The organism is Comamonas sp. 7D-2 (assembly GCF_022749555.1).
In the GTDB taxonomy this organism is placed as follows: domain Bacteria; phylum Pseudomonadota; class Gammaproteobacteria; order Burkholderiales; family Burkholderiaceae_C; genus Comamonas; species Comamonas thiooxydans.
The window spans coordinates 1035450-1263756 of the sequence record NZ_CP094238.1; the positions used below are offsets into that span (position 1 = coordinate 1035450).

General features: G+C 61.6%; 203 protein-coding genes, 5 tRNA genes, 1 pseudogene and 1 riboswitch (1 of these 210 running past the window's edge). Of the genes and pseudogenes, 129 read left to right on the forward strand and 80 right to left on the reverse strand.

What is annotated here, in order from left to right; genetic code table 11:
* Positions 1-275 precede the first annotated feature (275 nt).
* Entirely contained in the window at positions 276-1700 is a 1425-nt protein-coding gene (locus MPZ60_RS04700) for a PLP-dependent aminotransferase family protein (protein WP_052057627.1), read from the forward strand.
* Between the two features lie 16 nt (positions 1701-1716).
* On the opposite strand, the gene MPZ60_RS04705 is transcribed toward MPZ60_RS04700, so the two are convergent.
* The 4 genes from MPZ60_RS04705 to trxB all read right to left on the reverse strand — a co-directional run bounded on the left by MPZ60_RS04705 (position 1717) and on the right by trxB (position 4270).
* Complete coding sequence (locus tag MPZ60_RS04705) at positions 1717-2475, reverse strand: hypothetical protein (protein ID WP_034356590.1); 759 nt, start codon at positions 2473-2475, stop codon at positions 1717-1719.
* A 139-nt stretch (positions 2476-2614) separates the two neighbouring features.
* Positions 2615-2785, reverse strand: coding sequence for a 50S ribosomal protein L33 (rpmG, locus tag MPZ60_RS04710; protein WP_003058233.1), 171 nt, complete (start codon positions 2783-2785; stop codon positions 2615-2617).
* Between the two features lie 20 nt (positions 2786-2805).
* Entirely contained in the window at positions 2806-3039 is a 234-nt protein-coding gene (gene rpmB / locus MPZ60_RS04715; RefSeq protein ID WP_003058229.1) for a 50S ribosomal protein L28, read from the reverse strand.
* Between the two features lie 277 nt (positions 3040-3316).
* The gene (gene trxB / locus MPZ60_RS04720) at positions 3317-4270 is read right to left on the reverse strand and encodes a thioredoxin-disulfide reductase (RefSeq protein WP_003067867.1); all 954 of its coding nucleotides are present in this window, start codon (positions 4268-4270) and stop codon (positions 3317-3319) included.
* 258 nt (positions 4271-4528) lie between these two features.
* Between trxB and MPZ60_RS04725 the strand changes: the two genes are divergently transcribed.
* Positions 4529-6889, forward strand: coding sequence for a DNA translocase FtsK (locus MPZ60_RS04725; RefSeq protein WP_034356532.1), 2361 nt, complete (start codon positions 4529-4531; stop codon positions 6887-6889).
* A 22-nt stretch (positions 6890-6911) separates the two neighbouring features.
* Positions 6912-7547, forward strand: a complete 636-nt coding sequence (lolA, locus tag MPZ60_RS04730) for an outer membrane lipoprotein chaperone LolA (RefSeq protein ID WP_034356534.1) — start codon at positions 6912-6914, stop codon at positions 7545-7547.
* A 126-nt stretch (positions 7548-7673) separates the two neighbouring features.
* On the opposite strand, the gene brnQ is transcribed toward lolA, so the two are convergent.
* A complete protein-coding gene (gene brnQ, locus MPZ60_RS04735; RefSeq protein WP_034356537.1) occupies positions 7674-9002 on the reverse strand; it encodes a branched-chain amino acid transport system II carrier protein in 1329 nt (442 codons plus the stop codon).
* 399 nt (positions 9003-9401) lie between these two features.
* Here brnQ and MPZ60_RS04740 point away from each other — a divergent pair, with 399 nt between their 5' ends.
* The 7 genes from MPZ60_RS04740 (at position 9402) to MPZ60_RS04770 (ending at position 16865) form a co-directional block, all read left to right on the forward strand.
* Positions 9402-10742 carry a replication-associated recombination protein A gene (locus tag MPZ60_RS04740; protein ID WP_034356539.1) on the forward strand — a complete coding sequence of 447 codons (1341 nt, stop codon included), beginning with the start codon at positions 9402-9404 and terminating at the stop codon, positions 10740-10742.
* A 350-nt stretch (positions 10743-11092) separates the two neighbouring features.
* The gene (locus MPZ60_RS04745; RefSeq protein ID WP_034356542.1) at positions 11093-12022 is read left to right on the forward strand and encodes a branched-chain amino acid ABC transporter permease; all 930 of its coding nucleotides are present in this window, start codon (positions 11093-11095) and stop codon (positions 12020-12022) included.
* Positions 12023-12031: 9 nt separating this feature from the next.
* A complete protein-coding gene (locus MPZ60_RS04750) occupies positions 12032-13111 on the forward strand; it encodes an ABC transporter ATP-binding protein (RefSeq protein WP_003067856.1) in 1080 nt (359 codons plus the stop codon).
* 30 nt (positions 13112-13141) lie between these two features.
* On the forward strand, positions 13142-13924 hold the full coding sequence (locus MPZ60_RS04755) for an ABC transporter ATP-binding protein (protein ID WP_003067855.1): 783 nt from the start codon (positions 13142-13144) through the stop codon (positions 13922-13924).
* Between the two features lie 2 nt (positions 13925-13926).
* On the forward strand, positions 13927-14685 hold the full coding sequence (locus MPZ60_RS04760) for an ABC transporter ATP-binding protein (RefSeq protein WP_034356547.1): 759 nt from the start codon (positions 13927-13929) through the stop codon (positions 14683-14685).
* 502 nt (positions 14686-15187) lie between these two features.
* A complete protein-coding gene (locus MPZ60_RS04765; RefSeq protein WP_003067851.1) occupies positions 15188-15835 on the forward strand; it encodes a DUF47 domain-containing protein in 648 nt (215 codons plus the stop codon).
* Positions 15836-15854: 19 nt separating this feature from the next.
* Entirely contained in the window at positions 15855-16865 is a 1011-nt protein-coding gene (locus MPZ60_RS04770) for an inorganic phosphate transporter (protein ID WP_003067849.1), read from the forward strand.
* A gap of 106 nt (positions 16866-16971) precedes the next feature.
* Here the strand turns inward: MPZ60_RS04770 and MPZ60_RS04775 are convergent, their stop codons facing one another.
* Complete coding sequence (locus MPZ60_RS04775; protein ID WP_034356550.1) at positions 16972-18753, reverse strand: bifunctional diguanylate cyclase/phosphodiesterase; 1782 nt, start codon at positions 18751-18753, stop codon at positions 16972-16974.
* Between the two features lie 219 nt (positions 18754-18972).
* Positions 18973-19458, reverse strand: coding sequence for an NINE protein (locus MPZ60_RS04780; RefSeq protein ID WP_034356593.1), 486 nt, complete (start codon positions 19456-19458; stop codon positions 18973-18975).
* Positions 19459-19740: 282 nt separating this feature from the next.
* Between MPZ60_RS04780 and rpsP the strand changes: the two genes are divergently transcribed.
* The 6 genes from rpsP (at position 19741) to MPZ60_RS04810 (ending at position 23865) form a co-directional block, all read left to right on the forward strand.
* Positions 19741-19995, forward strand: coding sequence for a 30S ribosomal protein S16 (rpsP, locus tag MPZ60_RS04785; protein ID WP_003058210.1), 255 nt, complete (start codon positions 19741-19743; stop codon positions 19993-19995).
* A 101-nt stretch (positions 19996-20096) separates the two neighbouring features.
* Positions 20097-20666, forward strand: coding sequence for a ribosome maturation factor RimM (rimM, locus tag MPZ60_RS04790; protein ID WP_034356553.1), 570 nt, complete (start codon positions 20097-20099; stop codon positions 20664-20666).
* 53 nt (positions 20667-20719) lie between these two features.
* Positions 20720-21499, forward strand: coding sequence for a tRNA (guanosine(37)-N1)-methyltransferase TrmD (trmD, locus tag MPZ60_RS04795; RefSeq protein ID WP_034356556.1), 780 nt, complete (start codon positions 20720-20722; stop codon positions 21497-21499).
* Between the two features lie 139 nt (positions 21500-21638).
* The gene (rplS, locus tag MPZ60_RS04800; RefSeq protein WP_003067838.1) at positions 21639-22025 is read left to right on the forward strand and encodes a 50S ribosomal protein L19; all 387 of its coding nucleotides are present in this window, start codon (positions 21639-21641) and stop codon (positions 22023-22025) included.
* Between the two features lie 110 nt (positions 22026-22135).
* A complete protein-coding gene (locus MPZ60_RS04805) occupies positions 22136-22834 on the forward strand; it encodes a CoA pyrophosphatase (protein ID WP_034356559.1) in 699 nt (232 codons plus the stop codon).
* Positions 22835-22881: 47 nt separating this feature from the next.
* Positions 22882-23865 carry a CobD/CbiB family protein gene (locus tag MPZ60_RS04810; protein ID WP_034356562.1) on the forward strand — a complete coding sequence of 328 codons (984 nt, stop codon included), beginning with the start codon at positions 22882-22884 and terminating at the stop codon, positions 23863-23865.
* 146 nt (positions 23866-24011) lie between these two features.
* On the opposite strand, the gene MPZ60_RS04815 is transcribed toward MPZ60_RS04810, so the two are convergent.
* The 4 genes from MPZ60_RS04815 to MPZ60_RS04830 form a co-directional block, all read right to left on the reverse strand.
* On the reverse strand, positions 24012-24902 hold the full coding sequence (locus MPZ60_RS04815; protein ID WP_034356564.1) for a lytic transglycosylase domain-containing protein: 891 nt from the start codon (positions 24900-24902) through the stop codon (positions 24012-24014).
* Positions 24903-25032: 130 nt separating this feature from the next.
* Positions 25033-26019, reverse strand: coding sequence for a ribosome small subunit-dependent GTPase A (gene rsgA, locus MPZ60_RS04820; RefSeq protein WP_045838390.1), 987 nt, complete (start codon positions 26017-26019; stop codon positions 25033-25035).
* A gap of 5 nt (positions 26020-26024) precedes the next feature.
* Positions 26025-26363 (reverse strand): 4a-hydroxytetrahydrobiopterin dehydratase, encoded by a 339-nt coding sequence (locus tag MPZ60_RS04825; RefSeq protein ID WP_034356567.1) that lies wholly within the window; start codon positions 26361-26363, stop codon positions 26025-26027.
* A 19-nt stretch (positions 26364-26382) separates the two neighbouring features.
* Complete coding sequence (locus MPZ60_RS04830; RefSeq protein ID WP_034356569.1) at positions 26383-27684, reverse strand: M48 family metallopeptidase; 1302 nt, start codon at positions 27682-27684, stop codon at positions 26383-26385.
* Positions 27685-27714: 30 nt separating this feature from the next.
* Between MPZ60_RS04830 and orn the strand changes: the two genes are divergently transcribed.
* A complete protein-coding gene (orn, locus tag MPZ60_RS04835) occupies positions 27715-28323 on the forward strand; it encodes an oligoribonuclease (RefSeq protein ID WP_003067823.1) in 609 nt (202 codons plus the stop codon).
* 283 nt (positions 28324-28606) lie between these two features.
* Complete coding sequence (locus MPZ60_RS04840; RefSeq protein WP_034356574.1) at positions 28607-30706, forward strand: DEAD/DEAH box helicase; 2100 nt, start codon at positions 28607-28609, stop codon at positions 30704-30706.
* Positions 30707-30884: 178 nt separating this feature from the next.
* Here the strand turns inward: MPZ60_RS04840 and MPZ60_RS04845 are convergent, their stop codons facing one another.
* The 6 genes from MPZ60_RS04845 to MPZ60_RS04870 all read right to left on the reverse strand — a co-directional run bounded on the left by MPZ60_RS04845 (position 30885) and on the right by MPZ60_RS04870 (position 33684).
* Positions 30885-32117, reverse strand: coding sequence for a multidrug effflux MFS transporter (locus MPZ60_RS04845; RefSeq protein WP_034356577.1), 1233 nt, complete (start codon positions 32115-32117; stop codon positions 30885-30887).
* Positions 32118-32275: 158 nt separating this feature from the next.
* Positions 32276-32351, reverse strand: a tRNA-Lys gene (locus tag MPZ60_RS04850).
* A 49-nt stretch (positions 32352-32400) separates the two neighbouring features.
* Positions 32401-32476 (reverse strand) — tRNA-Lys (locus tag MPZ60_RS04855).
* A gap of 49 nt (positions 32477-32525) precedes the next feature.
* Positions 32526-32601 (reverse strand) — tRNA-Lys (locus MPZ60_RS04860).
* A gap of 49 nt (positions 32602-32650) precedes the next feature.
* Positions 32651-32726 (reverse strand) — tRNA-Lys (locus MPZ60_RS04865).
* Positions 32727-32805: 79 nt separating this feature from the next.
* Complete coding sequence (locus MPZ60_RS04870; RefSeq protein ID WP_034353217.1) at positions 32806-33684, reverse strand: NAD(P)-dependent oxidoreductase; 879 nt, start codon at positions 33682-33684, stop codon at positions 32806-32808.
* A gap of 23 nt (positions 33685-33707) precedes the next feature.
* On the opposite strand from MPZ60_RS04870, the gene MPZ60_RS25130 reads away from it, so the two are divergent.
* The gene (locus tag MPZ60_RS25130; protein WP_255777529.1) at positions 33708-33833 is read left to right on the forward strand and encodes a hypothetical protein; all 126 of its coding nucleotides are present in this window, start codon (positions 33708-33710) and stop codon (positions 33831-33833) included.
* A 49-nt stretch (positions 33834-33882) separates the two neighbouring features.
* Here the strand turns inward: MPZ60_RS25130 and MPZ60_RS04875 are convergent, their stop codons facing one another.
* Both MPZ60_RS04875 and MPZ60_RS04880 read right to left on the reverse strand, forming a co-directional pair.
* Positions 33883-34860 carry a GMP reductase gene (locus MPZ60_RS04875; RefSeq protein WP_012837214.1) on the reverse strand — a complete coding sequence of 326 codons (978 nt, stop codon included), beginning with the start codon at positions 34858-34860 and terminating at the stop codon, positions 33883-33885.
* Positions 34861-35059: 199 nt separating this feature from the next.
* On the reverse strand, positions 35060-35707 hold the full coding sequence (locus MPZ60_RS04880) for a TetR/AcrR family transcriptional regulator (RefSeq protein ID WP_034353221.1): 648 nt from the start codon (positions 35705-35707) through the stop codon (positions 35060-35062).
* A 106-nt stretch (positions 35708-35813) separates the two neighbouring features.
* Between MPZ60_RS04880 and MPZ60_RS04885 the strand changes: the two genes are divergently transcribed.
* The 4 genes from MPZ60_RS04885 to MPZ60_RS04900 all read left to right on the forward strand — a co-directional run bounded on the left by MPZ60_RS04885 (position 35814) and on the right by MPZ60_RS04900 (position 42851).
* Positions 35814-37310 (forward strand): efflux transporter outer membrane subunit, encoded by a 1497-nt coding sequence (locus MPZ60_RS04885; protein WP_034353225.1) that lies wholly within the window; start codon positions 35814-35816, stop codon positions 37308-37310.
* A gap of 127 nt (positions 37311-37437) precedes the next feature.
* Positions 37438-38610 carry an HlyD family secretion protein gene (locus MPZ60_RS04890; protein WP_034353229.1) on the forward strand — a complete coding sequence of 391 codons (1173 nt, stop codon included), beginning with the start codon at positions 37438-37440 and terminating at the stop codon, positions 38608-38610.
* Between the two features lie 7 nt (positions 38611-38617).
* On the forward strand, positions 38618-40198 hold the full coding sequence (locus MPZ60_RS04895) for a DHA2 family efflux MFS transporter permease subunit (protein WP_034353232.1): 1581 nt from the start codon (positions 38618-38620) through the stop codon (positions 40196-40198).
* Between the two features lie 175 nt (positions 40199-40373).
* On the forward strand, positions 40374-42851 hold the full coding sequence (locus tag MPZ60_RS04900; protein WP_034353235.1) for a UvrD-helicase domain-containing protein: 2478 nt from the start codon (positions 40374-40376) through the stop codon (positions 42849-42851).
* A 67-nt stretch (positions 42852-42918) separates the two neighbouring features.
* On the opposite strand, the gene MPZ60_RS04905 is transcribed toward MPZ60_RS04900, so the two are convergent.
* The 4 genes from MPZ60_RS04905 to MPZ60_RS04920 all read right to left on the reverse strand — a co-directional run bounded on the left by MPZ60_RS04905 (position 42919) and on the right by MPZ60_RS04920 (position 47533).
* Complete coding sequence (locus MPZ60_RS04905; protein WP_034353237.1) at positions 42919-44925, reverse strand: PhoX family phosphatase; 2007 nt, start codon at positions 44923-44925, stop codon at positions 42919-42921.
* Between the two features lie 233 nt (positions 44926-45158).
* The gene (locus MPZ60_RS04910) at positions 45159-45989 is read right to left on the reverse strand and encodes a BPSS1780 family membrane protein (RefSeq protein ID WP_034353241.1); all 831 of its coding nucleotides are present in this window, start codon (positions 45987-45989) and stop codon (positions 45159-45161) included.
* A gap of 112 nt (positions 45990-46101) precedes the next feature.
* Positions 46102-47058, reverse strand: a complete 957-nt coding sequence (locus tag MPZ60_RS04915) for a homoserine kinase (RefSeq protein ID WP_034353244.1) — start codon at positions 47056-47058, stop codon at positions 46102-46104.
* 112 nt (positions 47059-47170) lie between these two features.
* Entirely contained in the window at positions 47171-47533 is a 363-nt protein-coding gene (locus tag MPZ60_RS04920; protein ID WP_003067794.1) for a hypothetical protein, read from the reverse strand.
* Positions 47534-47633: 100 nt separating this feature from the next.
* Here MPZ60_RS04920 and polA point away from each other — a divergent pair, with 100 nt between their 5' ends.
* The 5 genes from polA (at position 47634) to MPZ60_RS04945 (ending at position 53785) form a co-directional block, all read left to right on the forward strand.
* Positions 47634-50447 carry a DNA polymerase I gene (polA, locus tag MPZ60_RS04925; protein ID WP_034353246.1) on the forward strand — a complete coding sequence of 938 codons (2814 nt, stop codon included), beginning with the start codon at positions 47634-47636 and terminating at the stop codon, positions 50445-50447.
* A gap of 206 nt (positions 50448-50653) precedes the next feature.
* Entirely contained in the window at positions 50654-51316 is a 663-nt protein-coding gene (locus tag MPZ60_RS04930) for an AzlC family ABC transporter permease (protein ID WP_034353248.1), read from the forward strand.
* The gene (locus MPZ60_RS04935; RefSeq protein WP_003067787.1) at positions 51313-51624 is read left to right on the forward strand and encodes an AzlD domain-containing protein; all 312 of its coding nucleotides are present in this window, start codon (positions 51313-51315) and stop codon (positions 51622-51624) included. The genes MPZ60_RS04930 and MPZ60_RS04935 overlap by 4 nt, the downstream gene beginning before the upstream one ends.
* Before the next feature lie 95 nt (positions 51625-51719).
* The gene (locus tag MPZ60_RS04940; RefSeq protein ID WP_034353250.1) at positions 51720-52625 is read left to right on the forward strand and encodes a dienelactone hydrolase family protein; all 906 of its coding nucleotides are present in this window, start codon (positions 51720-51722) and stop codon (positions 52623-52625) included.
* A gap of 200 nt (positions 52626-52825) precedes the next feature.
* A complete protein-coding gene (locus MPZ60_RS04945) occupies positions 52826-53785 on the forward strand; it encodes a ZIP family metal transporter (protein ID WP_034353254.1) in 960 nt (319 codons plus the stop codon).
* A gap of 47 nt (positions 53786-53832) precedes the next feature.
* Here MPZ60_RS04945 and MPZ60_RS04950 read toward each other — a convergent pair whose 3' ends face one another.
* The 3 genes from MPZ60_RS04950 to MPZ60_RS04960 form a co-directional block, all read right to left on the reverse strand.
* Positions 53833-54570 (reverse strand): LytTR family DNA-binding domain-containing protein, encoded by a 738-nt coding sequence (locus tag MPZ60_RS04950; protein WP_034353257.1) that lies wholly within the window; start codon positions 54568-54570, stop codon positions 53833-53835.
* On the reverse strand, positions 54551-55621 hold the full coding sequence (locus MPZ60_RS04955) for a sensor histidine kinase (RefSeq protein WP_034353441.1): 1071 nt from the start codon (positions 55619-55621) through the stop codon (positions 54551-54553). Before MPZ60_RS04955 ends, MPZ60_RS04950 begins: the two co-directional genes overlap by 20 nt.
* A gap of 195 nt (positions 55622-55816) precedes the next feature.
* On the reverse strand, positions 55817-56776 hold the full coding sequence (locus tag MPZ60_RS04960; protein ID WP_034353444.1) for a DMT family transporter: 960 nt from the start codon (positions 56774-56776) through the stop codon (positions 55817-55819).
* A 340-nt stretch (positions 56777-57116) separates the two neighbouring features.
* Between MPZ60_RS04960 and argH the strand changes: the two genes are divergently transcribed.
* The 11 genes from argH to pbpC all read left to right on the forward strand — a co-directional run bounded on the left by argH (position 57117) and on the right by pbpC (position 74890).
* Positions 57117-58565: an argininosuccinate lyase gene (gene argH, locus MPZ60_RS04965; RefSeq protein ID WP_034353260.1), complete on the forward strand. Its 1449-nt coding sequence runs from the start codon at positions 57117-57119 to the stop codon at positions 58563-58565.
* 99 nt (positions 58566-58664) lie between these two features.
* Entirely contained in the window at positions 58665-59645 is a 981-nt protein-coding gene (locus tag MPZ60_RS04970; protein WP_034353263.1) for a Bug family tripartite tricarboxylate transporter substrate binding protein, read from the forward strand.
* Positions 59646-59797: 152 nt separating this feature from the next.
* A complete protein-coding gene (locus MPZ60_RS04975; RefSeq protein WP_034353265.1) occupies positions 59798-65809 on the forward strand; it encodes an alpha-2-macroglobulin in 6012 nt (2003 codons plus the stop codon).
* Positions 65810-66039: 230 nt separating this feature from the next.
* Positions 66040-67161, forward strand: coding sequence for an ABC transporter ATP-binding protein (locus tag MPZ60_RS04980; RefSeq protein WP_034353268.1), 1122 nt, complete (start codon positions 66040-66042; stop codon positions 67159-67161).
* A 46-nt stretch (positions 67162-67207) separates the two neighbouring features.
* On the forward strand, positions 67208-68497 hold the full coding sequence (locus tag MPZ60_RS04985) for an ABC transporter substrate-binding protein (protein ID WP_034353271.1): 1290 nt from the start codon (positions 67208-67210) through the stop codon (positions 68495-68497).
* A gap of 35 nt (positions 68498-68532) precedes the next feature.
* A complete protein-coding gene (locus MPZ60_RS04990) occupies positions 68533-69453 on the forward strand; it encodes a carbohydrate ABC transporter permease (RefSeq protein ID WP_052057584.1) in 921 nt (306 codons plus the stop codon).
* Entirely contained in the window at positions 69450-70316 is an 867-nt protein-coding gene (locus MPZ60_RS04995; RefSeq protein WP_034353274.1) for a carbohydrate ABC transporter permease, read from the forward strand. The genes MPZ60_RS04990 and MPZ60_RS04995 overlap by 4 nt, the downstream gene beginning before the upstream one ends.
* A 34-nt stretch (positions 70317-70350) precedes the next feature.
* The gene (locus MPZ60_RS05000) at positions 70351-70737 is read left to right on the forward strand and encodes a VOC family protein (protein ID WP_034353277.1); all 387 of its coding nucleotides are present in this window, start codon (positions 70351-70353) and stop codon (positions 70735-70737) included.
* 66 nt (positions 70738-70803) lie between these two features.
* Positions 70804-71679 (forward strand): endonuclease/exonuclease/phosphatase family protein, encoded by an 876-nt coding sequence (locus tag MPZ60_RS05005; protein ID WP_034353453.1) that lies wholly within the window; start codon positions 70804-70806, stop codon positions 71677-71679.
* A gap of 106 nt (positions 71680-71785) precedes the next feature.
* The gene (locus tag MPZ60_RS05010; RefSeq protein ID WP_012837236.1) at positions 71786-72343 is read left to right on the forward strand and encodes an HdeD family acid-resistance protein; all 558 of its coding nucleotides are present in this window, start codon (positions 71786-71788) and stop codon (positions 72341-72343) included.
* A gap of 168 nt (positions 72344-72511) precedes the next feature.
* Positions 72512-74890 (forward strand): penicillin-binding protein 1C, encoded by a 2379-nt coding sequence (gene pbpC, locus MPZ60_RS05015; protein ID WP_242881912.1) that lies wholly within the window; start codon positions 72512-72514, stop codon positions 74888-74890.
* A 27-nt stretch (positions 74891-74917) separates the two neighbouring features.
* Here the strand turns inward: pbpC and MPZ60_RS05020 are convergent, their stop codons facing one another.
* Positions 74918-75811: a LysR family transcriptional regulator gene (locus MPZ60_RS05020; RefSeq protein ID WP_034353283.1), complete on the reverse strand. Its 894-nt coding sequence runs from the start codon at positions 75809-75811 to the stop codon at positions 74918-74920.
* 80 nt (positions 75812-75891) lie between these two features.
* Between MPZ60_RS05020 and MPZ60_RS05025 the strand changes: the two genes are divergently transcribed.
* Together MPZ60_RS05025 and MPZ60_RS05030 are read left to right on the forward strand one after the other, a co-directional pair.
* Positions 75892-76512 (forward strand): nitroreductase family protein, encoded by a 621-nt coding sequence (locus tag MPZ60_RS05025; RefSeq protein ID WP_034353286.1) that lies wholly within the window; start codon positions 75892-75894, stop codon positions 76510-76512.
* Positions 76509-77397, forward strand: a pseudogene (locus tag MPZ60_RS05030) (EamA family transporter). Before MPZ60_RS05025 ends, MPZ60_RS05030 begins: the two are co-directional and overlap by 4 nt.
* 40 nt (positions 77398-77437) lie before the next feature.
* Here the strand turns inward: MPZ60_RS05030 and lldD are convergent.
* The 4 genes from lldD to MPZ60_RS05050 form a co-directional block, all read right to left on the reverse strand.
* On the reverse strand, positions 77438-78574 hold the full coding sequence (gene lldD, locus MPZ60_RS05035; protein ID WP_034353288.1) for an FMN-dependent L-lactate dehydrogenase LldD: 1137 nt from the start codon (positions 78572-78574) through the stop codon (positions 77438-77440).
* On the reverse strand, positions 78571-79341 hold the full coding sequence (lldR, locus tag MPZ60_RS05040) for a transcriptional regulator LldR (RefSeq protein WP_034353291.1): 771 nt from the start codon (positions 79339-79341) through the stop codon (positions 78571-78573). Before lldR ends, lldD begins: the two co-directional genes overlap by 4 nt.
* A 17-nt stretch (positions 79342-79358) precedes the next feature.
* Positions 79359-81023 carry an L-lactate permease gene (gene lldP, locus MPZ60_RS05045; RefSeq protein ID WP_034353294.1) on the reverse strand — a complete coding sequence of 555 codons (1665 nt, stop codon included), beginning with the start codon at positions 81021-81023 and terminating at the stop codon, positions 79359-79361.
* 460 nt (positions 81024-81483) lie between these two features.
* Positions 81484-83142 carry an L-lactate permease gene (locus MPZ60_RS05050; protein ID WP_003067746.1) on the reverse strand — a complete coding sequence of 553 codons (1659 nt, stop codon included), beginning with the start codon at positions 83140-83142 and terminating at the stop codon, positions 81484-81486.
* Between the two features lie 198 nt (positions 83143-83340).
* Here MPZ60_RS05050 and MPZ60_RS05055 point away from each other — a divergent pair, with 198 nt between their 5' ends.
* On the forward strand, positions 83341-84519 hold the full coding sequence (locus MPZ60_RS05055; protein WP_003067744.1) for an alpha-hydroxy acid oxidase: 1179 nt from the start codon (positions 83341-83343) through the stop codon (positions 84517-84519).
* Between the two features lie 75 nt (positions 84520-84594).
* On the opposite strand, the gene nhaA is transcribed toward MPZ60_RS05055, so the two are convergent.
* Positions 84595-85983, reverse strand: coding sequence for a Na+/H+ antiporter NhaA (nhaA, locus tag MPZ60_RS05060; protein WP_034353297.1), 1389 nt, complete (start codon positions 85981-85983; stop codon positions 84595-84597).
* 350 nt (positions 85984-86333) lie between these two features.
* Between nhaA and MPZ60_RS05065 the strand changes: the two genes are divergently transcribed.
* Positions 86334-87266 (forward strand): DMT family transporter, encoded by a 933-nt coding sequence (locus tag MPZ60_RS05065; RefSeq protein WP_034353300.1) that lies wholly within the window; start codon positions 86334-86336, stop codon positions 87264-87266.
* Between the two features lie 166 nt (positions 87267-87432).
* On the opposite strand, the gene MPZ60_RS05070 is transcribed toward MPZ60_RS05065, so the two are convergent.
* Together MPZ60_RS05070 and MPZ60_RS05075 are read right to left on the reverse strand one after the other, a co-directional pair.
* Positions 87433-88863 carry an amino acid permease gene (locus tag MPZ60_RS05070; protein ID WP_034353303.1) on the reverse strand — a complete coding sequence of 477 codons (1431 nt, stop codon included), beginning with the start codon at positions 88861-88863 and terminating at the stop codon, positions 87433-87435.
* Positions 88864-88963: 100 nt separating this feature from the next.
* On the reverse strand, positions 88964-90232 hold the full coding sequence (locus tag MPZ60_RS05075; protein ID WP_034353305.1) for a D-amino acid dehydrogenase: 1269 nt from the start codon (positions 90230-90232) through the stop codon (positions 88964-88966).
* Positions 90233-90403: 171 nt separating this feature from the next.
* Positions 90404-90503: riboswitch (glycine riboswitch) on the reverse strand.
* A gap of 543 nt (positions 90504-91046) precedes the next feature.
* On the opposite strand from MPZ60_RS05075, the gene MPZ60_RS05080 reads away from it, so the two are divergent.
* From MPZ60_RS05080 to MPZ60_RS05095, 4 genes are all read left to right on the forward strand, one after another.
* On the forward strand, positions 91047-92567 hold the full coding sequence (locus tag MPZ60_RS05080) for an amino acid permease (protein WP_034353308.1): 1521 nt from the start codon (positions 91047-91049) through the stop codon (positions 92565-92567).
* A gap of 202 nt (positions 92568-92769) precedes the next feature.
* Entirely contained in the window at positions 92770-93987 is a 1218-nt protein-coding gene (gene dinB, locus MPZ60_RS05085) for a DNA polymerase IV (RefSeq protein ID WP_242607112.1), read from the forward strand.
* A 137-nt stretch (positions 93988-94124) separates the two neighbouring features.
* On the forward strand, positions 94125-95681 hold the full coding sequence (locus tag MPZ60_RS05090; protein WP_034353311.1) for a PAS domain-containing methyl-accepting chemotaxis protein: 1557 nt from the start codon (positions 94125-94127) through the stop codon (positions 95679-95681).
* A gap of 74 nt (positions 95682-95755) precedes the next feature.
* On the forward strand, positions 95756-98116 hold the full coding sequence (locus MPZ60_RS05095) for a hypothetical protein (protein ID WP_034353314.1): 2361 nt from the start codon (positions 95756-95758) through the stop codon (positions 98114-98116).
* A gap of 97 nt (positions 98117-98213) precedes the next feature.
* On the opposite strand, the gene queF is transcribed toward MPZ60_RS05095, so the two are convergent.
* The 4 genes from queF to MPZ60_RS05115 all read right to left on the reverse strand — a co-directional run bounded on the left by queF (position 98214) and on the right by MPZ60_RS05115 (position 103944).
* Positions 98214-99059, reverse strand: a complete 846-nt coding sequence (gene queF, locus MPZ60_RS05100) for an NADPH-dependent 7-cyano-7-deazaguanine reductase QueF (RefSeq protein WP_034353318.1) — start codon at positions 99057-99059, stop codon at positions 98214-98216.
* 74 nt (positions 99060-99133) lie between these two features.
* Positions 99134-100033, reverse strand: a complete 900-nt coding sequence (locus tag MPZ60_RS05105; protein WP_034353321.1) for a 2OG-Fe(II) oxygenase — start codon at positions 100031-100033, stop codon at positions 99134-99136.
* 45 nt (positions 100034-100078) lie between these two features.
* Positions 100079-100879, reverse strand: coding sequence for a peroxide stress protein YaaA (yaaA, locus tag MPZ60_RS05110; protein WP_034353324.1), 801 nt, complete (start codon positions 100877-100879; stop codon positions 100079-100081).
* 107 nt (positions 100880-100986) lie between these two features.
* Positions 100987-103944, reverse strand: a complete 2958-nt coding sequence (locus MPZ60_RS05115; RefSeq protein WP_034353327.1) for an Rne/Rng family ribonuclease — start codon at positions 103942-103944, stop codon at positions 100987-100989.
* A gap of 585 nt (positions 103945-104529) precedes the next feature.
* Between MPZ60_RS05115 and MPZ60_RS05120 the strand changes: the two genes are divergently transcribed.
* Genes MPZ60_RS05120 through MPZ60_RS05135 form a run of 4 tightly spaced genes read left to right on the forward strand, consistent with a single transcriptional unit; the run spans position 104530 to position 107649 of the window.
* Positions 104530-105534 (forward strand): RluA family pseudouridine synthase, encoded by a 1005-nt coding sequence (locus MPZ60_RS05120; RefSeq protein ID WP_034385443.1) that lies wholly within the window; start codon positions 104530-104532, stop codon positions 105532-105534.
* A 9-nt stretch (positions 105535-105543) separates the two neighbouring features.
* Positions 105544-106227, forward strand: a complete 684-nt coding sequence (locus MPZ60_RS05125; protein ID WP_034353332.1) for an HAD family hydrolase — start codon at positions 105544-105546, stop codon at positions 106225-106227.
* Between the two features lie 8 nt (positions 106228-106235).
* Positions 106236-106601: a Rieske 2Fe-2S domain-containing protein gene (locus tag MPZ60_RS05130; protein ID WP_034353459.1), complete on the forward strand. Its 366-nt coding sequence runs from the start codon at positions 106236-106238 to the stop codon at positions 106599-106601.
* Between the two features lies 1 nt (position 106602).
* Positions 106603-107649 (forward strand): S49 family peptidase, encoded by a 1047-nt coding sequence (locus tag MPZ60_RS05135; protein WP_034353335.1) that lies wholly within the window; start codon positions 106603-106605, stop codon positions 107647-107649.
* A gap of 97 nt (positions 107650-107746) precedes the next feature.
* Here the strand turns inward: MPZ60_RS05135 and MPZ60_RS05140 are convergent, their stop codons facing one another.
* The gene (locus MPZ60_RS05140) at positions 107747-108535 is read right to left on the reverse strand and encodes an SAM-dependent methyltransferase (RefSeq protein WP_034353338.1); all 789 of its coding nucleotides are present in this window, start codon (positions 108533-108535) and stop codon (positions 107747-107749) included.
* Entirely contained in the window at positions 108532-109140 is a 609-nt protein-coding gene (locus MPZ60_RS05145; RefSeq protein WP_034353342.1) for a Maf family nucleotide pyrophosphatase, read from the reverse strand. Before MPZ60_RS05145 ends, MPZ60_RS05140 begins: the two co-directional genes overlap by 4 nt.
* A gap of 25 nt (positions 109141-109165) precedes the next feature.
* On the opposite strand from MPZ60_RS05145, the gene MPZ60_RS05150 reads away from it, so the two are divergent.
* The 26 genes from MPZ60_RS05150 (at position 109166) to purT (ending at position 133809) form a co-directional block, all read left to right on the forward strand.
* Positions 109166-109720, forward strand: a complete 555-nt coding sequence (locus tag MPZ60_RS05150; protein WP_034353344.1) for a DUF177 domain-containing protein — start codon at positions 109166-109168, stop codon at positions 109718-109720.
* A 241-nt stretch (positions 109721-109961) separates the two neighbouring features.
* Positions 109962-110144: a 50S ribosomal protein L32 gene (rpmF, locus tag MPZ60_RS05155; protein ID WP_003058062.1), complete on the forward strand. Its 183-nt coding sequence runs from the start codon at positions 109962-109964 to the stop codon at positions 110142-110144.
* A gap of 197 nt (positions 110145-110341) precedes the next feature.
* A complete protein-coding gene (plsX, locus tag MPZ60_RS05160; protein WP_034353347.1) occupies positions 110342-111382 on the forward strand; it encodes a phosphate acyltransferase PlsX in 1041 nt (346 codons plus the stop codon).
* Between the two features lie 8 nt (positions 111383-111390).
* Complete coding sequence (locus MPZ60_RS05165; RefSeq protein WP_003064176.1) at positions 111391-112371, forward strand: beta-ketoacyl-ACP synthase III; 981 nt, start codon at positions 111391-111393, stop codon at positions 112369-112371.
* Positions 112372-112422: 51 nt separating this feature from the next.
* Positions 112423-113367 (forward strand): ACP S-malonyltransferase, encoded by a 945-nt coding sequence (gene fabD / locus MPZ60_RS05170; protein WP_034353350.1) that lies wholly within the window; start codon positions 112423-112425, stop codon positions 113365-113367.
* Positions 113364-114107: a 3-oxoacyl-ACP reductase FabG gene (fabG, locus tag MPZ60_RS05175; protein WP_034353354.1), complete on the forward strand. Its 744-nt coding sequence runs from the start codon at positions 113364-113366 to the stop codon at positions 114105-114107. Before fabD ends, fabG begins: the two co-directional genes overlap by 4 nt.
* Positions 114108-114266: 159 nt before the next feature.
* A complete protein-coding gene (gene acpP, locus MPZ60_RS05180; protein WP_003058049.1) occupies positions 114267-114506 on the forward strand; it encodes an acyl carrier protein in 240 nt (79 codons plus the stop codon).
* A 36-nt stretch (positions 114507-114542) separates the two neighbouring features.
* The gene (fabF, locus tag MPZ60_RS05185) at positions 114543-115787 is read left to right on the forward strand and encodes a beta-ketoacyl-ACP synthase II (protein WP_034353357.1); all 1245 of its coding nucleotides are present in this window, start codon (positions 114543-114545) and stop codon (positions 115785-115787) included.
* 124 nt (positions 115788-115911) lie between these two features.
* The gene (locus tag MPZ60_RS05190) at positions 115912-116394 is read left to right on the forward strand and encodes a hypothetical protein (protein ID WP_034353360.1); all 483 of its coding nucleotides are present in this window, start codon (positions 115912-115914) and stop codon (positions 116392-116394) included.
* A 38-nt stretch (positions 116395-116432) separates the two neighbouring features.
* Complete coding sequence (rpoE, locus tag MPZ60_RS05195) at positions 116433-117062, forward strand: RNA polymerase sigma factor RpoE (RefSeq protein ID WP_003064186.1); 630 nt, start codon at positions 116433-116435, stop codon at positions 117060-117062.
* Positions 117063-117089: 27 nt separating this feature from the next.
* A complete protein-coding gene (locus MPZ60_RS05200) occupies positions 117090-117878 on the forward strand; it encodes a sigma-E factor negative regulatory protein (RefSeq protein WP_034353462.1) in 789 nt (262 codons plus the stop codon).
* Between the two features lie 260 nt (positions 117879-118138).
* Positions 118139-119638 (forward strand): DegQ family serine endoprotease, encoded by a 1500-nt coding sequence (locus MPZ60_RS05205; protein WP_034353363.1) that lies wholly within the window; start codon positions 118139-118141, stop codon positions 119636-119638.
* Positions 119639-120067: 429 nt separating this feature from the next.
* The gene (gene lepA, locus MPZ60_RS05210) at positions 120068-121876 is read left to right on the forward strand and encodes a translation elongation factor 4 (protein ID WP_034353366.1); all 1809 of its coding nucleotides are present in this window, start codon (positions 120068-120070) and stop codon (positions 121874-121876) included.
* Complete coding sequence (gene lepB, locus MPZ60_RS05215; RefSeq protein WP_034353368.1) at positions 121876-122853, forward strand: signal peptidase I; 978 nt, start codon at positions 121876-121878, stop codon at positions 122851-122853. Before lepA ends, lepB begins: the two co-directional genes overlap by 1 nt.
* A gap of 72 nt (positions 122854-122925) precedes the next feature.
* Positions 122926-123276: a DUF4845 domain-containing protein gene (locus MPZ60_RS05220; RefSeq protein ID WP_034353371.1), complete on the forward strand. Its 351-nt coding sequence runs from the start codon at positions 122926-122928 to the stop codon at positions 123274-123276.
* Positions 123277-123285: 9 nt separating this feature from the next.
* On the forward strand, positions 123286-123969 hold the full coding sequence (gene rnc, locus MPZ60_RS05225; protein WP_003057967.1) for a ribonuclease III: 684 nt from the start codon (positions 123286-123288) through the stop codon (positions 123967-123969).
* Positions 123966-125069 (forward strand): GTPase Era, encoded by a 1104-nt coding sequence (gene era, locus MPZ60_RS05230; protein ID WP_122974417.1) that lies wholly within the window; start codon positions 123966-123968, stop codon positions 125067-125069. Before rnc ends, era begins: the two co-directional genes overlap by 4 nt.
* Before the next feature lie 91 nt (positions 125070-125160).
* On the forward strand, positions 125161-125937 hold the full coding sequence (recO, locus tag MPZ60_RS05235; RefSeq protein ID WP_034353373.1) for a DNA repair protein RecO: 777 nt from the start codon (positions 125161-125163) through the stop codon (positions 125935-125937).
* On the forward strand, positions 125934-126707 hold the full coding sequence (locus MPZ60_RS05240; RefSeq protein WP_034353375.1) for a pyridoxine 5'-phosphate synthase: 774 nt from the start codon (positions 125934-125936) through the stop codon (positions 126705-126707). Before recO ends, MPZ60_RS05240 begins: the two co-directional genes overlap by 4 nt.
* Positions 126708-126772: 65 nt before the next feature.
* Positions 126773-127168 carry a holo-ACP synthase gene (acpS, locus tag MPZ60_RS05245; RefSeq protein ID WP_034353377.1) on the forward strand — a complete coding sequence of 132 codons (396 nt, stop codon included), beginning with the start codon at positions 126773-126775 and terminating at the stop codon, positions 127166-127168.
* 56 nt (positions 127169-127224) lie between these two features.
* Entirely contained in the window at positions 127225-128319 is a 1095-nt protein-coding gene (gene nagZ / locus MPZ60_RS05250; protein ID WP_034353380.1) for a beta-N-acetylhexosaminidase, read from the forward strand.
* 193 nt (positions 128320-128512) lie between these two features.
* Positions 128513-130297, forward strand: coding sequence for an ABC transporter ATP-binding protein/permease (locus MPZ60_RS05255; protein WP_034353383.1), 1785 nt, complete (start codon positions 128513-128515; stop codon positions 130295-130297).
* 112 nt (positions 130298-130409) lie between these two features.
* Positions 130410-131465, forward strand: a complete 1056-nt coding sequence (locus MPZ60_RS05260; RefSeq protein WP_003057959.1) for a 6-phosphofructokinase — start codon at positions 130410-130412, stop codon at positions 131463-131465.
* 54 nt (positions 131466-131519) lie between these two features.
* The gene (locus MPZ60_RS05265) at positions 131520-131990 is read left to right on the forward strand and encodes a hypothetical protein (protein ID WP_034353387.1); all 471 of its coding nucleotides are present in this window, start codon (positions 131520-131522) and stop codon (positions 131988-131990) included.
* A 115-nt stretch (positions 131991-132105) separates the two neighbouring features.
* The gene (locus MPZ60_RS05270) at positions 132106-132459 is read left to right on the forward strand and encodes a hypothetical protein (RefSeq protein WP_034353390.1); all 354 of its coding nucleotides are present in this window, start codon (positions 132106-132108) and stop codon (positions 132457-132459) included.
* Between the two features lie 132 nt (positions 132460-132591).
* Positions 132592-133809, forward strand: a complete 1218-nt coding sequence (gene purT / locus MPZ60_RS05275) for a formate-dependent phosphoribosylglycinamide formyltransferase (protein ID WP_034353469.1) — start codon at positions 132592-132594, stop codon at positions 133807-133809.
* A gap of 60 nt (positions 133810-133869) precedes the next feature.
* Here the strand turns inward: purT and MPZ60_RS05280 are convergent, their stop codons facing one another.
* From MPZ60_RS05280 to MPZ60_RS05300, 5 genes are all read right to left on the reverse strand, one after another.
* On the reverse strand, positions 133870-134526 hold the full coding sequence (locus tag MPZ60_RS05280; protein ID WP_003064226.1) for a mechanosensitive ion channel family protein: 657 nt from the start codon (positions 134524-134526) through the stop codon (positions 133870-133872).
* Positions 134527-134664: 138 nt separating this feature from the next.
* The gene (locus tag MPZ60_RS05285; RefSeq protein ID WP_003064229.1) at positions 134665-135603 is read right to left on the reverse strand and encodes a diguanylate cyclase domain-containing protein; all 939 of its coding nucleotides are present in this window, start codon (positions 135601-135603) and stop codon (positions 134665-134667) included.
* 233 nt (positions 135604-135836) lie between these two features.
* Positions 135837-136865, reverse strand: a complete 1029-nt coding sequence (locus tag MPZ60_RS05290) for a hypothetical protein (protein WP_034353394.1) — start codon at positions 136863-136865, stop codon at positions 135837-135839.
* Between the two features lie 162 nt (positions 136866-137027).
* The gene (gene lysS, locus MPZ60_RS05295) at positions 137028-138572 is read right to left on the reverse strand and encodes a lysine--tRNA ligase (RefSeq protein ID WP_034353397.1); all 1545 of its coding nucleotides are present in this window, start codon (positions 138570-138572) and stop codon (positions 137028-137030) included.
* A gap of 241 nt (positions 138573-138813) precedes the next feature.
* Complete coding sequence (locus MPZ60_RS05300; protein ID WP_034353402.1) at positions 138814-139464, reverse strand: LON peptidase substrate-binding domain-containing protein; 651 nt, start codon at positions 139462-139464, stop codon at positions 138814-138816.
* 60 nt (positions 139465-139524) lie between these two features.
* Here MPZ60_RS05300 and MPZ60_RS05305 point away from each other — a divergent pair, with 60 nt between their 5' ends.
* Entirely contained in the window at positions 139525-140091 is a 567-nt protein-coding gene (locus MPZ60_RS05305; protein WP_242881911.1) for a YggT family protein, read from the forward strand.
* 162 nt (positions 140092-140253) lie between these two features.
* On the opposite strand, the gene accD is transcribed toward MPZ60_RS05305, so the two are convergent.
* The 11 genes from accD to MPZ60_RS05360 form a co-directional block, all read right to left on the reverse strand.
* Entirely contained in the window at positions 140254-141129 is an 876-nt protein-coding gene (gene accD, locus MPZ60_RS05310) for an acetyl-CoA carboxylase, carboxyltransferase subunit beta (protein WP_034353411.1), read from the reverse strand.
* A 188-nt stretch (positions 141130-141317) separates the two neighbouring features.
* The gene (trpA, locus tag MPZ60_RS05315; RefSeq protein ID WP_003064247.1) at positions 141318-142127 is read right to left on the reverse strand and encodes a tryptophan synthase subunit alpha; all 810 of its coding nucleotides are present in this window, start codon (positions 142125-142127) and stop codon (positions 141318-141320) included.
* Positions 142124-143416 (reverse strand): tryptophan synthase subunit beta, encoded by a 1293-nt coding sequence (trpB, locus tag MPZ60_RS05320; protein WP_242881910.1) that lies wholly within the window; start codon positions 143414-143416, stop codon positions 142124-142126. Before trpB ends, trpA begins: the two co-directional genes overlap by 4 nt.
* Complete coding sequence (locus MPZ60_RS05325) at positions 143341-144126, reverse strand: phosphoribosylanthranilate isomerase (RefSeq protein ID WP_034353420.1); 786 nt, start codon at positions 144124-144126, stop codon at positions 143341-143343. Before MPZ60_RS05325 ends, trpB begins: the two co-directional genes overlap by 76 nt.
* A 42-nt stretch (positions 144127-144168) precedes the next feature.
* On the reverse strand, positions 144169-144999 hold the full coding sequence (gene truA, locus MPZ60_RS05330; RefSeq protein ID WP_034353424.1) for a tRNA pseudouridine(38-40) synthase TruA: 831 nt from the start codon (positions 144997-144999) through the stop codon (positions 144169-144171).
* Positions 145000-145039: 40 nt separating this feature from the next.
* Positions 145040-147949: a FimV/HubP family polar landmark protein gene (locus MPZ60_RS05335; protein WP_034353427.1), complete on the reverse strand. Its 2910-nt coding sequence runs from the start codon at positions 147947-147949 to the stop codon at positions 145040-145042.
* 371 nt (positions 147950-148320) lie between these two features.
* Positions 148321-149433, reverse strand: a complete 1113-nt coding sequence (gene asd, locus MPZ60_RS05340) for an aspartate-semialdehyde dehydrogenase (RefSeq protein ID WP_034353430.1) — start codon at positions 149431-149433, stop codon at positions 148321-148323.
* Positions 149434-149808: 375 nt separating this feature from the next.
* Complete coding sequence (gene leuB, locus MPZ60_RS05345) at positions 149809-150885, reverse strand: 3-isopropylmalate dehydrogenase (RefSeq protein ID WP_034353433.1); 1077 nt, start codon at positions 150883-150885, stop codon at positions 149809-149811.
* 290 nt (positions 150886-151175) lie between these two features.
* Positions 151176-151832, reverse strand: coding sequence for a 3-isopropylmalate dehydratase small subunit (gene leuD, locus MPZ60_RS05350; RefSeq protein ID WP_003057935.1), 657 nt, complete (start codon positions 151830-151832; stop codon positions 151176-151178).
* A 125-nt stretch (positions 151833-151957) separates the two neighbouring features.
* The gene (leuC, locus tag MPZ60_RS05355) at positions 151958-153379 is read right to left on the reverse strand and encodes a 3-isopropylmalate dehydratase large subunit (RefSeq protein WP_034359734.1); all 1422 of its coding nucleotides are present in this window, start codon (positions 153377-153379) and stop codon (positions 151958-151960) included.
* A 57-nt stretch (positions 153380-153436) separates the two neighbouring features.
* Positions 153437-154405 (reverse strand): LysR family transcriptional regulator, encoded by a 969-nt coding sequence (locus tag MPZ60_RS05360; RefSeq protein ID WP_003064272.1) that lies wholly within the window; start codon positions 154403-154405, stop codon positions 153437-153439.
* Positions 154406-154755: 350 nt separating this feature from the next.
* Here MPZ60_RS05360 and MPZ60_RS05365 point away from each other — a divergent pair, with 350 nt between their 5' ends.
* A complete protein-coding gene (locus MPZ60_RS05365) occupies positions 154756-156060 on the forward strand; it encodes a tetratricopeptide repeat protein (protein WP_080746198.1) in 1305 nt (434 codons plus the stop codon).
* Between the two features lie 65 nt (positions 156061-156125).
* Here the strand turns inward: MPZ60_RS05365 and dnaJ are convergent, their stop codons facing one another.
* From dnaJ to grpE, 3 genes are all read right to left on the reverse strand, one after another.
* Entirely contained in the window at positions 156126-157256 is a 1131-nt protein-coding gene (gene dnaJ, locus MPZ60_RS05370) for a molecular chaperone DnaJ (RefSeq protein ID WP_034359736.1), read from the reverse strand.
* Between the two features lie 100 nt (positions 157257-157356).
* Positions 157357-159300, reverse strand: coding sequence for a molecular chaperone DnaK (gene dnaK, locus MPZ60_RS05375; RefSeq protein ID WP_034359738.1), 1944 nt, complete (start codon positions 159298-159300; stop codon positions 157357-157359).
* 125 nt (positions 159301-159425) lie between these two features.
* Positions 159426-159971 carry a nucleotide exchange factor GrpE gene (gene grpE / locus MPZ60_RS05380; RefSeq protein WP_012837282.1) on the reverse strand — a complete coding sequence of 182 codons (546 nt, stop codon included), beginning with the start codon at positions 159969-159971 and terminating at the stop codon, positions 159426-159428.
* A gap of 314 nt (positions 159972-160285) precedes the next feature.
* Here grpE and rpsF point away from each other — a divergent pair, with 314 nt between their 5' ends.
* The 5 genes from rpsF to dnaB all read left to right on the forward strand — a co-directional run bounded on the left by rpsF (position 160286) and on the right by dnaB (position 163307).
* Positions 160286-160648, forward strand: a complete 363-nt coding sequence (rpsF, locus tag MPZ60_RS05385) for a 30S ribosomal protein S6 (protein WP_003064289.1) — start codon at positions 160286-160288, stop codon at positions 160646-160648.
* 20 nt (positions 160649-160668) lie between these two features.
* Positions 160669-160959, forward strand: a complete 291-nt coding sequence (gene priB, locus MPZ60_RS05390; protein ID WP_003064293.1) for a primosomal replication protein N — start codon at positions 160669-160671, stop codon at positions 160957-160959.
* 18 nt (positions 160960-160977) lie between these two features.
* The gene (rpsR, locus tag MPZ60_RS05395; RefSeq protein ID WP_003057920.1) at positions 160978-161259 is read left to right on the forward strand and encodes a 30S ribosomal protein S18; all 282 of its coding nucleotides are present in this window, start codon (positions 160978-160980) and stop codon (positions 161257-161259) included.
* A gap of 11 nt (positions 161260-161270) precedes the next feature.
* Positions 161271-161723, forward strand: a complete 453-nt coding sequence (gene rplI / locus MPZ60_RS05400) for a 50S ribosomal protein L9 (RefSeq protein ID WP_003064296.1) — start codon at positions 161271-161273, stop codon at positions 161721-161723.
* Between the two features lie 150 nt (positions 161724-161873).
* Positions 161874-163307: a replicative DNA helicase gene (dnaB, locus tag MPZ60_RS05405; RefSeq protein ID WP_034359740.1), complete on the forward strand. Its 1434-nt coding sequence runs from the start codon at positions 161874-161876 to the stop codon at positions 163305-163307.
* 157 nt (positions 163308-163464) lie between these two features.
* Here dnaB and MPZ60_RS05410 read toward each other — a convergent pair whose 3' ends face one another.
* From MPZ60_RS05410 to MPZ60_RS05425, 4 genes are all read right to left on the reverse strand, one after another.
* A complete protein-coding gene (locus MPZ60_RS05410) occupies positions 163465-163869 on the reverse strand; it encodes a hypothetical protein (protein ID WP_034359741.1) in 405 nt (134 codons plus the stop codon).
* Positions 163870-165582: a PhoH family protein gene (locus MPZ60_RS05415; protein WP_034359743.1), complete on the reverse strand. Its 1713-nt coding sequence runs from the start codon at positions 165580-165582 to the stop codon at positions 163870-163872.
* Positions 165583-165802: 220 nt separating this feature from the next.
* Positions 165803-166291 carry a peroxiredoxin gene (locus MPZ60_RS05420; protein WP_003057908.1) on the reverse strand — a complete coding sequence of 163 codons (489 nt, stop codon included), beginning with the start codon at positions 166289-166291 and terminating at the stop codon, positions 165803-165805.
* A 139-nt stretch (positions 166292-166430) separates the two neighbouring features.
* On the reverse strand, positions 166431-166799 hold the full coding sequence (locus MPZ60_RS05425) for an Mth938-like domain-containing protein (RefSeq protein ID WP_003064306.1): 369 nt from the start codon (positions 166797-166799) through the stop codon (positions 166431-166433).
* Positions 166800-166965: 166 nt separating this feature from the next.
* Here MPZ60_RS05425 and MPZ60_RS05430 point away from each other — a divergent pair, with 166 nt between their 5' ends.
* From MPZ60_RS05430 to MPZ60_RS05470, 9 genes are all read left to right on the forward strand, one after another.
* The gene (locus MPZ60_RS05430) at positions 166966-168255 is read left to right on the forward strand and encodes a pyridoxal phosphate-dependent aminotransferase (RefSeq protein WP_003057902.1); all 1290 of its coding nucleotides are present in this window, start codon (positions 166966-166968) and stop codon (positions 168253-168255) included.
* A 68-nt stretch (positions 168256-168323) separates the two neighbouring features.
* Positions 168324-169658, forward strand: coding sequence for a homoserine dehydrogenase (locus tag MPZ60_RS05435; RefSeq protein WP_003064309.1), 1335 nt, complete (start codon positions 168324-168326; stop codon positions 169656-169658).
* 91 nt (positions 169659-169749) lie between these two features.
* Positions 169750-170946 (forward strand): hypothetical protein, encoded by a 1197-nt coding sequence (locus MPZ60_RS05440; protein WP_034359745.1) that lies wholly within the window; start codon positions 169750-169752, stop codon positions 170944-170946.
* Between the two features lie 155 nt (positions 170947-171101).
* Positions 171102-172526, forward strand: a complete 1425-nt coding sequence (gene thrC / locus MPZ60_RS05445; protein WP_034359747.1) for a threonine synthase — start codon at positions 171102-171104, stop codon at positions 172524-172526.
* Positions 172527-172656: 130 nt separating this feature from the next.
* Positions 172657-173199: a molybdopterin-guanine dinucleotide biosynthesis protein B gene (mobB, locus tag MPZ60_RS05450; RefSeq protein ID WP_034359749.1), complete on the forward strand. Its 543-nt coding sequence runs from the start codon at positions 172657-172659 to the stop codon at positions 173197-173199.
* 14 nt (positions 173200-173213) lie between these two features.
* Positions 173214-174470 (forward strand): gephyrin-like molybdotransferase Glp, encoded by a 1257-nt coding sequence (gene glp / locus MPZ60_RS05455; protein WP_034359751.1) that lies wholly within the window; start codon positions 173214-173216, stop codon positions 174468-174470.
* Between the two features lie 11 nt (positions 174471-174481).
* Positions 174482-174736 (forward strand): molybdopterin converting factor subunit 1, encoded by a 255-nt coding sequence (moaD, locus tag MPZ60_RS05460; RefSeq protein ID WP_003064318.1) that lies wholly within the window; start codon positions 174482-174484, stop codon positions 174734-174736.
* 234 nt (positions 174737-174970) lie between these two features.
* Positions 174971-176398 carry a short-chain fatty acid transporter gene (locus MPZ60_RS05465; protein WP_003064320.1) on the forward strand — a complete coding sequence of 476 codons (1428 nt, stop codon included), beginning with the start codon at positions 174971-174973 and terminating at the stop codon, positions 176396-176398.
* On the forward strand, positions 176395-176748 hold the full coding sequence (locus MPZ60_RS05470) for a recombinase family protein (protein ID WP_034359753.1): 354 nt from the start codon (positions 176395-176397) through the stop codon (positions 176746-176748). Before MPZ60_RS05465 ends, MPZ60_RS05470 begins: the two co-directional genes overlap by 4 nt.
* 108 nt (positions 176749-176856) lie before the next feature.
* On the opposite strand, the gene MPZ60_RS05475 is transcribed toward MPZ60_RS05470, so the two are convergent.
* Positions 176857-178050, reverse strand: coding sequence for an MFS transporter (locus tag MPZ60_RS05475; RefSeq protein ID WP_052057707.1), 1194 nt, complete (start codon positions 178048-178050; stop codon positions 176857-176859).
* 95 nt (positions 178051-178145) lie between these two features.
* Between MPZ60_RS05475 and MPZ60_RS05480 the strand changes: the two genes are divergently transcribed.
* The 3 genes from MPZ60_RS05480 to MPZ60_RS05490 all read left to right on the forward strand — a co-directional run bounded on the left by MPZ60_RS05480 (position 178146) and on the right by MPZ60_RS05490 (position 179818).
* A complete protein-coding gene (locus MPZ60_RS05480; protein ID WP_034359808.1) occupies positions 178146-178712 on the forward strand; it encodes a TetR/AcrR family transcriptional regulator in 567 nt (188 codons plus the stop codon).
* A gap of 171 nt (positions 178713-178883) precedes the next feature.
* A complete protein-coding gene (locus MPZ60_RS05485; RefSeq protein WP_034359755.1) occupies positions 178884-179234 on the forward strand; it encodes a GIY-YIG nuclease family protein in 351 nt (116 codons plus the stop codon).
* Positions 179231-179818, forward strand: a complete 588-nt coding sequence (locus MPZ60_RS05490; RefSeq protein ID WP_034359757.1) for a hypothetical protein — start codon at positions 179231-179233, stop codon at positions 179816-179818. Before MPZ60_RS05485 ends, MPZ60_RS05490 begins: the two co-directional genes overlap by 4 nt.
* Positions 179819-179902: 84 nt before the next feature.
* Here the strand turns inward: MPZ60_RS05490 and MPZ60_RS05495 are convergent, their stop codons facing one another.
* The gene (locus MPZ60_RS05495; RefSeq protein ID WP_034359760.1) at positions 179903-180229 is read right to left on the reverse strand and encodes a hypothetical protein; all 327 of its coding nucleotides are present in this window, start codon (positions 180227-180229) and stop codon (positions 179903-179905) included.
* A 3-nt stretch (positions 180230-180232) separates the two neighbouring features.
* The gene (locus tag MPZ60_RS05500; protein WP_003057869.1) at positions 180233-180487 is read right to left on the reverse strand and encodes a hypothetical protein; all 255 of its coding nucleotides are present in this window, start codon (positions 180485-180487) and stop codon (positions 180233-180235) included.
* A 53-nt stretch (positions 180488-180540) separates the two neighbouring features.
* Here MPZ60_RS05500 and moaE point away from each other — a divergent pair, with 53 nt between their 5' ends.
* Positions 180541-180999 (forward strand): molybdopterin synthase catalytic subunit MoaE, encoded by a 459-nt coding sequence (moaE, locus tag MPZ60_RS05505; RefSeq protein ID WP_034359810.1) that lies wholly within the window; start codon positions 180541-180543, stop codon positions 180997-180999.
* Positions 181000-181087: 88 nt separating this feature from the next.
* Here moaE and MPZ60_RS05510 read toward each other — a convergent pair whose 3' ends face one another.
* Positions 181088-181981, reverse strand: a complete 894-nt coding sequence (locus tag MPZ60_RS05510) for a DMT family transporter (RefSeq protein ID WP_034359762.1) — start codon at positions 181979-181981, stop codon at positions 181088-181090.
* Positions 181982-182188: 207 nt separating this feature from the next.
* On the opposite strand from MPZ60_RS05510, the gene MPZ60_RS05515 reads away from it, so the two are divergent.
* From MPZ60_RS05515 to MPZ60_RS05540, 6 genes are all read left to right on the forward strand, one after another.
* Positions 182189-183025 (forward strand): helix-turn-helix domain-containing protein, encoded by an 837-nt coding sequence (locus MPZ60_RS05515; protein ID WP_238585634.1) that lies wholly within the window; start codon positions 182189-182191, stop codon positions 183023-183025.
* 131 nt (positions 183026-183156) lie between these two features.
* Positions 183157-185769, forward strand: coding sequence for an ATP-dependent chaperone ClpB (gene clpB, locus MPZ60_RS05520; RefSeq protein ID WP_034359764.1), 2613 nt, complete (start codon positions 183157-183159; stop codon positions 185767-185769).
* Positions 185770-185798: 29 nt separating this feature from the next.
* On the forward strand, positions 185799-186155 hold the full coding sequence (locus MPZ60_RS05525) for a hypothetical protein (protein WP_034359766.1): 357 nt from the start codon (positions 185799-185801) through the stop codon (positions 186153-186155).
* A gap of 180 nt (positions 186156-186335) precedes the next feature.
* Positions 186336-187775 (forward strand): coniferyl aldehyde dehydrogenase, encoded by a 1440-nt coding sequence (locus MPZ60_RS05530; protein ID WP_034359768.1) that lies wholly within the window; start codon positions 186336-186338, stop codon positions 187773-187775.
* A 267-nt stretch (positions 187776-188042) separates the two neighbouring features.
* A complete protein-coding gene (locus MPZ60_RS05535) occupies positions 188043-188567 on the forward strand; it encodes a GNAT family N-acetyltransferase (protein WP_034348967.1) in 525 nt (174 codons plus the stop codon).
* 33 nt (positions 188568-188600) lie between these two features.
* Entirely contained in the window at positions 188601-189815 is a 1215-nt protein-coding gene (locus tag MPZ60_RS05540; RefSeq protein ID WP_052052618.1) for a class I SAM-dependent methyltransferase, read from the forward strand.
* Between the two features lie 11 nt (positions 189816-189826).
* On the opposite strand, the gene MPZ60_RS05545 is transcribed toward MPZ60_RS05540, so the two are convergent.
* Entirely contained in the window at positions 189827-190441 is a 615-nt protein-coding gene (locus MPZ60_RS05545; protein ID WP_080746200.1) for a hypothetical protein, read from the reverse strand.
* A 173-nt stretch (positions 190442-190614) separates the two neighbouring features.
* On the opposite strand from MPZ60_RS05545, the gene MPZ60_RS05550 reads away from it, so the two are divergent.
* Positions 190615-191658 (forward strand): tRNA-dihydrouridine synthase, encoded by a 1044-nt coding sequence (locus MPZ60_RS05550; protein ID WP_034359770.1) that lies wholly within the window; start codon positions 190615-190617, stop codon positions 191656-191658.
* Here the strand turns inward: MPZ60_RS05550 and MPZ60_RS05555 are convergent.
* From MPZ60_RS05555 to MPZ60_RS05595, 9 genes are all read right to left on the reverse strand, one after another.
* Complete coding sequence (locus MPZ60_RS05555; RefSeq protein ID WP_034359772.1) at positions 191612-193327, reverse strand: phosphatidylserine/phosphatidylglycerophosphate/cardiolipin synthase family protein; 1716 nt, start codon at positions 193325-193327, stop codon at positions 191612-191614. The two genes, MPZ60_RS05550 and MPZ60_RS05555, sit on opposite strands and share 47 nt — an antisense overlap.
* A gap of 52 nt (positions 193328-193379) precedes the next feature.
* Positions 193380-194489 (reverse strand): bifunctional diaminohydroxyphosphoribosylaminopyrimidine deaminase/5-amino-6-(5-phosphoribosylamino)uracil reductase RibD, encoded by a 1110-nt coding sequence (ribD, locus tag MPZ60_RS05560; protein ID WP_034359774.1) that lies wholly within the window; start codon positions 194487-194489, stop codon positions 193380-193382.
* 33 nt (positions 194490-194522) lie between these two features.
* Positions 194523-194972, reverse strand: coding sequence for a type IV pilin protein (locus MPZ60_RS05565; RefSeq protein ID WP_034359776.1), 450 nt, complete (start codon positions 194970-194972; stop codon positions 194523-194525).
* A 9-nt stretch (positions 194973-194981) separates the two neighbouring features.
* A complete protein-coding gene (locus MPZ60_RS05570; RefSeq protein ID WP_034359778.1) occupies positions 194982-198674 on the reverse strand; it encodes a pilus assembly protein in 3693 nt (1230 codons plus the stop codon).
* A gap of 97 nt (positions 198675-198771) precedes the next feature.
* Positions 198772-199542 carry a PilX N-terminal domain-containing pilus assembly protein gene (locus MPZ60_RS05575; RefSeq protein ID WP_034359780.1) on the reverse strand — a complete coding sequence of 257 codons (771 nt, stop codon included), beginning with the start codon at positions 199540-199542 and terminating at the stop codon, positions 198772-198774.
* Positions 199543-199571: 29 nt separating this feature from the next.
* Positions 199572-200447 (reverse strand): PilW family protein, encoded by an 876-nt coding sequence (locus MPZ60_RS05580; RefSeq protein WP_242607111.1) that lies wholly within the window; start codon positions 200445-200447, stop codon positions 199572-199574.
* Between the two features lie 56 nt (positions 200448-200503).
* A complete protein-coding gene (gene pilV, locus MPZ60_RS05585) occupies positions 200504-201151 on the reverse strand; it encodes a type IV pilus modification protein PilV (protein WP_034359783.1) in 648 nt (215 codons plus the stop codon).
* The gene (locus MPZ60_RS05590; protein ID WP_165571733.1) at positions 201142-201714 is read right to left on the reverse strand and encodes a GspH/FimT family pseudopilin; all 573 of its coding nucleotides are present in this window, start codon (positions 201712-201714) and stop codon (positions 201142-201144) included. Before MPZ60_RS05590 ends, pilV begins: the two co-directional genes overlap by 10 nt.
* Positions 201715-201781: 67 nt before the next feature.
* Positions 201782-202387, reverse strand: coding sequence for a GspH/FimT family pseudopilin (locus MPZ60_RS05595; protein ID WP_034359785.1), 606 nt, complete (start codon positions 202385-202387; stop codon positions 201782-201784).
* Positions 202388-202984: 597 nt separating this feature from the next.
* Between MPZ60_RS05595 and rpsO the strand changes: the two genes are divergently transcribed.
* The 22 genes from rpsO to MPZ60_RS05710 all read left to right on the forward strand — a co-directional run bounded on the left by rpsO (position 202985) and on the right by MPZ60_RS05710 (position 223653).
* On the forward strand, positions 202985-203251 hold the full coding sequence (gene rpsO, locus MPZ60_RS05605) for a 30S ribosomal protein S15 (protein WP_003057844.1): 267 nt from the start codon (positions 202985-202987) through the stop codon (positions 203249-203251).
* 205 nt (positions 203252-203456) lie between these two features.
* Positions 203457-205709 carry a polyribonucleotide nucleotidyltransferase gene (gene pnp, locus MPZ60_RS05610; RefSeq protein WP_034359786.1) on the forward strand — a complete coding sequence of 751 codons (2253 nt, stop codon included), beginning with the start codon at positions 203457-203459 and terminating at the stop codon, positions 205707-205709.
* Positions 205710-205840: 131 nt separating this feature from the next.
* Positions 205841-206848: an NAD(P)H-quinone oxidoreductase gene (locus MPZ60_RS05615; RefSeq protein WP_034359789.1), complete on the forward strand. Its 1008-nt coding sequence runs from the start codon at positions 205841-205843 to the stop codon at positions 206846-206848.
* Positions 206845-207591 carry a triose-phosphate isomerase gene (tpiA, locus tag MPZ60_RS05620; RefSeq protein ID WP_034359791.1) on the forward strand — a complete coding sequence of 249 codons (747 nt, stop codon included), beginning with the start codon at positions 206845-206847 and terminating at the stop codon, positions 207589-207591. Before MPZ60_RS05615 ends, tpiA begins: the two co-directional genes overlap by 4 nt.
* 57 nt (positions 207592-207648) lie before the next feature.
* Positions 207649-208044, forward strand: a complete 396-nt coding sequence (gene secG, locus MPZ60_RS05625) for a preprotein translocase subunit SecG (RefSeq protein WP_003064379.1) — start codon at positions 207649-207651, stop codon at positions 208042-208044.
* A 120-nt stretch (positions 208045-208164) separates the two neighbouring features.
* Positions 208165-208249 (forward strand) — tRNA-Leu (locus MPZ60_RS05630).
* A 74-nt stretch (positions 208250-208323) separates the two neighbouring features.
* Positions 208324-208683: an NADH-quinone oxidoreductase subunit A gene (locus MPZ60_RS05635; protein WP_003064381.1), complete on the forward strand. Its 360-nt coding sequence runs from the start codon at positions 208324-208326 to the stop codon at positions 208681-208683.
* A gap of 22 nt (positions 208684-208705) precedes the next feature.
* Positions 208706-209185 carry an NADH-quinone oxidoreductase subunit B family protein gene (locus tag MPZ60_RS05640; protein WP_003057832.1) on the forward strand — a complete coding sequence of 160 codons (480 nt, stop codon included), beginning with the start codon at positions 208706-208708 and terminating at the stop codon, positions 209183-209185.
* Between the two features lie 9 nt (positions 209186-209194).
* Positions 209195-209806, forward strand: a complete 612-nt coding sequence (locus tag MPZ60_RS05645; protein ID WP_012837316.1) for an NADH-quinone oxidoreductase subunit C — start codon at positions 209195-209197, stop codon at positions 209804-209806.
* A 29-nt stretch (positions 209807-209835) separates the two neighbouring features.
* Complete coding sequence (locus MPZ60_RS05650; RefSeq protein WP_003076498.1) at positions 209836-211089, forward strand: NADH-quinone oxidoreductase subunit D; 1254 nt, start codon at positions 209836-209838, stop codon at positions 211087-211089.
* A complete protein-coding gene (gene nuoE, locus MPZ60_RS05655; RefSeq protein WP_003057829.1) occupies positions 211086-211577 on the forward strand; it encodes an NADH-quinone oxidoreductase subunit NuoE in 492 nt (163 codons plus the stop codon). The genes MPZ60_RS05650 and nuoE overlap by 4 nt, the downstream gene beginning before the upstream one ends.
* Positions 211574-212938 carry an NADH-quinone oxidoreductase subunit NuoF gene (gene nuoF, locus MPZ60_RS05660; RefSeq protein ID WP_003064388.1) on the forward strand — a complete coding sequence of 455 codons (1365 nt, stop codon included), beginning with the start codon at positions 211574-211576 and terminating at the stop codon, positions 212936-212938. The genes nuoE and nuoF overlap by 4 nt, the downstream gene beginning before the upstream one ends.
* 23 nt (positions 212939-212961) lie before the next feature.
* Positions 212962-215079 carry an NADH-quinone oxidoreductase subunit NuoG gene (gene nuoG, locus MPZ60_RS05665; RefSeq protein WP_034359793.1) on the forward strand — a complete coding sequence of 706 codons (2118 nt, stop codon included), beginning with the start codon at positions 212962-212964 and terminating at the stop codon, positions 215077-215079.
* On the forward strand, positions 215076-216152 hold the full coding sequence (nuoH, locus tag MPZ60_RS05670; protein WP_003057825.1) for an NADH-quinone oxidoreductase subunit NuoH: 1077 nt from the start codon (positions 215076-215078) through the stop codon (positions 216150-216152). Before nuoG ends, nuoH begins: the two co-directional genes overlap by 4 nt.
* A gap of 11 nt (positions 216153-216163) precedes the next feature.
* Positions 216164-216673 (forward strand): NADH-quinone oxidoreductase subunit NuoI, encoded by a 510-nt coding sequence (nuoI, locus tag MPZ60_RS05675; protein WP_003057824.1) that lies wholly within the window; start codon positions 216164-216166, stop codon positions 216671-216673.
* 34 nt (positions 216674-216707) lie between these two features.
* Positions 216708-217388, forward strand: a complete 681-nt coding sequence (locus tag MPZ60_RS05680) for an NADH-quinone oxidoreductase subunit J (protein WP_003076492.1) — start codon at positions 216708-216710, stop codon at positions 217386-217388.
* Complete coding sequence (nuoK, locus tag MPZ60_RS05685; protein ID WP_003057821.1) at positions 217385-217693, forward strand: NADH-quinone oxidoreductase subunit NuoK; 309 nt, start codon at positions 217385-217387, stop codon at positions 217691-217693. Before MPZ60_RS05680 ends, nuoK begins: the two co-directional genes overlap by 4 nt.
* 30 nt (positions 217694-217723) lie before the next feature.
* A complete protein-coding gene (nuoL, locus tag MPZ60_RS05690; protein WP_177340986.1) occupies positions 217724-219760 on the forward strand; it encodes an NADH-quinone oxidoreductase subunit L in 2037 nt (678 codons plus the stop codon).
* A gap of 16 nt (positions 219761-219776) precedes the next feature.
* Positions 219777-221252 carry an NADH-quinone oxidoreductase subunit M gene (locus MPZ60_RS05695; protein WP_003064396.1) on the forward strand — a complete coding sequence of 492 codons (1476 nt, stop codon included), beginning with the start codon at positions 219777-219779 and terminating at the stop codon, positions 221250-221252.
* Between the two features lie 24 nt (positions 221253-221276).
* Positions 221277-222770 (forward strand): NADH-quinone oxidoreductase subunit NuoN, encoded by a 1494-nt coding sequence (gene nuoN / locus MPZ60_RS05700; RefSeq protein ID WP_003064398.1) that lies wholly within the window; start codon positions 221277-221279, stop codon positions 222768-222770.
* A 56-nt stretch (positions 222771-222826) separates the two neighbouring features.
* Entirely contained in the window at positions 222827-223132 is a 306-nt protein-coding gene (locus MPZ60_RS05705) for a DUF2818 family protein (RefSeq protein ID WP_003076486.1), read from the forward strand.
* A gap of 8 nt (positions 223133-223140) precedes the next feature.
* Complete coding sequence (locus MPZ60_RS05710; protein WP_034359797.1) at positions 223141-223653, forward strand: DUF1178 family protein; 513 nt, start codon at positions 223141-223143, stop codon at positions 223651-223653.
* 33 nt (positions 223654-223686) lie between these two features.
* On the opposite strand, the gene MPZ60_RS05715 is transcribed toward MPZ60_RS05710, so the two are convergent.
* Genes MPZ60_RS05715 through MPZ60_RS05725 form a run of 3 tightly spaced genes read right to left on the reverse strand, consistent with a single transcriptional unit; the run spans position 223687 to position 225404 of the window.
* Positions 223687-224475: an anti-sigma factor gene (locus tag MPZ60_RS05715; protein ID WP_034359820.1), complete on the reverse strand. Its 789-nt coding sequence runs from the start codon at positions 224473-224475 to the stop codon at positions 223687-223689.
* 11 nt (positions 224476-224486) lie between these two features.
* Positions 224487-225014 carry an RNA polymerase sigma factor gene (locus MPZ60_RS05720; RefSeq protein WP_034359799.1) on the reverse strand — a complete coding sequence of 176 codons (528 nt, stop codon included), beginning with the start codon at positions 225012-225014 and terminating at the stop codon, positions 224487-224489.
* Positions 225015-225404 carry a hypothetical protein gene (locus MPZ60_RS05725; protein WP_012837322.1) on the reverse strand — a complete coding sequence of 130 codons (390 nt, stop codon included), beginning with the start codon at positions 225402-225404 and terminating at the stop codon, positions 225015-225017.
* A gap of 718 nt (positions 225405-226122) precedes the next feature.
* Between MPZ60_RS05725 and MPZ60_RS05730 the strand changes: the two genes are divergently transcribed.
* The 3 genes from MPZ60_RS05730 to MPZ60_RS05740 all read left to right on the forward strand — a co-directional run.
* Positions 226123-226893 carry an ABC transporter ATP-binding protein gene (locus tag MPZ60_RS05730; RefSeq protein ID WP_034359801.1) on the forward strand — a complete coding sequence of 257 codons (771 nt, stop codon included), beginning with the start codon at positions 226123-226125 and terminating at the stop codon, positions 226891-226893.
* A gap of 116 nt (positions 226894-227009) precedes the next feature.
* Positions 227010-227729, forward strand: a complete 720-nt coding sequence (locus tag MPZ60_RS05735) for an ABC transporter ATP-binding protein (RefSeq protein ID WP_003064410.1) — start codon at positions 227010-227012, stop codon at positions 227727-227729.
* Positions 227730-227784: 55 nt separating this feature from the next.
* Positions 227785-228307: the 5' end (the start) of an ABC transporter substrate-binding protein gene (locus MPZ60_RS05740; protein ID WP_034378762.1), read on the forward strand. Its footprint extends 674 nt past the window's final position; the window shows 523 of its 1197 coding nt (coding positions 1-523); the start codon lies at positions 227785-227787; its stop codon lies beyond the right edge, outside the window.

Genomic DNA, 228307 nt, shown 5'->3' on the forward strand with positions numbered 1-228307 from the left:
CCCTCAAGCGTAGGGAAGCACGGCTTGGCAGAACAGGCACAGCAAGCGTTCCGTGCAGGCGTAGCAGCGTGGATTTCGGTGCATCTGTTCCGGTATGTTTGCTGACAATCTGTATCTGTTGCAGAACAGGGCTTGCTGGCATGATGCCTGCCCGGTCCTGCGTTTTTGTCATCATGCTGACTTCCACCACCTTCGAATCACAGCCTGCCGATCATGCGACAGGCGATGTGCTGCTGCCGCTGTATCAACGGCTGGCCGCGCACTACAGCAAGGCCATGGAGCTGGGGAGCCTGAAGCCCGGGGAGCGCATGCCGTCGGTGCGCGAGCTGATGGCGCGGCATGACATCAGTCTCTCGACGGCCTTGCAGGTGCTGCGTTTTCTGGAAGCGCAGGGCTGTCTGGAGGCCAGGCCCCGCGTGGGCTACTTTGTGTGCGCGACGAGGACGGGCGATATTCCTCTGACCAGCGAACCGGACCTGAGCCAGCCGCTGTCTCCCGGCGCGCATGCGCATTTCGTGGGCATCAACGAGCATATTTCTCTGCTGCTCGAGCGCGGCCGTCAGGCCGAGGTCTATATGGACATCGGTGGCTGCACGCCGCCTGCCTCCTTGTTCGATCATCACTATCTGAACAAGACCGTCACCAGGCTGCTGCGCGAGCATCCGACGCTGCTCTCGCAGGGGCGCTCTCTGCTGGCCAATCAGGGCAATCATCCGCTGTTTCAGCAGGCCATGGCCAGACGGGCGCTGGCCTCCGGTATCCGTGTTGCGCCTGCCGATGTGCTGGCAACCACCGGCAATTCCGAAGCGGTGAGTCTGGCGCTGGCTGCCGTGGCATCACCCGGGGATATGGTGGCCGTCGAATCGCCAACCTATTACGGCCTGCTGCAAGTGGTGGAGTCCTTGCAGCTGAAAACGCTGGAAATTCCCTGCAGCCCGCGCACCGGCATGTCCATCGAGGCGCTGGAGCTGGCTTTTCAGACCCAGCCGCGCCTGAAGGCCGTGGTGGTGGTGCCGGATCTGCAGATGCCGCTGGGCGCGCGCATGCCGGACGAGAAAAAGGCCAGACTCGTGGCCCTGTGTGCAGCCCATGGGGCGGCGCTGATCGAGGACGACTCCTACGGTCTATTTGTCGAAGGACTGCCGGTGAAGCCGCTCAAGGCCTGGGACAGTGTCTTCGGGCATGTGATCTATTGCCAGGCCTTCAACAAAAGTCTGGCGCCGGGCCTGCGCCAGGGCTGGATGAATGGCGGCCAATGGCATGGCCGCATCCAGATGCTGAAATTTGCACAAAGCCGCAATACCCAGACGCTGGGGCAGCTGGTCGTGTCCGAGGTGCTGGGCTCACCCACCCATCAGCGCAGCCTGGAAAAGCTCAGGCAGCAGCTCAAGCGACAGCGCGAGGCCATGGCCAGACTGGTTGCACGTCATTTCCCGCTGGGCACGCGCATGAGCCTGCCAGGCGGCGGCCTGTGCCTGTGGCTGGAGTTCCCCGCGCAGATGTCCACATCGGACCTGTTCACGGCAGCCCTGGCGCGCGGCATACGTATTGCGCCGGGCAGCATGTTTTCCAACTCCGGCAGGTATGAGCACTGCATGCGCCTGGCCTGCACCCATCCGGTCAACGAACTCATGGAGAGGGCGATGCAGGATCTGGGCGCGATGGCCTGCCGGCAACTGGGGCAGAGTCCGCGCAGCTAGCGCTGGCCGGGGTCCTTTACTTCGTCGGCTGACCGGCCATGCACTTGCTCAGGAATTCACGGGCCTTGCCGCCTTCCTTGTAGAAGGTGCTGATGACCTCCTTGCCTTCCACAGAGACCTTGAAGCGGGCTTCTTCCTCTTCCCCAAGCTCCTTGACCAGTGCTTCGGGGCCGCCCAGCGCATAGACGATGGCTCCCCATTTGCCATTGGACATGGTGTAGTTGATGGCGCCGACCTCCTGGGGCCGGTCCTGGTTCTGGGTCAGCGTGGTTCTGATCTTGCGCGGGCTGGCGGGCTGGGGAATGTCCATGCCCAGAAAGGTCAGCAGGGCACCGTTGTGCTTGGCCGTGGGGCCGGAAAGCTGAACGGCACCGGACATGCTGCCAAAGATCGCCGCACATTCAAGACCGGAGCGCGGGTTTTTCTCGTCATGCGAGAACATCCAGTAGCCCTTGCGCAGTTTCTGATACTGCGGGTCTTGTGCAATTCTCTGTCCTTCCTTGATCAGCTCCTGCCCCTCGCGCAGCAGCTCCAGCTGGCTGCGCGCCAGACCGCCCAGGGCATCGGCGGGCGACGGTTCGGCGCGTTGGGTGGCGGCGGGCGCGGAGCTGAACTGCTCGCAGACGGGCACCGAGGCCAGACCCGGTGAGCCGCCTGTCATGCCGACCTGGCGCTGGCCGGGGCCGGGACCCGTGGGGCAGATGAAGGTCTGGCCGAAGACGGCTGGCGACACGGCAAGCGAAAAAAGCAATGTGCTCAGCGTCCTGTGATTCATGTGATCCATCCCTGTTCGTTGCAAACTGCCAAGTATAGGGAGGGTCGCTGCGTCAGCTCTCGCGCCGCGACAGGAGTCGCAAAGGCATGAAAAAACCGCCTGCACTTGCGTGAGGCGGTTTTTCAAGAAACAGGCCGAATTACTTCAGCTTGGTTTCCTTGTACTCGACGTGCTTGCGAGCCTTGGGGTCGAACTTGATGATCGACATCTTTTCAGGCATCGTCTTCTTGTTCTTGGTCGTTGTGTAGAAGTGACCGGTACCAGCAGTGGAAGCCAGCTTGATCTTTTCGCGTCCGCCTTTAGCAGCCATGGTGTTTCTCCTTCAGGAAATTAAGCTTGGCCACGAGCGCGCATGTCTGCGAGCACGGAGTCGATACCGTTCTTGTCGATCAGGCGCAGAGCAGCGCTGGAAACGCGCAGGCGCACCCAACGGTTTTCGCTCTCCACCCAGAAGCGGCGGTATTGCAGGTTGGGGAGGAAACGACGCTTGGTCTTGTTGTTGGCGTGGGAAACATTGTTGCCCACCATGGGCTTCTTGCCCGTAACTTCACATACGCGTGCCATTGGGACACTCCGATAGTTGAATCGGCCGCCGGCTCTGGAATCCTGCAGAAGCAGGAGGTGCCGACAACCTCACCTCGCCAGTTTGTAATGGGTGGCGGTAGCCCGATTGCGGAAGTCCCGAAGCACGGTAAAGCGCGAACCTGGAATTCAGCAAAGTCTGCGATTATAGCGTTTTCGCAAAAAAGCCCCTGGTGCCGGCCAAAACTGGCCAAACCCAAGGGCTTTTGCGCCGAATATGCGCTAACAACCGCTCAAACGCCGAAGCGCCTTGGCGTCATCAGGATTCCTGTTCCAGGAAGCGCTGGGCGTCCAGGGCCGCCATGCAGCCGGTACCGGCGCTGGTGATGGCCTGGCGGTAGACATGATCCTGGCAGTCGCCGGCGGCGAATACGCCGGGCACGCTGGTCTGGGTGGCAAAGCCCTTGAGACCTCCCTGGGTGATGATGTAGCCGTTTTCCAGCTCCAGCTGACCCTGGAAGATGTCGGTGTTGGGGTGGTGGCCGATGGCGATGAAAGCGCCTTGCAGCTTGACCTCTTCGGTGTGGCCGTCCTGCGTGCTCTTGATGCGGATGCCGGTCACGCCACTCTGGTCACCCAGCACTTCGTCCAGTGTGAAATGGGTCTTGAGCTCGATCTTGCCTTCCTCGACCTTTTCCATCAGCTTGTCCACGAGGATGGGCTCGGCCTTGAACTTGTCGCGGCGGTGCACGAGGGTGACCTTGCTGGCAATGTTGGACAGGTAGAGAGCTTCTTCTACGGCCGTGTTGCCGCCGCCGATCACGCAGACGGGCTGCTCGCGATAGAAAAAACCGTCGCAGGTGGCGCAAGCGGACACGCCGCGACCCATGAAGGCTTCTTCGGAGGGCAGGCCCAGGTACTTGGCCGATGCGCCGGTGGCGATGATCAGCGAGTCGCAGGTATAGACGCCGCTGTCGCCGGTCAGGGTGAAGGGGCGCTTGGAGAGGTCAACCTGGTTGATGTGGTCGAAAACGATTTCGGTCTTGAAGCGCTCGGCATGTTCCTGAAAACGCTGCATCAACTCGGGGCCCTGCACGCCCATGACGTCGGCAGGCCAGTTGTCCACTTCGGTGGTGGTCATCAACTGGCCGCCCTGGGCCATGCCGGTAATCAGCAGGGGCTTGAGATTGGCACGGGCCGCGTATACGGCTGCGGTATAGCCGGCAGGGCCGGAGCCGAGGATGAGAACTTGTGCGTGTTTGGTAGAGGACATGGAGCGGAACTCTGAAAAAAGCAGGCCGACAGCCGGCGCGCGGTCATGAAAACATTGGGAAGATGTGGGAGTATCGCTCCGGATCAAGGTCTGCGCGTGCAGCTGTTTTTAATCACCGGAATTGTTAAAAATGATAGTGATGAAGCGAATCCGGCTGCCGTATGGCAGTTTTGTTGCATGTGCTTGCATTACGCTGAGCGATCGTCTTGGCCGAATGCACCGCTTGGATAAGGGCCTAAGGTAAGCTTGCGCCTGCGTATGACATACACATTGAACGCTTCGAACGCGTCTTCTTCCAGCAAATCAAAATCCCGCGCTGCGACTCCGCGCTATGGAGTGATTCGCTTCAGCCAGGAGGTTTTGCTGTTGATCGGCCTGCTGGCGCTGGTGTTCTGGCTCATGGCCATGTTCACCTACTCGCCGCAAGACGCAGCCTGGTCCACTTCGGGCGCCGGGCAAAAGCCGTTTGTGCACAACTGGATGGGCCGTGTGGGTGCCTGGCTGGCCGATGCCTGCTACTTCGGCTTCGGCATGTCCATCTGGTGGCTGGTGCTGGCCGCCGTGCAGACCTGGGTGACATCGCTGGTGCGCTGGATGCGTGGCGGGGTGAACAAGGACGGCAGCCCTCTGGCGCTGATGCCGCTGTGGCGCCGCCGCTTTCTGTTCTGGGGCGGTCTGGCCATTCTGATGATTGCCAGCTGCGCGCTGGAATGGACGCGTCTGTACCGTTTCGAGAACCTGCTGCCGGGCCCCGCTGGCGGCGTGTTTGGTTACATGATGGGCTTCAACGCCCTCAAATGGCTGGGCTTTGCCGGCTCGGGCCTGATCGGCATCTGCCTGTTCGTGCTGGGCGCAGCCATGGTGTTCGGCTTTTCCTGGGGCAAGCTGGCCGAAGGCCTGGGCGCGCGCCTGGACGGCATGGTGCAGTTTGGCCGCGAGCGTCGTGAAATTGCCAAGGATGTCTCTGTCGGCAAGAGAGCAGCCCGAGAACGCGAGGAAGTGGTGTTTGACCGCACAGAAGGTGCGATTGCTGCACCGGTGCATCAGCCTGTGCAGATCATCGAACCCGTGCTGCAGGAGGCTAGCCAGCCCAGCGCACGGGTGGTGAAGGAACGCCAGAAGCCGCTGTTCACCGATCATCCGGACAGCAAGCTGCCGCAGGTGGATCTGCTGGACCAGGCCCAGCAGCGCCAGGAACTGGTGTCTGCCGAGACGCTGGAGATGACCAGCCGGCTGATTGAAAAGCGCCTCAAGGACTTTGGCGTGGAAGTGCGGGTGGTTGCGGCCATGCCCGGTCCTGTGATCACTCGCTATGAGATTGAACCTGCCACGGGCGTCAAGGGCTCGCAGATCGTCAATCTGGCCAAGGACCTGGCGCGTTCGCTGTCCCTGGTCTCGATTCGCGTGATAGAGACCATTCCCGGCAAGAACTTCATGGCGCTCGAGCTGCCCAATGCCAAGCGCCAGTCGATCCGTTTGTCCGAAGTGCTGGGCTCGCAGGTCTACCACGACGCCAAGAGCCTGCTGACCATGGGGCTGGGCAAGGACATCGTGGGCAACCCCGTGGTGGCCGATCTGGCCAAGATGCCCCACGTGCTGGTGGCCGGCACGACCGGCTCGGGCAAGTCCGTGGGTATCAACGCCATGATTCTGTCTCTGCTCTACAAGGCAGAGGCGCGCGATGTGCGTCTGCTCATGATCGATCCCAAGATGCTGGAAATGTCGGTCTATGAAGGCATTCCCCATCTGCTGTGCCCTGTGGTCACCGACATGAAGCAGGCGGCCAACGGTCTGAACTGGTGCGTGGCCGAGATGGAGCGCCGCTACAAGCTCATGAGCAAGCTCGGTGTGCGCAATCTGGCCGGCTACAACAGCAAGATCGATGAGGCCAAGGCGCGCGAGGAGTCGATTCCCAACCCCTTCAGCCTGACGCCCGAGGAGCCCGAGCCGCTGCAGCGCCTGCCGCACGTCGTCATCGTGATCGACGAGCTGGCCGATCTGATGATGGTGGTGGGCAAGAAGATCGAAGAGCTCATCGCCCGCCTTGCGCAAAAGGCGCGTGCGGCCGGCATTCATCTGATCCTCGCAACCCAGCGCCCCAGCGTGGACGTGATCACCGGCCTGATCAAGGCCAATATTCCGACGCGTATTGCCTTCCAGGTCTCCAGCAAGATCGACAGCCGCACCGTGCTGGATCAGATGGGGGCCGAGACCCTGCTGGGCATGGGCGACATGCTGTACATGGCCAGCGGTACCGGCCTGCCGATCCGTGTGCATGGCGCTTTTGTCTCCGACGACGAGGTGCATCGTGTGGTCAGCTATCTCAAGGAGCAGGGGGAGCCGGACTACATCGAAGGCATCCTGGAAGGCGGCTCTGTCGATGGCGAGGGTGGTGATGACGATGGCGAAGGCGGCGGCGAAAAGGACGAGCTCTACGATCAGGCGGTAGAAATCGTGCTGAAAGACCGCAAGGCCAGCATTTCCTACGTTCAGCGCAAACTGCGTATCGGCTACAACCGCTCGGCTAATCTGCTCGAGCAAATGGAAAAGGCCGGCCTGGTCAGCTCGCTCACATCCAGTGGGCAGCGCGATGTTCTAGTTCCGGCCCGCAGTGAGTGAGCCACGCACAAGAGAGAGAGTCATGAAACGTCTTTTGACTGCAATTTTGATAGCTGGCAGTGCAAGTGCTGCAATGGCTGATGGTCTGAAAAGCCTTGAGTCCTTCATGAAGAATGCCCAGGCGGGCAAGGCCGACTTCACCCAGTCCGTGACCTCGCCACCCAAGTCCGGGCAGGAGGCACGTACCAAGGTGTCTAGCGGCAGCTTCGAATTCCAGCGCCCCGGCAAGTTCCGTTTCAACTACACCAAGCCTTTTGAGCAGCTCATCGTGGCCGACGGCAAGACGCTGTGGCTGTACGACGCCGACCTGAATCAGGTGACGGAGCGTGCCCAGGCCCAGGTGCTGGGCAGCACGCCAGCGGCCATCCTGACATCGGCCACCGACCTCAAGGCCTTGAAGGCCGATTTCGAGCTGGGCAACCAGCCTGACGCCGATGGCCTGGAATGGGTGCTGGCCAGACCCAGGCAGAAAGGCGGTCAGCTCAAGAGCGTGCGCATAGGCTTCACACCCGAAGGCAAGCTGGCTGCGCTGGATATCGAGGACAGCTTTGGCCAGCGCTCGCTGATGCAGTTCAAGGGCCTGCAAACCCAGGCTTCGCTGCCGGCATCGACCTTCCACTTCACGGTGCCCAAGGGGGCCGATGTGCTCAAGCAGTAAAGATCGCGGCGCGCATCAGCAAAAAGGCCTGAGGATTGTGTCCGCAGGCCTTTTTTATGCAGGAATCGGGTTTGAGCCCTTGTGAGTGGAGCGCAGCCAGCTGCGCTTTGGTGGGGATTGTTGTGATCAGGCGCGCGTGGCGTTTGCGGCACTTTGCTTGTTGCCGATGGCGAAGTCCAGCAGGCCTGCAATCACCAGCACGCCGACCACAGGGGCGACCCAGCCCATGCCCAGGGCGGCGCCGGGCAGCTTGTCCAGCCAGGCGGGCACCAGTGCATCAAGCTTGGCAGCCTTGGCAGCGTCAAACAGGCCGAAGACCAGGGCGGTGCCCATTGCGGGGATGTAGACGCGCGGTGGTTGATTCCAGCGATGCAGCAGGCTCAGGGCGATCAGGGCGATAGCCACGGGATACAGCCCCACAAGCACGGGCACGGCCACTGCGATCAGCTGGGCCAGGCCCTGGTTGGCTACGGCTGCACTGAAGACCGACAGGCCGATGACCATGGTGCGGTAGGAGATGCCAGTCAGCTCACTGAAGAAGCTGCTGCAGGCTGTGATCAGGCCCACGCCGGTGGTCAGGCAGGCCAGCATGATGACGATGGCGAGCAGCCACAGGCCTGCGGGGCCAAAGGTTTGCTGTACAAAGGCTGTGAGAATCTGCACACCGGTGGTGGCGTTGGCAGCCAGTTGGCTGTTGGTGGCGCCCAGATACATCAGCGAGACATAGACCAGGCCCAGGCAGGTCGCGGCAATGATGCCGGCGTAGATGCAGTAGCGCGTGTGCAGCTTGCTGTCGCTCACGCCGGCAGCCTTGATCGCGTTGACGATGACGATGCCGAAGATCAGCGAGGCCAGGGCGTCCATGGTCTGATAGCCCTGTAGAAAGCCTTCAGAAAAGGCGGCCGCCTGCGTGGCATAGGCCTCGGTGCTGAGACTGTATCCATCCACAGGGGCCAGCACGGCGGAGCCGCCGAGCACGGCAAGCGCCAGAATAAGCACGGGCGTGATGATCTTGCCCACGTTGTCCATGAGCTTGCCGGGGAACAGCGACAGCAGCGCCACCGCCACAAAGTAAGCGATGGTGAAGGCCAGCAGCATGGCAGATGTGTTGCCGACAAAGGGAGCCAGACCCATCTCGAAGGATACGGTGGCCGTGCGCGGCGTCGCAAACAGAGGGCCGATGGTCAGATAGATGGCCACGGCCAGCACCAGGCCGGCAATGCGGCCTATGGGGCTGGTCAAGGTGTCCAGACCTCCACCCACGCGTGCGAGAGCGACTACGCCGAGAAGGGGCAGACCGACACCCGTCAGCAGAAAGCCAGTTGAAGCGCCGAGCAGGTTTTCACCGGCTGCCAGGCCCACCATGGGAGGAAAGATGATGTTGCCGGCCCCGAGGAACAGGGCAAAGGTCATGAAACCGAGGGCAAAAATGTCCCAGGTCTTGAGTTTTTTCATACGCGTAGACTCAGACGTGCAGCGTTGGCACGCCCTGTAGCAGTGTGGAGCCAAGGAAAGTTGCGGATGCTTTCGATTGATTTCTGGCTGATGGCGGTAGCCCTATCAGGCACAGGCATTGCGCGGCGCAGATGAGGCGGCCCGTAATGAATCTAAGCGCGCTGCCAGGCCTGGCTGGCCTGGTTTTTGGCAGGCCGGATGGGGGCAGTACCTCCATGGGGCGAGGGGTGGCCTCGTTAATGGAGAGATTGAATCCGTTGAAACGCTATTTTCTCTTATGAAAAATTCTGATAAGGATGCAAGGGTTAAGGTGGATAAGTATTGACTGCCTTCGGTGTGCAAACAGCCCCAACCCATTTGGATGCGCAACTGGCCGGAGAGTTGGATACTTGAGGGGTCATGGTTACGCACAACAACTCCTCATCTTCAGCCATTCCTCATCAGCCCCTGGCCGAGCGCCTGCGGCCGCACACTCTGGCCGAAGTCATCGGCCAGCAACATGTGTTGGGAGAGGGCATGCCGTTGCGCCTGGCCTTCGAGTCGGGTCGCCCGCATAGCTGCATACTCTGGGGCCCGCCGGGGGTGGGCAAGACCACGATTGCGCGCCTGATGGCCGATGCCTTTGATGCGCAGTTCATCTCCATCAGCGCCGTGCTGGGCGGCGTCAAGGACATCCGCGAGGCCGTGGAGCAGGCGCAGGCCGCCCAGAGCGGACTGCTGCAGCAGCGCACCATCGTGTTTGTGGATGAGGTGCACCGCTTCAACAAAAGCCAGCAGGACGCTTTCTTGCCCCATGTGGAAAGCGGGCTATTCACCTTCATCGGAGCGACCACGGAAAACCCCTCGTTCGAGGTCAACTCGGCCCTGCTTTCGCGGGCGGCGGTCTATGTGCTGCAAAGCCTGACTCCGGACGACTTGAAGCAGATTGTGGCCAAGGCCCAGGCCATCCAGGCGATTCCTGCGATCGAGGACGAAGCGCTGGAGCGCCTGATTGCTTATGCCGACGGCGATGCACGGCGCTTGCTGAACACGCTGGAGACCCTGTCCATCACGGCCGAGCAAGCCGGGGTGCAGAGCATCACCGATGCCTGGCTGCTCAAGGTGCTGGGCGAGCGCATGCGCCGCTATGACAAGGGCGGCGAGCAGTTCTACGACACCATCAGCGCCCTGCACAAATCCGTGCGCGGCTCGGACCCCGATGCGGCGCTTTACTGGTTTTGCCGCATGCTGGATGGCGGTGCCGACCCGCGCTATCTGGCGCGCCGCATCGTGCGCATGGCATGGGAAGACATAGGACTTGCCGACCCGCGTGCCATGCAGATGTGCAACGATGCTGCTGCGACTTATGAGCGTCTGGGCAGCCCCGAGGGCGAATTGGCCCTGGCTCAGGCAGTGATCTACCTGGCCGTCGCGCCCAAGAGCAATGCCGGTTACATGGCCTACAACAAGGCCAAGGCCTTTGTGAAGGGAGACACTACAAGGCCTGTGCCGCTGCATCTGCGCAATGCACCTACCAAGCTGATGAAGCAGCTGGACTATGGGAGGGACTACCGCTATGCCCACAGCGAGGAGGGCGGCTTTGCGGCGGGCGAGCGCTATCTGCCTGAAGGAATGGAAGATCCGGGCTTCTACCAACCCGTGGCGCGCGGGCTGGAAATCAAGATCGGCCAGAAACTGGCGGAGCTCAAGGCGCTCAACGACGCCGCTCGTGCGGAAGATGACGAGCCGGCAGGCTTGTAAAGAGCGAGTTGCCCAGGTGTTGCAAGACTGGCACTAGTTGAATGCTGCATTTTTTGCGGTGTTTCCAGGGTTTTTCGCTAGATTGAGTGGCAGCACATGACTAAGTGCCTGTATTTATTGGACTTGCATTGCCGATGAAATTGTTGCGTTGCAGCATTTTGAGCCTGCGCACGGGAAACCCCGGCCCTGAGTCCTGAAAACAGCTCCCTAGAATCGATTCACTCTTTTGCGACAAGCGGCCCACAAAGCGGCGGACTGCAGAAGGGGAACCATGGCATCGCTGGCTCCGTCGTTCGGGATGAGAGGCTCGCAGTGTCTCCGTCTTGGATCGAGGGAAGGGGAGCGCGCTTATGGATATCTTGCTGCAGCAGATCATCAATGGTCTGGTGTTAGGCAGCATGTACGCCTTGATAGCCCTGGGCTACACCATGGTGTACGGCATCATTCAGCTGATCAACTTCGCGCATGGCGAGGTGCTGATGGTGGGGGCTTTGACCAGTTGGAGCTGCATCGGCCTGATGCAAGAGGCCATGCCCTATCTGCCGGGCTGGCTCATTCTTTTGATAGCCGCCATCATCGCCTGCGTGGTGGCCGCATCGCTGAACTTCGTGATCGAGAAGGTGGCCTACCGGCCGCTGCGCAACAGCCCGCGTCTGGCGCCGCTGATCACGGCCATCGGTGTCTCCATCCTGCTGCAGACCCTGGCCATGATCATCTGGAAACCCAATTACAAGGCTTATCCCACGCTGCTGTCGTCCACCCCCTATGAAATCGGCACGGCGGTGATCACGCCCACGCAGATTCTGGTGCTGGTGGTCACGGCGATTGCACTTGCCACGCTGATGTATCTGGTCAACTACACCAGGCTGGGGCGCGCCATGCGGGCCACGGCAGAGAATCCGCGTGTGGCGGCGCTGATGGGCGTCAAGCCCGACATGGTGATTTCCGCCACCTTCATCATCGGTGCCGTGCTGGCCGCGATTGCCGGCATCATGTACGCCTCCAACTATGGCACGGCCCATCACACCATGGGCTTTCTGCCGGGTCTCAAGGCCTTCACGGCCGCCGTTTTCGGCGGCATCGGCAATCTGGCCGGGGCCGTGGTGGGAGGCCTGCTGCTGGGGCTGATCGAGTCCATCGGGTCCGGCTATATCGGTGACCTGACGGGGGGCGTGCTGGGCAGCCAGTACACCGACATCTTTGCCTTCATCGTGCTCATCATCATCCTGACGCTGCGCCCTTCGGGCCTGCTGGGTGAGCGTGTGGCGGACCGTGCCTGAGGAGTGCCCATGAAGAACAACAAGACGCTCCACTGGATTCTGGGCGGCATAGGCCTGCTGGTGCTGCCGCTGATCCTGCAGTATTTCGGCAACGCCTGGGTGCGCATCGCCGATCTGGCTCTGCTCTACGTGATGCTGGCGCTGGGCCTGAACATCGTGGTCGGCTACGCAGGCCTGCTGGATCTGGGCTACGTGGCCTTCTATGCCGTGGGCGCCTATATGTTTGCGCTCATGGCATCGCCGCATCTGGCCGAGACCTTCGAAGGCTTTGTCGCCATGTTTCCCAACGGACTGCACACCTCGATCTGGTTGGTGATTCCGCTAGGAATGCTGCTGGCCGCCTGTACGGGTGTGCTGTTGGGCCTGCCGGTGCTGCGGCTGCGCGGTGATTACCTGGCCATCGTGACACTGGGCTTCGGCGAGATCATCCGCATCTTCCTGAACAACCTGGACCAGCCAGTCAACATCACCAACGGCCCCAAGGGCATTGGCCAAATCGACTCGGTCAAGATCTTCGGCTTCGACCTGGCCAAGCGTCATGAGATCTTCGGCTACGACATCGCTTCCGTCACGCTGTACTACTACCTGTTTCTGGTGCTGGTGCTGGCCACCATCGTGATCTGCTACCGCTTGCAGGATTCGCGCATAGGCCGCGCCTGGATGGCGATTCGCGAGGATGAAATCGCCGCCAAGGCCATGGGTATCAATGTACGCAATATGAAGCTGCTGGCCTTCGGCATGGGCGCTTCGTTCGGCGGTGTGGCAGGTTCTATGTTCGGTGCCTTCCAGGGCTTTGTATCGCCCGAGTCCTTCAGCCTCATGGAGTCCGTGATGATTGTGGCCATGGTCGTGCTCGGCGGCCTGGGACATATTCCCGGCGTGATTCTGGGGGCCGTGCTGCTCTCGGCCTTGCCCGAGGTGCTGCGCTATGTGGCCGGGCCGCTGCAGCAGATGACCGATGGACGCCTTGACGCGTCCATCCTGCGCCAGTTGCTGATTGCCCTGGCCATGATCGTCATCATGCTGATGCGTCCGCGCGGCCTCTGGCCCACGCCCGAGCATGCCAAAAGCCTGGACCGTCAGTCCTGATGACTGCACAGACAAGGAATGTGAACTGATATGGCAGAGAGCACGACTTCAGCGGTCCTTCATGTCTCGGACATCTCCAAGCGCTTTGGCGGTTTGCAGGCACTGTCCGGTGTGAGCATGAAGATTGATAGAGGCCAGGTCTATGGCCTGATCGGCCCCAATGGCGCAGGCAAGACCACATTTTTCAACGTGATCACCGGCCTCTATACGCCCGACACCGGCAAATTCGAGTTGGCCGGAAAGCCCTATGAGCCGACGGCGGTGCACAAGGTGGCCAGGGCTGGCATTGCACGGACCTTCCAGAACATCCGGCTGTTTGCCGAGATGACGGCACTGGAGAACGTCATGGTCGGACGTCATGTGCGCACGCATTCCGGTCTGCTCGGGGCGGTGTTTCGCACCAAGGGCTTCAAGGCCGAGGAGGCCGCGATTCGCGCCCGCTCCCGTGAGTTGCTCGACTATGTCGGTATCGGCAAATATGCGGACTTCAAGGCGCGCACCTTGTCCTATGGCGACCAGCGCCGCCTGGAGATTGCCCGTGCACTGGCGACGGACCCGCAGCTGATTGCGCTGGATGAGCCGGCCGCCGGCATGAACGCGACCGAGAAGCTGCAACTGCGTGAGCTGATCGACCGCATTCGCAACGACCACCGCACCATCCTGCTCATCGAGCATGATGTGAAGCTGGTCATGGGCCTGTGCGACCGCGTGACGGTGCTGGACTATGGCAAGCCGATTGCCGAAGGCACGCCTGCCGAAGTGCAGAAGAATGAAAAAGTGATTGAAGCCTATCTGGGCACGGGAGGCCATTGAAGATGCAGGATCAAGTGCTGGAACAGGCGCAGGCCTCCAAATCCACGGCCCCGGTATTGCTGCAGGTGAAGGGCCTGAAGGTGGGCTATGGCGGTATTCAGGCTGTCAAGGGCGTGGACTTTCAGGTGCATCAGGGTGAACTGGTGTCGCTGATCGGCTCCAACGGTGCGGGCAAAACCACGACCATGAAGGCTGTCACGCGGGGTCTGCCGATTGCCGATGGCGAAATTCTCTATCTGGGCCAAAGCATCAAGGGCAAGGGCGCCTGGGATCTGGTGGCCGAAGGCCTGGTCATGGTGCCCGAGGGGCGCGGCGTGTTCGCACGCATGACGATTACCGAAAACCTGCTCATGGGGGCCTACACGCGCAAGGACAAGGCTGGCATACAGACGGATATCGAGCGCATGTTCGGCATCTTTCCGCGCCTGAAGGAGCGCAAGGATCAGCTGGCAGGCACCATGTCCGGGGGCGAGCAGCAGATGCTGGCCATGGCCCGCGCGCTCATGAGTCAGCCCAAGGTGCTGCTGCTGGACGAGCCGTCCATGGGTTTGTCGCCCATCATGGTGGACAAGATCTTCGAGGTGGTCAGCGATGTCTATGCGCTGGGCGTGACCATGGTGCTGGTGGAGCAGAACGCCAGTCGCGCGCTGGCGCTGGCCGATCGAGGCTATGTCATGGAGTCCGGCATCATCACCATGACGGGGCCGGGCCAGACCTTGCTGAGCGATCCGCGCGTGCGTGCGGCTTACCTGGGAGAGTAAGCCCCGACGAGACTGCCGGCGCTTTCGATCGCAGTGCGCTATCTCGCCGTGACGCTCTGCTGCAGTCAAGGGTGAACCCTAATTCCCTTTAAATTCAAGAAAATGACAAAAAAATGACGTTTTTCATGGCTCTTTGATTGTTTTATTTATTTCTTTTTAGTTCCTTTTAATTCTTTTTTGTCATTGACTAGAATTTGCTTATTACAAAAAGAAGTATTTGGAACGTTTTCGCGTGGCTCAGTGACATGCTCAAGGAGTCGGCGCGTTGGGTGGGCGGATTGCTGCTCTCCGGTGTTGTCTGGAGGAATCACTGGCTTTGTGACAGCGCCTAGCATGGCGAAGAGCTTGTATTTTATTTTTCGTGGTGCCAGAAGGGGTGTCTTGAAGACGCGCTGAAACGCACAATGACTCAAGAGTAAACTCCGCCCCGTTTAAGCCGGGAACCATGCACTTTTTTTTTGCAGTGAGTCGCCTGGTTTCTTTTCCCCGGTAAGGAGCATTCATGCTGTTTGGCAAGCTATTGCCGCGCGAAGGCAATTTTTTCGAGATGTTCAATCAACATGCGGACCGCATCGTTGAAGCAGCTCATGCCTTCTCGCAACTCGTTGCAAATTACAACGATCCCCATCTGCGCGAAAAATACAACGCTGATGTGGACAACGCCGAGCGCGCAGCCGATCGCGTGACCCATGATGTCACCAAGCTGCTGCACAAGACCTTCATCACGCCCCTGGATCGCGAGCATATCCACTCGCTGATCAACACCATGGACGACGTGGCCGACCTGATTCAGGACTCGGCTGAGACCATGGCCCTGTATGACGTGCGTCACATGACAGACGAAATCACACGTCTGACCGATCTGTGCGTGCGTTGCTGTGAGCGTCTGCGTGATGCCGTCAAGCTGCTGGACCGTCTCTCGGATCCCACGATTGTGGACGCCGCGAGCAAGACCTGCGACGAGATCGACCGCCTGGAAGGCGATGCCGACCGCGTGATGCGCGCGGCCATGAGCAAGCTGTTCCGTGAAGAGCCCGATGTGCGTGAGGTGATCAAGCTCAAGGCCATCTATGAGCTGCTGGAAACCATCACGGACCGCTGCGAAGACGTGGCGAACCTGATCGAGGGCATCGTCCTCGAGAATTCCTGATTCTCGCTGGAGCCCGATCATGGAGCCGGTACAGGCAGCCCTCTGGGTTGTGATTTTGCTGGTGGTGCTCGCCTTGCTGTTCGATTTCATGAACGGCTTTCACGACGCTGCCAATTCGATTGCCACCGTGGTTTCCACGGGGGTTCTCAAGCCTACTCAGGCCGTGGCATTTGCCGCGTTCTTCAACGTTGTCGCGGTTTTTGTCTTCCACCTCAGTGTGGCGGCAACCGTGGGCAAGGGTATTGTTCAGCCGGGCATTGTTGACACCCATGTCGTGTTCGGCGCTCTGGTGGGTGCCATCACCTGGAACGTCATCACCTGGATCTACGGCATTCCCAGCAGCTCCTCGCATGCCCTGATTGGCGGTATCGTGGGTGCGGTGATTGCCAAGGCCGGTGCAGGTGCGCTGATCGCCAGCGGCATCTGGAAGACGGTGGCCTTCATCTTCGTCTCTCCCGTGCTGGGCTTTCTGCTGGGCTCGCTGATGATGGTTCTGGTGGCCTGGATTTTCCGCCGTGCCAGTCCCAATCGCGTGGACAAGTGGTTCCGACGTCTGCAATTGGTTTCTGCCGGTGCCTACAGCCTGGGTCACGGCGGCAACGATGCGCAAAAGACCATCGGTATCATCTGGTTGCTGCTGATTGCCACGGGATATGCCAATGCCGGTGATGCCGAGCCTCCCATGTGGACCATCGTCAGCTGCTACCTGGCCATCGGCCTGGGTACCATGTTTGGCGGCTGGCGCATCGTCAAGACCATGGGCCAGAAGATCACCAAGCTCAAACCCGTCGGTGGCTTCTGTGCCGAATCCGGTGGTGCTCTGACTCTGTTCTTTGCCACCTTCTTGGGCGTTCCTGTCTCGACCACGCACACCATTACCGGTGCCATCGTGGGCGTGGGTTCCACGCAGCGCGCGAGTGCCGTGCGCTGGGGCGTTGCAGGCAATATCGTCTGGGCATGGATTCTGACGATTCCGGCCAGCGCCTTTGTGGCATCCATTGCCTACTGGGTTAGCCTGCAACTGTATTGAGTTTGTGCACTCCTTGATTGATAGCTGTAACTGCTTGTCGATCAAGGGCTTAATGGAAAAAAGGCTTCGCGTTGCGAAGCCTTTTTTCATGGCTGAAACATGGAGGTCAAGCTGCAGCCTCCTGCAGACCGAGCATTGCCTGCCGCTGCATCAGGGATTTGAGCTGGCTGACCGGAGTTGGGGGGCTGAGCAGATAGCCCATGAAATGCTCGCAGCCATGCTGCGCCAGCAGGGCTCGCTGCTCCAGGGTCTCCACCCCTGCGCCGACGATCGTCATCTGATGGCGTGCAGCCAGCGCGATGGCTGCCTGTACGGCGGCCTCGGCGGCATTGTTGGGGCCCAGGCGCTGCACCAGGGAATGCGAGAGCTTGAGCTGGTTCAGGGGGAGCTGCTGCAGCGCTTCCTGCATATTGGAGCTGCCACCAAAATCGTCGAGTGACAGCCGCACACCCATGGCGCCGATGCGCTTGAGGCTGCTCGCGCTATCCGCATCCAGAGGACTCAGGGTCTGGGCGGAAAGTTCCAACAGCAGCAATGCAGGATCGGCCCCTGTCTGGCTGAGAATGCTCTGCACTTGCTCGGCCAGGTCCGCTTGCCGAAGCTGTTTGGCGCTGATGTTGACGCAGATGGGCAGCCTGTCCAGTTGTGGCTCGGCTTTCCATCTGGCCAATTGTTCACAGGCGGCTTGAATGCTCCAGCGGCCAAGCGCAACGATGATGTCGGTCTCCTCTGCCACGGACAGGAAGATGCTCGGGGGTACCAGACCTCGCCTGGGATGACGCCAGCGCAGCAGGGCCTCCAAGCCGTTGACTTCGCCGCTGGCGGAATACTGGGCCTGGTAATGCAGCTCGAACTGGCCGAGGCGCAGGGCTTCCCGCAGATCCTGCTCCAGGCGGCTGCGGTCGTTGGCCGGAACCTGCTGCTCGGGGCTGAAGAAGTGCAGGCCGCGAGCCTCTTCATCGCGCAGACGGTACATGGCGACCTCTGCCTGCTGCAGCAACTCGGTGGCGGAGCGGGAGTGCGGGCCGAACAGGGTGGCGCCTATATTGGCCTCCAGCATCACGCTTTTGTGGCCGAGCTGGTAGCTGCCGTTCAGGCTTTCCTGCAGACGCTCTCCAAGACGTTCCACCAGCACCGTGGTCATTTCGATATCCGGGGACAGATCCGAGACCATGATGACGAAGTGCGCGGCATCCAGTCTGGCCACGGTATCGCAGGAGCGTACGCAGCCGAGCAGGCGCTGTGCGATGTGCGGAGCCAGGCAGGACTGGCTGTCTCCCGTGCTGGCGGCCGGGCCCGCCACCGGCTCCATGTCTATGGTCAGCAATGCGCCGCGCCAGCCCGTGCGCTCGGACTGGATCATGGCTTGGGACAGCCTGTCCAGCAGCAGGCGCCGGTTGGGCAGATTGGTCAGCACATCGAAGAAGGAAAGGCTTTCTGCCTCGTTGCCATGAGGCAGCAGTTCCTTGCAGGCGAGCACGGTGTAATTGGCCGATAGGGCGTGAGCCGACAGATTGAGCTTGCGTCCATTGGGCAGCTGAAACTGGGCATTGGCTTGCTGGCGCGCAATCAGGGCTTGATGACTTTCGGCGATATGGTTCAGGGCCGGTGCAGCGTTGGCCGGGGCTGCTGTTGCGGCAGCTTGCAGAGCGGCTTGCAGAGGTATGCCTACTTTGAGGGCGGAAGCCAGCCAGGGGAATATCTGCAGATAACCATCATTCCAGCGTTGTGCCCGGTTCTGAGCATCCAGCAACACATAGCCGCTGCTGGTTTGTTCAAGAATGCGGAAAAGCTGTTCTCCGTACACACCCACCAGGCTGGTGGCAGCTGGAAAGGCATTTTGCCCATGCACTTCGGATCTGGCAGACTTTTCGTTGGTTGCAGACATAAGACCTCTTCGGACTGGTGCAGCAAAGCCGTCGTAGTGCGAAAACTGCTTGGATGCAGTCTTTGCAAGAAGTTCGTCAGTTGGGCATTGTGAGTTCTGTGGAATCGGCAGGCGCTGCTTTGCGCCCAGTAGGTGAAAAATTAGACTTTTGCTTACAAAAGCGGCGAGGCCGAAGCCGCTTCGGAGTGGGTGGGAGCCCCCTGGTTCGGAGAGCTGCAGCTACTGTGAAATCTTGCGCGCCTCTTCGACCTGATATTCAAAGTAGTGCTGGAAGCTGTAGGCGATGCTGGCCATCAGCACGGTGGCACCCAGCATCAGGGACAGGCTTACGGCAAAAATCGTGGTCCATTGGGTGCGCCCTGCAGGCGCGTCGGCATCCATCCATGGATTGAAGAGCCGGTTCCAGTTTCCTTGCTCCATCAGGCCGTAAAGGATGGCGCGCAGGGCGCAGCCTGCTATCGTGAAGCCGAGCAGGGGGATCAGCAGCCAGCTCAGCCTGTCGTCCTGCCCCAACTGTTGCACGCGCTCGATGCCGTAGATGCCAAGTGCAGTGGGAATGGGCAACAGCCAGCCCAGCCAGTCCCCAAGGCCGTGCAGGTAGAAGCGATGCAGCCCCAGTGGTCCGCCGATCAAGGCCAGCCAGGAGGCAATCGTCTTGTTTTTGGGGCGAGGGGCCGGGGTGGTGGCGGGAACAAGTTGGTTCATGGTCTGGTGCGCGGGCAGAAAACGAAAGAACCCGTCCATTATTCCCTTCGCGTCAATTACGGGGCTCAGGGCAATTGCGCTTCATTTTCAGGAAGTCCTCTGTGCCGACCATGCTCATTTGCCGCTGCTATAGGCAGATTTGACAGAACTCGATATAATTTCCGGTTTTACGGCGTGTCGCTGGCCGGGTGGTCATGTCGCGTGTCTCAAACGCTGTAAGAAAACCTGCGCAGCTGGTCAAATTTTTGATGGCACTGGCTGTAACCACCCGAAGGAAACATCATGGTTGTTATTCGTCTCTCCCGCGGCGGCTCTAAGGCTCGTCCTTTCTACAACATCGTTGCAGCTGACAAGCGCGTGCGTCGCGACGGTGCTTTCATCGAACGTCTGGGTTTCTACAACCCTAGCGCTCGTGGCGCCGAAGAAGGCCTGCGTCTGGCTCTGGACCGCGTGAACTACTGGAAGAGCGTTGGTGCTCAAACTTCCGATACGGCTGAACGCCTGATCAAGGAAGCTGCAAAGAAGGTTGCTGCCTAATTTAGGCGGTCGCTCTCTAGGCACCTTTACCAAAGCGGGTTCCGTTGGCTTGCCTGACGGGACCCGTTTTTTATTGAAATTCTGCATTTTCTGCTGATCCCATGAGCCACATGCCTGTTCTTCAAGCCACGAGCTTGCCTGCTGATGCCATTGAAGTCGGTCGCATTGCCGATGCCTGGGGAATCAAGGGCTGGTTCAAGGTGCATGCCTTCAGCAGCGCCCCAGAGGCCCTGTTTGCCGCCAAGGACTGGTTTTTGCAGCCTGCCGAGAAAGGTGCCAAGCATTTCACGGGTACCGTGGTGCTGCCCGTCAAGCAGGCCCGCTTCCATGCCGACACCATCGTGGCAACCTCGCTTGAAGTCGCCGACCGCAACGCCGCCGAGGCTCTGCGCGGTGCCCGCGTCTTTGTGGCGCGCGAGCATTTCCCCAAGACCGAGGATGGTGAGTTCTACTGGGTGGATCTGATGGGGCTGAACGTGGTCAACCGCGAAGGTGTGGCCCTGGGGGTGGTCAAGGACTTGATGGCCACCGGCCCGCAGACCGTTCTGGTGCTGGGCTACGAACAGGACGGCAAGGAGCAGGAGCGTCTGATACCCTTTGTCGATGCCTATGTGGATTCGGTGGATCTGGCCGGCAAGAAGATCGTGGCCGACTGGCAGCCCGATTATTGAACTGGAATGCTTTTTTTGCTATTTGGTTTGTAGCTTAAATCGCTTTTATATCAATGCGTTTCGACATTATTACGCTGTTTCCTGAGCTGTTCGCTCCATTTCTTGAGAGCGGGGTGACGCGCCGTGCCTACAGCTCGGGTCAGGTGGCAGTGCATCTGTGGAATCCGCGTGACTGGGCCGAAGGCAATTACCGCCGTGTGGATGATCGTCCATTTGGCGGAGGCCCCGGCATGGTGATGATGGCCGAGCCGCTGCAGCGCTGCCTCGAAGCGATTCGCTCGGCACGCGCCGAGGTCGATGCTCAGGAACAGGCAGAGCCTGCTCCTGTGGTGCTGTTCTCGCCCATAGGTGCGACCCTCAAGCATGTCGTGGTGGCCGATTGGGCCGAAAGCCGGGGGGCGGTGCTGCTCTGTGGTCGCTATGAGGGCATTGACCAGCGTTTTATTGATAGAAATGTCACTCATCAACTGAGTCTGGGTGACTTTGTACTTTCGGGCGGTGAGCTGGCAGCCATGGTGCTGCTGGACTCTTTGGCGCGTCTGCAGCCCGGTGTGCTTAACGATGAAGGCAGCTTTCAGCAGGACAGCTTCAATCCTGCGCTTGACGGTTTGCTGGACTGCCCCCACTACACTCGCCCAGAAGTCTGGAATGACCAGGAGGTGCCAGCCGCGCTGCTCTCCGGCCATCACTCCAATATCGAGCGCTGGCGTCGCGATCAGCGCTTGCGCATTACGGCCGAGCACAGGCCCGAATTGATAGAGCAGGCCCGCGAACAGGGGCTGCTCAATGCCAAGGATGAGGGTTTTTTGGCAAAAACAGCGTCCAAGCTATAATTGCAGGTTCTTTGATCCTCTATCCGGCCGCTGCAAGGAAATAGCGGGACAGCTTTCGGGCTGTTCCTGTAATGCAGCAATAGCGCCAATCCCGGCGCTTGCCAATTCTGGCGCGGACAAGATCAAGGTGGACTAAATCATGAATCTGATCCAGACCCTCGAGCAAGAAGAAATCGCTCGCCTGAACAAGACCATCCCCGAATTCGCCCCCGGTGACACCGTCATCGTGAGCGTGAACGTGGTGGAAGGTAACCGTAAGCGCGTGCAGGCTTACGAAGGCGTGGTGATTGCCAAGCGTAATCGCGGCCTGAACAGCGGCTTCACAGTGCGCAAGATCTCCAGCGGTGAAGGCGTGGAACGTACGTTCCAGACCTACTCTCCTCTGATCGCCAAGATCGAAGTCAAGCGTCGCGGTGATGTGCGCCGTGCCAAGCTGTACTACCTGCGTGAGCGTAGCGGCAAGTCTGCTCGTATCAAGGAAAAGCTGCCCCAGCGTGTTAACAAGACTGCTGCTGCAGCCGAGTAATACACGCATCGGAAGTGATTCCGTAAAAGCCGCTACAGTTCGCTGTGGCGGCTTTTTTTATGTCTGCCTTGGTTCGTGATTCTTGCTTTGGGGTTTGGCCGAACACATACATGCCTGCATCTGATAATTCTTCGCTCCCCGTGGTGGGCATTGTTGATCCGCGCAAGGCTCGCCTTCTGGGCATTGATAGCCAGTTGCCGGCTGTGCCGCTGGCTGCTCAGACGCCTCAGGCCTTGCGCACGCGCTTTGCCCAGCCACCGCAGTGGCTGCCCGAGGCCATGCAGGAAAAGCGCATCACGGCCAGGCAGCCTTCCGATGCGGCCGTGCTCGTGCCCATCGTCATGCGCGAGCAGCCCACCGTGTTGCTGACCGTGCGCTCGGCCAGGCTGTCCACACACTCGGGTCAGGTGGCTTTTCCGGGCGGTAAGCGTGACCCGCAGGATGTTTCGGCCGAGGCCACGGCATTGCGCGAGGCGCATGAGGAAGTGGGACTGGCTCCCAAGAATGTCGAGGTGCTGGGTCGCTTGCCCATTTACGTGACGGGGACGGCGTTTCACATCACCCCTGTGGTGGCGCTGGTCCATCCGCAGGCCAGTTACTTCCCCAATCCGGGAGAGGTGGCCGATCTGTTTGAGGTTCCCCTGTCCTATCTGCTCAACCCCGCACATCATGAGCGTCACGCCATGCTGTGGCAGGGGGTGGATCGCGAATGGTTTGCCATGCCTTATCAGGATGGTGAGCAGCAACGCTATATCTGGGGCGCGACAGCGGGCATGTTGCGCAATCTTTACCGTTTTTTGGCGGCTTGAGACAGCAGTTGTAACAAGTCGACAAACAGCGCAGCTATGATGAAGCAATGAGCTTTTTTGCCATCCTGATCGCACTGCTGCTGGAACAGGCGCGCCCGCTGGCCCGATCCAATCTGGTACAGGCCGGTTATCGCGCCTGGACCGTGACCGTGCGCAGCAACTTTGATGCGGGCAAGCCCCTCCATGGCTGGCTTGCCTGGGCGATGGCCGTGCTGCTGCCCAGCGTTATCGTGTTGGGCATATTCTGGGCGCTGATGGAGTTCATAGGCTGGCCTGCAGCCATGCTGTGGAATGTCGCGGTGCTCTATGTCACGCTGGGTTTTCGCCAGTTCAGCCACCACTTTACGCGGATTCGCGATGCGCTTGATGCCGGTGATGAATTTGCCGCCCGTCAGGCCCTGGCCGACTGGCAGCAGGTCGATGCCAGCGAGGTGCCACGCAGCGAAGTAGTGCGCCATGTCATCGAGTACTCGGTGCTGGCAGCACACCGTCATGTGTTTGGCGTGCTGTTCTGGTTTTCGATTCTCTCGGCTCTGGGGCTGGGGCCGCTGGGTGCCATTCTCTACCGCATGGCTGAATATCTGTCGCGTGCCTGGTCGCGCAAGGGGGCGGAAGGTCTTCGGGCACCGACCAGCGAGCGTTTGCAGTCCGCCGCAGCCAAGGCCTGGTATGTGATCGATTGGCTGCCGGCGCGGTTGACGGCGCTGTCCTTTGCCATGGTGGGCAGCTTTGAGGAGGCCATAGACAACTGGCGCGTCTATGCCCAGCGCTTTCCCAATGACAATGATGGCGTGATTCTGGCTGCCACTGCGGGTGCCATCAATGTACGCCTGGGGGGGGAGGCCTTGCGCCGCCGCGATGCGGCTGACGGCGAAGAGGGCGACGATGCGCAGTGGACGGGCAGCGATGTCACTCCGGGGCGAGAGCCGGAAATGGCTCATTTGCGCAGTGTGGTGGGGCTGGTCTGGCGTTCGGTCGTGGTCTGGCTGCTGCTGCTGGCCTTGCTGACCTTTGCCCGTCTGCTCGGTTGAGCACCCGAACATCGCCTTCTGTGTGGCAGCAGCTTGGTGCATGAGCGCTCAAGCCGCAGCGGGTCATCGAAGTCCTGTGTTGCGCAGTGCCACATACCAAGGTGGCTCAGGTGCGACGGGCATGCCGGGCACTGTTCAAGGTTCCATCAGCGAGCCGGGCGCTCGTGGTGCTTGGCGCGATAGAAGCTGAGTATGCGTCGCACATATTCACGCGTCTCCGCATAAGGAGGCACACCGCCATACTGTTGCACGGTTCTCTCGCCCGCGTTGTAGGCTGCCGATACCAGTGCCACATCGCCCTCGAAGCGCTCCAGCAGCCAGCGCAGGTAGGCCAGGCCGCCACGCACGTTCTGCTCGGGATTCCAGGCATCGCGCACGCCAAAACGCTCGGCCGTCTCGGGAATGAGCTGCATGAGGCCCTGAGCATTGCGCGGCGACAGCGCCTGCGCCTCGAAATTCGACTCCGAACGCACAATGGCCAGTGCCAGCCGCGGATCAATCGAGAAGCGTGGCGCGAGGCGCTGCACCAGTTCGGCCATGCGTCGCTTCTCCCTGGGCAGACTGCTCACATAGCTGGCTACCACCTCGTGGGGGACGGCCTCCTGGCTGGCCTCCAGAAACTCCTGTGCGGGCGCATCGCCCTGGGTCAGGCAGTCGGGCAGCCGGTCGCCGGGGAGCTTGCCGGCCAGCAGCAAGCGGGCTTTCTCGTGGCCACGCTGGGCGGCCAGGGCCAGCAGCGTCGTGCCCGTGGCAGGGTCGGGAGTCAAGCCTCGCCCCAGCAACAGCAGCCGGCCCAGCCGGTATTGGGCTTCGAGGCTGCCATAGCGTGCTGCCGCGCAATAGCGCTGCGCTGCGCGCCATGGCTGCCGGCTCAGCTCGGCCTTGTAACCTTCTTCGATCCAGCGAGACAGCGTGGGTGGCTCGTCCTCCCAGCTGGGGGCGGAGTCCGTGCCCTGGGCCCAGGTCAGGCTCATGCCCGCAGACAGCGCGATGGCGAGGGCGGCTTGCAGGCAGGGCTGAAAAATTCTGGGCTTCATGACGTGAACACCGGGTTGTGGCCGGCAGCCAAGCCAGGCGGCGGGCGCTCATCGGGCTTGGAATGGCTGCGTGGCAAACGCTGAAATTGCTCTCATATGGCGCGGCCCTCCGGCTTGGCTGGCCTCGCGCTCAGTAGCGGGGCTCCTGACTCAGTTCATCGAACAGCTCGCCATAGATCCGGTAGCGGTTGGCACTGATGGAGTGGGGGCTGTCCTGCGCTTCAACCTGGGCCATGACGGCGCAGCCAGGCTCATGCAGATGGGTGCAGTTGTAGAACTTGCACTGGTCCGCCAGCGCGCCGATGTCGGGCATGCAGGCGGCCAGTTGCGTGGCGGCAATGTGATAGAGGCCGAATTCCTGAAATCCTGGCGAGTCGATGATGGCAGTGGTGCGTGCCTCATCCACCCAGTACAAGGTGGTGCTGGTGGTGGTGTGCTTGCCGGTGTTCAGCGCCTGCGAGATTTCGTTGGTCGCCACCCTGGCGTCGGGCAGCAGCAAGTTGATCAAGGTGCTCTTGCCTACGCCCGAAGGACCGAGAACCAGTGTGGTCTTGCCTTGCAGCAGACCGATGATGGCGTCGCGATCCTCATCGTCTGCATCTTCCAGCGACAGCGGAAGCACCATGTAATGCGGTGCAGCGTTCGCGGCATCGCGCATGGTCCGGTAAGGCTCCAGCCGCTGCCAGGCGCGCAGGAAGGGCTCTTCCAGGTCCATCTTGTTGAGCGCAATGATGGGCTTGATGTGTGCGGCCTCGGCGGCGATCAGCGCGCGGGCGAGCTGCACTTCGCTGAATACCGGCTCGGCGGCTATCAGAATCAGGAGCTGGTCCAGGTTGGCGGCAAAGGTCTTGGTGCGAATGTCATCCTGGCGATAGAAGACGTTGCGGCGTTCCACGATTTTCTCGATCGTGCCCTCATCGCCCTGGCCGGGTGGGGGAGCCATCCATTGCACATGGTCGCCCACCACGGCCTGGCTTTTCTTGCCGCGCGGGTGGCAGATGCGGCGCTCGCCGTCCGGGGTCTCGACCACGCAGTGGCGGCCATAGCTGGCGACCACCAGGCCTGTCTGGGTGCTGCCTGTTGCTTGGGCGCCTGGGCGCCGTCCTTGTTTGGCCATAAGGATCAGGCCGGATTCAGCAGTGCTTCGATGCGGCGTGCGCAGTCGATGTCGGTCGCGGAGATGCCGCCCACATCATGGGTGTTGAGGCTGACCTTGCAGCGGTTGTAGCCCACCTCCAGATCGGGATGGTGGTCCTGCTGATGGGCAATCAGGGCCAGTGCGTTCACAAAGGCCATGGTTTCGTAGAAATTCACGAAACGGAAGGTCTTGCTGATGGCCGCGTTGCCGGCCAGTAGCTCCCAGCCCTCAAGGGTTGCCAGCTGCTCTTGCACTTGCTCGGTGCTCAGGGCGCTGCGCTTGAGTTGGGACCAGTCTTTCTGTTGCAGTGTGGGTGTGCTCATGTCTGAAATCGTTGTGGTGTTACAAGCTGCCTGCAGGAGCCGGCATGCGCGCCAGGCGATCCACGGCAGGAGGGTGTGAATAGTAAAAGCTCACATACCATGGGTCTGGCGTGAGTGTGGAGGCATTGTCCTCGTAAAGCTTGAGCAGTGCCGAAGCCAGTTGTGCACCATCGGCCTGCTGCATGGCATAGGCATCGGCCTCGAACTCGTCGCGGCGCGACATGGCGGACATCAGCGGCGTGACGAAGAAGCTGAACACCGGCACCGCCAGCATGAACAGCAGCAGGGCCAGCGCATTGTTTTCGGCAGCCACGCCGATGTTCGGACCCAGCAGCACAGAGACTCCGAGTCCCGTGTAGAACCAGAGTTGCTGGCTGAGCCAGCCCAGCAGCGCAAAGCCCAGCAGCGAGACGCCGAACATCAGGACCATGCGCTTGCTGATGTGCTTGTGCTTGAAGTGGCCCAGCTCGTGAGCCAGCACGGCTTCGACTTCGCCGGGGCTGAGCTGCCTGAGCAGGGTGTCAAAGAACACCACGCGCTTGGAATTGCCGAAACCCGTGAAATAGGCGTTGGCATGCGCCGAGCGGCGGCTTCCGTCCATCACGAACAGTCCCTTGGCCGCAAAGCCGCAGCGCTCCATCAGCCGGGTCACGCGGCTCTTGAGGCTTTCATCGGCCAGCGGCTCGAACTTGTTGAACAGCGGTGCAATAAAGCTGGGGAAAATCCACATCAGCAGCAGATTGAAAGCCGTCCAGGCGCCCCAGGCCCAGAGCCACCACAGCGGGCCGGCCCCGCCCATGAGCCAGAGAATCAGGGCCGCCAGCGGCAGGCCGATGATGGCGCCCACCAGCGTCGACTTGAGCAGATCGGCCAGCCACAGGCCTGGCGTCATCTGGTTGAAGCCAAAGCGCTGCTCCAGTTTGAAGGTCTGATAGAGCGACAGGGGAAGCTCGATCAGCGCCGAGATCACAGCAAAGCTGGCAAGCAGCGCCAGCTGCTGCCACAGGCCGGGGCTGATGAATTCCAGCAGCCAGCGGTTGAGCCAGTCCAGCCCGCCCAGCAGCGTCCAGCACAGCAGCACGGCGGCCGACAGCGTGATGTCGATCAGCGACACCCTGGCCTTGGCCAGCGTGTAGTCGGCCGCCTTCTGATGGGCGGACAGGCTGATGCGATGGGCAAATGCCGGTGGCACGGCGCCGCGGTGGGTGGCCACATGGCGCACCTGGCGCGAAACAAGCCACACGCGCAGCAGCCATTGCAGGGCCACGGCCGTCGCAAACAGCAGCGAAAGTGCCAATGTGAAATCTAGTCTGGAAGCCATGTATTGGCAGTGTAGGCGACAATTTGCGCCATGTCTGAAGCTTCCTGTACGAATTCCGTCAGCGCCGCCCCCGTGGCCGCTACTCCACCGGTTCTGCCCAAATCCGATCTCAATATGGTGTGGCTGGACTGCGAAATGACGGGGCTGAACCCCGACCGCGACCGCATCATCGAGATTGCCGTGGTGGTCAGCAGCTCCGATCTGCAGATTCGCGTCGAAGGCCCGGTATTCGCCATTCATCAGTCCGACGAGCTGCTGGGCGGCATGGATGCCTGGAACAAGGGCACGCATGGAAAAAGCGGCCTGATCGACAAGGTCAAGGCTTCGACCATCAGCGAAGCCGAGGCGGAGGCCGCGCTGATTGCCTTTCTGGGCAAATACGTGCCCAAGGGCAAGACGCCGCTGTGCGGCAACAGCATTGGTCAGGACAGGCGCTTCATGGAGCGTTACATGCCCAAGCTCAATAATTTCTTTCACTATCGAAATATCGACGTGAGCACGCTCAAGGAGCTGGCCAAGCGCTGGAAGCCCGAGGCCTATACCTCCTTCAAGAAGGCGCAGCGCCACACGGCCCTGGCCGATGTGCACGAGTCCATCGACGAGCTGCAGCATTACCGCCAGCAACTGCTCAGCGTCTGATGGTGCGGTGGCGGGTCGGTATAGCCCTGCCACTTGCGGGAAAACCCGGTACATGCGACAATGCACTGCTTACCCGATCAATGGGTAATTTTTGCGCATCTCCATCACACACCGGGTTCTTACTTGCGTGCAACGGCCTGCCCAGCGCCGACACGACAAGCCATAACACCCATCTGCCCCGTTTTGCGAACGGGCCAGTCAAAGTCTGACGGTGGATGTTGATAACCAACCGTCAAAGAAGCGAGCAGCACGCTGACTGCGTCGCTTTTTGCGTGAGCTATTCATGACAGAAAACTCCCTGGAGCAGGGCCAAGTGGCCGCTGCTGATATTGCTTTGTCTTCTCCCGAACTCGATTCCCGTCTGGACGCCATGCTGGCCGATATGGACGCGGAAGACGCCGCTGTCGAAGAAACCCAAGCCGCCGACGAACCCAATGGCTTCGTAGAACTGGGTCTGGCCCCCGAACTGATCCAGGCCGTGACCGACCTGGGCTATACCCAGCCTACCGCTGTGCAGCTGCAAGCGATTCCCCTGGCCATGGGCGAAGGTGCCGATGCCGACGGCTTCATCGACCTGATGGTGTCCAGCCAGACCGGCTCGGGCAAGACCGCCGCCTTCCTGCTGCCCGTGCTGCACACCCTGATCAAGCAGCGTGCCGTGGCCGATGCGGCCGCCAAGGCTGAATTCGAGCGCCTGTGCGCCGAAGCTGCGGCCAAGGGCGAGCCCGCCCCCAAGCGCAACAAGCGCAAGGACCCCACCAACGCCCGCAACTTCAAGGCCGCCGTGCCCGGCGCCCTGGTGCTGTGCCCCACGCGTGAGCTGGCCCAGCAGGTGGCGCATGACGCCATCGAACTGGTCAAGCACTGCCGCGGCATCCGCATCGCCAACGTGGTGGGCGGCATTCCTTACCAGCTGCAAATCGCCAAGCTGCAGAACGCCGATCTGGTGGTGGCCACTCCCGGCCGTCTGCTGGACCTGCAGCGCTCCATGCAGATCAAGCTGGACAAGGTGCAGTTCCTGGTGGTCGACGAAGCCGACCGCATGCTGGACCTGGGCTTCTCCGACGATCTGGCCGAAGTCAACCAGCTGACGGCCGAGCGCAAGCAGACCATGATGTTCAGCGCCACGTTTGCTCCCCGCATTCAGCAACTGGCCATGCGCGTGATGCATGACGGCGGTGCCAACGTGAAAAAGATCACGATTGCCACGCCCCAGGAGAAGCACGCCAACATCAAGCAGGCGCTGTTCTGGGCCGACAACATGCAGCACAAGCGCAAGCTGCTCGACCACTGGCTGCGTGACAGCAGCATCAACCAGGCCATCGTGTTTGCGTCCACCCAGGTGGAATGTGATGGTCTGGCCAACGATCTGCAGCAGGACGGTTTCTCTGCCGTGGCCCTGCATGGTGCTCTGAGCCAGGGCCTGCGCAACCGCCGCCTGATGGCGCTGCGCAACGGCCAGGTGCAGATCCTGGTGGCCACCGATGTGGCGGCTCGCGGTATCGACGTGCCCACCATCACCCACGTCTTCAACTACGGCCTGCCGATGAAGGCTGAAGACTACACCCACCGTATCGGCCGTACCGGTCGTGCGGGTCGCGAAGGCGTGGCCGTGACGTTTGCGGAATTCCGCGACCGTCGCCGCGTGTTCGACATCGAAGGCTATACCCGCCAGCAGTTCAAGGCCGAGACCATTCCCGGCATGGAACCCCAGCAGCGTTTCCCCGCCTCTGGCGAGCGTGACGGTCGTCGTGGCGGCGGCGCCGGTGGTCGCGGTGGCTTCGGTGGTCGTCGCGATGGCGAAGGCTACGGTCGCAAGTCCGGCTTCGGCAGCTTCGGCGGCGGCCGTGGCAATGATCGCGGTGGTTTCGGTGGCGACCGTGGCGGTGACCGTTTCGGTGGCGATCGCGCCGGTTTTGGTGCACCTCGCGGTGATCGCTTTGCCGATCGCGGCGGCGACCGTGGTGGTGATCGCGGCTTCGGCGGTGGCCGCCCCAGCTTCGGTGGCGAGCGTCAAGAGCGCAGCTTCGAGCGTCGTGATGATCGCGGCAGCTTTGGTGGCGATCGCGGCGGTTTCCGTGGTGGCGAGCGTCAAGAGCGCAGCTTCGGCGGCGGCGAATCGCGTGGCGGCTTTGGTGGTGCCCAGCGCCGTGAAGGCGGCGATTTCGGTCGCAAGAGCTTTGGCGGTGGCCGTGAAGGCGCTCATGCCGGTGCTCCCCGCGAAGGCGGCTTCCGTAGTGGTGAATCGCGCGGCTTCGGCGGCGGCGATCGTCGTCCTGCCTTTGGTCAGGGTGCCGGCAAGCCTTATCAGCCCCATGGCGAACGTGGTGGCGAGCGCAGCTTCGAGCGCAAGCCCCGCGCACCGCGTCGTGACGAGCGTTGATCGCTGATTCGGGCTGCGGCCCGAAGCATGAAAAAAGCCGGCTCTTGAAGCCGGCTTTTTGTTGCCCGTACAGGGCTGAGATAGCTCTTGAAAAGAGAGCTTCTAGCGCATGTCATTCAAGGATTTCAGATGCTTTTCAATCTGAAGTCTATGAATGACGTGCGGTAGCAGCTCCTTTTTAATGCTCGGAGGCATGGCGGCCGATGTCCGGCCAGCGGTGGTGCAGATAGATCCAGGCGACCAGACCGATCAGCATCATCAGAATCGAGCCCGTGGCCAGCAGTGCGGCCGAATGCATGACCAGCGGTGCAATCACGCCGGCCACAAAGCCGTTGGCCACCGAGCCCACCACAGCCTGCAGCGAGGAGGCCAGGCCGCGCCGCGCAGGGTGGATGTCCAGCACCAGAAGCGTCACCACGGGCACCATCAGCGCCCAGCCGTAGGCGAACAGGCTGATGGGAATCAAGGCCCAGCTCACATGGGCGGGCCAGATCAGATTGGCCACCAGATTGATGATGGAGGTCACGCACATCACCAGAAAGCCGTGGCGGATCTGGCGCTTGGGCGGGATGCGTCCGGCCAGGCGTCCGCTGGTCCAGCTGCCGGCCATGATGCCGCCGATGGTGGCGATGAAGAACCAGAAGAACTGCGTGGGCTCGAGCTGCAAGATGTCGCCCAGAAAAGCCGGGGCCGACAGCAGATAGAGAAACATGCCGTTGAACGGAATGCCGCTGGCCAGGGCCAGCAGCAGAAAGCGCGGATCGGTGAGCAAGATGCCATAGCCCTGCATCAGCGGTCTGAACTGGAAGGGCTGGCGTTTTTGCGGCGGCAGCGATTCGGGCAGAAACTTGACGTTGATGAGCCAGAGCAGCACGCCCACGATGCTCAGGAACCAGAACACGGCCTGCCAGCTTAGGTGCACGAACAGCCAGCCGCCAATCACGGGAGCCAGCGCCGGCGCAACGCCGAAGAAGATGGTGATCTGCGCCATCACGCCCTGGGCCTGGGTCGGCGGAAAGATGTCGCGCACGATGGCGCGCGAGACCACGATGCCGGCACCGGTGGACAGGCCCTGCAGCGTGCGGAAGATCACCAGCTGGGTGATGTTTTGCGACAGCGCGCAGCCGGCCGAGGCGATGGTGAACATCACCAGTCCCCAGAGGATGACGGGGCGGCGTCCGAAGCTGTCGGCAAGGGCGCCATGAAACAGGTTCATGAAGGCAAAGCCCAGCAGGTAGGCAGACAGGGTCTGCTGCATTTCTACGGGGGTTGCGCCCAATGCCTTGGCAATGCCCGAGAAGGCGGGAATATAGGTGTCAACCGAGAACGGGCCGAGCATGCCGAGAATGGCAAGCAGCATGGCCAGAGTCCAACGCGGTCCGCGCCAGAACGTGGAGAGGTCGTTTTGCATAGTGAGTCTTGGGTGGGCAAATACTGCCCGGGGATGCCTGCATGATGCCTGATATGGCGCGGCTCCGGTGTCGGCACCCATGCTTTTGCAGATTCGGCGGCGCTTGGGCGCGGCCAAGAAAAAAGCCAAAGTTCCTGAGAACTTTGGCTTTTGAATTGTGGTGGGCCCTGAGTGATTCGAACACTCGACCAACGGATTAAGAGTCCGCTGCTCTACCAACTGAGCTAAGAGCCCGCCGGATAAACCGGAGGATCAATCTGAAGAATCAGACCGAATAAATTTTTGGTGGGCCCTGAGTGATTCGAACACTCGACCAACGGATTAAGAGTCCGCTGCTCTACCAACTGAGCTAAGAGCCCGCCGGATAAACCGGAGGATCAACCTGAAGAATCAGACTGAAGAAATTTTTGGTGGGCCCTGAGTGATTCGAACACTCGACCAACGGATTAAGAGTCCGCTGCTCTACCAACTGAGCTAAGAGCCCGCCGGAGTAAATCCGGAGGATCAATCTGAAGAATCAGACTGAAGAAATTTGGTGGGCCCTGAGTGATTCGAACACTCGACCAACGGATTAAGAGTCCGCTGCTCTACCAGCTGAGCTAAGAGCCCCACACAACGCCTGCGCTGCAAGCGAGACCGCAATTATGCGCTAATTCTGGAGGGCTTGCAGGAAAACCCGCGGGTTTTTTTAATCCAGTGCGTTGCGGCGTTGCAATTCGACGAACAGGCCCGCCTGGTCCAGGTCGCCCAGGCCGTTTTTCACTCCCTCGGCATAGAGCTGCTCCAGCAGGCCGGTGATGGGCGCGTCAAAGCCGACTTCCTCGGCCGTGGCGATGGCGTTGCGCATGTCCTTGAGCTGCACCGTCATGCGCCCACGTGGCGCAAAGTCGTGCTTGACCATGCGTTCGCCATGCACTTGCAGGATGCGGCTGTCGGCAAAGCCGCCGGAGATGGCTTCACGCACCTTGGCAGGGTCGGCACCGCCGCGTTCGGCCAGCAGCAGGGCTTCGGCCACGGCACCGATGGTGATGCCCACGATCATCTGGTTGGCCAGTTTCGCGAGCTGGCCTGCGCCATGCGGACCCACATGGGTGGCACGGCCCAGCGCGGCAAAGACAGGCAGGGCATGTTCGAAATCCGCAGCCTCGCCACCGGCCATGATGGCCAGCGTGCCGGCTTGCGCACCCAGCGTGCCGCCCGAGACGGGGGCATCCAGATGCCGCACGCCCAGCGCGGCAAGCTTGCCGGCATGTTCACGCGCTTCGCGTGGCTGGATGGAGGCCATGTCGATGAACAGCGAGCCATTGGGCATGGCGTCGGCAACCCCCAGCGTGAACAGCACTTCGCCCACGATGGCGCCGCTCTCCAGCAGGCTCACGGCGAAGTCCACGCCGCGTACGGCATCTGCCGCGCTGTCATGGATGCTCGCGCCATCGGCAGCCAGCGGCTCGGCCTTGGCGCGGGTGCGGTTCCAGACGTGGACCTCATGGCCGGCCTGGGCCAGGCGGCGGGCCATGGGCAGGCCCATCATGCCCGTGCCCAGAACTGCGATCTTCAATGTGTTCATGGCGTTGTTTCCCTGGAGCTTTTATGAATGACGACATGCTAAGCCCTGGTGAGGCCGCAATCGCGGCCATGATCACAGATCAGTTGTGCGCGCAGGATGCAGAAAAAGGGACAGCTGAAAACAACAAGGGCAGCCTGAGCTGCCCCTGATGCTTTTTTTGGAGGTTCACCTTCGCGCTGGTGAGTCGCGCTTTACGGCCTACATCAGCAGATGCTCGCCGGCGTTGTCGCCGCCGAGGATGACGTAGTTGACCTTGCGGATGTCCATGAGCTTGGTGCCGCCTGCGTAGCTGATGGAGGACTGCACGTCCTGCTGCATCTCGACCAGCGTATTCATCAGCGGGCCCTTGACGGGCTCCAGAATGCGCTTGCCTTCCACATGCTTGTACTCGCCCTTGTTGAAGTCGGAGGCCGAGCCGTAGTATTCCTTGAACAGTTGGCCGTCCACTTCCACGGTCTTGCCGGGCGACTCTTCATGGCCCGCAAACAGGGAGCCGATCATCACCATGGTGGCACCGAAACGGATGCTCTTGGCGATGTCGCCGTGGCTGCGGATACCGCCGTCGGCAATGATGGGCTTGGTCGCCACGCGGGCGCACCACTTGAGCGCCGACAACTGCCAGCCGCCCGTGCCGAAGCCGGTCTTGAGCTTGGTGATGCAAACCTTGCCGGGGCCCACGCCGACCTTGGTGGCGTCCGCACCCCAGTTTTCGAGGTCGATCACGGCCTCGGGCGTGGCGACGTTGCCGGCAATCACAAAGGCCGCAGGGATCTTAGCCTTGATGTAGGCAATCATGTTCTTCACGCTCTCGGCATGGCCGTGGGCAATGTCGATGGTGATGTATTCGGGGCAGATGCCGTCGGCCACGAAACGGTCCACCGTCTCGTAGTCCGGCTGCTTGACACCCAGAGAGATGGAGGCAAACAGTCCCTTGGACTGCATGTCCTTGGTGAAGGCCACGTTGTCGATGTCAAAACGGTGCATCACATAGAAGAAACCGTTTTGTGCCAGATAAGTGCAGATCTTCTCGTCCACCACCGTCTTCATGTTGGCGGGCACCACAGGCAGCTTGAAGCTGCGGTTGCCCAGCACCACGCTGGTGTCACATTCCGAACGGCTTTCCACGCGGCACATGCGGGGCAGCAGAAGAATGTTGTCGTAGTCGAAGATTTCCATGGTTCCAAGCTCCGGAAAAGGTCACGGCGGGAATCTCACCCACCTCAATTTTCAAGGATAGGCGCTTGGCTTGGAGCCCGGTTTTTGGCGGTGCCGGCATGCAGCAGGCAAAAAAAACCGGACCTCAAAAAACTTGGGCCCGGTGATTGATTCTATACGGCGCTGGCGCAAATCGTATGTCCAGACATCGTTATGAGGGTTATAAGGATTTTCTTATAGAGTCGCTCTTGCCCTGCGTCTCACCCGATGTGCCATAGACCCGCATGAAGGCATCCACGGCGCGCTCGGTGCACAGGGCAATCTCCTGCGCAGTAGGGGCGGGCAGGTGCTGGAACATGAAGCGCGGCAGCAGCTCGGCCTCCAGCAGCGCCAGCAGATGATGGCGCATGACCTCGGTATCGGCGCGGCGCAGCAGGCTGCGCTCTATGCCCTGCTGCAAAAAGGCGTTGATGGCAGCATTGCCGCGCGCCGGCCCCATGTCCCAGCAGCGTTGGCCGATATTGGCGCGCCCGCCTTCGGAAACCAGCAGGCGGCGCACGGCCATCACCTCCGGCGAATACAGCAGACCCAGGAAACGCTGGCCAAAGTTGCACAGCGTCTGCGCCGCATCGTCATTGCCGGTCTGCAGCGCCAGCATGGTGTTCTGGAAGTCGGCCTCGGAGGCCTGGAACATCACCTCCAGAAACAGCGCTTCCTTGGACGGGAAGTAGTTGTAGAGCGTGGCCTTGGAGCCGCCCAGCCGCGTGCAGATCTCGGACATGGAAGTGCGCTCGAAGCCCAGTTCGCCAAAGGTGGCCGCTGCAACGTCAATGATGGCTTGTCGCTTTTCTTCCGTTTTGGTGCGCATGGGGCGAAATGTCCTGGGGCGGTTGTGATGTCTTTCAGTGTAGCGCTTGCGATCTCAAACGCTGGAAACATATACTGTACCGTACAGTTCATTATTAAAGTATTTCATGACTCAATGCATAGCCGCTGCGCCGCAGAGGATTCGGCGCGGGCGCCATGGCTGGTGGGTTCTGGGCTTGCCGGCGGTTCTGGCAGCCTGTGCCCAGATTCCCGAATGGGAGGGCAAGGCCATGCTGGCGCAGCCCGTGCCCGAGACTCTGCAGGCTGCAAGCCATGCCCCGCCCATGGACTGGCCCACCCAGCAATGGTGGCAGCGCTATGGCGACGCACAGCTCGATCAGCTGATCGCCGAGGCTCTGGAGGGCGCTCCCGATATGGCGGCCGCCGCAGCCCGCGTGCTGCAGGCCAGGGCCATGCTGGGCGTGAGCGAGGCGGCTTCTGCGCCGCAGCTTTCCGCCCGCGCCTCGGTCAGCGAGGACAAGCTCAGCTACAACCATCTGACGCCAGAGGCCTTCGCGCCGCGCGGCATGAATGACTACGGCCGCGCCACGCTGGACCTGAGCTGGTCGCTGGATCTGTGGGGCAAGCAGCGCGCAGCCGTGGCCGCCGCTGCCGGCGAGCTGGCAGCGCGCGAGGCCGATGCAGCCCAGGCGCGTCTCTTGCTGTCCAGCAATGTGGCCCTGGCCTATGCGCAGCTGCTGCGCCTGGCCGCCAATGCGCAGACGCTGGAGCAATCGGTGCAGGTGCGCCGGACCACGGCCGAGTTGTTTGAGCAGCGCTATGCCAACGGGCTCGAAAACCAGGGCAGCGTGCACAGCGCCAGGGCGCGTCTGGCAGCCGCGCAGGCCGAGCTGGCACAGATGCAGGAGCAGGTCGCCTTGCAGCGCAACAGCATTGCTGCGCTGATCGGAGCCGCTCCCGATCGTGGTGCGGCCATCGTGCTCGATGCCGGGCGCCTGCAATCGCCGTGGCAGCAGCAATGGGCCTTGCCCGAGCAGTTGCCGGCGCATCTGCTGGGCCGTCGCCCCGATGTGGTGGCCGCCCGACTGCAGGCACAGGCGCTGGAGTCGCGCGTGGCATCGCAGCAGGCCGAGTTCTATCCCGATGTGAATCTCAGCGCCTTTGTCGGCGTGCAGTCGCTGGGCCTGGACATGCTGAGCCGCAGCGGCTCCGGCATCGCCAGCCTGGGCCCGGCCGTCAGCCTGCCGATCTTCAATGGCGGCCGCTTGCGCTCGCAACTGGGGGCAGCGCGTGCCCGTTATGACGAGGCGGTGGCCCAGTACCGCAGCACGCTCAACCGGGCCTTGCAGGAGGTGGCGGACAACGCCGTCAGCCAGCGAGCTCTGCAGCAGCAGCTGACGGCCATGCAGCAGGCCGTGACGGCCGCGACCGAGGCGCATCGCGTGGCGCGCAACCGCTATGAGGGCGGGCTGGCGCGCTATCTCGATGTGCTGTCGGCCGAAGACCAGTTGCTGGCCAGCGTGCGCCAGCTGGTCGATGTGCAGTCGCGTGCGCTGACGCTCGATATCAGTCTGCATCGCGCACTGGGCGGCGGCTGGAGCGAGTCCACCGGCGCCTCTGATGCGACCGTGCCAGAGGCCTGAGCCACTTTCCAGAACTGAATCACGACTTGCGCAAAACAGGTTCGGGCAAGACGACTGCCTCAGCAGGCAGGCTGTGATTGCAGTCTTGTTTGCGTGACTCCCATGAATATTTCCGAGGTTTTTTTGTATGACTGAAAACGCTTCTTCCGTGAGCGCGAATCCTGCCGTGCGCGAACAGCGCCGCAACCGGTTGCTGGCCGGGCTGGCTGGCGTGGTGCTGCTTGGCGGTGCGGTTGCCGGCGCCTATTGGTGGCTGCATGCCTCCCGCTTCGTCTCCACCGACAACGCCTATGCGGCGGCCGAGGTGGCGCAGGTCACGCCCTCCATAGGCGGCACGGTGCTGGAGGTACTGGTCAGGGACACCCAGGCCGTGAAGCAAGGCGATGTGCTGGTGCGCATCGATCCCACGGACGCCAGGCTGGCACTGGCTCAGGCCGAGGCCGAGCTGGCCCGTGCCATGCGCCGCGTCAAGGGCTATGTGGCCAATGATGGCGGCCTCAAGGCCCAGGTGACGGCGCGCGAGGCCGACGAAAAGCGCGCGGCCGCGCAGCTGCTGGCGGCCGAGGCCGATATGGAACGTGCCACCATCGACCTGCAGCGGCGCCAGGCCCTGGCCAAGAGCGGTTCGGTCTCGGGCGAGGAGCTGACGCAGGCGCAGAACGCTTTTGCCGCAGCCAAGGCGCAGCTGGCATCGGCCGTGGCCGCGCAGGCACAGGCCAGGGCCAACCGCGAAGCCGCCGTGGGCGCCAAGCAGGTCAACGCCACCTTGATCGAGGGTGCAGATGCAGAGACCAACCCCGAAGTTCAGCTGGCGCAGGCGCGGCGCGATCAGGCCCAGGTCGATCTGGATCGCAGCACGGTGCGCGCTCCCGTCGATGGCGTGGTGGCCAAGCGCAGCGTGCAGATCGGGCAGCGCGTGCAGGCAGGCGCGCCCTTGATGACGGTGGTGCCGGTGCAGCAGATCTATGTGGATGCCAACTTCAAGGAAGGCCAGCTGGGCAAGGTGCGCGTGGGCCAGCGCGTGCAGCTGCAGTCCGATCTGTACGGCAGTGATGTGAAGTACAGCGGCACTGTGGTGGGCTTCAGCGGCGGCTCCGGCTCGGCGTTTGCGGCCATTCCCGCGCAGAACGCCACGGGCAACTGGATCAAGGTGGTGCAGCGCCTGCCAGTGCGCATTCAGCTCGATGCCGCCGAGCTGGCCAGGAACCCGCTGCGCGTGGGCCTATCCATGCAGGTGACGGTGGACACCCGCAGCGGCCCTGCCGACGCAGCCGGCGTGGCGACCACGGCCGCGCAGTGAGCGTCTCATGAGCGATCACAACGCAAGTGCGGCCACGGCGGCCGATGCGCCCGCCGTGCCCATGGCCGCCGGCATGGTGCCGCTGACGGGGGGCACGCTGTGGCTGGCGGCCCTGGTGCTGGCCGCGGCCAATTTCATGGCCGTGCTGGACATGACGGTGGCCAATGTCTCCGTGCCCATCATTGCCGGCAACCTGGGCGCGACCACCAGCCAGGGCACCTGGGTCATCACCAGCTATGCGGTGGCCGAGGCCATCACCGTGCCGCTGACCGGCTGGCTGGCGGCACGCTTCGGCGCGGTGCGCGTGTTTGCCACGGCCATGGGCTTGTTCGGCCTGGCATCGCTGCTGTGCGGCTTGGCCAATTCGCTGGGCATGCTGGTGTTTGCGCGTATCTTGCAGGGTCTGGCCGGCGGCCCGCTGATGCCGCTGTCCCAGTCGCTGCTGCTGCGCATTTTCCCGCCGCGCATGGCGCCCGCGGCGATCGGCCTGTGGTCCATGACCACGCTGATCGCGCCCGTGCTGGGCCCCATCGTGGGCGGCTGGATCTGCGACGAGTACACCTGGCACTGGATCTTTCTGATCAATATCCCGGTGGCCCTGGTGTGCGCGTTCGCGGTCTGGCATCTGGTCAGGCGCTACGAGCAGCCGCTGCTCAAGAACCCCATAGACACCGTGGGCCTGATGTTGCTCATCGTCTGGGTGGGTTCGCTGCAGCTGATGCTGGACGAAGGCAAGAACCTGGACTGGTTTGCCTCGCCCATGATCGTGGCGCTGGCCGTGGTCGCCGTGGTGGGCTTTGCGGCCTTCATGATCTGGGAGCTGCATGCCGAGCACCCGATCGTTGATCTGCGCGTCTTCAGGCATCGCGGCTTTTCCATGGCCGTGCTGACCATCAGTCTGGCCTTTGCGGCCTTCTTCGCCGTCAATGTGCTCACGCCGCTGTGGCTGCAGAGCTTCATGGGCTACACGGCCACGCTGGCGGGTCTGGTCACGGCCTGGACGGGCTTGTTCGCGCTCTTCGTGGCGCCGGCTGCCGCCGGGCTGGCGGCCCGGGTGGACCCGCGCCGGCTGATCTTTGGCGGCGTGTTCTGGATGGGGGTGATAACCTGCTGGCGCGCGTTTGCGACCACGGACATGGGTTATTGGGACATCGCCCTGCCGCTGATGTTCATGGGGCTGGGTCTGCCGTTCTTCTTCATACCGACCACCGGGCTGGCGCTGGCCAGCGTGGAGCCGCAGGAGATGGACAACGCCGCCGGCCTGATGAACTTTCTGCGCACCCTGTCGGGCGCGGCTGCGGTCTCCGTGGTCAACACGGCCTGGGAGAACGGCACGACGCGCAAGCATGCGGATCTGGTGGGTTTGAGCGATGCCAGCGGCGAGGTGTTGCACGGGCTGCAGCAGTCGGGCATGAGTCCCGATGCGGCGCTGTCGGCGCTCGAACAGCTCATCACCAGCCAGAGCGTGATGCTGGCCACCAACCAGATCATGTTCATCATCGCGGGCGGCTTTGTGCTGGCGGCCTGCGCGATCTGGCTGGCACCCAGGCCGAGCCGCACGGTCGAGCCCGGTGCGGGCGGCCATTGAGTCCCATGGCTTAATGAATTGATAGCTGCTTGCGCTTGGTATGCATGAATTTCAGATATGAAGATGTCTGAAATCCATATGCATCAAGCGCAAGCAGCTTTTCTTTCTGGAGCATGAAGCCGCGAAAGCAGCAGCAAGTCGAAGGGAGTCGCCAGCATTTCTACAATGGGGGGCTATGTTCCCGATCGACCTGCTTGACTCCGCGCCAGACGGTGCAAATTCCGGCGCCAACCCCGCCTCTCACTCGCCCCTGCTGACCGGCCTCAATGACGAGCAGCTGGCCGCAGTGACCCTGCCTGCGGGCCATGCGCTGATTCTGGCGGGTGCCGGCTCGGGCAAGACGCGCGTGCTGACCACGCGCATCGCCTGGCTGCTGCAGACCGGGCAGGCCACGCCCGGCTCCATCATGGCCGTGACCTTCACCAACAAGGCCGCCAAGGAGATGCTTACGCGCCTGTCGGCCATGCTGCCCTACAACGTGCGCGGCATGTGGATAGGCACGTTCCACGGCCTGTGCAACCGACTGCTGCGCGCCCACTATCAGGCCGCGAAGTTGCCCCAGGCGTTTCAGATTCTGGATACGCAAGACCAGCTCTCGGCCATCAAGCGCCTGTGCAAGCAGTTCAATGTGGATGACGAGCGCTTTCCGCCCAAGCAACTGATGTACTTCATCGCGGGCTGCAAGGAAGAGGGCATGCGCCCTGGCGATGTGGTGGCGACCGACCCCGACACTCGCAAGAAAGTGGAGCTGTACCAGCTCTACGAAGAGCAATGCCAGCGCGAAGGCGTGGTCGATTTCGGCGAGCTGATGCTGCGCAGCTACGAGTTGCTGCGTGACGATGCCCATCTGCGTCACCACTACCAGCGCCGCTTCCAGCATATCCTGGTGGACGAGTTCCAGGACACCAACAAGCTGCAGTACCAGTGGCTCAAGCAACTGGCGGGCGACGATGTGGGCGGGCGCTACGAGTCGGCCGCCAGCGTGATTGCCGTGGGTGACGACGACCAGAGCATCTATGCCTTTCGCGGAGCGCGCGTGGGCAATATGGCGGACTTCATCCGCGAGTTCGACGTCAAAAACCAGATCAAGCTGGAGCAGAACTACCGCTCCTTCAGCAACATCCTCGACTGCGCCAACGCGCTGATCAGCCACAATAGCAACCGCCTTGGCAAGAACCTGCGCACCAGCCAGGGCCCGGGCGAGCCGGTGCGTATCTACGAGGCGCCCAGCGATCTGGCCGAGGCTGCGTGGATGGTCGACGAGATCAAGCAGCTGGTCAGAAACGATGGCTTCACACGCCAGGAAATTGCCGTGCTCTACCGCAGCAATGCGCAAAGCCGGGTGATCGAATCGGCGCTGTTCAATTCCAAAATTCCCTACCGTGTGTACGGCGGCCTGCGCTTTTTCGAGCGCGCCGAAATCAAGCACGCCCTGGCCTATCTGCGCCTGCTGGAGAATCCGCACGACGACACCAGTTTCCTGCGTGTGGTGAACTTTCCCGCACGCGGCATAGGCGCGCGCACGATCGAAGTCCTGCAGGACACGGCACGCAGCAGCGGCACTTCGCTGAGCGACGCCGTCACCGCCGTGGGCGGCGCGGCTGGCACCAAGCTGCAGGGCTTTGTGGCCCAGATCGATGTGCTGCGCGAGCAGACGCAGGGGCGCACTCTGCGTGAAATCATCGAGACCGTGGAAGAGCAAAGCGGGCTGATAGAGCATTACCGCAACGAGAAAGAGGGCGCGGACCGCATCGAGAACTTGCAGGAACTGGTCACGGCTGCCGAGAGCTTTGTGACCCAGGAAGGCTTTGGCCGCGATGCCGTGGCCATGCCGCTGGACGAGCAGCAGAATGCGCCGCAGCTGAGCCAGTCGCCCGTCAGCCAGGGGCTGGACCCGAATCAGCCGCTGCTGGACGAGGCGCTCAAGGCGCCGGCCGGTACGGCAGCCTCCATGGTCAATGCGGACACCGGCGAGACGCTGTCGCCGCTGCAGGCTTTTCTCGTGCATGCGGCGCTGGAAGCGGGCGACAACCAGGCCCAGGCAGGCCAGGATGCGGTGCAATTGATGACCGTGCATGCCTCCAAGGGCCTGGAGTTCGATGCCGTGTTCATCGGCGGCGTGGAGGAAGGCCTGTTCCCGCACGAGAACGCCATGATGGATCGTGGCGGTCTGGAGGAGGAGCGGCGCCTGGCCTATGTGGCTATCACGCGTGCGCGCAAGCGTCTGTATCTGAGCCATTCGCAGACGCGCATGCTGCATGGCCAGACGCGTTACAACGTCAAAAGCCGCTTCTTTGACGAGCTGCCCGAAGAAGCGCTCAAGTGGATCACGCCCAGGCAAAGCGGCTTTGGCAGTTTTGCGCCCTCTTCAGGCGCCGGTGGAACTTGGGGATCAAGGGCTGGAGGTCAATACGGCTCGGGCTGGGGCGGCAAGCAGACCGAAGTCTTTGCCAGCCCGCCCGTGCCGCAGCAAAAGGCCGAGCCCGCGCACGGCATTAAGGCTGGTATCGCGGTGTTCCACAACAAGTTCGGTGAGGGCAAGGTGCTGGCGGTGGAGGGCACGGGTGACGATGCGCGCGCCCAGGTCAGCTTCGGCCGCCATGGCACCAAGTGGCTGGCGCTGGCGATTGCCAAGCTGACGATTGTGGACTGAGGCATAGCGCCTTTGCCCAGTAAAAAGCCGCCTTGTAGAAGGCGGCTTTTTTATGAGGCGTTGGCGCTTATTTGGCGCTGAGCTTCATCTGGGCGGGCGAGGCCGTGATGTAGCCCACGGCGGAGCCGAACTTGTCCTTGTAGTTGGCCTTGATCAGCGGATCCAGCTGGGTCTTGACGTTGGCGTGGATGCCGCCCCAGTCGCCAGCGTGCTGGAAGTTGCTCATGATGTAGGTCCAGCCGTTGATCTCGTCCACGGCATGCAGGCCGGTGGATTCACCACCTGCGGGCACGGACAGCACGCGCGACAGCTGCTTGGTGTCCACGTTGTAGGCCCACATGAAGTTGTTGACGTGCTGGCTGCTGTCCTCGCCGATGAACAGGGTGCGCATTTTCTCCGAGAACTTGAGGTTGTCGGGGTTGGCAATCTTGTTGGGGTTGGCGGTGTTACCCAGGGCGTCGCCCTTGAGGGTCTTGCCGTCGCTGTCCAGCAGATCCTCGCCAGCCAGCAGGGGAGCGGTGTCCACGGGCATCCATTCGCTGTTGATGGCCGTGCCGGTCGTGTCCTTCTGGCCGCCCTTGAGGTTCAGCGCCATCACCACGCCGGCGACCAGCTGCTTGGGCACGGAGACGCCGTTGCCAGGCACGTTGGCGGCATTGCCGGCCACCATGGAGGACTGCACGTTCTGCAGGGCGGAGTAGGCGATCTTGTCCTTGGCGTTGACGGTCGTGCCTTCCATCTTGGTGAAGCCCAGGCTGGCACCCTTGAAGGCTGCATAGCGATGGGTTTCGAGGAAGGCGGCGGCCTTGTCCATGCCGGGGTTGATCTTGATCCACTCGGTCTTGCCGTTGGCCACGATCTTGGTGTAGCTGGAGTCGCTCGGGTCGGCCTTGAGCACGGTCATGATGTCCGCAGGCTTGAGCGTGTTGGCCAGGTTCTCGATCTCGGTGCTGGTGGCAGAACCCAGCTTGATCCAGGTCAGGGGTGCAGCGCTCTTGGTGGCAGGGTCGATGGAGAAGCCCGCGCCGACCTTGGCGGCATACAGCGTGCCCGACGACAGGTCTTTTTCCTTGTCTGCCACGAAGACGAAATAGCCGCTGTTGGTGGCATCGTCACCCATGAGGGCGGTGCGCTGGTCGGGCATGACCTGCACCAGCTCGTGCGAGATGCGGCCCATGCAGAAGTGCTTCTTGATGGTGGCCGTGCCGTCGACATTGACGATCACTTCGGGCATGTGGCCGTAGTGGTAAGGGTTAGCCTTGTTCTGGTCGCCATACAGGTTCTGGCTGTAAGCCTGGAACATGGTGTTGCTGCCGATGCTGAAGGCATCGGGCTCGTACTCTTCCGACGACAGATGGGTGCCCCAGGGCGACAGGCTGGCACCGCAGGTGATCCACAGTCCATGAACCTTGGAGGTGTCCACATTGTGGTATTTCACCAGGCTCAGCTTGCCGGTGCTCTGGTCCTGGTCCAGCGTCAGCACGGCGATGGGCGAGGGCAGCTTGCCGTACATATCGGTCTTGCCGTCCTGAGCCCAGGTGGTGTACTCGAACTGCACCACTGCAAAGACGGGCTTGCCCTTGACGCCTTCTACCTTGGCATCAGGAACGGTCAGCAACGAGGTGCCGTCGGGCGAATCGGAGAAGAAGTGGCGCTCTTTGCCAGCGACCGTCTTGTCGATGATCTTGTTGTTGTAGATGTCGTAGTAACCACCGGCCAGCACCTGGTCGCCCTTGCCGTTGGAGACCATGTCGCCGGTCACGAAGAAAGGCTGATAGCCCAGGTCGTAGACCTGCTCGCTCTTGTCGTCGAAAGCGACCTTGAGCTGCGAGGCCGCATACATGGTCGCCATCTTGTCAGGGGTGCTCAGCGTAGGCGCGGCCATGCTGGTGAAGGTGGCGGAAACATAGTTCTTGGTGACGGGAGGCGTCGTAGGCGTTGTCGGGGTGTCGTCATCACCACCACCACATGCGGCTAGCAGGCTGGATGCGGACACGACCGAACCCAGTGGGAGCAGAGGAGCGCCGGAAAAGAGTTGCAGGGCCTTACGACGGCTGAGCAGATTTTGTGCCATGAGAGTTTCGCAGTGTGGGGTGAAGCGCAGACTTGGGGCCGCGCTGAATTGGATGAATGCCAGGACATGAGATGCATGCCTTGGTCAGTCCTGCGAATCCTAGGAAACAAATATGACAGTGCCGTGGCGGCTTGATGACGCCGGGATGAATGATCTGCTGGCGCGGGCCTTTGTTCGGCCCATAAAAAAAGCCCCGACCTGGGGTCGGGGCTGGTGCGGGGTACCGCTCGAGCTTAGGAATCCGATGATGGCGGCGCTGTGTCCGACGAGGAGTCGGTCAGAGTCTGGTCGGCATCGGGCGGGCTGAAGCTGTCACGGAAGGTAAACACAATCGAGGTAAAAAAGATGGCTGCCAGCATCAGTGCCGTTGCCACCATCAGGCCACCGGCAATGCTGCCGATGAGCATGGCAAGGATGCCGGTCACGATGGCCAGGGCCATGCCGGAGACGATGAACACGCCGATCCAGCAGACACCGAACACCAGATAGGCACCGATATTGCGAATGCAGCCGACAAAGCTGAAGAACAGCGATTTGACGGGGCTAATGCCATGCCAGTGGATGAGCGCCGGAGCATGCCAGAAGGCCAGCGACAGCGGCAGGTAGAGAAACATGCTCAGCCACATGGCGGACTGGAACTCGGGCTCTTCGGCCAGTTCGCGGGTCATGGGAGTCTGACCCAGGTAGACGCTGGCAAACGTGCCGCCGTCCACAAGGCTGGAGGCACCGATGATGAGCAAAAAGCCTGCGGCATAGAGGCCGCCCAGCATCAGCATGGAGTGCAGATGCTGGCTGCCGGAGCGGAAAGCCACCAGCAGCAGCGCCGGTGTGGGCTTGCGGCCGTGGGCGGCTTCGGATGCCGCGACCATCATGGTCAGCGAGATGCATGGCAGCAGTGCCAGTGCAATGACAGGGCCGATCAGCGGCAGGGCCGAGATCAGAGACATGCTGGCCATGCCCAGAAAGAACAGGGCGGCCAGGGCCAGGGGCTGGCTTTTGAAGGTGCGCAGACCCTGCAGCACCCATTGCAGACCGGTGCCGGGTGGAACGATTTGAAGTTTCATGGAAGAGGCTGAAATACTTTTGCGAGAGCGTGCAAAAGTCGCTTCTTGCACTGTACCCGAGACGGCTGAGCGGGGCCATCAAAAGCCCCGGAGCAATCAGCTTGCCTGGTACTCAGTCCAGCGTCAGCGGATGTGCGATGCGCTGGCTCAGCACGCGCTCGAAGTGGGTGGGGTCGTGGGGCTGCAGCAGTGCGGCTTCACGCGGCAGATGGAAGTCCCAGAGGCGGGAGATCCAGAAACGCAGGGCGCCGGCACGCAACTGGGCGTTGAGCAACTCGCGCTCGGGCCCGGTCAGCGGACGCACGGCCTGGTAGGCCGCAAGCATGGCTTTGGCACGCTCGGCATCATGTGCACCTGTTGCGTGATCGATACACCAATCGTTGAGGCAGACCGCCAGATCGAAGAGCCAGGTGTCCACGCCCGCGAAATAGAAGTCGAAAAAGCCGGTCAGCCGGTCGCCGTCGAACATCACGTTGTCGCGGAACAGGTCGGCATGGATGGGGCCGCGCGGCAGGGCCGCATAGCTGGCCGAGGCGGCGATATGGTTCTGATAGGCCAGCTCGGCGCGCAGCATGGCGGCGGTTTCCTCGCCCAGATGGGGAAGGACCACGGGCACGGTTTCATTCCACCAGGGCAGGCCGCGCAGATTGGGCTGCTGGCGGTTGTAGTCCTGACCGGCCAGGTGCATGCGCGCCAGCATCTCGCCCACGGCAGCGCAGTGCACGGCAGCCGGGGTCAGCTGGCTCTTGCCGGCCAGGCGGTTGACGATGGATGCGGGCTTGCCGCAGACCTTGAGCAGAATGTCACCGCTGCGTGCCTCGCCCTGCGGGTCCGGCACGGGAATCCCGGCTTGTGCCAGATGCTTCATCAGGTAGAGGTAAAAAGGCAGTTGCTCGGCACTCAGGCGCTCGAACAGTGTCAGCACCCACTCTCCCTGGTCGGTCGTCAGAAAATAGTTGGTGTTTTCAATGCCGCCTTGAATGCCGCGCAATTCCTTGAACGCGCCTAGGGACATGCGGCGCAGCAGCTCGCGCGCATCTTTATCGGAAACTTCGGTGAAAACAGCCATGGTGAATACGCCGGTCTGGGGCGACCGACCGAACTAGCGGGGAGAAGGTGTCTATATGCAACAGGGCAGTGAAGCACTGCCCTGTCATGAATGGGGGAAAGCGCGCCGCGCTTCAGAATTTGATGAAATTCCAGACGCGGGTGCCCGTGGTGTCGCCGCTGTTGTTGTCGCGGTTGCGGGCTGCGCGGGCGCCGTCGTTGGACTGCACCTCGTACTCGGGCATGGAGCCTACCTTGGGTTGCACGGTGATGCTCTGGGTCTGACCGCCCACACGGGTTTCATCCACACGGCTGCCAGCATCTTCCACGCGGATATGTTCGATCCGCTGGTTGTGCCTGCCGGTCGCCGCCGCGTTGTCCTGCTGGCCCTGGGGCGCAGGAGCGACCACGGCATTGGCCGGAGCAGGAGTGGGGGACTGGGCCAGAACGGATCCGGCAGCCAGGCTCAGGATGATGAAAAGTGGTGCAGCGCGCATGATGCATAGATTGTAGGGCGACTTCGAATTGTCCCACCAGGCGCAGCCTGTCTTTGGGCGGCAGACCGCAGGAGCCGGGCACGCGTGCACAATCCGGGGTATGAGCAATTCCAAGACCCTGGTGCTGGTGGACGGCTCCAGCTACCTCTACCGCGCCTACCATGCCATGCCCGACCTGCGGGCGATTCCAGGCGACCCGGCCAGCCCGGCCACGGGCGCCATCCGCGGCATGGTGAACATGATGCAGGCGCTGAGGAAGGATGTGCAGGCCGATTACGCCGTCTGCGTGTTCGACGCCTCGGGCCCGACCTTCCGCGACGAGATGTACACCGAGTACAAGGCCACGCGCTCGCCCATGCCCGATGATCTGCGCAGCCAGATCGAGCCCATCCACGAGGTGGTTCAGCTGCTGGGCTGGAAAGTGGTGGCCGTGCCCGGCGTGGAAGCCGATGACGTGATCGCCACGCTGGCGCAGACCGCGGCGGCCCAGGGCATACAGGTCATCGTCTCCAGCGGCGACAAGGACTTGAGCCAGCTGGTGGGCGAGCATGTGACCATCATCGACACCATGAACGGCAAGAAGCGCGACGTGGCGGGAGTGACGGCCGAGTTCGGCGTGCCGCCGGCGCTGATGATCGACTACCAGGCCCTGGTGGGCGACACCGTGGACAACGTGCCCGGCGTGACCAAGGTCGGACCCAAGACTGCAGCCAAGTGGCTGGAGGAGCATGGTTCGCTGGACAATCTGATCGCCCGCGCCGCAGATATCAAGGGCGTTGCCGGTCAGAACCTGCGCGATGCGATTGCCAGCGGTCAGCTGGCGCTGAGCCGCCAGTTGGTGACCATGAAGACCGACTGCGATCTGTCCTCCTATATCAGCGGCCTGCCGCAGCTCGATGCCATCACGCTGGCCGAGCCCGATAGCGCAGCGCTTGCGCCCTTCTACGAGAAATACGGCTTCAAGGGGCTGGTGCGCACGCTGGGCGCCGCGGCGGCCGAAGCCAAGGCGGCCAAGCCAGGCAAGGCTGCCAAGGTCGACAGTGCCCAGGGCGGCCTGTTCGATGCCGATGACGCGGCGGCGACCGAGGTCGCCGTGACTGCCCAGCAGCGCGATGTCCTCTACACCACGATTCTGAGCGAGGCTCAGCTCGATGAATGGCTGGCCAAGATCAGCGCCGCCGAGCTGACCGCGCTGGATACCGAGACCGATTCGCTGGACGAGATGGTGGCCCGCATCGTCGGCATCTCCTTCAGCGTGGCCGTGGGCGAGGCCGCCTATATTCCGCTGCGCCACGAAGGCATGGATGTGCCCGAGCAGCTCGATATGGACATGGTGCTGTCCAGGCTCAAGCCCTGGCTGGAAGATGCCGGCAAGAAGAAGCTGGGCCAGCATGTCAAATACGACCAGCATGTGTTTGCCAATCACGGCATCACCGTGCGCGGCTATGCGCACGACACCATGCTGCAGTCCTATGTGCTCGAAGCCGACCGCCCGCACAATCTGACCAGCCTGGCGCTGCGCCACGTAAGTCGTACTGGCATCAGCTACGAGGACCTGTGCGGCAAGGGCAAGAACCAGATTCCGTTTGCCCAGGTGAGCGTGGACAAGGCCGCTGCGTACAGCTGCGAGGACTCCGACCAGACCCTGGATGTGCACAACACCTTGTGGCCGCGCATCCAGGCCCATGCCGGGCTGCTGCATATCTACGAGCTGGAAATGCAGACCAGCGAAGCGCTGTTTCGCATCGAGCGCAATGGCGTCAGCATTGACGCGGGCGAGCTGGCGCGCCAGAGCAACGATCTGGGCGCGCGCATTCTCAAGCTCGAGGAAGAGGCTTACGAGATTGCGGGCCAGCCCTTCAATCTGTCCTCCCCCAAGCAGCTGGGAGAGATCTTCTTCGACAAGCTGGGCATGCCCGTCGTGAAGAAGACCGCCACCGGCGCGCGCAGCACGGACGAGGAAGTGCTGGAAAAGCTGGCCGAGGACTATCCGCTGCCCGCCAAGCTGCTTGAACACCGCTCGCTGTCCAAGCTCAAGGGAACCTACACCGACAAGCTGGCCCAGATGGCCTTGCCCAGCGACGGCCGCGTGCACACCCACTACGCCCAGGCCGTGGCGGTGACGGGGCGTCTGTCCAGCAACGACCCCAATCTGCAGAACATTCCCGTGCGCACGCCTGAAGGCCGTCGCGTGCGTGAAGCCTTTGTGGCACCCGAGGGCAAGCTGATTGCCAGTGCCGACTATTCGCAGATCGAGCTGCGCATCATGGCCCACCTGTCGGGCGACGAGGCGCTGCTGAGTGCCTTCAAGAACGGCCTGGACGTGCACCGTGCCACGGCGGCCGAAGTCTTCGGCGTGAGTGTGGACGAGGTCAGCAGCGAGCAGCGTCGCTATGCCAAGGTGATCAACTTCGGCCTGATCTACGGCATGAGCAGCTTCGGCCTGGCCAAGAACCTGGGCATTGAAACCAAGGCTGCGGCCGCCTATATCGACAAATACTTCCAGCGCTACCCGGGCGTGAAGCGCTATATGGACCAGACCGTGGAGCTGGCCCACGCCCAGGGCTATGTGGAGACCGTCTTCGGTCGCCGCCTGGTGCTGCCCGAGATCAATGGCGGCAACGGCCCGCGCAAGAAAGCGGCCGAGCGCGCCGCCATCAACGCCCCCATGCAGGGCACGGCGGCCGATCTGATCAAGAAGGCCATGGTGGCCGTGCAGGCCAGGCTGGATGCCGAAAAGCCCGAGGTGCTGGTCATCATGCAGGTGCACGATGAACTGGTGTTCGAGCTGCCTGAATCCGCCAGGGACTGGGTGCAGGCCGAGATCCCGGCCATCATGGCCGGCGTGGCCGACCTGTCCGTGCCGCTGCTGGCCGAGATCGGCTTTGGCAGCAGCTGGGAAAAAGCGCATTGAGCTTTTCATCAACAGGCGCACTGATATGCGTTCGTCCCGGGGCGACTAGGTCTTGCCGAGACGAATCCTTAAAAAAGAGAGCTGCTTGCGCTTTCTAATAAAGAACTTCAGCTTGTTTTTGACCTGAAGTGCTTTGTTCACATGCGCTGTCAGCTCCTGAATTGTTCTAGCTTGTTGCGGGAAATATCTTGTTCAAAGGCTTTGCAATGACGCCCGCCGTGCGCATGGGGCTGTCGATTTCGGTGGCGACGGGGCTGTACGGCATCTCCTTCGGTGCGCTTTCCGTGGCGGCCGGCCTCAATCTCTGGCAGACCATGGCGCTGAGCGCGCTGATGTTCACGGGCGGTTCGCAGTTCGCCTTCATCGGCGTTGTGGCGGGCGGCGGCAGCGGCATGGCGGCCGTGAGCGCTGCCTCGCTGCTGGGCGTGCGCAATGCCATCTACGGCATGCAGATGAGCCGTCTGCTGGGGGTCAAAGGGCTGCAGCGCTGGCTGGCCGCGCACTGGACCATCGACGAATCCGCAGCCACGGCATCGGGGCAGGAAGATCTGGCCGAGCAGCGGCGCGGCTTCTGGGTTGCCGGGGCGGGCGTGTTCCTGCTCTGGAATCTGTTCACCTTGCTGGGCGCGCTGATGGGCAATGCGCTGGGCGACACGCGCCGTTTCGGTCTTGACGGAGCCGCCGTGGCGGCCTTTCTCGGTCTGCTCTGGCCGCGCCTCAATGCGCGCGAGCCGGTGGCGCTGGCACTGGCCTGCGGCCTGGTCACGGCCCTGGCCATACCCTGGGTGCCCGCAGGCGTGCCGATTCTGCTGGCCGCGGCCCTGGGCGCCTTCTGGGGCTGGGTGCGTCCTTCGGAGGCCGAGCAATGACGCTGTCCCTGTGGCAATGGATCTTGCTGGCCTGCGCGCTAGCCTTTGTGACCAAGCTGCTGGGCTACAGCCTGCCCGAGCGCTGGATGCGCAGCCCGCGCATGGCCCAGATCGCGGCCTGTCTGACGGTGGCGCTGCTGGCATCGCTGACGGTGATGAACACCCTGGCCAGCGGCACGCGCATCAGCCTGGATGCGCGTCTGGGCGCCTTGCTGGTGGCGGCGCTGGCCCTGTGGCTGCGGGCACCGTTCCTGCTGGTGGTGATTCTGGGTGCGGCCGCTGCGGCGCTGCTGCGCTGGCTGGTCTGAACTGACTGCAAGGCACTGGCCTTAGACTGCATGGCCAGCCCGGCTTGCTGCGCGAGCCGGGCGGGCTTGAGATTCCATCAACCCAAGGAGGATCCATGAAGTACGAAGACATCGCTCAGGATATGCAGGGGCTGCTCGGCGGTCGCGCCGATGCCCGGCCCAGCCGCCGCGCGGCCTTGCGCACGGCCCTGGGGGCCGGCCTGGGCGTGGGCTATGCCTGCGCCGCCGGACCGGTCATGGCACAGACGGCCATCAAGACTCCGGTCGACGGCCTGACGGCAGGTGAGGTCAGCATCGATGTCAAAGGCTTCAAGCTGCCGGCCTACCGGGCCATGCCTGCGGGCAGGCAGAATCTGCCCGTGGTGCTGGTGATCTCCGAAATCTTCGGCGTGCACGAATACATTGCCGACACCTGCCGCCGCCTGGCGCGTGCCGGCTATCTGGCGATAGCGCCCGATCTGTTTGTGCGCCAGGGCGATCCCATGGCCTATGCCGAGATGGCCAAGCTCATGAGCGAGGTGATCGCCAAGGTGCCCGATGCCCAGGTCATGGGCGATCTGGACGCGGCCGTGCAATGGGCGGGTACGCAGGGCGGCGATGTGAAGAAGCTGGCCATTACCGGCTTTTGCTGGGGCGGGCGCATCACCTGGCTCTATGCGGCGCATGCGCCGCTCAAGGCCGGCGTGGCCTGGTACGGGCGGCTGCAGGGCAACAAGAACGATTTGCAGCCCAGCTATCCGCTGGAACTGGTGGGGCAGCTCAAGGCGCCGGTGCTGGGCCTGTACGGCGGCAAGGATACCGGCATTCCGCTTGAGTCGGTCGAAGCCATGAAGGCAGCGCTCAAGAGCGGCTCTGCCGCGGCCAGGGCCTCGGAGTTCGTGATCTTCCCCGATGCACCCCATGCCTTCCATGCCGACTACCGCCCCAGCTACCGGGAGCAGGCCGCGCAGGACGGCTGGACGCGCATGCTGACCTGGTTCAACCAGCATGGCGTGGCCTGATGCCTCATGCGCCGAAATTTTCGGCACGTGGGGCTTGACAGCTTTGCTAAGGTGAAAGAAGTCCCGGCATGCCATGCACGTCATGTGCATCCGGGGCTGACGGTATGGGGATAGTCGCAAGCGGGCCGCGTTGGACCGCGCATTCTGCGAAAATCCCCAGGATTCGCCTGTAAAAGGTTGCGGTTAAGCCATATAAAGCTATGACATTGGTAGCAATTATTCTGGCCACCCTGGCTGCTGGTATCGGCAGCGTCTGGGTGGCCGCGTTGTTGATGAGTCTGGGAGGGGGGCGCACGCCAGGGCTGATGCCCCAGCGTTTGCTGAGCCTGGCGGCGGGAGCCTTGCTCGCCACGGCCTTCATGCATTTGCTGCCCGAGGCGTTCGAGAGCCACGGCAAGTCCCATGATCTGTTCGTGGTGCTGCTGATCGGGCTGGTGTTTTTCTTTCTGCTGTCCAAGGCCGAGCTCTGGCACCACGGCCATGAGCATTCGCATGGCGACGCCCACCAGCCTGTTGCCGTGCACCATGCTCACGGTCATGGCCACGATCACCAGCATGGTCACGCCCGCCATGAGCATGGCGAGCATACGCACGCCCACACCCATGGCAAGGGCGGCTGGGCCATTCTGACGGGCGACAGCGTGCATTGCTTTGGCGATGGCGTGCTGATTGCATCGGCTTTCGTGGCCGACATCCGTCTGGGCCTGATCGCTGCGCTGTCGGTGCTGGCGCACGAGGTGCCTCACCACATGGGCGATATCGTGGTGCTGCGCCAGTCCAGCAGCAATCGCCGCGTGGCGCTGATCAAGGTGTCCATGGCAGGAGCCGTGACCACGCTGGGCGGGGTGGCCGGCTATTTCCTCATCGGACAGCTGCATGAGCTGCTGCCATATTTCCTGGTCATTGCGTCAAGCAGCTTTATCTATGTGGCGCTGGCCGACCTGATTCCCCAGCTGCAAAAGCGCCTGAGCGCCAAGGAAACCGCAGCCCAGGTCTTCTGGCTGCTGCTGGGCATTGTCATCGTGACGGTGATGAGCGGCGCGGCGCACAACCATGGACACGAGCATGACCATGATCATGGTGCCGAGGTCGGGCATGCGCACGAGCCCGCCCCCGCGCCCGCGGCTGCCCATGAAGCGGCGCACAAGCACGAACATTGATTGCAACTGCAGTCGATAAAAAACCGGCTTCCAGCCGGTTTTTTCATTCAGGAAATATCTTTGAGCTCGGTCTTGACCGCCGCCAGCTGGCGGCGCGATACCGGCAGCAGCTCGCTCACGCCCTGCAGGCGCAGACCCCAGCCTTCGCCTTCCTGCGGGTCGTCATATTTCTCGAGGCCGCGCAAGGCCGCACGCAGCACCAGGGCGTTGCGGTGTATGCGCAGCAGATGCTCGCCATGGCGGGTTTCGAGATCGGCCAGCGCTCCGTCGAGGATGTAGTTGCGCTGCACGGTGCGCACGGTGATGTATTTCTGCTCGGCCTTGAGAAAACGTACTTCGGACAGCGGCAGCCGCAGCGTGCCGCCGCGCTCCTGGATCAGCAGCACGGGGCCGCTGTCCACGACGCTGCGCGTGCTCAGCGCACGTTCGGCCTTTTGCAGCGATTGCTGCAGGCGCTCCAGGCGTACGGGCTTGGTCAGATAGTCCACTGCATCGAGCTCGAAAGCCTGTAGCGCATGGCTGGAATGCGCTGTCACGAACACGATGGCGGGCGGGTTGGGCAGCTCGGCTAGAGTCGCTGCCAGTCGCAGCCCGTTGTGGCCCGGCATGTGGATGTCCAGCAGCACCAGTTGCACCGGGGCCGGCTGTGCGGCCTGCAGCATCTGCAGGGCTTGTTCGCCATCGGCGGCTTCCTGGATATGGTGGGGGCCATGTGCGCAGTCGCCGAGCAGAGTGCGCAGCCTGGTGCGGGCCAGAGCTTCGTCATCAACGATCAGAATGTGCATGGCGGGATTGTCCCGGTTTTGGGTCGGTCTGCAGCAAAGGCACGCTCAGGCGCACCACATACAGCCCATCGCGTACCCTGGCGCTGAAGCTGCCTTGCAGATCGTGCAGCAGCGACAGCCTGGCCTTGACATTGTCCAGGGCCATGCCATGGCCCGTGCTTTGATGCTCGGCGCTGGCAGGCGGCAAGGTGTTGATGATCTGGATCAGCGCCTCGTTGCCGCGCCTTTCGGTGCGGACCTGCAGCTTGCCGCCGCGCGCATTGGGCTCCACGCCGTGACGGATGGCGTTCTCCACCAGCGGCTGCAGCAGCAGCGGCGGCAGCAGCGCTCCATGCACGCTTTCATCGAGCTGCCACTGCATCTGCAGCCGCTCGCCAAAGCGTACCTGCTCTATGGACAGATAGCGCTGGGCCAGCTCTATCTCCTGGGCCAGCGTGGTGGTCAGATGGGGTTCGGCCAGCGCATAGCGAAACAGGTCGCTGAGGTCCTCGAGCAAGGCCTCGGCCTTGGCGGGTTCGGCACGCACCAGCGCAATCGCGCTGTTGAGGGTGTTGAACAGAAAATGCGGTCTGATGCGTGATTGCAGCTCGGTGAGACGGGCCTGGGTCTGCGCCGGCGTGTTGCCGCGCGCGCGCAGCACCAGTGCCGTCACGAGCAGCGCGGCCAGCAGGCCTCCCGTGACGGCACTGGCCAGCCAGGGGACTTTGGCTATGCCTATGAAGAGCAGCATGCCGCAGGCGTAAAGCCCCGCGAGGGCACCCAGCAGCACGCCGGCCAGATACTGGCCGCGCGTGCCCAGGCGCTGCAACTGGTGCTTGAGGCTGCAGGCCGCTATCAGCCAGACCAGGGTACCGGGCAGGCAAGCCCCGGTGAGCAGGGCGGCGCTGGAAAACCACTCCCAGAACGAGTCCGCGCCATAGATGGCGGCCGTGCTCACCACCACCTGTACAAACAGCACGGCACGCAGGACCACACCGGCATTGCAGGCGTCGAACACCAGGACCGTGCGGGCTGATGCGGGAGTGGCGGCGATGAGCGGTGAAATGGGCACAGGTGGTCTGGAGCAGGGTGCTGTCTTGGATGCAGACTGGGGCGAAAAAAGCACAAAGGGCATCCCTGTCGACAGGGATGCATGCCCGGTTCGAAATTGTGCAAGTCCTGTGATTATTGGCCAGCAGCCGCTGTGCAGCTGCAATTCGCGCGGCATCTGTCGGTTTGATGCATCAGCGTTTGTGCTGACTCAAAACTAGGCAGCAGCCCGGCCTGCGGCCTGAAAGCGTCTGAGCGACCAGACCAGGCCTGCGAGAATCAGCAGCATGGGCGCCAGCTCGACGAGCCGGGGCAGGCGCTGCTCGTAGAGGAAGTGGTAGGCCAGGGCAAACAGGGTTTCGAACACCAGTAACTGGCCCACGAAGGTGATGGGCAGGCGCTGGCTGGCGGCATTCCACATCCAGTTGCCCAGCCAGGACGAGAGCACGGCCACGGCCAGGTTGAACAGCCAGAACAGCTGCCAGCGCTGGGCTGGAATATCGGGGCTGCCAGCGCCGCTGGCCTCGGGCGATACCAGCCAGAGCAGCGCCCAAAGCAAGGCGCTGATGAGTCCGACGACCAGGCCCCAGAGTGTGGACCATTCCGTGCCGTTGAAGCGGCTTTGCGCCAGATAGCGGGTGTTGTCCAGTGCGTAGCGGCTCCAGCAGAGCATGGCCAGCACGGCCATCAGCACGCCCAGCAGATAGCGCCCCTGGCTGCCTTCGGGCCCTGTGGTCAGCGCATGGGCGTTGACGAGCACGATGCCGGTCAGGATCAGTGCCATGGGCGCCAGCATGCGGCGCAACGGAAGCGCGCCATGGGTATTGCGTCCCAGCAGCGGCACGGTGACGGGAACCAGGCCCACGATCAGCGAGGTCACGGCCATGCCTATCCATTGCACGGCTGTGGCGACCAGGGCAAAGTACACCACATTGCCCGTCAGGGCCAGCCAGACCAGATGCCGGATATCGGCCGCTTGCAGCCTGGGCAGCAGCCTGGTGGCCCGAGGCAGAAAAACGCATAAGGCCACCACGCCATAGAGCACGAAGCGGCCAAAGGTGATCTGCAGCGGCGAGAACTCCGGCAGCATGGCCGGCACGAGAAAAATCGCGCCCCAGAGCGCGCAGGCGGCCAGCGCAAAACCGAGGCCGGAAATCAGGGAAGAGCGGGAATGCATGCCGGAAGGCGCGTCAGCCGCTTGGGCAGCGGCCAGGGAGGGAAGTGAACGGGGACGATGTGATTGTCCGCGCAAGCCAGAAACCGGGTGGCTGCAGCCGGATTTGCCGGTTTTGGGGGAATAAGGCTTGCAGGCCTTTTCCATCAAATACATGGTGCTATTGATTAGTGAGTTTGTGGGGCGTGAATGCCGCTTTGTCGCAGTGGCCGGCAATGGCTCTGGGGTGCTCTGGCGCCGGCACCGGGTCAGGCCGATAAAATCCCTGTTTCTGCTTTGCACAGCCGTCACGCCAAACTTCTGCATTGGGCGGCCTGTGGTTTTACGGGATTGTTGCCCTCACATGTCTACATCTGCTCCTTCGCACAACCAGCTCGATTCCAAGGCCGAAGCCTGGTCTGCCCTGTTCTCCGAACCCATGAGCGACCTGGTCAAGCGCTACACCTCCAGCGTGTTCTTTGACAAGCGCATGTGGCAGGCCGACATCCAGGGCTCTCTGGCACACGCCGAAATGCTGTCGGCCCAGAAGATCATTGCAGCCGAAGATTTCGCCTCCATCCAGAAGGGCATGGCGCAGATCACGGCCGAGATCGAGGCCGGCACTTTCGAGTGGAAGCTGGATCTGGAAGACGTGCACCTGAACATCGAGGCGCGCCTGACCCAGCTGGTCGGCGATGCCGGCAAGCGTCTGCACACCGGCCGCAGCCGCAACGACCAGGTGGCCACCGACGTGCGCCTGTGGCTGCGCAGCGAGATCGACCTGATCGAAGGCCTGCTCAAGGAGCTGCAGCGCTCGCTGGTCGACGTGGCCGCGAAGAATGTGGACGTGATCCTGCCCGGTTTCACCCATCTGCAGGTGGCCCAGCCCGTGAGCTTCGGCCACCATATGCTGGCCTATGTGGAAATGTTCAAGCGCGACGCCGAGCGCATGCTGGACGTGCGCAAGCGCGTCAACGTGCTGCCCCTGGGCTCTGCTGCCCTGGCCGGCACCACCTACCCGCTGGACCGCGAGCGCGTGGCCAAGACCCTGGGCATGGAAGGCGTGAGCCAGAACTCGCTGGACGGCGTGTCCGACCGCGACTTCGCCATCGAGTTCACCGCTGCTGCCTCGCTGTGCATGGTGCACGTGAGCCGCCTGTCGGAAGAGCTGATCATCTGGATGAGCCAGAACTTCGGCTTCATCAAGATCGCCGATCGCTTCACCACCGGCTCGTCCATCATGCCCCAGAAGAAGAACCCCGACGTGCCCGAGCTGGCACGCGGCAAGACCGGCCGCGTGGTCGGTCATCTGATGGGCCTGATCACGCTGATGAAGGGCCAGCCCCTGGCCTACAACAAGGACAACCAGGAAGACAAGGAGCCGCTGTTCGACACGGTGGATACCCTCAAGGACACGCTGCGCATCTTCGCCGAGATGATCGGTGGCCAGCTCAACCCCGCCAGCGGCGTCAAGGAAGGCGGCATCACCGTGAATGCCGAGAACATGCGCGCTGCAGCCCTCAAGGGCTATGCCACGGCCACCGACCTGGCCGACTATCTGGTCAAGAAGGGTCTGCCCTTCCGTGACGCCCACGAAACCGTGGCTCACGCCGTGAAGCTGGCCACCATGAAGGGCGTGGACCTGACCGAGCTGCCGCTGGCGGAGCTGCAGGCCTTCAACCCCAATATCGAGGCCGATGTGTTCGAAGCCCTGAGCCTGGAAGGCTCGCTCAATGCCCGCAACACGCTGGGCGGTACGGCGCCGGCGCAGGTGCGTGCGCAACTGGCCAAGCACCACGCTCGTCTGGCCTGATGGACTCAAGCACTGTGGCGTAACGTTCACGCCTTGAAAGCGCCCTTTGCCGGGCGCTTTTGTTTTGGTTAGTCTGGAAAAAGCATAAGGAGAAAACACATGACGCAATCTCGTCGTCAATTGCTGAGAGCCGGTGCGGGAGCGGTGGCTGCATCGGCCCTGGGGCCGCTGGCCTGGGCCTCGTCGGGCCAGCCCATCCGCATTCTGGTGGGCTTTCCGCCCGGCGGTGGCTCGGATGCGATTGCGCGCCTGCTGGCCGACAAGCTCAAGGACGAACTGGGCGGTGTGACGGTGCTGGTGGAGAATCGTCCCGGCGCCGGCGGCCAGATTGCAGCGCAACTGCTCAAGGCCTCGCCTGCCGATGGCCATACGCTGTTTCTCACGCATGACCACACCATCTCCATCCTGCCCAAGGTTGTGAAAAAGCCGGGCTTCGATCCGCAGCAGGACTTCATTCCCGTGGCCGGGGTCGCCACTTTCGTGAATGCGCTGGCCGTGTCCAGCAACACGCCGGTGAGGAATCTGGCCGAGTACGCGGCCTGGGCAAGGGGCAGTGCCAAGAACGGCACCATCGGCATTCCGGCTCCGGCATCGACGCCCGAATTTCTGGTCAAGATCCTGGCCGACCACTACAAGCTCGATCTGGTGGCAGCACCGTATCGCGGTAGCGCTCCCTTGCTGGCCGATATGCTGGGCAATCAGATTCCTGCCGGCATTGCCTCGGTGCCCGACTTCATGGAGAACCAGAAGGCTGGCAAGCTGCGCGTGATCGGCGTGCTGGGCGCCAAGCGCCAGGCCTCCATGCCCGAAGTGCCGACCTTGCTGGAGCAGGGTATCAAGGGCTTCGAGGACATGCCTTACTACGGCATCTTTGCGCCCAAGGGCGTGCCCCAGGCCTTTGTCGAGCGCTTTTCTGCAGCCGTGGGCAATGTGCTCAAGCAGCGTGACGTCTACGCGCAGCTGACGGCGTTGGGGCTTACAGTTGGATACATGAATCCCCGCCAGTTGGGGGAGCGTGAGGCCGCCTATTCCAAGGTTTGGGCCGGTATCATTCAGCGCAGCGGTTTCCAGCCGCAGTAGTTTCGCGCGTGCGGCACCTGCTCAAGGCCCTGCTTCACTTGCGAGGCAGGGCTTTTTGCATTCTGCCGTCCCGCACTGCTGCGTCGCTGACTCCAGACTTCAGATTCAAACAGCCAGGGCCGGCCACGCCGGCCCCAAAAGGAAGTGACTGTATGACTGTGCCTTATGCAGAGGGAAGGAAGAGGGAGCAGATCGCGCCGCATTGGCGCGTGCTGCTCAAGGCAGGCCTGTTATGGGGCCTGGCGGCCACGGCGGCCCATGCCGTGGGGGTGCGCCAGTTCAGCCCGCAGGGCGATGTAAGCAAGGTGGGCCAGGTGGTGGTGCAGTTCGATGGGGCAGCCGTGCGCTTTGGCGACCCCAAGGCCGCGGCGCCGGTCAATCTGCAGTGCAGCAATGCGCAGGCCGCCAAGGGCACGGGGCGCTGGAACAGCGAAAAGGAATGGGTCTTCGACTTTGCCCAGAACCTGCCCGCCGGCGTGCGTTGCACGGCCCAGCTCAACCCTCAGTTCAAGAGCGTCGCGGGTACGGCCCTGACGGGCGCAGCCAGCTATCAGTTCCAGACCGGCGGACCGCAGGTGGCCCGCATCGCGCCCGACACCTATGAAGAGGTGGACGAGCAGCAGTACTTTGCTCTGCGCCTGACGGGCGCGGCATCCGTCGACAGCCTCAAGCAGCGCGTCTGGTGTACCTCCGAAGGTGTGGGCGAGCGCATTCCCGTGCAACTGATCGAGGGCAAGGACCGCGAGGCCGTGCTCGAGCAGCGCCACTGGGACAAGGATGCCGCCAAGAACCCGCAGAACTATGCGGTGCTGGCCTGCAACCGCCGCCTGACCTCGGGCAGCAAGATGACCCTGGTCTATGGCAAGGGCGTGGCCATGGCCAACGGCCTGGTCAGCAAGGACGAGCAGCGCTACGAGTACCAGGTGCGCCAGCCGTTCAGTGCCGACTTCAGCTGCGAGCGCGAGAACGCCAACGCCGCCTGTCTGCCGATCCGCCCCATGCGCCTGTCATTCAGCGCGCCGGTGCCGCGCAAGCTGATCGAAGGCATACGCCTCAAGAGCGGTGCCTCGGCCGTGGCACCCATCATCGAGCAGAACGGCGACAAGCTGGCCGAGGATTCGCTGGTGGACAGCGTGACCTTCCCCGCCACCATGCAGCCAAACACCAAGTATGTGGTGGAGCTGCCGCCGCAGTTCAAGGATGCCGCGGGCCGCACGCTGAGCAATGCCAATCTGTTCCCGCTGGCCACGGCCACGGGCAATATGCCGCCGCTGGTGAAGTTTGCCGCCGCGCCCTTCGGCATCGTCGAGCGCTTTGCCGAAGGCCCCAAGGGCCCGGCGCTGCTGCCCGTGACGCTGCGCAATGTGGAGCCGCAGCTTCTGGGCAAGTCGCTGGACGCCAGCGTGGTGCGTACCAAGAAGGGCGGCTCGGACGCCGACATCATCGCCTGGATCAAAAAGGTCGAGCGCTATGACAGCTACAGCGTGGAGCGCAAGCGCGCCGCGCGTGATGTAAAGGTCTTGCCTCCTGTCATCAACGACGACAAGCACTGGGTGCAGACCCGCATGCTGTCGCTGCTGGACGGCCAGAGCCAGACCCAGACGCTGGAGCTGCCCAAGGCGGCCAAGAGCGACCCGCGCCCCTTCGAGGTCGTCGGCATTCCGCTGAACCCGGGCTTCCAGGTAGTGGAGATCGCCTCGCCCATGCTGGGCCAGTCTCTGCTCGACGAAGGCTATGGAGCGGGCCGCACCATGTATGTGCGCACTTCGGTGCTGGTGACCAATCTGGCCGTGCACTTCAAGCTGGGGCGCGAGAACTCCGTGGCCTGGGTGACGACGCTGGACAAGGGCAAGGTGGTGCCAGGCGCCACGGTGCAGGTCTCGGACTGCAACGGTCAGGCGATTGCTTCGGCCGTCAGTGATGCCCAGGGTCTGGTGACCTTCAACGGCCTCAATCCCAATCCGCCTTCCTGCAGCAACGAAGACGGCTACTACCGCAGCAACTCCTATTTCGTGAGTGCGCGTGCCAAGACCGAGGCTGGCGAGGAACTGGCTTTTGTCTGGAGCAACTGGAACAAGGGCATAGAGTCCTGGCGCTTCAATGTGCCGACCAGCTCCAGCAGCAAGCGCGACGAAGTCGCGCATACGGTGTTTGACCGCATGCTGTTCCGTGCCGGCGAAACCGTGTCCATGAAGCACTTTCTGCGTGCCCTGACGGGCCCCGGCAAGAACTCCACGGGCTTTGAACAGACCCAGGGCAAGCCTGACCGCCTGACCATCACCCATCTGGGCAGTGGCCAGCGCTTTACCCAGGCCCTGAGCTGGAATGCCAATGGCAGCGCGAGCAGCGAGTTCCCCATCTCCAAGGCCGCCAAGCTCGGCGAATATGCGGTGGAGCTGGGCTACACCAATGGCAGCGGCCGTCGCTCCAGTTTCAGCACGGGCATCTTCCGTGTCGAGGAGTTCCGCCTTCCGGTGATGGAGGGACGTGTGGGCCCGGCCGGCAAGGAGCAGCTCTACGCTGTCAGCAGCGTGCCTGCCGAAGTGCAGATCAACTATGTCTCGGGTGGCGCTGCCGCCAATCTGCCGGTCAAGGTGTCGGCTCTGCTGCGCTCCAAATCGCTGGATTTCGCGGGCTGGGACGGCTTCAGCTTCAACCCGCCGCGCAGTGCCCAGGACGTGGGCAGCAGCGACGATGAGGAAAGCACGGCGGCCGACGACACCAAGGTCGTGGCTGACAAGCTTCCCGTGACGCTGGACAAGAACGGTCTGGGCAAGGTCGCTATCGACAAGCTGCCCAAGTCCGGCGAGCCGCGCGAGTTGCTGATGGAAGCGACCTACGCCGACCCGAACGGCGAGGTGCAGACCCTGCGCAGCACGCGCACCATCTGGCCGGCTGCCGTAGTGGCAGGCGTGCGCTCCGAGAACTGGATCTCGGTGGATCGCAAGCTGCGCTTTCAGGCGCTGACGCTGGATACGGCAGGCAAGGCCCAGGCCGGCGTGCCCGTCAAGGTCGAGGCCGTGGCGCGCATCACCACCTCCAGCCGCAAGCGGCTGGTGGGCGGCTTCTACAGCTACGACAACCAGACCACGCTCAAGAATCTGGGCACCGTGTGCTCGGGCACCAGCGACAGCCATGGCCTTGTGCAATGCGAGGCCCAGTTGTCCCAGCCCGGCGAGGTGGAGCTGATCGTCAAGGCCGCCGACAAGGAAGGCCGCAGCAGCCAGGCCGCGACCTCGGTGTGGGTCACGGGCCAGGGCGAACTCTGGTTCGGCGGCGAAGACCATGACCGCATGGACGTGCTGTCCGAGCGCAAGAGCTATGAGCCCGGCGAGACCGCGCGCTTTCAGGTGCGCATGCCTTTCCGCCGCGCCACGGCGCTGGTGGCCGTGGAGCGCGAAGGCATCGTCAGCACCCAGGTGGTGGAGCTGGCGGGTGACAACCCCACGGTGGACGTCAAGATCGAAGACAACTGGGGCCCCAATGCCTATGTCAGCGTGCTGGCGCTGCGCGGCCGCCTGATGGAAGTGCCCTGGTACAGCTTCTTCACCTGGGGCTTCAAGTCGCCGCTGGAGTGGTGGCGGGCCTTCTGGAATGACGGCAAGGAATTCATCGCGCCGACTTCCATGGTGGACCTCTCCAAGCCGGCCTTCCGTTTCGGCATGTCCGAAATTCGCGTGGGCCTGAAGAGCAATACCCTGGACGTCAAGGTTTCCTCGGACAAGTCCAGCTACAAGGTGCGCGGCACGGCCAAGGTCACCATCAAGGCCACGCTGCCCGATGGCAAGCCTGCAGCAGGTGCTCATGTGGCGCTGGCGGCCGTGGACCAGGCCTTGCTGGAGCTGATGCCCAACAGCAGCTGGAATTTGCTCGATGCCATGCTGACGCGCCGCGAATGGGGCGTGCAGACGGCAACGGCCCAGATGGAGGTGATCGGCCGGCGCCACTACGGCAAGAAGGCCGTGCCTGCGGGCGGTGGCGGTGGCCGCAGCCCTACGCGCGAACTGCTCGATACCCTGCTGCTGTGGAAGCCCGATGTGGTGCTGGACGGCAACGGCATGGCGCTGATCGAGGTGCCGCTCAACGACGCCCTGACCACCTTCCAGGTGGTGGCCGTGGCCGATGCGGGCGTGAGCCTGTTCGGCACTGGCCAGGCGGCGATCCGCACCACGCAGGATCTGCAGATCATCAGCGGCCTGCCGCCCCTGGTGCGCGAGGACGATCAGTTCCGCGCCCAGGTCACGCTGCGCAACACCTCGGCCAAGGCCATGAAGGTGGAGGTCACGCCGCGCGCCACGCTGCTGGAGCTCAAGGCCCAGACCGTGGAGATTCCCGCCGGCGAGGCGCGTGAAGTGGCCTGGGATGTGAAGGCTCCGGCCCAGCTCTCCGGCACGCGTGCCGAGGCACTGATCTGGGAGATTTCCGCGCGCGACACCGCTGGCGGCGCCGATGCGGCGCAGGATGCGCTCAAGGTCAGCCAGCGCATCGTGCCCGCCGTGCCGCTGTCGGTGCAGCAGGCCACGCTGGTGCAGGTCAACGGCAGCTATAGCGTGCCCGTGAATCCGCCCGCCGACGCACTGCCCGGTCGCGGCGGTCTGCAGATGTCGCTGGTGCCCAAGCTGACCGAAGGTCTGCCCGGCGTGCGCGACTGGTGGGCCCGCTACCCCTACTCCTGCCTGGAGCAGACCACCAGCAAGGCCGTCGGCATGAACAACGCCGATCTCTGGGGCAGCACCATGGCCCAGCTGCCCAACTATCTGGACGGTGACGGCCTGGCCAACTACTTCCCGCCCCAGGACGGATCGGTCAGCCGCGGCAGCGATACGCTGACCGCGCATCTGCTGAACCTGTCGGCCATGGCGCAGGGCGTTGACAAGCGCTTCGTGATTCCTGCCGCCGAACGTGCGCGCATGGAGGACGGCCTGATCGCGTTTGTGGAAGGCCGCATCCAGCGCAACTTCTGGAGCCCGCGCAAGGATCTGGAAATGCGCAAGCTGGCGGCGATTGCTGCACTGGCACTGTCGGGCAAGGCCACGCCGCGCATGCTCGACAGCATCAATGCCACGCCCAACCAGTGGCCCACGCACACGGTCATCGACTGGGTGATGCTGCTGCAGCGCATGAGCGATGCGCCGCAGCGCGATGAGCGCCTGGCCCAGGCCATTCAGATTCTGCGTGCCCGCCTGACCTACAACGGCACGCGTGCCGGCTTCTCGACCGATCAGGACGATGGCTGGTGGTGGCTGATGCAGGGCCCTGACGTGAATCTGGCACGCCTGATCCTCGCGACCATCAACGACCCGGCATGGGCCGAAGACATGCCGCGCCTGGTCAGCGGCTTTATCGCACGCCAGCAGTCCGGTGCCTGGAACACGACCACGGCCAACCTCTGGGGAGCTCTGGCCCTGCGCCGCTTCTCGCAGAAGTTCGAGTCCGAGCCCGTGGCCGGCAGTACCGTGGCCAGCATGAACGGCAACGAGGCCAAGGTGAACTGGGCCGAGGTCAGGCGTGCCACGTCCGAGGATGCGCAGGGCACGGCCCATTCCAACAGCGTCTTCGGCGAGCCCGTGCGTGCCGGTGGCCTGATGAACAACACCATGTTCATGCCCTGGGCCAAGGCTGGCAAGGGCCAGCTGAGCGTGACGCAGCAAGGCACGGGCAAGCCCTGGCTGACCGTGCAGTCCGTGGCGGCCGTGGCCCTGAAGGCGCCTTTCAGCGCCGGCTACACCATCAAGAAGACCGTCACGCCCGTGGAGCAGGCGGACAAGGGCATGTTTGGTGGCGGCCAGTACACGCGCGGCGATGTGCTGCGCGTGACGCTGGAGGTGCAGGCCAAGACCGATATGACCTGGGTGGCCATCACCGATCCCGTCCCCACGGGGGCGACCATTCTGGGTGGCGGCCTGGGCCGCGATTCCGAGATCGCATCCAAGGGCGAGAAGCAGGAGGGGGCCGGCTGGCTGGCCTATGAGGAGCGCAGCTTCGAGTCCTACCGTGCCTACTACCAGTACCTGCCCGCAGGGACGACCAAGGTCGAATACACCGTGCGCCTGAACAACGCCGGTGAATTCGCCCTGCCGCCCACGCGTGCCGAAGCGCTGTATGCGCCCGAGATGTTTGGCGAGATTCCCAACGCCAAGCTCAAGGTGGTGATGCCCAAGTAAGCCTTCAGCGGTTTCCCCGCCGTACGACAAGCCCCGGTCTGCGCAAGCAGTCGGGGCTTTTTTCATGCACTGATGCTATGGATATTGAAGCTGCTTTCGCATTGAAAAAGGATGATTCAAGATCATTTCTATCTGAGATCAATCAATAGCAGGCGCCAGAAGCTCCTGTTTTTATTTAGTTGGATCCGGGTTGACACGCGGCTGTCATCCAGTCTTTCTAGACTGGTGTGATGTCTTTGATCGAGCTGGAGAACGTCGCCAAATCCTGGGGTGACGCCACGGCCCTGCATGCCGTGAATCTGCGCATTGAACCAGGCTCGTTTTGCGTCTTGCTCGGCCCTTCGGGCTGCGGCAAATCCACCACCTTGCGAATGATTGCCGGGCTGGACATTCCCACCTCGGGGTCGGTGCACATCGATGGTCGCGACGTCACCCATCTGCCGCCCGCAGAGCGCGGCATTGCCATGGTGTTTCAGAACTATGCGCTGTTCCCGCATCTGAGCGTGGCCGACAACATTCAGTTCGGTCTGCGGGTACGCAAGCTTGGCAAGGCCGAGCGCGAGCAGCGTCTTGAGCAAACGGCCGAGCTGCTGGGGCTGACGGCACTGCTGGAGCGCCGGCCCGGGCAACTCTCGGGCGGCCAGCAGCAACGCGTGGCGCTGGGCCGTGCGCTGGTGGCGCAGGCCAGGGTCTGTCTGATGGACGAGCCGCTATCCAATCTCGATGCCCAGCTGCGCCAGGAAATGCGCGCCGAGCTGCGCGAGCTGCAGCAGCGTCTGGGCCTCACCGTGGTCTATGTGACCCACGATCAGGCCGAGGCCATGAGCATGGCCGATCAGGTGGTGCTGCTCAACAAGGGCCAGGTGGAACAGGCGGCCGGGCCGCGCGAGATCTATGCCAAGCCCGCCACCACGTTTGCCGCGCGCTTTATCGGCACGCCCGCCATGAACATCGTGGCCCTGCAGGGCAACCGGATTGCAGGCAGCGATGTGGTCGTGGCCCCGGATCTGGTGGCTGGCAGCGCCTACCCGCAGGCGCTGGGCGTGCGGCCCGAGGTGATTGCCGTGGCAGGTGATGCCGACGGCGGCAACGAGCGTCTGGGCAACGGCATTGCGGCCACCGTGCAGGGCTTTGAATATCTGGGTGCCGATCTGGTGCTGCGCTGCCTGGTGGGCAGCGAGCTGCTGACGGCGCGTGTGCCCGGCCATGCCCATGCAGATCTGCGGCCTGGACAAGGCGTGATCCTGTACTGGCCGCAGCAGGCTGCGCATTGGTTCGATGCGCAGGGCGGGCGCATTCATGTTTGCGGGCAGGCGGTGGAATCCGCCCGCTCCTTGCTGGCCGCAGCCTGAGCCGCCGGTGTTTTCCATTGTCTGCAATTCCCGAGGAGAGATTCCCATGCGTCGTCAAACCTTTGTTCATGGCGTGATCGCCGCTGCCGCCGGCCTTGGCCTGGCGGGCACTGCTCTTGCGCAGTCCCCGCTGGAAGTGCCTTTCTATTATCCCGTGGCCGTGGGCGGCCCCATCACCAAGGTGATAGACGGTTATGCGGCGGACTTCAACAAGGCTCATCCGCAATACAAGATCACACCCATCTATGCCGGCACCTATCAGGAAACCATCGTCAAGGCGCTGACGGCGCACAAGGCCGGCAAGGCGCCTGCGACTTCGGTGCTGCTGTCTACCGATATGTTCACGCTGATGGACGAGGGCGCGATTGCGCCCATTGACGACTTCGTGAAGACCGATGCCGACAAGGCCTGGCTCAAGGGCTTTTATCCGGCCTTCATGGCCAACAGCCAGACCGGTGGAAAGACCTGGGGCGTGCCCTTTCAGCGCTCCACCGTGGTGATGTACTACAACAAGGAAGCTTTCAAGGAGGCTGGTCTGAACCCCGACAAGGCGCCCCAGAACTGGAAGGAACTCAAGGAGGCAGCCCACAAGCTGACCAAGAAGGACGCCAGCGGCAAGGTCGTGCAATACGGCATCCAGATTCCGTCCACAGGCTTTGGCTACTGGATGCTGCAGACCCTGACCACGCCCAATGATGTGCTGCTGGCCAACGAGTCCGGCACCCGCGTCATGCTCAACCACCCCAAGGTGGTGGAAGCGCTGAACTTCTGGGTCGGCCTGGTCAAGGACGGCGTGCACCCGGCAGGTGTGGTGGAGTGGGGCACGACGCCCAGGGACTTCATGGAAAAGAAGGCCGCCATCATCGTGACGACCACGGGCAATCTCACCAATATCCGTGCCAATGCCAAGTTCGACTTCGGCGTGGGCCAGATCGCCGGCAATGTCCGCAAGGGCTCGCCCACGGGCGGGGGCAATTTCTACATCTTCAAGAATGCGCCCAGGCAGCAGCAGCAGGCTGCGTTCGAGTTTGCCAAATGGGTGACCCAGCCAGAGCGTGCCGCGCAGTGGAGCATGGACAGCGGCTATGTGGCGGTCTCGCCTGCAGCCTACGAGACTCCCGCACTCAAGAAGTACGGCCAGGAATTTCCCCAGGCACTGGTGGCGCGCGATCAATTGCCGGTGTCGGTGGCCGAGTATTCCACCCATGAGAACCAGCGCGTGACCAAGGTGCTCAACGATGCGATTCAGGCGGCCCTGAACGGCACCAAGACCGCAGCCCAGGCCATGGACGACGCGCAGAAGGAATCCGAGCGCATTCTGCGTCGCTACAAGTAATGAGCAGTCCGGCGCTTGAAACCGACAAGGGCGTCATGTCTGCGCCCTTGCCATCCAGGACCGCCCGCAGGCTGGCGCAGGCCGCAGCGCGAAAGCAGGCCGTGCATGCCTGGCTGCTGCTCATGCCGGCGCTGGTGCTGCTGTCGGGCTTTACACATTGGCCGGCCTTGTCCACGTTGATCGACAGCCTGCATGCCACGGGTCGCGGCGGCCAGCCCGGCGAATGGGTGGGGCTGGAAAACTATGCGCTCATGGTCGATGATCCCGTCTTCTGGCAGGCCGTGCGCAACAACCTCTGGTTTGCCGCTGCCACCATTCCGCTGTCCATGGGGCTGGCCTTGCTGATGGCGCTGTGGGTCAACGAGAAGCTCGCGGGGCGGGCCTTGCTGCGCATGGCCTATTTCACGCCCACGGTGCTGCCCATGATTGCCGTGGCCAATATCTGGCTGTTCTTCTACACGCCTCAGTACGGACTGCTGGAGCAGTTGCGCGGCGCACTGGGCCTGGACGCGCACAACTGGCTGGGCGATCCGTCCACGGCCCTGGCCTGCATCACGCTGGTGGCCGTGTGGAAGGAGGCCGGCTTTTTCATGATCTTCTATCTGGCCGCGCTGCAGACGCTCAACCCCAGCCTCAAGGAGGCAGCGGTCATCGAAGGCGCATCGCGCTGGTATTTCCTGCGCCGCGTGCAGTGGCCGCTGCTCATGCCGACCACGCTGTTCATCCTGGTCAACGCCGTGATCAATGCCTTCCGGCTCGTGGACCATGTGTTCATCCTCACACGTGGCGGGCCGGACAATGCCTCCACGCTGCTGCTCTATCACCTCTACGAAGTGGGCTTCAAATTCTGGGACACCGGCTATGCCGCGGCCATCACCGTGGTGCTGGTTTTGGTGCTGGCTGCCGTGGCACTGTTCCAGTTCTTTGTGCTGGACAAAAAGGTGCACTATCAATGACAGCTGCTTCATTTCTGCCAGGGCGCAGGAGCGCCCGGGAGAGCCAGGGCGTGAGCTTTTATGGCGCTTCATGGCTGGACACCCTGGCCGCCTGGACGCTGGCGCTGCTGTGGCTGCTGCCGCTGGCCTATGCTGTCTGGACGGCGTTTCACCCCTCCGATGCGTCCACGCGCCTGGATCTGTCCGCGCCCTGGACGCTGCAGAACTTCCGCCATGCCTGGGAAGCCGCGCCGTTTGCGCGCTATTTTCTCAACACCATCTTGCTGGTGGCCTTGATTCTGGCGGTGCAGCTGCTGCTGTCCACGCTGGCTGCATTTGCCTTTGCACGCTTGCGCTTTCGCGGCAGCAATGTGGCGTTTGCGCTGGTGCTGATACAGCTGATGATCATGCCGGACATTCTGCTGGTGGCGAACTATCAGACCATGTCCGGGCTGGGAGCGGTCGATACTCTGGCGGGCATAGGTCTGCCGTATTTCGCCTCGGCCTTTGCCATCTTTTTGCTGCGCCAGACCTTTATGGGCATACCCCGCGAGCTGGACGAAGCCGCGCGCGTGGAAGGTGCGAGCACGCTGCAGATTCTCTGGCGTGTCTACGTACCGCTGGCCAGGCCGGTCTACACGGCATTTACGCTGGTTTCGGTGAGCTTTCACTGGAATAATTTTCTCTGGCCTCTGATCATCACCAACAGCGTGCAGTCGCGTCCGCTCACCGTGGGCCTGCAGGTTTTCTCCAGCGTGGAATCGGGCGTGGAATGGTCGACTATCTGCGCCGCCACACTGATGACTTCAGGGCCGCTGCTTATTGCATTCCTGCTGTTCCAGCGCCAGTTCGTGCAAAGCTTCATGCGCGCAGGCATCAAGTGACTGGGATACAGTCAAACCATTTGAGGAGTTGACGATGCCCGGTCCCGCTGCTGCTGGTGTGCTGATTTATGCCAAGGATTTCCAGAGTCTGGCAGGCTTCTATGAGCGGGTTCTGGGCATGCGGCGACTGCATGAAGATGCGCACGTCATCGTGCTGGAGTCCGCAGCCCTGCAACTGGTGATTCACGCCCTGCCTGCCGAGATTGCGGCGCGGGTCAAGATCGGCACGCCACCGCAGCGCCGTGCCGATGTGGCGCTCAAGTTCTTCGTCACCGTGCCGGCGATTGCCGAAGCCGAAAGCGCTGCACAGGCGCTGGGCGGACAGGTGTTTGACGAGCGTTGGCAAGGTCCTGGCTTTGCGGCCTGCAATGCCATGGACAAGGAAGGCAATGTGTTCCAGTTGCGCGAGAACTTGGCCTGATCAGCTGCTGTAAAAATGGTGGCTGCCGGGGCTTCAGCCACTTTCAATCTGGAAAGACGCGACAAGATGAATATCCTGACCTGGAATGTGCAATGGTGCTGCGGCATGGATGGACTGGTCAGTGTGGAACGCATCGTGCGCCACGCGCTGCAAATGGGCGAGCAGTCCGGCGGTCTGGATGTGCTGTGCCTGCAGGAAATCGCCGTCAACTACCCCGATCTGCAAGGAAGGCCCGGCGACCAGTTGGCCGAGCTGAAGGCGCTGTTGCCGGGCTGGCAGATTTTCTTTGGCGCATCGGTCGATGAGTTCACGTCCAGTGGACATCAGCGTTTTGGCAATCTGATTGCCACGCGGCTGCCGGTGCTGCTGGTTCAGCACTATCTGCTGCCCATGCCGGCAGAAGCCGATATGCGCTGCATGCAGCGCATGTGTTCCGTGGTCACGGTCGATGACGCGGCGCTGGGGCCGGTGCGCATCATGACCACGCATCTCGAATATTTCTCGACGCGTCAGCGCATGGCGCAGGCCGGCGCACTGCGTGCCCTGCAGATGCAGGCCTGTGCGCTGGCGGATGCCCCGCCACAGCCGGCCAGCGATGGCTCGCCCTATCAAACCAAGCCGCATACCCGTCATGCCGTGCTTTGCGGGGATTTCAACTTCGAGCCGCACGAGCCCGAATATGCCGTTCTGTCCGCACCTTGGGCTACTGGTGAGGAAGGCTGTCTGCAGGCTGGGCAGTGGCGCAATAGCTGGGATGTGCTGTATCCCGGACAACCGCAGCCTCCGACCTTCAGACTGGTGGATCGAACCTGGGGAGCAGAGCCCGGGGCATGTGACTTGATATGGGTCAGCGACAGCTTGTGTCAGAGAGTGCACACTTGGAGTGTCGACAGCGCCACACAGGCGTCTGACCACCAGCCTGTGATGTTGACGCTGGGCTGAGCTTGTTGCTAGGTTCGGAGCTGGATTCAAAAGACGAGCTGCCACGCAAGTCGCACTGTTGTGAAACCCTGAGAACGTAAACACGTTCTAAAAGAGAGGAGTCTTCATGCCTGTAGAAATTCCGTCCATGTCCATCATGTTGCACCGTAGCTGGTGGGTGCTGTTGCTGCGCGGCGCCGCCGCCATCATCTTTGGCGTGCTGACCTGGATGCAGCCCGCGGCGTCCGCCGCCGCGCTGGTGCTGGTGTTTGGCGCCTATGTGTTTGTCGACGGCCTGCTAGGCATCTACACCGCCATCAAGAGCCGCCAGCAGTCGCGCCACTGGTGGGTGGTTTTGCTGTGGGGGCTGACGGGTGTGGTGGTGGGGGTGCTCACGGTCATCAACCCTGCGATTACTGCGCTGGTTCTGACTATCTATATCGGCGTCTGGGCCTTGATGACCGGTGTGCTGCAGATCGTCGCGGCGCTGCGTCTGCGCAAGGAAATTCAAGGCGAATGGGTGCTGGTGCTCGGGGGGCTGCTCTCGGTGCTTTTCGGCATCTTCGTGCTGATGCAACCCGGCGCGGGCATGATGGCCATGCTGTGGGTGCTGGCGACCTATGCCGTCATCTTTGGCGTGCTGATGGTGATACTGGCGTTCAAGATCAAGAAGTTCACGGCCTGAAGAAAAGGCGGTGGTTCCGGAAAAAAGCGGCTCGCTGGAGCCGCTTTTTTATTGCCGCTTGTCTGAGCGGACAGTTTGCCATGCCATCTTTGGGACAATGCCTGCTGACTTTCAACAGCGCACAAAGACATGAAACAAGGCATGCAGCGGTATTTCCAGCCCTCGAGAATGAAGCCGTCCTGGCGAGCCGTTGGCATGACGGCCGCCTTGTGGCTGGGTCTTGCCGCCAGCAGCCAAGCCGTGCCCAGCTATGACGAGGTGCGCAGCGACCATCGCTCGTCGGAGACCCTGCTGCTTTCGCGCGAAGGCGAGGTGCTGCAGCGTTTGCGCACCGACAGCACGGTGCGCCGCGGACCCTGGGTGGCTCTGGCCGATGTTTCGCCGGCACTGCGCACGGCCCTGGTGCTCAGCGAGGACAAGCGTTTCTACGAGCACAGCGGCGTGGACTGGGCTGCCGTCACCGCAGCTGCATGGGGCAACCTCTGGAACACACGCACGCGTGGCGCGAGCACCATCACCATGCAGCTCGCCGGTCTGCTGGATGGAGACTGGCGTCAGGGACCGGGTGGGCGCAGCGTGGTGCAGAAGGTGGGGCAGGCCGTGGCGGCCCAGGTGCTGGACAGGCGCTGGCGCAAGGACCAAATTCTCGAGGCCTATCTGAACTTGGTGCCGTTCCGCGGCGAGATCGTGGGTATTGCTGCGCTGTCGCAAAGCCTGTACGGCAAGGCCGCACACGGGCTGGACGCGCGCGAGGCCGCCATTGCCGCAGCCCTGGTGCGGGCACCCAATGCCTCGGTGGAGCGGGTGGCCCAGCGTGCCTGCGGCGTGCTGCAGGTGATGGTGCCCGATGATGTGGCGGCCAGGGATTGCTCGGCCATGCAGCTCTACACCTCCAGCGTGCTGCAGCGGCGTCAATGGCTGGCCAGCGAGGGCGTGGCCCCGCATTTCGCACGGCGCTGGCTGGCGCTGCCCCAGAACAGGGGGCAGGAGCAGGTGCGATCAACCTTGAGCGCACCCTTGCAGCGCTTTGCCGTGGCCAGCCTGCAGCAGCATCTGCGCGAGCTGCAGGGCCGCAATGTAGAAGATGGTGCGACCGTGGTGCTGGACAACCGAACAGGCGAGATTCTGGCCTGGGTGGGCTCCTCAGGAACGCTGAGCCAGGCGTCCGAGGTCGATGGCGTGACCGCGCTGCGTCAGCCCGGCTCCACGCTCAAGCCGTTTCTCTACGCCCAGGCGATTGCCGAAAAGCGCATCACGGCCGCCTCGCTGATCGAGGATTCATCGGCCCATATTTCCACGCAGAACGGCCTCTACATTCCGCAGAACTACGACCGGCGCTTCAAGGGCTGGGTGTCGGCGCGCACGGCGCTGGCGTCCTCGCTCAATGTGCCTGCGGTGCGCACGCTGGTCATGGTCACGCCCGACGCCTTCTTCGAGCAGCTCAAAAAACTGGGTCTGCCGCTGCGTGAAAGCGGGGGCTATTACGGCTTCAGCCTGGCGCTGGGCAGCAGCGAGGTCGCGCTGCTCAATCTGACCAATGCCTATCGGGCACTGGGCAATAGCGGTCAATATCGTCCCGTGAGCTGGGCCTTGCCTCAGACTGAAAGCCGCAAGGCCGGCGGCAAAACCGGCGACGACGCGGTGCAGGCACTGGATGCGCGGGCAGCTTTTATCGTGGGCGACATTCTCTCCGACAATATGGCGCGGGCCCCGACGTTCGGCACGGACAGCGTGCTGGCCACGCGCTTCTGGACGGCCGTGAAAACCGGCACCAGCAAGGATATGCGCGACAACTGGGCCGTGGGCTGGTCCGAGCGCTACACCGTGGGCGTCTGGGTGGGCAATGCGGGTGGCGAGGCCATGCATTCGGTCAGCGGCACCAGCGGCGCAGCGCCCATATGGGCCGATATCATGGGCTTTTTGCATCGCAACCTGTCCAGCCGCGCGCCCAGGGCTCCGATCGGCGTGCTGCAGCAGCAAGTGCAGTTCGGTGCGTTGGCAAGCGGCGGCATGCCTATCGAAAGTGCACGCGGCGAATGGTTTGTGGCAGGGACCGAGCAATCACTGTTTGCCATGGATCACGTGGCTGGCGGCACGGAACAGAAAAACCTTGCAAGGCAAAAAGCCAGCAAGTCCGGCAGTGCCGCGGCTGCGGCCGCTGTACGTATCTCGCGCCCGGCCAATGGCACCATTTTGGCGCTGGACCCCGATATTCCACCCGACAGCCAGCGCGTGCAGCTGGTGGCGCGCCAGGCCGGCATGGCGGCCGAGCAGGACTGGCGCGACAGCAGCTTGCGCTGGCGGCTGGTGACCCGGCAATATGGAGCGCCGGCCACAGCAGACAAGAACGCCCAACCCGTGATGCGAGAAGTTCAGCGCGAGCTGGGGCGCGGTAGTCAGCTGGGCTGGCTGCCCTGGCCGGGGCGTCACAGGCTGGAGCTGCTCGATGCCTCCGGCAAGGTGCTGGACAGCATTGCGCTCGAGGTGCGCGGTGCCGGCGCCCTGGTGGCCGGGCCGGAACATATCCAGAGTCAACGCCGGCGCTGAAGGCCGGCCGGTGAACCGGCCAGACGCTCAGTTGCCGGAATCGAACTGCGCGACCAGAAAGTCCAGCAGCGCGCGCAGCTTGGGCGTCACATGCTGGCGTGACGGATAAATCGCATAGAGCGTGGTCTTCACCGTGCTCCAGTCCTCCAGGACGGCCTGCAGCCGGCCCGTGCGCAGGTCTTCCTCGACATAGGGCCGCGGGATCAGGCTGACGCCAAAGCCCGCGCGCAGTGCGTCGCGCACTGCCAGGCTTGAGGACACCGAATAGCGCGCGTTGACTGCCACGCTCTCCATGTGCCCGCCTTGCTCGAATTCCCAGGCATCCGCATGGCCCGAGAGACTGAAGCGTATGTGCTCCAGGCCGTTGAGGTCGGCAGGCGTGTGCGGGCGGCCGCGCTTTTCGAAATAGCCGGGAGTGGCGCACAGCACATGCGACATGCTTGTCAGCGGACGCGCGATCAGCGAGGAGTCCTCGAGCCGGTCACTGCCGCGTATGGCCAGATCGAAGCCTTCGCGCACGATGTCGACGCGCCGATCGTCCAGGTGCAGGTCCAGCTGCAGCTCGGGGTAGCGCTCCAGGAAGGCGGGGATGGCGGAAGACATCTGCGTCAGCGTGAATGTCATGGGTGCGCTGACCTTGAGCAGGCCGCTGGGCGCGGCCTTGAAGGGGCATAGCGCCGAGTCGGCATCGGCCAGCGCATCCAGCGCCCGCGTGACATGCTCGAGATACAGGCGGCCTTCCTCCGTCAGCGCCATGCGCCGTGTGGTGCGCTGGATCAGGCGCGTGCCCACATGGGCCTCCAGCTCGGCGATGTTTTTGCTGATCGCGGCTGGCGACAGGCCCAGGCTGCGGCCCGCCTCGGCAAAGCTGCCGCGCTGCGCGACGCGATGAAAGACTTGCAAGGCGGTCAGTCGGTCCATGCGATTCTTCTCTGTTGGTGAATGGTTTATTTTTATAAAAGCCAATTATCAATTCAGGGTGAATTATCTACAGTCATGCCATGACTACCCCTCACCCCACACTCGCTCTCATCGAGCAGCGCATCTCGGCCAACCGCTTCGATGACTCCCACAGCCTGGCCGATGCCGAGATAGCGCGGCTGGTTCAACTGGCCACGCGTGCACCCACGGCCTACAACCTTCAGAACTGGCGCTTTATCGCCGTGCGCACGCCCGCAGCGAAAGCCAGGCTGCGCGCCCTGGCCCAGGATCAGGCCAAGGTGCAGGAGGCGGCCGTCTGCTTCATCGTCTGCGGCGTGCTGGCCGACCCCGAGGCGCTGGCCGAACGGCTGCAGCCCTTTGTGGACGGGGGCTTCATGCCTGCCGCCATGGCGCAGGGATGGCTGCAGGCCGCGCAGCAGCAGTACGCCAGCGCGCAGGCGGTGCGCGACGAGGCCCTGCGCTCGGCCAGCTTTGGCGCCATGACGCTGATGCATGCGGCGCAGGCCATGGGTCTGGCGTCCTGTGCGATGACGGGCTTCGACGCCGAAGGCGTGACATCGAGCTTCGGTCTGGCGAGCGAGGAGGTTCCAGTGATGCTTGTCACCGTGGGCCGTGCAGCAGCCGGCAACTGGCCGCAGAAGCCGCGCCGGCCGCTGGAGCAGGTGCTGGAGTTCGCATGAGCTCCCGGCAAGCGGTGCGAACACCGGGGCAGACCCGGGCATGGGATCTGCTGCTGACAGGGCTGGCGCCCGCCATCTGGGGCAGCAGCTATATCGTCACTACGCAGCTGCTGCCGCAGGTGCCCGCGATGACCGTGGCCTTGCTGCGCGCGCTGCCCGCAGGCCTGTTGTTGCTGGCATTTGCACGGCGTCTGCCGCAGGGCATGTGGTGGTTGCGGGTGTTCATCCTGGGAGCACTCAATTTCTCGGTGTTCTGGAGCATGCTGTTCGTCTCGGCCTACCGCCTGCCGCCTGCCGGGAGGGGCGGCCGCCACCGTCGGGGCCGTGCAGCCGCTGGTGGTGGTGTTTCTTGCGGCCTGGGTGCTGGGCAGCGCGCTGCGGCCGGCCTCGGTGCTGGGAGCCCTGGCCGGTGTGGCGGGTGTGGCCTTGCTGGTGCTCACGCCTGGTGTGAGGCTGGATGCTATGGGGATTGCGGCAGGCCTGGCAGCAGCGCTTTCCATGGCCTGCGGCACGGTGCTCACGCGCAAGTGGCGTCCTCCCGTACCGCTGCTGACCTTCACCGCCTGGCAGCTCACGGCCGGCGGAGTGTTGCTGCTGCCGGTGGCGCTGTGGGCCGGACCGGATTTTCCGGCGCCCACACCGGGCCATCTGATCGGACTGGCCTGGCTGGGTCTGGTGGGCGCGGCGTTGACCTATGTGCTGTGGTTTCGCGGCATTGCCCGGCTGGAGCCGAACATGGTGGCGCCGCTGGGTTTTCTGAGTCCGCTGACGGCGATTTTGCTGGGGTGGGTGTTCCTGGGCCAGACGCTGACGAGCGTGCAGATGGCGGGCGTGGCCCTGGTCCTGGGCGGCATCTGGCTGGGGCAGAAGGGTGCGGCGCGCTGATCCCCGCAAGGCCCGGCCCTGAACCGGAGCCTGTGCGGGATCAGTCCCGTACCAGCAGATCGCCAGTGATCTCCGAGACCTTCTTGACGCTGGTCAGCGTCATGGCCACGCGCATTTCCTTTTCGAGCAGGTTCAGCAGGTTGGTCACGCCGGCTTCGCCTTCTGCAGCCAGCGCGTAGACGAAGGCGCGGCCTATCATGGTGCAGTCTGCTCCAAGGGCCAGCAGGCGCACGATGTCCAGGCCGTTGCGAACGCCCGAGTCGGCCAGGATCTTGATCTGGCCCTTGACGGCATCGGCAATGGCAGGCAGGGCGCGTGCCGAGGAGAGCACGCCGTCGAGCTGGCGCCCGCCGTGGTTGGAGACGATGATGCCGTCAGCGCCGAAGCGCACCGCATCCCTGGCGTCCTCGGGGTCGAGGATGCCCTTGATGAGCATGGGACCCTTCCAGAAGTCGCGGATCCACTCCAGGTCCGACCATGAGATCGAGGGGTCGAAGTTCGCGCCCAGATAGCCCATATAGTCTTCAAGCGAGACGTTTTGGCCCTTGTAGGTGGAGATATTGCCCAGCGTGTGCGGGCGCCCCATCAAGCCCACGTCCACGGCCCAGTGCGGATGGGTCACGGCCTGCAGGTAGCGGCGCATGGCGGCGTTGGGGCCGCTCATGCCCGAATGCGCATCGCGGTAGCGGGCGCCAGGCACGGGCATGTCCACGGTGAAGACCAGGGTGGAGACGCCGGCGGCCTGGGCTCGCTCCAGCGCGTTCTTCATAAAGCCCCGGTCCTTGAGCACATAGAGCTGGAACCACATCGGGCGGCCCAGCCTGGGCGCGACTTCCTCGATGGGGCAGACCGAGACGCTGGACATGGTGAAGGGGATGCCCTTTTTATCAGCGGCCATGGCGGCCTGTACTTCGCCACGGCGGGCGAACATTCCGGTCAGCCCCACGGGAGCCAGCGCCACGGGAATCGAGAACTTCTCGCCGAACAGCTCGATGCTGGTGTCCAGCTGGCTCATGTCCTTGAGCACGCGCTGGCGCAGGGCCACGTCGGCCAGGTCGTCGACATTGCGGGCCAGCGTCTTCTCGGCATAGGCACCGCCGTCGAGGTAGTGGAATAGAAAGGGCGGCAGGCGCTTTTGCGCAGCCGCGCGGTAGTCGGTGGTAGAGGAGATGATCATGAAAAAATGGCGGAGGAAGAGGAAAAACGATCCAGCCGCTTGCGTCGGGCCGCCTCGGCATCCGACTCGGACAGCTTTTCGTGAACATAGGCTAGGTGCTGGCCGATAGCGCTTCTGGCCTGCTCCGGCTCGCCGTCGACAATGGCCTGCATGAGATTGCGGTGCTGCGCAGTCAGATGCTCCAGCGTCGAGAGATCATCATGCACGAACATCAGGCGCCGGTTCTGGGCCACGGTGCCAAGCACCAGCTCGAAGAGGCTGCCCATGAGCTGCACCAGCACGGCGTTGTGCGAAGCCTCGGCAATTGCCAGATGGAACTGCGCATCGGAGCGGGCCGCGCTGGCGGCATCGCGCGCCTGCTGGTGGCGCAGCATGTCGTCAAAGCAGTGGCGGATGCGGTCCCTGTCCTTGTCGGTGGCACGCTGGGCCGCATACCAGGCGGTGCTGAGCTCGAGCGCCTGGCGTGCTTCCAGCACGTCGTAGCGATACTGGGGGTCGTCGCGCAGCAAGGATTCCAGCGGTGCGACGGCCTGCTCGTGCCACAGCGGCACGCGCGAGCCGACAAAGGTGCCGGCGCCCACGCGGCTTTCGAGCACGCCGCGGCTGGCCAGCTTCTGTATGGCCTCGCGCAGCGCCGTGCGCGAGACCCCCAGCTGCTCGGCCAGCGCCCGCTCGGTCGGCAGCTTTGCGCCGCTCTGGAGCTGGGTGCTCTGGATCAGCTCCAGCAGCTGCTGGGCAACGCGGTCGGACAGGCGGATGGCGGGCATGGGGTCGGGCAGGAGTTTCAGGTGGTGGGAATCATCCACGGAAACACATAAGCCTGCAGCGTGCAGATGATGCCGATCAGCACCAGAAAGGCCAGACTGTGCTTGACGGTGAAGCGGAACAGGTCCGATTCCTTGCCGGCCAGGCCCACGGCTGCGCAGGCAATGGCGATGGACTGGGGCGAGATCATCTTGCCGGTCACGCCGCCAGTGGTGTTGGCCGTCACGGCCAGAACCTCGGGCAGCCCCAGCTGCGCTGCCGTCGTGGCCTGCAGGGCGCCGAACAGCGCATTGGCCGAGGTGTCGGATCCCGTGAGGAATACGCCGACCCAGCCCAGGAAGGGCGAGAAGAACGCAAAGGCCTTGCCTGTATGGGCCAGCGCCATGGCCAGCGTGGTGGACAGGCCGGAGTAGTTGGCGATGAAGGCAAAGGCCAGCACCATGCCGATGGAGTAGATGGGCAGAGCCAGTTCCTTGAAGGTCTCGCCCAGGGTCTGGACTGCCACGGCTGGCTTGAGGCGCAGCAAGAGAATGGCGAGCACGGCGGCGATCAGGATCGCGGTTCCCGTGGCCGACAGCCAGTTGAAGGAGTAGACCGCGCCATAGGGCGTGGGCGCGGCGACGACGGGAGCCATTTTCTGCACCAGATTGTGCAGCATGGGAACGGGAATGCTCAAGACCGTGCCGGACAGTGCGCCGCCCGAGGCGAACAGCGCCTTGAAGGGCTTGAGGCTCCAGATGGTCACCATGGCCGTGAGGATGATGAAAGGCGACCAGGCCTTGATCACCATGCCGGTCGTCAGCTTGGCGGGGGCCGTCGTCTGGATCTTGGCTGCGCCCGGCTCGGTGTCGAAGCGGAAGATGCGCTTGGGCTGCCAGAACTTGAGAAAAGTGGTCAGTGTCACCAGGGCGAAGATGGCCGAAGTGATGTCCGGCAGTTCGGGGCCGATGTAGTTGGCCGTCAGAAACTGTCCGAGTGCAAAGCTGCCGCCGCCCACCAGCACCGCAGGCCAGGTTTCCTTCACGCCGCGCCAGCCGTCCATGATGGCCATGAGCCAGAACAGCACGATGATGGTCATGAACGGCAACTGGCGGCCGGCCATCTGGCTGATGGCCATGACATCGACGCCCGAGACCTGACCGGCCACGATGACGGGAATGCCCATGGCACCGAAGGCCACGGGGGCGGTATTGCCGATCAGGCACAGGCCGGCCGCATACAGAGGCCTGAAGCCCAGGCCCACCAGCAGCGCCGCCGTGATGGCCACGGGGGCGCCGAAGCCGGCGGCTCCTTCGAGGAAGGCACCGAAGCAAAAGCCCACCAGGATGAGCTGCAGGCGCTGGTCTTCTGTGACCGAGAGAATCGACGAGCGGATGATGTCGAACTGTCCGGTCTTGACCGAGACCTTGTAGAGAAAGACTGCCGCGACAATGATCCAGGCAATCGGCCACAGGCCGTAGAAGAAGCCGTAGACGCCTGCTGCCAGCGCATTGGCCACGGGCATGCGGTAGAAGAGCAGCGCCACGGCCAGGGACAGCGCCACCGTGATGGTGCCCGCCACATAGCCCTTGAGGCGCAGCTTGGTCAGTGCGAGAAAGAAAAAGATGATGGGTATCAGCGCCACCAGCGCCGACACCCACACATTGCCTGCGGGGTCGTAGTTCTGCGACCAGATTTCTTGCATTGCCTTGATCTCCTGGATTTATGCGGGGAGGGCAACCCTCCTGAGCGTCCAGAAGCTTCCCCGTCAATTCTTTAAACAACCATGCCGCCCTGCGCCGGACGCTGTCATGCAGTCTTGTTCGGCTTCGCTTGCTAAATTGGTATGACCAATTTGTGGCGATTTCGGGTTGGATGGATTATAGAAATGGGGTTTTGGTCATGAATTAGTGGTTTTCCCTTGTTTTTAATAATTGATTGGTAATACCAATTTGCAGATTGGTACTACGCTGATCCCCTGCAAACGGCGCAAAAAAGCCGCAGGCCCGAAGGCGCTGCGGCTGCTGGTGTGCCCACCTGGTGGGTTGAGAAAAGGGACATGCGCGGTGGAAAACTGCCGCGGCCCAGGCCAGAGATGCCGAGCAAGGGCCAGTGTGGCCCTTTAGGGTGTCCCGTCAGGGCAAGCCGCAAAGCGGCTCGGGGGCTCAGTTCACCATCAGCTTGAACGGCCAGACATAGGCCTGCATGGTGACGAACAGGCCCATCAGGCAGGCCAGGGCGATGGAGTGGAAGAATACGTAACGCAGGATGTCGCCTTCGCGGTTGAACCAGCGTGTGGCGGTCGAAGCCACGACAATGGATTGCGCATCGATCATCTTGCCCATCACGCCGCCCGAGCTGTTGGCGGCGCCCATGAGGTTGGGGGACAGGCCCAGTTGGTCGGCGGCGACCTTCTGCATGCCGCCGAACAGCACGTTGGACGCCGTGTCCGAGCCTGTGAGCGCCACGCCCAGCCAGCCCATCAGCGTGCCGAAGAAGGGGTAGAGCACACCGGTGTTGGCAAAGGCCAGACCCAGGGTGGTGTCTGTGCCCGAGTAGCGTGTCAGCGTGCCCAGGGCCAGCATCAGCACGATGGTCAGCAGCGAGTAGCGCACCAGCCAGGTGGTCTTGAAGAAGGTGCGCACTATGGTCACCGGGTTGTACTTCATGACGAAGGCGCTGACGATGGCCGAGAACAGAATGGCGGTTCCGGTGGCAGACAGCAGGTTCAGCGTGTAGACCGCACCCTCTTTGGTCGGCTGGGGCACCACGGGCGGCATTTTCTCGATCAGATTGTGCAGGCCCGTCATGGGGAAGGCGGGGGCAAACAGGCTGTTGAGCCAGGCCTTGACCGGCGGCAGGCCCCAGATGAACACAAACACCGAGAGAATGATCCAGGGTGTCCAGGCGGCGATCAGCGCGCTCTTGCTGTGCTTGGCCACGGGCTGTGGCGGCTTGACTTCGGAGGCGCTGATATCCTTGCCGCGCAGCGAGGCCGAGGTCCAGATTTTCTTGGGCTGCCAGACGCGCAGGAACAGGATCAGGCTGGCCATGGAAACAATGGCCGCGATGATGTCCACCAGCTCTGGGCCGATGAAGTTGGAGACCAGATACTGGGGAATGGCAAACGACAGGCCGGTGACCAGAATCGCGGGCCAGATCTCCATCATGCCCTTGCGACCGGCAAAGGCCCAGATCAGCCAGAACGGCACCAGCACCGAGAAGAAAGGCAGCTGGCGGCCGATCATGGCGGTCACTTCCATCAGATCGTAGCCATGGACCTTGGCCAGCGTGATGACGGGCGTGCCCAGGGCGCCAAAGGCCACGGGTGCGGTATTGGCGATCAGCGACAGACCGGATGCCGCCAGTGGAGAAAAGCCCAGGCCGATCAGGATGGCTGCCGTCACGGCCACGGGGGTCCCGAAGCCGGCAGCGCCCTCGAAAAAGGCACCGAAAGAAAAGGCAATCAGCAGCAACTGGATGCGGCGGTCTTCGGTGATCCCGGAAAGTGAGTCCTGCAGCACCTTGAAGCTGCCGTTCTGCTCGGTCAGCTGATGCAGGAAGATGATGTTCAGCACAATCCAGCCAATGGGCAGCAGGCCGGTGAAGCCGCCGAACAAGGCTGCGCGCCCCGCCATTTCGCCGGGCATGTTGTAGACAAAGACTGCAATCAGCAGCGCTGCAATCAGGCCTGCTCCTGCGGCCAGGTGGGCCTTCATGTGCAGAAAACCAAGGCCCACCAGCATCACCACGACCGGAATGGCCGCCAGCAATGTGGATAGCCACATATTCGATAGAGGGTCATAGACCTGTTGCCAAACCATCTCTGTTGTCTCCTGTTTGTTGTGGTGACAAGGATGGTGGCTGTGCGAATAGGCTTGCATACCTAGCATTAGCCCTTGATTTTCCCTCGCTGAAGAAAATTTCAAAACTGGCATAAATCACTTCAAACCATAGTGAACTGCCGATGACGGCGATGAGGGCTACCATCGGGTTCAACTCCAATTACAAGGCTAGAAGTCGTGAGCGATCTTTCCAAAATCACCTGTATCGAAGACCTGCGTGTGGTGGCCAAGCGTCGTGTGCCGCGCATGTTTTATGACTACGCCGATTCGGGCTCTTACACCCAAGGCACGTATCGGGCCAACGAAGACGAGTTCCAGTCAATCAAGCTGCGTCAGCGTGTGGCCGTGAACATGGAAGGGCGCAGCACGCGCACCACCATGATCGGCGAGGAGGTCGCCATGCCGGTGGCGATTGCACCCACGGGCCTGACCGGCATGCAGCATGCCGATGGCGAGATTCTTGGAGCCAAGGCCGCCAAGGCCTTTGGCGTGCCGTTCACGCTGTCCACCATGAGCATCTGCTCGCTGGAGGACATAGCCGAGCACACCGATCGCCATCCGTTCTGGTTCCAGCTCTATGTGATGCGCGACAAGGCCTTCATGGAGCGCCTGATCAATCGGGCCAAGGCAGCCAACTGCTCGGCGCTGGTGGTGACGCTGGACCTGCAGATCCTGGGTCAGCGCCACAAGGACATCAAGAATGGTCTGTCCACCCCGCCCAAGCCCACGCTGGCAAACCTCATCAATCTGGCGACCAAGCCGCACTGGTGCCTTGGAATGCTGGGTACCAAGCGCCGCAGCTTTGGCAATATCGTCGGCCATGTGGATGGTGTGGGCGATGTGTCCTCGCTGTCGTCCTGGACGGCAGATCAGTTCGATCCGTCACTGAACTGGAGCGATGTGGAATGGATCAAGAAGCTCTGGGGCGGCAAGATCATTCTCAAGGGCGTGATGGATGCCGAAGATGCGCGTCTGGCTGCACAAAGCGGTGCTGATGCGCTGGTGGTCAGCAACCATGGCGGCCGTCAGCTCGATGGTGCGCCTTCTTCGATTGCAGCCTTGCCATCGATTGCAGAGGCTGCGGGCAAGGACATCGAAGTCTGGATGGATGGCGGCATTCGCAGCGGTCAGGACGTGCTCAAGGCCCGTGCACTGGGTGCGCAAGGCACGATGATAGGTCGCAGCTTCCTCTACGGTCTGGGCGCTTATGGCCAGGCCGGCGTGAGCAAGGCGTTGCAGATCATCCACAAGGAACTGGACACCACCATGGCCTTCTGCGGGCACACCAATATCAACCAGGTCGGCAAAGAAATTCTGTTGCCCGGCACTTACCCGAAACCTTTCGAGCAGAGCTGATTGTTCTGCGGCATGAAAAAAGGTCAGTCCTTTGCAGGGCTGACCTTTTTGATTTCCGGCGGTGTGTCGTGGCGTTCAGGGCTGCTCGAAACGCTTGCGCATGGCAAAGCCATAGCCCAGTCCCAGCAAGGCTGCCATGGCCGAGCCGGCCAGAATGCCCAGCTTGGCCGCGCCCAGCAGGGAAGCATCCGTAAAGGCCAGGCCGCCGACAAAGATGGACATGGTAAAGCCTATGCCGGCCAGCAGACCCACCAGCAGCACACCGCGCCAGTTCAGGCCCTCGGGCAGGCTGCACAGCCCGCTCTTGACAGCCAGCCAGGTGCAGATGAAGACCCCCAGGGGCTTGCCCAGCACCAGGGCCACCAGCACGGCCATGGCCGTGGTCTGCGGTGCGGCAGCGCTCAGGTCTATGCCCGAGAACTGCACGCCGGCATTGGCCAGCGCAAAAATGGGCATGATGCAAAAAGCCACCCAGGGATGAAGAATCATGGGCAGGCGCAGAGCAGGCGGCAGCAGGTCGCGCTGTGCGAGCTGGGCAATGCGCAACTCCTGCAGCAGGTGCTGCGGATCGGGGCGGCCGCTCAGCATCTGCTCACCGGCCTTGCGCATGGCCGTCTGTGCCGTGATCAGCAGCGGCATGGAAGCGGGGCGTACAAACACAGGCGTCATCAGACCCAGCACCACACCTGCCAGAGTGGGGTGAGCGCCGGTCTTGAGCAGGCCGAACCAGAGAATGGCTCCGGGCAGCACATACAGGGGCGCGGCGGCAATGCCCATGCGGTTGAACAGCAGCACCAGCAGCACGCCGGCTGCGGCAACCACAAAGCCCATGGCCTGCAGGCCGCCCGAGTAGAAGAAGGCGATGATGAGCACGGCCACGATGTCGTCGATGATGGCCAGGGCCAGCAGGAAGATACGCAGTGCACCCGGGATATTGCGGCCCAGCAAGGCCAGCACGCCCACGGCAAACGCGATGTCGGTCGCCGTCGGAATTGCCCAGCCGTTGAGCAGCGTCCTGTCGTTGCCCGCCAGGGCCACGTAGATGAGTGCGGGCACGGCCACGCCGCCGATGGCAGCGATCAGCGGCAGACTGGCCTGGCGCAGGCTGGCCAGCGCGCCGTTGTGCAGCTCGCGCCGGATCTCCATGCCCACGACCAGAAAGAACACTGTCATCAGCACATCGTTGACGATGAAATGCAGATCGGTGCTGAAGCTCCATGGGCCAAGCGTCAGCGCGACGGGGGCATGCCACAGTGCAAAGTAGCTTTGCGCCGCAGCGGAGTTGGCCCAGATCAGGGCTGCCGCAGCGGCCAGCATGAGCACCATGCCGGCAAAGGATTCGATATGCAGCAGGTGCGAGATTTGTGCCTGCACGCGCTCGGTCGCGGATTGCAGTGCGGAAACACGGGGTGAATTTTGGGATGCAAAAGGCGCAGGGGCCTGCACAAGTGTTTGTGGGTCCATGTGTCGGTAGGTGTCTGAAGTCGTACGCTGAAGGCGTGCGGCACCTGAGGCAATGCCTGCTGGTGCCGTCTGCACTGCAAACGACTGGTGCGCTGGCGGCCCGACCTGCGCATGAACATTCACCTGCCATCGCCACCTCGTGCGGCGGGCACCCGGCTGAAATTGTAGCTAAAGACGCAGCAATGGTCTGGATTTGAGGTTATTTTGCCGGGGTGGAGACTTCGTCATCAGAACGGAAGCCGTTCGTGCTTCACGTCGCCTTGGCTTGAGCGGGTGGACTGCACGAATCGCGTCAGCACCGTCCGGCAGCCGGCGCTATGCTGGCGCGCTAACAGAAAAGAAAGCGTCTCATGCCGGGCATAGGAATGGAATATTTGTGGGTGGGAGTGGTGCTGTTTGCGGCGGCGGCGCAGACGGTGCGCAATACGGCCCAGCGCTCGCTGACGGCGCAGGTCGGCACCCTGCCAGCCACGCTGGTGCGCTTTCTCTACGGCCTGCCGTTTGCCGCCATCTATCTGCTGGCGCTGTATGGTCTGGGCGATCCGTCCCAGGTGCTGCCGAAGTTCAGTGCCGCGTATCTGGGCTGGATCGCGCTTGGTGCCTTCTTTCAGGTTGCGGCCACGGCTGCCTTGCTCATGGCCATGAAGGAACGCAACTTTGCCGTGGCGGTCACGCTGTCCAAGACCGAGGTGCTGCAAGTGGCCCTGTTTGCCGCCATGTTCCTGCATGAGCTGCCGAGCCGGCTGGCGCTGCTGGCCATGGTGCTTGCCACCGTGGGCGTGCTGATGCTGTCGCTGCCGCCGCGCGGGCAGTTGTTCACGCTCTCGGCCTGGACCAGCAAATCCTCGGTCTACGGGCTGATCTGCGGCGCCTGTTTTGCGCTGGCCACGGTGGGCTTTCGCGGTGGCGCGGTCGAGATCGCAACACTGGGCGTGAGCTCGCCCTGGTTGTCGGGGGCCTGGGGCGTGCTGATCGCGCAGACCATGCAGTCCGTCGTCATGAGCGCCTGGATTGCCAGAACCCATGAACAGGGTCTGCGCCCCATCTTCAAGGCCTGGCGCATCTCGCTGCTGGCCGGCAGCATGGGCGCTGCGGCCTCGCTGGCCTGGTTCACCGCCTATGCCATGCAGGGGGCGGCCGCCGTGCGCACCCTGGGCATGGTGGAGGTGGGGTTCAGCTATATCGTCTCGCGCAAGGTGTTCAGCGAGAAGCTCTCATTGACAGAAAAGTTGGGCATGGCGCTGATGATGCTGGGCCTGGTGCTGATCTGTCTGCAGCTCTGATTTCAAGAGCTTCCCACGCTTGCTAGTGTTCGTTTTCAAAACTAAAAGTCTTTGAAATGAACTATGAAAAAGCGCAAGAAGCTTCTGAATCAATAGCGTGCCGCCGCGGCTGTCGCGGTCTCAGCCGGCTACAGCCAGGGCATCGACAGCGCGGCTGTGCTGCGCCTCAGGCGGCTTGCTGTTGCGCTTGCGCCAGGCTTTGGCGCTGCTCGGGCTTGACCGCGTAGAGCCGGTAGCCGATCGTCAGCAGCGCAAACCACAGGGGCGCGATATAGAGCGCCACGCGGGTGCTGGCATCCAGCGACAGGCAGACCAGCACCACGGCCAGAAAGGCCAGCACAAACCAGTTGGTGAACGGCGCGCCGGGCATGCGGTAGGCCACGGCTGCGGCATGACCCAGCCTGACGGCGCGGCGATAGCGCAGATGGGAGAAGACGATGATCCCCCAGGTCCAGACGGCGCCTATGGTGGCAATGCTGGTCACGTAGATGAAGGCTTCCTCGGGCACCAGATAGTTCAGCACCACGCCGACCAGCATGAAGGCTGCAGAGATCAAAATGCCGGCGGCCGGCACATGGCGTGAATTGACCTTGCCCAGGCGGGCGGGCGCCTGTTTGAATTGCGCCAGCGTATAGAGCATGCGGCCCGTGCTGAAGATGCCGCTGTTGCACGAAGAGGCTGCGGCGGTGATGACCACGAAGTTGATGATGCCGGCAGCGGCGGGAATGCCCAGCTTGTCGAAGACATGGACGAAGGGGCTCATGTCGGGGCTGAGCTCGTTCCAGGGCACCAGCGACATGATGACGATCAGGGCGCCGATATAGAAGATCAGAATGCGGTAGACGATGCTGTTGGTGGCACGGGGCAGCACTTTCTCGGGCGACTCGGCTTCACCGGCTGTCACGCCTATCAATTCCACGCCGGTATAGGCAAAGCAGGCTATCTGCAAGGTGAAGACCACGCCCACCATGCCCACGGGTGCAAAGCCTCCATGCGACCATAGGTTGGTGAAGCTTGCCGTCTGGCCCAGCGGTCCCCAGCCCGTGGTGATGATGGCCACGCCCAGCACCAGCGTGGCAACAATGGTCACGACCTTGATCAGCGCGAACCAGAATTCCAGCTCGCCGAAGACCTTGACCGCAATCAGATTCACGCCCAGCAGCACGGCCAGGGTGGCGAGCGCCGGAACCCATTGCGGAATGGCGGGAAACCAGTAATGGGTGTAGATACCTATGGCCGTGAGCTCGGCCATGCCCGTCACCACCCAGGTGAACCAGTAGGTCCAGCCGGTGACGAATCCGGCCCAGGGGCTGACATAGGTTTCGGCATAGGTGGCAAAAGAGCCGGCCACCGGGCGGTGCACCAGCAACTCGCCCAGTGCCCGCATGATGAAGAAGATGGCCAGCCCCGCGATGGCGTAGCTGACCAGCAGCAGCGGCCCGGCCTTGTGGATTGCCTTGGCCGAGCCCAGGAACAGGCCCACGCCAATGGCGCCGCCCAGGGCGATCAGCTGGATGTGCCGGTCCTTGAGGCCGCGCTCCAGCTCCCCTGTCTGCTGCAGCGACTCCCCGGCTGCGCTTGGATGATTTCGACTCATGTTGTATGTCTCCGTTTTGCCATTCACACGGCAACAGCTGCCCCTCACGGGGCGCTGCGGCTGCCGTGTCTGGCTTGTTGATGAGGTTTTCAGGTCGTGGTCAGGCGCTGGCGGTGCTCAGCGTGGCCGGTCGGGGCTGCCTGCTGGCGCTGCCCATGGAATGCAGCACGAGGTCGCCGACCATGTCGGCGGTGACAGCCGACAAGGTCCAGCCCAGATGGCCGTGGCCGGTGTTGTAGAACACGCAGGGCTTGTTGCCAGGGCCCACGCGCGGCAGCATGTCCGGCATCATGGGGCGCAGGCCCGCCCAGGGCACGACGCTGCGCGTGCTGACGCCGGGGAAGCATTGCTGCACCCATTCGATGAGTGGGCGGATGCGGTCGGCGCGGATGTCCTTGTTGAAGCCGTTGAACTCCGCCGTACCGGCAACTCGGAAGCGATCGTCGCCGAGGCGGCTGGTGACCAGCTTGGTCTCGTCGTCCAGCAGACTCACCACAGGGGCTGCGGCGCGGCTGGCTTCGTCCGGCAGATTGACCGTGATGGAATAGCCCTTGACCGGATAGATGTTGACGCTGTCGCCGAGCTGGGCGGCCAGGGCGCGGCTGGCCGTGCCTGCGCAGACCACCATGGCGTCGAAAGTCGAGGTCTCGGTTTCCAGACCCAGGCGCACGGTCACGCTGGCCTGCTTGCCGTTGCTGTTCACCGACATGATTTCCTGGCCGTAGCGGCATTGCACGCCCAGTCGTTCGCAGGCAGCAGCCAGGCCGCTGGTGAACTTGTGGATGTCGCCCGTGGAGTCGCTCTCGGTGAAGTAGCCGCCGTAGAAGGTTCCGGACAGGGTCGGCTCTATGGAGCGCATCTCCTGCGGTGTCACGGCGCGGCGTTCCAGGCCGCCTTTGGCCAGCAACTGGGAAACCTTGCCCGCATGTTCAAAGCCTGCTCGGTCGCGGTAGATATGCAAGATGCCTTTTTGTTTCAGATCGAAGTCAATGCCTTCGCTGGACGCCCAGTCAAACAGGTGCTCGCGTGCCGCAATCGCCAGCCTGGCGGTTTCCACGGTGTTTTTCTCGTAATGGGGGATGGCAGCGAGAAACTGGCAGAACCAGGAAATCTTGTGCCAGCTGGGCCTGGGATTGAGCAGCAGCGGAGCATCGCTCTTGAGCATCCACTTGAGGCCCTTGACGATGGTGGACCAATGGGTCCAGACCTCGGCGTTCGAGGCCGAGAGCTGGCCGCCATTGGCGAACGAGGTTTCCATGGCGGCATAGCGCTGCTTCTCGAACAGGGTGACGGAAAATCCGAGGCGTGCGAGGGCGTAGGCGGTGGTCACGCCCGTGATGCCACCGCCGATGACGGCGATTGTCTTCATGATTCAGATTCCAGAAACGTCAAGGGTGGAGCCCGTGCGCAACATGCGCAGCGGACGCCCCCTCTGTTCTGGACCTGAGAGATTCACGAGGCAGGGCCTTGCGGCGCTGCTCGCTTGCTCCTTCGGTATGCCCGGCGGACGATGACGTCCGGACATTCTTCAGAGTGTGTGAAAGCGATGCCGATCCTTTGGCCTGAGAGTTTCCGGGGCGGTTGCTCCTTCGGCGCTGCATACGCCAAGTTTGCGCTGCAGTCTCTCTCGGCATCACCGGGCTGAGAGCCTGTGGGCAAATGTAGGAAGAACGGCGGTGCCTGGATATACGGGTTTTCTAGACTTCTGCGCCAGGGCCCAGCCATGGCTGCTCATGTCGGGTTCACGCTATTTGATAGCGCTTGCCGCTTATCCTTCAATGAAATATGGATTGTTTGTCTATGAAAATGAATTTATTAAAGCGCAGTGTGCTTCTAAATTCATAGCGATAGACGCTGTCAAGTGCCACCGAGCAGCCCCAGAGTCAGCCCCTGCATTGGCATGGCGGGTCATGGTCGGCGGTGGATTTGGGCAAAATATCGTCTTTGCCTGTCAATGGGCCCGGCGATATCACCGCTTTGCCATTGAAGCGCCCGACTGGGGTGGCTGCCGATTCAGGATGCAACTGGCCTATCCGCCATGGCGTTCTGCTGTCATGGCTTCGTTCCTTTGTCCTTGTTGCCCGCGACCGTCATGGTCGCCTTTTTGCGTTGCCTGTCGCAGCGCCTGCGGGATGGTTGGGTGTTTTGTCCGGACGGGCGCAAACCATTACAACAAGACATTTATGTCCCAACCCAACTCAAGCCAGCAGCTCGCGCCGACTGGTGATGGTGACGATAACCAGCCCCGCTTGCACCGGGTGCTCAAGCAGCGCCACCTGAGCATGATTGCCATTGGCGGCGCCATCGGAACGGGCCTGTTCGTGGCCTCCGGCTCGGCCATCGCCCAGATCGGCCCTGGTGGTGCCGTGCTCACCTATCTGCTCATCGGCATCATGGTGTACTACATCATGACCAGCCTGGGCGAGCTGGCCGCCTTCATGCCTGTGGCCGGCTCTTTCTCTACCTATGCCTCGCGCTATGTGGATCGAGGCTTCGGCTTTGCGCTGGGCTGGAACTTCTGGTTCAGCTGGGCTGTGGTGGTGGCGGTGGACCTGGTGGCCTCGCAACTGGTCATGGCCTACTGGTTTCCCGATGTGCCCGGCATCGTCTGGAGCGGCCTGTTCCTGCTGCTGATGGTGGGGCTGAACGCGTTTTCCGCGCGCGGCTTTGCCGAGGCCGAGTACTGGTTCGCGCTGATCAAGGTGCTGGCCGTGGTGGCCTTTCTGATCACCGGCGTGCTGATTCTGTTCGGCATCATCAGCAACGGCCATGTACCCGGCTTCGAGAACTGGACCACGGGCGATGCGCCATTCGTCGGCAATTTCGCGACCTTTGTGGGCGTGGCCATGATCGTGGCCTATTCCTTCCAGGGTACGGAGCTGGTGGGCGTTGCGGCAGGCGAATCCGAGAATCCGCGCGAGAACGTACCGCGTGCGATTCGTCAGGTGTTCTGGCGCATCCTGCTGTTCTATGTGCTGGCGATTGTCGTCATCGGCTTTCTGATTCCCTATACCGATCCGCAGCTGCTGCGCACCGATGTGGCGGATATCGCCGTGAGCCCGTTCACGCTGGTGTTCCAGCACGCAGGCCTGCTGTCGGCGGCCACGGTGATGAATGCGGTGATCCTGACCTCGGTGCTGTCGGCCGGCAACTCCGGCATGTATGCGGCCACGCGCATGCTCTACAACATGGCGACCGAGGGCAATGCGCCGCGCATCTTCTCCCGGCTGACCCAGAACGGCGTGCCGCTGGTGGCCTTGATCGGCAGCACGCTGGTCGCCAGCCTGTGTCTGTTTTCCTCGCTCTACAGCCCGCAGGCCGTCTATATCTGGCTGCTGAATCTGGCCGGCATGACGGAGTTCATCGTCTGGCTGGGCATTGCCGTCAGCCACTACCGCTTCCGTCGCGGCTATGTCATGCACGGCCACGATGTGGGCCTGCTGCCCTACAAGGCCGGCGCCTTCCCCTTCGGTCCCATCTTTGCCTTTGTGCTGTGTCTGGTGGTGACGCTGGGCCAGAACTACCAGGCCTTCCTGGAAGATCGCATCGATTGGGGCGGCGTGGTCTCGACCTATCTGGGCATTCCGCTGTTCCTGCTGTTCTGGCTGGGTTACTGGCTGGTCAAGCGCAAGACCTGGGTCAGCTATGCCGATATGCGCTTTGACGAGCTCGAAGACATCAAGCAGGGCAAGGTTTCGTCCTGAGGCGGTTTGAGCCTTCCTCTTCTCTGTGCGGGAGGGGGAAGGCTGCAGGGCATGAGGTCATGCCGCTGCTTGCTGTTTTCAGGTGCGTGTGTGCTTGTTTAATGCATGGCTGCCGTCTCTTGCCAGCGCAGGCAAAATCGGCACTGTGAGCGATCTTTCCACCAGCCCCGATTCCAGGCCCAGGCGCATCGCGCATCTGGACATGGATGCGTTCTACGCCTCCGTGGAGCTGCTGCGCTACCCGCAGCTCAAGGGGCTGCCGGTGGTCATCGGTGGCGGGCGGCGCAGCTTTGACGAGGAGCTGCTGGCGCGCCATGCGGGGCGGCCGTTGTCCGAGATCCCGGTGGCGGACTTTCCGCTGCTGCGCGATTACACGGGGCGCGGCGTGATCACCACGGCCACCTATCCGGCGCGGCAGTTCGGCGTGGGCTCGGCCATGGGCATGATGAAGGCCGCCAGGCTGTGCCCGCAGGCGATTCTTCTGCCCGTGGACTTTACCGAGTACAGGCGCTTTTCCCGGGCCTTCAAAGAGATCATCGTGTCGATTGCTCCGCTGATGGAGAACCGCGGCGTGGACGAGGTCTACATCGACTTCACCGACGTGCCCGGCGGCCAGCGCGAAGGCGGACGCGTGCTGGCCCGGCTGATCCAGAAATCCATCTTCGACGCCACGGGCCTGACCTGCTCGGTCGGCGTGGCGCCCAACAAGCTGCTGGCCAAGATGGCCAGCGAGTTCAACAAGCCCAACGGCATCTCCATCGTCCAGCCCGAAGATCTGCAAAGCCGGATCTGGCCGCTGGCCTGCCGCAAGGTCAACGGCATAGGACCCAAGGCCGATGCCAAGCTCAAGAGCCTGGGCATAGAAACCATTGGCGACCTGGCCGCGCAAAGCCTGCCGCAGCTGCTGCACTGGTTTGGCAAAAGCTATGGCCACTGGCTGCACGAGTCGGCATGGGGGCGGGACGAACGCGCCGTGGTGACCGAGAGCGAGCCGGTGTCCATGAGTCGCGAGACCACCTTCGAGCGCGATCTGCATGCCGTGCGCGACAAGGCCGAACTGGGCGCGATCTTCACGGACCTGTGCGAGCGTCTGGCCGAGGATCTGCAGCGCAAGGGCTATGTGGGGCGCACCGTGGGCATCAAGCTGCGCTATGACGATTTCAGGATTGCCACGCGGGACCAGACCCTGAACCTGCCGATACAGGATGCGGCGGCCATCCGCCTGGCCGCGGGCCAATGCCTCAAGCGCGTGCCGCTTGGCAAGCGCATCAGGCTGCTTGGGGTCAAGGTCTCGGGCCTGATTGCCGAGCAGCTCTGGCAGGCCAGCGCCCACGATCCTGCGGCTCGCGAATTGCTGCTCAGACCTTATGGTTTGACCTCGGTCAAGCATTCGGATCCCTATACCGCATCTCTGTTCTGAGCCTGGGGGCTCGGGAATCATCACTGTGCGATGATCCAAGTGTGAATTTGTGTATCTGGTTAACCAGCTGTCGACGGGATGCCTGATCGCTCACTCTCGAACAAAAACTAAACAGGCTTATTGGAGGAGTGCAAAGCATGCGCCTGAACCTGCCGGTATCTCAACAAAACTACGACTTTCCAGGTGACGAGCTGCTGGTCTCCAGCACCAACACCAAGGGCGAGATCACGCATTGCAACCCGGCCTTTGTGCGCGTCAGCGGCTATGCCTACGAAGAGCTGATCGGCCAGCCGCACAATCTGATTCGCCACCCCGACATGCCGGCCGCTGCCTTCAAGGATATGTGGCGCACCATTGCCCATGGATATCCCTGGACGGCACTGGTCAAGAACCGCCGCAAGAACGGCGACCACTACTGGGTGCGCGCCAATGTCACGCCCATCATGGAAGGCGGCAAGCCAAGCGGCTATCTGTCGGTGCGCACCAAGCCTTCGGCCGCCGAAGTGGCCGAAGCCGAAGCGCTGTACGCGCGCATGCGCAACGAGGAAAAGCAGGCACAGGCCAGCTTCCGCCTGCGCGCGGGCGCGGTGCGCCGTCTGGGGCTGATGGGCTGGTGGGATGGTCGCAAGGATGTGGGCCTGGTGGCGCGCATGGCCTGGTTGCTGGCCATTATGGCCTTGATCGCCATGCTGCCCGATATGCTGGGTTGGCAGGGTGCAACTGCCTGGGGCTGGCGTGCTGCAAGCCTGGTGGCAGGCGGCGCATTCGTGCTGTGGCGCTTTCAACGGCGCTGCGTGGCGGGACTGGAGGAAGCCAGCCGCTTTGCAGCCGATGTGGCCGCCTGCAATCTGAGTACCGAATGCAGCCAGAGCTACAGCGGTGCCGTGGGGGCGCTGATGCTGAGGCTGCAGCAGATTCAGATCAATCTGCGCGCCGTGGTGGGCGATGTGCGTACCGAGGTGCAGGGCTTTGCCCAGACTGCCCATGAAATCGCCCAGAGCAGTTTCGATCTGGCAGGGCGTACCGAGTCGCAGGCCACCAGCCTGCAGCAGACGGCGGCCTCGATGGAGGAAATTTCGGGCACTGTGTCGCAGACGGCCGACACGGCACAGTTCATGGCCGGTGCCAGCGACGAGAGCAGCAAGGTGGCCAGCCGCAGCGGCGCGGCCATCAGCGAAGTGGGACTGGCCATGGAGCATATCCGCGGCTCCTCCACCCGCATGAGCGAGATCATTGGCGTGATCGAGAGCATTGCCTTCCAGACCAATCTGCTGGCGCTGAACGCGGCCGTGGAAGCGGCGCGGGCCGGCGAGCAGGGTCGCGGCTTTGCCGTGGTGGCAGGCGAGGTGCGAGCACTGGCCCAGCGCAGCGCCGAAGCGGCCAAGGAGATCAGCGTGCTCATCAACCGCACGGTCGATGGCATCAATGACGGAAATGCGCGCATGCGTGCCGCGGGCCAGACCATAGACGGCATGGTGCAGGCCGTGGACAAGGTCGGCTCCCTGGTGCACCAGATCAGCATTGCCACGCGTGAGCAGTCGATAGGCATCTCCCAGGTCAACGAGGCCGTGGCCCAACTCGACTCAGTGACCCAGCAGAATGCGGCGCTGGTGGAGCAGTCGACCAGCGCAGCGCAATCGCTGCGCCTGAGTGCCAGGACGCTGGAGCGTTCGGTGGACGTGTTCCATCTCTAGGCTTTTGTGGTCTTGCTCTGAAAAGGCAGCCGTGGAGCTGCCTTTTTCACATCGGCTTTCGGTAGGATTGCGCCATGAGTGTTGTGCTGACCCTGATCGCCATTGCGGCGCTGGCCCTGTGTTTGCTGATCTGGCTGATATCGCGTTTGCGCGCTGACGCCAGACCCGCGTCGTCTGCAACTGCTGGGCAGGAGGCCGAGCCGTCCGTGGCCCAGGCCGGAGCGGCGTCGGATGTTGCGGCGCGGACACTCTCTGATCAAGAGCTTGCGGCGCAGGCGGATACGGCATCAGAGGCCAGCAGGGATGTGAATTTTCGCCCCCAGGGCGAGCGTGGCATGGGCGGCCCCATCTATGGTGATGTGCTGTGTGCGGACGGCGTCTACCTGCCCCATGTCTGGGAGATGGACATGCACACCTCCTATGACGGGCGCTGGCTGCGCACGGGCTTTTATGACAGCGAGGCCGCCCATCTGGTCGACCGCAAATCCCGTCGCAGCTGGGTGATCAGCAAGCCGGAAGGCGAGCTGTTGGATGCCATCCACTGGCGCATGCCGCGCTGGAGTGGCGAGAGCATCAACGAAAGCGGCATTGCCGACGATGCGCATGTGATCATGTCCGATGCCAGCTTCGAGGCCTGGCTGGGCGAGCATATGGCTGCGCAGCCGCAGCCCCTGCTGCAGGTGGTGGATCTCTGGGTGCCGGCAGACTGCCTGCCGGCCGAAGTCGCCCGGCCCATGCCGACTCTGCCTCAACCGGCTCAGCCCACCCCGGTGCCGCCGGTGGCGCTGCAGCGCCACTGGCCGGCTTCGCTGCGCAAGCTGCGCTATCCCATGGCTCCGCTGCAGAATCCGCACTGGCAGCTGATGCTGGGTGAGGCCGCCCAGCCCTGGGTGCTGGACGAGAGCCACAGCATGGTCTGGCGTGCCGATGCCCAGGCCTTTGCGCTCTATGCCTACCCTACCCAGGGCGATGCCAGCCAGGCCAGCCTGCGGCTGGCTGTCTGGACCATGGAGCGAGGCTGGCAGCAATGGCCGGAGTTGATGCCCGAGGATCGCAAGCCCTGGGCCCTGGGCCTGCCGGATCTTGAGCCGCCGAGCGAGCCGCAAGCGCCAGCGGTTTTACCGCTGAGCTGGCTCAATGAGCTGCTGCTGCAGAAAGTGCAGCTAGATACGCCCGAGACCGAGCGCCTGCACGATGGCACCAGCATCAGCTGCGCCATGAGCGAGGTGGATATCTGCGCTGCCCATCAGCGCGATGGCCTGCCCATCCTCAAACCCTCGCTTCCCTTGTGCTTCGACTGGCTGCGTGATCCGGCGCAGCCCGCGCTGTGGCGCGCGCAGAGCGAGCCGCTCAAGGGGCAGCGCCTGATCTGGACTCTGTCCAAGCCCGCCCGGGAGGAGCTGGGCGAAACGGCGGCCTACAACCTGCAATGGGGCGAACGCCATCTGCCCGGTACCTGGGCACTGGAACATGTGATCGTGCAGGGACGCTGGGCGATTCTCATGCCGCATGGCCGTGCACCGATTCGCGGTGGCAGCGGCAGCCTGCAGATCTGGGACGGGGAGCGCCTGCAAAGCGTGGACCTGCCCTGGCCCGTGGTGCGGCTGGCCGCTGTGCCGTCGGTCAAGGGCGGCATGGCTGCTCGCCTGCGCGTGCTGGCGCTGACGGCCAGCCTGGCGGACAAGGACTGGGACCCCTCGACCGCATCCTGGCGCTGGCCTTTGCAGTCCGTATCGGCCAGCCATCTGGCAAGACCCGACTGGCGCCCGCTCTACTCAGAGCGCGAACTGACACCCGATGCGCAAGGGCGCTGGCAGTTGCTGCCGCGCTGGCGCGAGGTGAGACAGATTCAACACCCCTGTTCCGACGGCGACTATGTCTGGCGTGACGATGTGCGCGGGGACACCGTCTGGTGGTGGGGTGGCGTGAACGAGCGCGTCAACCACTATTGGCAGCATGATGAACCTCGCAAGGACGGCGTGATCATGACGCGCAGCGGTCTGGCGTTCTGCGGTGTCGGGCCCTGCGCCTGTCCCCATCCTTCAGGCGAAGGCTGGGCCTTGCTGGAGCCGGTGGAGACACGCTACGGTGAACTGGGTCAATGGCAGCTGCACTGGCTCAACCCCGTGGAAAAGGAAGTGCGCACGCTGACGCTCAAGGCGCGCATGCCGGTGCTGCAGGGCTGGGATGCCCAGGGCCTGCATTGGCAGGATCTGCCCTTGCCTGACGAAGCGGCGCTGCAGGGCGAGGCCAGTGCGGTTCACAAGCCCCCGTCAGAGCCCACAGCGGCGCGTCAGCTGGTGGTGGCGCAGACCTGGCAGCGTGGTGCCGTCGAGCCTCTGCGCCAGGGCATGAACGGGCTGTGGCTGCGCATTCAGGATCTGCGCTATGCAGAGGCTTTGCTGGGGCAGGATGACTGCCCCTGGAAGAATTGATCCCCTGAGCCGCTTTGCGGCTTCTCGCTGAGGGGATGGCAGCCTTGCGACGGGGCGGCCCTTGATTGCTGCCCCTGATTATTGGGTCGTGTCGGTGTTACTGGCGTGCCGTGCGCACATTGGCGGGCAGGGCGCCCGGGTGGCTGGTGCGGAAGGGGTTGATGTCCAGGCCGCCGCGGCGCGTGTAGCGGGCGTAGACGGCCAGCTTGATGGGTTTGCAGCGGGTCCAGATGTCCATGAAGATGCGCTCCACGCATTGCTCATGGAATTCGTTGTGGTTGCGAAAGCTCACCAGGTACTGCAGCAGACCTTCCTGCTCGATCTGCGCACCGCTGTATTGAATCTGCACGCTGCCCCAGTCGGGCTGGCCGGTGACCAGGCAGTTGCTCTTGAGCAGATTGCTGACCAGGGTCTCGCTGACGGGTGCTTCGTCGTGGTTGGCACGCAGTAGCTCGGGAGCCGGCGTGTACCGGGTGCACTCCACATCGAGGCGGTCCAGCAGCAGGCCGTCCAGCTCATGCACTTGCTGGGCATCGAACTGCTCCGCTTCCAGCAGCCGCACGCCCACGCTGCCCTGGGCATCGCTGCCGCGCCAAGTGGCTTCGGACAGATCGGTGCGCAGGCGCGCCAGCACCTCGCTGGCATCGGCAAAGCGGGTGTTGTTGAAGCTGTTCAGATACAGCTTGAAGGACTTGCTTTCGATCAGGTTGGGCGTTTCGCAGGGGATGGTGAAATGCGCCAGTGCCACCTGAGGCTTGCCGCGCAGATTGAGCCAGGAAACTTCGAATGAGGTCCACAGATCGGCGCCAAAGAACGGCGGGTTGATGGCGGCGCCGATTTCCTCGCGCTTGGTCAGGCGTGGCAGGGGAAAGAGCAGGGACGCGTCGTACTGGTCCACATAGGCCGAGCTTTTGCCCAGCTGCGATTGTTCAGGGGTGTGCATGATTCAAAAACAAAATGGCCAGCAGTAAAAAAGATAGCTGCTGGCGCTTTATGGGTAAGGGCTAGAGCCTGTTTTTACTTGAACTCTCGTTCGCGTAGCCACTTGGTGGCAATCCATTTTTCGCCCTCCAGCACGGGAGCGCCGCCGTGCAGGGTCTTGGTCGCCGAGTCGGGCCGGTTGTAGCTGAAGAATACGGCATTGCCACGGCGCGGCACGACCTGCAGCCCTACATCGGGAAAGGTGGTTGCACCGCCGCGCGCGGGCTCGTTGAGATACATGACCAGGGTTCCCACACGCTGGCCGCCACGCTTGAGTATGGTCGGCGTGCCGGGCTCGTTGGGGGCGAAGTAATCGTAGTGCGGCTTGTATTCGGCGCCTGGGCGGTAGTGCAACACCTGCATGCCTTCGCCGTTTTCCAGCGGCCAGTTCAGCAGCCTGGCAATGCGCTGCTCCACACGGCCGATGAGCTCGTTTTCTCCGCGCTGGAAGAACATGCCATTGCTGGTGCGGTCGTCGTTGACGGCCTCGCCACCGCTCTGGTTGTCCACGGTCAGCGAGCGCTGCATGCGCGGGCCGGCGGCGGCGATGATGGCATCGCACTCCTCGTCGGAGAGCAGGTTGCCGAACACCACGACCCTGGGGTGACGCATATTCATAAGCACATGGACCTCGCGATCGCCGGTGTTGATGCAACAGGGATCGGTGTGCAGATCGGGCTCGGGCACGCCGGACTCGTGAATCTGCACGCTCACCCCTGCCTCGGGTCTGGCTGCCGCGAACGCCTGGGGCAGCTCGCCTTCTTCGGGCAGGGCCAGTGCCCGGCGTGCCAGATGCTCGGCCCAGCCCGCCTTGCGCATGGATTGCAGCAGCGATGGCAGCGGCACGCCGGAGGCGCTTTGCGTGCGCACCCATTGCATCAGCTCGGGTGTCAGGCCGGGAGGTGTGACGAACTCGTCTTGGGTGGAGGTGCTCATGTCGACAATGCTAGTGTGCACTGATGCCGATTTCAATGCGCGGCGTCAGTCTTGCAGCTTGCGGCGGAACACCAGCTTGCCGGGCGTGCTGGCCTGCTCGGCCAGCGCATAGCCTTCCAGATCGAACCTGCGCAGGTCGGCCACCTTACTGGCCTTGTGCTGTACGGCCCAGCGCACCATCAGCCCGCGCGCGCGCTTGGCATGGAAGCTGATGATCTTGTACTTGCCGCCCTTGAAGTCCTCGAAAACGCATTCGACCACGGGGGCCTTGAGCGTCTTGAGATCCACGGCCTTGAAATATTCCTGCGATGCCAGGTTGACGACAATGCGCTCGGCCTGGGCGTCACCACGCTCGGCTTGTGCGGCACCACGCTCGTTCAGATAGTCGGCAATCTGGGTTCCCCAGAACTGATAGAGGTTGCTGCCCTTGGCGTTTTCCAGCCGGGTGCCCATCTCCAGGCGATAAGGCTGCAGCAGGTCCAGCGGGCGCAGCACGCCATAGAGGCCGCTCAGGATCACGACATGCTCCTGGGCCCAGTCCAGCTCCCTGGGCTTGAGGCTGGCGGCATTCAGGCCTTCATAGACATCGCCATTGAAGGCCAGCACGGCCTGGCGCGAGTTCCTGGTGGTGAACTTGGAACTGAATGCTTCGTAGCGGCCTACATTGAGTACGGCCAGCTTGTCGCTGATGCTCATGAGCTCGGAAATCTGCTGGGGCGATTTCTCGCGCAGCACTTCGATCAGTTCCAGGGGCTGCTTTTTGAAAACCGGCAGCGTGTGCGGCAACTCGGCGGAAACAGGGCTTTCATAGTCCAGCGATTTGGCCGGAGAGATCAGAAACAACATGGCTTGACGTTCACTCAATCAAAGAAAGGGCGCATGAAAAAGGGCCAAGGCCCCATCCACCGAAGTGGACAGTCCCCTTGGCCCTGTGATGCCGGAAGGCAGTCTGCTTAGGCGTTGACGCCTGCAGCCTGTTCTTCCTTCTCGAACGGCAGCTGCATCAGGCTCAGATCCTTGCGGGTCTCGACCAGAATCAGCGGGCCTTCGTCGAGCACCACCACGGGCGGGCGCTCGCGAGGAATGCGCACGGGCTTGGGCTCGGCGGCAATCGCAGCCTGGACGGCGGCGATCTTTTCGGCATCGGAGTTGATCCATTCCAGACCCGATGCGGCTGCCAGGGCTTGCAGCTCGGCAATCGGCAGCGCATAGCTCTGTGCCTTGGGCGCTGCGACTGCGGGGGCAGGAGCTGCGGTTTCAGCCACGGGCTCCACGGCGGTAGCCTGAGGCTCTGCGGTAGCAGCAGGTTCTACTTGCACGGGCTGAGAGAGTTCTGCCACAGGGGCGACAGCTGCCACCACGGCTTCTGCAACCACGGGTGCCTGCACTTCTGCAGCAACAGGCGCTTGCTCTGCCTGAGCCTGAGGTGCAACAGCATCAAAGTAGCTGCGGCGTGCCGGCTGCTCGCCAGCGTCTGCGGCAGGCACTTCGACCGGGGCCTGGGCTTCGGCAGCCTGCTCTGCAGTCTGGCCTTCTGCCTGGGCATCGCGCGGTGCACGGTCGCGGCGGTCACGGCCATAGCGGTCACGCGAACGGCGCTGACGGGGCTCGCGAGCCTCGCCGCCTTGTGCGCCATCCTGCAACTGAGCGTCAGAGCCTTCAGCTTGGGCGGTGTTCAGCACTGTTTCGTCGGCCACGGTCTGCATGGCGGGCTGGGCATCGGCGTTGCGATTCTGGCGCTCGCGGCGGCCTTCACCGCGTTCACCGCGCTCATTGCGTTCCTGGCGGTTGCGCTCGGGCTTGGGAGCTGCGTTGAACTCTTCGCCGTTCAGAGCAGCTTCTGCCACCTGGGGCTGGCGCTCGTCGCGACGTTCGTTGCGTTCGCCACCGCGGCGGTTGCCGCGCTCGGGACGGTCCTGGCGCTGTTGCTGTTCGGGACGCTCGTTGCGTTGCTGCTCGTCACGACCCTGGGCATTGCGGCGGTTGTTGCGGTCGCCGCGTTCGCTGCCATTGCGCTCCGCGCTGTTGCGGTCGCTGCGCTCATTGCGGTCACCGCCACGGCGGTTACGGTCGCCGCTACGGCCTTCGCTTCGGCGGCCGTCGCGGCTGCCTTCACGGGCGGCAGGGGCGGGAGCCTCGGCCACGGGAGCGGGCGCTGCCACGGGAGCCGGTGCGCCAAAGCCGAACAGATTCTTGAGCCAGGCAAAGAAGCCTTGCTCGCGCACCACGGGGCGGGCTGCAGCGGGAGCAGGCGTCGCAGCGGCAGCGCGAGGCTGGCGCGGTGGGCGAGGCTCGGCAATCGGCGCGGGAGCATCGGGCAGCACTCCCTTGATGACGGGAGTCTGCTTGTTGGTGGGCTCCTGCGAGCGGCGTGTGACCGTGGTCACCTCTTCGGGCTCGTCGGCCAGCTTGTAGCTGGCTTCCATGGATTCCAGGCGCGAGTCGTCGTGCTTGAGGCGCTCGAGCTTGTAGTGCGGCGTGTCCATGGACTTGTTGGGCACCATGATCACGTTGACGCGCTGCTTGAGCTCGATCTTGGTGATTTCGCTGCGCTTCTCGTTGAGCAGGAAGGACGCCACTTCCACGGGCACCTGGCAGTGCACGGCGGCCGTGTTGTCCTTCATGGACTCTTCCTGGATGATGCGCAGAATCTGCAGCGCCGAGCTTTCCGTGTCGCGGATATGGCCGGAGCCGCCGCAGCGTGGGCAGTTGATGTGGGCGCCTTCGGACAAGGCGGGCTTGAGGCGCTGGCGGCTCATTTCCATCAGGCCGAACTTGCTGATGGTGCCGAACTGCACGCGGGCGCGGTCCTGGCGCAGGGCATCGCGCAGGCGGTTTTCCACTTCGCGGCGGTTCTTGGCCTCTTCCATGTCGATGAAGTCGATCACGATCAGGCCGCCCAGGTCGCGCAGGCGCATCTGGCGCGCCACTTCGTCGGCTGCCTCGAGGTTGGTGCGGGTCGCGGTTTCCTCGATATCGCCGCCCTTGATGGCGCGGGCCGAGTTCACGTCCACGGAGACCAGGGCTTCGGTGTGGTCGATCACGATGGCGCCGCCCGAGGGCAGGGTCACGGTGCGCGAATAGGCGGACTCGATCTGGTGCTCGATCTGGAAGCGCGAGAACAGGGGGGCGTCGTCGCGGTAGCGCTTGACGCGGGCAGCGTGCTCGGGCATCACATGTGCCATGAACTGCTGGGCCTGTTCGTAGATGTCATCGGTGTCGATCAGGATGTCGCCGATGTCATTGTTGAAATAGTCGCGGATGGCGCGGATCACCAGGCTGGATTCCTGATAGATCAGGAAGGCGCCCTTGGAGGCCTTGGCGGCGCCGTCGATGGCGCTCCACAGCTTGAGCAGGTAGTTCAGGTCCCACTGCAGCTCGGGGGCCGAGCGGCCGATGCCGGCAGTGCGTGCAATGATGGACATGCCCTTGGGGTACTCGAGCTGGTCCATGGCCTCCTTGAGCTCGGCGCGGTCCTCGCCCTCGATGCGGCGCGAAACGCCACCGCCACGGGGGTTGTTGGGCATCAGCACCACATAGCGGCCGGCCAGCGAGATGAAGGTGGTCAGGGCTGCACCCTTGTTGCCGCGCTCTTCCTTCTCGACCTGGACGATCAGCTCCTGACCTTCGCGGATCACGTCGTTGATGCGGGCCTGGCTGGGCGAGACGCCTTCGGCAAAGTATTGCTTGGAGATTTCCTTGAAGGGCAGGAAGCCGTGGCGGTCTTCGCCGTAGTCCACAAAGCAGGCTTCTAGAGATGGCTCGACGCGGGTCACGACGGCCTTGTAGATATTGCCCTTGCGTTGTTCGCGACCTTCGATCTCGATCTCGTAGTCCAGCAGCTTCTGGCCGTCCACAATGGCCAGGCGGCGTTCTTCGGACTGCGTCGCGTTAATCAGCATCCGTTTCATGATGCGTTTCCTTTATTCGTTTTATGAGGCACGTTGGTCATAGACCAACGCACCTTTGACTGGTAATCAAAGACAGGCTCAACAGGAGCCGTGATGCCAGACGAACGAGTTGAAACGGATGAGGAATCTGGGGCGGTACAGGACGGCGCTACTGGCCTGATCTCAAGTCAGTAGCGGAGGTACAGGCCGGGGGACGAGCGGGAGAGGACGCGCATGCAGACGGGGTACAAAAGAAGCCGACGCGCGTGCTAGGGAGGTGGGTGGTTTCTTCGAGACATGACTCGTCCCGGGGACCGGCCGTGCCTTGCCCCAGAGGTTGATCAGCAATGTCCAAAAGATCCACATGCTCGTTGAGAGAACCGACAGTTGCAGGCTGCTTTTGCCTGGACAACTGCACGGTATGAGATTCCGTATCAGTGTTTCAATTCGTCAGCCTTTGCCAGGCTCTCACAGGCTGCTGCAGCTCATCTTGACTGCAATTTGCGTGTGCAAAACTGGCGGGCATCGACCTGCCTGTGCGGTGGGAAATGATTGTTTGGACTAAACTCCATGCGAATCAATCACTTACAACTAAGCTCGGCACAGGTGAAACACATTATAGAGGGCAAACCGGCACAGGACCGGTCCCAGAATACGGCCGCGGCCTCGGTACGGCTGATCGAGGTCGATGAAGACTCCGCCGGACAGCGACTCGACAACTTTCTCATGCGCCACCTCAAGGGGGTGCCCAAGACCCATGTCTACCGCATCATCCGCAGTGGTGAGGTGCGCATCAACAAGGGGCGCGTGAGCGCCGAGACCCGGGTTCAGCCCGGCGACGTGGTGCGCCTTCCCCCGGTCCGGATTTCCGACAAAGTGGCTGAAAAAGCGGAGCGCCCGGCGCCGGCTAAGGACTTTCCCGCCCTGTTGGATGACGAACACATGATTGCATTGTCCAAGCCTGCCGGCGTGGCCGTGCATGGAGGCTCGGGCGTGAGCTTTGGCGTCATCGAGCAACTGCGCCAGGCGCGTCCCGATGCCAAGTTTCTTGAGCTGGTGCACCGGCTGGATCGCGAAACCTCGGGCATTTTGCTGGTGGCCAAAAAGCGTTCGGCACTCATCAATCTGCAGGACCAGTTTCGCGAGCGCGAGACCGGCAAGACCTATCTGGCATTGGTGCAAGGTGCCTGGCCGGCCAACAAGAAGGTCATCGATCTGCCGCTGCACAAGTATCTGCAGGCCGATGGCGAGCGCCGTGTGCGCGTGACCACGGCCGATGACCCGGATGGAATGCGCTCCATCACCCTGGTCAAGGTCAGAAAGCTGATCGAGCCGCGTCCCCTGCAGGGGCTGCCTGCGATGAGTCTGCTGGAGGTGACCATCAAGACAGGTCGCACCCACCAGATCCGCGTGCATCTGTCCTCGCAGGGGCATCCCATCGTGGGCGATGACAAATATGGTGATTTTGATCTCAACCGTCGTGTGCAAAAGCAGGGCCTCAAGCGCATGTTTCTGCACGCCTGGCGGCTACAGTTCAATCATCCCGCCAGCGGCGAGCGTGTCGAACTGCGTGCCGAGCTGCCGCCTGAGCTGGCGGACTTTGTGAACTGACTAGGCTTCATGACTACTGAAAACCATAGCGCCCGGCGACCACGCCGCTTCGATCTGATTGCATTCGACTGGGATGGCACGGTGGCGGACTCCACGGCCATCATCAGTCGCAGCATCCAGGAGGCTGTGCGTGATGTGGGCGGCACCGTGCCCAGCGACGAGCAGGCTGCCTATGTGATCGGCATGGCGTTGATGCCGGCCCTGGCCCGCGCGGCACCCGATGTGCCGCCCGAGAAATATCCTGAGCTGGCCAATCGCTATCGCTTTCACTTCTTCAAGCATCAGGACGATATCTGCGTGTTTGACGGCATACTGCCGCTGCTTGCCGAGCTGCGCGAGCGCGGCCACTGGCTGAGCGTGGCCACGGGCAAGAGCCGCATGGGGCTCAACCATGCGCTGCAGGACCCGCAGCTCAAGGGATTGTTCGACGGTTCGCGCACGGCCGACGAGACCGCCGGCAAGCCCAGTCCGCTGATGCTGCACGAGCTGATGGCCGAATTCGGCGTGGAACCCGAGCGTACGCTGATGATTGGCGACACCACGCACGATTTGCAGATGGCGCAGAATGCCGGCTGTGCCAGTGTGGGGGTGTCCTATGGTGCCCATGCACCCGACGGCTTCGCCCAGTTCAATCCGCTGTTCGTGGCCGATTCCGCGATGCAGCTGCGGGCCTGGCTGCTGGCCAACGCGTGAAGCCAGATATGACAGATGCCGTGGAGCTGTGCGCCAGTGCGGATCTGGTCGACGGCGGCCGGGCGGTGAGCTTTGATGTGCTGTATGCCGGTCAGAGCAGCCGCGCGTTTGCCATCCGCTACCAGGGGCAGGTTCATGCCTATCTGAATCGCTGCAGCCATATCCCCATGGAAATGGACTACCAGGAAGGTCAGTTTTTTGACGATTCCGGTCGCTGGCTGTTGTGTTCTACCCACGGAGCTGCCTACGAACCTGACAGCGGCGCCTGTGCAGGCGGTCCTTGCCGCGGTGGGTTGGTAAAAATCGCCTTGAGCGAAAGCGGCGGCTTGGTGCGCTGGCATACTGGGCCACACCTGAAACCTCTGAAGTTTTGAGATGAGTACTCCTGACAACCATGATTCCCAGTCGCATGTGACGCCGGGCGCGGACCTCTGGTCCAAGGCGTCTGCTGCGTCCGCTGAGGCGCCCGCCGCTGCGGCCAAGGCCTCCGGGAACGGGGGCTGGGAGCGCGATGTGCTGGAAAAGCTGGTGTTTGCCTCCATCAAAGAACAGCGAGCAGCACGACGTTGGCGCTTTTTCAGCCGTCTGCTGTGGTCCGTGGTGGTGCTGCTGGTGCTGTGGGCGGTGTTCTTCAAGGATACGGCCACCAAGACCAGCACCTCGCCCCATACCGCGGTGGTGGAGATCAAGGGCGAGATTGCCTCGGGAGCGGACGCCAGTGCCGAGTTCGTGGTGGCGGCCATGCGCAGCGCCTTTGAAGATTCGGGCTCGCGCGCCGTGGTGCTGCTGATCAACTCGCCCGGAGGCAGCCCCGTGCAGGCAGGCATCATCAACGACGAGATGACGCGTCTCAAGGCCAAGTACAACAAGCCTCTGTATGCAGTGGTCGAGGAGTCCTGCGCCTCGGCGGCCTACTACATCGCGGCGGCGGCCGACGAAATCTTCGTCGACAAGGCCAGCATCGTGGGCAGCATCGGCGTGCTCATGGACGGCTTCGGCTTCACCGGTGTGATGGACAAGGTGGGCGTGGAGCGCCGCCTGCTGACGGCTGGCGAGAACAAGGGCTTTCTCGATCCGTTCAGCCCCATGTCGGCGCAGCAAAAGGAATTTGCGCTGCAGATGCTGGAGCAGATTCACCAGCAGTTCATCGGCGTGGTCAAGGCCGGCCGTGGCGACCGTTTGCATGAAACCCCCGAGATGTTCAGCGGACTGTTTTGGACCGGCCAGCAAGCCGTGGAGCTGGGTCTTGCCGACAAGCTGGGCAGCCTCGATTATGTAGCGCGTGAGGTGGTCAAGGCCGAGGAAGTCATCGACTACACTCGCCGTGATAATGTGGCCGAGCGCCTGGCCAAGCGCTTTGGCGCCGCCATCGGCGAGGGATCGGTCAAAGCCATGCGCGGCTTGGTGCCAAGCATTCGCTGATCAAGCATCAGAAGGCTGCTGGACCTTTCTGGATAGGCACTGGTTGCTATCAAAAAAGCCTGCGGTATTGGCCGCAGGCTTTTTTGTTTCTTGGCGCTCAACGGCCTATGGCAAACACCACCGGCGTACGGTTGTCGGGAGGCGCGTTGCGCTGGCGCCATTCGCGCACCAGATGGCTTTCAATGCGTGCTGTCTCCAGCGTCAATCCGCTGGCCAGGGCCAGCCTGGTATTCGGTTGCAAGGTTTGCAGCAATGCCTGCCAGAGGGCGGCATTGCGGTAAGGGGTCTCGATGAACTGCTGGGTCTGGCCGTGACGCAGGGCCAGGCTCTCCAGCTCCTTGATGCGGGCCGTGCGCTCGGAGCCATCCTGAGGCACATAGCCGACAAAGGCGAAATTCTGGCCGTTGAGGCCGCTGGCTGCCAGGCCCAGCAGCAGCGACACCGGTCCCGTCAGCGGCACGACGCGAATGCCCAGGTCATGGGCGGCACGCACGATGGAGCTGCCGGGGTCTGCCACGGCGGGCATGCCCGCCTCGCTGATCAAACCCATGTCCTGTCCGGCCAGGGCCGCTGCCAGCAGGGGCTTGGGGTCGAAGACGGCCGCGCCCTTGTTGCCATGGTCGCCTTTTTTATGGGCTTCACGTGGCAACTCGACAATGTTCTGGGCCTGCAACGGAGCAGCCAGCGGAAACAAGGCATCGATGCGCTTGAGATAGGCGCGTGCGGTTTTGGCGTTTTCGCTGATCCAGTGAGTCAGGGAGGCGGCGCGGCGCAGCGTGCCCTCGGGCAGCACCTCGGTCAAAGCGGTCTGGCTTTCGCAGCCGAAATCGAGCGGAGCAGGTACCAGATAAAGGGTGCCCGCTTTGCTTTTCGATGTTTCGCTCATGGCAGAACCACTCCTGCGGCACGCAGCAACTGGCAGGTGCGGATCAGCGGCAGGCCTATCAGTGCCGTGGGGTCGTCGCTGACGATGGCATCCAGCAGGGCGATGCCCAGGCCTTCGCTCTTGGCCGAGCCTGCGCAGTCATAGGGCTGCTCGGCGCGCAGATAGCGCTCGATCTCAAGGTCGTTCAGTTCGCGAAAGCGCACTTGCACCGTGACCACGCTGGATTCCGTGAAGCCGGTTTCGGCACAGCTCACGCAGACGCCGGTGTGGAAATTCATCTGGCGGCCGCTCATCTGGCGCAGCTGTTCGGTGGCGCGCTCGTGGGTGCCGGGCTTGGACAGGGGCTGGCCATCGAGCTCGGGCACCTGGTCGGAGCCGATCACAATGGCGCCGGGGTGCAACTGGGCCACGGCCTGTGCCTTGGCTATGGCCAGGCGCAGACTCAGATCGTGGGGCGTTTCGTCGCTGAGCGGGGTTTCATCCACTTCTGGAGACACCGTCTCGAACGGCAGTTGCAGGCGGCTGAGCAGCTCACGGCGGTAGCGCGAGGTGGAGCCAAGAATCAATGGACGCTCAAGTCGTCCGGCAATCAATAAGTCGGGCATTGCGGGATTCTCTTACACTGGCTGAATGAGCAAGGATTTTTCTGCGACCCGGCTGGACGTGCGTGCTTTCGCGCAGGCTGAAGGTCATCTGCATGGTCAGGCACCATTGTCGGACTTCAAGCGTCTGGCGGCCGATGCGTTGGCGATTACCGGCGAGCAACCCCTGGTGCGCTGGGAAGCCGAAGGCGAGCTGGTGGAGCAAAAAGGCGGCAGCGGCCATGTGTGGCTGCATCTGAGTGCCGAGGTGGCTTTGCCGCTGACCTGTCAGCGCTGCCTGACTGAGGCCGATATTCCCCTTTACGTGGATCGGTCATTTCGCTTCGTTCCGGACGAAGCGACGGCAGAACTGGAAGATGACGACAGCGATGAGGATGTGCTGGCATTGAGCAGCGAGTTCAATCTGCTGGAGCTGATCGAGGACGAGTTGCTGATGGAAGTGCCTGTAGTGCCTCGCCATGAGGTCTGCCCGGTCCCCGTCAAGCTGGAGGTCAGCGATGACGCCTTCGAGCAGGCCAGTGAGCAAAAGGAAAACCCTTTTGCCGTGCTGCAATCTCTCAATGTAGGCAAGTCTGCCGACTGATCCATCCCATAGCACGGTGGGGATTTGATTTTGCCTGGGCCGCGAAAAGCGTTTGCGCTATAATCGTGAGCTTCGCGCGAAACCCCCTCGTGTCTTTAATGGGCTGATCGCGTTTTTTTAGGACTTGCACGGACAAGGGCGCACTCTCACTCTCGGAGGGGGCGTCGAAAGGCAGAGTTTTTTGCCCGGTCTTGCTGTGTGAGTCGTGTTACCAACCCTTTCAAGATACACAGGAGCCATCATGGCTGTTCAGCAAAACAAGAAGTCTCCCTCCAAGCGCGGCATGCACCGTTCGCACAACGCACTGAATGTGCCTGGCATCGCTGTCGAAGCCACTACCGGCGAGACACACCTGCGCCACCACATCAGCCCCAACGGCGTGTACCGTGGCCGTCAAGTGCTGAAGAACAAGTCCGAAGCCTAAGCGACGACTGCATTCGCAAAGCCTGTTGCTACATTTTTTGTAGCAACAGGCTTTTGTTTTTATGGGAGATATTTGCAAAGCCTGTCATGACGGGCATGGCTGCAAAATCTCAATGCTGGTTTTGCAAATAGCTTCTGTTGTGGTCCTCGGATCCTTCAATTCATCATCCCAAGCCTAATTGGATTTGTCAGTCGCCCATGATTAATTTGGCTGTTGACTGCATGGGGGGCGATCATGGCCCCCGCGTCACGCTGGCCGCGTGCCGTCAGTTTTTGAATTCACACCCCGATGCGCATCTGCTGCTGGTCGGCAAGGCCGAGGAGTTGGCCGGCTTCAAGCATGAGCGCGTGACCATTGTTCCCGCCACGGAGGTGGTGAGCATGGATGATCCCGTGGAAATAGCTCTGCGCAAGAAAAAGGACTCGTCCATGCGCGTGGCCGTGCAGCAGGTCAAGAATGGAGCGGCTCAGGCGGCTGTGTCCGCCGGCAATACCGGGGCGCTGATGGCGATCTCGCGCTATCTGCTCAAGACTCTGGATGGCATCGATCGTCCCGCGATTGCCTTCGGCTTGCCCAATGCCAAGGGCAGTGACACCACCATGCTGGACCTGGGGGCCAATGTGGACTGCACGGCAGAGCATCTGCTGCAGTTTGCGGTCATGGGCTCGGCCCTGGTGTCAGCACTCAAGAACACCGAGGCGCCCAGCGTCGGTCTGCTCAATATCGGCGAAGAGCTGATCAAGGGCAGTGAAGTCATCAAGCGCGCCGGCGAGTTGCTGCGCGCTGCAGGCGATGCGGGCAATCTCAACTTCTACGGAAATGTGGAAGGCAACGACACCTTCAAGGGTGTGGTGGACATTGTCGTGTGCGATGGTTTCGTTGGTAACGTTGCACTCAAGACCACCGAGGGGGTTGCCTCGATGATTTCGGGGATTCTCAAGGAAGAGTTCAAGCGCAACATCTTCACCAAGATGGCTGCCATCATTGCTTATCCGGTGCTATCTGCGCTGATGAAGCGTGTTGATCACCGTCGTTACAACGGCGCTGCGTTGCTGGGTCTGCGAGGGCTGGTCTTCAAAAGCCATGGCTCGGCTGATGCAATGGCATTCGAGCATGCTTTGAACCGCGCGTATGATGCGGCACGCAACAACCTGCTTGACCGTGTCCGCAGCCGTATTGCTGCTGCCGCACCTTTGCTGCTGGCAGCGCAGACGGAATCTGGAACTTCGGCGCCCTGATAGAAGACATGAGACGCTACGCACGCATCATTGGCACCGGCAGTTACCTGCCGCCCCGCCGCCTGACCAATAACGACCTCGCAGCCGAGTTGGCTCAGCGCGGCCTGGAAACCTCGGACGAGTGGATCGTCGAACGCACGGGCATTCGTGCCCGCCACTTCGCCGAGCCCGATGTGACCAGCAGCGACCTGGCTCTTGAGGCCAGTCGCAAGGCCATCGAGGCCGCAGGCATCGAGGCTTCGGATATCGATCTGATCATTGTCGCCACGTCCACTCCGGACATGGTGTTTCCCTCGACGGCCGCCATCCTGCAGCACAAGCTGGGCATCAGCAATGGCTGCCCGGCCTTCGATGTGCAGGCCGTGTGCAGCGGTTTCGTCTATGCCCTGACGGTGGCCGATTCCATGATCCAGACCGGCGCTGCCAAGCGCGTGCTGGTGGTGGGCTCCGAAGTCTTCAGCCGTATCCTGGATTTCAACGACCGCACGACCTGCGTGCTGTTCGGTGATGGCGCAGGCGCCGTGGTGCTGGAGGCTTCCGACGAGCCTGGCATTCTGGCTACCGAGCTGCATGCCGATGGCAGCCATGTGGGCATTCTCTGCGTGCCGGGCAATGTCTCCGGCGGCAATGTGCTGGGCGACCCCTTGCTCAAGATGGACGGTCAGGCTGTCTTCAAGCTGGCAGTGAGCGTGCTGGACAAGGCGGCTCGCTCCGCGCTGGAAAAGGCAGGTCTGACGGATGCCGACATCGATTGGCTGATCCCGCACCAGGCCAATATCCGCATCATGCAAAGCACGGCGCGCAAGCTCAAGCTGTCCATGGACAAGGTGGTGGTGACCGTCGATCAGCATGGCAACACCTCGGCGGCTTCGATTCCTCTGGCACTCGATCACGGCGTGCGCAGCGGACAGGTCAAAAAAGGCCAGACCGTGCTGCTCGAAGGGGTAGGCGGTGGCTTCACCTGGGGTGCGGTGCTCCTTAAGATGTAGCTGTAGACGCAATATAAATAAGCGTTTCAGGCAATTTTTATACTAAGAAATATGAAGAAATTCGCATTTGTATTTCCTGGCCAGGGTTCGCAGTCCGTGGGCATGCTGGATGGCTGGGGGGATCATCCCGTCGTGGCTCAGACCGTGGCCGAAGCCTCCGAGGCTCTGGGCGAGGATGTGGGTCTGCTGATCAAGCAAGGCCCCAAGGAAGCTCTGGCGCTGACCACCAATACCCAGCCCGTGATGCTGGTTGCCGGTGTTGCGGCCTGGCGTGTCTGGCAGGCAGAAGGCGGTGCACTGCCAGATGCCGTGGCCGGTCACTCCCTGGGTGAATACTCAGCGCTGGTCGCTTCCGGCGTGCTGACGCTGGCTCAGGCAGCTCCGCTGGTGCGTCTGCGTGCCGCAGCCATGCAGGATGCCGTGCCCGTTGGCACGGGTGGCATGGCGGCCGTGCTAGCCCTGGATGCCGAAAAGGTCAAGGCGGTCTGCGCCGAAGTGACGGCCCAGCTGGGCGGTGCCGAAGTGGTGGAAGCCGTGAACTTCAACGATCCCGGTCAGACCGTGATCGCCGGCAGCAAGTTGGCCGTGGAGAAGGCCTGTGAAGCGGTCAAGGCGGCCGGTGCCAAGCGCGCCCTGCCTCTGCCGGTCTCCGCACCTTTCCACTCCAGCCTGATGAAGCCTGCTGCAGAAAAGCTCAAGGCCGCGCTGGCCGAGCTGACGCTGGCTACTCCTCTGATTCCTGTCATCAACAATATCGACGTCACCGTCCAGACGGACGCTGATGCGATTCGCGATGCCCTGTATCGTCAGGCCTTTGGTCCGGTGCGTTGGGTGGAGTGCGTGCAGGCCATCAAGGCTCGCGGCGTGACCCATATCGTGGAATGTGGACCCGGCAAGGTGCTGGCCGGCATGGTCAAGCGTATTGACGCCGACCTGACGGGTGTTCCCCTGTTTGATACAGCCACCCTGGCTGACGTGAAAGAATTGCTCGCATGACTGATAACCAGACCAAGCCCCAGGTTGCCCTGGTCACCGGTGCCACCCGTGGCATTGGTGCCGCCATCGCGCAGGAGCTGGCCTCCAAGGGCTATCAAGTGATTGGCACGGCCACATCGGATGCTGGTGCTGAAAAGATCAGCCAGGCTCTGTTCGCCTTCGGTGGCCGTGGTGTCACGCTGAACGTGACCGACGGCGCTGCCGTGGATGCCCTGATCGACTCCATCGTCAAGAATGACGGCGGCCTCCATGTGCTGGTCAACAACGCAGGTATTACCCGCGATACCCTGGCGATGCGCATGAAGGATGACGATTGGGATGCCGTCACCGACACCAATCTGAAGGCTGTTTTCCGAGTCAGCCGTGCGGCTATTCGTCCCATGATGAAGCAGCGTTTCGGCCGCATCATCAGCATCACCAGCGTGGTCGGTGCCTCGGGCAATGCCGGTCAGGCTAACTACGCTGCAGCCAAGGCTGGCGTGGCTGGCATGACCCGTGCTCTGGCCAAGGAGTTGGGCAGCCGCGGCATCACCGTGAACTGTGTGGCCCCAGGCTTCATCGCCACGGACATGACGGCAGATCTGCCAGAGGCGCAAAAGGCTGCGCTCAAGGCGCAGATCGCCATGGGTGATCTGGGTCAGCCCAGCGACATCGCGCATGCCGTGGCCTATCTGGCTTCTGCCGGTGCTGGCTATGTGACGGGACAAGAATTGCACGTCAACGGTGGCATGTACATGTAAGAAATTTCGGCAGTTTGCGCGGTGTTTGCCGCACTTGCTGCCAGAAGCTGAACACTTTTGCAAGTTCAGTGGCCGTTTCCTCGCGACGGCCAGCCGCCAAGGGGCTTCTCCCGAAACGGCTAGAATCGCGGGTTCATTCACAACCCCCTGAGGGAAACCATGAGCGATATCGAAGCACGTGTCAAAAAAATCATTGCCGAACAACTCGGCGTTGAAGAGTCCCAAGTGACCAACGAAAAGGCCTTCGTGGCTGACCTGGGCGCTGACTCCCTGGACACAGTGGAACTGGTGATGGCCCTGGAAGATGAATTCGGCATCGAGATCCCTGACGAAGACGCAGAGAAGATCACGACGGTGCAAAACGCCATCGACTACGCCAATACCCACCAAAAGGCCTAAGGTCTTTTTTCAGCGATCAGTTAAAGGTTTGAACGCATGAGCCGTCGTCGCGTTGTCGTGACCGGTCTGGGCTGTATCTCCCCCGTGGGTAACACGGTGGGCGAAGCCTGGGCCAATCTTTTGGCCGGCCAGTCCGGTATTGACCTCATCACCAAGTTCGATGCGTCGAACTTCTCCTGCAAGATTGCAGGTGAGGTCAAGGGATTTGAGGTGGAGAAGTACATGAGCGCCAAGGATGCGCGCTCCATGGATAGCTTCATTCATTACGGCATTGCGGCTGCGGAGCAAGCCATTCGAGACGCAGGCCTGCCCACAGGCGAAGCCCTGTCCGAAGACCTGGCCACGCGCATTGCCTGCGTGATCGGCTCGGGCATCGGCGGCCTGCCGCTGATCGAGAACACCCACGCAGAACTGGCTGCCCGCGGTCCGCGCCGCATCACGCCGTTCTTCGTGCCTGCTTCCATCATCAATATGGTGGCGGGGCATGTGTCCATGCGCTTCGGCTTCAAGGGGCCGAATCTGTCGATAGTGACAGCCTGCACCACAGGCCTGCACTGCATCGGCGAAGCAGGACGCATGATCGAATACGGCGATGCAGACATCGTCGTGGCCGGTGGCACGGAAGCCACTGTTTCGCCTCTGGGTGTCGGCGGCTTTGCCGCCATGCGTGCGCTGTCCACGCGCAACGACGACCCCAAGGCTGCCTCGCGCCCCTGGGACAAGGACCGTGACGGCTTTGTCCTCGGCGAAGGTGCCGGTGTGCTGGTGCTCGAAGAGTACGAACACGCCAAGGCCCGTGGCGCCAAGATTTACGCGGAGCTGGCAGGCTTTGGCATGAGTGCCGATGCCGGTCACATGACGGCTCCCAACATGGACGGCCCGCGCCGCGCCATGCTCAATGCTCTGCGCAACGCCGGTGTGAACCAGGATCAGGTCAACTACCTGAATGCGCACGGCACCTCGACCCCGCTGGGCGATATCAATGAGTCCAACGCCATCAAGGCGGCCATGGGCGAGCATGCCAGCAAGCTGGTGGTCAGCTCGACCAAGTCCATGACCGGCCACCTGCTGGGCGGCGCTGGCGGCATCGAGAGCGTGTTCACCGTACTGGCACTGCACGACCAGAAGATTCCTCCGACCATCAATCTGGTGAATCAGGATCCCGAGTGCGATCTGGACTATTGCGCCAACACGGCGCGTGACGCCAAGCTGGAAGTTGCAGTGAAGAACAACTTCGGTTTCGGTGGCACCAACGGTACCCTGGTCTTCAAGCGCGTCTAAGTCGCTTCGAGCAGCTTCTGCACAAGCCCGCACTGGCCCAGGCCTTGCGGGCTTTGTTCTATGTGCGGCTTGATCGTGCTTTCCCTAGCTTTGCGGCAGCCGGTTTTTCGCACATGGTCGGCCCATGAGTGCCCGCTACCATGCTCCAGCCGTTGCCTATATCTTCGTCCGGCCTGGCTGGGCCGGAGGACTGCTGCTGCTGACCGGGATGGTCTTGCTGATGGCTCTGCTGGTATGGTGCCTGCAAGTCCAGTCGGGCTGGTTGCAGGTGCTGTTGGCTTTACCGGCCTCGATCCTGGCAGCCGTGCTGCTTTGCGAACAGTGGCGCAACTGGCCGCAAGGACATCTGCTCTGGAATGGAGAGTATTGGTTGCTGGAGGCCGAAAACCTGTCAACCGCTCGGTCACTTCCTGTGCGGCTGGCGGTGGGACTTGATGGTGGCAGCTGGCTTTGGATCAGTGTTTCGGATGTTTTGGTGTTCAGGGCCAAGGGCGGCAGGCGCAAGCTGCTATGGATTTTCCTGTCTCAACGACACAGCCCCGAGCAGTGGGGAGACTTGCGGCGTGCGGTATATTCCTCCATCGTGCCGCTGGCAGAGCAGGGCTAGGCCCTCGCCGGTTATGGCAGCACGCCGCTTGGCCTTTCATGACACCTCCCGATTTTCCCACTCCCTCTGCCGACAGCGATCTGGCTCTGGTCGAACGAGCCAATGCTGGCGACACACGGGCTTTTGAGTTGCTGGTCATCAAATACCAGCGTCGCATCGAACGTCTGGTGGGTCGCATGGTGCGCGATGTCGATCTGGTGCCTGACATCACGCAGGAAACCTTCATTCGCGCCTATAAGGCCTTGCACCAGTTCCGAGGCGAGGCACAGTTCTACACCTGGCTGTACCGCATTGCCGTCAATACGGCCAAGAAGGCCTTGATGGAAATGCATCGCTCGCCGGTGATGACGGAGAGCGCGTTACACACTGGGGACGATGAGGATGAAACTTCTGTTCACAGACAGGAACTAACGACTCAGGAAACCCCGGAAACAGTGTTGGCGGCGCGTGAAATTGCCGAAGCCGTCAATGCCGCCATGGAGGCTTTGCCCGAGGATTTGCGCCAGGCGGTCACGCTGCGTGAAATCGAGGGGCTCAGCTATGAGGAAATCGCGCAGGCGATGGACTGTCCCATAGGCACGGTGCGCTCGCGCATCTTTCGGGCACGCGAGGCGATTTCGGCCAGGGTCAAGCCCTTGCTGGAGCGCCAGGGTGGAAAGCGTTGGTAGTACAGGCAAGACGAGCAGGTGAACTTCATGAATGACGATCTGATCAAGCAGGAACAGTTGTCGGCACTGGTGGATGGCGAGGCTTCCTCGGTCCAGATGCAGGCTGTGCTCTCCTATGCGGAAAGCGACGAAGGCCAGCAGTCCTGGGCCATGTACCACCTGATTGGCGATGTGCTGCGTTCTCCCGAGTTGGCACATCACAGTCAGCACGATATTTTGAGCGGCGTGCGCGCCCATATGGAGCGCGAGCCGATCCGCGGCATTCATCTGCCCGGTGTGACCGCAGATGCGGCCAGCTCATTGAGCTTGGGCGGTCTGGAGCAGATCACAGCTGCCGAGGAGCGAGGCCAGGCGCTGGGCAACGGCGCAACCGTGGTCAGCCTGCCTGCACGTCAGGCGGCCAATGCATCGGTCTTTCGCTGGAAAATGGCTGCCGGCTTTGCCTCGGTTGCTGCCGTGGCCGCCGTTGGCTGGGGGGTCATGATCGCGGGCTCGGGGGGGCTGTACGGTCGCCAGGGTGGGGCGCAGCTCGCTGCTCTCAGCCCGAATGTCGTAGTGGCCGCTGCGCCTGCCGCATCATTGGGCTTGAGCCAGCCCGTTTCGGGTGGTGAAGAGACTGCCATGCCTCTGGGTTCGGAAGCCCAGTCCTCCACCGTGGTGGCAGTTGCTGGTCCCAACGGCCAGACCGTGATGCTGCGTGATCCGCGTCTGGACGAGTTGCTGGCTTCTCACCCCCAGCAAAGCAGCGTGCCCAATCTGCAGATGCCTGCCAGCTTTTTGCGCAATGCAAGCTTTGCCACGGCTACCCGTCATTGATGCTTCTCCGCACAGCAGTCTTAGGCCTGAAATGCAGGGTTTTCAGGCCTAAGCTTTTATGCAGCTTGCGTACGCAGCTATTGATTTAGGATCAGTTGGGTGCAGATACTGTTTGATCTGCGCCCGATTTCAGGGACCGGAGCGCTTTCAGTTGATGGCGGCTTTTGCCAGAATGCGCTTCAATGCTCTCACCTGTTTTCTCTCATGGGTCTGATTTGGCGGCCCGTTCTGTCCGACGACTCGAACAAGGAATAAAAACGATGCGCACACCATCCTGGATGACGCTCAAATCCCGTGTTTCGGCTACAGCCATTGCCAGTTCGATGGCGATCGCGGCCCTGGCCGCAGGAGGCATGCTGCCGGTTACTGCTGCTCATGCCCAAAGTGCTGCAACGGCGCGCGGGCTGCCGGACTTCACGGATCTTGTCGATCAGGTCGGCCCTTCGGTGGTCAACATCCGTACGCTGGAGAAGGTCTCCAACAACAGCGCCGAAGCTCTGGGCATGGATGAAGACATGCTGGAGTTCTTCCGCCGCTTCGGCCTTCCCGTGCCCAATGTGCCGCGTCAGCGCTCGCCCAAGGGCGGTCAGTCCGAGGAAGAGCAGCCACGTGGCGTGGGATCGGGCTTCATCCTCACGGCTGACGGCTATGTGATGACCAATGCCCATGTGGTCGATGGTGCCGATGAAGTCATTGTCACGCTGACGGACAAGCGCGAGTTCAAGGCAAAAATAGTCGGCGCGGACAAGCGCACCGATGTGGCTGTCGTCAAGATTGATGCCAAAGGGCTCCCCGCAGTCAAGATCGGCGATGTGAGCAAGCTGCGCGTGGGCGAGTGGGTCATGGCGATTGGCTCGCCCTTCGGACTCGAAAATTCGGTCACAGCCGGCATTGTCTCGGCCAAGCAGCGCGATACCGGCGACTATCTGCCCTTCATCCAGACCGATGTGGCCATCAATCCTGGCAACTCGGGCGGTCCGCTGATCAATATGCGCGGCGAGGTGGTGGGGATCAACAGCCAGATCTACTCGCGCTCGGGCGGCTTCATGGGCATCAGCTTTGCAATTCCCGTGGATGAAGCGATCCGTGTCAGCGATCAGCTGCGTGCCACCGGCAAGGTCACGCGCGGCCGTATCGGTGTGCAGATCGGCCCCGTGACCAAGGATGTGGCCGAGTCCATCGGCCTTGGCAAGCCCGAGGGCGCTCTGGTGTCGGCCGTCGAGCCGGACTCGCCTGCCGCAAAGGCCGGCGTGGAGGCGGGCGACGTGATCACCAAGTTCGATGGCAAGGCCATCGAGAAGGTCTCCGATCTGCCGCGTCTCGTGGGCAATACCAAGCCCGGCACCAAGAGCACCATTACCGTGCTGCGCCGCGGCAAGCTCAAGGAACTGAGCATGGTGATTGCCGAAGTACCTTCCGACGAATCTGCCAAGACCAAGGCAGGCAACAGTGGTGCAGGCAAGACTCCATCCGGTACGCTGGAGAACAAGGCTCTAGGCCTGACGCTGAGCGAGCTGACGTCTGCACAGAAGAAGGAGCTGGCCATCAAGGGCGGCGTGCGCGTGTCGGCTGCGGTGGATGCCGCAGCCCGTGCCGGCCTGCGTGAAGGCGATGTGATTCTGCAATTGGCGAATGTGGAAGTCTCCGATCTCAAGAGCTTCGAGGCTGCCTGGGCCAAGGCCGACAAGTCCAAACCCGTCAATGTGCTGGTGCGTCGTGGTGACTGGGCGCAGTATGTGCTGATTCGCCCTGCCAAATAAATGTGGCGAAAAGCCTGCATGGGCTTGTTGCCATTTCGTGATCTGAAATGACAACAAGCCCTCAGCCTGTCAGTGCCCCTATGCCATTGGGTAGAATCCCACGCAAATGCATGGTGGTTGGACGCAAAAAATCACGCTGACAGGCGGTTTTCAAGCGGTGCAAAAGCCTTTGCAATCTCCGGCTGCTGATGGCTAAACGGTGTTTTCTGGTTTGTGGATAATTTGTTGATAAATGAATTTGAAAATCACAAACCGAAACTTGTCAAGCCTTGCTGGGTCTTGGCTTGCGGCCAGTTTTGCCTACAATAAAGTCCCAACTATCGCAGTTGCCAGAGATTGTTGGTTAAGGGCGCGCCGCTTGAGGGACGCGCCCTTTTTTCTTGCTGCTGCAGGCCACTTTTTTCAATTCCAAAGCTGTCTTTCTCGTTGATGAATCACATCCGTAATTTCTCCATCATTGCGCACATTGACCATGGCAAGTCCACTCTGGCGGACCGCCTGATCCAGCGCTGCGGAGGCCTTGCCGACCGCGATATGGAAGCCCAGGTGCTGGACTCGATGGACATCGAGAAAGAGCGCGGCATCACCATCAAGGCCCAGACCGCCGCCCTGCAGTACAAGGCCAAGGATGGCAAGGTCTACAACCTGAACCTGATCGACACCCCCGGCCACGTGGACTTCTCCTACGAAGTCTCGCGCTCGCTGTCGGCCTGCGAAGGCGGTCTGCTGGTGGTCGATGCCTCCCAGGGCGTGGAAGCCCAGACCGTGGCCAACTGCTACACCGCGCTGGACCTGGGCGTGGAGGTATTCGCCGTCCTCAACAAGATGGACCTGCCTCAGGCCGACCCCGACAATGCCAAGGCCGAGATCGAGGACGTGATCGGTATCGATGCCAGCGATGCCATTCCCTGCTCGGCCAAGACCGGCATGGGCATAGACGAGATCCTGGAAGCTATCGTGGCCAAGGTGCCAGCTCCCAAGGGCAATCCCGATGGCCCGCTGCGTGCCATGATCGTGGACAGCTGGTTCGACCCCTATGTGGGCGTCGTGATGCTGGTGCGCGTGGTCGATGGTGAGCTCAAGAAGAATGAGCGCTTCAAGATGATGGCCAGCGGCGCTGCCTATGAAGCCAACAACATCGGCGTGTTCACCCCGGCCAACCAGCCACGCGACATGCTCAGGGCCGGCGAGGTGGGTTACATCATTGCCGGCATCAAGGAGTTGAAGGCCGCCAAGGTGGGCGACACCATCACGCTGGAAAAAAAGCTGCCCAACAACCTGGGTCCTGCCGAGAAGCCTCTGCCGGGCTTCAAGGAAGTCAAGCCCCAGGTTTTCGCAGGTCTGTACCCCACCGAAGCCTCTGAATACGACCAGTTGCGTGATGCGCTGGAAAAGCTGCAGCTCAACGATGCGGCGCTGCAGTTCGAGCCCGAAGTCTCGCAGGCTTTGGGCTTTGGCTTCCGCTGCGGCTTCCTGGGTCTGCTGCACATGGAAATCGTGCAGGAGCGCCTGGAGCGTGAGTTCGACCAGGACCTGATCACCACGGCACCCAGCGTGGTCTACCAGGTGATCAAGGGCGATGGCGAGCTGATCGACGTGGAAAATCCGTCCAAGATGCCCGACATCGGCCGCATCCAGGAGATCCGCGAGCCCATCGTGACCGTGCACCTCTACATGCCGCAAGACTATGTGGGTCCGGTGATGACTCTGGCCAACCAGAAGCGTGGCGTGCAGATGAATATGCAATACCACGGCCGTCAGGTCATGCTGACCTACGAGATGCCTCTGGGCGAAATCGTGCTGGACTTCTTCGACAAGCTCAAGAGCGTCTCGCGCGGCTACGCCTCCATGGACTATGAGTTCAAGGAATATCGCGCATCCGACGTGGTGAAGGTCGACATTCTGCTCAACGGCGAGAAGGTCGACGCCCTGTCCATCATCGTCCACCGCTCGCAGTCTGTTTACCGCGGCCGTGCCGTGGTGGCGAAGATGCGCGAGATCATCAGCCGCCAGATGTTCGACGTGGCCATTCAGGCCGCCATCGGCGCCAACATCATTGCGCGTGAGACCGTCAAGGCCATGCGCAAGAACGTGCTGGCCAAGTGCTACGGCGGCGACATCACGCGTAAGCGCAAGCTGCTCGAAAAGCAGAAGGCCGGCAAGAAGCGTATGAAGCAGATCGGTTCGGTGGAAGTGCCGCAGGAAGCCTTCCTGGCCATTCTGCAAGTGGAGGATTGATGCAAGTCATGCAGTGGATCACGGCCGCCATCCTGGCGGCCTTTGTAGGCTATATCGCGGCCTGGTACACCGGCTCCATCGATGGCAACTTCGCATTGCTGCTGTTTCTGGCAACCGTGGTGACCGGTGTGTACTGGCTGGCCGAACGCTTTTACTTCTGGCCACGGCGCCGGGCGGCTGCGACCGCGCTGGAGCAGGCTGCCGTCGAGCGCCGCGCCGAGCTGGACCGCATGGGCATTGCCAAGACTGACATCGAAGTCTCCGAAGACGCCAAAGGTCGCATTCTCATGCAACCCTGGTGGCTGGACTGGACTGCCGGTCTGTTCCCGGTGATCGCCATCGTCTTCGTACTGCGTTCCTTCCTGTTCGAGCCGTTCAAGATTCCCTCGGGCTCCATGATTCCGACGCTGATGGTGGGCGACCTGATCCTGGTCAACAAGTTCACCTACGGCATCCGTCTGCCCGTGATCAACAAGAAGATCACCGAAGGCAACAAGCCCCAGCGTGGCGATGTGATGGTGTTCCGCTACCCCCCCCAGCCCACGCTGGACTACATCAAGCGTGTGGTGGGCGTGCCCGGCGATGAGGTGGCCTATATCAACAAGCGCCTGAGCATCAATGGTAAGGAGCTGCCCACCCGCGAGCTGCCGGACTTTCTGGACCGCGACGTGATGCGTTACTTCAAGCAGTTCGAGGAAACCCTGGGCGAGCAGCCGCACCGCTCCATCGTCAACAACGATGTGCCGGCCTTCATCCAGGGGGCGAGCAACTTCGAGTACAAGGAAAACTGCCGCTACAGCGTGGAAGGCGTGACCTGCAAGGTGCCCGAAGGCTATTACTTCATGATGGGCGACAACCGCGACAACTCGCTGGATTCGCGCTACTGGGGCTTTGTGCCGGACCAGAACATCGTGGGCAAGGCCTTTTTTGTCTGGATGAACTTCGGTGATCTGAGCCGTATCGGCCGTTTCCACTGAGCGTCGGCAATCGTTTCGTCATTTTTCTGGGATACACGGGCAGGAACATGCCCGGCTTGAGAGGGGAAAAGCATGAAAAATCTGGCATCGCGCTCCAGGCAGCGTGGTCTGTCCTTCATCGGTCTGGTGTTTCTCGTGGCCATCATCGTGGCGGTTGCCGCAATTGGCGCACAATCGGTGCCCGTCTTCCTGGAGTACCAGGCCATCACCAAGGCGGCCAACAAGGCCGCCGCTGAAGGCAGTACCGTTGCCGAAGTCAAGGCCAGCTTCGATCGTTCGGCCTCCATTGACGACTTCAAGTCCATCTCCGGCAGCGATCTGAACGTGACCAAGGTCAACGACAAGATCGTCGTGGGCTTCGAGTATTCCCGTGAGATTCATCTGGCAGGCCCTGCCTACCTTGTTTACCGTTTCAAGAAATAGACCTTTCAGGTGGAACCTGCTCTAGTCGCTCTGCAGCAAAGGCTGCAACATCAATTTGCCAACCCGGCGCTGCTGCAGCGTGCCATCACGCACCGCAGCTTTTCGGCCGACAACAACGAGCGACTGGAGTTTCTGGGCGACTCGGTGCTGAGTCTGGCCATCTCCAGCTTGCTCTATGCCAAGCTGGCCTCCATGCCCGAAGGCGATCTCTCGCGCGTTCGCGCCAATCTCGTCAAGGAAGGCACGCTGCACAAGATTGCGCTGAAGTTGCAGCTGCCCGATCTGCTGCGTCTGGGCGAAGGTGAGGCCAAGTCCGGTGGCAAGCAGCGTCCCTCCATCCTGGCCGATGCCGTGGAGGCGCTGATCGGTGCCGTCTACCTCGATGCCGGCTTTGCCGCAGGCGAGAAAGTCGTTCATCACCTCTTCGAGGGAGTGGACATCAACCCCCATATGCGTGCGGCCGACAAAGACCCCAAGACCGCACTGCAGGAATTGCTACAGGGCAAGCGCATGAAGCTGCCGCAATACCATGTGGTGGAAATCAGTGGCGCGGCGCACAAGCAGACCTTCAAGGTCGAGTGCACGATTGCCGAATGGAATATCAGCGCCCAGGGCTCGGGAGCATCCCGTCGCATGGGCGAGCAGGCAGCCGCCGCTGCCTTGCTGGAAAAAGTGAAAGCCAAAAATCCATGACCGATGCTGCTAAGAAAAAGATAGCGGGCACCGCAGGTGCAGAAAAAGCCAAGGGCCCAAAAGGTCCAAAGTCTGTGACTACCGATATCAGCGACCCGAGCCTGGACTACATCAGCGCCATGCTGGCCGCTGCCAAGCCCGGCAGCACGCCGACTGCCATCCGCGACCAGGAAGAGGAGGCTCCGGCCCGCGTCTACGCGCCCGAAGAGCAGCGCTGCGGCCTGATCGCCATCGTCGGCAAGCCCAATGTGGGCAAGTCCACGCTGATGAACGCGCTGGTAGGCCAGAAGATCTCCATCACGTCGCGCAAGGCCCAGACCACGCGCCACCGCATCACCGGCATCCGCACCAAGGACGAGACCCAGTTCGTCTTTGTAGATACCCCCGGTTTCCAGACCAAGCATTCCACCGCCCTGAACAAGTCGCTCAACAAGACCGTGATGGGCGCGATCGGCGATGTGGACCTGATCCTGTTCGTGGTGGAGGCAGGCAGCTTCACGCTGGCCGATGCCAAGGTGCTGAGCCTGTTCAAGCCCGGCATTCCCACGCTCCTGATCGCCAACAAGCTCGACACCGTGGGTCGCCGTGCCGAGATAGCGCCCTGGCTGCGCGACATGCAGGAGCGCCATCCTTTTGCCGAGTTCGTACCCATGTCGGCCAAGAACAAAAAGGATATCGAGCGCATGTATGGCATTTGCGCCAAATACCTGCCGCAGCAGCCCTGGTTCTACGGCGAGGACGAACTGACCGACCGTAGCGAGAAATTCCTGGCTTCCGAGACTCTGCGCGAGAAGCTGTTCCGTTTCACGGGCGACGAGCTGCCCTATACCTCGACAGTTGTCATCGACAAGTTCGAGGAAGAGCCCAGCCCCAAGTTCGGTCGCTTCATGCGCATTGCAGCCACCATCGTGGTCGAGCGCGACGGTCACAAGGCCATGGTGATCGGTCAGGGCGGCGAGCGCCTCAAGCGCATCTCCACCGAAACCCGTCAGGAGCTCGAAAAGCTGCTCAATGCCAAGGTGTTCCTCGAAGTCTGGGTCAAGGTCAAGTCCGGCTGGGCCGACGATGAGGCCCGGGTCAAATCCTTCGGCTACGAGTGATGGCCTTGCGGCGCCGTGAATGCTGCGCCTCAAGCTATCATTTCCGGACCAAGGCCTCTGCTGAGGCCTTTTCTTTTATCTGACTCCTTCCGTGGCAGCCAAACGCGTCGGCGACGAACCCGCATACATCCTGCACCAGTACGACTGGAGCGAATCCAGCCTGATTCTGGAGGTGTTCACACGTCATCGCGGGCGCGTGGCGCTTGCGGCCAAGGGCGTCAAGCGCCATACCTCCAACTTTCGCCCCGTGCTGCTGCCGCTGCAGCCGCTCAAGCTCAGCTACACGCTGGGAGCAGAGGGCAATGCCGAGATTCATAGCCTGAAGGGGGCGGAATGGGTGGGCGGCCATGTCATGCCCCAGGGCGATGCGCTGTGGTCGGGCATGTATCTGAACGAGCTGCTGCTGCGCCTGCTGGCGCGCGACGACCCTTATACGGCGCTGTTCGATATCTATGCCGGTGTGGTGCGTGTGCTGGCTGGCCAGCATGGCGGTACGACCGAGGCCATCGAACCCGTGCTGCGCGCCTTCGAGCTGGTGCTGCTGCGCGAACTCGGCCATCTGCCCGATCTGAGGCAGGAAAGCGCAACGCTCAGCCAGCTCAACAGTGTTTTGCGTTACACCCTGGTGGCCGACGGCGGCCTGCGCCAGGCCGCCGGCTACGAGCGCGCGGCGCTGAGCGGCCAGCAGTGGCAGGCCATAGAGCTGGCGCTGCAGGCCGAGCAGCCATTTCCGAGAACCCTGAACGCGCTGGCCGAGCCGGAGGTGGCCCAGGCCCTGAAGCCGCAATTGCGCCATCTTCTGCAATACCATTGCGGCTCAACCATGCTGCGCACCCGCCAGCTGATGATGGATCTGCAATCGCTATGAATACCTCTGCCTCCCCTCGCACCGCGCTTTCGGTCAATGTCAACAAGGTGGCGCTGCTGCGCAATACCCGCCATCTGGGCATTCCCTCGGTGACGCGTGCGGCGCAGATCTGCCTGGAGGCCGGAGCGCAGGGCATCACCATCCACCCGCGTCCCGACGAGCGTCATATCCGCGCGCAGGATGTCTTCGAGCTGCACGAGCTGCTCAAGAGCTGGCCTGGCGCCGAGTTCAATATCGAGGGCAATCCCACGCAGAACCTGATGGACTTCATCCGCCAGACGCGCCCGCATCAGGCCACGTTCGTACCCGACAGCGAAGACCAGTTCACCAGTGACCATGGCTGGAGCTTTCCCCAGGATGCCGAACGCCTTCAGCCGTTGATTGCCGAGTGCAAGGCCCTGGGCGTGCGCGTGAGCCTGTTCATGGACCCCATCCCCGAGCAGATGGCGGCGGCCAAGGCCGTCGGTGCCGACCGCGTGGAGCTCTACACCGAGCCTTTTGCTGCCAACTGGGGCCAGGCCGAGCAGGAGCAACAACTGCAAACTTATGCCAGAGCCGCGCAGGCCGCGCTGGATGCGGGCCTGGGCATCAATGCCGGCCATGACCTCAATCGCGACAATCTGGCCGCCTTTGTGGCCCGGGTGCCGGGTCTGGCCGAAGTCTCCATCGGCCACGCCCTGATTGCCGATGCACTGGAGCTGGGCTATGCCGAGACCGTCAAGGCCTATCAGGCCTGCATCGACGCCGGCATGGCAGGTAAAAATTCCTGAAAAGATAGCTGCCAGCGCTTTGTAGGTAAGCGTTTGAGGTCTTTTTCTCTTTAAAGGAACCATGGATGATTTACGGCATCGGCACCGATATCTGCGATGTGCGCCGCATACGCGCAAGCCTGGAAAAGCATGGCGAGCGCTTTGCCCGCAAGATTCTGGCCGATGGCGAGCTGGCGACCTGGAAGGCACGCAGCGAGCGCTGGCCCGAACGCGGCATCCGCTATATGGCCACGCGCTTCTCGGCCAAGGAGGCGTTCAGCAAGGCCGTGGGAATGGGCATGGTCATGCCCATGACCTGGCGTCATTGCGAAGTCATCAAACTGCCCAGCGGCCAGCCTGCGATTCGTCTGCATGGCGAACTCAAGGAGTGGTTTGAGAGAAACAATCTGACGGCGCACCTGTCCGTCACCGACGAGTCCGACTACGCGGCCAGCTTTTGTGTCGTCGAAAGAAAAGAGTGAAATTAGCCTCTGGTGCTTGATATATAAGCGCTGGAAGCTATAGAAATATATAAATCATGAGCATGCATGCACCTCTGATCATTGATATTGCCGGCACATCGCTGACTGATGTGGACCGCGCGCGCCTGGCCCATCCGCTGGTGGGCGGCATCATTCTCTTCAAGCGCAACTGGCAGGACCGTAGCGCATTGGTTCAGCTGTGTGCCGATATCAAGGCCGTCAAGCCCGATCTGCTGATCAGCGTGGACCACGAGGGCGGTCGCGTGCAGCGCTTTCGCACCGATGGCTTCACGCATCTGCCGCCCATGCGCGCCTTTGGCGAGATGTGGATGGATGACGGTGGCAAGGGCCGGAAATACCGCGAAGGCAGCGGTGCCATGCGGGCCATGAACGCCGCCACGGCCGCCGGCTATGTGCTGGGCACGGAGCTGCGCGCCTGCGGCGTGGATTTCAGCTTCACGCCCGTGCTGGACCTGGACTATGGCGAATCCTCGGTCATCGGCGATCGCAGCTTTCACCGCGACCCGCGCGTGGTGGCCACACTGGCCAGGAGCCTGATGCAGGGGCTGCTGCAGGCCGGCATGGGCAATTGCGGCAAGCATTTTCCCGGCCATGGCTTTGTGAAGGCCGACTCGCACGTGGATATTCCCGTCGACAAGCGCAGCCTGACGGCCATCCTCGACGAAGACGCTGCCCCCTATCCCTGGCTGTCCAGCGTGCTCACGGCCGTCATGCCGGCCCATGTGATCTATCCCAAGGTGGACAAGCGCCCGGCAGGCTTCAGCGAGAAATGGCTCAAGGACATCCTGCGCGCCCGTCTGCGCTATGACGGAGCCATCTTCAGCGACGACCTCAGCATGGAGGGCGCGCGCCGCATCGACGGCGCACTCATCAGCTACACCGACGCCGCGTTGACGGCCCTGAATGCGGGCTGCGACATGGTGCTGCTGTGCAACCAGAGCCTGGGTCTGGGCGAGCATGTGGACGAGTTGCTGGACGGCATGGATGCCGCGCTGCGCGACGGCCGCTGGGTGCCCGATATCGACTCCGAATCGCGCCGTGTCTCGCTGCTGCCCGATACCGAACCCCAAGCCTGGGACGATCTGATGCGCCAGCCTGCCTATCTGCAGGCGCTGGATCTGCTGCCCTAGATCAGGACTTTCCCGGCCCCGCCATCCGCTGCCTTTGACGCAAGGGCAGCGGATTTTTTTATGCCTTTCGAAGGCCGGGCAGGGCGGCTGCCGGCATTTAAGTCTGGCCTCAGTTAACCGGCTTAGGGTGAGCTCAGGAGCCTGGCAGCAGCATCGCCGCTGCGCCTTTGTTCATGAATCACCGAAAGCCTGCATGAATTCCAAGAGCCCGGGACCTGAGTCCCGCAAACACCGGCCGGGCGTGCTGCGCCAGGCCTTTACCCTGACCCGGCCCTATTTCCAGTCCGAGGAGAAATGGCGGGCCTGGGGGCTGCTGGCCGCCATCGTGGGCCTCAATCTCGCCGCGGTGTTCATGCTGGTGCAGATCAATGAATGGAACCGGGTGTTCTATGACGCATTGCAGAACAAGCAGGCCGAGGTGTTCTGGCAGCAGCTATGGCGCTTTCTCTGGCTGGCCCTGGTGTATATCGTCATCGCGGTCTACAAGTTCTATCTGACGCAGTTGCTGCAGCTCAACTGGCGGCGCTGGCTGACCGAGCACATGTTGCAGCGCTGGCTGTCGGCCAAGGCGTTCTACCGGCTGGAGCTGGGGCGCTATGGCGTGGACGGCAATGCCAAGGCTCTCGACAACCCCGATCAGCGGATTCAGGAGGACCTGAATCTGTTCACCACCTATACCGTGTCGCTTTCCATGGGGCTGCTGAATGCGGCCGTCACCTTTGTGAGCTTCGTCGGCATTCTCTGGAGTCTGAGTTCCGTCGTCGATATCGGTCTGCCGGCACTGCTCGGCGGCGGGCAGCTGCAGATTTCCGGTTTTATGGTCTGGATGGCCGTGCTGTATTGTCTGGTCGGCAGTGCAATCACCTTCTGGATCGGCAAACCACAGGTCCGACTCAATAACCGCCAGCAGCAACTGGAGGCCAACTTCCGCCATCACATGATCCGTGTGCGCGAGCATGCCGAGGCGATCGCCCTGGACGGTGGCGAGCGTGTGGAGGGGGCGCAGATCGGCCTGCGTTTCGGCGACGCCCTGGGCAACTACCTGGACCTGATCAAGAAGCAGAAGAGCCTGAGCTGGTTTACCAATTTCTTCGGCCAGGCGGCCGTGGTCTTTCCCTTCATCATTGCGGCACCGCGTTTTTTCAGCGGCGCCATCCAGCTGGGTCAGCTGATGCAGATAGGCTCGGCCTTCAATCAGGTGCAGGACTCGCTGAGCTGGATCGTCAACAACTACTCCGATATCGCTGCCTGGCGGGCCACGACTGCGCGCCTGGCGGGATTTGACGAGAGCCTGCGTGAGGAGGAGGAGGACAGCCAGGCCGGTGTGCAGCTCGTGCCGTCTGCCCAGTTACAGACCCAGGCGCTCGATGTTTTCCTGCCCGCAGGCGGTCGCATCGTGACGGATGCTAGCCTCCGGATACGCCCGGGCCAGAGGCTGTTGATCAGCGGGCCTTCGGGCAGCGGCAAGTCCACCTTGCTGCGGGCGTTTGCTGGCATCTGGCCCTATGCGCGAGGTCGGGTGGAGCGCCCGCAGGACGCGATGTTCATTCCTCAGCGCCCTTATTTTCCCGACGGCAGCCTGCGAGATGCCCTGGCCTATCCGGAGCCAGCGGCAAGCTACAGCGACGCTGAGCTCAAACAGGTCTTGCGTGAAGCGCAGCTGCCGCAGCTGCAGGAGCGGCTGGACAGCCAGGCGGCCTGGAACAGCAGCCTGTCGGGAGGCGAGCAGCAGCGGCTGTCCGTGGCGCGGGTCTTGCTCAAGCGTCCGGCCTGGGTGTTTGCGGACGAGGCCACGAGCGCGCTGGACAATGCCGCCGAAGCGCAGATCTACAGCCGGCTGGTGCAACTGGTGCAGGGCAGAGGCGGGGCACTGGTTTCGGTGGCGCACCGCGACAGCGTGACGGAGTTCCACACGGCCCGCTGGCTGCTGCAGCCGCAGCAAGGGATCCGGGAGGCCGACCTGCCCGGGAGCCGCTGAAGCAGGCAGGTTCGGGGACAAGCAGTCTCAACCACGGTGCAGGCATGGGAGGCTCTGGGAGCGACTTTCTCGTGGGATGATGTGCATTCAAGAATCTTTGGAGAGCGAGCCCATGCGCGTTGGTGTGCTGACCGGTGGCGGCGATTGCCCCGGCCTCAATGCGGTGATCCGTGCGGTCACCAAGTCCCTGATCAACCATGGCCAGTGCGAGGTACTGGGCATTGCCGACGGCTTTGAAGGGCTGATGGATGCCAGTCCGCGCGTCAGAGCGCTGAGCTGGGACGAGGTCAGCGGCATTCTGCATATCGGCGGCACGATCCTGGGCACCAGCAACAGCGCCAACCCGCTGCGCGATGCGGCCACGCTGGCCCAGGTGGGGCGCAATGTCAAGGCGCTGGCACTGGATGTGGTGGTCGCCATCGGAGGCGATGGCACCATGAGTCTGGCCCATGGCCTGGCGCAGGTGGGACTGCAATGCGTGGGCGTGCCCAAGACCATTGATAACGACATTGCCAACTGCGAGCGCAGCTTCGGCTTTGACACGGCCGTGGCCACGGTGACCGAAAGCCTGCGCCGCATCGAGAGCACGGCCATGAGCCACCACCGCGTGATGATCGTGGAGACCATGGGCCGCCATGCGGGCTGGCTGGCGCTGGAGTCCGGCATCGCCGGTGCTGCCGACATCATTTTGCTGCCCGAGATCGATTACGACCTGCAGTCCATCATCAAGGTCTGTCAGGAGCGCGAGCGGCGTCAGCGCTACACCATCATCTGCATCGGCGAGGGGGCCAAGGAAAGCGGCCAGAGCCTGACGGTGCGCGAGCGGATTGCGCACAGTCCCGACCCCGTGCGTCTGGGCGGCGTCGGCCATGTGCTGCGCGAGCGCCTGCAACCCCATCTCCAGAGCGAGGTGCGCACCACGGTGCTGGGGCATGTGCAGCGCGGCGGCGATCCGACGCCGTTTGACCGGGTACTGGCCACGCAGTTCGGCCACCATGCGGCGCAACTGGTGCTGGGCGGCCAGCTGGGCCATATGGTCACGCTGCAGAACGGCCGCATCGGCAGTGTGGCGATTGCCGATGTGGCCAATACCCAGCGCACCGTGCCGCTGGACAGCCCGCTGCTGACCATGGCGCGCGATATCGGAATTTGCTTTGGCGAGGCCTGAGCTGCGCTAAGGTGTGAGCCTGCGCGCACTTTCGGCGCGCCGGAGAAATTCAGCATGGACCGACATGAAGAAGCCGTGATGCAGCTGCTCACGGCCAACGGTGAGACTTTTGTGGCCCCCAAGTACGAGGTGGCCGATGGCTGGCAATGTCCGGCTTTCGTGGCATTGCGCCCGGCGCGTCGCCAGGTCTATGTGGTCGAGGTATCGGCTTCCGGCTATCCGCTGGCGCTGGTCAACCGTCTCAACGAGCGGGTCGAGAAATGGTATGCCCCGCTGCTGTCGCAACTGCACGGTCTGGGCATCACGCTGCCCGACTGGGAGATTGCCTGCCTGGTGTTTGTGCGCAGCGATCAGATCGACTGGCTCAAGGAACGCGTCAAGGACCTGAGCGGCGTGCATGTGCTGGGTCTGGAGCAGGCCAGCAGCCCCTGGGTCTGGGACGATGCGGTCTGGACTTCCGAGATGCGATTCGACGCGGGAAGCATTCCGCAGCGTGGCGGCAAGGCTGTCGGTCTGACGCATTGATACCCACCAAAAAAATCCATGATATTGGCCTCACTCCCTTTGTCTTGAAGCGATTGAAGCTATCTATTTGGTAGAGATGCTGGGCCATGAACATCACTCACTCGCAGGTAGGCAGATGACTCTTTTCCGAATTCTGATTGTGACGGCTTTGACCGCCTGCGCCGCTGCCGCCCAGGCTGCAGACTGGCAGATCTGCGATCTCAAGGTGCAGGTGCGAGAAAAGCAAAGCGGTGGCCGCGCGCTTCAGACCCGCGTGCTCGAAGCCAAAGCCAGCGGCGATGCCGAATGTCCGCAGCCGGGCACGGCGCTGAGCTTCAGGCCTGAAACGGCGGACTATCAAAGCGAGCTGCCGCGCAGGCAGTGGCCCAGTCCCGGTGCTGCCGTGACGGTACGCTTTCGCTATCTGGACGGGCAATGCAAGAATCGCGGCGCCTGCCGCATCGAGCATTACTCGCCGATGCCGCACTGAATCTTCAATCAGCCGTGCCATGCGCTTCATAGCTCGGCGCTGAAAGCGGCCGAATTGCCAGGCTGCAGTCACGAGAGGCTTGCCTGCTCGCCTATGATCGGGGGCTCGGCCCCATATATGCAGGATGCAACCATGACCACCCTAGGAACCCCTCTCTCCCCCAATGCCACCAAAGTCATGCTGCTGGGCAGCGGCGAGCTGGGCAAGGAAGTGCTGATTGCCCTGCAGCGCCTGGGCGTGGAAACCATTGCCGTGGACCGCTATGAAAACGCGCCTGGCCAGCAGGTGGCCCATCATGCGCGCACCATCACCATGAGCGATCCGGCCCAGCTCAAGGCACTGATCGAAGAAGTCAAGCCCGATCTGGTCGTGCCCGAGATAGAAGCCATTGCCACGCCCATGCTGGAAGAGCTGGAGGCCGCAGGCATCATCACCTGCATTCCCACGGCCCGAGCCGCGCGTCTGACCATGGACCGTGAAGGTATTCGCCGTCTGGCCGCTGAAACCCTGGGCCTGCCCACCAGCCCTTATCGTTTCTGCGACTCCTTGGTCGAGCTGCAAGCCGCGATCGACGGCAGCGACGGCCAGCCCGCCATCGGCTACCCCTGTGTGGTCAAGCCCGTGATGAGCAGCTCGGGCAAGGGCCAGAGCAAGATCGACGGCCCTGCCGATGTGGCCAAGGCCTGGGATTACGCCATGGCCGGCGGCCGTGTGGCCAAGGGCCGCGTGATTGTCGAAGGCTTTATCGACTTCGATTACGAAATCACCCAGCTGACTGTGCGCGCCAAGGGGGCGGATGGTCAGATCGAAACCCATTTCTGCGATCCCGTGGGCCATATCCAGCAGGCCGGCGACTATGTGGAGAGCTGGCAGCCTCATCCCATGCACCCAGCCGCACTCGAGAAATCGCGCCAGATTGCCAAGGCCGTTACCGATGACCTCGGCGGCCTGGGCCTGTTCGGCGTGGAACTGTTTGTGAAGGGCGAGCAGGTCTGGTTCAGCGAAGTCTCGCCGCGTCCCCATGACACAGGTCTGGTGACGCTGTGCACGCAGTGGCAAAGCGAGTTCGAACTACATGCCCGCGCGATTCTGGGTCTGCCCGTGGATGCCAGCCTGCGCAACCCTGGTGCCAGTGCCGTAATTTACGGTGGTCAGGATGCAGAAGGCCTGGTGTTTGATGGAGTGGAGCAAGCCCTGGCAGTGCCCGGCACCGATTTGCGCCTCTTCGGCAAGCCCGAGAGTTTCGTCAAGCGTCGCATGGGCGTGGCCCTGGCGCGCGCTGGCGATGTGGAGCTGGCACGTGTGAATGCCAAGCTGGCCGCCAGCAAGGTCAGGCCGCGCCTGCCTTGAGGTAATCAAAAAGGGCTTCTCAGGAAGCCCTTTTGCATGGGGGCCGGGTATCAGCCGGTCTCAGCCCGAGGCAGCGGCGCTGCCGCCAGGAGTCGTGATGGCCACCGCGCACGCTTCTTCCTGGCTGGTGGCCGGCGTGTTCTCCGTCACCACCGGCATGCCACCTTTCCAGCGGCGAATGACGCGCTGGAAGATCAGTGAGTTGGGAATCTGCAGCAGATTGGGCATGCCTGCCGGTGCGCTGTCATCCTGCAAGGTGATGTAGAGCATATTGAGGTCGATCACGCGGCCCTTGGCTCCAGGCTTCTCGGCAGTGTCGAGCACCTCGATATAGTCGCCCAGACGGAAGGGGCCGACGGTGACGATCAGCAGCGCGCAAAACAGATTGGAGAGCACGCTCCAGGCTGCGAAGAAGGCAACGGCACCCACGGTGGCAAAGCCGGTGAAAGCCGTCCAGAGCACGGTAGCCGACATGCCCAGGCGCTCGAGAATCGCCAGTATGGCGGCGGCGATGATGATCCAGCGAAACACGCCGCGCAGCGGCATGAGCAGCTCATGAGGCAGGTCATAGGCCTTGCCTGCACGCGAGATGATGCGCTTGATGAGCCAGTTGATCAGCCAGGCCACCAGGATGATGAGAAAGATCTGAACCCCGGGAATCAGGATTTCAAGCCAGTCCTGCATCCAATCGGGCAGGTGCATTTGAAGACGACGCATAACCAGTCACTCGAGAAAAACGGCAGAGGTCAGCCCCGAAGGGCTGACAGGACAATGCGCCAATCCTAGCGTCTCTTGAGAGCGGAGCTGATAAGTGTCGAATGGGCAGGCAGTGCCGCAACGCTGCTTGGCGGACTGCTAGATCTGTCTCTGCTCTATGGTGTCCATCTGCATCTCGAAGCTGAAGAAGCGGTTGCGCCCTTGAGACTTGGCGGCATACAGGGCTTCGTCGGCTCGCATCAGCATGGATTCGGCGCTGGTGTGCTCGTCGGGAATGCAGGTGGTAATCCCGCCGGAGAGGGTCAGCGGAATATCCTCGGCGGCTCCTGGCGGGCGAATCTTGAGGAACTTGAGCATTTGGCCGAGAGCACGTGCGAACGTCATCGAACCGGAGCGCGGGGTATTGGGCAGGATCATGGCAAACTCTTCACCGCCATAACGTGCGGCGATGTCGCGCGGGCGCACGCAGACTTCGCGCAGCAGACGTCCGACCTGCTTGAGGCATTCGTCGCCCTGGACATGGCCGTAGGTATCGTTGAAGTGCTTGAAGTGATCGAGGTCGCAAAGCATCAGCGTCAGCGGCCTGCTCTCGCGCCTTGCCGCAGCAATTTCGGCATGCAGCATGCGATCGAGGCCTCGACGATTGACCAAACCCGTGAGCGCATCGAGCTCCACCATTTCGTTGAGCTTTTGATTCGCCAGATGCAGCTCTGCAGAGACCGTGACCAGGCGACGGCGCATGTCCAGCAGGCGGCGCATGGCGCGCAGCTTGGCGACCAGCACAATGGGTTTGACGGGTTTGACCAGGTAATCGTCGCCGCCCGCCTCAATACCGCGCCAGACGTCCAGATCGTTGTCCAGGCCGGAGAGAAAGATGATGGGTGTCCACTCGCCGGGCTCGGCCTCGCGCAGCTGACGCGCGACCCAATAGCCGTCTTCGCCGGGAAGGCGGATGTCCAGCAGCACCAGATCGGGTCTTTCGCTGCGAAACAGTGCCAGCGCGGTGCGGCCGTTTTCGGCTTCCAGCACCTGTGTCACACCGGCCTGGCGAAGTTCCGTCACCAGAGCAGCTCGCATGACTGCTTGATCCTCGACGACCAGTACGGAGAACGGCGTCGCAGAATCGGGTGACGAGAACCGTGCCCCGCTGGATTCGATGGCAGACAAAGCTGATGCAGAAGATGGCAGAGCTGTCATGAGAGGAAGGTCAGGGTCAGACTCATCGGTAGTTCAGGCATGGTCTGGGAAATATATTGTTACTTTATACGCCGGTTTTAAGCAACAGGCTTTGTGAATGGTCACGGACATGCTCAGGCCAATGCCAGAGAGGAGTGCGCTTTGCTGCGTTCATCGTGCCAGATGACGAAAGTCTGTGCCGCTGAACACAGCGTCGTCGCGCCCAGTTGAGCGATAAAGCGGCAGGCCGCGAACTGCGTCGATCTTGTTTCATAAACCGACACCCACTGCTGGCGTGCAGTCTGAGAGGCGGCAGGCAGGGGCCAGCGCCTTTCCTGGCTCGACAGACCGTTCAGCCCCATGCGCCATGGTTTGCCGCTGACTCGGGCGCGAAAGCACTGCTGCTGGTTACACAGCATGGCGTAGAGAGGGTCAACCTCCAGTTGCTGGAACAGCCCCTGGACCTCGGGCGAGGAGGGGGCGAGTGCGGTGTGGGTGACAATGACGCGCAGTCCTTTGGGCGTTTCGTAGACGCGCAAGCCCCAGTCCGGGTGCCTGGCTGAGAACGCCCGAACTTTTGCCAGTGCAATATCCACAGGCGGTGGCAGGCGGGCATTGTTGCGCTGCGTCTGGCGGGCATGCAGCCATTGCTTCAGGCCTGACCAGAAGACCAGGCCGATGCTGGCCACCAGCAGCATCAGCATCGCCGCACCGAGACTCCAGGCCAGCGGGGTCATCCACAGCCAGGGCAGGGCCAGAGCCAGCAGCAGCGACGAAATGACAGGGAAGCGGGCAGGCTTTTTCTGATGTGGAAAGTCGATATCGGCAATGGCCACGTTCTCTGTATTCAGGCAGTGTGCGCCATAGCTATTGCGCGTCATGACGGATTCATCACGCCGCTCCAGCACCTCTTCGCGAATGGGTGTGCCGCCGTCCAGCCCGTATTCGGTGCGCCATTCCATGCGCTCGAAGTCTTCGGGCAGGTTGCGCTTGGCTGCGGCAGCGAGAGCTGCCTCCAGTGCCTGCTGTGCTCTTTGCTGAGCATGAGCCTGGGCATCTGACTCGCTGTTGTCGGACCAGCCCCAGCGTTGAACGGTGACGCCATGGCGTACGCCGGTCTGATGACGTAGTCTTGCCTGAGCCCAGTATTGGGGAATCTGCATGTCAAGCAGTATAGCCAGCCAGTATTGCGACAGCCTATTTTGAATAGTGGCCGGTGCGCAATCTGGCTGTGCCGGTGGCTATTGGTGTCTCAGTCGCGGATCGTCAGAGGCCCGTCAGGCCATGTTGTTCCGCAACGCCCGAGCCGGGCGCACAGCCGCTTCTCAGACCTCGCGGCGCAATGCCGGGAACAGAATCACGTCACGGATGCTGGCGCTGTCGGTCAGCAGCATCATGAAGCGGTCAATACCGATGCCGCAGCCGCCGGTGGGGGGCATGCCGTATTCCAGGGCGCGCACAAAGTCGTGGTCGAAGTACATGGCTTCGTCGTCGCCTCCGTCCTTGGCTTCCACCTGGGCATTGAAGCGGGCAGCCTGGTCTTCGGCGTCATTGAGCTCGGAGAAGCCGTTGCCGAATTCGCGGCCCGTGATGTAGAGCTCGAAGCGCTCGGTCACTTCGGGGCGCTCGTCGTTGGCGCGCGCCAGCGGCGAGATCTCGGTGGGGTGTTCCATGATGAAGGTGGGGTTCCACAGCTTCTCTTCCACCACCTCTTCGAAGTACAGCACCTGCAGGCTGGCCAGGGTGCGGGTGGACAGCTTGTCCTTGTCTTCCTTCATGCCCAGCTTCTTCAGGGCATTGGTCAGCCATTCGCGGTTGCCCACGTTGTCGCCGGCTTCGGTGTATTTGACGATGGCTTCGGGGATGGTCAGGCGTTCAAAGGGCTTGGCCAGGTCCACGGGCTTGCCGCCATAGCTCAGCTCCAGCGTGCCAACGGCCTTCATGGCCGCGTCGCGGATCAGCTTTTCGGTGTAGTCCATCAGATCCTGGTAGTTCCAGTAGGCCGCGTAGAACTCCATCATGGTGAATTCGGGGTTGTGGCGCACCGAGATACCTTCGTTACGGAAGTTGCGGTTGATCTCGAACACGCGCTCGAAGCCACCGACAATCAGGCGCTTGAGGTAGAGCTCGGGTGCGATGCGCAGGTACATCTCCTGGTCCAGCGCATTGTGGTGGGTGATGAAGGGCTTGGCATTGGCACCGCCGGGGATGGGGTGCAGCATGGGTGTCTCGACTTCCAGGAAACCGTGTTCGACCATGAAGTCGCGGATGCCGGCCACAGCCTTGCTGCGGGCCACGAAGCGCTTGCGGGCTTCTTCGTCGGTCATCAGGTCCACATAGCGCTGGCGCACCTTCTGCTCCAGGTCGGCCATGCCGTGGAACTTGTCGGGCATGGGGCGCAGGCTCTTGGTGAGCAGGCGGATTTTCGTGGCCTTGATCGACAGCTCGCCGGTCTTGGTCTTCATCAGCTGACCTTCGACGGAGATGATGTCGCCCAGATCCCATTTCTTGAAGTCGGCGTAGACCTCTTCACCCACGGCATCGCGGGTGACATAGGCCTGGATACGACCCGTGGCGTCCTGCACGGTGGCAAAGCTGGCCTTGCCCATCACGCGCTTGAGCATCATGCGACCAGCCACGCTGACGGCGACGGCTGCAGCGTCCAGGGCTTCGGCATCCTTGTCGCTGTGCTCGGCGATCAGGGCTGCTGCGCGATGCTCGGGCTTGAAGTCGTTGGGAAAGGCAACGCCGCCATTGGCCTTGGAAGACTCGCGCAGGGCTTTGAGTTTTTCGCGGCGCTCGGCGATGAGTTTGTTTTCGTCCTGAGGGGCGGTGTTTTCTGCCGCAGAAGAGATGTTTTGTTCAGTCATGAAAAGAGAGCGCCAGCGACAAGCGCCGGTTGGAGGCCAGGAATGGGGGCGCGGCAAGGGTAGCCGCTGCCCGAAACCGGTGATTTTAAGTTTTTTGCCGAGTCAGCGGTAAGCGACCGGGCAAAGCGCTCGCAGGAACTGCGGAATGTCGCCTCCATGGCCCAGACTGCGGCCGAGAAAGCCAGCTGAATGCTGTCGAAAAGTAGTGTTTTTACACCGCCGTTAAAGGGAGGAGCCAAATTCAGGCTTCCTCCTGCGGGCCTGATCCGGTAATGCCGCTTTGCTCCAGCACATCGGCAATCAGCTCCAGTCGCAGCAGCGGGGCATCCAGTGTCATGAGCTGCTGCTTGACCCGCACCGGCAGGGGCAGCATCTCGGCCCAGCGATTGGCAACCCAGGCGCAGTCGTGCATCTGCGTAGGGGTGGGCAGTTGCGCGTGGTCGGGGTCGTGGCTGTGCAGGTTCAGCAAGGCCTGAGCCAGTGCATGAGAGGTGCTGATCAAATGCTTGGGGACAGTGACCTTGGGGTCGTCGGGCAGCATGGCGACATCGGCTACCCACAGGCCATGCGGCAACTGCCAGCAGCGCTGGATGTGAAAGCGTTGGACGCCCTTGCATTGCAGGTGCAGCAGCCCGGGCTGGGGAGAGTCGAGCCGGGCGATATGGGCCAGCACGCCCTCCGAGTGCAGGCGCTCGGTCTGGGCGCCAGCCTTGCGCACCTCCTGTCCCGACTGCAGCGCAACCACGCCGAAAGGGGCGTCGGCATGCTGGCATTTGCGGATCATGTCCAGATAACGCACCTCGAAGACCTGCAAGCTCAGCAGGCCTTCAGGAAACAGCACCGTGTTCAGCGGGAACAGGGGCAGGGAATGCAGACTTTGTGTATCAGTCATGGTGCCCGGCTATCATCCCACGAATGGGTGAGTTGCTCACTGTTTTCTGAATTGGGTCACATGCTGTTTGAAATCGTTTTGTTTCTGCTGGATGTCGTCGTCGGGTTGATCAGCGGGGCCTGCCTGCTGCGCATGTACATGCAGGTGCAGCGTGTGCCGTTTGGCAATCCCGTGGGACAACTGGTCTTTGCGTTGAGCGACTGGATTGTCATGCCGTTGCGCAAAGTCGTTCCCGCCAAGGGCCGCTGGGACAAATCCAGTCTTATTGCTGCCTTGCTGCTGCAACTGGTGCAGGTGCTGCTGATCTGGCTGCTGCTGGGTGCCAAGGGCTCGGTTCTGGCGCTGCCATGGCTGGCGCTGTGCGGGCTGATCAAGGTCATTCTGTCCGGCATGATGGGCATCTTGCTGATCTACGCCATCCTGTCCTGGGTGCAGCCCTATTCGCCCATCTACGGCGTGCTGCAGCGTCTGGCCGATCCGCTGGTGGCACCTATCCGCAAGGTGGTGCCCCTGATAGGCAATGTGGACTTTTCGGCTCTGATTGCCCTGATTGGCCTGCAAGTGCTGCTGATGGTGCTCAACTATGTGCAGGCTGGCGGCCTATCCTTGATTGCCGGGGGGCGCTAGGGGGGGCTGCCCGGGCCGGGAAAGCCGTATTGCCCGGAGCCTCGTCAATTCCAAAGCATGCTGTGTGGTGTGTTTTGGATGTTCCGAGGTGCTAAAACTGACAAAAAAAGGCTGACGCAGATGAATGCTGCGTCAGCCTTTTTGCTTTTGGTCGGCCGGTGCTTATTCCACGGCGTCCGCAGGCAGGCGTTGCAGCATGGCCAGAGAGCTGGAGACGCGATCACGCAGCTCGCGGCGGTCGACGATCATGTCCACGGCGCCCTTTTCCTGCAGGAACTCGGCGCGCTGGAAGCCTTCGGGCAGTTTCACACGCACGGTGGTTTCGATCACGCGAGGGCCGGCAAAGCCGATCAGGGCCTTGGGCTCGGCAATCACGATATCGCCCACGAAGGCGAAGCCGGCGGACACACCTCCCATGGTCGGGTCGGTCAGCACGGAGATATAGGGCAGACCCTTCTTGGCCAGACGTGTCAGCGCAGCATTGGTCTTGGCCATTTGCATCAGCGACAGCAGACCTTCCTGCATGCGGGCACCACCGGTGGCGGTGAAGCAGATGAAAGGCACTTTCTGCTCGATGGCGGTCTCCACGCCGCGCACAAAGCGTTCACCGACCACGGAACCCATGGAGCCGCCCATGAAGTCGAACTCGAAGCAGGCCACGACCACATTGATGCTCTTGACGGAGCCACCCATGACGATCAGTGCGTCGGTCTCGCCAGTGTTCTCCAGCGCTTCCTTCAGACGCTCGGGGTACTTGCGGCTGTCCTTGAATTTCAGCGGGTCGACAGGAATGACTTCCTGAGCGATTTCATAGCGGCCTTCGGCGTCGAGGAAATGATTCAGACGCGCGCGCGCACCGATGCGGTGGTGGTGGCCGCAGGTCGGGCAGACGTTCTGGTTCTTTTCCAGATCGGTCTTGTACAGAACGGTTTCGCAGCTGGGGCACTTGATCCACAGACCTTCGGGAATCTGCTGGTGGCGTTCCGTCGGATTGGTCTGCTGGATTTTTGCAGGCAGAAGTTTTTCAAGCCAGGACATGGTTATTTCCTTTTCAGTTTCCACTGCACTGCGCGCCACCCGCAACCCATGAGGGCGGCGCGGCGCAGGCACTGGCGCAATCCCGGTCAGGGACAGCGAGCAAGGGCCGCCCCGCTGCGAGGCTGTCGTCCCCCTTCAAGGGGGAAGCAGCGAAGCCGCTCAGGGGGAGGCTAATTTCTAGGGGTGCATTATGCGTCGAGAGCCTTTCGCACACCACGCAGAAAGTCTATTGCCAAAGGAACGATCTTCTCGTGGGGCTGGTTGTCGAGCAGGTCAATGATGCGGCTGCCGATGATGACGGCGTCGGCCACCTGGCCCACGGTCTGTGCGGTCTGGGCATCGCGAATGCCGAAACCCACGCCCACGGGCACGCTGACATGCTGGCGAATGCGCGGCAGCATGGCCTCCACGGCCGAAGTGTCCAGAGCGCCCGAACCGGTCACGCCCTTGAGCGAGACATAGTAGACATAGCCGCTGGCCACGCGCGCCACCTGCTGCATGCGCTCCTCGGTGCTGGTGGGAGCCAGCAGGAAGATCAGATCCATGTCGCGGGCCTTGAGCTTGGCTGCAAACTCTTCGCATTCCTCTGGCGGATAGTCCACGATCAGCACGCCGTCGACGCCGGCAGCGGCCGCATGGTTGACGAAGGCATCCTCGCCATGGATCTGGTCGTAGCGTTCCACGGGGTTGGCATAGCCCATCAACACCACGGGCGTGGTCTGGTCCTTTTTGCGGAACTCGGCCACATAGGCCAGTACCTGGCTCAGGCCCACGCCGTTGGCGATGGCTTTGTCGCCCGCGCGCTGGATGGTGGGGCCGTCGGCCATGGGGTCCGAGAAGGGCACGCCCAGCTCGATCACGTCGGCACCGGCTTCCACCATGCCGTGCATGAGGGAGGGGGTGATGGCGGCAAATGGAAAGCCTGCAGTCACATAGGGAATCAGGGCCTTGCGGCCTTCTTCCTTGAGCTTGCTGAAAGTGGCGGTAATTCGGCTCATAACTTGTTGCCCCCTGCGGCAGCCTTGGCTGCATCATGTCCGGGAGCGCCCTTGACGGTGAGACCGCGCATGGAGGGACGGTCGAAATATTCGGCACCCGAGAGGTCGGCCACGGTGCCGATGTCCTTGTCGCCACGGCCCGATAGGCTGACGAGAATCGACTGGTCGGCGCGCATGGTCTTGGCCAGCTTCATGGCATAGGCTACGGCGTGGCTGGACTCGAGAGCCGGGATGATGCCTTCGGCGCGGCACAGATAGTGGAAGGCGTCCAGCGCCTCCTGATCGGTGATGCCCACATACTGGGCACGGCCGATTTCCTGCAGCCATGCATGTTCAGGGCCCACGCCGGGGTAATCCAGGCCGGCGCTCACCGAGTGGGTCTCGGTGATCTGGCCGTTTTCGTCCTGCAGGATGAAGGTGCGGTTGCCGTGCAGCACGCCCGAGCTGCCTTTTTGCAGCGAGGCCGAGTGCTTGCCGGACTCCAGGCCTTCGCCCGCCGCTTCCACGCCGAATAGCTGGGTGTTCTCGTAGGGGATATAGGGGTAGAAGATGCCCATGGCATTGCTGCCGCCGCCCACGCAGGCGACTACCGCGTCGGGCTGCTTGTCGGCGCCCAGGAACTCGGGCATCTGCGTCAGGCACTCGTCGCCGATGATTTTCTGGAAGTCGCGCACCATCATGGGATAGGGATGGGGGCCGGCCACGGTGCCGATGATGTAGAAGGTGTTGTCCACATTGGCCACCCAGTCGCGCATGGCTTCGTTGAGCGCATCCTTGAGCGTTCTGGAGCCCGATTCCACGGGCACCACGGTGGCGCCCAGCAGCTTCATGCGGTAGACATTGGGGCTTTGACGCTTCACGTCCTCGGTGCCCATGTAGACGATGCATTCAAGGCCGTAACGAGCGCAGATGGTGGCCGTGGCCACGCCGTGCTGGCCGGCACCTGTCTCGGCAATGATGCGCGGCTTGCCCATGCGCTTGGCGAGCATGGCCTGGCCGATCACATTGTTGATCTTGTGTGCGCCCGTGTGGTTGAGGTCCTCGCGCTTCAGATAGATCTGCGCGCCGCCCATTTCACGGCTCATGCGCGAGGCGTGATAGACGGGCGAGGGACGGCCTACATAGTGTGCCAGCTCGGACTGGAATTCGGCGATGAATTCGGGGTCGTTCTGATACTTTGCGTAGGCCTCACGCAGCTCGGTGAGCGCGTGGGTCAGGGTTTCGCTGGCGAAGCTGCCGCCGTAGCGGCCGAAATGGCCGTGGACGTCGGGATACTGGTATTCAAACATGTGTCAGTCTGCAAAATTTGGGCATCAGCTGCACGTACGGCAGCAATGAAGCGATGAATCTTGTGGGCATCCTTGATGCCTTTGAGGGGCTTGCCGTCGGGGCCTTCGGCCTCGACTCCAGAACTCACATCAACGGCCAGAGACAACCCGCGAGGGCGCACTTGCAAGATGCCATCGGTCACGTTTGCAGGCGTGAGTCCACCAGACAAAACGAGGTGAGAGTCGACGCTTGTTGGCAGAAGTGACCAATTGAATGCCTTGCCGCCGCCACCATAACCATCGACATGGGCGTCGAGCAGGATGGCTTGGGCCTTTGAATAACGTTGGGCATATTCTACGAGGTCAAATCGCGCCGCATCGTCTCCAAGGGGTATGCGCGCCGCGCGCAACCAGGGCTGCACGCCCCGGGTGGCGGCCTCGCAATCCGCAGCCGATTCATCACCATGAAATTGCACGCAGGCGTTGGGTATTAGGTCGCAAGCAGCTATCACATTGGTAGCTGTTTCATTCACAAAGAGCAAAACAGGTGTGACAAAGGGCGGCAGTCGCCGGGCCAGCTCGGCCGCGCGCTGCAGCGTCACGGCGCGCGGGCTTGGCGCATAGAGCACAAAGCCGACGGCATCGGCACCGGCGGCCACTGCAGCGTCGACATCCTGCTCGCGGGTCAGGCCGCAGATCTTGATGCGGGTGCGGGGGGCAATGGAAGACATGGCAAATCTCTGACGTTGCAGCAATCGTTGGCCGCTGGCCGCTCAGGGCAGCCAGGCAAACGGGGGGGTGTCTACAGGTAGGCCCCAGCGCGTATCGTAAATGGGGCCGAGAAAGTACAGACCGTCAGGGGAGAAGGTGGGGGCGGCCACTTCGCGCGAGCGTGCCTCCAGCACTTGCTGCATCCATTCCACGGGCTTGGAGCCCTGGCCCACGTAGATCAGGCAGCCCATGATGTTGCGGATCATGTGGTGCAGAAAAGCGCTGCCCTCGAACTCGAAACGCCAGTAGCCACATTCCATCTGTCCGTCGCGCATGGGTGCCTGGCCTGCGGGGCGGTAGTGGATGTCGATGCGGCGCAGGGTCTTGATCGGGCTCTTGGCCTGGCAGCCTGCCGCGCGAAAGGACGAAAAATCATGCTCGCCCAGCAGCAGGTCGGCGGCTGCACGCATGCGCTGCGCATCCAGGGCCTGAAACACCCAGCCCACGCGGCCATGGTCGACGCTGGGGCGCACGGGCGACTGCAGCAGCACATAGGCATAGCGGCGTGCAGTGGCAGAGGCCCGGGAGTGGAAGCCATTCGGGCCGTCGGCGACCTCGGCCGCCCATTGCACGGCGATGTCCTTGGGCAAAAAGGTGTTGGTGCCTCGCACCCAGGAGTTGGGCGCGCGCTGCAGCTCGGTGTCAAAGTGCACGACCTGCATCAGGCCGTGCACACCGGAATCGGTGCGACCGGCGCAGATGGTGGAGACTTCTTGAGCAGCAAAGCGGCCCAGGGCCGCTTCGAGTTTGTCTTGTACGGTGTTGCCATCGGGCTGGCTTTGCCAGCCGCGATAGGCCTGACCGTTGTAGCTGACGCCAAGAGCTATGCGCATGGCATGGCTCCCGGCGCGGGGTCTGAATGCATCAAATCAATCAACCAATCTGAGAGAGAAGGCTGTGAGCCTTGGCCTTGAGATCGCCATGGGCTTCGGCGATCACTTCCTCGATCAGTGTACGCGCTCCGTCGCTGTCGCCGATGGCATTGAACTCCTCGGCCAGGGCCAGCTTGGTGGCTAGCGGGTCTTCGGGTTCGGAGGGCGCTGGCACGGCATCGATTGGCGCAGCGATATCGGATGTGCCCAGGTCCAGCGACAGGCCGCTGAGGTCGAAGGTCACATCGGCTTGCGCAGGGGCGGCGGCAGGGCTGGCGGCCTCTTCACCCGGTTGCTGCAAGGTCAGGGCTTCGATGTCCTGCTCTGTGTCCAGGCGCTCCTGGCTGGAAGATATTTCCAGCGGTGCAGTTTCCTGTCCGCTCTCGGCCTCGGGCTGTGCCTGCGAAGGCAGTGTGAAGCTGTCGAGGTCGAACTCGAGCGCATTCAGGGAGCTTTGCTCGGCGGGCGCGGGAGCTGCGACAGGGGCCGGGGCTTGAGATGCCGTGGCGGGCAGGCTGAACGAGGCCAGATCGTCGAGGTTCAGGTTCAGGCCATTGTCTGCTGCGGGTGCTGGCTCGGATGCGGTGACAGGGGTGTCCCACTGTGCCAGTGCCGCGAAATCCTGCTCGTTGGGCAAGGAGACGGGTTCGGAGGCCACAGGCGCTGCGCTGGCTGCGGTGTCAGGCAGGTCCGCCGGCAGCTCCAGATCCATGTCGAAGTCCATGCCGGCGGGCTCTGTGGGTGGCCCTTCGTGGCTGGCAGCGGCTTCGGCCGCCTGTGCAGCAGCCAGTGCCGAGCCAAAGCCCACGGCGGCGGCCACACCGCCTTGCAGGGCGCTTGAGGGATCGGTGGGGCTGAAGGCGCTTGGGGTCGCAGCTGCCGCTGCATGAGCCTGGGGAGCTCCGCCCAGCTGGTAAGTCAGATTTTCCGGATCCAGGATACGGCCCTGATCGGCCAGCCGCTGCCATTCGGGCCCCTTGCCCTGGGTCAGGGCAAAGACGTTGTTGGCTACAGATGCGTAGGCCATGCGGTCATGGCGCTTGGCATAGATTTCAGCCAGCTTCTGGTGCAGCACCAGGCGGTTGGGGTCGCTGCGCAGCGCTTCCTTGAGGATTTCCTCGGCCTGCAGGTCGCGGCCGTAAGCCAGGTACACATCGGCTTCCGCCAGCGGGTCCACATCGCCGGCGTCGAGCTGGCTGGGAGAGTACTGCATGGACTGGCCCGACATCTGGCTGCTGCTGGTCGTGGTGTCCACGCGCTGGCCGCCGCTGGCGCCGAAGAAGGAGTCCGCTGAAAGCTGGCTGTCGCCCAGCGTGCTGTCCGCGCCTGCCGCAGCGGCTTTGCGACGCTGAGAAACACGGTAGCCGCCATAGCCCAGAAGCAGGGCCAGCAGTGCTGCGCCAGCCAGCGGGATGGTCGGGTCTTCCATCAGGCTGTCGATAAAGCTGGGCTCCTCGGGAATGGGGGACGGTGCTGCAACAGGCTTGGGAGGTGCAACCGGTGCCGGTGCGGGCGCTGCAGGCTCGGCTGCGGCTTGTGCCGGTTCGCCTTCGGCCGGAGCTGGCGCAGGCGTGGTGTCGCCTGGCTTGGCTGCATCGGATGCAGCAGCCTCGGGTGTGGTAGGGGGAGCAGACGTTGCAGCCGCATCAGCAGCCGGAGCGGGGGCAGGCGCTGCAGCATTGGCGGCGCTGGCCGCAGGTACGGTGACTGCAGGGCTTGCCGCTGGTGCAGCTGCAGCCGGTGTGCCTGCTGCGGGAGCTGCAGCCGTACCTGCAGGTTTGGTGGCTGCCGCAATCTGGCTCAGCTCGGCCATATTGCGTTTGAGCTCATCGGCGCGCGCAGACTGGTCTGCTGCCTGTTTTTGCTGGGCCACTTGCTCATCTGCGGCCACGCCCTTGACGGAGCCCTTGGACAGGGTCAGCTTGTCGGGGGCTGCGGTGTTGGCCTTGGCATCTGCGACATGGGCCTGAACCTGGCCCGAAGCGCTGCGCGATGCTGCTTCCACAGGAGCCACAGGTGCCACGCCAGCCAGTTGACGGCGGAACTGGTTGAAATCCTGAGACTGGGCCGCCATGATCTGGCGGGCTTCCTTGGCCGAGGTGGCCTGGGCGGCCGCCTGATCGGGCAACTGAATCACCGCGCCGCTGCGCATGCGGTTGATATTGCCATTGACAAAGGCCTGCGGGTTGCTGCGCAGCATGGCGACCAGCATCTGATCAAGCGAGACGCCTGCTGGCTTGTGCGCTGCAGCAATGCGACCTGCGGTGTCGCCTGTCCTGACGCGAACTTCATCGCTGCTGCCAGCCGGTGCTGCAGTGCCTGCCTGGCGTTTTCGCAGAGGCTTGGTTGCAGCTTCGTCCTGATCGCGGTCATTGCGCAGGTCCCGGCCGGCCGTGTTGACAGGGCTGGACGCTGGGCGTGCAGTCACAGCGGGACGCGCAGGCGCAGGCACCACGGCAGGCGTGGCCTGGGCAGCGGTGGTGGGCGCAGGAGCAGGGCGGCGCGTTGCAGGAGGGTCGAGCAGCAAGGTGTAGTTGCGCTGCAACTTGCCCGATGCCCAGTTGGCATCGATCACCAGGTCGACAAAGGGATCATTGACCGGCTGAAAGCTGCTGAGCTTGAGCACGGCCGAGCCGTTGGCGCGTTTTTGCACCTGCACGCGTACCGAGTTGGCCGTGCCCGTGAATTCCATGCCCTGGGCGCGGAATGCAGCTGGCGATGCGATAGCGGCCTGCAGGCTGTCGGCCTCGGCAGCGCTGAGTTGAGGGATCTCGACCTCGGCACGCAAGGGCTCGCCCAGAGCCGACTGCACCGTGATGCGACCCAGCGCCAATGCCCATGCATCGGTGGCCGGGAGGCTTGACAGTGCGAGGGTGGCTGCGGCGAGCGCAGATAGTTTCCAGCGTTGCATAGGGCTCAGACTTGATTCGTGCAGCCTACAGCCCTCTTGTTCTTGATCGGGTTTGTGGCTGCGGTGCACATAAAAATTGGAAATTCCAGCAGGCGGCAAAGGTCTCTCGGCCCGGCGGACACAGTTTGCATTGTCAACGACGCTATTGCAATGTGAGCAAAAGCATGGCTGGCAAGGCTCTCAATTGTTGTCGATTGGCAACGAGATGAAACCTAATGTAGGTTTGCTGACGGTTTGCATTCGCCCGAATAAGCGGGCAATTGTCGCCCAAGCCTGGAGCTTGGACATGAAAAAAGCGCCGGCCATCACGAGGATGACTGGCGCTTTGCTGTGCTGGATCAAGCCATTCGCAGGCTTGATGGTGGACGGGATCAGGCTGCCAGCAGGATGCGCAGCATGCGACGCAGCGGCTCGGCAGCGCCCCACAGCAGCTGGTCGCCGATCACGAAGGCCGAGACGTATTCGGGGCCCATGTTGAGCTTGCGCACACGACCGACGGCCACTTCCAGACCGCCGGTGGTGGCAGCAGGAGTCAGCTCCTTGACGGTCAGTGCGCGGTCGTTGGCCACGAACTTGACCCAGGGATTGCCGCCCTTGATCAGGGCCTCGATCTCTTCCAGGGGCAGGTCCTTCTTGAGCTTCAGGGTCAGGGCCAGAGAGTGGCAGCGCATGGCGCCGATGCGCACGCACAGGCCGTCGACGGGGATCGTGGCTTCGGTGCCGAGAATCTTGTTGACCTCGGCCTGGCCCTTCCATTCTTCCTTGGACTGGCCGTTGGGCAGCTGCACATCGATCCAGGGGATCAGGCCGCCGGCCAGAGGCGCGCCGAAGAATTCGGTGGGCACATCTTCGCGGATGGTCTGGGCCACCTTGCGGTCGATTTCGAGAATCGCGGAAGCAGGAGTCGCCAGCTCGTCGGCCACGGCGGCGTGCACCACGCCCATGCCCTTGAGCAGCTCGCGCATGTGGTTGGCGCCACCGCCCGATGCGGCCTGGTAGGTCATGGAAGAGACCCATTCCACCAGACCGGCCTTGAACAGACCGCCCAGACCCATCAGCAGGATGGAGTTGGTGCAGTTGCCGCCAATCCAGTTCTTGCCGCCGGCAGCCAGCTTTTGCTGGATCAGGTCGTCGTTGACGGGGTCCAGCACGATGACGGCGTCGTTCTCCATGCGCAGCGAGGAGGCTGCGTCAATCCAGTGGCCGTTCCAGCCGGCGGCGCGGATCTTGGGGAAGACTTCCTTGGTGTAGTCGCCGCCCTGGCAGGTGATGATGATGTCGCACTTGGACAGCTCGGCGATGTCGTTGGCGTCCTTCAGCTCGGTGTGCACCGTGGCCATGGACGGGGCCTTGCCGCCGGCATTGGAGGTGGAGAAGAACACGGGCTCGATCAGTGCGAAGTCGCCTTCGGCCTGCATACGATCCATCAGCACGGAGCCGACCATGCCGCGCCAGCCCACCAAACCTACCAATTGCTTGCTCATTTGAAACGCCTTTTCAGTTTTGAAAACAGTAGCTTGAGACTGCTTCGTCCGGCTCGTCAGGGCCGGAAGGGGCGCGCGACGAACCGGGCTGGGTCAGCCTGTAATCGTCTTAATGGTGATTGCGCGCGCATTCACACCGGCAAGCTTTGCGGGTGTGAGGGTCTCGGGAGCGAAGGTGCGTGCGGCAAACATAAGAGTTGTCATTCTAGCGACTAGAGCCAAAGCTTGAAGAATTAAAAGTGCTTGAAACTCTAGTCAAAACGTCGAAATAAATGATTTATTTTTGACGTTTTGTTTTGTTTGGCGCCGAAAATTGCGTCGAACAAAAAAGCCACCGCTTTGCGGCGGTGGCCTGGCATCAGCGGTTTCCGGGCCTCAGACTCCTGCCAGTGCCTTGACCACGGCATCGCCCATTTCACGGGTGCTGACCTTGGTCGTGCCTTCGCTGTAGATGTCGGCGGTGCGCAGGCCATCGGCCAGCACCTTTTGCACGGCAGCTTCGATCTTCTGGGCGGCGGCTTCCTGGCCCAGGCTGAAGCGCAGCATCATGGCGGCCGAGAGAATGGTGGCCAGAGGATTGGCAATGCCCTTGCCGGCGATGTCGGGAGCCGAGCCGTGGCTGGGTTCGTACAGGCCTTGCTTCTTGTCGTTGAGACTGGCGCTGGGCAGCATGCCGATGGAGCCGGTCAGCATCGAGGCTTCGTCGGAGAGGATGTCGCCGAACATATTGCCGGTCACCACCACGTCGAAGCGCTTGGGTTCCTTGACCAGTTGCATGGCGGCGTTGTCCACGTACATATGGTCCAGGGCCACGTCGGGGTACTGCTTGGCGACTTCGCTGACCACATCCTTCCAGAGCTGGAAGGTTTCCAGCACATTGGCCTTGTCAACGCTGGTCACGCGCTTGCTGCGCTTCTGGGCGGCCTGGAAGGCGACATGGGCGATGCGCTCGATCTCGGGACGGGTGTAGCGCATGGTGTCGAAGGCTTCCTCGGCACCGGGGAAGTGGCCGTCGGGAGCGACACGGCGGCCGCGCGGCTGGCCGAAGTAGATATCGCCGGTCAGCTCGCGGATGATGAGGATGTCCAGGCCCGCCACCAGTTCGGGCTTGAGGCTGGAAGCATGGGTCAGCTCCTTGTAGCAGATGGCGGGGCGGAAGTTGGCGAACAGGCCCAGGGCCTTGCGCAGGCCGAGGATGGCCTGCTCGGGACGCAGGGGGCGGTCCAGCGTGTCGTACTTCCAGTCGCCCACGGCACCGAACAGGATCGCATCGGCTTCCTGGGCCAGCTTCAGCGTGGCAGGAGGCAGGGGGTGGCCGGCAGCTTCATAACCTGCACCGCCCACGGGAGCGGTTTCCATCTCCAGACCCAGATTCAGGGCCTCAAGCACCTTGACGGCTTCCGCAACGATTTCGGGACCGATGCCATCACCGGGCAAAACTGCAATCTTCATGATGTTCCTTTGATTAATTTGATAGCTGTTTGCGCTCTTTATTCATAGATTTCAGATTGAATCTCTATCGAAGTCTATTGATGACAATCGTAAGCAGCTCATTTATTGATAGTTTTACTTCGGGCTCAAGAGGCGGGCATCCCTCAACTGAGTGAGACCGGCACAGCAGAGAACCTTACCTCCAGCATGGCCCAAGTGAGAGACGGCCAGCAAGAGCAGCCTCGCGGCAAAGGCCGTCGTCCCCCTCTGGGGGAAGCCGCGGGGCCGCCTAGGCAAAGCGGCTCAGGGGGTTACTTCTGAATCAAGGTATGCGCCAGCCAGGGCTTTTGTGCCAGACGCTCGGCCTCGAAGGCCTTGATCTTGTCGGCATGGCGCATGGTCAGGCCGATATCGTCGAAGCCGTTGAGCAGGCAGTATTTGCGAAAGGCGATGACGTCGAAGGCGATCTCTTCGCCCTGGGGCCTCAGGATCACCTGGCGCTCCAGGTCGATGGTCAGCTCGTAGCCGGGGAAGGCCGCGACGTCGTTGAACAGCTGGTCGATCGTAGCCTCGGGCAGCACGATGGGCAGCAGGCCGTTCTTGAAGCTGTTGTTGAAGAAGATGTCGGCAAAGCTGGGGGCCAGGATGGCGCGGAAGCCGTACTGGTCCAGGGCCCAGGGCGCGTGCTCGCGGCTGGAGCCGCAGCCGAAGTTCTTGCGCGCGATCAGGATGCTGGCGCCCTTGAAGCGGGGCTGGTTGAGCACGAAGTCGGGATTGGGCTTGCGGTCGGCTTCGGGTACGCCGGGCTGGCCGGGCTGGTCCAGATAGCGCCACTCGTCGAACAGATTGGGGCCGAAGCCGGTCTTCTTGATGGACTTGAGGAACTGCTTGGGGATGATGGCGTCGGTGTCGACGTTCTCGCGGTCCATGGGGGCAACGAGGCCCTTGTGCACGGTGAATTTTTGCATGGTGTGATTCCAGAATCTTTAGTCTTGGCGACGTTCGCGTCTTGCATCAGAGACGGCCAGCAAGGGCCGCCCCGCAGCAAAGGCCGTCGTCCCCCTTGGGGGAAGACGCGCAGCGACTCAGGGGGTTACGCAAATTTACGGATGTCGACAAAGTGGCCGTGGATGGCTGCCGCAGCGGCCATGGCGGGGCTGACGAGGTGGGTGCGGCCGCCAGCGCCCTGACGGCCTTCGAAGTTGCGGTTCGAGGTCGACGCGCAGCGCTCGCCGGGCTCCAGGCGGTCGGCATTCATGGCCAGGCACATGGAGCAGCCGGGTTCGCGCCATTCAAAGCCGGCGGCCTTGAAGATCTGGTCCAGGCCTTCGCGCTCGGCCTGTTCCTTGACCAAGCCGGAGCCGGGCACGACCATGGCCAGCTTGATGTTCTTGGCGACCTTCTGGCCCAGCTTCTTGACCACGGCCGCGGCTTCGCGCATGTCCTCGATGCGGCTGTTGGTGCAGGAGCCGATGAACACCTTGTCGACAAAGATGTCGTTGATGGGCTTGCCGGGTTCCAGTGCCATATAGGTCAGCGCACGTTCGATGGCGCCACGCTTGTTCGAGTCTTTTTCCTTGTCGGGATCGGGGACGGCGGCATCGATGCCCAGCACCATCTCGGGGCTGGTGCCCCAGGTTACCTGCGGCACGATGTCGGCGGCGTTCAGCTCCACCACGAGGTCGAACTTCGCATCGGCGTCGGAATGCAGCGTCTTCCAGTAGCTGACGGCGGCATCCCATTCGCCACCCGTGGGCGCCAGGGGGCGGCCCTTGATGTAGTTGATGGTCTTGTCGTCCACGGCCACGAGACCTGCGCGAGCGCCGCCTTCGATGGCCATGTTGCAGACCGTCATGCGGCCTTCCACGCTCAGGTCGCGGATGGCTTCGCCGGCAAACTCTATGGTGTAGCCCGTGCCGCCGGCGGTGCCGATCTTGCCGATGATGGCCAGCACGATGTCCTTGGCGGTGATGCCGGGCGCGACCTTGCCGTTGACCTGCACCAGCATGTTCTTGGCCTTCTTGGCCAGCAGGGTCTGGGTGGCCATCACATGCTCGACCTCGGAGGTGCCGATGCCGTGGGCCAGCGCGCCGAAAGCGCCGTGGGTGGAGGTGTGGCTGTCGCCGCAGACCACGGTCATGCCGGGCAGGGTCGCGCCTTGCTCGGGGCCCATGACGTGGACAATGCCCTGGCCCTTGTCCATGAAGGGGAAGAAGGCGGCCGAGCCGAACTCGGCGATATTGCTGTTCAGCGTGGTGATCTGTTCCTTGCTGATGGGGTCGGCAATGCCGTCATAGCCGCGCTCCCAGCCGTCGGTGGGGGTGTTGTGGTCGGCCGTGGCCACGACCGAGCTGACGCGCCACAGCTTGCGGCCGGCCATGCGCAGACCTTCGAAGGCCTGGGGGCTGGTGACTTCGTGCACCAGATGGCGGTCGATATAGAGGACGGAGGTGCCGTCTTCCTCGGTGTGAACGACGTGCTCGTCAAAAATCTTGTCGTAGAGGGTGCGTCCCATGGTGGTCTCGTGAGGTTGGTTTGTTGGGAGGATTCTGTTGTGGCTTGATGCGATGTTTCAAGCCTTGGCGCTGGCGGGGCAGAGGTGATCGACCAGCAGGCGGGTGGTCACCGGCAGCGCTTCGAAGTCGCGGGCCACCACGCAGAGTTCGCGGTGCGCCCAGTCGTCGGTGAGCTGCACGGCGCGCAGATGGCCCACGCCATGCATCAGCTCGAATGCGCGGTCGGGCAGCAGGCCCAGTCCCAGGCCGTTGTCGATCATGCGGCACATGGCGTCCAGGCTGGTGACCTGGATGCGCTGGTGCAGCGGGTGGCCTGCCTGGGCTGCAGCAGCGCGCATGGCCAGGCTGATCGAGGAGCCCGCATGAAGGCTGACGATGTCCCATTCCAGCACTTCCGTGAAGGCGACGCTTTCGCGGTCGGCCAGGGCGTGGCGCTCGGGCACGACGACGACCAGTCGGTCTTTGCGATAGCTGCGGTACTGCAGCGGCACATTGCCCTGGGTCAGTTGCACGGTGGCCTGATTGCCTTCGCTGCTCCTGATATTGCCCAGCGTGCAGATGCCGATATCGGCCGTGCCCTCGGCCACGGCGCTCAGCACGTCGGGGCTCAGGTGCTCCTGCAGATCGATCTTGATCTGGCTGTGTTCGCGCGCAAAGGCTCCCAGGTCTTCGGGCAGAAACTGCACGATGGCCGACATATTGGCGTGCATGCGCACATGGCCGCGCACGCCGTCGGCGTATTCGGAGAGCTCGCCCTGCATGCGCTCCAGCCCGTAGAGCACATTGCGCGCATGGTGCAGCAGGCTCTCGCCGGCCGGCGTTAGCGTCACGCCGCGGCTGTGGCGATAGAGCAGGGCTGTGTCCACCGTCGCTTCCAGGTCGGACAGCCGCTTGCTGACGGCCGAGGCTGCAATGAACTCGCGTTCAGCGGCGCGGCCAATGCTGCCCAGTTCGCACACGGCGACGAACAGCTGAAGCGAGGTGAGATCGATGCGGCGCGCAAAACTGCGCTCTGAATTCTTCATGGGGTAGGCTCAAGTCTTCTCGTTTCGAGAAGTTTTCAGCATTTTTACCGATTAATCTAGCTGCATCCATCTTTGAATGAGATGTCTTGCTTGGCGATGGGTAAATTTTGGAGATGGGTGATTTCTTGCTTTGCGATGACTTGGCGAAACCTGGGGAAGCGATGTTGCATTTGTCAGTCTTGTGTACTTGCATTTTCATAGCGAAGACTCTAGATGCCAGAATCGTTCAAGCCTGATCAGGTCTGAGGAACAAAAGTTTTTCAGGTGCCTGAGTTCCGGCATTTTTTTACAAAGTAAATCGTCAGTAAAGCAGCCAGGAATCGACGCTATTCGCTGCAAAAATGTGAGTCATGAGAGTTCCCAATCATCCGATGTCCGACAGTGAGCCTTCCGAGTTGCCAGCTATGGCTTCGGGGTCGCTCCTCTTGCACCGCAGCCGTGGCTGGGGTCAGGTCTGCCTGCTGACAGCTGCGCTGGCTCTGGGCGGCACTGCCTTGCCAGCTGTGGCCAAAGGCAAGACCCCGGCCAAGTCCAGTGCGGCCGCGCCAGCCAAATCGTCCAAGCCCACCAAGAGCACGACTGCAGGTGCCGCCAAATCTTCATCGGCCAAGTCCGCCGGCAAGGCCGGTAAAAAAGGACGCACCGGCCGCAATGCAGCGGTCGCTGGTGCTGCGGCAGCAGGTGCGGCAGCGGCAGCTCCGCTGGGTCGTGAGCATTGGACGCCGGAGGCCAGGAACAATCAGGCCGAAGATGCCAAGGAACTGGCCGCCATGCGTGCAGCAGCACAGACGGGCGACGCCAAGGCCCAGTATCTGCTGGGCTCGCGCTACCGTTTTGGCAAGGGCGTGAACCAGGATCTGGCACAGGCCGTGCACTGGTATCGCCAGTCGGCCGACCAGGGCTATGCACCTGCGCAATCCGACCTGGGAGTGCTCTACGCCAACGGGCGGGGTGTGACTCTGGACGAAGTGCAGGCCGTGAACTGGTACCGCAAGGCGGCGGATCAGGGCGACGGCATTGCGCAGAACAATCTGGGGCTGATGTATGCCGAGGGGCGTGGCGTGGCCGCAGACGATGCGCAGGCCGTGAAATGGTTCGAGCGTTCGGCCAAAAGTGGCGAGGCTGCAGGCCAGTACAGCCTGGGAGTGATGCTCTCAAGCGGCCGGGGCGTCAAGGAGGATGGCCGGGCCGCCCTGCAGTGGTTTGAACAGGCGGCCGAGAAAGGCCATGCCGACGCCCAGTACAACACCGGCATGATCTATGCCGTAGGCGCGCTGGTGCCGCAGGATCTGACGCGCGCGGCGCGGTGGCTGGAGAAGTCCGCCGGTCAGGGCAATGCGGCGGCTCAGTCGTCTCTGGGTTTTCTCTATGCCAACGGCCAGGGCGTGCCGCAGGATGCAGGCCAGGCGGCGCGCTGGTTCGATCGCGCCGCCAAGCAGGGCTACACCCTGGCACAGTCGAATCTGGCAGCCATGTATGTCAGCGGTCAGGGCGTGCAGAAAGACATGGGCAAGGCCTATTTCTGGCTGGCTATCGCTCATGCCAAGGATCCCTCGCTGCAAAGCCGCATGCAGACGGCCGAGCAGGCATTGGGCCCCGCAGAACGGCTGAAGGTGCAGCGCGAGGTGCGCAACTGGAAGCCCGCCAAGGAGTGATTGGCGAGCCATGAAAAAAAAGCCCATCAGGCACTGCCGATGGGCTTTTTGTTGGGTGCAGGGGCCTAGCTGAAGAAACTCTTCAGGCGGTCCGTCCAGCTTTCGCCGCTGGGCGAATGCTTGGAGCCACCCTTCTTGAGCGATTCGTCCAGATCCTTGAGCAGCTTGCGCTGGTACTCGGTGAGCTTGACCGGAGTCTCCACCACGATGTGGCAGTACAGATCACCGGGGTAGCTGGAGCGAATGCCCTTGATGCCCTTGCCGCGCAGGCGGAACTGCTTGCCGGCTTGCGTGCCTTCAGGGATGTCGATCGCCGCCTTGCCTTGCAGCGTGGGCACTTCGATCTCGCCGCCCAGAGCGGCGGTGATGAAGCTCACGGGCACATTGCAGTGCAGATCGTCACCGTCGCGCTCGAAGATGTCGTGGTCCTTGACGCGAATCTCGATATAGAGGTCGCCTGCCGGGCCGCCATTGGTGCCGGGCTCTCCGTTGCCGGCCGAGCGGATGCGCATGCCGTCGTCGATGCCGGCGGGAATCTTCACTTCCAGCGTCTTCTGGCGCTTGACCTTGCCCTGGCCGCCGCAGGACGTGCAGGGCTCGGGGATGATCTTGCCTGTGCCGCGGCAGTGCGGGCAGGTCTGCTGCACGCTGAAAAAGCCCTGGCGCATCTGTACCGTGCCCATGCCGTTGCAGGTGGTGCAGGTCTTGGTGCTGGTGCCGGGCTTGGCGCCGCTGCCGCTGCAGGTGTCGCAGCTGTCCCAGCTTGGAATGCGGATCTGGGCATCCTTGCCCTTGGCAGCCTCTTCCAGGGTGATTTCCATGGAATAGCTGAGGTCGTTGCCGCGGTAGACCTGACGGCCGCCGCGACCGCCGCGGCCGCCACCGTTGAACATATCGCCAAAGATGTCGCCAAAGGCCTCGGCAAAGCCGCCAAAGCCCTCGCCGCCGCCCATGCCGCGATTGGGATCCACGCCGGCATGGCCGTACTGGTCGTAGGCCGCGCGCTTCTGGCTGTCGGAAAGCATCTCGTAGGCCTCTTTGACCTCCTTGAACTTTTCCTCGGCTTCCTTGGCCTTGTCGCCCTGATTGCGGTCAGGGTGGAACTTCATCGCCAGCTTGCGATAGGCCTTCTTGATGTCATCGTCCGAGGCGCTTTTGGCAACGCCCAGAACTTCATAGTAGTCACGTTTGGACATGTGAGTTTTCGGTCGGATGGAACAGGAACGCCGCGCCAGCTCCTGAGAGCCCGGCGCGGCGGCAAGCGGTCAATGGTTTGAGGCCAGGACCTGCCCGCGCTTAGTCCTTCTTGACTTCCTTGACTTCGGCGTCAACCACGTTGTCGTCAGCGGCAGCCGATGCGCTGGCACCGGCGGAGGCTGCTGCTGCGGCAGCAGCAGCTTCGGCACCGCCAGCGGCCTGTGCGTCGGCGTACATCTTCTCGCCCAGCTTCTGGCTGGCCGTCATCAGGGCCGTTGTCTTGGCGTCGATGGCGTCCTTGTCCTCGCCCTTGAGCGCTTCTTCCAGCTCCTTGACGGCAGCTTCGATGGCGCTCTTTTCGGCGGCATCCAGCTTGTCGCCATGCTCGGCCAGGCTCTTGTTGACGCTGTGAACAGCGGCTTCGCCCTGGTTCTTTGCAGTCACCAGCTCCAGCTTCTTCTTGTCGTCGGCTGCGTTCAGCTCAGCATCCTTGACCATGTTCTGGATTTCTTCTTCCGACAGGCCAGAGTTCGCCTTGATCGTGATCTTGTTTTCCTTGCCGGAAGCCTTGTCCTTGGCAGACACGTTCAGGATGCCGTTGGCGTCGATGTCGAAGGTCACTTCGATCTGGGGCACGCCACGACCTGCGGGCGGAATGCCTTCCAGGTTGAACTCGCCCAGCATCTTGTTGGCGCTGGCGATCTCACGCTCGCCCTGGAACACCTTGATGGTCACGGCCGGCTGGTTGTCTTCAGCCGTGGAGAAGGTCTGCGCGAACTTGGTGGGAATGGTCGTGTTCTTGCTGATCATCTTGGTCATGACGCCGCCCAGGGTTTCGATACCCAGAGACAGGGGAGTCACGTCCAGCAGCAGCACGTCGGAGCGCTCGCCACCCAGCACCTGGCCCTGCACGGCAGCGCCCACGGCCACGGCTTCGTCGGGGTTCACATCCTTGCGGGGATCCTTGCCGAAGAATTCCTTGACCTTTTCCTGCACCTTGGGCATGCGGCTCATGCCACCGACCAGGATCACGTCGTGGATGTCGGAGACCGAGATGCCTGCATCCTTGATGGCGGTGCGGCAAGGCGCAATCGTGCGCTCGATCAGATCGTCCACCAGCGATTCCAGCTTGGCGCGGGTCAGCTTGATGTTCAGGTGCTTGGGGCCTGTGGCATCGGCGGTGATGTAGGGCAGGTTGATGTCGGTCTGTGCGGAGTTCGACAGCTCGATCTTGGCCTTTTCGGCAGCTTCCTTCAGGCGCTGCAGGGCCAGCACGTCCTTGGACAGGTCAACGCCTTGTTCCTTCTTGAACTCGTCGATGATGTAGTTGATGATGCGCTGGTCGAAATCTTCGCCGCCCAGGAAGGTGTCGCCGTTGGTCGACAGCACTTCGAACTGCTTTTCGCCGTCCACGTCGGCGATTTCGATGATGGAGACGTCGAACGTACCACCGCCCAGGTCATACACGGCCACCTTGCGGTCGCCCTTGCCCACCTTGTCCAGGCCGAAGGCCAGGGCAGCTGCGGTAGGTTCGTTGATGATGCGCTTGACTTCCAGACCCGCGATGCGGCCGGCGTCCTTGGTGGCCTGGCGCTGTGCGTCGTTGAAGTAGGCGGGCACGGTGATGACGGCCTCGGTCACGGCTTCGCCCAGGAAGTCCTCGGCGGTCTTCTTCATCTTGCGCAGCACTTCGGCGCTGATCTGGGGAGGAGCCAGCTTCTGGTCGCGCACTTGCACCCAGGCGTCGCCGTTGTCGGCCTTGACGATCTGGAAGGGCATCAGGTCGATGTCCTTTTGCACCTCGGCTTCGGCGAACTTGCGGCCGATCAGGCGCTTGGCAGCGTAGATGGTGTTCTTGGGGTTGGTGACGGCCTGGCGCTTGGCGGATGCGCCGACCAGGATTTCGCCGTCTTCTTGATAGGCAACGATGGAGGGGGTGGTGCGGGCACCTTCGCTGTTCTCGATCACGCGGGTGTTGTTACCCTCCATGATGGCGACGCAGCTGTTGGTGGTACCCAGGTCAATACCGATGATTTTTCCCATAATTCTCTCCGTAATCTGTTGAATGTTTGCTTGATTCGTCACTTGTGGGCGTAGTGGCCGGCTTCAAGAGCCGTCACTTACTATTTTTTGCCCTGACGGTTGTTTTTTTGGGGTGTCTAGCCGGCTCAGCCCTGGGCAACGGTCACCAGCGCGGGGCGCAGGATGCGGTCGGCGATCACATAGCCCTTTTGCAGCACGGCAACCACGGTGTTGGCGGGCTGGTCGGCGGGAACCATGGAGATGGCCTGGTGGTGGTGAGGGTCGAACTTCTCGCCCGCAGCGGGATTGATGGCCAGCACCTTGTTGCGTTCCAGGGCCGAATTCAGCTGGCGTAGCGTGGCGTCCGAGCCTTCGCGCAGTTGTTCGGGCGTGGCGTTCTGGATGGCCAGGGCCGCGTCCAGGCTGTCGATCACGGGCAGCAGGCTTTCTGCAAAGCTCTCGATGCCGAACTTGCGTGCCTTAGCGACCTCTTCTTCGGCGCGACGGCGCATGTTTTCGGCGTCGGCCTTGGCACGCAGGTATTGGTCGGCCAGATCGGCGCTCTTGGCCTTGAGTTCTTCCAGCTCGGCCTGCAGACGTCCCAGTTCGTCCGACGCATTGGCTGCCAGGGCCGCTTCCAGTTCCTCGGGGCTGGCGTCGTTGATGGTGTTGGGGTTGTGGTTCTCGGTCATAGTTGGTGAAGGTTTCTCAAAACTTAAGACAATCTGTCTGCCAGATGCGCTCCGCCAGGTCTATTTCAAGACCCGTGCCGCCCAATAAAGGGCGGCGGGCGCAGCGGCTGGGGTGAGCCTGCAGCATTTGCGGGACATTACAGGGGAGTGAGTACTTGTGATTTCAAGACATCTCGCCTTGATTGACCAATGCTAATCGCAGGTTTATAGGCCCCAGAGTGTACAGATAGTCTGTCACTCGGCTAGAATCTCACGTTTTGCCTTGCCGCACCGCTACAGACGCAGTGGGCGGCGTTTACCCAAAAGGAGTCGTTATGCGTCATTACGAAATCATTTTGTTGATCCATCCGGATCAAAGCGAACAAGTTCCCGCGATGCTGGAGCGCTACAAGGGCATGATTGCCGCTGGTGGCGGCAAGGTGCATCGCGAAGAAGATTGGGGCCGTCGTCAGCTGGCTTACATGATCAACAAGCTCGCTAAGGCTCACTACCTGTGCCTGAACATCGAAGCCGACCAGGCTGTGATGGCTGAACTGGAACACGCCTTCAAGTTCAACGATGCCGTGCTGCGTCACCTGACTGTGCAGAAGAAGAAGGCTGAAACAGCTGCTTCCGCCATGATGAAGAGCGTTGAGCGCGAAGAAGCCCGCAAGGCCAACCAGGCTGAGCACGCTTAATAGCATCAGACACTGAAGGAGTGGAAAACCGCGTTGTATTGACGGGCCTTCTCGTAGAGCAAGCTGCTTTGCGCTACACGCCCGCCGGATTGCCGGCCCTGGATTTGCGAATTGAACACAGTTCGCAGCAACAAGAGCTGGGCAGTGCGCGCAACGTGAATGCATCTGTCAAGGCTGTTGCCTTTGGCGCCCTGGCTGAAAAGCTGGCCCGCCAAGCACCCGGTAGCCAATGGACCTTTCAAGGTTTTCTGGCCACGCCGCGCAATAGCAAGATGCTGGTTTTACACATTCAGGATATTCAACAAAATTAATTTTCAAGAGGTCCAGCAATGGCCACGTTCAAGAAATTCAACAAGGACAAGCGTCCTAAGCGCAACACCCAGTCGCTGCTGTTCAAGCGCAAGCGTTTCTGCCGCTTCACAGTCGCCGGCGTCGAAGAAATCGACTACAAGGATGTCGACACCCTGCGTGACTTCATCGCCGAAAACGGCAAGATTGTGCCCGCACGCCTGACCGGCACGCGCGCCATCTACCAGCGTCAGCTGAACACAGCCATCAAGCGCGCTCGCTTCCTGGCTATGCTGCCCTACTCTGACCAGCACAAGATCTAAGGAGCACGACTATGCAAATCATTCTGCTCGAAAAGGTTGTGAACCTGGGTAACCTGGGCGATATCGTCAAGGTCAAGGACGGTTACGCTCGTAACTTCCTGATCCCCTCCGGCGCTGCACGTCGTGCAACAGCTGCTGCCAAGGCTGAATTCGAAGCCAAGCGCGCTGAGCTGGAAAAGGCTGCCGCCGAGAAGCTGGCTGCCGCTCAAGAACTGAGCGAAAAGCTCAACGGCGTGAACGTGAAGATCACTCAGAAGGCTGGCGTTGACGGTCGTCTGTTTGGTTCCATCACCAACGCCGACATCGCTGAAGAACTGGTCAAGGCCGGTTTCGCAGTGAACAAGTCGCAAGTGCGCATGCCCAACGGCCCCATCAAGACCGTTGGCGACGCCACTGTGGTGGTGGCTCTGCACACCGACGTGGCTGCAGAAGTGGCCGTCTCCGTGTACGGCGACCACTCCTAATTCAGGCTCTGTTCTGAATTGGCAAAAAGCCGCCTTCGGGCGGTTTTTTGTTTTCTGGTAATTGTTTGTCTCGCCAGCGTTTTTATCGTCACCCGCCGTGACGTCGCCACCGCCTCCCGCTACGATGGAGGACTTGTCTCTAGGAGTCTCATGTCGTCAGTAATGCCCCCGCTTGATCTGCAAGATGATGCATTCGCCCCGGTTCCCACTGCCGATCAGCAGGTGGCGCAACTGCGTGTGCCGCCGCACTCCATGGAGTCGGAATCTTCGGTGCTCGGCGGTCTGCTGCTGGACAACAATGCCTGGGAGCGCGTTGGTGATCTGCTTGGCGACGGCGACTTCTACCGGCACGAGCACAAGCTGATCTACGAAGCCATCGGCAAGCTGATCAATGCCAGCAAGCCGGCTGACGTGATCACGGTTTATGAGCATCTGCAGGGCATGGGCAAGGCCGAGGAAATCGGCGGCCTGATGTACCTGAACCAGCTGGCGCAGTATGTGCCCAGTGCCAGCAATATCCGCCGCTATGCGGAAATCGTGCGCGAGCGCGCCATCTTGCGCAAGCTGGTCACGGCCAGCGACGACATCGCGACCAATGCCTTCAATCCGCAGGGCAAGACCGTGGAACGCATCCTCGACGAAGCCGAGCAGAAGATCATGGCGATTGGCGAGGAGGGGGCGCGTAACAAGCAGGGCTTCCAGTCGCTGGATTCGCTGGTGGTGGATCTGCTGGACCGGGTCCAGGAGATGGCCGACAACCCCATGGATGTGACCGGCGTGCCCACGGGCTTTGTCGATCTGGATCGCATGACATCGGGCCTGCAGGCCGGCGACATGGTGGTGCTGGCGGCGCGTCCCTCCATGGGCAAGACCTCGTTTGCCGTGAATATTGCCGAGCATGTGGCGCTCAATGAAGGCTTGCCGGTCGCCATCTTCTCCATGGAAATGGGCGCGGCCCAGCTGGCGGTTCGTATCGTCGGCTCCATCGGCCGCGTCAATCAGGGCAATCTGCGTACCGGCAAGCTCAGCGACGACGAGTGGCCGCGTCTGACCGAGGCCATCGAGCGCTTGCGCACCGTGTCGCTGCATATCGACGAAACCCCTGGCCTGTCTCCAACCGAGCTGCGTGCCAATGCGCGTCGTCTGGCGCGCCAGTGCGGCAAGCTGGGCCTGATCGTGGTCGACTACCTGCAGCTGATGAGCGGATCGGGATCTGCAGCCAGTTCCGACAACCGAGCCACCGAGCTGGGCGAAATCTCGCGGGGCTTGAAGATGCTGGCCAAGGAGCTGCAATGCCCGGTGATTGCGCTGTCCCAGCTCAACCGCTCGGTGGAGCAGCGTACCGACAAGCGCCCCATGATGTCCGACCTGCGTGAATCGGGCGCCATCGAGCAGGACGCGGACATCATCATGTTCATCTACCGCGACGACTACTACAACAAAGAGAGCAAGGAGCCCAATATTGCCGAGGTCATCATCGGCAAGCAGCGTAATGGGCCGACTGGGACGGTGAAGCTCTTCTTCCAGAAGAACCAGACGCGTTTCGAGAATCTGGCGCAGGGCTACGGCACGGATGAATACTAAAAATCATAGCTGTTAGCGCTTTTGGAGTATGGGTTTCATAACTCTATGAATATGAAAACTATGAATATCAAGCGCTGCCAGCTATCAAATTGAAGGACATAAGAAAAGCCCGCAAGGCACAGACCTTGCGGGCTTTGTTTTTTGAGCAGCTGCGGGGTTAGCGGCTGAACAGGTAGATGCCAAGACCGATCACGCACAGTCCCAGCACGCCGCAGGCCCAGGCCAGGCGCTGTGCACCTATGCGCAGCGCGCCCACGGTTGCGACGATCTGGGCATTTTGCTGGGCCAGCTTCTCGATGATCTCCAGCGACTGGCGCTGCGATTGCTCGAGCTGGCCGATGCGCTCCTCCTGCTGCTGGATCAGCAGCAGCGCCTGCTCGCCGGCGGAGGCCGGTGGCGAGATGCGCTGCGCAGCGCTTTGCGCGCTGGCGTCCTGCTCGCGCGCCTCGGCCTGGGCTTCTTTCTTCTTGAGCATGCCCTGGGCGGCCTTCACCACCTGAGGCGTGGCCTTGATGACCTCGCCCCAGGGCACGAGCTTGAGTGCCGCGATCCAGCTCGCCACTTACAGCACCTCGCTGGCGAAGTCAGCCAGGCGCGAGCGTTCGCCGCGCGCCAGCGTGATATGGCCGCTATGGGGCCAGCCCTTGAAGCGGTCCACCACATAGGTCAGGCCCGAGCTGCCTTCTGTCAGGTAGGGCGTGTCGATCTGGGCCAGATTGCCCATGCAGATGATCTTGGTGCCGGGGCCGGCACGTGTGATCAAGGTCTTCATCTGCTTGGGGGTCAGGTTCTGGGCCTCGTCGATGATGACGTATTTGTTCAGAAACGTGCGACCGCGCATGAAGTTCATGCTCTTGATCTTGATGCGGCTGCGGATCAGCTCGTTGGTGGCGGCGCGCCCCCACTCGCCGGCATTGCCGCCGTCGCCCTTGGCCAGGAACTCCAGGTTGTCGTCCAGAGCGCCCATCCAGGGGCCCATCTTTTCCTCTTCCGTGCCGGGCAGGAAGCCGATATCTTCGCCCACGCTCACGGTGGCGCGGGTCATGATGATCTCGGTATAGCGGCGTTCGTCCAGCACCTGCGCCAGGCCGGCGGCCAGGGCCAGCAGGGTCTTGCCGGTACCTGCCGTGCCTGTCAGTGTGACAAAGTCCACTTCGGGGTTGACCAGCAGGTTCATGGCGAAGTTCTGCTCGCGATTGCGTGTGGACACGCCCCAGACGGCATTCTTGGGGTTGCCGAAGTCGCGCAGCGTCTTGAGCACGGCCGTCTTGTCGCGGATTTCGGTCACGCGCATATAGAGGCTGGGCTCGCCCGGTGCTTCGTAGTAGACGAACTGGTTGATCATCAACTGGTCGACGATGGCGCCGCTGACGCGGTAGTAGGTGATGGCGCCTTCCTGCCAGCTCTCCACATTCTTGCCGGCCTTGGCCCAGAAGTCGTGGGGCAGGGCCAGTGCGCCCGAGTACAGCAGATCGCCGTCTTCCAGCACCTTGTCGTTCTGGTAGTCCTCGGCGGCTAGGCCCAGGGCGCGCGCCTTGACGCGCATATTGATGTCCTTGGACACCAGCACGACTTCGCGATCCTTGTGCTGCTCGCGCAGGGCTGCGACCACACCCAGAATCTGGTTGTCGGCCTTGCCCTGTGGCAGGCTCTCGGGCAGGGATGCATCCAGAGGGTTGGTCTGGAAGTACAGTGTGCCGGTGGCGCTGCGCTGACCCGTGGCATTGAGCGGCAGGCCTTTTTCCAGACCGTCGGCGGGCTGGGATGCAACCAGGGAGTCCAGGGTGCGGCTGACCTGGCGGCCGTTGCGCGCCACCTCGGTCATGCCCTTTTTGTGGTTGTCCAGTTCTTCCAGCACCACCATGGGCAGGAAGATGTCGTGCTCTTCAAAGCGGAACAGGCTGCTGGGGTCATGCAGCAGCACATTGGTGTCCAGCACGAACAGCGTGGTCGGGCCGGTGCGCGTATTGCGGGCGCGGCGAGCAGGCTTGGCAGTCGCGTCGGCGGGTTTGGCAGGTGCTGCAGCGGCGGTTGTGGCAGCGGTCTTGCGCGGCGCCTTGGCTGCAGCAGTTGCAGCGACAGTGGGCTTGCTGGCACTGCGACGGGACTTGGTGACTGCAGGGGCGGGCTCAGGAGCCGCACTCAGGGCGGCTCCGTTGGAGGGGTTCAGATCCTCGTCAAGTTCTGCAGTCTGCTTGGCAGGCTTGCGGATGGACGAAAAGGCTTCTGCGGAGAGCTTTGCGGCGCGGTGGCCGGGTGCGGGGGGCAGGGGCATAGTGGACGAACCGTTCTCAACAAGATTCAAAAAGCACAAAGCCGCCTGGAAACCGAGGCGGCTTTGGTGGGGTGAACAGAGAATACTGCGTAGCACTGAGGCATGCCCCATTATGCATAGGCTCCGAGGGCCTGAAGCAGTATTTCCTGTTTTGCCTTGTTTAAAGACTTTGAAATACTTTGCGTGTAGATGATTGCAAGGTTTCAGTCCCGGGCTAGGCTCAGGCCACCTTCTTGTCTTGAGTCTTCAGGCTTTTGACGGCCTTGAGTACTTCGTCCACGTGGCCGGGGACCTTCAGGCCGCGCCATTCCTGCATCAGGATGCCGTCGGCGCCGATCAGGAAGGTGGAGCGCTCGATGCCCTTGACCTTCTTGCCGTACATGATCTTGTTCTTGACCACGCCAAACATGTGGCACATCTTTTCTTCGGTGTCGGCAATCAGCTCGAACGGCAGTTCCAGCTTTTCCTTGAAGTCGTTGTGCGAGTTCATGTTGTCACGCGACACACCGAACACGGTGGCGCCAGCCTTCACGAAATCCTTGTACTTATCGCGGAATTGCATTGCTTCCGTGGTACAACCCGGCGTGTTGTCCTTGGGGTAGAAATACAGGATCAGAATCTGGCCGTTGTGCGAGGTGTTGGACACCTTGACGCCGCCGGTGGCGTTGGCTTCAAATTCTGGGAGTGGTTTGTTGACAACGATCGCCATGCGCTTGTATCTCTCGGGTGTGTTCGTTGAAATGCCGAGGGCGTCGGTGGTATTTTTGTTTTTATCAATCGATCGCCCCCAACCGCAACCTGCGATTTTACCCTGAAATACGTATTTCTCTCAATGTAAGCTCAGAAGTCTATGCTAGCAGCAGGGCTGCGACTACGTTGCGGCCTTCGCTGGCCAGAACGTTATAGGTACGGCAGGCCGAGGCGGTGTCCATGCTTTCCAGGCCAATGCGTTTGGCGATCAGCGGCTTGAGCCAGGCCACGGGTGGAAAGCGGTTCTTGCTGCCGCTGCCAAAGAGGACGACTTCCGCATCCAGCTTGGCGAGCTCCTCGAAATGCTCGGCCGTCAGGTCTTCGAAACGGGCGCAGTTCCACTCGGTCAGCAGGCCGCGGGCCCCGACCAGCAGACTGGTTTCGTGGTTTTGCTTGTCAACCGCGATCCAGCCCGGGCCATAGCCGGTGATGGTTTGCGCATCGGATTTGTCTGCCTGAAATTTCATGATGGAGAGTGTGCGCAATCGGCGCGCTGGACGGGTGCGATGGCTGCTGTCTCCATACAGAGAGGGTGGGGACATTGCTGCAGCGCGGAACTGTGCTTAAATTATAGGTTTCACCATGGCGTTTAATGCGCCCTGGCGTGCCTGAAATCCTTTTGCATTGATTCGCATGAAAACCGTTCAAAAATCCGCCAAGTTAGCAAACGTCTGTTACGACATCCGCGGGCCGATCATGGACGCGGCGAAGAAGATGGAGGACGACGGCCAGAAGATCATCAAGCTCAATATCGGCAATCTGGCCGTGTTCGGCTTCGATGCTCCCGAGGAAGTGCAGCAGGACATGATCCGCAACCTGCCCAACTCGGCAGGCTACTCCGACAGCAAGGGCATCTTCGCGGCGCGCAAGGCCGTGATGCATGAAACCCAGCGCCAGGGCATCAAGGGCGTGACGCTGGACGACATCTATCTGGGCAACGGTGCTTCGGAGCTGATCAGCCTGGCCACCAACGCGCTGCTGGACAACGGCGACGAGATGCTGCTGCCTGCGCCCGACTATCCGCTGTGGACGGCTGCCACCAGCCTGTCCGGCGGCACGCCCGTGCATTACATGTGCGACGAGTCCAATGGCTGGATGCCCAATATGGATGACATCCGCGCCAAGATCACGCCGCGCACCAAGGGCATCGTCGTCATCAACCCCAACAACCCCACGGGTGCGCTGTACTCCAGGGAGCTGCTGCTGCAGATCGTGGAGCTGGCGCGCGAACATGGCCTGGTCATCTTCGCAGACGAGGTCTACGACAAGGTGCTGTACGAGGATGCCAAGCACACGCCGCTGGGCAGCCTGTCCATCGATGTGCTGACCATCACCTTCAATTCCCTCTCCAAGGCCTACCGCTCCTGCGGCTACCGTGCTGGCTGGATGGTGATCTCGGGCGACAAAAAGCCCGCCAAGGATTACATTGAGGGCCTGAACATGCTCTCCAACATGCGCCTGTGCGCCAATGTGCCCGGCCAATGGGCGGTGCAGACGGCACTGGGCGGTCATCAGAGCATCGATGCTCTGGTGCAGGAAGGCGGTCGCCTGCGCGTGCAGCGCGATCTGGCCTGGGAGCTGATCAACGCCATTCCCGGCGTGAGCTGCGTCAAGCCTCAGGGCGCGCTGTACATGTTCCCGCGCCTCGATCCAGCCGTCTACCCGATCCAGGACGACCAGGAATTCTTCCTCGAAGTGCTCCAGGAAACCAAGGTCATGCTGGTGCAGGGAACGGGTTTCAACTGGCCCGAGCCTGATCACTTCCGTATCGTGTTCCTGCCGCATGAGGCAGATCTGCGCGAGGCCATCAACCGGCTGGCAGCCTTCCTCGAGAAGTACCGCAAGCGCCATGGCACGGACAAGCCCAAGGCAGTGCCGGCAGAAAAGGCACTTAAGCCTGCCAAGGCTGAGAAAGCCGCGTAACTCATCTTTTTGATAGCTGGTGGCGCTTGATTTTCAAGCGCTTCAGCGCTTTTTTGACCTTAGAACTTATGAAACCCATCCAAGTAGGCCTGTTGGGCATTGGCACCGTAGGCAGCGGTACTTTCAATGTGCTGGAACGCAACCAAGACGAGATTCGCCGTCGTGCGGGTCGTGGCATTGAAATTACCATGGTCGCCGACTTGGATACCGAACGCGCCAAGAGCGTGGTGGGTGACAAGGTCAAGGTGGTCGGCGATGCACGTGAAGTCATCGCCAACCCCGATATCGATGTGGTGGTCGAGCTGATCGGCGGCTACGGCATTGCCAAGGCCCTGGTGCTGGAAGCCATCGCGGCCGGCAAGCATGTGGTGACCGCCAACAAGGCCCTGCTGGCCGTGCACGGTACGGAAATCTTCAAGGCCGCGGCCGAGAAGGGCGTGATGGTGGCTTATGAAGCTGCCGTGGCCGGTGGCATTCCCATCATCAAGGCCTTGCGCGAAGGCCTGACCGCCAACTCCATCCAGTGGGTGGCCGGCATCATCAACGGCACGACCAACTTCATCCTGTCCGAAATGCGCGACAAGGGCCTGGACTTCGACGTGGTGCTCAAGGAAGCGCAGCGTCTGGGCTATGCCGAAGCCGATCCCACCTTCGACATCGAGGGTGTGGATGCGGCCCACAAGGCCACGCTGATGAGCGCGATTGCCTTCGGCATTCCCGTGCAGTTCGACAAGGCCTATGTGGAAGGCATCACCAAGCTGGCCGGTGCCGATATCCGCTACGCCGAGCAACTGGGCTACCGCATCAAGCTGCTGGGCATCACCAAGCGCACGGACAAGGGCATCGAGCTGCGCGTGCACCCCTCGCTGGTGCCTTCCAAGCGTCTGATCGCCAATGTGGAAGGCGCGATGAACGCCGTGGTGGTGAACGGCGATGCCGTGGGCACCACGCTGTACTACGGCAAGGGCGCCGGGTCCGAGCCCACCGCTTCCGCCGTGGTGGCCGACCTGGTGGATATCGCCCGCATGGACGGCTCCGATCCTGCCCACCGCGTGCCAGCCCTGGCCTTCCAGAGCAGCAGCCTGGCTGCCGCTGGCAGCGAGCTGCCCGTGCTGCCCATGGCCGAGGTCGTGACCAGCTACTACCTGCGCATCCGCGTGGCCGACGAAGCCGGAGTGCTGGCCAAGATCACCGGCCTGCTGGCGGGTGCCGGCATCAGCATCGACGCCGTGCTGCAGCGCGAAGCCGATGAAGTGGGCGGCGAAGGCTCGACCCAGACCGACCTGATCATTCTCACGCACGACACGCGCGAAGGTGATATGGACAAGGCCCTGGCCGAAATCCAGGGGCTGCCCACGGTGCTGGCTCCCATCACCCGCATCCGCAAGGAAGAGCTGAACTAAGGACTTGAGCATGTACCGTCGCACTCAAACCGGTTTATTCCCTGTTCAGTGCGGTGTCGGTATTGCAAACTCCTTCAAAGGCTGGCGCCCTATGGCGTCAGCCTTTTTGTTTTTGGTGGCGGCGGGTGCGCAAGCGGCGCCCGTCGATGTCTATCGTGGCACGCTGGGCGGCTCGGCGGTGGTGATGGAGCTGGGTAAGCCGGGCGAGGGTGGTGAACGCCAGGGGCGCTATTTCTATCTGCGGCATGGAGTGGATATTCCACTCCGGGGCTCGCTGAATGCGCTGTCTGAGGCACGTCCTTTGAATAACGACTGGGCGCGTGAAAGCGGTGGCGAGCCTCCCGTGTTGACCGACTCCCAACAGCGCCGCATCGTTTGGCAACTGCGCCAGCAAGGCAGTGCTTTGGCAGGTGAGTGGGTGGATGATATTCACGGCAAAAAACTGCCGCTAGCCCTTACCCATATTGCGCAGTACGACCCTGAAAAGATAGCGCCATTCGGTGTGGAGGCCGTGACGTTGGCGATTGTGCAAGGTGCGGGCAGCGGTATTGCATCGGGCGTTGCCATCTCGGCACAGGTCACGCCCTACGACTATCTGAAAGTGGCCGAGCAAAAGCTGGAGCAGGGCAAGGAAGTGGTGGTCAGCCCCACGTTGGCCTGGAGGCCGGTGCGCGATGCGCGTACCCAGTTCTGGTATCCGCGCCTCACGCGTCACCCGGATAGCAGAATTCTGGCGCAGACCAATACCGTTCTGGAGCAGCGCCACTGGGCCATGAGTCTGGAGGCGCTGGCCTGTGTGGGCTCGATCTACCAGAACGCTGGCCCGGCGGCAGGCTCACTGGGGGACTTCAATAACGAGTCGATCAAGGTGACCTACCTCTCAAGCGCCTTGATGAGTGTGGTGGAGTCCGGTTCAACCGGTTGCGGTGGCGCGCACCCCAACAATCATTACGACCCCTTTGTGCTGGACTTGCTGCGGGGCGGCTATATGGACTTCACCCGCCTGCTCAAGGACGTGAAATATGGCGAGTACAAGCTGGAGTATGGTGATCGGCTGTCGCGTTTTCTGAGCAAGGCCGTGAACCGGCATTCCGAGGATGACAAGGAGTGCACCGAGTTGCTGCCCCAGTACATGGCGCTGATGTTCGACAAGCCCGACAAGATGAGCTTTGTGATTTCAGGCATAGGCCATGCCATGGGTGTGTGCCTTGGCAGCGGCGTCAGTGTCCCGTTCAAGGAGCTGAAGGCCTATACCAAGCCGGGGGCGCAACGCTATTTCCAGCCCTGAGCCCCTTCCGGCACGATATGAGGCAATGGCGTTGGCCGGTCTCTGCATTCGCGCACAGTCAAATCGGGCTTGCTGACCGATAATGGTCGGCTTGGCGGCATGACTTCTGTCCGTTTGGCTGTCCGTTCCGAATTTTAGTTTTTGGCGAGTTTGAGATGCTGTATCTGTCCACCCGCGGCCATGCTGACCGCAAGCGTTTTTGCGACATTTTGCTCGAAGGCCTGGCTCCCGATGGCGGCCTGTACCTGCCCGTCGAGTATCCCCAGATCGACGATGCCAAGCTGAGCCAGCTGCGCGAGACGCTGGCCAACAAGGGCTATGCGGCCCTGGCCTTCGAGATTCTGTCGCTCTATATCGACGACATTCCGGCCGAAGATCTGCGCGCCCTGTGTGCCAAGACCTATACCAGGGAAGTTTTTGGCAGCGACGCCATCGTGCCCGTGCGTCAACTGGACGGCGTGCTGCACATCGAAGCCCTGTCCAACGGCCCCACGCTGGCCTTCAAGGACATGGCCATGCAGCTGCTGGGCAATCTGTTCGAGTACGAACTGGCCCGCCGCAACGAGGAACTGAATATCCTTGGCGCCACCAGCGGGGACACCGGCAGTGCGGCCGAATACGCCATGCGCGGCAAAAAGGGCGTGCGCGTCTTCATGACCAGCCCACACGGTCGCATGAGCCCCTTCCAGCAGGCGCAGATGTTCAGCCTGCAGGACGAGAACATCCACAACATCGCCATCGAAGGTGTGTTCGACGACTGCCAGGATATCGTCAAGGCCGTCTCCAACGACCACGCCTTCAAGGCCCAGTACAAGATTGGTACTGTCAACTCCATCAACTGGGCACGTCTGCTGGCCCAGGTGGTCTACTACTTTGCCGGCTATCTGCAGGCCACCCGCTCCAATGACCAGAAGGTGAGCTTCACCGTGCCTTCGGGCAACTTCGGCAATATTTGCGCAGGCCATGTGGCGCGCCAGATGGGTCTGCCCATTGCCAAGCTGGTGGTGGCCACCAACGAAAACGATGTGCTGGACGAGTTCTTCCGCACCGGCGTCTACCAGGTGCGAGGCTCGGCCAATACCTACGAGACATCGAGCCCCTCGATGGACATCTCCAAGGCCAGCAATTTCGAGCGCTTTGTGTTCGACCTGGTGGGACGCGACGGCGTGCGCACCAAGCAGCTGTTCACCGAAGGCGTGGCCAAGGCCGGCAAGTTCGATCTGAACACAGATCCCGCCTTCAAGGATGCGGCCGGCAAGTACGGTTTTGTGAGCGGCAAGAGCACGCACGCCGACCGTCTGGCCACCATCAAGGACACTTTCGAGCGCTTTGATCAGATGATCGACACCCATACCGCCGACGGCGTGAAGGTGGCGCGAGAGCATCTGGGCGCCGAGCCCATGCTGGTGCTGGAAACCGCTCTGCCCATCAAGTTTGCCGCGACGATCGAAGAAGCATTGGGCCGCCAGCCCGACCGTCCCGCCAAGTTCAATGGCATTGAAGACCTGCCCAAGCGTGTGGTCGTCATGGCCTCCGACGTGGACCAGGTCAAGGCCTTTATCGCCGAAAACTGCAGATAAAGTCCTGCGGCGTTAAGCTTGAAAAGCATCTGTGGCTTGGCGACAGGTGCTTTTTTTTCTTTGGATAAAATTGGTATTTTTCGCTTACCCATAGAGTGTTGGTAGCTATCAAAAATATATTGAAATCAAGATGAAGGTCATAGGCTTTGCCGGATATTCGGGCGCGGGCAAGACCGCCCTGGTCGAGGCGCTGGTGATGCTGATGAAGCAGCGCGGACTCAGGGTCTCGGTCATCAAGCATGCCCACCATGACTTTGATGTGGATCGCGAGGGCAAGGACAGCTGGCGTCACCGCAAGGCTGGCGCTTATGAAGTGCTGCTCGCGTCCGATAGACGCATGGCGCTGATGCGCGAATACGAGCAGCCTGCTCAGCTGAGCGTGCACCATATGCTGGCGCAGCTGGATCCCAGCGTGGACTGGGTGCTGGTCGAAGGCTTCAAGCATGGCGAGCTGCCCAAGATAGAGGTCTGGCGGCAGCAGCAGGACAGGCTGGACAAGGGCAAGAGCCTGGAGCCGCTGTTTGCACATGACCCTAGGGTGCTGGCAGTTGCCACCGACGCTGCCCATGACCTGCCTCAAGTGCCTGTCCAGCCCGTGCTGGATCTCAACCAGCCCCAGCTTGTGCTGCAATGGCTGCTGGCTCATTCGGACTCTCTGCAATACAAGAACTAAGGAAAGACACAGCAATGCAAGCACCACAGACGCCTCGCAAGCCGCTCAAGCCTCTGGATGAAGCCCTGCAGGAGCTGCTGGCCCATGCCCAGCCCCAGGCCGGCGCACAAATGGTGGACTCCTTTGATGCCGATGGCCGCGTGCTGCTGCAGGCCGCCGTCTCGCCGCTGCAAGTGCCGCCTCAGGACAACTCGGCCATGGACGGCTATGCGGTGCGCATCGCCGAATGTGCTGACGGCGCTGCGGTGCTGCCGGTGTCGCAGCGCATCCCTGCCGGCACCTCGCCCGAGGCGCTGGCCGCTGGCTCCGTCGCCCGGATCTTCACGGGTGCGCCCGTGCCGGCCGGGGCCGATGCCATCGTCATGCAGGAGGACTGCGAATTGCTCGAGGACGGCCGCGTGCGCATCAAGGCCCAGCCCCGTGCCGGCCAGTGGATTCGCCGCGCGGGCGAGGACATCACGCAGGGCGCCACCGTGATCGAAGCCGGTACCCGCCTCACTCCGGCCCATCTGGGTCTTGCAGCCAGCATGGGCTTTGCCAGCCTGCAGGTGGCACGCAAGCCGCGTGTGGCCCTGTTCTCCACCGGCGACGAACTGGTCATGCCCGGTACCGTGGCACCGCAGGACATGCCAGCGGGCAGCATCTACAACAGCAACCGCTTCTTCCTGCGTGCATTGCTGCTGCGCATGGGCTGCGAGGTGACGGATCTGGGCATTGTTCCCGATGACCGCGAGGCCACGATTGCCGCGCTGGCCGATGCCGCCATGGACCACGACGTGATCGTCACCAGCGGCGGCGTCTCCGTGGGCGAGGAAGACCATATCAAGCCCGCAGTGCAGGAGCTGGGTCAGCTGGACCTCTGGCAGATCAACATCAAGCCTGGCAAGCCTTTTGCCTATGGCCGCGTCAATCGCGAGTCCGGCACGGGCTTTGCGCATTTCATCGGTCTGCCGGGCAACCCGGTCTCCAGCTTTGTCACCTTCCAGGTGCTGGTGCGCCCGTTCCTGCTGCGTCTGCAGGGCGTGCAGCATGTGCTGCCGCGAGCCATAGAGGCGCGCGCCGATTTCGTCTGGCCAAAGGGCGACAAGCGCAGAGAGTTTTTGCGGGTGCGCTACAACGAGCGTGGCGGACTGGAGCTGTTCAGAAACCAGAGCTCGGGCGTGCTGACTTCCGCGGCTTGGGGCGACGGCGTGGTGGACAACCCTGCCGGCACCACGATTGCCATGGGCGACAGTGTGCGCTTTATCCCGTTTACCGAGCTCATGGCCTGATGGAGTTGGAGATGAAGACCGTTACGATTCGATATTTCGCCTCTATCCGGGAAGCCTTGGGTACGGGCAGCGAAAGCCTGCAGACCCCGGCAGCCACCGTGGGAGCATTGCGCGAGCAACTGATGAGCCGCAGCGATGCGGCTGCCCAGGTGCTGGCTGCCAGCAAGGCTGTGCGCATGGCGCTGAACCAGGATATCTGCGATGCCGATGCCGTGCTCAGCAATGGCGACGAAGTGGCATTTTTTCCGCCAGTGACGGGGGGCTGATGAGTCTCTGAGCGCTTGTGAGCCTCTAAAAACGGTTTCTGAAGAAGCCTGAAGTCCACAGAAGGCCTGTGCAAACCGCTTGCACAGGCCTTTTTGCTGTCTGTCGGTTTCCAGGTGCCAGCCTTGATCGTGAGATTGCTTACTAGGGTTTTCCTGGGCGTATTTTCGTGAATCTGACGAGATTCATTTTGGAGAATCCGCGCTTTCTACAAGAAAGACAGAAAGCACTTACTCATGACAACTCACGTCAATATGGAGGAGACCCGCTCTGCGCGCTTTGCCATGCGCTGCGCCAGCTGGGCGGAGAAGTGGTTCCCGGATTCCTGGGTGTTTGCCGTGGTCGGCATCTTCATCGTGGTGCTGGCAGCGTTTGCCATTGGTGCGCCGGTGCAGGAAACCAGCAAGGCCTTCGGCAAGGGCTTCTGGAGTCTGATCCCCTTCACCATGCAAATGGCTTTTGTGGTGATTGGCGGTTATGTGGTGGCCAGCTCCAAGCCCGCATCTGCACTCATCAAGGCGCTGGCCCGTGTGCCCAAGACCGGCCGTGGCGCCGTGGCCTGGGTGGCGTTTGTGGCGCTGAGCGCCTCGCTGCTGAACTGGGGGCTGAGCCTGGTGTTCGGCGGTCTGCTGGTCAAGGAACTGGCACGCCGCACCGACATCAAGATGGACTACCGTGCCGCCGGTGCCGCCGTCTATCTGGGTCTGGGTGCCGTGTGGGCGCTGGGCATTTCGTCTTCGGCGGCGCAGCTGCAGGCCAACCCTGCAAGCCTGCCTCCCGGCATTCTGGCCATTACCGGCGTGATTCCGTTCACGCAGACGATCTTTCTGTGGCAGTCCGGCGTAATGCTGGGCGTGCTGATGGTGATCTCCATCGTCGTGGCTTACATGACGGCACCCGGTGAGAAGACCGCGCGTGATGCGGCCCAATGCCAGGTCGACCTGGGCACAGAAGTCGTGCAGGAAGTCAAAAAGCCCAGCCGCCCCGGCGAATGGCTTGAATACAGCCCCATCCTCATCATCTTGCTGGTGGCGCTGACCGTGGGCTGGATGGTGGAGGAGTTCTCGAGCAAGCCTTTCATTCAGGCAATCTCTGGGCTGAACACCTACAACCTGCTGTTTCTCATGGCCGGTGCGCTGTTGCACTGGCGCCCCCGCAGCTTTCTCGATGCCGTGGCACGTGCCGTGCCCACTACGACCGGCGTGCTGATCCAGTTCCCTCTGTATGGTGCGATTGCGGCCATCATGACGGACGTCAAGGGTGACGGCGGTGCCAGCATTGCCCACCATATCTCCACCTTCTTCACCAGCTTTGCCACGCATGACACCTATGCACTGCTGATGGGCACCTACTCGGCCGTGCTGGGCTTCTTCCTGCCTTCTGGCGGTGGCAAGTGGATTGTGGAAGCACCTTATGTGATGCAAGTGGCCAATGATCTGCAGTACCACCTGGGCTGGGCCGTGCAGATCTACAACGCTGCTGAGGCTCTACCTAATCTGATCAACCCCTTCTACATGCTGCCGCTCTTGGGCGTGCTGGGCCTCAAGGCGCGTGATCTGATCGGCTTCAACTTTGTGCAGTTGCTGGTTCATGCGCCCGTGGTGCTGTTCCTGTTATGGTTCCTGGGTCAGACCCTGAGCTATATCCCCCCTGTAATGCCATGACCGAAACCGCCGATTTGCCATCTACCGAAGTGAACCCAGAGATCAGCGCCCGTACCCGCAAGGCGTTGGCCCAAGCGCGTGAGCGCGGAGTCAAGCTGGGCACGGCCGGTGCGACCAATATCCGCGCCACGGTGGAAAAACGTAAATCGGCAGCCGATGCCTTTGCCAGGCAGCACGAAGCACTGTTCGCCGAATTGCTGCAACAAGGTCTGACCCACCGCGCCATGGCGGCCGAACTCAATGCGCGGGGCATTGCGGCCGCCAAGGGCGGTGAGTGGACCCATGGGCAAGTGCAGCGCATTCTGAACCGCTACGCAGACTGGAAGGCTGCCGAGTCGATCCAGGCCTGAGGCCGTCATGCCGATCAAAAAGCCGTGCTGCGTTTGCTGCACGGCTTTTTTGATGGAGGTCGGGGACGAATGAGTCAGGCAATGTAGAGCAAGACCGCAACGCACAGTTTATGCGCCATGCCGTGCGACCGCTTTCTGCCTTGTGGCAGCCAGTGCCAGCAAGCCAAGCACAATCAGCATCAGACCATAGCCATAGGTGGTGGGCACCAGCCCCAGGCTCTGGGTCAGCAGGCCTGCGGCGATGGCCGGCAGGCTGAAGGCCAGATAGCTCAGCACATAGATGGTGGACAGCAGGCCGCCGCGTTCATGTGGCTCGGCCAGCGGCAGCACGCTGCGCAGCGCCCCTTGAAAGCCCACGCCAAAGCCCGCACCGGCAATGATGGAGGCTGCCACCATCAGCGTCAGGCTGTGGCTGGCCACGCCCAGCAGAAGAATCACGATGCCCAGCGGCAGAACCGAACCACCGAAGCGCAGCATGCGCTGGGCCGTCCAGTGGCGAAGCAGCCAGATGGCCGCTGCGGCGCTCAAGGTGTTGATGCACACGGCCAGGCCTGCCATCAAGGTGGAGCCGGTGATCACGCGCAGCAGGGTGGGGCCTAGCGACAGATAAAAGCCCGCCAGCGCCCAGGCAGCGATGTCCAGCGGCGCCATGCGCAGGAATGCAGGGCGGATATGCGCGGGAAGGCGGATGCGAGGGCGCATGGAGGCCAGGGCTCCGCTGCGGCGGCTGACGGTTTCAGGCATCACGGCAATGGCCCAGGCCGATGCCGCAAATACCAGAAGCAGCCACCAGTAGACCTGGTGCAGCCCGTCGTGACCGTGGCTGGCCAGTTGGTTGGCGCCGAACACGCCGGCTGCCATACCCAGCATGGGGGACAGCGTATTGATCAGCGCACCGCGTTCACGGTCCAGATCGAGCAGGGCCGCGCCCAGGGCTGCACTCGCCATACCGGTGGCAAAGCCCTGCACCACACGCGACCAGAGCAGAGCCTGCGCATCCTGTGCATGGGCGAACATCAGCATGGAGACCGCCTCCAGTCCGAGGGCGGCAAGAATGACGGGGCGCCGGCCCAGGTAATCGGACAGTGCGCCCATGGTGAGCAGGGCGACGAGCAGACTGAAGGCATAGACCGCGAAGATCAGGGTCAGCATGCCCGAGGAAAAGCCCCAGGCCTGCTGGTAGAGGCGATACAAGGGCGTGGGAGCGCTGGATGCCGCCAGAAAGCTGGCCAGGGTCAGGGCGACAGCAGCCATATTGCGGGTGCTGGACACCGCAGTCAGGGATACAGAGGATGTGGGCATGGAAAAGCAGGCTCCGCTACCATAAAAGCAAATTTTTTGCGTTTGCGTATTCTGCGTTAGTTTGCTGTTAACGCAAATATTTAGCTTTAATGACCATGATTGCAAAAGACCCAGTCCAATCCCGGCCTGGCGGGCGCAGCTCCCGTGTACAGGCCAGCGTGCATCAGGCGGTGAGGAAACTGCTGGAGCGAATGCCGCGCGAGGAGCTGACCTTTCCCCTGATCGCCACCGAAGCCGGCGTGACGCCTTCCACGCTGTATCGCCGCTGGGGCGATCTGCCGCAACTGCTGGCCGATGTGGCGCTGGAGCGCATCCGTCCCATTGCCGAGCCTGCGGACACGGGCAGTCTGCACGGCGATCTGCAGGCCTGGACCGAGCAATACATCGAGGAAATGGGCTCTCCCCTGGGACGAACCTTGCTGCGCGATACCTTGGTGGCAACCCAGGAAGACCAGGTGACCTGCGCCTGCGTGGACATCATTCGCGACCAGCTTGGCATCGTGCTGGGCCGGGCCCGTGCACGTGGCGAAGAGGCGCCCGATGTGGAAGCCATGCTGGACCAGTTGGTGGCACCCATCGTCTATCGCATTCTTTATGGTCTGCAGCCCGATGTGGCGTTCGGACGCAAGCTGGTCGAACAACTGATGCCTGAACAGGTCTGAGGCTCTTGCCCTAGAATCGCGGCCCACAGGTGCCAAGGGACGCCTGCCCGCACAAGAGGCTCTCACCCTTGCTTTCGACAGCGTGTTCACGCTCGATTTCGATGTTCTGTCAGACCATGGTTGTTCTAGGGGCCCAGCGCGGGAGGCTCCGATGCAACCTGGAGCACTGTCATGACTTCATCTCTCCACCCCCAGGCGCGGCGCGCGCTGACGCGGGACTACAAACAGGCGTTTCCCGCCATGGGCATCTACGCGGTGCGCTGCGATGTCGCTGACTTGTTGCGCCTGGGTGCCAGCCGCAATGTGGACGCAACGCTCAACCGCCTGCGGTTCGAGCTGAGCAATGGCTCCCGGCGCGATGCGGCACTGGCCCAGGCCTGGGCTTGCCATGGCGCACGGGCATTTCGTTTTGAGGTACTGGACCGAGTCAAGGAGCGCGACGATCCTTTGTTCGACTATGACGCCGAACTTCAGGCCCTGCTTTCCCTGTGGCAGCAAGAGCTGCAAGGGGTACAGCCATGAGCAGTGAAACCGTGAATGCCATGTGTTCAGGCCAAGCGCTGCTCGGTGGTGCTGCAGCCATTGATCCGTCGAGTCCGGCCATGGGGGCAGGTTCTGTTTGCGGATTCGTTTCGCCGCAGGCCCTGGTCGACGAACTCAAGGTACGCGCCCGCGTGCGCCTGAACCGTGCGCGGCGCAAGGGTGCTGCGGGCTCGGCCTCATTGCGCGACCATTTGCATCAGGCGGCGCGCGAGGTCGGCTTTGCCGGCTGGGAGCAGGCGCGTCGGGTGCTGGGGGCGCTGGCGGCACCGGGAGATGACATGGGCAGCTTCTGGCATGTGCCGCGTAGCGGCATTCTTCTGCACATCTGGTTCAGCGAGTACGCGCAGGCGCGCAGTGTGCTCGCACAGCAGGCGGATGGCTTTTTGCTGCCTTATCGGCGCCAGTGCTTCATCGTGCAAGCGCCATTCATCGAGGCTTTGGGCTTGAACCCGGCAGATCCGGCCTGGGCTGCCATAGGGCGAGATCTGGTCGCCGCCTATGGAACGCCTGACTGGCGGGCCTTGGCTTGGCAGCGTCTGCATGCGCCTGTCGGAGCCTTCTGATCTGCTTCGACGTGGAGGAAACTCCTGAAACTGGAGCGAAAAATGCCTGTCTGAAAGCGCTGAAGATCCGTTGTGCCCGGGTTTTCAGTCCGGGTCTGCTGGAGTGGGGAACTGCGGTGCACGCCATTCCAGCAGCTCGGCCAGGCGCTGCACGATCCAGCCCGCCTCAGGCGCCGTGACGACCGAGCCCTCCGCGGCCAGGCCCGCGTGCATGCCCAGCAGCACCTGTTCTTCGGAGGAGTTGCCCGAGTGATAGAGCGTCTGTGCCTGCTCGGTCAGATGGCTTGCCAGGTCTTCGCATAGCTCATAGCGTGCGACGACCTCGGCAATCGGTACGGACAGCTTGCCGCTGCGCGTGCGAAACAGCTCGGCAAAGCTGGTCGGCGGCTGAATCTGGCTGGTGTCGTCCATGGCTTAGCTTGGTTCGAACAGGCGCTCGAAGCGCTCGATGTCCACGGCCAGCTCGCAGGTAATGAGCTGGCCCGATTTGTTGTCGCGCTTGCGGTGGGCGGCAAACAGCGTGGCCTTGCCCTTGAAGTTGTAGTCGGGCAGGTGGATCAGCTCATAGGGATAGGGCACAAAGAGCTGGAACTCGAAAATCATCCGGTGCTCATTGCGCGGAGAGGGGTACAGCGTGTACTCCGGCAGATTGATGGTTTGTGTGGCCATGGCCCAATGCTAATGCGGCAGACATGCCCATGCTGGCCTGCGACAATGCAGGCATGACTGAAGCACGTGTATCCATTCAGACCCAGGACTTTGACCTCTCGGCCGAGATTGCCGCCCTGCGCGCCGGCGATGCACGCGTGGGCGCGGTCTGCAGCTTTGTCGGCACGGTGCGCGACCGCAACGAGGGCGATGCCGTCTCCAGCATGGAGCTCGAGCATTACCCCGGCATGACCGAGAAGTCGATCGAGGCCATCATCGACAAGGCCGTGGCGCGCTTTGGCATCTATGGCGCGCGCGTGATTCACCGCATCGGCCTGCTGCAGCCCATGGACCAGATCGTGCTGGTGGCAGTGACCAGCGCCCACCGCGGCAAATCCTTCGAGGCCTGCGAATACATCATGGACTATCTGAAGTCCGAAGCGCCGTTCTGGAAAAAAGAGCAGACCGAGCAAGGCGCACGATGGGTGGATGCGCGTGTCAGCGACGAGCAGGCATTGGCGCGATGGCAATAATTCTATGAATTGATAGCTGCTTTCGCATTTATTCATTGAGTTTCAGTCGAAAAATCATCTGAAATGAAGTGCATAAGAGCGGTAGATGCTATGCTTTTTGTAGACCGTTCGGCTGCAGCCAGCGTGGCGGCCTGAAGACCAGCACATTGCCGGCCATCACCAGGGCCAGGCCCAGCAGTCCCACAGCAGTCCATTCATAGCCTTCCACCACGGCCGAGATATTGAGCGCCACTATGGGGAACAGCACCGTGGCATAAGCGGCTTTCTCGGGGCCCAGTCGACCCACCAGTGTGAGGTAGGCGGTAAAGGCAATCACCGAGCCGGGAATGGCCAGATACAGCAGTGCGCCTGCATATTGCGGGCTGGTGTCAAAGTGCCAGGGCAGACCGGCGATCAGCGCATACGCTAGCAGCAGCAGCGTGCCGGCCAGCATGCCCCAGGCATTGGTGTGCAGCGGCTTGTAGCCCAGGCCCTGCAGCGATGCAGAAAGCATGTTCCCGCAGGAAAAGCACAGCGTTCCACCCAGCGCCCACAACAGACCTTGCCAGCTGGCGTGCTGACCCTGCTGCAGCTCTGGCCAGAACAGAATCACCAGACCCGTCAGGCCCAGAGCGCTGCCTGCGAGCACATTGGGCGCAAGCCTGCGGCCATGGATGACTCGCGCCAGAAATGCATTCCAGATGCTGGCACTGGAAAACACCACGGCAGCCAGGCCGCTGGTCAGGGTCTCGCTGGCGTGCATGAAGCAGACAAAGTTCAGGCTGAACAGGCATAGTCCCTGGCCCAGCACGCGTGGAATGGCTGCGCCGCGGGGGACGCGCCACTGGCGGGTCAGCAGCAGCCAGGCAAAAAGCACCAGGGAGGCAAGACCAAAGCGGTAGGCGATGGACAGCTCTACGGGGACGCTGCCCAGTTGCATCTTGAGAGCGATCCAGGTGGAGCCCCAGATCAGCACGACCAGGGCATAAAGAGGTAAAAGCATGGCAAGTCTTGGTGCTTGGAAGAACCAGATCTTGCGCGCCTGGATTGGCTCTGCATTGCACATTCCTGCGGTTTTGTGGCGCTGCAGCAAGCGCGGCCAGATAGCTGGCGCCACAATGCAGGCATGCCCGCCAGCGCTGTATCCGCCCCATCGCATCTGAGTCATGTACTGGCTCGGTCACGCGCCCAGATCAGGCGCAGAGCGGGTTTGAGTCAGTCGCTGGAATTGGCCATCTGGACCAATCACGATGATGAGGTGCACTACCGGCAGCAAGGCCATCACACGCTGTCTGTCTATCTGGCCGGAGGTCGGGGATCGCAACTCAAGGGCGATGCACTGGCCCGAGGCGAAGCAGGGCGCTTTTGCGTTCTCCCGGCCGAGCATGAATCGCGCTGGCTGGTGCGTGAGCCTGTGCAGTTTCTGCACCTGTATGTCTCTGACATTGCCTGGGCCGACCGAGTGGTGCGCCTGCTGGATGCCGAGCCGCGCAGCATTACGCTGACACCGCAGATTTATTCCCAGGATCCAATCTATGCGCAATGGTCGCAGGCGCTGCGGCGACTGGACTGGAGTGAGGCTCACGACATATGGCAGGCGGACTTCCTGAGCCAGCAAGTGCTGGATCGGCTGGTGCTGCAATCGGCGGCGCCCTGGCAGCGGCACAAGCTGCTGAAACCGTTGGGTGGCCTGTCATCCACGGCCCGGCGCAAGGTGCTTGACTATGTGGAGGCTCATCTGGCCGACAGCAAAGCCCTGAGCTTGCCCGCGCTGGCGCAGGTCGTGGCCTTGTCCGAATATCACTTTGCCCGTATGTTCCATCAAAGCATGGGATGCACCGTGCATGACTGGGTCATGCAGCGGCGTCTGCAGCAGGTCTGCGCCCGCCTGCTGGGTAGCGCAGGCGGTGCAAGAGGACGCACGCCGCAGCTTGCATGGCTGGCCGCCGAAACGGGGTTTGCCAATGCCAGTCATTTGCTGCGCAGCTTTCGCAAGCACTATGGGCTTACTCCTACGCAACTGGCTCGGTGCTGGCGCGATGCTTGAACTTGATATACCGCAAGCAGGGCGGTTGCGGATCTGCTTTTTGCTGTTTTTTGCGCATTCGGGTCTTGAAACCCCCTGTTTGACTATCAGATAAATGGCAATGAATCTGATTGGAGCGAAAGCGACAAACCATGCGAATTGACAAACTGACGACCAAATTCCAAGAAGCCTTGGCCGACGCGCAGTCCCTGGCGCTCGGTGCTGATCAATCCACCATCGACCCTCTGCACCTGTTGGTGGCCATGTTGCGCCAGGACGACGGCCCGCGTGCGCTGCTGCAGCGCGCCGGCGGCAATGTGCAACAACTCAAAAACCTGGCAGAACAGGCCATGGCTGATCTGCCGCGCGTGCAGCAGCAAGGCGATGTGCAGGTCGGCTCCGAGCTGGCCCGCCTGCTGCAGGCCTCGGAGAAAGAAGCCCTCAAGCGCGGTGACCAGTTCATCGCCAGCGAGCTGTTTCTGCTGGCGCTGGCCGATGCCGCAGGCTCGGCCACGCGTGCCGGTGCCTTGCTCAAGCAGAGCGGCGTGAGCAAATCCAGCCTGGAGGCGGCCATCAATGCCGTGCGAGGAGGGCAGAACGTGGACAGTGCAGAAGCCGAAGGCCAGCGCGAAGCGCTCAAGAAATACACGCTGGATCTGACCGAGCGCGCCCGCAGCGGCAAGCTCGATCCCGTGATCGGCCGCGACGATGAAATCCGCCGCGCCATCCAGGTGCTGCAGCGCCGCAGCAAGAACAACCCCGTGCTCATCGGCGAGCCCGGCGTGGGCAAGACCGCCATTGTCGAAGGCCTGGCCCAGCGCATCGTGGCCGGTGAAGTGCCCGAGAGCCTGCAGAACAAGCGCGTGCTGTCGCTGGATATGGCGGGCCTGCTGGCCGGTGCCAAGTACCGCGGCGACTTCGAGGAGCGCCTCAAATCCGTGCTCAAGGAAATCGCACAGGACGAAGGCCGCATCATTCTTTTCATTGATGAGATCCACACCATGGTGGGCGCCGGCAAGGCCGATGGCGCCATGGACGCTGGCAATATGCTCAAGCCCGCACTGGCGCGTGGCGAGCTGCATTGCGTGGGTGCGACCACGCTCGATGAGTACCGCAAGTACATCGAAAAGGATGCCGCTCTGGAGCGCCGCTTCCAGAAGGTCATCGTGGACGAGCCTTCGGTGGAGGACACCATCGCCATTCTGCGCGGCCTGCAGGTGAAGTACGAGGCGCATCACAACGTCGATATCACCGACCCCGCCATCGTTGCCGCTGCGGAGCTGAGCCATCGCTACATCACCGACCGCTTCCTGCCCGACAAGGCCATTGACCTGATCGACGAGGCCGCGGCCAAGATCAAGATCGAGATGGACTCCAAGCCCGAGGTGATGGACAAGCTCGAGCGCCGCATGATCCAGCTCAAGATCGAGCGTGAAGCCATGAAGCGCGAAAAGGACGAGGCTTCGCAAAAGCGTCTGCAGCTGATCGAGGAAGAGCTTGAGAGTCTGGAGCGCGAGTACGCCGACCTTGAGGAAATCTGGAAGGCCGAGAAAGCCAGCGCTCTGGGCTCGGAGCAGATCCGCAAGGAAGTGGATCAGCTGCGCATCCAGATCGAGGAGTTCAAGCGCAAGGGCGATTTCAACAAGGTGGCCGAGCTGCAGTACGGCAAGCTGCCGGCACTCGAAAAGCAGCTGCACGAAGCCCAGGCCAAGGAAGAAGGCCAGGATGGCGCGACGGCCAACAAGCTGCTGCGCACCCAGGTCGGAGCCGAGGAGATCGCCGAGGTGGTGAGTCGTGCCACGGGCATCCCCGTGGCAAAGATGATGCAGGGCGAAAAAGACAAGCTGCTGCACATGGAAGACAAGCTGCACGAGCGCGTGGTGGGCCAGGAGGAGGCGATCAGCGCCGTGGCCAATGCCATTCGCCGCTCGCGCTCGGGTCTGTCCGATCCCAATCGCCCCACCGGCTCCTTCCTGTTCCTCGGCCCCACGGGCGTGGGCAAGACAGAGCTGTGCAAGGCGCTGGCAGGCTTCCTGTTCGACAGCGAGGACCATCTGGTGCGTATTGACATGAGTGAGTTCATGGAAAAGCACTCTGTGGCACGCTTGATCGGTGCGCCCCCCGGCTATGTGGGTTACGAGGAAGGCGGCTACCTGACCGAGGCCGTGCGCCGCAAGCCCTATAGCGTGCTGCTGCTGGACGAGGTGGAAAAAGCCCACCCTGATGTCTTCAATGTATTGCTGCAGGTTCTGGACGATGGCCGGTTGACCGATGGCCAGGGCCGCACGGTGGACTTCAAGAACACCGTGATCGTGATGACCAGCAATATCGGCTCGCATCTGATACAGGCCATGGTTGGCGAGGATGCCGATGATGTGAAGGAAGCGGTCTGGGGGGAACTTAAAAACCATTTCCGACCCGAATTCTTGAACCGCATCGATGAAACCGTGGTCTTCCATGCACTGGATGCCAAGAACATCGAGGCGATTGCCAGGATTCAGCTGAAGTTGCTGGAAAGCCGTCTGCAGAAGATGGAACTGAGCATGCAGGTGTCCGAGCAGGCCCTGGCCGAGTTGGCCAAGGTGGGCTTCGATCCCGTGTTCGGTGCCCGCCCGCTCAAACGCGCAATCCAGCAGCGTATTGAAAACCCGCTGTCCAAGTTGTTACTTGAGGGGAAATTCCCGCCCAAGAGTACGATAGCTGTGACAGTCGACCCGGTGAATGATCCCGGGGTGTTCCGGTTCGAGTCCGCAGGCGCTGCCTGAGGATCTGAACCCTAGAAAGAGGTATTGCTTTGAACGATTTCGCCGCCACTGCAACCCGCTGGGCCGTCCGCATCATGCTGATGCTGGTGGGCTTGGTGTTTTTCCTGTGCCTGATGGCCGTGGCCTGCCTCATCGCCCTGGCCTGGGGTGCGCGCGCCCTGTGGGCCAGGCTCACGGGCCAGCCCGTGGTGCCCATGAGCATGGGCGCCATGAGCCCCTTTGCCGGCTGGCAGACGGTGTACCGCTCGGGGGCCGAGTGGATGGCGCAATCGTCGGGCAATGCCGATGCCAAGAAGAATGGGCGTGAAGCCCGCGGGCGTCGCGGCGTTCTGCCGGGTGCCGGCGATGTGACCGATGTGCAGCCACGCGAGGTGCACGAGTCGTAATGACAAGCGCTTACACAGGCTTCATACTTTGGAGCAGGTGAGGCAATAAAGGGCCGCAGGCTTGTTTCGCGGTCAACACACAAGAGCCTGTGCAGTGTTGCATCAGGCTCTTTTTTTACGCTGTGTTTACGCAGTCTCGCGGTATGGTCGGGACTGTGATCTTGGGATTTTCAGACAGGCATGAACTACATGGACTTGCACCGCATTTTTGACTTGCAGTACCAAGCCAGCCGCACGCAGGTCGATGTACCTTTGCTGGTGCGCCGGGAGAGGCTGCTGCGTCTGCAGAAGATGCTGGACGAGAACGGCCCGGCTTTGTGCGCGGCGGTGGAGCAGGACTTTGGCGTGCGCTCCGAGCGCTGGACCGAGATGCTGGATCTGATGCTGGTGCGCAATATGCTCAGGCACACGCTCAAGCATCTGCCCAAGTGGAGCAAGCGTCAGCGCGTGCGCACGCCACTGATGCTGCAGCCGGGCAAGGCCTGGGTGGAGCGCCAGCCTCTGGGCGTGGTGGGCATCATCTCGCCCTGGAACTATCCGCTGCAGCTATCGCTGGCGCCGGCCATCACGGCTCTGGCGGCGGGAAATCGCGTGATGCTCAAGCCCAGCGAGCTGACGCCGCATACCTCGGCAAAAATGGGCGAGCTGGTCGCCCAGTTCTTTGCACCCGAAGAGTTCTGCGTGATCGAGGGAGACGTGGCCGCGGCCACGCAGTTCTCGGGTCTGCAATTCGATCATCTGCTGTTCACAGGCTCCACGGCCGTGGGGCGGCGTGTGGCGCAGGCGGCAGCCGTGCACCTGACACCCACCACGCTGGAGCTCGGGGGCAAGTCGCCCTGCATCATTGCGCAGGACTGCGATATGCAGGCCGCTGCGCTCAAGGTGGCCTATGGCAAGCTGGTCAATGCCGGGCAGACCTGCATTGCTCCCGACTATGTGCTGCTGCCGCGCGGCAAGGAGCAGGAGTTTGCCGAGGCCTATCAGGCGGCGGTGCAGCAGCTGTACCCGCGCATCTCGGGCAACCCGGATTACACGGCCATCATCAGCAAGCGCCATCTGGCACGACTCAAGCAGATGCTGCGTCAGGCGCAAAGCCTGGGAGCGCAGGTGCACTGGATGCATGAGGCCGCAGCCCCTGCGGTCGATGGCGACACCACGGCCTGGGGCGAGGCGGTGGAGCGCCAGTTCGCTCCGGCGCTGGTGTTCGGCGCCACGGGCGAGATGCAGCTGATGCAGGAAGAGATCTTCGGCCCCATCCTGCCTGTGATCTCCTACGAGCATATCGAAGACGTGATCAATGCCATCAACGCCAGCCCGCGCCCGCTGGCGCTGTACTGGTTTGGCAACGACGAGGCCGAGCGCAATGCGGTGTTGATGCGCACCGTCAGCGGAGGCGTCTGTGTGAACGACACCTTGCTGCATGTGGCGCATGAGAACTTGCCATTCGGCGGTGTCGGCGACAGCGGCTGGGGTGCCTATCACGCAGAGCAGGGCTTTTTGCGCTTTGTGCACCAGAAGGCGGTTTTCGTGCAGTCGCGCTGGGCGGCGACTTCCCTGCTGTACCCGCCATTTGGGGAGAAATTCGACCGGGTGATGGACTTCATGCGACGCTGGCTCTGAAGTTTCTTGGCCGCTGAACAGGGATTGAGCGCTTCGGTGCTGTCGTGAGCGCTTGCCAGATTGTCATCAAATGTGACGCAAACCATTGATGGTTGCGGGCTTGCTGCTCTGCTTAGTGGAGCGCATAGCACATAGATTGCGCCATAGCAAGAAATTGCGAACAGCCGCAGTTGAGCAAATGGCTAACCACTGCACCGCGTGCCAAAACTCTGAATCTGTAGACAATTACGCCCTTCTATTCTTACATGTTTCCGCCCCGGTTTTTCCATGTCTAGTATCCAGGTCCGTCCCGCTACTCTTCGCGATGCAAAAGCGATTGCCCAGATCCATACTGCTTCCGCACTGGAGGCTTATCGAGGTCTGGTTCCCGATGATCAACTGAAGGCCATGTCCTCGGTTGAAAAGCGCCAGGCTTACTGGCGCGAAGCTATTGAATACTGTGAGCCACAGGTCCAGGTCGCCATTGACGGCGACAAGATCGTTGGCTTTGTCGGCTTTGACCGCTCCCGTGATGAAAAGTCCCGCCAAACCACCGGCGAGATCTGGGCTATCTATGCAGCCCCTTCGCACTGGAATCAAGGTGTTGGCGTTGCCCTGTGGGACGCCGCCCGAGATGGTTTGCTGGAAGAAGGCTGCACCAATGTGACAGCCTGGATTCCGCTGCGCAACGAGCGTGCCCTGCGTTTCCATGAAATGGCAGGCTTCAAGCGTGAAATGTCCACGGCCAAGACGGCTGTGATTGGCAGCATCAAGATTGAAGAAGTGCGCGTCAAGCGTCCTCTGAACGGCTGATCACAGCGTTCAGCACTCACTGAAAGACAGGCCGTGACGTCTCCCAATAGCAAGCTCGCGGCCTCAGTCTGCGCTCCCGCATCTGCTTTCGACCTGCTGCAATGGCAGGAGCAAGCCCAGGCCCATACGGCTTTGTGGCGCAGCGAAAGCAGCTTGCCCAAGCCCCGCCGCATCGAAGTTGCCGATGACACCATGCCCGCTGATACGGCGTTTCGCCATATCAGTGAAGGTGCGTCGCTGCTGTGGCGCGGTGATTTTCAGAATGCGCGTCAGTTGTTGCTGGCACTGGGCCGCCGGCTGGACAAGAAGTCGCGACGCAAGAGCCCGGCAAAGAGCCCTGCTGCTGCAGGCTTTCCCCACGCTTTTCATCTGTACCGCCAGTCCCAGGCCCAGCGTGCACGCATGCTGGCCAGCATTCTGATCGAGCTGGATGTGCAATGGCATTGCGCCTTGCGCCGGGCTCCTGACTGGAGTCAGGCCTGCTCTGAGGCGTGGGGCACAGTTCCGGCCGAAGTGCATGCGCAGTCCGTGCTGGTGCCGCTGCGCGATCTGCTGGGTGTGGTCGGCGCCCATGAGTGGCGCAAGAAGGGGGTGGAGATTCCTGCCCTGGATGGCGCCCGCATTCATGCGCACTACGGTGTTTTCTCGCCCGTGCGCGGCGAGTATCTCGATCTGGTGGCGCGTGCAAGCATTCCCGCAGCCGGTCTGGAACAGGCCTGGGATATTGGTGTCGGCACGGGCGTGCTCTCGGCATTGCTGCTCAAGCGCGGCGTGAAGTCGGTGGTCGCCACCGATACCAGCGAGCGTGCGCTGGCCTGCGCCTGCGAGAATCTGCAGCGCCTGGGTCATGCTTCCCGGGTGGAGCTGCAGCATGCCGATCTGTTTGCGCAAGGGCAGGCCGGTCTGATCATCTGCAACCCGCCCTGGCTGCCGGGAAAGGCAGCATCGGTGCTCGATCAGGCGATTTATGACGAAGACAGCCGCATGCTGCGCGGCTTTCTGCAAGGGCTGGCAGCGCACCTGCTGCCAGGTGGCGAAGGCTGGCTCATCATCTCCGACCTGGCCGAGCATCTGAAGCTGCGCACGCGTGACGAGCTGCTGGGCTGGATTGAAGCCGCCGGACTCAAGGTGCTGGGGCGTGAGGATGTTCGCCCGCATCATGGCAAGGTACAGGATCGAGAGGACCCTCTGCACATTGCGCGCTCTGCCGAAGTGACCTCGCTTTGGCGTCTGGCCAAGGCCGGCTGACAGCTAGGCTGCTAGGCCGTTGCACCTTGCAGTTCCTGGCAGGTTGGATCGGCTGCTTCCCCATGCGCTAGCAGGGCCGCCAGCCTCTCGCGCAGCGAATGTGCGCGCTCTTCGCCTGCATATTCCTGTACAGCCGCCAACAGGCTGATGCCTGCGCTGCGCAAGCTGGCCAGGTCTCTGGCCTCGCGCAGCTGGGTGCGCAATGTCTGGGCCAGGGCCTCATGGCGGTTGGCAAACAGGCGCTCGCACATATCGAATAAATACATGCGCGTGCCCGCCATATTGATGGCTGGTGTCGAATCAGTGGCTTCTTCGGCTGGCGCCAGGGCCGGTGAGGCAGGGCTTTCGCCGAGGGTGGCGAGAGCCGCTGCAGGGTGGAGGGCCATGCCGCGCTCTCTGGGGGCGCTGGATGAAGTCACCAGCTGAAGATATCCCTGTTCCACCAATTGCTGGGCCAGTACGGCATGATCGCTGCCCAGCATGGCGGCAAGTTCTTCCATGCTCTTGCCGCCGGCCAGCAACAGCAGGGAGCGCGCGCGCTGCGGCAGCTGGCGCGATCCGGGCTGAAGTTCCTCCTGGGCCTTGGCGGTTTTCTGCAAAATCATGGCTGCTTCTGTCTGGCGCATTACAAGTGCGGATGCGCTATTGCATGAGCTGACGATGACACTGGTGTGAATCTGCGCCAATTCGCAGTGGATCATTCCGTCATTGCTGTTCAAGCAATTGCCAATTGCTTCTGAATTAATAGCTGCTGGCGTTTTCTGATAAGCGCTGCAGGTCAATCTGATTTGAATCTGAAATGAGACTGCTGCTTGCGCCCATGGAAGGGCTGCTGGATTTTGTGTTGCGCGATGTGCTGACCCGAGTGGGCGGCGCGGATCGCTGCGTGTCCGAATTCATTCGCATCAGCGGCTCGCTGCTGCCGGACAAGGTTTATCTGCGTACCATGCCCGAGCTGCGCAACGGCAGCCGGACGCTGGCCGGCGTGCCGGTGCGGGCGCAACTGCTGGGCTCGGACCCCGTCAGCATGGCCGAGAACGCTGCCAATCTGGCGCGCCTGGGCCCCGAGGGGATTGATCTGAATTTCGGCTGCCCGGCCAAGGTGGTCAACCGCCATGGCGGCGGTGCATCGCTGCTGCAGGATCCCGAGCAGATCGTGCGCGTGGTGGACGCCGTGCGCCGTGCCGTGCCCGCGCAGATGCCGGTGTCGGCCAAGATGCGGCTGGGTTTCAACGACCGGGCGCTGATGACCGAATGCGCCCAGGCCATGGAGCAGGGCGGTGCCTGTGAGATCGTCGTCCATGCGCGTACCAAGCTGGACGGCTATCGTCCGCCGGCCTATTGGGAAGAGATTCCGCGCATCCGCGAGGCGGTGGGCGTGAATGTGGTGGCCAATGGGGAGATCTGGACTGTGGAAGAGGCCTTGCGCTGCCGCGAAGTTTCGGGCTGCGACGATCTGATGCTCGGGCGTGGCATTGTGGCCGATCCGGGTCTGGCCCTGGCCGTGCGCCGCGCCGTGGAGCACGGCAGCGTCAGCACGGTCGCTGGCATTGACTGGCTGGTGCTGGTGCCCCAGGTGCAGCGTTTTTGGCATATGGTCTGCGAGGATCTGGAGCCGCGCCAGCGTGCGGGTCGCCTCAAGCAGTGGCTCAACCTCATGCGCAGACGTTTTCCCGAGGCCGAGCTGGCTTATCAGGAAGTGCGCACCCAGACCGATCAACGCGCCATCAGCGACTGGGTACATGCGCTGCCACAGCGTGATCTGCAGCAGGAATGGGCCTGGCCGCAAACCACGCCTAAAGCAGACTGTCCGGAGCCAGAGGCCCGAGCAGCAGCAGCATAAGGCGCAGCCCCAGGCTGGCATCGGGCTCCGAGTAAGAGTCCGCTAGCCCGCTGTCCTGAGGTGCACGCCAGACCAGCTTTCCCTTGGGATCCAGGTCCACCCGCCAGCTGTTTTCGGGCAGGCTTTCATCGATGCTGTCGCCGGCTAGCTGGCTGAAGCGGCGGCTGGCGATCAGCACGGCGATCTCGGTGTTCTGCAGGCGTGAGCGCATATCCAGATTCATGGAACCCACGGCGACCAGCCGCCCGTCTATGACCAGCAGCTTGGTGTGCAGCATGGCCCGCGAAGCACCGGAGCTGCCCCCGCTGGAGCCCGTGCCGCCTGCGCGCAGGGCGGAGCTGACATTGGCCGCTTCGCTGCGCATTTCGTGCAATTCGATGCCCATCTCCAGTAGTGCCTTGCGGTGGCGGGCATAGCCGGCATGTGCCAGTGGAGCATCGTTGGAGGCCAGGGAGTTGGTCAGTACCCGGATGCGTACGCCTTTGCTGCGTGCGGTGCGAAAGGCATCCATGATCTCCGACCCCGGTACAAAGTAGGGCGAAACGACCAGCAAGTCCCGCCTGGCAGAGCGAATCAGAGCCAGCAGACCATCGACCACCGACTCGGCATTCAGCGCTGGTGTGGCCAAGGGGGGGAGGCTGTTGGCGTCGTCGGCCTTGAGCACCGCTGCTTCGAATGACTCATCGGCGGCAGTCCGCTCCGCTCCTTCAGCAGGAATCTTGGTCGGGCTGTCGGCCAGCACCATGGCCTGGGCCCAGATCCATGGGATCTGGTTCAGATTCAAAGGGCTGTCTTCGGGTTCCGGTCTGGGGACAGCGGTGTTACGAGCATGCTCGGCTTCGCTCCTGGCGTCTTCCTGTTCAAACTGCTTTTTGAGTTTGAGCAAGTCAGGCTCGCTGATCAGCGACTGCACGGGGTAGGCGCGCACATTGTTCCAGTAGCGGTCGAAGCTGCGCGACAAATCCTTGACGACCGGGCCGCCGGTCAAGACATCGAGATCGACAAAATTGCCTTCATTGGAGGCGTCAAAGTAGGCATCGCCCAGATTGCGCCCGCCAATCACGGCCAGGGTGTTGTCGGCTACAAACAGCTTGTTGTGCATGCGCTGCTGCGCGCGCTGAAAGTCGGTCAGCAAGGTCCAGGCGCGGCCGATGGTGGAGGCGCGCGAGCCGGCCAGCGGGTTGAACATGCGCATCTCCACATTGGGCACAAAAGCCAGGCGCATGACCTGCGCGTCCGGCCCCGTGCTGTGGAAGTCGTCCAGCAGCACGCGTACGCGCACGCCGCGCTTGGCCGCCTGCACGACGGCGCGCAGCAGTCGCCCGGTACTTTGGTCTGCATGGATGGCGTAGTACTGCAGATCCAGCGTTTTCTGTGCGTTTTCCACCAGCGCCATGCGGCTGCTGAGGGCATGCTTGGGGCCGGAGAGCAAGGCAAAAGCCGAGGCATCTGGCTTTGCCTTGGCCGGGCGAGCCTGAGAGATGAACAGGCCCAGCTCGGTGCTTTGGGGCTGGCTCAGTGCGGTGCTGACGGGGCGCTCCACATCCTTGGGCAGCGATGCCGCGCAACCTGTGAGCAGCATCGCGGCAATGACGCCGGCAAGCAGCGCCAGATGCTTTTGCGGCCCTGATGGCTGCAGCCGTGACGATGTTGAGATAGAAGCCGTCATTGCTGCTTTGTAACCCATGATGACCGGGTTCACATGTCGGACACAGACTGCGCTAGAACTGCTCTCGGCCCTGGACTCTGGCAACAATGCGCAGGTCCGGTCCGAGGCGGGCGACATCATGGAACACCAGTGGCAGACCTTGGTCCAGTCTGTCGAGCGGGCCGAAGTTGGCAATGCCCATGGCACCCGTGCCCAGCAGTTTCGGGGCTTGATAGAAGAGAAGCTCATCGACCAGGCCTTCGCGAATCAGGGAGCCGTTGAGCTTGAAGCCCGCTTCCACATGCAGCTCATTCGTGCCGCGCGCGGCCAGATCCCGCAGCATGGCCGCCAGATCGACCTTGCCTGCAGCATTGGGCATATCAATAACCGTAGCGCCTAGCGCTTGCAGTGCTTCAATTTTGGATTGCTTTGTGCTGCAGGTATAGATGAGGCAACCGCTAGGTGCTTTCAAAACATGAGCATCCAGCGGGATGTCCAGCTTGCTGTCCACCACGGCAATGCGTGGCTGGCGTGGCGTGTCTACGTCCCGCACATTCATGCGCGGATTGTCTTCAAGTACCGTGCCTATGCCGGTCAGAATCGTGCAGGCACGGGCACGCCAGGCATGTCCCTCGGCCCGGGCGGCCGCCGAGGTAATCCACTGGCTTTGGCCGTTGTGCAAGGCCGTGACGCCGTCCAGCGAGCTGGCAGCCTTCATGCGCACCCAGGGTGTGCCGCGAATCATGCGGCTGAAAAAGCCGATATTGAGCTCGCGTGATTCAGCTCCGCCAGGGCCGATCTCCACATCAACACCCGCAGCGCGCAGCCGCGCGAAACCCTGGCCGGCCACTTGCGGATTGGGATCCGTCAGCGCTCCCACCACCTTGCCGATGCCGGCTGCGATCAAGGCGTCGCAGCAGGGGCCGGTGCGGCCATGGTGGGAGCAGGGCTCCAGCGTCACATAGGCCGTGGCTCCACGCACATCGTTGCCTTTGGCTGCAGCATCGCGCAAAGCCATCACCTCGGCGTGCGGGCCACCGGCCTGCTGGGTAAAGCCCTGGCCGATGATGCGGTCCGAGGCATCGACGATCACGCAGCCAACACGCGGGTTGGGTGAAGAAAGAAAAAGCGCCTGAGCAGCCTGCTCAAGCGCTTTGTTCATGAAGTGGGCAGAGTTTGTCATCTTGCCCAGAATGGTAATGCAGAGGTGCGGGGCTTACTTGCCCCAGCAATCTGTGTCGTAGCCGGTTTGACCAGATGTCTTTCCATTTGCTCCACGCAGTCCTGTATTGCTGATTGTGTAGGTCCCGCATTTATCGCTGGCTTGTGGGCCGGGAGACTTGGGTGCTGCACTCAAAATAAATGCCAGTTGAGTGTCCTTGTTGCCATCTTTATTGAGGCTGATGGTGTAACGCTTGTTTGTGTCGCTGGCCCACGTCAGTGTATCTGGTATGGCACTTGGGTAGACGCCTGTTGCCGTTGCTGCGCGCTCCATCCATTGCTGCGCTTGCAACAGTCCTGCCCGAGCATCAGCTCTATGGCCGCGGCGCACGTATTCCGTATAACTCGGGTAGGCGATGGCGCCGAGAATGCCAATGACGGCAACCACGATCATCAATTCGATGAGCGTAAAGCCTCGTTGTTTGTTGTTTCGGTAAAGGTACATATCTACCCATTATTTAACTTGACGCCAGCTGGGGCGTATGGATTGTTCGGGCATGCGAGCCAGGTGGTCTCGGGGCCCACCGCCACCCGTGAGATCAGCAACACGGTTGGGCTTTGAAATCAAGAGTGGCGTGCCTGTCTTTACAGCAACTCGTGAGACACCCAAGTCGGCACCGTTGTAAGAGCCATCATTGTTCGTGTCTATCAACTGAATGGTGGGGCGTTTGCCATCCATGATGTTCACGAGTGTGCGCCACTGGGCTCCTGCACTGGTGTCCACTTTGACGGGGACACAACTTTCGTTGATGTTGTCGCTCTCGCTATTTTTGGTGCCGGAGGGAGACTCCGAGTAAACCGCCAAAATATTGCTGCCGTCAAAGAACTGCATGGGCTTGAGCAGTCGTTCACCGGTGGCGGGAAAGTCTAGGTACCAGCCTTTGTAGTTTGACCAAGTAGTTGCTGTTAGCTCTTGACTGGCGGTGATGGTGGCGTCGTCGGCCTCCTTGCCTCCCGTTACCAGAGTAATGCTTTGCTTGGCCAGTAGTTTTCCGGTGCTATTCATGGTGCCAACCACTGCTGGTGTTGGAACACAGTCAGACTTGGTTGCGCAATCTCCCGTACCAGGGTGGATTTCCAAGGCCGTTTTGTCGGTATTCATTCGGTAGCGTGCATTGTCCAGCACTGAATACAGCGTTTGCACGTTCTGTGCGATGTCAGTTCTGCGGTCGTTTGCTGTCACATTACGGCCTGTGCCGAAAGCAATCATCATGCCGCCGATAGGTACTGTTTTGGCGTCTGCTCCCGTTCCGATAATAATGCTGCGGTCATTGGCGCGAGCAATGGGGGCGGCTGTAATGGGTTGCACTTGGTCGCGGGTGGTTCCTGTCAATGTGGTAGAGCCGCGTGCTGTGAATAATGGTGTGTCATAGCCATATGCAGCCGCCCATTTGGTGTCATCGGTGCTGGTCAGGTTGTATTTCCAGAGGTTGCCCAGGTTGTCGCCTGCATAGACCACATCGGTCTTGCCGTCCCCATTGAGGTCCACCAAGGCGGGGGATGCCAAACCGTTGTCTTTGGCATTGCCTGTGCCCGCAGAGGCGGTGGTGGCTTGAATGCGTTTCAGCGCTCTGTCGCCATCCAGATACTGCACCAGCAGCACTGGCCGCTGATTGGTGCTGTTGTAACCATTGCCCATCACTACGGCCCAGCGGCCATTGTTCAGGCGGGTGATCTGAGTGGCTTCCTGCAGGCTGGCGGGGTTGCGCCCAGGACGGGAAGTAATATTGCCAATATCACCATCTTCAGCCACAGCAGAGGTGCAGGCCGACTGTGCTGTGTCGCTCAGGCTGCTGCAGTCAACTGCTTCTGTGTTGCCACGAGTGCGGTCTTTCACCACGGATGCTGAGGTAAAACTGCCGGGATTCGTTACATCCAGCAAAAAATAGCCCTTGCCACCAGCACCAAGTGATCCGACCAGCATAGTCTTCCAGTTATCACCATCCTTGATGTCGCCCGTCATGGGGGACCCATCGACGTAATACTGGTGTTGATAGTCTTTATCCGTCAGTTTTTTCAAGCCACCCACAACACCGCGCGGCACATAGGCAAGTAATTCAGAGCCATTGGCGGCTGAAAAACCGTGCAGCATTCCATCATTGCCGCCCACGTATAGAACATGTGCGCGATCTTTTTGTGCTTTGACGAAGTCCGCATAGCCCATCGCATAGTTGCTGATGGGGGCACCTGTGTACCAGATCTCGGAGTTCACGGTATCGCCCTGGCGGCTAGTGCGCACACGCAGAGGGGCTGCATCGGTAGTGCCTTCCAGAGATCGGTCGCCTCTAATGTAGTTGACGATATTTCGTCCCAGAGTTGCCAGGGAGGTGAGGATAGAATCGTTCTCGCTAGCGTTTAAACCGAGCAGCGCTTTTTTCTGTGCGTTGCTATAGGCAATGGCAGAGTCATCAGTCCATTTGAATGATGTTCCTGCGCCAGTGCTGTCGCTCCAAGTCTGGATATTTCGGTTATTGACCGATGTCAGTGCATCTAGCCGCTCTGCTGTGCTTTTTCCATCCCATCCTGCTACGATATCAGGAAAACGAATGCAGATTTTCTCGGGATCATCTTTAGTTGGGCAAGCGTAATTTTCTGGTTCAATGGCACGCGTAGCAGTGATATAGCCGCTCCAGCCATCTTTTGGGCTATATGCCGAAGCATAGATGCCCGCATTATTTTGTGAAACGCTGTAGCCACTGGTGCTGCCACCACCTGCGATTTTGTCGGGGAGAGGGGCACTTTCTTCGTTGATTTTTCCAATAATTTCGCGAAAGGCTTTTGCTAAGTCTTCGGCTTCAGTTACAGCATAATAGCGACCTCGTCCATTTATGGCTGCATGCCATAAATCTAAAGAGCGTTTGTTCTCATTATTCATGGTGGGCCAGTTTTGCCAGCCTGTAACTATATCTTTAAAACCGTTGTCGTATCCAAAAGGTACTTTCTCAGTTGGTGCGATTATTTCGCTTGCACCTGGCCAAGTTACAGCCTCATCACTGAAGCCAATAGTATATGTGACCATGTGCGGCCATGTCGCAGGATTGTATTTTGGGTTCCAATATTTCTCTAGGTTAACTGATTTTGTCTCTGATTTGGTCCCAATCTGGACTTCTTCCGTGCCAGTTTGATAGGTTTCATACTTTGTGCAGCCTGACCATCCCCATTGAATGCATCTTTGCCCATATGTTGGCCTTGTTTCGTAGATTGGAACATCTTTGGTTTGACTAAACAATTCGGCAGCGGGAGCATCCGTGTAAACTTTGGATGGGGTTAGTTTGTCGGAGTTTTTCAAATTGCTTGCAATTTGCAGAGGGTCCATCCAACTTTTAAATGCCCAATCTGATAAGGTGTTGGAAACTGTGTCTGAATATATTCTTGTCTGATTGGAGTTGGTGTCATAGTATTTTCTATCACCAGAGGCAATCCAGTTGCTGCCATCTTGACTGCCCCCTGAGACATCACCATTCCAGCGTCCGTCAGTCATCATAATGTGATAATTGCGACGGCAACCAAGATATTCCTCCGCCTTTGACCCAGTTCCACCGGGATCAGTAGACCACGGGCTATTTTTGCTGAGTGTTCTTCGCATATAAGCATCAGCTTGGCTGAACATTATGTGCGACGGTGTTCCATCATTTGGAGTTAAGCTGTCAATAAATTCAAAAAAATTATCTCTATGTGTTTTTGGAGAGCTGACTATGCTGTCAATTGGTCTCATTGAATTGGTATTCATTCTTGAGCTGTTGACATTTTTTGCGCCACTTGCATTACCATTGTTATGCATTACCTGCCATGCAATTCTAATCTTATTTTTTGGAATTAACTCTTCATCTTTGAATATGGTATTTAGAGCATATTTAAGGACATTCATTCGGCGTGCATTGTCTCTCCACTTCCCGTTGGAGTCTGGTTCGGTATATCCTTTTCCTGTATTTGTTGAGCCAGTGTCGGAAGTTTTTACGCCAAAACGCATGCTCCCAGAATCATCAACAGAGATGATGACATTGGGGGCTACAAAAGCAGATTTTGATGTGGGGAGTGGTGGCTCCTGAACCAGATCAAGTGCCCAGACTGTTGCTGGTGTCAGTGCTGTGCCAATCGCAATGGCTAGCAGGTTTTTTTTAAAAGGAAAATTCTGAATGTAGGGCATACTGTGCTCCTGGAAATTCTAAAATTCAATAAAAGGCTTGAGGCTCTTATGCTGATTGTGATTCAAGCTATTAATTTTTGAGCCTCCTTGGGTGAAGCTAGTCCTTCATGCGCTGACGGGCATAGGTTTCCTGCAGCACAACAGTGGTGCCTTGCTTCCGCCCCTTAGCTAATGCAGTAATGCGGTATGTCACATAGACATCCAGATTCAGTGGTAATTGGCTTGTCGTTGCATCCACAATCAGGTTTGCTGTTTTGGCTGCATCGCTGTAACGCATAACTTCAATCCAGTACCAGCCACCTTTGTCATCTGCTGTTTCTGTGAGAATGGGGTTGAGTTGGCCATTATCCGTTGTATGGGCTGCACCAGTAAATTGACCATAGCGAGCTCCCACTTTGGTCATCTCGGAAAGTGGAACTTCGCCAAGACTTGCATCAGCTGATGGTGAAATGGAAGTTTTGTCGTCGATATAATTCCAGAAATCCTGGCGCCCCACACGTCTTGCGCAAAGTGCATCTTTGCAGCGGGTTGATATTCCAGCTAATGTGGTAATAAGGGGGTTAATTTCCCTGGTGTCGGCCGGAAACTGCAGTGCACTGCTGTACGCACGGCATGGGGGTGCACCACAGAGAGTTCCATCTGCTTTTTCACCACGAATATCAAGTTCAGCGTCTTGTAGAAGGGCCTGAGCAGCTTCAAATGCCCGTTGATAGTCTGCATCATTGCCTACAAGCATTTCCCCGAACAGGGATGTACGAGATGCCCAAAGTGCTAAAAGCATGGAGAGCATGACAAGAATAATCACCACAAACAAAGCGATACCTTGCTGATTTTTATTGTGGGTACTTGATTTTTTGTATCTTTCCATTTTATTTTTCGAATGAGTGGGCGCATCAATCAGATTAAGCCTTGGCTACGTATCTGAAACGTATTTCGGAATAGCTGGTGTGCTCTGCTTTTTCGTGCATCAGTAAGTTCTGTTGGATCCTGGCTTTGACCATCGCATCTTGTATAGCTTCTTACTGCTTTAGGGATGTCTTTGAGGTCAATGAATTCATTACCATATAGCACAAAGCAAACTTCTACACCTTGAACTTGACGCCATTTGATGTCTGCAGCGTTTGTGGGCATATCTGCTGCTTTGATGCTTTGAATGTTAGTTCCTGTACCAGCAACCAGTGTCTGCACTAAATAAGTCACCTGAAACTCTGCAACGTTCTGAGCAATAGGCTGTGCTGTGCTGCCATTGCCTGCGCAAAGAAGATTATTTTTGGATAAAGTGAAAATACTCTCAGCACGCTCGTCCGGACTGTCGTTTGCGGGTGATCCAAGGCAATTCCTAGCTAGAAAATCGGTGCCGGTGCCTGATTTGCTGGAAAAGAAAACATTATCTTGATAGCGTCTAAAGCCAGTGGTGAAGGTGTCTGCTCCACCATTTAGAGTGTTTGTTTGATCAAAGCTATTTCCTTTATCCTTTGCAGATGCTTTGATTTCAAATACAACAGCACTTAGTACATCATTGGCGGAAGCTGGGGCCGCGGTAGGGTTGGGGTTTAAATAAAGCGATCCTGCTTGTCGTAATTGGGAGCCGACTACGCGCAGAATGTGTGAGCCTTGTTGGTGTATTCCACTGGCGTCGCTGACTGTTCCGGTCACACTGCGCGAGACCATGAGTGCCCCCATGGCGACTGCAACAACGAGTAAACCAATAATCAGACCAACCAGCATTTCCAGCAGGGTTACGCCACGCTGATACTGGAAATCGGTGGACAAGTGCCTGCGCGAGATTCTTTCAGGCAGAGGCGATTGCGGCAATGGCTTTGAGGTATTCATGAGCAGTAGGCCGTTGAAGTGCTGCCGCTGGCATAAGGTGCGCAACGTGCGGAAACGGAGATGTATTGAAGGTGGCAGGTGAAGTCTGCTGGGCAGGCGTTATCGGTATCCGTGCCTGAGGCAAGCTTTCCATCACTGCCTAGCAACTTGCTGGCATCAATAGCATCGGTTTTAGTGCCCTCTCGCTCGTTTTCGCGCCAAGCAACAATCACGCCTAACTGGCGGCGATTGCCATCGGAGGTGCTTTCTCCTGGTGCAAGGAAGATGCTGGCTTGTCCCAAGGGAAGAGTTTGCTGCAGAGTGGTTTTCCATAGCTTCAAGTCAAAATCAGCTTGCTTTACTGGGGTGCAGGCAGCAGTCAGACAATCGGCGCTGGAGTAATCAGCAGCCTTCTTGGTGAATGAGGACGTGTACTCATTAATGCTAAGTAGGGCATTGGGGTTGACTTTCATGCGTTCGCTCAAGTCTTCAATAAGCCGAATGGCTTGGGCACGGCGCATGCTGGTTTGTGTGTCTGCCAGCGTGCGCATTTGAACGCCAAGAATTCCAAGAATTCCCAGTGCGGCCACAACGATGGCGATCATTGATTCGAGCAGCGTGATGCCGCGCTGCTTTTTATGGTGAGAGATATGGGTTAGGCGCATGGGATATCTTTTTGATCAATAACGCGAATTCGGCCGCCCGAGGCGACACAGATGCCCTTGGCTGAAGGGGATGTGATTCCGGTTGTTTGTGGTGATATATAGAAGCTGAGCAGATTGGCTCCGTCGGCTTGTCCCCAGCGGTTCAGGGCAATGGTGACGCCTGACGGGTTTCGGGTGACAAAAATATTCTTGGGTGTGTCGAAGCGCTGAATTTCTTCGCCAGCATTCCAGCGCTTGTTGGCATTGGCATCAACAAAGACAACCCAGCCGCAATCCCAGTCCTGAGTGGTTCCATCCGTTACGCATCCGGCGGTGGTTTTTGGAAGCTTTTCCAGATAGACCTTGCCACCACGTTTGATGGCTTCGGATCTGGCAAGCATCAAGCTGGATTTCATCGCCTCAGTCACTTGATATACGCGCCATTGATCAAATAAGGGGTTGAAGCTGGGTGCCGCAATTGCAGTCAAGACGGCCAGCACTGCTATGGTCACCAGCATCTCAATGGCCGTGATTCCACGAGATGAAAATTGCCTTTGGCAACTGCAGCTGGTAGGGCAAGACACGCGGACTCCTTATCAAGAATCACGAGCTATGTGGCCGGGCTGCATTGCTGTTCCTCTATGGGCTTTCTCAGGTGCAGGCGACGGTGCTTGAATTCATACGCTTGATGCGCCCGCTGCCACTCACGCAAAGCGAGCTGGCACTGGCTTCTGCGTTGCTGCTATCCAAAGGCGTTAGGCGGAAGGCGAAAAAAGATACGCTGTTGCTTGTAAGCTGACCCCAGCGATCGACCTGAACAGGCTTGGTCAGGCTTCCGCTGTCCTGTCCGGTGCTGCTATTGATACTTGTGAGCTTGACTTTAATGCGGCGAGGAGGAGGTGTTTGCTGAAGAACCTCTTCACCATTGTCTTTGACGCCGTCGCTGTTTTTGTCGACAAATACGAGCCACCCGCAATTCCATGCATCCGTGTCAGTGTCGGAAATCGTGCATCCATCGGTGCTGGTGTTCCGGAGAATGGCAATCCCCCCCCCACGCTTGACCGCCTCCGACCGCGCAAAGTACAGCGTGGACTGCAACTCTTCCGAAACCTGGCGCACTTGCCAGCGTTCAATGATTGGATTGAAGCTGGGCGCGGCAAGGCCGGCCAAAACGGCCAGAATGGCAACCGTGACCATGAGTTCAATGGCTGTGAAGCCTCTGGAAAAATGGTGACGAATGAGGGGCAAATTGGGCATGCTGGCATATTACGTTTCGTTGCATGCCGAATGCTTTGTGACTGGATGAGTGGTCTTGATGGGGAGATCGGTGGTCGCTTTCAGCGGCGGCGGCCGGAAGCCGGGTAGGCGTACCCCGCGCATGCCCCGGAGTTGGGTCTTCCCTGGCATTCCCGATAGAGTCGTCTATCGCGTTCGGCGGTAGTTTCTTCCGAACTGCTGCGGGTGTTCTGGATCTTGACCTTGCCGCTTTGCTTCTTGGCTGCTTTGTGGTTGCGCTGGCCTGCGTTGGCTGCGAGTGCTGGCTGATCTGCGAGAGCGAAGACTATCAGGGCCGCAGTGCAGAGGCTGGCAAACGAATAGCGTCTAGAAAAGCTGATCATTGCAGATCCCCGGCTGGAGGTGATGGGCGCATTGTCCGAGTCTCGCTCAGGAGCGGGCAAGCGGGTTTGCCAGCCTTGGTCTTGTGCCCAGTCGTGCTATTGCATGGAGGATAAATCGCCTCTTGATATAATCGCCGGGTTTTGCATGGTGCAAGACGCACGCTGAGGCCTTTCCAGCCTTGGCGCAAGTAACCAAGGTGCTCCTCGTCGAGTGCCAAATCCTAAGGAAAACAAAATGATCGCTGCCGATAAGAAGGCTGAAGTTGTCAAGGCCAATGCTCGTTCCGAAAACGACACTGGTAGCCCCGAAGTGCAAGTGGCTCTGCTGACAGCTCGCATCAACGAACTGACTCCCCACTTCAAGGCTAACGCCAAGGACCACCACGGTCGTCGCGGTCTGCTGCGCATGGTGAGCCGTCGCCGCAAGCTGCTGGACTACCTGAAGTCCAAGGATGCTGACCGCTACACAGCACTGATCGCCAAGCTGGGCCTGCGCAAGTAAGCACGGTGAAAGATCGAAACGCCTGAGTTAGATTGCCTAGCTCAGGCGTTTTTTACTTCGGAGTTCGCAAAACAGAGCGAAGCTGTGTCATTCCAATGCTGCACTATTTGTAGCGCGTAGCGTAGCACTGGAATGGCATCGTGTTCTGTTTGCACTCCAAATCAAGACTGGATAAGCGCATCCAGCTATTCATAAAGGAGTCAATATGACCATGTTCAACAAAGTTACCAAGACCTTCCAGTGGGGCCAGCATACGGTCACCATGGAAACCGGCGAAATCGCGCGCCAGGCCTCCGGCGCCGTGCTGGTCAACATCGACGACACCGTGGTGCTGGCCACTGTCGTGGGTTCCAAGATCGCCAAGGCCGGCCAGGACTTCTTCCCCCTGACCGTTGATTACATCGAGAAGACTTATGCCGCCGGCAAGATCCCCGGCAGCTTCTTCAAGCGCGAAGCCAAGCCTTCCGAGCTGGAGACTCTGACATCGCGTCTGATCGACCGTCCCATCCGTCCCCTGTTCCCCGAAGGCTTCTACAACGACGTGCATGTGGTCATCCACACCATTTCGCTGAATCCCGAAGTCGACGCCGACATCGCTGCCATGATCGCCACTTCGGCGGCCCTGGCTGTGTCCGGCATTCCCTTCAGCGGCCCCATCGGTGCTGCTCGCGTGGGTTACATCAACGGCGAATATGTGCTGAACCCCGGTCAGACCCAGCGCAAGGATTCTCAGATGGATCTGGTCGTTGCCGGCACCGAATCCGCCGTGCTGATGGTGGAATCCGAAGCCCTGCAACTGCCTGAAGAAGTGATGCTGGGCGCCGTGGTGTTCGGTCACGAGCAAGGCAAGATCGCCATCGACGCCATCCATGATCTGGTGCGTGAAGGCGGCAAGCCCGCATGGGACTGGACTGCTCCCGCCAAGGACGAAGCGCTGATCGCCAAGGTGGCCGAGCTGGGCGAAGCCAAGCTGCGCGCCGCTTACCAGGAGCGCAACAAGCAGGTGCGTACCCTGGCTTGCCGCACTGCATACGCTGATGTCAAGGCCGCCTTGACCGAGCAAGGCGTGGCGTTCGACGGCGTCAAGGTCGAAGGCATGCTGTTCGACATCGAAGCCGGCATCGTGCGTTCGCAGATCCTGGCGGGCGAGCCCCGTATCGACGGCCGCGATACCCGTACCGTGCGCCCCATCGAGATCCGTTCCTCCGTGCTGCCCCGCACTCACGGCTCCGCGCTGTTCACGCGTGGTGAGACCCAGGCCCTGGTGATCTCCACGCTGGGTACCGAGCGCGATGCTCAGAAGATCGATGCGCTGGCTGGCGAGTTCGAAGACCGCTTCCTGTTCCACTACAACATGCCTCCCTTTGCCACCGGTGAAGTGGGCCGCATGGGCTCGACCAAGCGCCGTGAAGTCGGCCACGGCCGTCTGGCCAAGCGCGCTCTGGCGGCTTGCCTGCCGACCAAGGAAGAGTTCCCTTACACCATCCGCGTGGTGTCGGAAATCACCGAGTCCAACGGTTCCTCGTCCATGGCTTCGGTCTGCGGCGGCTGCCTGTCCATGATGGACGCCGGCGTGCCCATGAAGGCGCATGTGGCCGGTATCGCCATGGGTCTGATCAAGGAAGACAACAAGTTTGCCGTGCTGACCGACATCCTGGGTGACGAAGATCACCTGGGTGACATGGACTTCAAGGTGGCAGGTACCACCAACGGCATCACAGCCCTGCAGATGGACATCAAGATCCAGGGCATCACCAAGGAAATCATGCAGGTTGCCCTGGCTCAGGCCAAGGAAGCGCGCATGCATATCCTGGGCAAGATGCAGGAAGCCATGGGCGAAGCCAAGACCGAAGTCTCCAGCTTCGCGCCCAAGCTCTACACCATGAAGATCAACCCCGAGAAGATCCGTGACGTGATCGGCAAGGGCGGCGCCACCATCCGTGCGCTGACCGAAGAGACCGGCACCCAGATCAACATCGAGGAAGACGGCACCATCACCATTGCCGCCACCGATGGCGCCAAGGCCGAAGCCGCCAAGCTGCGCATCGAGCAGATCACGGCCGAAGTCGAGATCGGCAAGATCTACGAAGGCCCCATCGTCAAGATCCTGGAATTCGGTGCCCTGGTCAACCTGCTGCCCGGCAAGGACGGTCTGCTGCACATCAGCCAGATTGCTCACGAGCGCGTGGAAAAGGTCACCGACTACCTGCAAGAGGGTCAAGTGGTTAAGGTCAAGGTTCTGGAAACTGACGACAAGGGTCGCGTCAAGCTGTCCATGAAGGCGCTGACCGAGCGTCCTGCCGGCATGCCCGAGCGTGAGCCCCGCGAGCCGCGCGAACCCCGTGGCGATCGCGAGTACCGCGAACGTGCTCCTCGCCAGAATCGCGAACCCCGCGAGAATCGCGAGCCACGTGAAAACCGCGCAGCCGCTGACGAGCAGCAGCAACAGCAGCAGTAATGGCTGAGCAGGAGTCCGCCGCGAGGCGGTCTCCTGTTTTGTCGTTTGCTGGTTGATCCTGATTTTGTAGCTGCTAGCGCTTTCTGTATAAGCGTTTGAGCTTGATTTCTTTGATAGAGCAAAGCCTGACTATGGAAGCCAACACAATGCGAGCGGTGGAAATCACCAGCTATGGTGCGCCAGACGTGCTGCGCATGGGTGTACGTCCCATGCCGGTGGCGGCTGAGGGGGAGGTGCTGATTCGCGTTGCCGCGAGCGGCATCAATCGCCCCGATGTGCTGCAGCGCAAAGGTCATTACGCGCCGCCTGCCGGAGCCTCCGATCTTCCGGGGCTTGAGGTGGCGGGTGCGATCGTGGCGGGCGACGAGGCGGCCATGGCCAAGGCGGGCTTCAAGCTTGGCGACCGCGTCTGCGCGCTGGTGGCCGGTGGCGGCTATGCGAGTTTCTGCGCTGCGCCCGTGGACCAGTGCCTGCCGGTGCCGGCGGGCTTCAGCGACGTGCAGGCGGCTGCCTTGCCCGAGACCTTTTTCACGGTCTGGAGCAATGTGTTTGACCGGGGGGCTCTGCAGCCCGGTGAAACCTTGCTGGTGCAGGGCGGCAGCAGCGGCATTGGCGTGACGGCGATTCAGCTGGCCAAGGCCTGGGGCGCGACGGTCATTGTCACGGCGGGCAGTGATGCCAAGTGCGATGACTGCCTCAAGCTCGGTGCCGACCACGCCATCAACTACAAGACACAGGACTTTGCGGCAGAAGTGCAGCGCATCACGGCAGGTGAGGGCGTCAACGTCATTCTCGATATGGTCGCCGGCAGCTATGTGGCGCGCGAAGTCCAATGCCTGGCTCCTGATGGTCGCCTGGTAATCATTGCGGTGCAGGGTGGCGTCAAGGCCGAGTTCGATGCCGGCCTGGTGCTGCGCAAGCGACTGACCGTGACCGGCTCCACGTTGCGCCCGCGCTCCGTGGCCTTCAAGGCGGCGATCGCCGAGGCGCTCAAGCGCAATGTCTGGCCCCTGCTGGAGTCCGGCAAGGTGCGCCCAGCCATCTATCGTGAATTCGATGCTGCTGATGCGGCGCAGGCTCATGCGCTGATGGAATCCAGCCAGCACACCGGAAAAATCGTTTTGACTTGGGAAACATGAAGCAAAAACTCATTGTTGGCAACTGGAAGATGAACGGCAGCCTGGCTGCCAATGCTGCTTTGTTGCAGGCCATCAAGCAGGGCTTGCCTGCTGGCAACAAGGCGGGCGTGGCCGTGGCTGCTCCTGCGCCCTATCTGGCTCAAGTCCAGGCGGAACTTGCGGGGACATCCATTGGTGTGGGCGCACAGGATGTGTCCCAGCACGAGCAGGGCGCATTCACGGGCGAAACTTCTGCTGTCATGCTCAAGGAGTTCGGCGTGCGCTATGCGCTGGTCGGGCACTCCGAGCGTCGTCAATATCATGGCGAGACCGATGCGGTGGTCGCTGCCAAGGCCCAGGCTGCGCTGGCCAAGGGCATCACGCCCATCGTCTGCGTGGGTGAGACCCTGGCGGAGCGTGAAGCGGGCCAGACCGAGGCCGTGGTCAAGCGTCAGCTGGCAGCCGTGATTCATCAGGTCGGCCACTGCGTGAGCGAGCTGGTTGTGGCCTATGAGCCTGTCTGGGCCATAGGCACCGGCAAGACTGCCACTCCCGAGCAGGCCCAACAGGTGCATGCCGTGCTGCGGGCGCAGCTGGCGGCGGCCAGCGACAAGGCTGATCGCGTGCCTCTGCTTTATGGCGGCAGCATGAATGCAGGCAATGCGGCGCAGCTGCTGGCTCAGGCCGATATTGACGGTGGCCTGATCGGTGGCGCTGCTCTCAAGGCCCCGGATTTCCTCACCATTATTGCGGCAGCGCAATAATTCGTCTGCGCCGCACTCCGGTGTGGTGCGCAATGATTCAGACTTTTAGGTTTTGATATGAACGTCTTTTCCAGCGTCATTCTCGCGGTCCAGATGCTGGCCGCTCTGGGCATGATCGGCCTCATCCTCATGCAGCACGGCAAGGGTGCCGATATGGGGGCTTCCTTTGGCAGCGGTTCGTCGGGCAGCCTGTTTGGCGCCTCGGGCAGCGCCAACTTCTTGTCGCGCTCCACGGCGGCTCTGGCCACCGTGTTCTTCGTGGCTACATTGGCTCTGGCTTATCTGGGCAATGCTCGCCCAGTGAGCTCGGGCAGTGTGCTGGAAGGCGCTGCTCCTGTTTCGGCTCCTGCGCCTGCTGCCAATGTGTCGCCCGCAACTGCCGGCGATGCAGCCGTGCCTCCTGCTGCTCCAGCGGCTGGTGCTGAGGGCGCAGCCCAGATCCCAACGAAATAATTTGGAGAAAATCCTGAAGAACCCCAAAGAGTGGGGTTTTTCAGGCTAGAATCTAGGGATTGTCTGGGGATCAGAATCTTTGCAACGAAGGTTCCAGGGATTGCCGGACTTTGAGACGAAGCCGTCGTGGTGGAATTGGTAGACACGCTATCTTGAGGGGGTAGTGGCGAAAGCTGTGCGAGTTCGAGTCTCGCCGACGGCACCAACACATAACTAAAAACCTGCCCTGCTGATCAGGCAGTGATCGGTGAGGCATGTTTTCATAACAAGGCCCACTCGATGAACATCGATCAGTACCTTCCCGTTCTTCTGTTCATTCTTATTGGCATGGCTGTGGGTGTTGTACCCCTGGTGCTCGGCTACGTGCTGGGTCCCAACCGCCCTGATGCTGCCAAGAACTCCCCCTACGAATGCGGTTTCGAGGCGTTTGAAGACGCTCGAATGAAGTTTGATGTGCGCTACTACCTGGTCGCCATCCTGTTCATTCTGTTCGACTTGGAAATCGCATTTCTGCTGCCCTGGGCTGTCGCACTCAAAGATGTCGGCGGCGTGGGTTTTGTTGCTGTCCTGATTTTCCTGGCCATTCTGGTCGTGGGCTTTGCCTACGAGTGGAAAAAAGGCGCCCTGGATTGGGAATAAGCAGCTTTTCTGAGGAAACACGATGATCGAAGGCGTGATGAAGGAAGGCTTCGTCACCACCAGTTATGACACGGTGGTGAACTGGGCCAAGACAGGGTCGATCTGGCCCATGACATTTGGCCTGGCCTGCTGTGCGGTGGAGATGATGCACGCAGCAGCTGCCCGCTATGACATCGGTCGCTTCGGCTCCGAAGTGTTCCGTGCCAGCCCCCGCCACTCTGACCTGATGATTGTTGCCGGTACGCTGTGCAACAAGATGGCTCCCGCGATGCGCAAGGTGTACGACCAGATGTCCGAGCCGCGCTGGGTAATTTCCATGGGCTCCTGCGCCAATGGTGGCGGTTACTACCACTACAGCTACTCGGTGGTGCGTGGTTGCGACCGCATTGTTCCCGTCGACGTCTATGTGCCTGGTTGCCCCCCGACAGCGGAAGCGCTGATCTACGGCATCATCCAGCTGCAGCAGAAGATTCGTCGTACCCACACCATCGCTCGCGTTTAAAGGGCTGAGATGACTGCAATTGCAATTCACCCCGAGAAGCTTCGGGATGTGGTTACTGCTGCCTTGGGTGACAGGGTGCGCTCCGTCACTCTGGCCTATGGCGAAGTGACGGTGGAAGTATCCGCTGACAAGTATCTGGACGTGATGCAGATTCTGCGCAATGCCCCGGACTGCCAGTTCGAGATGCTGCTGGATCTGTGCGGCGTGGACTATTCCACTTATGCGGAAGTCGGCAAGGACGGTCCGCGTTTTGCCGTTGTATCCCACCTGATGTCTCTGACGTTGAACCAGCGCCTGCGTGTGCGTGTGTACTGCGCCGACGACGACTTCCCCGTGGTGGCCTCGATCAACCCCATCTGGAACTCGGCCAACTGGTTCGAGCGCGAAGCCTTCGATCTGTTCGGCATCGTGTTCGAAGGTCACGAAGACCTGCGTCGTATCCTGACAGACTATGGCTTCATCGGCCATCCATTCCGCAAGGATTTCCCCCTGTCCGGTCACGTGGAAATGCGCTACGACGCCGAACAGCAACGTGTGGTGTACCAGCCCGTCACGATCGAGCCTCGCGAAATCACGCCGCGCATCATTCGTGAAGAAAACTACGGCGGAGGCCTGCACTAAAGGCGCACGTCGCCTTTTGACGGAAGACCATGGCTGAAATCAAGAACTATTCCCTGAACTTTGGTCCGCAGCACCCGGCAGCGCACGGTGTGCTGCGTCTGGTGTTGGAGCTCGATGGCGAAGTGGTGCAGCGCGCCGACCCGCACATCGGTCTGCTGCACCGCGCGACCGAAAAGCTGGCCGAAAGCAAGACCTATATCCAGTCGCTGCCCTATATGGACCGCCTGGATTACTGCTCGATGATGAGCAACGAGCACGCTTACTGCCTGGCCATTGAAAAACTGATGGGCATCGAAGTGCCCATCCGTGCCCAGTACATCCGTGTGATGTTCTCGGAAATCACCCGCATCATGAATCACCTGATGTGGCTGGGTTCCTCGGGCAACGATGCCGGCAGCTCGACCATCCTGATCTACAGCTTCCGCGAGCGCGAAGCGCTGATGGACATGTACGAAGCAGTGTCGGGTGCGCGTATGCACGCGGCTTACTTCCGTCCCGGTGGCGTGTATCGCGACCTGCCGGACAGCATGCCCCAGTACAAGGCCAGCAAGGTGCGCAATGTGCGCTCCATGGAGGCTATGAACGAAGACCGCAAGGGCTCGCTGCTGGACTTCATCGATGCTTTCACGCAGCGCTTCCCCAAGTGTGCGGACGAGTACGAAACCCTGCTCACCGACAACCGCATCTGGAAGCAGCGTAACGTCGGCATCGGTGTGGTGTCTGCTGAGCGCGCCATCAATCTGGGTCTGACCGGTCCCATGCTGCGTGCCTCGGGCCTGCCCTGGGACATGCGCAAGACCCAGCCCTACGAGGTCTACGACAAGCTGGACTTCGATATTCCGGTGGGTGCCACGGGCGACTGCTACGACCGCTATCTGGTTCGCATGGCCGAAATGCGCGAGTCCAACAAGATCATCAAGCAATGCGTGGACTGGCTGCGTGTCAATCCCGGCCCGGTGATCACGGACAATCACAAGGTTGCGCCCGCAAGCCGTGAAGCCATGAAGTCCAACATGGAAGAGCTGATTCACCACTTCAAGCTCTTTACCGAAGGCTTCAAGGTTCCCGAAGGCGAGGCTTACGCTTCCGTCGAGCATCCCAAGGGTGAGTTCGGCATTTATTTGATCAGCGATGGTGCCAACAAGCCCTATCGACTGAAGATTCGTCCACCAGGATTTGCGCACATGGCTGCTCTCGATGAACTGAGCCGTGGCCATATGCTGGCTGACGCCGTGATGGTGCTCAGTACCCTGGACATCGTGTTTGGAGACGTTGACCGATGATTACCGAAGCGACCAGAGAACGCTTTGCGCGTGAGGTGGCAAAGTATCCGGCTGACCAGAAACAGTCTGCCGTCATGGCTTGCCTGTCTATCGTGCAGCAGGAGCAGGGCTGGGTCAGCCAGGAAAGCGAGGCAGTGATTGCCGAAGTCCTGGGCATGGCCGAGATTGCGGTGCACGAAGTCACCACTTTCTACAACATGTACAACCAGCAACCCGTTGGCAAGTACAAGCTCAATGTCTGCACCAATCTGCCATGCCAGCTGCGTGACGGCTACAAGGCCTTGCACCACCTGGAGCACAAGCTGGGCATCAAGATGGGCGAGACCACCAAGGATGGCCTGTTCACGCTGCAGCAGTCCGAGTGCCTGGGCGCCTGCGCCGATTCGCCCGTGATGCTGGTCAACGACCGTTGCATGTGCAGCTTCATGAGCAATGAAAAGCTCGACGAGCTGGTCGACGGCCTGCGCGCAGCGGAGGGCAAGGCATGAGCACGATTCTGAACAATCCTGCCGCCAATGCCGTGCTGGCCAAGTTCGCATCGACCGGCAATGAAACCTGCTTCCACGACCGTCACATCAATCCCCAGATCTATGCGGATCTGAACGGCAGCAACTGGTCCATCAAGGACTATGAAGCACGCGGCGGCTATCAGGCCCTGCGCAAGCTGTTGGGCAAGGATGGCGGCGAAGGCCTGACGCAAGATCAGGTCATCGCGACGCTCAAGGAATCCGGTCTGCGCGGCCGTGGCGGTGCGGGCTTCCCCACGGGCCTGAAGTGGAGCTTCATGCCACGCCAGTTCCCCGGTCAGAAGCACCTGGTCTGCAACTCGGACGAGGGCGAACCCGGTACCTGCAAGGACCGCGACATTCTGATGTTCAACCCGCACATCGTGATCGAAGGCATGATCATTGCCGCTTTCGCGATGGGCATCAGCATCGGCTACAACTACATCCACGGCGAGATCTTCGAAGTCTATGAGCGCTTCGAGGCGGCCCTGGAAGAAGCCCGTGCGGCCGGCTACTTGGGTGACAACATCCTGGGCAGCAGCTTCAGCTTCCAGCTGCATGCCCACCATGGCTTTGGCGCCTACATCTGCGGCGAAGAAACCGCGCTGCTGGAATCGCTGGAAGGCAAGAAGGGTCAGCCCCGCTTCAAGCCGCCATTCCCCGCCAGCTTCGGTCTCTACGGCAAGCCCACGACCATCAATAACACCGAGACTTTTGCGGCCGTTCCCTGGATCATCCGCAACGGTGGCCAGGCCTATCTGGAATGTGGCAAGCCCAACAACGGCGGCACCAAGATCTTCTCGGTCAGCGGCGACGTGAACCTGCCCGGCAACTACGAAGTTCCCATGGGCACGCCTTTCAGCAAGCTGCTGGAGCTGGCCGGCGGTGTGCGCACCGGACGCAAGCTCAAGGCCGTGATCCCCGGCGGCTCTTCGTCGCCCGTGCTGCCTGCCGACATCATCATGGACTGCACGATGGACTATGACTCCATCTCCAAGGCCGGCTCCATGCTGGGTTCGGGCGCCGTGATCGTGATGGATGATTCGCGCGACATGGTCGAGTGCCTGCTGCGTCTGTCGTACTTCTATTCGCACGAGTCCTGCGGCCAGTGCACGCCCTGCCGTGAAGGCACGGGCTGGCTGTGGCGCGTGGTGAACCGTATTCAGCACGGCGAAGGCCGTCCGGAAGATATCGAGCTGTTGGACTCGGTATCCGTGAACATCATGGGCCGCACGATCTGTGCGCTCGGCGACGCGGCAGCCATGCCGGTTCGCGCCATGATCAAGCACTTCCGCCACGAGTTCGAAGCGAAGATCCAGAACGCTTCCAAACAGGCAGCATGAGCGCCTGATCGCGAGACAAGCATATGGTTGAAATTGAACTGGACGGAAAAAAGGTCGAGGTGACGGAAGGCAGCATGGTCATGCATGCAGCCGAGAAGGCCGGCACCTACATTCCTCACTTCTGCTACCACAAGAAGCTATCCATTGCGGCCAACTGCCGCATGTGCCTTGTGGATGTGGAAAAGGCTCCCAAGCCCATGCCCGCCTGCGCCACGCCAGTGACGCAAGGCATGATCGTGCGCACCAAGAGCGAGAAGGCCATCAAGGCACAACAGTCGGTGATGGAGTTCCTGCTCATCAATCACCCGCTGGACTGCCCCATCTGCGACCAGGGCGGCGAATGCCAGCTCCAGGATCTGGCAGTGGGTTATGGCAGCAGCTCTTCGCGTTACGAAGAAGAAAAGCGCGTGGTGTTCCACAAGAACGTGGGGCCGCTGATTTCCATGGAGGAAATGAGCCGCTGCATTCACTGCACACGTTGCGTGCGCTTTGGCCAGGAAGTGGCCGGCGTCATGGAACTGGGCATGATTCACCGCGGCGAGCACTCCGAGATCACCACCGTGGTGGGCGATAGCGTGGACTCCGAGCTGTCGGGCAATATGATCGACATCTGCCCCGTGGGCGCGTTGACCAGCAAGCCCTTCCGCTACAGCGCCCGTACCTGGGAACTGTCGCGCCGCAAGTCGGTGGCTCCCCATGACTCCACAGGCTCCAACCTGATCGTTCAGGTCAAGAACCACAAGGTCATGCGCGTTGTGCCCTTCGAGAACGAAGAAGTCAACGAATGCTGGATTGCCGACCGCGACCGCTTCTCCTATGAAGCGCTGAACAGCGACGAACGCCTCACCAAGCCCATGCTCAAGCAGGGCGGCGAGTGGAAGGAAGTCGACTGGCAGACCGCCCTCGAATATGTGGCCAACGGCCTGCAGCAGATCAAGAGCAACCATGGCGCCAGCGCCATCGGCGCTCTGGTCAGCCCTCACAGCACAGTGGAAGAGCTGTTCCTGGCCGGCAAGCTGGTGCGCGGCATCGGTAGCGAGAACATCGACTACCGTCTGCGCAATGCCGAGTTCGCTGCCACGCAAGGCGTGCAGTGGCTGGGTCTGCCCATCGCTGCATTGAGCAATCTGCAGTCCGCTCTGATCGTGGGCTCCAACCTGCGCAAGGACCATCCGCTGTTCGCACAGCGCATTCGCCAGGCTGCCAAGAAGGGCTGCAAGGTCTTCGCCATCAACGATCGCATCCATGACTGGGCCTTGCCCGTCAACGCATCGGTGGTCGCTGCCGGCGACTGGGCTCAGGCTCTGGCCGATGTGGCCGCTGCCGTGGCCGAAGCCAAGGGTGTCTCGGCACCCGTGGCCGGTCAGGCCCATGACGAAGCCAAGGCGATTGCCGCTGCATTGCTGGCCGGCGAGCAAAAGGCCGTGCTGCTGGGCAATGCCGCAGCGCACCATGCTCAGGCTTCTGCACTGCTGGCTCTGGCCAGCTGGGTTGCCGAACAGACCGGTGCTGCCGTGGGCTATCTGACCGAAGCCGCCAACACCGTGGGCGCGCAATGGGTCAAGGCCATGCCTGCTGGCAACGGTCTGAATGCGGCTCAGATGATTGACGGTGGCCTGAAGGCTGCCATCTTGCTGAACAACGAGCCCGAGTTCGACAGCGCTGCTGGCAAGGCCGCCATCGCTGGTCTGAACAAGGCCGAGATGGTGGTGACTCTGAGCCCCTTCAAGGCCAATCTGGAATTCAGCGATGTGCTGCTGCCCATTGCTCCGTTCACGGAAACCTCGGGCAGCTTTGTCAACGCCGAAGGCCGTCTGCAGAGCTTCCACGCCGTGGTCAAGCCTCTGGCCGACACGCGTCCCGCATGGAAGGTGCTGCGCGTACTGGCCAACCTGATGGGTGTGCCGGGCGTGGACTATGAGACGTCGCAGGACGTGCTGGCTGAGGCCACCGGCGGCGCTGCCCAAGTGCCAGCCAATGTGCTGAGCAACGCGGCCCAGGCCGTGAGCGCAGTGCCCGCCGGCAATGTGACTGCGCCTGCAGTCGCCAGCATTTACCAGCTCGACAGCATCGTGCGCCGCGCTACGTCGCTGCAATTGACGGCTGACGCTCGTCAGGTTCGTGAGGGAGGCGCCGCATGATCGACGCATTGAAAGCCTGGGGCGCGGGCCTGTCCGCCGCTCCTTTCTGGACCGATGTGGCCTGGCCCGTCATCTGGATTCTGCTCGGCATCGTGGCCATCGTGGCTCCCCTGATGGGTGCCGTGGCCTACCTCACGCTGTGGGAACGCAAGCTGCTGGGTTTCATGCAAATCCGTCTGGGCCCCAACCGCGTGGGTCCCTCGGGTCTGCTGCAGCCTCTGGCTGACGGCCTGAAGCTGCTGACCAAGGAACTGATTCAGCCCACGGCAGCTGCCAAGGGCCTGTTCTATGTGGGCCCCGTCATGGCCATCATGCCGGCCCTGGCGGCCTGGGTGGTGATTCCCTTTGCCCCCGATGTGGCCCTGGCCAACGTGAATGCAGGTCTGCTGCTGCTCATGGCCATCACTTCCATCGAAGTCTATGGCGTGATCATTGCGGGCTGGGCTTCCAACTCCAAGTACGCCTTCCTGGGCGCGCTGCGTGCCTCGGCCCAGATGGTGAGCTACGAAATCGCGCTGGGCTTCTGCTTCCTGGTGGTCATCATGGTCACGGGCAGCATGAACCTCTCGGCCATCGTGATGAGCCAGGGTCAAGGTCAGTTCGCATCCATGGGCATGAGCATCCTGTCCTGGAACTGGCTGCCCCTGCTGCCCATCTTCATCGTCTACCTGATCTCGGTCGTTGCCGAAACCAACCGTCACCCGTTTGACGTGGTCGAAGGCGAAGCCGAAATCGTGGCAGGTCACATGGTCGAGTACTCGGGCATGGGCTTTGCGGTCTTCTTCCTGGCCGAATACGCGAGCATGTGGCTGGTCTCCATCCTGGCCGTGATCATGTTCCTGGGCGGCTGGTTGCCTCCGTTCGACTTCCTGGGTTTCATCCCCGGTTGGATCTGGCTGGCGATCAAGACCTTCCTGGTGGTGTCGTGCTTCATCTGGATTCGCGCTACCTTCCCGCGCTTCCGTTATGACCAGATCATGCGTCTGGGTTGGAAGATCTTCATTCCCGTCACCCTGGTGTGGCTGGTGGTTGTGGGTGCTTGGCTGTACTCGCCCTGGAACATCTGGAAATAAGCGGAGTACGTATGTCTGCAGTAGCTGCAACACCTTTCTCCTTCAAGGATTTCCTCAAGAGCTTCATGCTCTGGGAACTGGCCAAGGGCATGGCCCTGACTGGCCGCTACACCTTCCGTCGCAAGATCACGGTGCAGTTCCCTGAGGAAAAAACACCTCAGTCGCCACGCTTCCGTGGTCTGCACGCCCTGCGCCGTTACGAAAACGGCGAAGAGCGCTGCATTGCCTGCAAGCTTTGCGAAGCCGTGTGCCCTGCCATGGCCATCACCATCGAGTCCGATGTGCGTGACGACGGCTCGCGCCGTACCACGCGCTATGACATCGATCTGACCAAGTGCATCTTCTGCGGCTTCTGCGAAGAAAGCTGCCCGGTGGACTCCATCGTGGAGACGCACATCTTCGAATACCACGGCGAAAAGCGCGGTGATCTCTACTTCACCAAGGACATGCTCCTGGCAGTGGGTGACCGTTATGAAGCCGAGATCGCTGCCAACAAGGCAGCAGATGCCAAGTACCGCTGAAGCGGCTCCTTGATCACTTGAAAAGATTCGATCCATGGACGCCAAAACTGGTTTTTTCTATCTGTTCTCGGTCGTGCTGCTGTTTGCAGCCTTCCGGGTTGTCACGGCTCGCAACCCTGTGCACGCCGTGCTCAATCTGATTCTGGCCTTCTCGCAGGCTGCCGCCATCTGGCTGCTGCTCAAGGCTGAATTCCTCGGCATCGCTCTGGTGCTGGTCTATCTGGGCGCTGTGATGGTGCTGTTCCTGTTCGTGGTGATGATGCTCGATATCCGTATCGACTCCATGCGCCGCGGTTTCTGGAAGCATTTCCCGTTCGCCGCCCTGATCGGTGTGCTGATCGCCTTTGAAATGGGCATGGTGCTGATGGGCGGTTTCGGTGATGTCGAAGACGCCAAGGCTGTTGGTGCGACCATGGTCAATGCCGCCGGCCAGACCGTTCCTTACTCGAACACACAGGCTCTGGGCAAGCTGCTGTACACGGAATACCTGTATCCCGTGGAAATTGCGGCCGTGATCCTGCTGGTGGCCATGATTGCCGCAATTGCCCTGACGCTGCGCAAGCGCAAGGACAGCAAGGCCATGAACCCTGCAGATCAAATTCGTGTACGCGCCTCTGACCGCATCAAGCTGGTCAAGGTCGACAGCACCAAGCCTGCACAAAAACCTGACGCTGAAGCCGCGGCTGCAGCGCCTGCTGTGGAGACAAAAGCATGACGCTGACTTTGGGCCACTTCCTGACGCTGGGTGCCATGCTGTTTGCACTCTCCGTGGTTGGCATCTTTCTGAACCGCAAGAACCTGATCGTCTTGCTCATGGCCATCGAGCTGATGCTGCTGGCCGTGAACATGAACTTTGTCGCGTTTTCCAGCTATCTGGGCGACATGCACGGCCAGGTGTTCGTGTTTTTCATCCTGACAGTGGCTGCTGCTGAATCGGCCATCGGTCTGGCGATCTTGGTGCTGCTGTTCCGTAACAAGACAAGCATCGATGCGGAAGATCTCAACGCCCTCAAGGGTTGAGTCCGCCGTAACTTGCAAGGTTCTCAAGAAATGAGTCAAACCCTTTCTGCATCCATGCTGCTTGCGGTGCCGTTGGCACCGCTGGTCGGCTCCGCACTCGCGGGTATCTGGGGCACGGCCTTTGGCGGCAACAAGATTGGTCGCACCGGCAGCAGTTCCCTGACGATTCTGAGCGTGCTCCTGGCCTTCGTTCTGTCGGCCCTCACGTTCAAGGCTGTCGTGTTCGACGGCGCAAAGTTCAACGAAACCATCTACACCTGGATGGTTGTCGGTGGCCTGAAGATGGAAGTCGGTTTCCTGATCGACTCCATCACGGCCATGATGATGTGCGTGGTGACCTTTGTGTCGCTGATGGTTCACATCTACACCATGGGCTACATGGAAGAGGATGACGGCTACAACCGTTTCTTCTCCTATATCTCGCTGTTCACCTTCTCCATGTTGATGCTCGTGATGAGCAACAACCTGCTGCAGCTGTTCTTCGGCTGGGAAGCCGTGGGCCTGGTGTCCTATCTGCTGATCGGCTTCTACTACAAGAAGCCTACGGCCATCTTCGCGAACCTGAAGGCCTTCCTGGTCAACCGCGTGGGTGACTTCGGCTTCATTCTGGGTATCGGCCTGATTGCTGCCTACACCGGCACGCTGAACTACTCTGAAATCTTTGCCAAGCTGCCAGAGATCCAGAACACCCAGCTGCCCGGTACGGGCTGGCTGCTGGTGACCGTGACTGCCATCTGCCTGTTCATCGGCGCAATGGGCAAGTCGGCACAGTTTCCGCTGCACGCTTGGCTGCCGGACTCCATGGAAGGCCCCACGCCTATCTCCGCGCTGATTCACGCAGCGACCATGGTGACGGCTGGCATCTTCATGGTGTCGCGCATGTCTCCTCTGTATGAGCTGTCGGATGTTGCGCTGAACTTCATCCTGGTGATCGGCTCCATCACAGCGCTGTTCATGGGTATCCTGGGCATCATCCAGAACGACATCAAGCGCGTGATTGCGTACTCCACGCTGTCCCAGCTGGGCTATATGACCATCGCTCTGGGTGTGTCGGCCTACTCGGTGTCCGTGTTCCACCTGATGACCCACGCCTTCTTCAAGGCGCTGCTGTTCCTCGGTGCCGGCTCCGTCATCATGGGCATGCACCACAATCAGGACATCCGCTGGATGGGCGGCGTGCGCAAGTACATGCCCATCACCTGGATCACCTTCCTGCTGGGTAACCTCGCGCTGATCGGCACGCCGTTCTTCTCGGGCTTCTACTCCAAGGATGCCATCATCGAGGCGGTTCACGCTTCCAACCTGCCTGCTGCCGGCTTTGCCAATTTTGCAGTTCTGGCCGGTGTGTTCATCACGGCTTTCTACTCCTTCCGTCTGTACTTCATCGTCTTCCACGGCAAGGAGCGCTACGACCAGAACCCCGATGCCCACCATGATGACCACCACGGTCATGACGACCACGGCCATGGCCATGATGCCAAGCCCCACGAGTCGCCTCTGGTGGTGACCGGTCCTCTGGTGCTGCTGGCCATTCCTTCGGTGGTGATCGGTGCGATTGCGCTGATGCCCATGCTGTTTGGCGACTTCTTCAAGGGCGTGATCCACGTCGATGGCTCCAAGCATGGCGCCATGGCCGAACTGGCCGAGAAGATCCACGGCTGGGTGCCCATGGCACTGCACGGCTTCACGGCTGCACCGTTCTGGCTGGCTCTGGCCGGTGTGGTGGTGTCCTATGTGTTCTACATGGTCAAGCCCGAGATTCCTGCCGCCATCATGGCTTTCTCCAAGAAGATTGGTCTCTACCAGGTTCTGGAAGGCAAGTACGGCGTGGACTGGGTGTACGAGAACATCTTCGCCCGCGGCTCCCGTGCCTTCGGTACCTTCTTCTGGAAGGCCGGCGATCAGGCCATCATCGATGGCGCCATCGTGAACGGCTCCTGGAAGCTCATGGCCAAGTTCGGTCAGTGGGTGCGCGGCCTGCAAACAGGCTATCTCTATCACTACGCGTTGGTCATGCTGCTGGGTATCGTTGCCCTCATGACGTACTTCGTGTGGCTCAACAAGTAGTAGGGGAAGAACAAAAATGGGTTTGTTGAGTCTTTCTATCTGGGTGCCGATTGCTTTTGGCGCCCTCCTGCTGGCCTTCAGCAAAGAAGGGCAGGCCAACGCGGTGCGCTGGCTGGCACTGATCGGCGCGCTGATCGGTTTTGCGGTGACCATTCCTCTGGTCACCGGCTTCGACACCACGACTGCCAATATGCAGTTTGTGGAGAACGCGCTCTGGATTGAGCGCTTCAACATCCACTACCACCTGGGCGTGGATGGCATCTCCATGTGGTTTGTGCCGCTGACGGCCTTCATCACCGTCATCGTGGTGATCGCCTCCTGGACCAACATCACCGAGCGCGTCAACCAGTACATGGCCGCTTTCCTGATCCTGTCGGGTCTGATGATCGGTGTGTTCGCGTCTCTGGATGGCATGCTGTTCTATGTGTTCTTCGAAGCGACTCTGATCCCGATGTATCTGATCATCGGTATCTGGGGTGGTCCGAACAAGATCTACGCAGCCTTCAAGTTCTTCCTGTATACCTTGATGGGCTCGCTGCTCACACTGGTCGCTCTGATCTATCTGTACACCCAATCGGGCGGCAGCTTCGAGATCCTGGACTGGCACAAGCTGCCCCTGTCCGGTACCGCACAGACGCTGATCTTCTTCGCCTTCTTCGCCGCTTTTGCGGTGAAGGTGCCCATGTTCCCGGTCCACACCTGGCTGCCTGACGTTCACGTTGAAGCTCCTACCGGCGGTTCCGCCGTGCTGGCCGCCATCATGCTGAAGCTGGGTGCCTATGGTTTCCTGCGCTTCTCTCTGCCCATTGCTCCCGATGCGGCGCATGAGTGGTCGGGCCTGATGATCACGCTGTCGCTGATTGCCGTGATCTATGTGGGTGTGGTGGCTCTGGTGCAAAAGGACATGAAGAAGCTGGTAGCTTATTCGTCCGTGGCTCACATGGGCTTTGTGACCCTGGGCTTCTTCATGTTCAACAACCTGGGCATCTCCGGTGGCCTGGTGCAGATGATTGCCCACGGTTTCGTGTCCGGCGCCATGTTCCTGTGCATCGGCGTGCTGTACGACCGCGTTCACTCCCGCGAAATCGCCGCTTACGGCGGTGTGGTCAACACCATGCCCAAGTTCGCTGCCTTTGCCCTGCTGTTTGCCATGGCCAACTGCGGTCTGCCTGCAACCGCCGGTTTTGTCGGCGAGTGGATGGTGATCCTGGGTGCCGTGCAATACAACTTCTGGATTGGTCTGGGCGCTGCAACCGCTCTGATCTTCGGCGCTGCCTACACCCTGTGGATGTACAAGCGCGTGTACCTGGGTGCCGTGGCCAACGACCATGTGGCTGAACTCAAGGACATCAACTGCCGCGAATTCCTGGTGCTGGGCCTGCTGGCCGCGGCCGTGCTGGTCATGGGTCTGTATCCCAAGCCCTTCACCGATGTGATGGATGTGTCTGTGGCAGAGCTCATCAAGCATGTGGCTGTGAGCAAGCTCAACTGACCAGACTGAAACGAGAGACACGAGATGATTGACAACATCAGCTGGCTGGCGATCTACCCGGAGATCACTCTCCTGGTCATGGCCTGCGTCATTGCCTTGGTGGACCTGGGCGTCAAGAGCGCCCGTCGCACCGGCACCTATGTTCTGACCATGCTCACCCTGCTTGTCGTGGCGGTGATGCAAGGCATGTACGCCGCGAGCGGCAATACCTTCTACGGCTGGGGCAACATGGTTGTCTCGGACGCCATGGGCAACTGGCTCAAGTGCTTTGCCACTATCGCCGTGATGATCACCATGGTCTACGGCCGCCCTTATGCGGCCGAGCGCGACATGCTGCGCGGCGGTGAGTTCTTCACACTGTCCATGCTGGCCCTGCTGGGCATGTTCATCATGATCAGCGGCAACAACTTCCTGGTCCTGTATCTGGGCCTGGAGCTGCTGACACTGTCCAGCTATGCGCTGGTGGCTCTGCGCCGTGACCACACCGTGTCCGTCGAAGCCGCCATGAAGTACTTCGTTCTGGGTGCCATGGCTTCCGGTTTCCTGCTGTACGGCATGTCCATGCTCTACGGCGCCACCGGTTCGCTGGATATCGGACAGGTCTTCAAGGCCATCAATTCCGGTGAAATCAAGCACCAGGTGCTGGTCTTCGGTCTGGTCTTCGTGGTCGCCGGTCTGGCCTTCAAGCTGGGTGTGGTTCCCTTCCACATGTGGGTGCCCGACGTTTACCAGGGTGCACCTACCGCCATCACTGCCTTGATCGGCGGCGCGCCCAAGCTGGCTGCCTTTGCCATGACCATCCGCCTGCTGGTGGACGGCCTGCTGCCGCTGGCCATCGATTGGCAGCAGATGCTGATGGTGCTGGCCGTCTGCTCGCTGCTCATCGGCAACCTGGCCGGTCTGCAGCAGACCAGCCTCAAGCGCATGCTGGCTTACTCGACGATTTCCCAGATGGGCTTCGTGCTGCTGGGTCTGATGTCGGGTGTGGTGGACGGCAAGGTCGATCCTGCCACCGTCGAAAATGCCTACAGCTCGGCGATGTTCTACATCGTGACCTATGTGCTGACCGCCCTGGCTTCCTTCGGCGTGATCCTGCTGCTGGCCCGCGAAGGCTTTGAAAGCGAAGAGATCGCCGATCTGGCCGGCCTGAACCAGCGCAGCCCGCTGTACGCCGGCGTGATGGCGATCTGCCTGTTCTCCATGGCCGGTATTCCTCCGCTGGTCGGCTTCTACGCCAAGCTGTCCGTGCTGCAGGCACTGGTCGCTTCGGGCAGCAGCCTGTACATCGGTCTGGCCGTGTTCGCCGTGATCATGTCGCTGATCGGCGCCTTCTATTACCTGCGCGTGGTCAAGGTCATGTACTTTGATGCTCCAATCACTGCTACCAGCGTGTCTGCCCCTCTGGATGTACGCGTTGTGCTGACGATCAACGGTGCGCTGGTTCTGCTGCTGGGTATCCTGCCCGGCGGTCTGATGGCCTTGTGCGCTGACGCCGTTGTGCGTGCCCTGGCTTCCTGATAAGACGAATGTGATGAGGGCTTGATGCCCTCATCGCTTTTTCTAGGAATGGCTTTGTGTCTATAACCGCCTCTATCTGGCTCATCATCTTGGCTGCCCTTGTGGCAGCCAATTTGCCTTTTATCAACCAGCGTCTGGGCATCATCGGCCCCGTCATGGCCGGTCGCAAGCCGCTGTGGGTGCGCCTGCTGGAAATGATTGCCCTGTACCTGCTGGTGGGCGGCCTGGGCTTGCTGCTGGAGCGTCGCGCCGGTCAGATATCCCCCCAAGGCTGGGAGTTCTATGCCATTACTGCTACGCTGTTTTTGACGCTGGCATTTCCCGGCTTCGTTTATCGCTATCTGGTTCACCGCAAGGGTTGAGTGGCGCCATGAAAGTGCTTGATCTTCACTGCCCTGCAGGCCATGTCTTTGAAGGCTGGTTTGCTTCGGAAGATGATTTTCAGAATCAGCTGCAGCGCAAGCTGGTGGAATGTCCTGTTTGCGGCGACAGTGATGTGACCAAGCGCTTGAGTGCTCCCCGTCTCAATCTGGGCGCACAGCCGCCCAAATCTGCCCAGACTGCGAAACCGGCTCCTGCCGCAGCGCCGGAGCTTCCCGTCGCCGTACCCGAGATCAGCGCCGAGGCGCGGGCACATCTGCAGTCCATGCATGCCGCCTGGATGCAGTGGTCGCGCCAGGTTGCGCAAAATACCGAGGACGTCGGCAAAAAATTCGCCGAAGAGGCGCGCCGCATTCACTACGGTGAAACCGAGGAGCGCGCCATTCGCGGCCAGACCAGCGCCCAGGAGGCCATGGAGCTGCTGGAAGAGGGCATTGGCGTCCTGCCCCTGGCCTTGCCCGAGTCGGCCAGTGGCGAAGGCGGCAGCGGTAGCCTGCAATAAGACAACCCCGCTTCCGGTCAGCGCCCTGCGGCTTCAGCTCAGTTGCTGATAGATCGCGTCGGCCAGAGTCTGCAGGCGCTCGCGCGGCAGGGAGGCACTCAAGGCATAGCCTTGCCGGCCATCGATCCAGTAAAAGCCATGGCTTGCACCGTCGCTGCTCCATTGAAAGGAGGCAGGGGCGGAGGTGGCTGCCGTCCCGGGCTTGAGCACCGAGACATACAGGGTGACGCGCTGGCCGGCCTGATCCTCGTACATGAACTGGGCGCGGGCCTGGCCGGTCTCCCCGGGCAGCAGCCGCCCGCCCATGAGATGAAAGCCCTGGGCTTCCAGCACCGGCGGCTTGAGTGCAACGCCCAGCCGCTTGGACAGCCACTGCACCAGATGCGCCTGCTGCTGTGCCGCGACCTCGACGGGGTGGCGCTGCTCGGGCACATAGACGGCATGGGCAGCAGCCGCCTCGCGGACAAAGCCTGGCAACTGCACGGCCGTGTCCGCTGGCAGCGAGCCGGATTTTTGCTGGCCTGCACCATAGCCAAGTCCCAGGCCCACGCTGAGCATGATGCCTGCGGCCAGCGCATGTTGCCAGCGCCACTGCAGCGCCGGCTTTTGCAGGGATAGTATGAGCCGGGGCGGGACCGGCTCTTCGAGCAATTGCGCATGCAGAGCCTGAAGGCCCGCGTTCTGGGCCTGAATGGCGGCCATGCGCGCTGCTTCTTCGGGGTGTTCGGCCAGCCATTGCGCCACGGTCGCAGCGGCATCGGGCTGCAACTCTCCATCCACCCAGGCATGCAGCGTGGTTTCATCGGGGCGCTGGGGTGTCATTGCACTTTCCTTCATTTGACAGCCCTCAACATGGTCGTCGCGGGTCTTTCTCCTTCCATGAGGCGCCTGAGCTGCTCGCGGGCGCGCGAGAGGCGCGACATCACCGTTCCCACGGGAACGCCCAGCATCTGCGCGGCTTCGCCATAGCTGAACTGCTCCATGCCGATCAGCAGCAGCACCTCGCGTGCCTGCGGCGTGAGATGGGACAGGGCCCGCTCCAGATCCAGTTGCAGCGTCAGTCTGGGCATGGGGTCGTGAGGCGTGTCCTGCGCCTCGTCAAGCTCCACCATGCGATGCCGCGAGGACTGCTGCCACTGATTGGCATAGAGGTTGTGCATCAAGGTCAGCAGCCAGCTGAGCAAGGCCTTTTGCACCTGCTCGGCCGAGGCGGCGGCAGGCGGCTGCCATAGGGCCCACTTCTGGCAGGCGCGCTCCAGGGTGTCCTGCACCAGATCGTCTGCCAGCGCGGCATCGCCCGCCAGCGCACGTGCATAGCGGCGCAGGCGGGGAATATGGACCAGGGCGGCGTCGACCTTCACTCAAGGCTTGGCGACATGCCAGCTATTGTTGAGAAAGCCGTCACCCGTCATGTCGCCGGGCTTGGCATCCTTGACCCAGTGATAGAGGGGGCGGCCCTTGTAAGCCCATTGCTTGCTGCCGTCGTCGCGCATCACCACGCTCCAGTCGCCGATCGGCGCCGCACTCGCGGGGGCCATCAGAGGCGGCCAGTTGGTGGCGCAGCCGCCGTTGCAGACGCTTTTGCCGGAGCCTGCGGCATCCTTGTCAAAGACGTAGAGCGTCATCTGGGTCGGTCCGACCAGCACGCCGTTGAGGGTGGTGGCAGGGGATTTTGCCGAAGTGACCGAGCCGGTCGAGCAGGCCGCCAGCAGGGCGGCGGAAGCTAGCGTCAGAGAAGCGATGCGAAACATGAGGTCTCTCCTTGTGGTTGACCTGCAGTAAACAGTTCTGCAAGGGGTTTTATTCCATTCGTTTTCACGCAGGAACTCAAGAGCAGCGCGGCAGGTCTTGCAGGCATGGTCTCAGGCATCGATTGCTGAATAATTTGATAGCTGTTATCGCTGGTTAGATATTCGTTTCAGGGATAGAGGAGCATGAAACCCATATGGAAAAAGCGGAAGCAGCTTTTAAATTAATAGCGATATGGCTGTTCTTTGTCGCCCTTGGTTTTTAAGGACGACAAATGGCAAGCATATTTGCGAGCATTGGGCTAGTAACCCGGTTACTCCAGTGGGAATTGAGCGACTCAGGGTTTACGGCATCAGGGCCAATCTGGGGAGCGCTGTGCTATGAGGGCGCATTTCGCCCAGTCTTACTAATATTGATAGCGCAATATGTATAAGGCATAAGCTTTTTTAGAGATTCCGAAGTGGATGCTGACATTCCCGGGGATGCCGCTGTCTCTGGCGTGGCTTGCAGTTGCGATGAGTTTGAAGTTTGCAGTTACTTCTGTTGTTGCTATTTGTTTTATGGAAGATTAGGGAAAGCATAAGTCTGATGGCTCTTCATTCCTAGGAGTTTCCCGCTGCGGCACTGCAGCATGAAAGACCAAGATGCCGCTCAGGCAGAGGAAGTACAGCAAGTTGCTCCCCTCTTTGTTTTGCAGCATTCAGGACTGACGGCCAGCGCATGAGCGACCTTATTCTCGAAACCAGGCAACTCACCAAAGAGTTCAAAGGCTTTACCGCCGTCAGCAAGGTGGATCTGGCCGTGCAGCGTGGCTCCATTCACGCGCTGATCGGGCCCAATGGAGCAGGCAAGACCACTTGCTTCAATCTGCTGACCAAGTTTCTGGAGCCCACTTCCGGGAGCATCCAGTTCAACGGACTGGACATTACCCGCGAGGCGCCGGCACAGATTGCGCGACGCGGCGTGATTCGCTCGTTTCAGATTTCCGCCGTGTTTCCGCACTGCACCTTGCTGGAGAACGTGCGCATAGGCCTGCAGCGCCAGCTGGGCACGGCCTATCAGTTCTGGACCAGCGAGAAGACGCTCAATCAGCTCAATGACCGCGCCATGGAACTGCTGACCGAAGTCGGGCTGCAAGACCTGGCCGATGAAGTGACCGTGAACCTGCCTTATGGGCGCAAGCGCGCCCTGGAAATTGCGACCACGCTGGCCATGGAGCCCGAGCTGATGCTGCTGGACGAACCCACACAGGGCATGGGCCATGAGGATGTGGATCGCGTGACCCAGCTCATCAAGAAGGTCTCTGCCGGCCGCACCATCCTGATGGTGGAGCACAACATGAAGGTGATTGCCACCATCGCCGATCGCATCACCGTGCTGCAGCGCGGCGCCGTTCTGGCTGAAGGGCGCTACGAAGAGGTTTCGCGCAATCCGCAGGTGATGGAAGCCTATATGGGGACCACGGACGGGCAGCTTCAGGGAGGGCATTGAATGCTCCCCCTGTGCCGCTCACGCGGCTTCCCCCTGAGGGGGACGGCAGCCTCGGTGCGGGGCGGCCCTTCCTCACTGCCTCTTTGATGGTTTCGTGCGTGATTTGAGTGATACGAATGAATAAGACAAGTACTCCGGCGCTGGAAATTTCGGGACTCAATGCCTGGTATGGCGAATCCCATGTGCTGCATGGCATGGATCTGGTGGTCAATCCCGGCGAGGTGGTGACCCTGCTGGGCCGCAATGGCGCGGGACGCACTTCCACGCTGCGCGCCATCATGGGGCTGACCGGCTCGCGCAAGGGCTCGATCAGGATCAATGGCGTGGAAACCATTCACATGCCCACGCACAAGATCGCCCACCTTGGGGTGGGTTACTGCCCCGAGGAGCGCGGCATTTTCTCCAGCCTGTCCTGTGAAGAGAATCTGATGCTGCCGCCGCCGCTCAAGACCGGCGAGCCGGGGATGAGCATCGACGAGATCTACCAGATGTTCCCCAACCTCTATGAGCGCAGGAACAGCCAGGGCACGCGCCTTTCGGGCGGCGAGCAGCAGATGCTGGCCGTGGCGCGGATCCTGCGCACGGGCGCGCGCCTGCTGCTGCTCGATGAAATTTCCGAAGGCCTGGCCCCCGTCATCGTCCAGACCCTGGCTCGCATGATCACCACGCTGCGCGAAAAGGGCTACACCGTGGTGATGGTGGAGCAGAACTTCCGCTTTGCCGCGCCGCTGGCCGACCGCTTCTATGTGGTCGAGCACGGTCATGTCGCTTTGCGCTTCGGAGCCAGCGAACTGGACGAGAAGATGTCCGTACTCAACGAGCTGCTGGGTGTCTGAGCCTGCAAGCAATTCCATTTCGTTCATAACAAAGAACCAACCCGTGGAGATAAAGATGAAAGCAAAACTGAGCGTTCTCTCGTGCATGCTGGCCGTGGCCGGCCTGTCCAGCCCTCTGGCCCAGGCCCAGGAAAAGGTGAAGATCGGTTTCGTCACCGATATGTCCAGCCTGTACGCCGACGTGGAGGGCAAGAACGGTGCGGTCGCCATGCAGATGGCAATCGACGACTTCGGAGGCAAGGTCCTGGGCCAGCCTATCGAGCTGGTCAGCGCAGACCATCAGAACAAGGCCGACATCGCCGCGTCCAAGGTGCGCGAATGGATTGATACGCAGGGCATCTCCATGGTCTTCAGCGGCACCAATTCCGGCACGGCACTGGCGGTTTCCCAGATCGCCAACGAGAAAAAGCGCGTTCACTTCAACAGCGGCGCGGGTTCTTCCGCGCTGACCAACGAGCAGTGCAACCCCTATACCGTGCACTACGCCTACGACACCGTGGCCCTGGCCAAGGGCACGGGCGGTGCGGTGGTGGATCGCGGCGGCAAGGACTGGTTCTTCCTGACGGCCGACTATGCAT

Excerpts from the sequence above, each read along its gene's own strand:
- rpsF (WP_003064289.1), top strand. The coding sequence starts at position 160,286 with ATGCGTCATTACGAAATCATTTTGTTGATCCATCCGGATCAAAGCGAA.
- MPZ60_RS04910 (WP_034353241.1), bottom strand. The coding sequence starts at position 45,989 with ATGAAACTTCAAATCGTTCCACCCGGCACCGGTCTGCAATGGGTGCTG.
- accD (WP_034353411.1), bottom strand. The coding sequence starts at position 141,129 with ATGTCCTGGCTTGAAAAACTTCTGCCTGCAAAAATCCAGCAGACCAAT.
- nuoH (WP_003057825.1), top strand. The coding sequence starts at position 215,076 with ATGATCGACGCATTGAAAGCCTGGGGCGCGGGCCTGTCCGCCGCTCCT.
- MPZ60_RS04875 (WP_012837214.1), bottom strand. The coding sequence starts at position 34,860 with ATGGAAATCTTCGACTACGACAACATTCTTCTGCTGCCCCGCATGTGC.
- MPZ60_RS05645 (WP_012837316.1), top strand. The coding sequence starts at position 209,195 with ATGACTGCAATTGCAATTCACCCCGAGAAGCTTCGGGATGTGGTTACT.
- MPZ60_RS05075 (WP_034353305.1), bottom strand. The coding sequence starts at position 90,232 with ATGAAGACAATCGCCGTCATCGGCGGTGGCATCACGGGCGTGACCACC.
- moaD (WP_003064318.1), top strand. The coding sequence starts at position 174,482 with ATGAAGACCGTTACGATTCGATATTTCGCCTCTATCCGGGAAGCCTTG.
- MPZ60_RS05270 (WP_034353390.1), top strand. The coding sequence starts at position 132,106 with ATGACTCTTTTCCGAATTCTGATTGTGACGGCTTTGACCGCCTGCGCC.
- secG (WP_003064379.1), top strand. The coding sequence starts at position 207,649 with ATGAACGTCTTTTCCAGCGTCATTCTCGCGGTCCAGATGCTGGCCGCT.
- MPZ60_RS05285 (WP_003064229.1), bottom strand. The coding sequence starts at position 135,603 with ATGCGAGCTGCTCTGGTGACGGAACTTCGCCAGGCCGGTGTGACACAG.
- lysS (WP_034353397.1), bottom strand. The coding sequence starts at position 138,572 with ATGACTGAACAAAACATCTCTTCTGCGGCAGAAAACACCGCCCCTCAG.
- MPZ60_RS05145 (WP_034353342.1), bottom strand. The coding sequence starts at position 109,140 with ATGCCCGACTTATTGATTGCCGGACGACTTGAGCGTCCATTGATTCTT.
- asd (WP_034353430.1), bottom strand. The coding sequence starts at position 149,433 with ATGAGCAAGCAATTGGTAGGTTTGGTGGGCTGGCGCGGCATGGTCGGC.
- MPZ60_RS04725 (WP_034356532.1), top strand. The coding sequence starts at position 4,529 with ATGACATACACATTGAACGCTTCGAACGCGTCTTCTTCCAGCAAATCA.
- MPZ60_RS05570 (WP_034359778.1), bottom strand. The coding sequence starts at position 198,674 with ATGCCCTACATTCAGAATTTTCCTTTTAAAAAAAACCTGCTAGCCATT.
- MPZ60_RS04840 (WP_034356574.1), top strand. The coding sequence starts at position 28,607 with ATGACAGAAAACTCCCTGGAGCAGGGCCAAGTGGCCGCTGCTGATATT.
- clpB (WP_034359764.1), top strand. The coding sequence starts at position 183,157 with ATGCGAATTGACAAACTGACGACCAAATTCCAAGAAGCCTTGGCCGAC.
- MPZ60_RS05710 (WP_034359797.1), top strand. The coding sequence starts at position 223,141 with ATGAAAGTGCTTGATCTTCACTGCCCTGCAGGCCATGTCTTTGAAGGC.
- MPZ60_RS04885 (WP_034353225.1), top strand. The coding sequence starts at position 35,814 with ATGACTCAATGCATAGCCGCTGCGCCGCAGAGGATTCGGCGCGGGCGC.
- MPZ60_RS04740 (WP_034356539.1), top strand. The coding sequence starts at position 9,402 with ATGGTTACGCACAACAACTCCTCATCTTCAGCCATTCCTCATCAGCCC.
- MPZ60_RS05735 (WP_003064410.1), top strand. The coding sequence starts at position 227,010 with ATGAATAAGACAAGTACTCCGGCGCTGGAAATTTCGGGACTCAATGCC.
- lolA (WP_034356534.1), top strand. The coding sequence starts at position 6,912 with ATGAAACGTCTTTTGACTGCAATTTTGATAGCTGGCAGTGCAAGTGCT.
- lldD (WP_034353288.1), bottom strand. The coding sequence starts at position 78,574 with ATGATCATCTCCTCTACCACCGACTACCGCGCGGCTGCGCAAAAGCGC.
- MPZ60_RS04940 (WP_034353250.1), top strand. The coding sequence starts at position 51,720 with ATGAAGTACGAAGACATCGCTCAGGATATGCAGGGGCTGCTCGGCGGT.
- moaE (WP_034359810.1), top strand. The coding sequence starts at position 180,541 with ATGACTGAAGCACGTGTATCCATTCAGACCCAGGACTTTGACCTCTCG.
- rpsP (WP_003058210.1), top strand. The coding sequence starts at position 19,741 with ATGGTTGTTATTCGTCTCTCCCGCGGCGGCTCTAAGGCTCGTCCTTTC.
- rpmF (WP_003058062.1), top strand. The coding sequence starts at position 109,962 with ATGGCTGTTCAGCAAAACAAGAAGTCTCCCTCCAAGCGCGGCATGCAC.
- dnaK (WP_034359738.1), bottom strand. The coding sequence starts at position 159,300 with ATGGGAAAAATCATCGGTATTGACCTGGGTACCACCAACAGCTGCGTC.
- MPZ60_RS05640 (WP_003057832.1), top strand. The coding sequence starts at position 208,706 with ATGATCGAAGGCGTGATGAAGGAAGGCTTCGTCACCACCAGTTATGAC.
- MPZ60_RS05265 (WP_034353387.1), top strand. The coding sequence starts at position 131,520 with ATGGACCGACATGAAGAAGCCGTGATGCAGCTGCTCACGGCCAACGGT.
- MPZ60_RS05065 (WP_034353300.1), top strand. The coding sequence starts at position 86,334 with ATGCCGGGCATAGGAATGGAATATTTGTGGGTGGGAGTGGTGCTGTTT.
- MPZ60_RS05545 (WP_080746200.1), bottom strand. The coding sequence starts at position 190,441 with ATGCGCCAGACAGAAGCAGCCATGATTTTGCAGAAAACCGCCAAGGCC.
- MPZ60_RS05255 (WP_034353383.1), top strand. The coding sequence starts at position 128,513 with ATGAATTCCAAGAGCCCGGGACCTGAGTCCCGCAAACACCGGCCGGGC.
- nuoG (WP_034359793.1), top strand. The coding sequence starts at position 212,962 with ATGGTTGAAATTGAACTGGACGGAAAAAAGGTCGAGGTGACGGAAGGC.
- dinB (WP_242607112.1), top strand. The coding sequence starts at position 92,770 with ATGGATGCGTTCTACGCCTCCGTGGAGCTGCTGCGCTACCCGCAGCTC.
- pilV (WP_034359783.1), bottom strand. The coding sequence starts at position 201,151 with ATGCGCCTAACCCATATCTCTCACCATAAAAAGCAGCGCGGCATCACG.
- MPZ60_RS05595 (WP_034359785.1), bottom strand. The coding sequence starts at position 202,387 with ATGCCCAATTTGCCCCTCATTCGTCACCATTTTTCCAGAGGCTTCACA.
- fabD (WP_034353350.1), top strand. The coding sequence starts at position 112,423 with ATGAAGAAATTCGCATTTGTATTTCCTGGCCAGGGTTCGCAGTCCGTG.
- MPZ60_RS04845 (WP_034356577.1), bottom strand. The coding sequence starts at position 32,117 with ATGCAAAACGACCTCTCCACGTTCTGGCGCGGACCGCGTTGGACTCTG.
- MPZ60_RS05725 (WP_012837322.1), bottom strand. The coding sequence starts at position 225,404 with ATGTTTCGCATCGCTTCTCTGACGCTAGCTTCCGCCGCCCTGCTGGCG.
- leuB (WP_034353433.1), bottom strand. The coding sequence starts at position 150,885 with ATGAAGATTGCAGTTTTGCCCGGTGATGGCATCGGTCCCGAAATCGTT.
- lepA (WP_034353366.1), top strand. The coding sequence starts at position 120,068 with ATGAATCACATCCGTAATTTCTCCATCATTGCGCACATTGACCATGGC.
- MPZ60_RS05070 (WP_034353303.1), bottom strand. The coding sequence starts at position 88,863 with ATGAGTCGAAATCATCCAAGCGCAGCCGGGGAGTCGCTGCAGCAGACA.
- MPZ60_RS04950 (WP_034353257.1), bottom strand. The coding sequence starts at position 54,570 with ATGCACATTCTGATCGTTGATGACGAAGCTCTGGCCCGCACCAGGCTG.
- MPZ60_RS05200 (WP_034353462.1), top strand. The coding sequence starts at position 117,090 with ATGAATGACGATCTGATCAAGCAGGAACAGTTGTCGGCACTGGTGGAT.
- MPZ60_RS04805 (WP_034356559.1), top strand. The coding sequence starts at position 22,136 with ATGCCTGCATCTGATAATTCTTCGCTCCCCGTGGTGGGCATTGTTGAT.
- MPZ60_RS04980 (WP_034353268.1), top strand. The coding sequence starts at position 66,040 with ATGTCTTTGATCGAGCTGGAGAACGTCGCCAAATCCTGGGGTGACGCC.
- MPZ60_RS04815 (WP_034356564.1), bottom strand. The coding sequence starts at position 24,902 with ATGAAGCCCAGAATTTTTCAGCCCTGCCTGCAAGCCGCCCTCGCCATC.
- MPZ60_RS04920 (WP_003067794.1), bottom strand. The coding sequence starts at position 47,533 with ATGCGCGCTGCACCACTTTTCATCATCCTGAGCCTGGCTGCCGGATCC.
- MPZ60_RS05095 (WP_034353314.1), top strand. The coding sequence starts at position 95,756 with ATGAGTGTTGTGCTGACCCTGATCGCCATTGCGGCGCTGGCCCTGTGT.
- MPZ60_RS05485 (WP_034359755.1), top strand. The coding sequence starts at position 178,884 with ATGACTTCATCTCTCCACCCCCAGGCGCGGCGCGCGCTGACGCGGGAC.
- MPZ60_RS05025 (WP_034353286.1), top strand. The coding sequence starts at position 75,892 with ATGACTACCCCTCACCCCACACTCGCTCTCATCGAGCAGCGCATCTCG.
- truA (WP_034353424.1), bottom strand. The coding sequence starts at position 144,999 with ATGCGCATAGCTCTTGGCGTCAGCTACAACGGTCAGGCCTATCGCGGC.
- nuoI (WP_003057824.1), top strand. The coding sequence starts at position 216,164 with ATGTCTGCAGTAGCTGCAACACCTTTCTCCTTCAAGGATTTCCTCAAG.
- nuoL (WP_177340986.1), top strand. The coding sequence starts at position 217,724 with ATGAGTCAAACCCTTTCTGCATCCATGCTGCTTGCGGTGCCGTTGGCA.
- MPZ60_RS05635 (WP_003064381.1), top strand. The coding sequence starts at position 208,324 with ATGAACATCGATCAGTACCTTCCCGTTCTTCTGTTCATTCTTATTGGC.
- MPZ60_RS05415 (WP_034359743.1), bottom strand. The coding sequence starts at position 165,582 with ATGCCCCTGCCCCCCGCACCCGGCCACCGCGCCGCAAAGCTCTCCGCA.
- fabG (WP_034353354.1), top strand. The coding sequence starts at position 113,364 with ATGACTGATAACCAGACCAAGCCCCAGGTTGCCCTGGTCACCGGTGCC.
- lldR (WP_034353291.1), bottom strand. The coding sequence starts at position 79,341 with ATGCCCGCCATCCGCCTGTCCGACCGCGTTGCCCAGCAGCTGCTGGAG.
- MPZ60_RS04870 (WP_034353217.1), bottom strand. The coding sequence starts at position 33,684 with ATGAACACATTGAAGATCGCAGTTCTGGGCACGGGCATGATGGGCCTG.
- rsgA (WP_045838390.1), bottom strand. The coding sequence starts at position 26,019 with ATGGCCAAACAAGGACGGCGCCCAGGCGCCCAAGCAACAGGCAGCACC.
- MPZ60_RS05190 (WP_034353360.1), top strand. The coding sequence starts at position 115,912 with ATGAGTGCCCGCTACCATGCTCCAGCCGTTGCCTATATCTTCGTCCGG.
- MPZ60_RS05510 (WP_034359762.1), bottom strand. The coding sequence starts at position 181,981 with ATGCTTTTACCTCTTTATGCCCTGGTCGTGCTGATCTGGGGCTCCACC.
- MPZ60_RS04930 (WP_034353248.1), top strand. The coding sequence starts at position 50,654 with ATGACGCCCGCCGTGCGCATGGGGCTGTCGATTTCGGTGGCGACGGGG.
- ribD (WP_034359774.1), bottom strand. The coding sequence starts at position 194,489 with ATGACAAACTCTGCCCACTTCATGAACAAAGCGCTTGAGCAGGCTGCT.
- nagZ (WP_034353380.1), top strand. The coding sequence starts at position 127,225 with ATGAGCATGCATGCACCTCTGATCATTGATATTGCCGGCACATCGCTG.
- MPZ60_RS05475 (WP_052057707.1), bottom strand. The coding sequence starts at position 178,050 with ATGCCCACATCCTCTGTATCCCTGACTGCGGTGTCCAGCACCCGCAAT.
- trxB (WP_003067867.1), bottom strand. The coding sequence starts at position 4,270 with ATGTCCTCTACCAAACACGCACAAGTTCTCATCCTCGGCTCCGGCCCT.
- MPZ60_RS05020 (WP_034353283.1), bottom strand. The coding sequence starts at position 75,811 with ATGGACCGACTGACCGCCTTGCAAGTCTTTCATCGCGTCGCGCAGCGC.
- MPZ60_RS04775 (WP_034356550.1), bottom strand. The coding sequence starts at position 18,753 with ATGTCTGCAACCAACGAAAAGTCTGCCAGATCCGAAGTGCATGGGCAA.
- MPZ60_RS04960 (WP_034353444.1), bottom strand. The coding sequence starts at position 56,776 with ATGCATTCCCGCTCTTCCCTGATTTCCGGCCTCGGTTTTGCGCTGGCC.
- argH (WP_034353260.1), top strand. The coding sequence starts at position 57,117 with ATGTCTACATCTGCTCCTTCGCACAACCAGCTCGATTCCAAGGCCGAA.
- MPZ60_RS05325 (WP_034353420.1), bottom strand. The coding sequence starts at position 144,126 with ATGTCTTCCATTGCCCCCCGCACCCGCATCAAGATCTGCGGCCTGACC.
- trpA (WP_003064247.1), bottom strand. The coding sequence starts at position 142,127 with ATGAGCCGAATTACCGCCACTTTCAGCAAGCTCAAGGAAGAAGGCCGC.
- MPZ60_RS05480 (WP_034359808.1), top strand. The coding sequence starts at position 178,146 with ATGATTGCAAAAGACCCAGTCCAATCCCGGCCTGGCGGGCGCAGCTCC.
- MPZ60_RS05050 (WP_003067746.1), bottom strand. The coding sequence starts at position 83,142 with ATGGTTTGGCAACAGGTCTATGACCCTCTATCGAATATGTGGCTATCC.
- MPZ60_RS05240 (WP_034353375.1), top strand. The coding sequence starts at position 125,934 with ATGAATACCTCTGCCTCCCCTCGCACCGCGCTTTCGGTCAATGTCAAC.
- MPZ60_RS04895 (WP_034353232.1), top strand. The coding sequence starts at position 38,618 with ATGAGCGATCACAACGCAAGTGCGGCCACGGCGGCCGATGCGCCCGCC.
- yaaA (WP_034353324.1), bottom strand. The coding sequence starts at position 100,879 with ATGTTGTTTCTGATCTCTCCGGCCAAATCGCTGGACTATGAAAGCCCT.
- MPZ60_RS05425 (WP_003064306.1), bottom strand. The coding sequence starts at position 166,799 with ATGAAATTTCAGGCAGACAAATCCGATGCGCAAACCATCACCGGCTAT.
- MPZ60_RS04935 (WP_003067787.1), top strand. The coding sequence starts at position 51,313 with ATGACGCTGTCCCTGTGGCAATGGATCTTGCTGGCCTGCGCGCTAGCC.
- MPZ60_RS05125 (WP_034353332.1), top strand. The coding sequence starts at position 105,544 with ATGACTACTGAAAACCATAGCGCCCGGCGACCACGCCGCTTCGATCTG.
- MPZ60_RS05575 (WP_034359780.1), bottom strand. The coding sequence starts at position 199,542 with ATGGAAAGATACAAAAAATCAAGTACCCACAATAAAAATCAGCAAGGT.
- MPZ60_RS04700 (WP_052057627.1), top strand. The coding sequence starts at position 276 with ATGGAGCTGGGGAGCCTGAAGCCCGGGGAGCGCATGCCGTCGGTGCGC.
- MPZ60_RS04825 (WP_034356567.1), bottom strand. The coding sequence starts at position 26,363 with ATGAGCACACCCACACTGCAACAGAAAGACTGGTCCCAACTCAAGCGC.
- MPZ60_RS04765 (WP_003067851.1), top strand. The coding sequence starts at position 15,188 with ATGCTGTTTGGCAAGCTATTGCCGCGCGAAGGCAATTTTTTCGAGATG.
- rimM (WP_034356553.1), top strand. The coding sequence starts at position 20,097 with ATGAGCCACATGCCTGTTCTTCAAGCCACGAGCTTGCCTGCTGATGCC.
- MPZ60_RS04890 (WP_034353229.1), top strand. The coding sequence starts at position 37,438 with ATGACTGAAAACGCTTCTTCCGTGAGCGCGAATCCTGCCGTGCGCGAA.
- queF (WP_034353318.1), bottom strand. The coding sequence starts at position 99,059 with ATGCACACCCCTGAACAATCGCAGCTGGGCAAAAGCTCGGCCTATGTG.
- MPZ60_RS05105 (WP_034353321.1), bottom strand. The coding sequence starts at position 100,033 with ATGAGCACCTCCACCCAAGACGAGTTCGTCACACCTCCCGGCCTGACA.
- MPZ60_RS05490 (WP_034359757.1), top strand. The coding sequence starts at position 179,231 with ATGAGCAGTGAAACCGTGAATGCCATGTGTTCAGGCCAAGCGCTGCTC.
- MPZ60_RS05565 (WP_034359776.1), bottom strand. The coding sequence starts at position 194,972 with ATGTACCTTTACCGAAACAACAAACAACGAGGCTTTACGCTCATCGAA.
- nuoK (WP_003057821.1), top strand. The coding sequence starts at position 217,385 with ATGACGCTGACTTTGGGCCACTTCCTGACGCTGGGTGCCATGCTGTTT.
- MPZ60_RS05465 (WP_003064320.1), top strand. The coding sequence starts at position 174,971 with ATGACAACTCACGTCAATATGGAGGAGACCCGCTCTGCGCGCTTTGCC.
- MPZ60_RS05680 (WP_003076492.1), top strand. The coding sequence starts at position 216,708 with ATGGACGCCAAAACTGGTTTTTTCTATCTGTTCTCGGTCGTGCTGCTG.
- MPZ60_RS04990 (WP_052057584.1), top strand. The coding sequence starts at position 68,533 with ATGTCTGCGCCCTTGCCATCCAGGACCGCCCGCAGGCTGGCGCAGGCC.
- MPZ60_RS04830 (WP_034356569.1), bottom strand. The coding sequence starts at position 27,684 with ATGGCTTCCAGACTAGATTTCACATTGGCACTTTCGCTGCTGTTTGCG.
- rpmG (WP_003058233.1), bottom strand. The coding sequence starts at position 2,785 with ATGGCTGCTAAAGGCGGACGCGAAAAGATCAAGCTGGCTTCCACTGCT.
- MPZ60_RS05365 (WP_080746198.1), top strand. The coding sequence starts at position 154,756 with ATGAGAGTTCCCAATCATCCGATGTCCGACAGTGAGCCTTCCGAGTTG.
- MPZ60_RS05305 (WP_242881911.1), top strand. The coding sequence starts at position 139,525 with ATGCTGTTTGAAATCGTTTTGTTTCTGCTGGATGTCGTCGTCGGGTTG.
- MPZ60_RS04780 (WP_034356593.1), bottom strand. The coding sequence starts at position 19,458 with ATGAACCAACTTGTTCCCGCCACCACCCCGGCCCCTCGCCCCAAAAAC.
- MPZ60_RS04760 (WP_034356547.1), top strand. The coding sequence starts at position 13,927 with ATGCAGGATCAAGTGCTGGAACAGGCGCAGGCCTCCAAATCCACGGCC.
- MPZ60_RS05000 (WP_034353277.1), top strand. The coding sequence starts at position 70,351 with ATGCCCGGTCCCGCTGCTGCTGGTGTGCTGATTTATGCCAAGGATTTC.
- MPZ60_RS05435 (WP_003064309.1), top strand. The coding sequence starts at position 168,324 with ATGAAACCCATCCAAGTAGGCCTGTTGGGCATTGGCACCGTAGGCAGC.
- MPZ60_RS05080 (WP_034353308.1), top strand. The coding sequence starts at position 91,047 with ATGTCCCAACCCAACTCAAGCCAGCAGCTCGCGCCGACTGGTGATGGT.
- MPZ60_RS04810 (WP_034356562.1), top strand. The coding sequence starts at position 22,882 with ATGAGCTTTTTTGCCATCCTGATCGCACTGCTGCTGGAACAGGCGCGC.
- MPZ60_RS05695 (WP_003064396.1), top strand. The coding sequence starts at position 219,777 with ATGGGTTTGTTGAGTCTTTCTATCTGGGTGCCGATTGCTTTTGGCGCC.
- nuoE (WP_003057829.1), top strand. The coding sequence starts at position 211,086 with ATGATTACCGAAGCGACCAGAGAACGCTTTGCGCGTGAGGTGGCAAAG.
- MPZ60_RS05280 (WP_003064226.1), bottom strand. The coding sequence starts at position 134,526 with ATGCGTCGTCTTCAAATGCACCTGCCCGATTGGATGCAGGACTGGCTT.
- MPZ60_RS05335 (WP_034353427.1), bottom strand. The coding sequence starts at position 147,949 with ATGCAACGCTGGAAACTATCTGCGCTCGCCGCAGCCACCCTCGCACTG.
- MPZ60_RS04770 (WP_003067849.1), top strand. The coding sequence starts at position 15,855 with ATGGAGCCGGTACAGGCAGCCCTCTGGGTTGTGATTTTGCTGGTGGTG.
- MPZ60_RS04880 (WP_034353221.1), bottom strand. The coding sequence starts at position 35,707 with ATGCGCACCAAAACGGAAGAAAAGCGACAAGCCATCATTGACGTTGCA.
- pnp (WP_034359786.1), top strand. The coding sequence starts at position 203,457 with ATGACCATGTTCAACAAAGTTACCAAGACCTTCCAGTGGGGCCAGCAT.
- MPZ60_RS05090 (WP_034353311.1), top strand. The coding sequence starts at position 94,125 with ATGCGCCTGAACCTGCCGGTATCTCAACAAAACTACGACTTTCCAGGT.
- glp (WP_034359751.1), top strand. The coding sequence starts at position 173,214 with ATGCAAGCACCACAGACGCCTCGCAAGCCGCTCAAGCCTCTGGATGAA.
- dnaB (WP_034359740.1), top strand. The coding sequence starts at position 161,874 with ATGTCGTCAGTAATGCCCCCGCTTGATCTGCAAGATGATGCATTCGCC.
- MPZ60_RS04985 (WP_034353271.1), top strand. The coding sequence starts at position 67,208 with ATGCGTCGTCAAACCTTTGTTCATGGCGTGATCGCCGCTGCCGCCGGC.
- MPZ60_RS05205 (WP_034353363.1), top strand. The coding sequence starts at position 118,139 with ATGCGCACACCATCCTGGATGACGCTCAAATCCCGTGTTTCGGCTACA.
- MPZ60_RS04995 (WP_034353274.1), top strand. The coding sequence starts at position 69,450 with ATGACAGCTGCTTCATTTCTGCCAGGGCGCAGGAGCGCCCGGGAGAGC.
- mobB (WP_034359749.1), top strand. The coding sequence starts at position 172,657 with ATGAAGGTCATAGGCTTTGCCGGATATTCGGGCGCGGGCAAGACCGCC.
- trmD (WP_034356556.1), top strand. The coding sequence starts at position 20,720 with ATGCGTTTCGACATTATTACGCTGTTTCCTGAGCTGTTCGCTCCATTT.
- MPZ60_RS04905 (WP_034353237.1), bottom strand. The coding sequence starts at position 44,925 with ATGGCACAAAATCTGCTCAGCCGTCGTAAGGCCCTGCAACTCTTTTCC.
- MPZ60_RS04705 (WP_034356590.1), bottom strand. The coding sequence starts at position 2,475 with ATGAATCACAGGACGCTGAGCACATTGCTTTTTTCGCTTGCCGTGTCG.
- trpB (WP_242881910.1), bottom strand. The coding sequence starts at position 143,416 with ATGTTTGAATACCAGTATCCCGACGTCCACGGCCATTTCGGCCGCTAC.
- purT (WP_034353469.1), top strand. The coding sequence starts at position 132,592 with ATGACCACCCTAGGAACCCCTCTCTCCCCCAATGCCACCAAAGTCATG.
- leuC (WP_034359734.1), bottom strand. The coding sequence starts at position 153,379 with ATGGGACGCACCCTCTACGACAAGATTTTTGACGAGCACGTCGTTCAC.
- brnQ (WP_034356537.1), bottom strand. The coding sequence starts at position 9,002 with ATGAAAAAACTCAAGACCTGGGACATTTTTGCCCTCGGTTTCATGACC.
- grpE (WP_012837282.1), bottom strand. The coding sequence starts at position 159,971 with ATGACCGAGAACCACAACCCCAACACCATCAACGACGCCAGCCCCGAG.
- MPZ60_RS05420 (WP_003057908.1), bottom strand. The coding sequence starts at position 166,291 with ATGGCGATCGTTGTCAACAAACCACTCCCAGAATTTGAAGCCAACGCC.
- MPZ60_RS05005 (WP_034353453.1), top strand. The coding sequence starts at position 70,804 with ATGAATATCCTGACCTGGAATGTGCAATGGTGCTGCGGCATGGATGGA.
- tpiA (WP_034359791.1), top strand. The coding sequence starts at position 206,845 with ATGAAGCAAAAACTCATTGTTGGCAACTGGAAGATGAACGGCAGCCTG.
- nhaA (WP_034353297.1), bottom strand. The coding sequence starts at position 85,983 with ATGGACCCACAAACACTTGTGCAGGCCCCTGCGCCTTTTGCATCCCAA.
- MPZ60_RS05500 (WP_003057869.1), bottom strand. The coding sequence starts at position 180,487 with ATGGCCACACAAACCATCAATCTGCCGGAGTACACGCTGTACCCCTCT.
- MPZ60_RS05360 (WP_003064272.1), bottom strand. The coding sequence starts at position 154,405 with ATGAAGAATTCAGAGCGCAGTTTTGCGCGCCGCATCGATCTCACCTCG.
- MPZ60_RS05730 (WP_034359801.1), top strand. The coding sequence starts at position 226,123 with ATGAGCGACCTTATTCTCGAAACCAGGCAACTCACCAAAGAGTTCAAA.
- MPZ60_RS04900 (WP_034353235.1), top strand. The coding sequence starts at position 40,374 with ATGTTCCCGATCGACCTGCTTGACTCCGCGCCAGACGGTGCAAATTCC.
- MPZ60_RS04750 (WP_003067856.1), top strand. The coding sequence starts at position 12,032 with ATGAAGAACAACAAGACGCTCCACTGGATTCTGGGCGGCATAGGCCTG.
- MPZ60_RS05290 (WP_034353394.1), bottom strand. The coding sequence starts at position 136,865 with ATGCAGATTCCCCAATACTGGGCTCAGGCAAGACTACGTCATCAGACC.
- orn (WP_003067823.1), top strand. The coding sequence starts at position 27,715 with ATGTCTGAAGCTTCCTGTACGAATTCCGTCAGCGCCGCCCCCGTGGCC.
- acpS (WP_034353377.1), top strand. The coding sequence starts at position 126,773 with ATGATTTACGGCATCGGCACCGATATCTGCGATGTGCGCCGCATACGC.
- nuoN (WP_003064398.1), top strand. The coding sequence starts at position 221,277 with ATGATTGACAACATCAGCTGGCTGGCGATCTACCCGGAGATCACTCTC.
- MPZ60_RS05430 (WP_003057902.1), top strand. The coding sequence starts at position 166,966 with ATGAAAACCGTTCAAAAATCCGCCAAGTTAGCAAACGTCTGTTACGAC.
- MPZ60_RS04970 (WP_034353263.1), top strand. The coding sequence starts at position 58,665 with ATGACGCAATCTCGTCGTCAATTGCTGAGAGCCGGTGCGGGAGCGGTG.
- MPZ60_RS05470 (WP_034359753.1), top strand. The coding sequence starts at position 176,395 with ATGACCGAAACCGCCGATTTGCCATCTACCGAAGTGAACCCAGAGATC.
- MPZ60_RS05140 (WP_034353338.1), bottom strand. The coding sequence starts at position 108,535 with ATGAGCGAAACATCGAAAAGCAAAGCGGGCACCCTTTATCTGGTACCT.
- nuoF (WP_003064388.1), top strand. The coding sequence starts at position 211,574 with ATGAGCACGATTCTGAACAATCCTGCCGCCAATGCCGTGCTGGCCAAG.
- MPZ60_RS05495 (WP_034359760.1), bottom strand. The coding sequence starts at position 180,229 with ATGGACGACACCAGCCAGATTCAGCCGCCGACCAGCTTTGCCGAGCTG.
- MPZ60_RS04755 (WP_003067855.1), top strand. The coding sequence starts at position 13,142 with ATGGCAGAGAGCACGACTTCAGCGGTCCTTCATGTCTCGGACATCTCC.
- MPZ60_RS04745 (WP_034356542.1), top strand. The coding sequence starts at position 11,093 with ATGGATATCTTGCTGCAGCAGATCATCAATGGTCTGGTGTTAGGCAGC.
- MPZ60_RS05615 (WP_034359789.1), top strand. The coding sequence starts at position 205,841 with ATGGAAGCCAACACAATGCGAGCGGTGGAAATCACCAGCTATGGTGCG.
- lldP (WP_034353294.1), bottom strand. The coding sequence starts at position 81,023 with ATGCAAGAAATCTGGTCGCAGAACTACGACCCCGCAGGCAATGTGTGG.
- rpmB (WP_003058229.1), bottom strand. The coding sequence starts at position 3,039 with ATGGCACGCGTATGTGAAGTTACGGGCAAGAAGCCCATGGTGGGCAAC.
- leuD (WP_003057935.1), bottom strand. The coding sequence starts at position 151,832 with ATGCAAAAATTCACCGTGCACAAGGGCCTCGTTGCCCCCATGGACCGC.
- rpsR (WP_003057920.1), top strand. The coding sequence starts at position 160,978 with ATGGCCACGTTCAAGAAATTCAACAAGGACAAGCGTCCTAAGCGCAAC.
- rpoE (WP_003064186.1), top strand. The coding sequence starts at position 116,433 with ATGACACCTCCCGATTTTCCCACTCCCTCTGCCGACAGCGATCTGGCT.
- rplI (WP_003064296.1), top strand. The coding sequence starts at position 161,271 with ATGCAAATCATTCTGCTCGAAAAGGTTGTGAACCTGGGTAACCTGGGC.
- era (WP_122974417.1), top strand. The coding sequence starts at position 123,966 with ATGACCGATGCTGCTAAGAAAAAGATAGCGGGCACCGCAGGTGCAGAA.
- MPZ60_RS04945 (WP_034353254.1), top strand. The coding sequence starts at position 52,826 with ATGACATTGGTAGCAATTATTCTGGCCACCCTGGCTGCTGGTATCGGC.
- MPZ60_RS04915 (WP_034353244.1), bottom strand. The coding sequence starts at position 47,058 with ATGGCTGTTTTCACCGAAGTTTCCGATAAAGATGCGCGCGAGCTGCTG.
- MPZ60_RS05300 (WP_034353402.1), bottom strand. The coding sequence starts at position 139,464 with ATGACTGATACACAAAGTCTGCATTCCCTGCCCCTGTTCCCGCTGAAC.
- polA (WP_034353246.1), top strand. The coding sequence starts at position 47,634 with ATGAGCAATTCCAAGACCCTGGTGCTGGTGGACGGCTCCAGCTACCTC.
- MPZ60_RS05010 (WP_012837236.1), top strand. The coding sequence starts at position 71,786 with ATGCCTGTAGAAATTCCGTCCATGTCCATCATGTTGCACCGTAGCTGG.
- rpsO (WP_003057844.1), top strand. The coding sequence starts at position 202,985 with ATGATCGCTGCCGATAAGAAGGCTGAAGTTGTCAAGGCCAATGCTCGT.
- MPZ60_RS04975 (WP_034353265.1), top strand. The coding sequence starts at position 59,798 with ATGACTGTGCCTTATGCAGAGGGAAGGAAGAGGGAGCAGATCGCGCCG.
- MPZ60_RS05115 (WP_034353327.1), bottom strand. The coding sequence starts at position 103,944 with ATGAAACGGATGCTGATTAACGCGACGCAGTCCGAAGAACGCCGCCTG.
- MPZ60_RS05220 (WP_034353371.1), top strand. The coding sequence starts at position 122,926 with ATGAAAAATCTGGCATCGCGCTCCAGGCAGCGTGGTCTGTCCTTCATC.
- MPZ60_RS05150 (WP_034353344.1), top strand. The coding sequence starts at position 109,166 with ATGAGCAAGGATTTTTCTGCGACCCGGCTGGACGTGCGTGCTTTCGCG.
- MPZ60_RS05135 (WP_034353335.1), top strand. The coding sequence starts at position 106,603 with ATGAGTACTCCTGACAACCATGATTCCCAGTCGCATGTGACGCCGGGC.
- MPZ60_RS05130 (WP_034353459.1), top strand. The coding sequence starts at position 106,236 with ATGACAGATGCCGTGGAGCTGTGCGCCAGTGCGGATCTGGTCGACGGC.
- MPZ60_RS05260 (WP_003057959.1), top strand. The coding sequence starts at position 130,410 with ATGCGCGTTGGTGTGCTGACCGGTGGCGGCGATTGCCCCGGCCTCAAT.
- lepB (WP_034353368.1), top strand. The coding sequence starts at position 121,876 with ATGCAAGTCATGCAGTGGATCACGGCCGCCATCCTGGCGGCCTTTGTA.
- MPZ60_RS05530 (WP_034359768.1), top strand. The coding sequence starts at position 186,336 with ATGAACTACATGGACTTGCACCGCATTTTTGACTTGCAGTACCAAGCC.
- MPZ60_RS05650 (WP_003076498.1), top strand. The coding sequence starts at position 209,836 with ATGGCTGAAATCAAGAACTATTCCCTGAACTTTGGTCCGCAGCACCCG.
- MPZ60_RS05715 (WP_034359820.1), bottom strand. The coding sequence starts at position 224,475 with ATGACACCCCAGCGCCCCGATGAAACCACGCTGCATGCCTGGGTGGAT.
- MPZ60_RS05440 (WP_034359745.1), top strand. The coding sequence starts at position 169,750 with ATGGCGTCAGCCTTTTTGTTTTTGGTGGCGGCGGGTGCGCAAGCGGCG.
- dnaJ (WP_034359736.1), bottom strand. The coding sequence starts at position 157,256 with ATGTCCAAACGTGACTACTATGAAGTTCTGGGCGTTGCCAAAAGCGCC.
- MPZ60_RS05165 (WP_003064176.1), top strand. The coding sequence starts at position 111,391 with ATGAGACGCTACGCACGCATCATTGGCACCGGCAGTTACCTGCCGCCC.
- pbpC (WP_242881912.1), top strand. The coding sequence starts at position 72,512 with ATGAAGCCGTCCTGGCGAGCCGTTGGCATGACGGCCGCCTTGTGGCTG.
- fabF (WP_034353357.1), top strand. The coding sequence starts at position 114,543 with ATGAGCCGTCGTCGCGTTGTCGTGACCGGTCTGGGCTGTATCTCCCCC.
- rplS (WP_003067838.1), top strand. The coding sequence starts at position 21,639 with ATGAATCTGATCCAGACCCTCGAGCAAGAAGAAATCGCTCGCCTGAAC.
- MPZ60_RS25130 (WP_255777529.1), top strand. The coding sequence starts at position 33,708 with ATGAATGACGACATGCTAAGCCCTGGTGAGGCCGCAATCGCGGCCATG.
- acpP (WP_003058049.1), top strand. The coding sequence starts at position 114,267 with ATGAGCGATATCGAAGCACGTGTCAAAAAAATCATTGCCGAACAACTC.
- MPZ60_RS05550 (WP_034359770.1), top strand. The coding sequence starts at position 190,615 with ATGAGACTGCTGCTTGCGCCCATGGAAGGGCTGCTGGATTTTGTGTTG.
- thrC (WP_034359747.1), top strand. The coding sequence starts at position 171,102 with ATGCTGTATCTGTCCACCCGCGGCCATGCTGACCGCAAGCGTTTTTGC.
- plsX (WP_034353347.1), top strand. The coding sequence starts at position 110,342 with ATGATTAATTTGGCTGTTGACTGCATGGGGGGCGATCATGGCCCCCGC.
- MPZ60_RS05535 (WP_034348967.1), top strand. The coding sequence starts at position 188,043 with ATGTCTAGTATCCAGGTCCGTCCCGCTACTCTTCGCGATGCAAAAGCG.
- MPZ60_RS05555 (WP_034359772.1), bottom strand. The coding sequence starts at position 193,327 with ATGACGGCTTCTATCTCAACATCGTCACGGCTGCAGCCATCAGGGCCG.